We start from the raw sequence: 230686 nt of genomic DNA on the forward strand, positions 1-230686 counted from the left end.
GTTTGTTTGGTGCAGTCGCTGTACAGAAGAATATTCGTGATTTGGAATATTATCGCAAATTCAATCAACCACCAGAATTAGGCAATTATAATTTTAAATCTTTAGCTGATGATTCGAATGCTTCTGATAAAGAAGAAACATAATATTTTCTGCTCCGACATGACAACAGATCTATTCCATGAATAGCTGTTGTCTATTCTTAATATCTGCTGTTTATGTTTTTTTAAAGGCGCTCACCTAAGCGATGATCCACACCATCACATCTCAATGTTGAACATCAAAATAAAACGGCTTGGAAAATAACTCATTAAAAGATATATCCTTGTCCTGAAATGACATACATACATTTTAAAATCAAACATTTACAATTATTTTCAATATAAAATCAATCATTTAAAAATTGGCATTTTTGATCCTATCATTTTAAGCATTTATGCAAACTCAATCACATTTATTTACCATAAAATCGATAAAGTTTCTCTTCTTAAGGCATCAAAGATGGCTACAATCGATTTAGAAAAAATGCTCGAAAAAGTCAAAAACACCCAATGGACCCTTTCCGATATCGACTGGGATGGACCTGGTCGAGAACTTATTACAGAAGAACAATGGCCAAAACTTAAAGATTTTATGGCGGATTTAATGTGGATTGAACATGTCGGCGCTCGCGCATTTTCAGCCATGTCAAAAAAAGCACCCAATGAGACACTTCGTGAAATGTATGCCATTTTCCATGCCGAAGAACAACGTCATGCTAATGCTGAAATGGCTTTGATGAAACGTTGGGGGATGCTCGAAGGTGATATTCCTAAACCAAATAAAAACTTACGATTGATTATTGAATGGTTAGATACCTACGCAGACGATATGCCCTTTTATATCTTAGGCGCAGTGATTCCGATGCTTGAAGTTGCACTTGATGGTGCATTATGCACTTTTTTACTTGATACTGTTGATGATCCTGTGTGTCATCAAGCATTTCAACTGATTAATGGCGATGAAGCTCGACATTTGGGTGTTGGTTTTAGCGTGATGGAAGCCCAAGGATTCAATAAAACCTTCATTCAATTGGCACAAATGGCAGGTCGTGTATTGGATCCAAGGATGATTTTAGGCATTTTAGCTTACCTGCCACTGCTCAATAAAATGCGTGATAATGTGATCAAACTGGGTTTACCTGAAGAAAAACTTTATCAGGCCATGAACAAATTTGAACGTATTGCAGGCAGAACAGTTGAAGGACGGCGCAATCCTTGGTTCCAAATTATTAATCGCCATGCACGTATCATGATCAACAGAAAAAATAAGTTCTATCACACACCTGTAGATCAGATGGTGAAAATGACTGACAAGATTCCAGAAAAGTCTTTACCTGAAGTCCCATCTTGGATATATGAATTAACAGCAGATCCAACTGCAATGCACTAAAACAAAAAAGGACAGCATGATGGCTACAAAAAAACTCAACCAGGATGGTATTTTTCAGAATAATGCAGCTTACTTTAAACATTACCAAGGTACGATTTTACCCTCTGAAAATATTAAATATTTTGATTTTTCTGATTTAAATATTGCTGTCATAGGCATGAATCAAATGGTCGCAACCCATTTAGATCTCATCTGCCAGAAAGCACAGTTTGTCAAAGTCTTTCAAATGAGTCCTCATTTTGTTCTTCCTCATACAGAACGAGGTATTAACCGATTAATATCGCACCCCTTGATCATTAAAAATCGCAGACTATTCAACCAACGCGTAAAATCATTACTTGCCATTCGTTATCTAGATTCGCAAGTTCAAGATAATTGGTTGAAACGCCAGCTTATGCCGAACTCTGCAGCGGACAAAAAAGTATTTTTTAAATCGGATACCTACTACACGGCGCTTCAACGTGATAATTGCAAACTCATCACCTGGCCGATTGTAAAAATTAATCAAAATGCCATTCAAAGTATGGAAGGTGTCGAACATATCGTGGATGTGATTATTAGCACCTATGACCAAGATTAGATCGTGAAAATATTAGGGGCTAACTTTTTTAGGATCCATTAAAATGCGAAAAAAATGCTGTGTATCATAAAAAATCTTTGTCATCGCAGCCATCTTTAAAATTGCAACAGACGCAAATTTCAATTTGATTTAAAAGACAAAAAATATTTTCATATGTGATGATAAGATGTTTAGGAATACAACTGAGCATTACATGTTCATCTATGAAATAAGATTAAATTTTGCATGAAATATATTTTATCTAAAACGTACTGCTCTCCTTCTTTCTCTTACGCTTCATATAGCGTAAGAGAAAGAAATTTAGTTTATTCTGAACATGATTCTCTATACAACTCCAAGCGTCTTTGGAGATTTAAGTATTGAGCAGTAGAGCAAAAATCTTAGCCACAAAAAAAAGAGGTCGAAACCTCTTTTTTTTATTTCAATGATCAAGATTAACTAATTTTTTGCTTCAGCTCATAATCAAATAAATGGCCACTTTCGTCATAATGCAACACAATATTTTTTGAATGCTGCATCGTATCAAGCTCTTGACTACTTACCGATAAGTACTTGGAAAGGACATGATTGTCTACATCTTCCACTTCGTCCTGATTATTGACATTAGCAAAACGAATCCAGTTATAACTTGCCCATAAAAGTAACGTTGTACCGAAAAGTACAATTAATGCACCTAACCATGCAATATTCATCAGCTGCACATTTAATTTCTCAGCAAAAATATAACTTTTAATTAAATTACCTTGAAATATCCATAACATCAGCGTAAATAATGGAATAAATAGAAAAGTCCAAAATGACCAACCTAGCAATTGTAAAACATAAAATTTAGACTTATTTTTGACGAGTTTTGGTTGGTCAATAAATTTAGGTATATCTAATTTTGATACATCACTAATAATGTCTACTTTATCTGAATTATTCATTCATCTTCACCTCTAAAGCCACGATCTGGGCTGACCCATCTCGCACGTTTATTACGATTGAAAAATGCTTTTGGTACAGCAACAACAGTGGTTGCAACTGATAGCAACCAGAAAAACAACGGATACCAAATGACCCAAAAATAATTTCTAAAAAAGCGTTGGTCATCGTATCGTTTGTCGATATATAAACTGATGAAAAACTGGATAAGACAAGTGACGGCAAGAATCACACCATACCACTGTGGCATCAGTGATTTAATTTGCCATTCATGAGGAAAATCAATCACAAACCCTGCAAAAAACAGCACAATAATCATTAAAATGAGGTACGACCAAATCACACTAATGCCTGCTTCAAGAACCACTGGCCACATTCTTAAATATTTAAAATTCAACATTTTAGGAATGTAAGTTATCAGCACTTCAACACCACCTTGCGCCCAACGAACCCGTTGCTTCCATAAACCTGTGAACGTTTCTGGCATAAAAATGTAGCAAAGCGCTTTAGGAACATAGTGAATATTCCAGCCCTGCATCTGAATCTTCCAAGAAATATCAATATCTTCAGTAATTTTCTCTTCTGACCAGAACCCAACCTGCTCTAAAGCCGTTTTTCGGAAACCAGCAATCACACCAGAGACTGTAAAAATTCGTCCATAAGTTCGTTGAGCACGTTTGATTAATCCAATAATCGAAGAAAACTCACCAACTTGGAGTTTTCCTAAAATACTGGAACGATTTAGAATTCTTGGGTTCCCTGTGACCGCACCGACATGAGCAAATTGAGTAAGATGATGCATCATCCAGAGTGCCGCATGAGGATGCAAAAGCGCATCACCATCAATACAAATCAAATATTCATATTGACTAAGCATCGCGCCCGAACGCAGTGCAAAGGCTTTACCCTGATTGGTCGCCAAATGCACAACACGCAATTTTTCGTATTTTTCAGCCAATTCATCTAAAATTTCTGCGGTTCGATCTGAACTTCCATCATTAACAGCAATGACTTCAAAATTTGGATATTGTGTTTGCAAGGCATAACGAATAGTTGATCTGACTTGGTCTTGTTCATTGAAACACGGGATGATAATGCTACACCCCTGAGAAGGTGGCTCAGGTAGTTTTTCTGCCTTAAATTCGTATTTGATAAAAAACCAAACACCACCAATCATCCATGTCCAAGCCATGACCAACGGATATAAAAAAGCAAAAAAGAATAAAAACTCGATAACTGTCATTTACGAACTCCTAATTTGCTTTGCAACACAAACGGTTCTCGATATGTCAGTGGACTTCCATTCAAACTCAAAGGCGTATATAAATACTTATGTACAGCTTGCGCATTCTTTTCACTATATTCACCAATACCCGTTTTTTGAAAACCTGCAGCTTGTAAATCTAAAAGACTTTTTTGCAAGTATTTCCATTCTTTTTCTGTTTTCGCATGACCATCCAGAGTTACTAGAATTTTTGCCCGTTGAACTGCATTAAGCTGATTCTTTTGAGCTAAAAATTTTTTAAAAACTTCAGGTTGCTGAATTGGATCGATTTTAATATTAACAATATCAATATGATCAATCAGATCAGAAACAGTTCGTGGCAACCCAGGAAAACTGGTATTTTTCAGCGGAAATTGCACTGCGGTATAAAGTGTATTACTAATATTTAAGTATGGACGTGTTCTTTTCTTTGTTTCACGTATAAGTGACACAGTTTGATTCATCTGTTGCTCACATTGTCCATCAAGTGCATATTTTTCTTTTAACGAACAATCAAATGTGTCTCCGACCTGCAGCATGAGCCCATCAAGATTTTTATTGTTTTGAATCAAGTTCGCAGCCAAATCCATGACTAAGTTAGGGCGCTTCGGATCTGGATATAGTGGCAATTCTGCATATACGCTATGAAACACACGTGTACGTGTTTGCCAACTCACTCGGTTCATTAAATCTTGTGCGACAGGTAAATATTGATTTGGGAAAAAAGCTTGATCGTAAACACCATCACCATCTACATCTTTAAGCACCTTCAAGATCATCGTGTTGGTTTTCAAAGCATTCAAATTTTCTAAAGTCTTGCCTAACTTAATATTTCCCTCATCATATGTAGGAGATTGAATGTCAGACAAATCGAAAGTAACTGAACGCATAAGATTGAATGAATCATAAACGGTATAATTTAGGGTAGATGTCATCTGTTCATGGATTTCTTCGACAGTTGGGTTACCCATAATCAAGCCACGTTGAAAACTTCCATCATGCGGAAAATTCAGACTGTCCTTACCTAAACTAAATGACAAAGGTAATCCCGCTTTTGCTGCAATATTTTGAACTTGTACATTGACTGCACCATAAGGCCAAATGACTGTATCAATTTTGGTACCAAGCTCCTTTTCCAACACAGCTTTAGACTCAGCAAGATCCTTAAATATTCGTTGTTCGTATTCAGCATCAGTTTCATAACGGTTTAGGTGAGGGAAATACTGATGTGTAACTGCTGCAGGTTGTTCATTTTTTTGAGGATTGGACAATATTCCTTTATGCAAATCATGTGAATGCGTTGCAAATTCAGCATACCCAGATTTGCTCATTTCACGCATTTGATCCCAATTCATGAGATTCCCTTGACCATAAGCTTCATAAGCTGCTTTGGTATTCCCATTGGTCCAACTGGTGACTACAGCAAATACTGCCGGCATTTTGTATTGCTTTAACAATGGGAAAACTTGGGTATAACTACTTAATGCACCATCATCAAAACAAATCAGTACTGCATTCTCTGGCAAAGGCTTCCCAGTTTTCACAGATTCAGAAAGTTGCTTTAAGGTGATGGGTTGCCATTTGGATTTATTTAACCATTCAAAAAATTGAACCAAGTTTTTAGTGCTTATGGCGTAATAGTCTTTATCCCCTTGCTTCAATACATCACTACGGACATCATGAAATGTGATTCCAATAAAGCTATTTTCGGGCAAAGTTTCATTATATTCTGCTTGTGAAATCACAGGTAAACTCATCAAACAAGCTGCAATGCAACGACTTAAAAAATTCATTAGAAACGCCCCTCAAATCCTAAAGTGCCATAAAATTGTTTTTCTCTTTCACCGTCATAAGGGTGTATGGACCAACCCACGCCATACTGTAATCCCCATAACCGATTGATTTGCCATTTATGACGATACTGAAGATCTAAAACGGGCTTTGTACCGTAATCGGTTTGATGAAATGCACCTGCGCTCATTGAAAATTTTTGTATGAATGATTTTTCATAACGACGCCAAGTCAACCAGTCATGGCTAAGATTAACCTCTGCACTTAAACTGCGCTTCGGACTAAAATAACTGGTTTGATCCAAACTGTTATGACCAAAGTATGTACTCACACCAGCACGTGTTGTGTGATGTGCGCTTGAATAAACGTTTTGACTGTAATTGGCTGAAATTTCTTGTCTTAAATTACCATCTGTAATGTCAGTAATTTGGTAACCAAAACCCGCCTGACGTGATTCATTCTGCTTCCAGTTAATTCCCATGCCATAGGATTTACCTTTTTCACCCAATTTAAGGGCTTGTAATGGAATAGCCGCCATCGAATTAAAATCTAAATTGTATTGCCAATGGTCATTTAAACGATGATCCCAATCGATGCGTACACCTGTACGATCACTTCGATCTAGATCTTGAGACAAAAGAACAGTCGCTGATTTTCCTCGTTTTTCCCACTGAGCACCCACACTTAAACGCTGTTCACGAATATCACCGGCACGATAATTACCTTCACGATTGCCATATTCTGCAATTGCACGATAGTGGTCTTTAATCCATGGGGAATTTATACGTGTTGTCGTTTCAAAATCTCGCGTACCCTTTAAATTTTCAAGCACACGTTGTTGATCGGATTCACTCTTAGAAATTCTGGTTTGATGAGAAATCGTGGCGTGATTACGGTCATTTAATTCATTTAAACTTTTGGTGATGCTAGTGTCTGTTGGATAAAACAAATTTAAATTTTGAGTGTTATATCGCCAAGCTGCGATATCACCCAAAGCTTGTGCATTTTGCATACGGTTAATAAGTGTTGCTTTACTTTCTGGCTTTATGCCATTCAATCGACTTAATGTCCGTTCAGCTTGCAAGGGTTTTTCTCTCCAGCGCTGAGTCCGAGCAAGCAAATTGATGTATTCATCATTATTTGGAGCTTTTGCTACAATATCTGTAAGATTTTTCTCAGCCAAATTCATTCGATTTGAATATGAATTTGCAGTTTCCTTCAAGCCAATATATTCAGCACGATCTGGATGAACGCGACGTTCCGCACCTTTAGCCTCACTATATTGATAGGTAGGTAAAAGTTTATCGATATCATTAACCAGCTGATTGGCTTCTTTATACTTTTCTTGCTCAATCAGGGAATAATACAAAGCAGTATAAAGTTTCATATCTGCATAATTTTTTTCTTTAAGCAAAGATTTATAGATCGTTTCAGCTTTTTGAGGTTGCTTTAAAGCCAAATATGAATCAGCAATTGCATTTCTCACAAATGCAGGCATTTTTTCAATGGGTGTATTTAAGGATTCAGCTAATTGGATGGCTTCGCTGTGTCGATCACGATAACTCAAAGCATAGATATAGTTATAATAAAACTTTAAATAATATGCAGATTCTGGTGTTAAGCTCTTTTGATACTCATGTGTAGACGCCAATATCGAATCCAACATGGTAAAACTTTCATTATCTGTTTCCCCTTGTTGTGATAGATATTTTTGATTCTTAATGGCCTCATTAATTTTTTGAGAAAAATCACCTAAATAAGCTTCATTATAAAACTTACCATCAGGATCAATTGACTTGCGTTCTTGTACCAAAGACAACACTTGATTATAAGAACCATTTGCCATTAAGGCCAATAAATACTCATGTTGAACAGCAACAGAATCAGGTTGTAACGCAAATGCTTTTTGAATCGTTTCAAGACCTTCTATTTGCATATCTACCACTCGATATGCATAAGCCACTTGAACCTGTTGATCGATTGTCAGCTGATCCATTTTAATTTTAGCAAGTTGTTGTATCGCCAATTTTTTCTGCATATTTTCAGCAAGTAAAACTGCCTTTAGGACATCAAGCTGTGTATCTGGCTGAACATGGATAAAACCATCGACCAACATGAGTGCTGTATCAAATTGCTTTAAATCTCGAAAAGATTTGATGGTCGCCAATTGGGCATATTGAGGATAAGTTTGAAAATTGATCCTTTTCGCTAAGTCAAAATCATCAGAACTAAACTTATTCTGTTGTTTTGCAACCACAATATAGTCCGCGATAACTTTTTGGCTATTGGGAGAAATTTCCAAAAGTTTTTTAAGCGCAATTAAACCTTCATTAGCCTGGCCATTGCGCACATCCAAGACAGCTTGTTCACGTAAACGATCTATTTTCTCTTGATCAAAATAATTTTCAGCCATAGAAAATTGTGTTGATAACAAAAACAAAAATATCGGGGTAGAATAATAAAAATGAGTCATAAATTTGGATTTCATTAGAGTTATATTTCAATTCGCTCGATGGTATAAATGAGGCTGTATTCTTGTTTTCAGGATATTATGCAAAATGTATCAACATTATCGTTAACTAATGTAATGATGTTTATGACATTAAAAATCAAACAACGTACATATTTTCAAAGTATTAGAAAAGTTACACAGACGCTCAGGTAATAGCGGGGAAATTTCATGTACATTTAATGTTATGAGTTGTAAAAACTATTAAAATTCACATGGCAAAAATTCACTCAAAAATCTGATTTTTCGGGGCGAATACTAATATTGTTTTATGAGTAAACTGTGAACAGAACGTGAGTATTCGTATAAAAAAAGATATTTTCTTACATCAATTTACAGAAAGAATTTCAAGAGAGAATTTCTAAATTCGAGACTTTTTTAGATTATTTTATATTTTATTATTCATGTATTATTGATTAGATTAATTTCAAAAACTTCTAAGTAAAATAAGATTTAGCAACTTAATTTTCTTTAAAGTATTCATAATACAATCATTAAAAAAATTGCAGTTATTTTCACTAAGATAGATCGATGATATAAATTAATTAAATCTCAATTATTTTGTTATCCATCTTATAAAATATAAAAAATTCATTATGTTAAAAATTTAATGCTAAAATATACAAGCATCCGTTTTTGTTTTTCATTTCGTAGATTTAGATTCTGTTGCTCAATCCCCATCTTGAACGATCAATAAAAAGAAAACATTTCCATCATGGTGTTTTATTTCATGTGAAATATAATGTTTTTACTTCAAAATAATTACAGGCTGATAGATGATTTTTTATTTAAAAAATCAATTACAATACTACAACGTTGTAACTTTACTGTTTTTTATTTAAATGTATCACCTATAAAATTCTTCACTTGGGTGTAATTTTCACTTCTTTTGTCTTGAATCTCCAATGCACCCTGTCCATCCTAAGTTTATAATTCATTCCAAAATAGTCATTCATGGCAATAGTAAAGGATGGATTTTAATCAAAAAAGTTATTTTTCTTATGGGAATTTATTGCCGGCCACTGATTAAGGAAAAATGTTTGATCTGCATGAATGTAGCCAAAGCAAGTTCGTTATCCACTTTGAATCGATCTAACCCAACGAGACTATTCACAATATAAATAATCACATCAAATATAGAAATAAAGGGCGAAATTTACAAAAACAGAGCTTTCTATAGTCAAAATTAATTATATAAAATAACGCTGTTAAAATTAGAAATAACGATAAGTTTCACCAAAGCTACTCAAAAAAAAGGAGCTCAGCTTTCGCTTAACTCCTTTTTCAATTAAAACTCAATGACGTTAATCAAATTTAACCAATACGACGTTTTAGTCCAGTCATTTGCAAGACACGAGTCGAGATTTCCTCAATCGACATTTCAGAAACATTCAGATATTTAATCCCTTCAGAAATATAAATCCCTTCAACTGCTCTGAGTTCCATTTGACACTGGCTAAAACTCGCATAACGACTGTTGGCTTTACGTTCTGAACGAATTGCAACAAGTCGCTCAGCATCGATCATCAACCCAAAAAGCTTTTGTTTGTGTGCCTTTAATACAGCAGGCAAACGATTATCATCCAAATCTTCTTCTGTGAGTGGGTAGTTCGCTACACGTATACCGAATTGTAAGGATAAATAAATAGAAGTTGGTGTTTTACCCGAACGAGATACCCCAATTAAGATCAAATCTGCTTTATCGTAATGACGAGTACGCGCACCATCATCATTATCTAAGGCAAAATGTACCGCATCAATACGCGCTTTATACGACTCAGAATCTGTTACAGCATGGGTTTGTCCGACTAAAGTTGTAGGCGCAGTTACAAGCACCTCAGATAGCTTACTAATTAACCCTTCAAACACGTCTAAATTGACTGCATTTGCGGTATTAATAATGTCACGAACCAATGGATCTACCAGTGTATCGAACACCAAAGGAAGCTGCCCGTCTTTCTCAGCGCGTCTATTAATTTCCTCTACAACCGTTGTGGCAGCTTCTTCTGAGGTAATATAGGGAATAATATGAATGTCAAAATCTACATGCGGAAATTGTGCTAATAAGGAGTGACCTAATGTTTCAGCGGTAATCGCTGTTCCATCAGAAATAAAAAAAACACTTCTTTTAATTTCTTTACTTTCTGACATTAAAATACTCCTCAATTATTTGTCTAAGTGCGATATAATCTTTATAGTAAACCGATCTTACATGACTGTCGCTCAGTAATCCCATTTTACTGGGCTTTTTGTAATAATTTCATGCCAAGATAGTGATTAATACTGCAAAAGTGGAGTAACAACTTTGGAAGCACGCGTAATCGGTCTGGAAAAACTAGGAAAACACGACGTTGAGATCGTGGGTGGCAAAAACTCTTCACTTGGTGAAATGATCAGTCATTTAGCTAATGCTGGCGTATCAGTACCAGGTGGATTTGCAACAACTGCTACTGCATATCGTGAATTCCTTGAGCAAAGCGGATTAAACGCTAAAATTTCAGCTGAATTAAAACAACTTAATGTTGATGATGTAAATGCGCTTGCTGAAACTGGTGCAAAAATTCGTAAGTGGATTGTAGACACCCCGCTTACGCCAGCTTTAGAGAAAGAAGTTCGTGAAGCATTTATTGCACTCTCTAGCGGCAACCACGACATTGCGGTTGCCGTTCGTTCATCTGCGACTGCAGAAGATTTACCAGATGCTTCATTTGCAGGTCAGCAAGAAACGTTCTTAAACATTCGCGGTATTGATAACGTTCTTATCGCAATTAAAGAAGTTTTTGCTTCACTTTATAATGACCGTGCTATTGCATACCGTGTACACCAAAACTTTGACCATGACATCGTTGCATTATCTGCAGGTGTTCAACGTATGGTTCGCTCTGAAACGGGCGCTTCAGGTGTAATGTTCACACTTGATACTGAGTCTGGTTTCCGTGATGTAGTATTTGTTACAGCATCTTATGGTTTGGGTGAAATGGTTGTTCAAGGTGCAGTAAACCCTGACGAATTCTACCTATCTAAACCTTTATTAAATGCTGGCAAGCACTCAGTATTACGTCGTAATCTTGGTTCTAAACACCAAAAAATGATTTATGGCGATGAAGGCACTACAGGTAAGTCTGTCGTTGTCGTTGATGTTGAAAAACAAGATCGTCAACAATTTGCTTTGAATGACCAAGAACTTCAAGAACTCGCACGCCAAGCTTTAATCATTGAAAACCACTATGGTTCTCCGATGGATATCGAATGGGCTAAAGATGGTGATGATGGTCAAATCTATATCGTTCAAGCTCGTCCAGAAACTGTAAAAAGTCGTGAAAATGTCGGCACAATGGAACGTTACCTATTAAAGCAAAAAGGTACGGTTCTGTGTGAAGGTCGTTCAATCGGTCAACGTATTGGCTCTGGTAAAGTTCGTATCGTTTCTTCTATCAAAGAAATGGACAAAGTACAAGACGGTGATGTACTCGTATCTGACATGACTGACCCAGACTGGGAACCAGTAATGAAACGTGCTGCCGCTATTGTCACGAATCGTGGTGGTCGTACGTGTCACGCAGCAATTATCGCTCGTGAATTGGGTGTTCCAGCGATTGTGGGTTGTGGTAATGCAACTGAAGTGCTTGTAGATGGTCAAGAAGTGACTGTTTCATGTGCTGAGGGTGACACTGGCTTCATTTATGAAGGTGCGTTAGATTTCGAAATTCAACGCAACTCGATTGAATCAATGCCTGCGCTACCGTTCAAGATTATGATGAACGTGGGTAACCCTGACCGTGCATTTGACTTTGCGCAAATTCCAAACGAAGGTATTGGTCTTGCGCGTTTAGAATTCATTATCAACCGTATGATTGGCGTGCATCCTAAAGCATTACTTAACATTGAAAGCTTGCCACGTGAAACACGTGCTGCTGTGATGACACGTACTGCAGGTTATGCATCTCCAATCGAATTCTATGTCGAAAAATTGGTTGAAGGTATTTCTACCCTTGCTGCAGCATTTGCTGACAAACCTGTGATTGTGCGTATGTCTGACTTTAAGTCAAACGAATATGCAAACTTGATCGGTGGTAAGTTATACGAGCCAGAAGAAGAAAACCCAATGCTTGGTTTCCGTGGTGCAAGTCGCTACGTATCAGACAACTTCCGTGACTGCTTTGAACTTGAATGCCGCGCATTGAAGAAAGCACGTGACGAAATGGGTCTGACCAACATTCAAATCATGATTCCATTCGTACGTACTGTAAATGAAGCGAAGCGTGTTATTGAACTGTTGGCTCAAAACGGTCTTAAACGTGGTGAGAACGGCCTTAAAGTCATTATGATGTGCGAATTACCAACCAATGCTCTATTGGCTGAACAATTCCTTGAGCACTTCGATGGCTTCTCAATTGGTTCAAACGACTTAACTCAGTTAACGCTTGGACTTGACCGTGACTCAGGTATCGTTTCTCACTTGTTTGATGAACGTGACCCTGCAGTGAAGGCACTCCTTTCTATGGCAATTCAAGCATGCCGTAAAGCAGGCAAATATGTCGGCATTTGTGGTCAAGGTCCTTCAGATCATCCTGATCTAGCACAATGGCTTATGGAACAAGGTATTGAATCAGTATCTTTAAATCCAGACTCTGTTTTAGATACTTGGTTCTTCCTTGCAGAAGAAAAGACTAAACAAGTTTAAGAAAACATGTTAAAAAAAGACCCTTCATGGGTCTTTTTTTTTACCCATCACTTTTTTGATTAAGTTTGAGATTTTAGTTTTATGCAAATTTACCTGGCGAGAAATAATCAACAAGCTGGTCCATATGACCTAGAGCAACTCAATCAAATGCTAGCGAGCCAACAAGTGCTGCTCACAGATTTAGTATGGCATCAAGGCATGCAAGAGTGGAAAGCTTTAGGTGAGCTCACACAAGGCCAACTTTATTACCAGCCTAAGCTTTCTACCTCATCAGAAGAAAACAACGCAGAGACTCAATCAGGGGCAGTAACGAGCACCTATCAAAATCCTTCTATCCAAAATATTAGTGTTGAGAAAAAACAGCAAAAAGTTGAATTAGCTTCTATCGGATCACGATTTTTAGCGAAATTGATTGACCTTGCGCTATGGCTTCCAGCAACCTACTTGCTAACTGCTTTTTTTACCCCAGAACAAGAAATAAAATTCACCCAATTAAATGAGCAATTTACTCAAACGATTTTAAATCAAACGGGCAACACAGCTTTAGCAGAACAACTGCAAAATCAAATTTTACAACTCATTCCACAGCAAGCTATTTTTGCAGCCCTTGCTTATTTACTGATTATGCTCGGTGTTCAAGCATTCTTTATTGCAAAATCAGGACAAAGCATTGGGAAAAAAATTGTCAAAATTCGCATTGTAGATGCCACAAATAATCAACAAGTCAGTTTATTTCGTGCGTTCACTATTCGTTCAGTGGTCTTTGTTTTTTTCAATCTAATCCTCGCCCCCTTCCTTAGTATAATTGACTTTTTATTTATTTTAGGTGCGAAAAGACAAACTTTGCACGATAGATTGGCAAAAACAATCGTGATTAAAAACTGATTTTTACATTTAAGAGGAGCCAAATCTCCTCTTTCAAAATACTGATTTCAAACAATTAAGCTACACTTCTACAACAAATTCCGACCAAAAAAATAGGGTATAGCCGCCCCAATTGTTCCCATTTTATGTATAGCTAAGTTAACGTTTATAGGGCATAATGCCCTACAACGTAGCGGTGTCTGATGATTGAGAAAGAAGTTTGTAACAAACTTAGTTTTCAATCATGTGACACTTTATATCGCTATCCCATAGTTAATTTAGGGAATGGGACTCTTCACCGAGGTTGTAAAATGAGACAAACGATTTTAGCTGTATTGTCTTTATCAACGCTTGCTGCGCTCTTAACTGGGTGTGGTGGTGATTTAGTACTTCTAAACTCAAAAGGTCCAGTCGCAGAAGGTCAAAGCAACCTAATGATGACTGCGATTTACCTCATGTTGTTGGTGGTTATTCCATCAGCACTTATGGCATTGTGGTTTGGTTGGAAATATCGCGCGTCAAATAAAGATGCAGACTATAAACCAACATGGGCACACTCTACTACGATTGAGATCGTGGTTTGGGGTATTCCTGTAATTATTATTGGTATTCTTGCATGGTTAACTTGGTGGGGTTCCCACAAGTATGACCCTTACCGCCCTCTAGAGAGCGATAAAGCACCTTTAACCGTTCAAGTTATTGCTGAACAGTTCAAATGGATCTTCATCTATCCAGAGCAAGAAATTGCGACAGTTAACGAAGTTCGTTTCCCAGAGAAAACGCCTGTTAACTTCAAGATCACTTCTAACTTTACAATGAACTCATTCTTCATTCCTAAGTTAGCTGGTCAAGTGTATGCAATGGCTGGTATGCAAACCCAACTTCATATGCTTTCTAATGAAGAAGGCGTATACCGTGGTTTCTCATCAAACTACTCAGGTTACGGTTTCTCACAAATGCACTTCTTAGCTCACGCTGTAAGTGAAGCTAACTTTGCTGAATGGGTATCTGCTGTTAAAGCTGGTAACGGTACTTCAGTAAATCCAGAAGCAATTCAAAAAGGCACTTTAGACAAAGTTGAATTTGCATCACTTCGTGATGGTGGTCGTTCTAAACACCAAATTGAAGCAATGATTGCAAATGCGACTACTCCTGAAGAAAAGGCAAAAGCTGAAGCAATGAAGCCATACCCTACCAAGCCACATCCTGTGACTTATTATTCTTCAGTAGAACCGAAGTTATTTGAATCTGTGATCAACAAATACATGAGTAATTTCAACAATGCTGATACTAAAGCAGCTGTTGCTCAAGCTCATGCAGATCATGCGAATGCAGCTTCTGTAGAGGAATAAGACATGAGCTTATTATTAGGTAAGTTAGGTCCAGACGTAATTCCACACGATCCAATCGTGTTGGTTACAGTTGCGATGATGATCTTAGGTGGTATTGCTATTGTTGGCGGTATTACTTACTTCAAAAAATGGAACTACCTGTGGACTGAATGGTTTACCTCTGTAGACCATAAAAAAATTGGTATTATGTATCTTCTCGTTTCGACAGTCATGCTTGTGCGTGGTTTTGCCGATGCGATTATGATGCGTTTACAACTTTTCCTCGCTAAAGGCGGTGGTGAAGGTTATTTACACCCAGAACATTACGATCAGATCTTTACTGCCCATGGCGTAATCATGATCTTCTTCGTAGCAATGGGTCTTGTTGTAGGTTTAATGAACATTGCTGTACCGCTTCAAATCGGTGCACGTGACGTTGCATTCCCATTATTAAACTCTTTGAGCTTCTGGTTATTTGCCGGTGCTGCAGGCTTAATGATGGCTTCACTTGCAATTGGTGAATTCGCTGCAACTGGTTGGATGGCTTACCCTCCACTATCAGGTATCGAATACTCTCCAGGCGTTGGTGTTGACTACTATATCTGGGCACTTCAGGTTTCAGGTCTAGGTACACTTTTAACTGGTGTTAACTTCTTTGTTACCATTATTAAAATGCGTGCACCTGGCATGAGCCTTATGGATATGCCGATCTTTACGTGGACATCTTTATGTGCTGCGATTCTGATCATTGCATCATTCCCAGTATTAACTGCAACTTTAGCAATGCTTACTGTTGACCGTTACTTCGGTTTCCACTTCTTCACAAACGACTTAGGCGGTAGCCCAATGTTGTATGTGAACTTGATTTGGACTTGGGGTCACCCAGAAGTTTACATCTTGGTATTACCAGCATTTGGTATTTTCTCAGAAGTAACTTCAGTGTTCTCTCGCAAAACATTGTTCGGTTACAAGTCAATGGTTTATGCAACTATCGCAATTACAGTTCTTGCGTTTGTTGTATGGGTTCACCATTTCTTCACTATGGGTTCAGGTGCCAACGTTAACGCGTTCTTCGGTATCATGACTATGGTTATTGCGATTCCTACTGGTGTGAAAATCTTCTCATGGTTATTCACCATGTATAAGGGTCGTATTACATTCACTTCACCAATGTACTGGACACTAGGCTTCCTAGTAACTTTCGGTATCGGTGGTTTGACTGGTGTATTGATGGCTGTTCCACCAGCTGACTTCTTGGTACACAACTCATTATTCTTGATCGCCCACTTCCATAACGTAATTATTGGTGGTGTTGTATTCGCGATGTTCGCAGGTATCACTTTCTACTGGCCAAAAATGTTTGGTTGGAAACTTAGTGAATTCTGGGGCAAAGCATGCTTCTGGTTCTGGTTCTTCGGTTTCTATTTTGCATTCATGCCACTTTATATCCTTGGTTTCATGGGTATGACTCGTCGCTTGAACTCTTATGACAACCCAGATTGGGATCCGTACCTAGCAATTGCGCTTTTCGGTGCTGTACTTGTTGCCATTGGTATTGCATGTTTCATTCTTCAAATCGTTGTGGGTTACTTACAACGTGAGAAAACTATGGATGTTACTGGCGACCCTTGGGATGCTCGTACTCTAGAATGGTCTACTTCTTCTCCAGCTCCGTTTTATAACTTTGCTGCTCTTCCTGATGCGAAAGGTATCGACCGTTTCTGGACTGATAAAGAAAATGGTGTTGCGTATGCACGTCCTGCTAAATATGAAGACGTTCACATGCCAACTAACCGTGCTGCTGGTATCGTTATCGGCTTAATTCTTACAGTAATGGGCTTTGCGCTAATCTGGCACATTTGGTGGTTAATTGTTGTTTCGTTTGTTGCGGCAATCATCAGCTTCATCGTATCTTCATTCACTAAGAAAGTTGATTACTATGTTCCAGCTGCTGAAGTTGAACGCATTGAAAATGAACGTTACGCGTTACTTGAAAAACATTTGAAGAAGGACTAAGCAAATGAGTGAAGTACTTCATCACGAAAGCCATGGACATGATGAACATCATCATGATGATACAGACATCACTGTCTTTGGTTTTTGGGTTTATTTGATGAGTGACTTGATTTTATTCGGTACACTCTTCATCGCTTTCGCTGTATTAAGCAGTCATATTCCTGCTGGAACTCCAACTCCACATGAATTATTCGGTGAGTCTTTAGGTTTCGTTTTAACTGAAACTTTCGCTCTCTTGATTTCTTCTGTGACATTTGGTTTTGCAGTGCTTGCTTCTTACAAAAAGAACGTGGGTCAAGTTTTAACTTGGCTTGCTGTGACTTTTGTATTCGGTGCTTCGTTCATTGGCATGGAACTTTATGAGTTCAATCATTTAGTTCATGCTGGTCATGGTCCAAGCACAAGTGCGTTCTTATCTGCGTTCTTTACTTTAGTTGGTACGCACGGTATTCACGTTACTTCAGGTTTGGTGTGGATGATCGTGTTAATGATTCAAATCAAAAATAATGGTTTGACTACAATCAATACACGTCGTCTAGCATGCCTAAGCTTATTCTGGCACTTCCTTGACATCGTATGGATCTGCGTATTCAGCGTAGTGTACTTGATGGGAGTATTATAATGAGTCACGAACATAATGCTGCTGGTGCTTCGCACGGCACTGTTAAACAATACACAATTGGCTTTATTCTTTCAGTTGTATTAACCGTTGTTCCATTCTATATGGCAATGAACACTGACAGTTTTAGCCGTGGTGCAATTGTTGCAACAATCGCAATTACAGCGATTGCTCAGGTTCTTGTTCAATTAGTCTTCTTCTTGCACATGAATTCATCTTCTGAGCAACGCTGGAACGTGATTGCATTCATTTATACAATTCTGACTATTGCTGTATTGTTAGTTGGTTCTGTATGGATCATGAACTACTTGCACTCTAATATGATGATCTAAACTGATTGTCATGTTAAAAAAGTATTTATTCCTGACTAAACCAGGAATTCTCTTTGGTAACTTCGTTACCACTTTGGGTGGCTACTTTGTAGCCACTCAAGGTTCTGTAGATTTCCTTCTCCTCTTCCTTACATTACTTGGAACAACACTTGTGGTTGCTTCGGGTTGTGTTGTAAACAATGTGATTGATCAAGATATTGATCATAAAATGCAACGCACTAGGAACAGAGCCTTAGTAAAAAAAACCATTTCCCCTTCTGTTGCAATGGCATTTGCTTTTGTACTGGGTGTATTGGGTTTTTCAATACTTTGGTTTGAAGTGAATGCTTACGCATTTTTATTTGCAGTGATTGGTTTTATTGTCTATGTGTTTTTTTATAGCTTATGGACAAAAAGAACCACGATTCATCAAACTGTAGTGGGTAGCTTATCTGGAGCAAGTCCTCCAGTGATTGGATATACAGCAGTTGCGGGTCAATTTGACGTTGCAGCATTGTTGATTTTCATTGGTTATGCATTATGGCAAATGCCGCATTCATGGGGTATTGCGATTTATCGTTTTGACGATTATAAAAATGCAGGCGTTCCCATTCTTCCTGTTGCTCGTTCGATTCATCGAACAAAAATTGAATCTTTGATTTATATCGTTTTGTTTACGATTGTAATGAATGCTCTGTATGTCTTTGGTTATACCAACTGGATGTATTTAGTCATTTTAAATGCGTTATGTATTTACTGGTTCTATATTGGGATTTTAGGTTTTAACGCTGAAAATGATCAAATTTGGGCAAAACGATTTTTCTTATTTTCGGTGACACTCATTACCATCTTAAGTATAAGTTTTCTCTTTACCTATCATTCTCCAGCACCGAACTTACCGATATTTTAAAAAGATAGAGTTTTACTCTATCTTTTTTTTATTTTTAAAATGTGGTTTATTCATTATTCATTTTTATTATTATAAACAACATATAAACAATCGAAATTAAGACCATGATCATCAATAAAAATATTCGCCTACCCGCTTTGTGTCTTTCAAGTTTATTGACCATGATTTTTCAATCTACATCTGCACATGCAGGTTTTGAAGACGTGTGTGAACCTATTTTTCAACTCAATCATAACCAATATCAGAGATGCGGTAATTTACCCGTTTTAATTCCATCGAATGACAACATTACCAATATGCATCTTTTATTAAGCGATTTAGGTTTAGCTACAATTAAACCCGCTCCATCCTTAACTAACAGTTTATGGCAATCCTATCAAACCAACGTTCCATTTGAAGCTGGAACAATCTCAGATTTCGTTGAAAATAAAATTCCAAATCAACGTAAATCATCAGAATTCACTCTCAACATTTATGATGAACGTTGCCAAACTCTAAAAACAGGGCAAAAAGATTTTGCTCAACAAGTTAAAAGCAACGTTAAGATTCCTGATCGTGAAAAGAAAATATTGTTAGACGCCCGCGCTCAAATTATAGAATGTAATAGCAAAATGCCGCTAATCAATGTCGATTCATCATGGTCTGCAACTACGCGTCAATATGCATCTTATTTAAATGCAAGTATCTCTTTTTATAATACTAACTATTCCACAGCAACTAAAATTTATTCAGTATTGGCTAAAGTTGAAGATGCATGGTTAAAAGAAACAGCACAATATATGCTGATTCGAAGTCACTTAAATGAAGCTTATGCTACGGGTGTGGGTCAATATGGCGATTTAGAAGTCAATAAAATCAATGCAAATTTTCTTAAAGAATATTTTGAGCAGATTACAGCATATTTAAAACTCTATCCAAAAGGGCAATATGCAGCGAGTGCGCGTGGTTACCTACGTCGTGGCTTCTGGTTGTCTGGTCGCAAAGATTTATTAGCCAATGAAATGGCATGGCAGATTAACAATCCTAAATCAAAATTATACAACCTTGATATGCAAACATTCCCAGAAGAAGTCGATCGTAAAATTTTTGATGGCAGAGCAATCAACCCCAAAATATTCAATGATCCATTTTTATTAGCGACTTACGACTTGATGTATATGCGCTCATCAACAACTGAAGCGTATCAACCCATCTCTTGGTCAGCACTCAATGCACAGAAAGAAGTTTTTAAACAACACCCTGCTTTGTTCAATTATTTACAAGCAGTTCACTTGTTCTATGTACAAAAAAAACCACAAGAAGCATTACGACTTTTGCCACAACCCTCGTCTTTTAATCATTACTTAGATTTAAGCCAAGCTTTTCTTCGAGGTGAAATTATTGAAAAAACCACACCTCAAAATGCAGCTGAGTATTGGAATCAACTTTATTCTAAAGCCAAGAACAATGAACAACGTAGCTTGTTTGAAGCCATGCTTGTGCCGCATTTAAATCAAAAACAAGATTTTAATGCTTTCATTGGAAATAATGCCAAAATTCGTCAGGCATATTTTCAAAGAAGATTTATGACTCAGTTTGCAAATGAAAATTCGCTAAAAAACATTACTCAAGCAAAACAGAGTACGGCAGATCAAAAACAATTAGCCGTTTATACACTTTTAATCAAATCTTTAAGTCATCAAAACTTCAAGTTATTTAATGAAACATATCCTTTATTGCCCACAGATGCAGCCCAATACCAAGGCAGTCAGACTGACAATAAATATAAAGACAAACCACCTTTTGCTAATTTTATTTGGAATGGCTCAACCATTACACCAGCGCTGAAATGTCCAGATTTAAAAAATCTCAGTTTAAAACTCGCCCATACGCCTAAAGACCTATTTCTCAACGTATGTTTAGGTGAATATGTGCGCAGTGACAAAGCCTATACTTACGATTTATTTCAATATGAAGATAAAGTATTCAAAGGTCCATTATTTGCACGCGGAAATACCTATAAAGAAATCATTAAAAATGGACCTAAAGGTGATTTACAAGCTTATGCCCTGTATCGTGCAATTCAATGTTATGCACCAAGTGGTATCAACGATTGTGGCGATGAAGAAGTGTCTAAATCAGTTAGAAAACAATGGTATGACCGCATTAAAAGTGAATATCCAAATACTTCATGGGCAAAATCCTTGAAATATTATTGGTAATTTAAGTGTTAAAAAAAATAGGTTTCCGTACAGGATTTTATTTTCTTATTTTGAGTTTATTGATGCTCCTCAATACTCAAGCAGTAGCAAAGCAAAATCAAGTCAATGCCAATGATTACCGTTCTTTTTGGATATGGGGCAGAATTTCTTCTGCACCCTATCTGTCTCAAGCAAAAGAGCTGTATATCTTACAAGGCGAATTTCGTTTAGATCGCCACACTCATACGTCTACATTTACCCAACATGGCGTAGGTGTGCTTAAGCTTCCTCGACAAAAAGTTTGGCTGGTTTTTCGTAATCATCATTTAATTTGGCAAAACCAAGAACTGAATTTGATTTTAAAACGTGTTCGTCAATGGGAAAATGCAGGCAACCAGATTGTCGGCATTCAAATCGATTATGATTCTAAAACCAAGAATCTCAAGGAATATGCACTTTTCCTCGACAAAATCCGTAAACAATTACCTGTAAAATACAAGCTCAGTATCACAGGACTTATGGATTGGACCAATCAGCGAGATCCCAACACTTTAAACATGCTTCGAAACTCACTAGATGAATTGGTCATCCAAACCTATCAGGGCTCTACAACCATTCCAAATTATCAGCAATATATTCAAAAAATTGCTACGCTCAAACTGCCCTATAAAATTGGCATTGTGCAACACGGTCTTTGGGATCAAAAAATCAATTTAAATAAAGATCCTAATTTTAAAGGCTATGTGGTTTTTTTATTGAGAACACCCAAATAAACAACTTGGATGTTCAGGAACTTCATAAAAACGATTGCTTAGAAAAAAAACCAAAACATCAATTTTTAAATCATCAACTTTAAAAACATTAATTTTTTTAATGTTAACCTTCCATTCCAATTTCATCCATTAAAAATGTCATCATCAATGCCGTATGAAAAGCTGAGAGCTTTTTATTTGCAGACATACTATGACCCCCTTGTTGCTGTTCATAAAAATAAACGTTATCAATATTCATGGCGTGCATTTTTGCTGCCATTTTTCGTGCATGCACTGGCGTAACACGATCATCGCTGGTAATGGTATAAAATAAAATTTTTGGATAATCCTTTTGAGCATCCAACAAATGATAAGGAGAAATTGTTTTTAAAATCTCGATTTCATCTTTATTTTCAGGATCACCATATTCAGCAATCCATGAATGCCCTGCACCAATTTGCGTATAACGTATCATATCAAGCAATGGAACTTCACAAACAATCGCAGCGAAAAGTTGTGGATATTGAGTGAGCATGTTCCCCATCAACAAGCCACCATTACTTCCACCTACCGCAGCCAGTTTTTCTTTTACAGTTATTTTTCTGTGAATTAAATCTTCAGCAATTGCGGCGAAATCTTCATAAGACTTATGCCGATTTTGTTTTAAGGCTTGACGATGCCAATTTGCACCATACTCTGCCCCTCCACGAATATTGGTGAGGACATATACTCCTCCTCGATCAATCCAAGAATGAATTTCCACCTCGATAAAATGTGGCACCATCGAAACTTCAAAACCACCATATCCTTCCATGAGTACTGGTTTAGGCCCAACTGTGTTTAATTTTTTTGAAATTTGAAAATATGGAATTTTTGTACCATCTTTAGACTCAGCAAAATGCTGTTCTACACAATAATCAGATGAATCTAAAGTATGCTGACTGACCTTTAATTTGGTCTTTTGCTTGGTGTCCAAATCAATTAGATATTGTGTTGGTGGCGTAATAAAACTTTCAACCGTAAAAATGACTTCGTTATGATCATTTTCTACTGATTCTATTGAAATGACTGAATAATCCTCATCGGAAACAATTTGATCTATATAAGTTAATCCATTGTGAATATCGTAAATTTCCAGATAGTTACACACATCTTTCAAAATATTTAAGATCAAATAGTCTTGGGTATATGTATAGCCACTAAGGATTTTTTCTTTTGTGGATTGAATTATCAATTTAAAATTTCGATCCCCTTGTAAAAAATCATCAAAATCGATTATCCATAAACCACCTGCTTTATATTCTGAGCCAATCTCCCAATCTGATTTTAATTCCAATAACATAAAATTACGGGAAAACGAGACTTCAGCGTCTAATGGAATATCTAATTTTTGTTGCTGCTCACCAATAAAACACTCATTTTCATAAAAGTTTTTTATTCGATTAAAAACGTGTTTCTCAAAACCTATTGAGTGATCAAAATAGGCAGAAGCCATCATATCTTCATCACTCACTTCAAAAACCGTATGCGCCTGATCTAAAGCTGTTCCGCGTTTCCATCGTTTTACTGTTTTGGCATATCCTGATCGAGTTAAACTATCTGCACCAAAATCTGACATCACATAAATTTCATCTTGATTAATCCAGCTTGTATGGGTTTTAGCTGTATCGATGAAAAAACCATTCTCAACAAAGATTTTCTTTTGAAGATTGAATTCCCTTACTTGTACGGAATCAGAGCCTTCTTTTGCTAAACTCACTAGACAATATTGATCATCATGTTGAAGCAAATAAGCTTCTGCGAAAAACCATTGTGTATTCTCTTGCTGACTAATTTGATCAAAATCAATCAAAACCTCCCATTCAATATGATCGTTCTGATAATCCTCTAGCGTAGTACGACGCCACACTCCCAATGGATTATTTTCATCTTGCCAAAGATTGTATACAAATCGACCTTTACGGCTGATATAAGGCAGAGCCTTGGTATTTAATAAAATTTTCTCAACACTTTTATAGAGCGGTTTAAATCTTTCATTATCCACAAATTTTCGCTTAGTGGTCTGATTTTGTTGTTCCACCCAAGCGAGTGCTTTTTCACTATGGATATCTTCTAAATATAAAAATTGATCGATCATAGGAGTCGTCTCTAAATAATTTTTATCTATAAATGAATCGAAAATATGGATGAATTATTGCTACAAATATAAAAAACAGACTGGAATTTTAAAAACGACACTTCCAGCAGAATAGTCATTTTGACATTTCAATTTATTTTATAAACTAAATAAAAGATTAGTTTGTAATTAACTTTAATCTTTCCTATAATAAGCGCCTCGCAATTTATGCGGCACATACTGTTTGTTTTTTACATTCAGTTGTGACTCCTTGCTTCTAACGATCACGTTAGGGGCTGTATAAACCGTAAGGAGCTGACAATGCGTCACTACGAAATCGTAATTCTGGTACACCCAGACCAAAGCGATCAAGTTGTGGGAATGGTAGAACGCTACATTTCTCACATCAAAGATGCTGAAGGTCAAATTCACCGTTTAGAAGATTGGGGCCGTCGTCAATTGGCATACCCAATTAACAAAATTCATAAAGCGCATTACATTTTGATGAACATCGAATGTAACCAAACTACGCTTAATGAATTAGAAGAATTGTTCCGTTACAACGATGCAATCCTTCGTAATGTTATTATTCGTCGTGAACACGCAATCACTGAAGAATCTTTACTTGCTAAAAGTGCTGAAGAAAAACGTGCGCGTAAAGCTCAACGTGAAGAAGCACAACAAGTTCAAGATTCTGCTGAAGCTTAAGGAGAACATCAATGGCACGTTTTTACCGTCGTCGCAAGTTCTGCCGCTTTACAGCTGAGAACGTTACGTACATCGACTACAAAGATATCGATACTTTAAAACAGTACATCACTGAAAACGGCAAGATTGTTCCTAGCCGTATTACAGGTACTAAAGCTCGTTACCAACGTCAATTAGCGCTTGCGATTAAACAAGCTCGCTATTTAGCGTTGATTCCTTACACTGACAATCATAAGTGAGGTTGAGCTGTGGATATTATCTTATTACAACGCATTAAAAACCTTGGTAAATTAGGCGATAAAGTATCAGTTAAAGCTGGTTACGGCCGTAACTACCTTATCCCTCAAGGTAAAGCAGTAGCAGCTACTGAAGCTAACACTGCTGCATTCGAAGCTCGTCGTGCTGAACTTGAGAAGCAAGAAGCTGAAGTATTAGCTGCTGCTCAAGCACGTGCTGATCAATTGAACGAAGTAAATATCGTAATCACTGCGAAAGCTGGTGACGAAGGTAAACTATTCGGTTCAATCGGTACTCGTGACATCGCTGACGCGTTGACAAATGCTGGTCTTGAAGTTGACCGTGCTGAAGTACGTTTACCTAACGGTGCGCTACGTCACACTGGCGAATTCAACATCGCAATTCAATTGCATCATGATGTTGTTGCTGAAGTTCTCGTTACTATCGTATCTGAGTAATTTTTGCAAAAAAAAGAGCATGCGTTCGCATGCTCTTTTTTTATCTCTAAATTTTGGTTATATCAAGTAAATTTTTTCTCAACTTTTATTTCCAAATCAAGCGCTTGTTGAAACACACAAAGTGACTTACAACACTTAAATTTATACGATCTATATTTTGAATTAGATAATGGTATCTTGAATTTTATTTTTGCTTTAAGATAAGTCTGTAAGCATTCATTTTTTGTTGTTCTCATTAAAAATCAAGGTTTTATATGTCTCAGGCGACTGCCAAAGTAAATACAAATAATTTTAATGCGGATTCAAAGAAAACCGAATCGGCATCTTTAAAAGAGTTTCGTACGCCTCCACATAATTTGGCGATTGAACAAGCCGTTCTCGCTGCTTTGATGACCGTTGCGGAATCATTCGAACAAGTCAGCGATGTTCTCAATGAAAATGACTTTTACGCGACCCGTCACAAATATATCTTCCGTGCCATCGAGCAACTCAATAAAGAAGGCTCACCTTACGATGCTGTATTGGTTAACGATTGGCTGATTAAGCAAAATTTATTGGATGCAGTTGGCGGTGAAGAATACTTAATGCAACTGATGGCTGACTCCCCTGCCAGCTTCTATAACTTAGAAACCTATGCCACTAAAATTCGTGAATTTGCCACTTTAAGAAATATGATTAAAGTCGGGAATGAAATCCTGCAAAATGCTTATGACACCAAAGGTCGTGAGGTCAGTGAAATTTTAGATTTGGCTGAAACCAATATTTTCTCTATCGCAGAACAACATAACAATAATGCTAAAGCGCAAGGTCCAAAACCGATCAGTAGCGTTACTGCCGACTTAATTACCAAACTCGATGAACTTTCACAGCTTGAAGGCAGCATTACGGGTTTAAGTACAGGTTTTGTTGAATTAGACAATAAAACCTCAGGGATGCAAGCAGGCGACATGATCATCGTGGCTGCCCGTCCATCTATGGGTAAAACCACTCTTGCCATGAATCTGGTCGAAAGCGTTTTATTTAATAGTAATCTACCAGCACTTGTATTCTCCATGGAGATGCCTGCAGATTCGATCGCAATGCGTCTGATTTCATCTTGGGGTCGAGTTCATCAAGGACATTTACGTTCAGGTAAAATGGATGGGGATGAATGGTCTAAAGTTACAGGCACCATCCTACAGCTCCAAGAAAAGCATCTTTATATTGATGACTCATCTGCTCTACCACCAACAGAAATGCGTGCACGTGCGCGTCGTATTGCCAAGCAACACGGGGGCAAACTCGGCTGTATCATGGTCGATTACTTACAACTGATGAAAGTGCCAGGTATGGGTGATAACCGTGTTGGTGAGATTGGTGAAATTTCGCGCTCACTCAAAGCCCTAGCCAAAGAAATGCAGTGCCCTGTTATTGCGCTTTCTCAGTTGAACCGCTCGCTGGAAAACCGCCCAAACAAACGCCCTGTAATGTCTGACTTACGTGAATCAGGTGCCATCGAGCAGGATGCCGATTTGATCATGTTTATTTATCGTGATGAAGTCTACAACAAAGAATCCAAAGAAGCAGGTACTGCGGAAGTGATTATTGGTAAACAACGTAACGGACCAATTGGTACTGTGCGTTTAGCTTTTGAAGGTCAATACACACGTTTTAGTAACCTATCACCTGAGTACTATGCGCAGTATGATGATGAAGAGTAAGAAAAAAAATGGATCTTAAAGATCCATTTTTTAACGATTGCAATTTACGATCTTTAAACGCTTTAAGTTATCAATACTATATACGCCATTATGTTTATGGAACTGATCTGGAACGGTCAATGAAATACATTGATTCTTTTTCAAATTAGATAGCTTTCGGTATGTCTCTTTGGATAAGTTCACTGAATAAATCACCAATTTACCCTTATTGGTCTCTAGTCTAATGGACTCCTCCGTATATTGTTTAGGATCATTTTTAAGTATCCTAAATTGACCAATCGCGGCATTGGCTTGAGCACTTAAAATCATCAATAATACACTCGCCACACAAAACCATTTTTTCATTTTCATTCCTGTTAATTTGTTCATCTTTAACTTATAGAATAACTTTTTCATGCTGTTGCAAGTTGTTAAATTCTGTTGAAATTTTTAAATCAATTGCCCTCATCCAACATTGCATAATGATAATAATGCCCACGATGATTCTTTCAGAACCTGAACATATTGATAAAATTTAGTGAAATTTAAAATTGTGATATGTATTTCATGAACATGGGCATACAATATTGCGCAAATGACTAACACCCGTATTGTCTACTTTGTTTAGTTTTTTTCAATTTAAAAGCATTCTCTCAAATTAGGAGTATTTCAGGTGCGCCAAGCAACTGTTTATATTGATCAAGAAGCACTTCAATATAATTTAAATCGCGTCAAACAACTTGCCCCATCCGCTAAAATTGTCAGTATGGTGAAAGCCAATGCATATGGTCACGGTGTAAAAGATTGCTTGGCAGCATTAAGTGCAACCGATGCTTTTGGTGTTGCATGTTTAGAAGAAGCTTTAGAAATTCGTGAACTTGGCTATCACCAACCGATAACACTGATTGAAGGTGTTTTTTCTGCAGATGAGATGCAAATTGTTATCGATCGAGATATTGAAATTGTGGTTCATCATCAACAGCAAGTGGATTGGTTGCTACAACATAAAGCGCATTACAATGCAAAGCAACTAAAAGTATGGGTCAAACTCAATAGCGGTATGAACCGTTTGGGTTTTAAAGTGCCTGAAATTATTGATGTGATCAATCATTTAAAAGCAGAAGGCTTCACCTGTGTCTTGGCCATGCACTTTGCCAATGCCGATGCTGAAAACCACCAGCTCAATGAACAACAGAAGAATCAATTTTTACACGTCAAAGAAGCCTGTACGCCTGTTTTGGCCTCTTGCTGTAACTCCGCTGCTATTTTTAAATGGCCAGAACTGAATTTTGATTTCGTCCGTCCGGGCATTATGTTGTACGGCGCATCACCATTTGCCGACAAATCCGCATATGATTTAGACCTTAAACCAGTCATGTCTTTTGAAGCAGAAATTATTGCGCTAAATCATATTCAAGCTGGCGAAACTGTAGGTTATGGTTCAACCTTCAAAGCTGAACAAGAGATGGATATTGCCATTGTTTCCATTGGCTATGGAGATGGCTATCCACGTGCTTATCCAAAACAAAACTACGTTGCCATAGATGGACAATTAACACGTGTCATTGGTCGTGTAGCCATGGATATGATTGCTATTGATAACACTGAGTTAAAAGCATCATTGGGTACAAAAGTTGAACTGTGGGGTAAAACTCGACTGGTCGATGATGTTGCTGATGCCAATGGCACCATTGGTTATGAACTACTTTGTCGCTTAAGCAATCGCCCTGATCGTGTTGTACTGAAAAAATAATTTTGAATGGTTATTCTTGAAATTTAAAAGCTCATTAAAAAGCCCAATTAATCTGGGCTTTTTAATGGCTGATCATCAGCTTTGATCAAGATATCCAGTAGAATATCAATTGCATCATCATCCAAATCATTTAAGTTAAAGCTATCAAATCCTAAATCAGATAAGTAGGTTTTTATTTCGCTATGTCTTGCTACATATTTCATTTTCCATGCAGCAAAATTGCGCTCCGCAATAATTTTAAATCCATAAAATTTTAAGTCTTTATGACGCTGATCTTTTTTTAATTTTTCAACCAGCTGATCCAGATGTTGTTTTTCCCCTTCCACACATTGAAAAAAATAACCATCGGCGTAATACAAGACACCTGAAATCTCATGATAATGATTAAAGTGATATGCTTCGGTTAAAATACTTCTTAAATCATCAAAAATTTCAGGCGGTTTTGTTGACGCAGTACTACAGTAACAAAACTGATAAAGCATTCCCCAATTCCAAATAAAAAACGACATCCGTTAATGTAGTTTTAATAGATTCAGCTGTAAATAAATTTATTATTTAAATCAAAATTTTAATGATATTAAAATACTTTACTGCCAATAATCATCTGTTGGAATCTCTAAGCTGTTTAAGCCTTTGCGCAAGGTCTCAGACCAAAGTTTACTAATATTTGAAAAATAAGGATCTTCTTCATAAATACGCTTTCCAACAGGAACATGAAAACTATCTGCCTGATAAATAAGCGCATCAAGTGGTAAACCTACAGATACATTCGAACGTAAAGTTGAATCAAAAGAGATCAGACCGCAACGCAGTGCCTCACTCAAAGGCGTATCAAATTTTAAAGCACGATCGAGAATTGGTTTACCATATTTGCTTTCACCAATTTGAAAGAACGGCGTATCACTCGTTGCATTAATAAAATTACCTTGCGGATAGATATTATATAGTTGCATATCTTCGCCTTTAATCTGACCGCCAAGCAAAATACTACAATAATAATTACTTTGCTCTTGCTGATCTGTCGTGACATCTGCAATGGTTCTTTTCAAGGTGTGACCAACCAACTCGGCCATTTCAAACATGCTATTCACACTATATAAATTTGGCTCAACTTTTAGATCTAGTTGATTTTTGAGATGACCAATGACTGCTTGTGTGGTTGCTAAGTTCCCTGAAGTTTGAATGGTAATAAAGCGCTCACCTTCCACCCCATAGGTATAAAGCTTACGAAATACCGAGATATGATCAACTCCAGCATTGGTTCGTGTATCACTAATGAACACTAAACCATCTTTTAAACGCATTGCACAACAATAAGTCATTCTAAATCCTTAAGGTATTACTTTTAGCAAGGTAGAACCTGCACAATTGAACTCATGCTTTCTATACCACCTTTATCTCGCACTCCTCTCACAGGTGCAACATCCCAATAATCACGACCAATGGCAACATAAATATGTGAGCCAGGCGTATAAAGTTGATTACTCACATCAAAAGTATACCAATTTTGATCTAAATAAATTTCAGCCCAAGCATGACTCGCCAAATGACTGGTATCTGGCACATACAAATAACCAGACACATATCGAGCGGGCACACCCAGCACTTTACACATCGCCAAAAAAACATGTGTGTGATCTTGGCAAACACCCTGACGCTCTTCAAATGCATGAATTGCAGTGGTATTTACACCTGTAGTATCACTGATATAAGGCATATGTGCCAATAGCGCTTCCGACAAACGGATCAAATTATCATGTGAAACGTAAGGTACATGTTGATGTACAAAATCGATCATTTCTGGATTGCATAAGGTATTCTGTGTTTTTTGTAAAAAAAACACTGGACTCATCTCCGCATCAATCGCCACCTGAGAATCCACATTTATGTCAACAATACCTTGCGCCATGATCGAGAGATTCTGATACGCATATCGCTGCGTAGCTGTTACCCAGATATTTTGAAAAGCATCCAATCGCGAACTCTGTTCACCAGGAATACTGATACCCCATGACAACACCTGCTGATGTGTATTGCTTTGTGGTGTCATTCTGATGTATTGAATGCTATTTTTCGCAGTTTCAGTATATTGGTAATGCGTTTGATGATTGATCATCAGTTTCATACATCTGCCTCAAAAAACGACTGTACTTGATCGTTAAGCTGGTAGAAATTATTAAAATTTGGCTCAGCTTTAAATTCAGCCCATTTTTCATTGAGATCATTCCAACCATACTGATTCAATAGTTCAATCAATCCATCCATTTTTTCAACGGTGTCTGTATAACTTTGATTTAATCGAATCTGATGATCAAGTTTTTCCATCAATTCACCTAAGCTATAAAATAGGAAAATATCTTCGTTTTCAGCCTCAAGTACTTCACTACACTCATCTACCACTGTACAGATGTATCCTGCATTTTTATCTGCTGCATCAATCATCTTTTTCATTGCTGAGTACGTTTGCATGGATAAGATGCCACGCAGATCATGGATATTATTTTTGACACACTGAAATTGTTGGTGAAAAGAGGCTGGCTGCTCAGGATTTAAAACCAATTCGTTGAGTGATGAGGCATCAAATGCAGGTAAACAAAATGCATGTGCATAGGTCATCGCTTGTTCATCATTTTGGAATGGGAATTGACCACATAAATATTGTACGCGAGTCAAATATTTTCCGACCCAAAAAATATTCTGTACATTGCTTGTCAGTAAAATCATGTCACTCTCCCTCTTAATCATTTTTTATTAGGAATGTAAGGTATCGACAACCCATGTGTCTTTAATACCACCACCCTGTGAAGAATTTACAACCAATGATCCTTTCTCCATCGCAACACGAGTTAAACCTCCTGGCACGATTTCAGTTCGTTGTGGCGAACTCAGTACAAATGGTCGCAAGTCGATATGACGCTCACCCATACCATCATCCGTTAACGTTGGTGCAACAGAAAGCGCCAAGGTTGGTTGTGCGATATATAAATGAGGCGATTTTAAAAGCTTCGCTTTGAAGCTTAGGATTTCTTTTTCACACGCTTGAGGCCCAATCAACATGCCGTAGCCACCTGAACCTTGAGCTTCTTTTACCACAAGGTTTTCGAGATTGTTTAGGACATAATCAAGTGCTTCAGCTTCACGACATTGATAAGTAGGAACATTATTTAGGACAGGTTTTTCACCTAAGTAATATTCAATCATTTTATCAACATAAGGATAAATCGATTTGTCATCTGCCACACCTGTACCGGGTGCGTTGGCAATAACAACATTGTGACTTAGGTATGCAGAGATAAGACCTGCCACACCTAAAGTGCTGTCAGGCATAAAACATAAAGGATCTAAAAAAGCATCATCCAAACGCTTATAAATTACATCAACTTGTTGTTTTCCACGTAGGGTTTTAACATAAACCTTATTGTTCTGTACAAAAAGGTCACTGCCCGTTACAAGGGGTACATCCATTTCTCTTGCTAAAAAACAATGTTCATAGTAAGCGCTGTTATATCGTCCTGGCGTCAGAACAACGATAAATGGATTGTCCACATAGGCATTTTCTTGCAAAATTTGTTTGAGTAATTGAGGATATTGCTCCACACCATGCAGTTTATTGGCCTGACATAATTCAGGCATCAGTTTTTCACTAATTTTACGGCTCTCAAGCATATAAGATACACCCGATGGGGTTCTTAAATTGTCTTCCAATACGTAAAATTCGCCTGATTTGTCTCGAACAATATCAATGCCGCTAATTTGACTATAAATTTTGCCATTTAAATCATGCTTATACATGAGTGGCAAATATGCTTCATGCGTTAATACCTGTAATTCAGGAATAATTTTCTCTTTTAAAATCGTTTGATCATGATAGATATCATCAAGGAATAAATTAAGCGCGCGCACTCTTTGCGAACAACCTTGCTCAATTTTATTCCATTGCTGTTTTGCAATGACACGTGGGATCAAATCGAATGGAATAATGCGATCTGTACCTTCTGACTCTCCATAAACCGTAAATGTGATACCGTGATTTAAAAAGTGCTCCTTTGCCTGCAAGTTAAGTAATTTAAGCTCATCCAAACTATGTTCGCATAACCAAGCTTCAATCTTTTTTGAAGCTTCTAAACTAATTGTGGAGTCATCCAACATCTCATTAAAGAATTCTGATTTTAGTTGATCAAATAAATATGCCGTACTGTTATGTTTTATATCCATCTTTAATGCTTGCTTAAATGTTCCCACGTTGCCCTCTGGTTCGAATGCGCCTGAAATAGAATTTGTATCTTTGTCTTCTTTAAGCATACAAACCTCTTATTTTTTATCTATTGTATAAATACAGATGCAATTTCAGTGCCAACAACTAAGCACATCGTTACTACATTAATCACTTAATTTTGCAAACAACTCAATTGCAAATTACACTAAGTTGTTTCCAAATATAGAAATGTGTTTTTGAGGCTTGCTAAAATTCACGAGTTTTTTTATGGTGTATCAAAGCTTTTTCATTCTTTGTTTATTCAACGTTAGTTAAAATATTATGTCCTCACAAGAAAAAGAAACCTCGAATAGCCTATATCGACAATGGCAAATTCTTTCTAGGCTCTCCACTGGAAAATGGATGGGCACACGTGAATTACAAGAAACTTTAGAGCGTGAAGGCATTGAAATAAGCTTAAGAACCATTCAACGCGATCTCAATCAAATCTCGCAACGATTTCCTATAGAGAGCAATAAAACCGTACCTCAGGGCTGGCGCTGGCGTTCAGATGCTCCTATACAAAGCTTGCCACATATGACCAGCTCTCAAGCCGTCACCTTCATGATGGTCGAGGAACATTTAAAACACTTACTCCCACCCAGCCTAGTAGAAGAAATGACCCCTTGGTTTGATCTTGCTCGTCGTAGCTTGTCGACACAGAACAATGTTCGCCAATGGATTAACCGTGTTCGGATTGTTCCTGCCAATCAACCGCTCATTCCACCTGTGGTCGAAAAACAGGCACAACAAGCGATTTACGAAGGTCTGTTACAAGACAAACAGATTGAGTGTGTTTACCGTGTTCGCGGCCCACATGGCGAGGAAAAGACTTATATTTTGAACCCTTTAGCTTTGGTTCAAAAAGGTGCGATCATTTACCTCATATGTACACGTCATGATAAAAATGAAGTTCAGACTTTTGCATTGCACCGTTTTAGATCGTCCAAGGTGCTCGATACACGTGCGTTGCACCCTGTCGATTTCGATATAGATAAATATATTGACTCTGGTGCACTGGGTTTTCGTGTCGACTACACCAAAGCGACTAAAAATGTAGATTTAGAAATTTATATGCACGAAGCCGATGCACTTTATTTCACCGAAAGCCAGCTCAGCTTAGAACAGCAAATCACCAAAATTTCTGAAGATCTTTATAAAATTTCTGCCAATGTTCCTTTTACATCGCAATTGGTTTGGTGGTTAAGAAGTTTTGGTAAAAAAATTATCCGCATTGAGCCGATTGAAGTTTTCCATGCTGTCCATGAAATTGACTAATAATTTGTATCTACGTCACATTCAATCCTCGTCAATGGTGAATTTTTAAATAAAAAAAAGAGCCATGATATGTGGCTCTGTATAAGACTTTTTAATATGATTCTGGAAATAATCGTGTTGTCTTCTTCTATGGCTATGGATTACAGAACATCTGTGCCCCAAATATTCATGTAATGTTGATTTTAGGTTGATGAGGCTCACACCGTGCAGCATGCGAGTTCATAACCGTTATAACGTATAGATTTCATTGTCATCATCATACCCTCTGTTGTGAATGTAGATTTACTGTAGTACGGTTTTTAAACCCTGTGAAATAATGATAATTGCAAGCGTATGCTGTTTTTTGCATTAAGAATATTTATTGCATTTTTATATCTGTATTGAATAAGTTTAATTATCCAAGATTTAGCTCGTTTTTTATCCACAAAGTCTTAATTATTGAATTTCATTTAGCAGAAAATGGGTAACAATGTACCCATTTTTTGATTAAATCAGATTTATTTTTTCTGCGATTTATAACGAGATAATGCCGTTACCGCCAAAGCTGACAATACAACCCCCGGCACACTGGCAATTAAAATCCCCGTTGTACCCAATCCCAAAGCTAGGATTTTCCCTGTCATTAATGGACCTGTCATTGCGCCCAAACGCCCTAAGGAAATTGCACTTCCCACCCCTGTCACTTTGCCACTTGGCTGATAGAAAATAGGTGAAATTCCATAAAGAATGGATTGACCACCCGTAGAGAAAATACCTCCCATTACCCCTGCAAAAATTAATAGTGGTACTAACTGAGCGGTAAATAAAATACAGATTGCAACCAACAGACCCGTATAAATAATCACTGACATCTGCCAAAGTTTAAGTCGATCCAATAGGTATCCTAAACCTAATGTTCCTACTACAGCGCCAACTTGGAACATCAACATTACACTAAAGGCTTGGCTTTTTTCTAGACCTTGTTCCATAAGTAAGTTGGGTAACCAACTAATCAGGATGTAATTCACCATTAAAGTAAAAAAGAAACTGAGCCACAACGGTAAGGTTTGTTTATAGCGCTGTTGTTTAAATAAAATTTCAGTCATTCCAGGAACGACTTCATCTGATACTTTTTCAACTTTTTCTTTTATTTTATCTTTTAATATCAACATCATAAAAGGAATAAGAATTAACGGCGTAATCCCCCCGATTAAAAATAGGGTTTGCCATTTAATGTCACTATATAAGATCGCAAGCCCAGCAACAAAAATTGCTCCAACTGGTAAACCACAATACATCAGACTATTGAGTTTGCCTCGATTGGCTTCTGTTGCTTCATCGCCTACCACTGAAATCATGGTCGGCATAGCAGCACCTAGACCGAGACCTGTGAGAAAGCGTGCAATATATAAAATTTCTAAGTTGGGTGCGATAGCGGTGATACTAAAGAAGACACCAAAAATGGCGATAGAGAGTATCAATACTTTCTTTTGGCCGAAATAATCTGCAATACGACCACCAAAGAATGCCCCGAATAGCATGCCAAATACACCTAGGCTAAACACATAGCCCATTTGCACTTGATCTAGACTAAAGGTTTCAGCAATTCCTTTCGCTGCAATACCTGGTGCTTGCAAATCAAAGCCTTCGAAAAAAGCCACCCAAAAGCATAAGAACACGGTGAGTATTTTTTGAATTTTTCCTGACTGTATTTGTGACATCACTTAACTCCCTGTATAGCAAACAAATTCAGACATTTATTTGAATGTGTTGGCTATTTTCAGGGCTAATGTTGTGAATAAATAGTGAGACAATGGTAGTGGTTCTAATAAGGAGTGAGTAAAAATAATAAATAAAACAATATTAATATAATTATGACATTAAAAATCAATCACTTAATTTTCAAAGATTAAAATTATAGAACTATAGCTTTTACTTATAAAGACACTTGAAGCGGAAGAAAAAGTAAATAAAGCCTCATAAATAAAAAACCCGCATTACGCGGGTTTTTTATCACATCAAAATCTTATGCAGATTTCTTCGCTTGGTTATTTTTACGAATCGTAATCATCACCAACTGAACTGCAGCAGGTGTTACACCCGGAATACGGCTTGCTTGAGCAAGTGTTTCAGGACGAACATCTTTCAACTTCAAAGTAATTTCACGAGACAAACCAGAAACAATATCATAATCAAAATCAGCAGGAATCTTGGTTTCCTCTAAACGCTTCATTTGTGCAACATCTTGATGTTGACGGTTAATATAACCTTCGTATTTCACCGCAATTTCAATCTGTTCACCCACAAATGCTGAAACTTCAGAACCTGTCAGTTCCGCAATTTGAGCAAAGTTGATGTTTGGACGTTTGAGCAAATCAATCGCAGAACATTCTTTAGAAAGATCAGCACCCGTCATTTCAACAAACTTTTTACCCATTGGGTTGTTTGGCGCAGCCCAAAGATGTTGCAGACGACCTGTTTCTTTCTCTACAGCTTCCATTTTTTCACAGTAAGCTGCCCAACGCTCATCATCCACCAAGCCCATTTCACGACCAATAGAGGTTAAACGTTGATCAGCATTGTCTTCACGAAGCATCAAACGATATTCCGCACGTGAAGTGAACATACGGTACGGTTCTTTAGTACCTAGCGTAATAAGATCATCAACCAATACACCCATATACGCTTCATCACGTTTAGGTGTCCATTGCTCTTGATCCCAAGCACGGCGTGCAGCATTTAAGCCTGCAAGTAAACCTTGAGCACCTGCCTCTTCATAACCTGTTGTACCGTTAATTTGACCGGCAAAATACAAGTTATTAATGGCTTTGGTTTCTAAAGAAAACTTCAATGCTTGTGGGTTGAAGTAATCATACTCAATCGCATAACCCGGACGCAGAATGTGCGCATTTTCCATACCACGAATTGAGCGAACCAATTCAAACTGAACATCGAATGGTAAAGAAGTTGAAATACCATTTGGATAAAGTTCATGTGTATCTAAACCTTCAGGTTCTAAGAACACTTGATGCGAGTCTTTATCGGCAAATTTATGGATTTTATCTTCAATCGATGGGCAGTAACGTGGACCTACACCTTCAATCACACCGGTATACATTGGCGAACGATCTAAACCACCACGAATAATCTCATGAGTACGTTCGTTGGTATGTGTGATGTAACAGTTCACTTGTTCAGGATGCATTGATGCATCACCCATAAATGACATGGTCGGTGATGGGAAATCACCTGGTTGTGGTGTCATTACAGAGAAATCAACCGAGCGTGCATCAATACGTGGTGGTGTACCAGTTTTTAAACGACCCACCGGCAAATTCAATTCACGTAAACGAGCCGCCAATGAAATCGATGGAGGATCACCTGCACGACCACCTGATGAATTGTTTAGACCCACGTGAATCACGCCACCTAAGAATGTACCCGTCGTTAACACCACAGTTTTCGCGTCAAAGCGAATACCCATTTGTGTCACTACACCTTTAACCGTATCGCCTTCTACAATCAGGTCATCCGCTGCTTGTTGGAAAATATCCAAATTGGCTTGGTTTTCCAAAGTATGACGGATTGCTGCTTTATAACGGATACGGTCTGCTTGTGCACGTGTTGCACGTACTGCAGCACCTTTACGTGAGTTCAAAATACGGAATTGAATACCGCCTTTATCGGCAGCCAATGCCATTGCACCGCCAAGGGCATCAATTTCACGAACTAAATGAGATTTACCAATACCACCAATGGCTGGGTTACAACTCATTTGCCCCAAAGTCTCAATGTTATGAGTTAAGAGCAAAGTCTGTCGACCCATACGTGCTGCGGCAAGTGCCGCTTCCGTACCTGCGTGACCGCCACCGATAACAATGACATCGTAAACTTTAGGATAGTGCATAGTTCAAGATACAAAAAAAAAAGACTGCATATTATAGCAAAAAAACGTGATGACATTTAATTCTATTTCAAAAATGTCCACATAAAATTGTTAAGAACTACATGATGTGACAATTTTCCTCATTAAAATCAAACTAATTTATTTATTTTTAAAGCCATAATCGAAATGTATTTTTACTTATCGGTTTTAGATACTCCAAAACTATTTATTTATAAAGGGATATAGCGATGAAAAAAGCCATTTCAACTACTTTGTCGGTTTTAACGTTGTGCTTAATGACTGCAAGTTTTGCCAACGCAGCGCCAGCAAAAAAAGCGAAAGCAAAAGCTGAATCTGCAGGAAGCGAAACTCAGCTACAAGTCCGTGCATGTAACAAGAAAAAAGAAGGTGATTGGGTGTCTTACGGCTATAAAGGCGTAACATTCAACGGCGTATGTAAGCCAAATGAAAGTGGTAAACTTCAGTTCACTGCACCTGCTCCTACAGGTGGTTCAGAAGTTCCAGCTGCATCTTCAGCTCCAGTAGAAACAACCACTTCAACTTCAACAGCGCCAGCAGTTGACCCTGCATCTCAGCCAGCACCAGCAGGTAGCTCAACTGAAACTGCGCCTACAAGTGATGTAGCACCTACAAGTGGCGCAGCTCCACTCGATAGCAATGCACCTGCATCAGATGCTATTCCTACACAACCTGCTCCAAGCGAAGCACCTGCTCAAGCTGATCCTGTAGAACAAGTACCAGCTCAATAATTAATTCTGGTCTTTATTTTTATCGTTACAGCTGTAATTAAAGTGATTAGACATAATCACTTTAATCCCCCTCTTAACTCTACTTTCTGTTTGTTATTCTTAAATATTCAATTCTAAGTCAAACTTGATTGCTCCAGACTCTCTAAGTGAAACATCCTAAGCCAAGCATCTTAATTGTGTTGAAGTTAAAATAATGATTTCAAATTAATCAAATAATGCATATATTTGAATCATAAAAATAAATTTTGACCAACACTTATAAGGATATTGGGTTATGGATTCAGGATTGATTACCATTTTATTGCCACTTGCACTTGCAATTATCATGGCTGGTTTGGGCTTAGAGCTCACGCCTAAAGACTTTAAACGTGTCAAACAACACCCTAAAGCTGTATTGATTGCACTATTCTGCCAATTGGTTGTCTTGGTCGGCATTGCCTTTCTCATCTGCAAAATTTTGGCTTTACCGCCAATGCTTGCGGTTGGACTCATGCTATTAGCTGCATCCCCTGGTGGAGCAACCGCAAATTTATTTAGTTATCTCTATAAAGGTGATATTGCACTCAATATTACGTTAACTGCGATCAATGCGGTCATTGCAGCTTTTACTTTGCCTTTAATCGTCAACTTTTCAATCGCTCATTTTGTTCAAGATTCAACTCAAATTGGGCTACAACTCAGTAAAATAATACAAGTCTTTGTGATTATTTTAGTTCCCGTATTAATCGGGATGTTGATTCGCCATTATAAACCGCAGATTGCATCGAAACTTGAAAGACCTGTCCGAATATTTGCTGTGGTCTTTTTAGTGCTCATTATCATTGCTGCAATCATTTCAGAACGTGCCAATCTGGCGCATTACCTTGCTCATATTGGTTTAGCCACAGCGCTGTTCTGTATTGCAAGCTTAACCATTGGTTATTTTGTGCCACGTTTGTTGAAGATATCGAGCTTTCAAGCCAGAGCCTGTGCATTTGAAATTGGTATTCATAACAGTACCTTGGCTATGACCATTGCGCTAACCATCATGCAAAGCAGTGAAGCCGCGATGCCAGCAGCCATATATTCTATTTTTATGTATATCTTTGCAGCGATATTTGGTGTTTTGATCACACGTTTCAACAAAGAACCAGCACCCGCCATAAACAACGTGTCATAGTCCCTAACAGTCTATTTGCAACAAAAAAGGCGTTTAAAACACGCCTTTTACTTTTTAATGAGGTGAATACAGCACGATTCCGCTACAATAGACTTTTAAAACTGAGATTAGGTATTACTGGTGAAGTGGTTACAAATTCATATTACTGTAGAAAAGTCACAAGTTGATTTCACTGAAACATTATTAGAGTCTTTAGGCGCAGTGAGCGTGACTTTAGATGATGCTGAAAATCAAGACTTACTTGAACCTCTACCAGGTGAAACACCACTTTGGAATAAAGTTATTGTCACTGGTATCTATGCTCAGGAAGATGACGAACACATCGATGTTGCTGCTTTAGAGACATTTATTAAAGCTCAAATGCCAAATGCACCATTACGTAGTGAGTTCTTGGAAGATCAAGAATGGGAACGTACTTGGATGGATGCTTACGAACCGATTCAAATTGGTGAAAATTACTGGATCGTTCCAGAATGGATGGAAGCACCAGAACCAGATGCAGTAAACATTAAGCTTGATCCAGGTCTTGCATTTGGTACGGGCAACCACGCATCTACCTTCTTATGTTTACAATGGCTGGGGCAAACTGATGTCAAAGATAAGATTGTCATTGATTATGGTTGTGGCTCAGGTATTTTAGGTGTAGCTGCCCTACTTCTTGGTGCCAAAAAAGTCTATGCAACGGATATTGACCCACAAGCTGTTTTGGCAACACAGCAAAACGCTGACCTCAATGGTGTACTCGATCGTTTATATGTAGGTTTGCCAGAAGAGTTTAACGCTGAGTTGGGCGATCAAAAAGCAGATGTATTTGTTGCCAATATTCTTGCTGGACCTTTAATGGCATTGGCTTCTGAATTTGCAACGCTGATTCAACCTGAAGGTGAATTTGCATTGGCCGGTGTGATTGAAGAGCAAGTCGAAGAAGTTTCACGTGTGTATTCAGCGTTTTTCGATGTGCAATTGGTTGAAAAACGAGATGAAAACTGGTGTCGTATTTCTGGTAAACTTAAAAAATAAAAGTCAGTTTAAGTATATATGAGTGATAAACAAACACGCTGTCCCCATTGTCAAACTGTATATAAAGTTTCAGTTACTCAGTTAACTGTTGCTCAGGGGATGGTGTGTTGTGCAAAATGTTCAACTCAATTTAATGCCTTAACGTATTTAGTCAAACAACCAGAGTCTGAAGAACTTGTAAAAAAATCTACAAGTTCTTCACCCAATGATTTAAAGACCTTTCAAAAAGACATTTTTGAAGAAAAAGATATTATTGCAATTTTTGATCGTAAAATTGAAAATTCGAATATGGATTTACGCACGTATTTAAACAATTTAAATAAGTTCAATATCGATCCTATTGCTGCATTCCCCGCGTTGAATTTATCTTCACGTTCAAAAGACCGTCAATTTGATAAAACCTCTAAACCAAGACATCCAGCATATTATGTGGCTTGGTTCTTTGCCAATGTAGCCTTACTCTTTATATTCGTATTCCAATTGCTTTGGTTTAATCCATCACTTCTCGCCAAGTCACCTACATTAAATGCTTTCTTTATTAATAGCTGTGCCATGTTTAATTGTGTCACCATTGATCAGCGTTATAAAAAGATGACCATTTCACATTTGAATACGGTGGCTATAGATGATCATTCAACTGAATTTAATGGCATTTTGATCAATAACTATGAAAAGAGTTTAAATCTTCCCTTATTGAAGCTGAGCTTAATAGACAAAGGAGTGATCAAAGCATCGTACATCAAATCTTCAACTGATTATTTGGTACCGAGCTTAAATGGAATCACTCGAATTCCGACAAATAGCCCTTTTGAATTCAAATTTGCCATAAATGTATCAAAAACATCCTTCGATAATTATAAAATAGAAGTAATCCGCCCTTAAGATTGGAAAAAACTATTAAAAATTGAAAAAAAATGTAGTTTTCTTGCTCACTTTTTCTTTGAGAATGGTATCATGTGCGCCACGAAAGCTTTGCCATATCAACTTCTCGCAATATTTTTTAAAAATACAGTTCAACACATGTGCTTTATTAGATAATTTAGCGCATTGAGTGCATTTTTTATAAATATTGCGGCTGTAACAAATTTTAATGTCTTGTTACGGTTAAATTTCGCTCAAATGCAAAAGTTATGGCAAGCTATTGTTCTTGTTTTAGAGCACCTGTTTTAGGAACTAAAACAGAGCTCAATTTTTTTTTTGACCACAATTTATCACTTTACCCAAGTGATGATAGATTTTCGGATTAACTCGCATGAATAGCAAATCTCCTATTTTTACTGCACAATCTGATGTCGCTCTTCGTATTCACGTAGATCGCGCAGTTCGCCATTATTTTGCACAATTGCAAGGCGAGCAACCATCTCAAGTTTACGACATGGTGCTAGCAGAAATGGAGAAACCTCTTTTATCTGTCGTTCTGGAATACACGCGTGGTAACCAGACACGTGCTGCAGAGATCCTCGGACTTAACCGTGGTACGTTACGTAAAAAGTTGAAAGCTCACGGTTTAATGAGTGAATAAATGATAAAATGCTTGCGGTTACCGCAGGCATTTTTTTTAACCTGTATATTTTTGAAAACTGATTTAATTTAACTTGTTCCTTTTGTTTTACTCTGTTCCTTGAAAACTGTGACGAAGATCATGACTATTAAACGCGCTTTAATCTCTGTTTCCGACAAAACTGGTATTGTTGAATTTGCAAAGAACCTTTCTGCTCTAGGGGTAGAAATTTTATCTACAGGTGGTACGTATAAATTGTTGAAAGACAATGACGTCGCTGTAGTTGAAGTTTCAGAGCATACTGGTTTCCCAGAGATGATGGACGGCCGTGTAAAAACACTACATCCAAAAATTCATGGGGGTATCTTGGCTCGTCGAGGTCTCGACGAAGCTGTGATGGCTGAACACAACATCGACGCGATCGATTTAGTTGTTGTTAACTTATATCCATTTGCTGCAACTGTGGCAAAACCAAATTGTTCGCTTGCTGATGCGATTGAAAACATCGACATCGGTGGCCCAACAATGGTTCGTGCAGCTGCGAAGAACCATGCATCTGTTGGTATCGTGGTAAATGCATCAGATTACGACACGGTAATTGCTGAACTTAAAGCTGAGGGTGCTTTAACTCATGCAACACGTTTTGATCTTGCAGTGAAAGCATTTGAACATACTGCGCAATATGACGGTATGATTGCATCTTACTTAGGCGCACGCGTAGGCAAGGAAGAAGGCACTGCTGACAAATTTGCACGCACCTTCAATACACAATTGAATAAAGCACAAGACTTACGTTACGGTGAAAACCCACATCAGTCTGCTGCGTTCTATGTTGAATCAACTGCGACTGAAGCATCTGTTTCAACTGCAAAACAGTTACAAGGTAAAGAACTCTCTTATAACAACATTGCAGATACTGACGCTGCACTTGAATGTGTTAAATCATTCGCGAAACCAGCATGTGTGATTGTGAAACATGCAAACCCATGTGGTGTTGCGGTGTCTTTAGACGGTATTCAAGCAGCATATGACCTTGCATATGCAACCGATCCTGAATCTGCATTTGGTGGCATCATTGCATTCAACCGTGAATTAGACGTTGCAACCGCGCAAGCGATTGTGGATCGTCAATTCGTGGAAGTGATTATTGCACCAAGCATCACTGATGGCGTATTAGAAGTAACTGGTGCGAAGAAAAACGTACGTGTGCTTGTGTGTGGTGAACTTCCTAAGATCGATGAACGTGCTGCACAGCTTGACTACAAACGTGTAAACGGTGGTTTGTTAGTCCAAGATCAAGACTTGGGTATGATTACTAAAGATGATCTTAAAGTCGTGACTAAGCGTGCTCCTACTGAACAAGAAATTGATGACTTAATCTTTGCTTGGAAAGTGGCGAAATATGTGAAATCTAATGCGATTGTGTATGCGAAAAACCGTCAAACCATTGGTGTCGGCGCAGGTCAAATGAGCCGTGTAAACTCTGCACGTATCGCTGCAATCAAAGCTGAACATGCAGGTTTAGTGGTTGAAGGTGCAGTGATGGCATCTGACGCATTCTTCCCGTTCCGTGATGGTATTGATAACGCTGCAAAAGCAGGAATCAAATGCATTATTCAACCAGGTGGTTCTATGCGTGATGAAGAAACCATTGCTGCTGCGGATGAAGCAGGCATTGCAATGGTATTCACTGGCATGCGTCATTTCCGCCACTAATTCATTATAAGTTGTATTTATTAATCCCCCTAAATCCCCCCTTTGTAAAAAGGGGGACTTTTCACGTTAGAAACCTGAGTTTTAATACGTGATACCCTCCCTTTTCTAAAGGGTGAGAAGCATCGCTTCGCAAGGGGGAATTCTATACATTGAGGGATTTTTTAAATGAATATTTTAGTTTTAGGTAGTGGCGGTCGTGAACATGCATTGGCATGGAAAATCGCACAAGACGATCAAGTTACAAAAGTTTTTGTAGCGCCTGGGAATGCCGGTACTGCAACTGAAAATAAATGTGAAAATGTCGCTTTAGACATTCTCGACAACCCTGCCATTATTGATTTTGCCAAAAACAATGCGGTTGAATTGATCGTTGTGGGTCCTGAAGCCCCTCTGGTCAATGGTGTGGTCGATGCTTGCCGTGAAGCTGGTGTGAAAATTTGGGGACCAACACAATTTGCAGCGCAGTTAGAAGGCTCTAAAGCATTTGCCAAACACTTCTTAAAACGCCATAACATTCCAACTGCATTCTATGACGTATTCACTGAAGTGGATGCTGCGAAAGCATTTGTTGAAAAAAATGGTGCACCGATTGTGATCAAGGCTGACGGTCTTGCTGCAGGTAAAGGTGTGATCGTTGCAATGACCAATCAAGAAGCGTTTGATGCGATTGATGACATGCTTGCAGGCAACAAGTTTGGTGATGCAGGTTCTCGTGTGGTGATCGAAGAGTTCTTGGCAGGTGAAGAAGCATCATTCATTTGTATGATTGACGGTGACAACATTTTGCCAATGGCGACTTCACAAGACCATAAGCGTATTTTTGAAGGCGACCAAGGTCCAAATACTGGCGGTATGGGTGCTTACTCTCCTGCTCCTGTTGTAACAGCAGACGTATTTGAAAAAACCATGAATGAAGTGATGCGTCCTACCGTTGAAGGTATGAAAAAAGACGGTCATGTTTATACTGGTTTCTTATATGCAGGCTTGATGATTGACGACAAAGGTCAGCCTAAAGTCATCGAGTTTAACTGTCGTTTTGGCGACCCTGAAACTCAACCGATCATGATGCGTTTAAAATCATCTTTGGTGGATTTGGTTCAAGCAGGTATTGAAGGCAAATTACCGAAAGAAGCTGAATGGGATGAGCGTAAAACGGTTGGTATCGTTTTAGCGTCTAAAGACTATCCTGAAACTTCAAGCAGTGGCGATGTAATTTCAGGTTTAGATACTGTAATGGCTGATGCGAAAGTCTTCCATGCAGGCACGAAAGCACTTGAGAATGGTGACATCGTGACTGCTGGTGGTCGTGTGCTTTGTGTGACGGCTCTTGGTAATACCATTAGTGAAGCACAAGCAAAAGCCTTAGAACTTTGTGAAAAAGTGACATTCGACGGCGTTCAATACCGTAAAGATATTGGTTACCGTGCGATTGCTCGTGAAAATGCTTAATTCTTTCTCATAAAGATATAAAGTAAAAAACCCCGCTGAGTGCGGGGTTTTTATTAATAATTTTTATTTCATTTGAGCTGCTAATTCTTTCCATTCATCAAAATTAGTATTTTGTGGATTACTCCAGTTTAATTCTTTCCCGACTTTTATTTTTCTAAGACCTATATTTCTTCTACAAGTAGCTACCTCAAGAAGCTCGGATAATATTCCCCACAATTCAAAAATTACTTCATATTCAGGACGTCTTCCTCTATGCACTAGTTTATTTCGAGATTTTCGAGCACTCTCTAATATCTTATAATTTTGTCTTGAGATAATTTTGGCTAACCTTAAAAGTTTATGCTTAGTTGCTATATTTTTTAAAAACTTACCTTCTTCCCATGTTGTATGTAAACATCTTACTTGTCTTGGATAGCTATCCTTACATTTCATATAAATCTTCTTCCATAAAATTTCTGTAATTTGCTCAACCACAACCCACAAATTATTAAGCGCATCATTATTGTTTTGATTAATTAAAGATGTATAGCCATTTGATAGAAAGAATAGTGTGAAAGTAGGTATAGACTTAACTATTTCCTGTCCTTCATTATAAGCCTGTCTCAGATCATTTAAATGTAAGACTCTTGGACACATCAGTGGTGCAAGTCGTTCAGATTTAGATGCCCAATTGCATCTTAATTGATTATGAAGCGATGGCAGATAAGAAAATAAGCTTTGTTTTTCATATAATGTCCCTACTACTAACTCATGAGGATACAGAACTTCTACATGTATTCCACCTAATAATAGGCAACACAAAATCTCATTTAATTTAGCAATACCATCAATACGTGTTGGAAACTTTTCACTTTGAGGAATTGCTATTACTCCGTCATAGCTAATTAAAGCACTTAAGCTATCATCACTTTCTAAAGAAAGAATTCCGATTACTTTTGATAGTTGCGTTCCATCATAAGAATTATTATTGATTTGATCTAATGTAAAATTGATCTGCGGTTGCTGTTCACTAATTATTGCTGAATAAGGTTTTAGATGAACCATCCATGTGGGATTATATGATGGTAGTCTAGAAGTAGGCTCTATATAATCAATAGGAGCATCTGTTCTTTCAATCCAACCACCCTCATACCAGACGGATGTTTCTGTCGGTCTTTCTTTAATATTTTTAGTTAGTGTCTTAGGAATATTACGATTTTCAGAAAGAAAGGGATCATAGTCATCTTCAAAAGCATATATTTGTCCAGTTTCGGTATCCTGATACTCCTTCATAAAGCATCCTTGTTATAATTACTGTTTAGAAATTAATAAGCACTATTATACATAATATAGTCCCATCAAATGACATCTCGATATATTCAAACCCCTCGCCTCATCCTCCGCCAATGGCAAGACGCCGACACTATCCCATTTATCCAAATGTGTGCAGATGATGATGTCATGCGCTACTTCTATAAAAAACTGAGTGCTGAGGAAGCTACTGCTTTTATGCAACGCTTAAAAGATGCAATAGAAACTCGTGGCTGGGGGCTATTTGCAGTAGAACTTAAAAGCACAGGTGATTTTATCGGATTTATCGGCTTACACGTACATCCATCTGAATTTGACATGGCAGATGCCCCAGAAATTGGTTGGCGTTTACTACCACAATATTGGCATCAAGGTTATGCCACAGAAGGCGCAAAAGCTGTGCTTAAACATGCGTTTCGCAATCTAAGATTAGACAAAGTGATTTCATTTACAGCACTACAAAACATCCCTTCTCAACGTGTGATGCAAAAAATTGGCTTGGACAAAGTCAGAGAATTTGATCATCCGCTCATTCCAGCCAGTCATGAATTGTGTCCGCACGTGCTGTATGAAAAGCTCCGTTCAGACTATCTCTCTATTCCCTTTTGTTAATGCCATAGAGAAAGTTTTAAGAGATACGCTTCAACTTCGCATCATTCATTTTCAACTTAGAATTTATGAGTTTTGAACACGTGGTTGAAGCTTCACCATCATCTTAGAATAACCCCGAATAAAATTCGATTGCACCAATTCTGGCGCTTCCAAGACCTCAATACGTTCAAAGCGTTTTAATATTTCTTCCCATAAAATTTTTAATTGCATTTCTGCCAGTCGACTCCCCATACAACGGTGAATCCCATACCCAAAGGAAAGATGCTTATTGGCATTGGCACGGTCAATCATGAACGCATCTGCATGCTCAAACACCGACTCATCTCGATTGGCAGAGGCATACCACATCACTACTTTATCGCCTTTACGAATAAACTGTCCACCTAACATCACATCTTGCGTTGCCACACGGCGCATATAAGCCAAAGGGGTTTGCCAGCGAATTATTTCACTGATCATATTCGGTATCAAATCGTGATTTTGCTTCAGCTTTTCAAATTCTTTCGGAAATAAATGCATGGCATAAACGCCTGCTGACATCGAATTTCGTGTTGTATCATTGCCGCCCACAATCAATAAAGCTAAATCGCCCAAAAACTCTAGCGGTCGTTCAATTAAATCTTGGGTTGCTTCATTGCGAATTAATAAACTCATTAGATCAAAACTTGGGGCTTCACCTGCCTGAATCCGTGCCGCTTTGTCATGCCATAAAGCGCTAAGATCACGTAGCATCTCCTTAAGACCATCAAATGTTGTATCAATATCCATTGTTCCGCCTGTTGTTCCAGGTGTCGATGACGCAATTTCCGACCAATACACCAGTTTACGGCGTTCCTCATAAGGAAAGTCCAATAACGTTGCTAACATCCGTGATGTCAGCTCTATGGAGACACGATCAACAAAATCAAATGGTGTATTCAAAGGAAGATGATCAAGCACATCAATGGTTCGGGTTCGAATTAAACTTTCCATCTCTTGTAAATTCTTCGGCACAAAAACCCCTTGTACCGCTTTACGTTGAATGTCATGTTTCGGTGGGTCCATGGCAATAAACATTTCTAGCTCTAAACCTTTGGGTTGCTCGCCTAACATGATGATCGGCTCAGATGAAAACAGCGCATGATTTTTATCGACAAATTGAACATCGTCGTACTTCGTAACAGACCAGAATGCACCAAAACGACTCTTAGCCTGATAATGCACAGGCGCTTCTTGTCTTAAACGTTGATAGTAGGATACCCAAAGCCCTTGTCGATATAAAAATGGCTGACTCAGATCAATGTCTTGCAATGCTAATGAATCGACTTCAGGCAATGGCGTCTCAACCATCGGCTCAAAATCTGGATTTGTAGAAAACTGACTTTTTAATTGATGAAATATATGAAGCACTTTCACTTGTTGATGTAGCGGTAAAAATTTCGACACCCGATGAATCAAACTTTGTCTTAGATTTTTACCATGCATAGATAGCTTCATTGCAGTCCCTGCTTTTGTTATTGTGTAATGCATCATTGCATTACCACTATTTTATTTACCCTTAATAATCTCAATCAAATCAATAGAAAATAATGTGAAAGCAATGTGATTGACTTTTTAACCCATCGATAGCTGAATTGCATCACTTTTGGATGATTCTGATTTTATAAACGTTGAACAAATATTGAAATTTAGATTGATAATAAAAATGTTATATCGCTTGTAAATCCATTTAAACAAGTATCACTTTTACTTTAAATTTTAAATGATGTTAAAACCAGCGCAGTGTTGGTTTTAACAGAACAATACGCTATTTTTATGATAAATAAATACTATTCACTCACACCTATTTGAATACGTTCATCCAATTCTGGATGTTCTTTTAAATCATTTAAATCAATTTTATCTTTATCTGAATCTGGAATTGCATACACTTCAATCTCTCCAGAACCAGCCAACATCGTATCGTCAGCTAAATTAACTTCAACATCATTCCCATCTTCATCCAACCAATCTACCCACAAAACTGAATCAAAAATTTTGGATGGAGTCACAATACAATAGCATTCAGGAACTAATCTTAAATTAAATTTTTGAATTTTCATTTGAATCTCTTTAGATTTTTATAAAGGTCATTGCATGATAATTATGTCAAAATTCAACCAGCACATAGTTTGAATTTGTTAATTATTTCAGTAATTCAACACTGGTTTTTGTATATCTATTTTTGTTATTTATATCCTAAAAAATCTTATATAAATTATAAAAATCAAAAACAACATCATTTTCTTATTGTTAGTCTAATTAAGCTTATGTTTAAAATGACAAAATTTTAATTTTCACATCAATTCTTATACACATATAGTGATAATAACTAAAGTTCTTTTCACTATATTGAATAATAAAATATTGTTATGATTCATTCACTTTATTGATCATCACAAACTGCCTCAGATCTGATATAACCATTTTTCCAGTGAAAATATCAAAATCTGTATAAATTTGCGATCACATCTTTCAGTGGGACATCATTTTAAACCGATAGCATCAGGACAAATTCCGATCTACACTCTAAAATAATGTGGAATCAATTCACCTAGGAAAAACAAATGAAAAAGCTCCTTGGACTTGCATTAGGCCTTACAGTTGTACTTACTGGCTGTTCAAAATCAGACACTCCTGCTCAAACTACAACAGAAAAAAAAGATTCATCTGAACTCCAAACAGTAACCATGGCCTCTACAGGTTCAGATGCTGACATTTGGCGTTATATTGCCTCTCTTCCTGAAACAAAAGCAGCTGGCATTAAGCTAGATGTCAAAAACTTTACTGACTATGTCTCTATGAATACCGCTGTAGCTAATCATGAGATTGATGTGAACGCATTCCAATCATATGCTTATATGGTCGCTTATAATGACGCCAATACCGCTAAGATTGCACCATTGTCGACTACTTATTTAGAACCGATGGGCATCTATTCAAGTAAAGTCAAAAAATTAGATGAGTTCAAAACTGGGGCAACCATTGCTATTCCAAATGATGGTGCCAATGAATCACGTGCTCTTCTTCTCCTTCAATCTGCTGGCTTACTAAAACTTAAAGCAGATTTTGATTATGTAAAAGGCACACCAGCAGACATCACTGAAAATACCAAAAATATTGTCATTAAACCTATTCAAATGGCAACTGCTGTTCGTGTTAAAGACGAAGTAGATGCCATTGTATTGGGCAACACCTTGGCAATGGAAGGTGGTTTAAACGTACTGAAAGATGCCGTTTATTATGAACCAACTGACCAAAGCACGAAAATGAATGTCAATGTTTTAGCTGTCGCTGCAGATCGTCAAAATGATGCTGTGTTGAAAAAAGTCGGCGCTTTATACCATACGCCTGCGGTAGGCAAATACGTTCAAGAGCACTTTGGGGGTACAAAAGTTGATGTCGATAAACCTGTTTCATATTTAACTGAAGCAAAATAACCCTATACATTCATTTTATAAACAGGCAAATTAAATTTGCCTGTTTTTATTTTAGATACAGTTCTTGACGACATGATTGAATTTAAAAATATATCAAAACACTATCAGCTTAACGGTCAAACCATACGAGCTTTGGATCACATCGACCTCAGCATTCCTGAAGGCAGTATCTTTGGCATCATTGGTTATAGTGGTGCAGGTAAAAGTACATTAATTCGTTTGATTAATTTGCTTGAAAGACCCAATGAAGGTCAGGTGGTGATTCATCAAAAAGACTTCACTGCTTTGAATGCAAGTTCGCTTCGTCAAGAACGTGCAAATATTGGCATGATTTTTCAGCATTTTAATTTATTGCAAACCAAAACCGTTGCAGCCAATATTGAAATGCCGATGCGTTTGCTCGGTTGGAGTAAAGCCGAACGTGACAAACGTCTCGATGAACTTTTGGATTTCATCGATCTCAAACACAAAAAAGATGCCTTCCCAGATGAGCTTTCAGGCGGACAAAAGCAACGTGTCGGTATTGCCCGCGCATTGGCCAATCATCCTAAAATTTTACTCTGTGATGAAGCTACCTCTGCCCTTGATCCACAAACCACACAGTCTGTTTTGACACTCTTAAAAAAAATTAACCGCGAACATGGAATTACCATTGTGATGGTGACGCATGAAATGGATGTGATTGAATCGGTTTGTGATTATGTCGCTGTGATGGAACAAGGCAAAGTCATTGAATCAGGCACTACCCTTGAAATTTTTAGTCAGCCTCAACATCCAACAACAAAAACATTTATTCAGACTGTGTTAGAACAGCAATTGCCTGTCAATATTTTGAATAATTTAGAAAATCAGAATCATCACAGTATTTATTGTCTAAAATTTTTAGGACGTTCTGCTCAGGAAACTGTGATTCAAGCCGTGATTAAAAACTTTGATGTGAGTTTAAATATTTTGTTTGCCAATATGACCGAAATTAACGGCAGTGTTATTGGGCAGATGTTTATACAGCTTTTGGGTGAACATAAAATGATTGAAGATGCGATCGCATTTTTAAAACAACAAGGTGTTGAAGTTGAACAGTCAGGAGTCAAAGCATGAGAGATTTAATTGTGCAATGCCTGACTGAAATCACAGCACCATTTTGGCATAGCGCTCTGTCAATTGATCAATTTGTCACGGCAATGCAAGAAACCTTTGTAATGGTATTCTTTGCAATGTTATTCGGTACAATTTGGGGTTTTTTACAAGGAATTTGTTTATATATCACTCGTCCTAAGGGATTTTTACCAAATGCCTTTATTTATAATACGATCAATCCCATCGTTAATGCTTTACGTTCACTACCATTCATTATTTTAGCAATTTCAATTATTCCATTGACACGATTCATTATCGGATCTTCTATCGGCACTTGGGCTACTATCGTTCCCTTAACCATTTATGTGGGTCCTTATATTGGTCGTTTGGTTGAAACTTCATTATTAGAGGTAAATGATGGGATCATTGAATCTGCACAAGCAATGGGTGCAACCAATTGGCAAATTATTTTCAAATTTGTTATTCCTGAATCACGTAGTTCGCTGATTTTAAATTTAACAACTGCAGCAATCAGTCTAATTGGTGCAACAGCAATGGCAGGTGCTGTAGGTGGTGGTGGTATCGGCGATGTTGCCATCTCTTATGGTTATCAACGCTTTGATAACAGCGCTATTATACTTACTGTTATTGTACTCATTATCATTGTTCAAATTGTTCAAATGACGGGTGAATGGTTGTCGAAATTGCGTTAATGTTTGCCTCAACACAGCAAACAATCGAATGAGGTTTGCTGTGTGAAAAAATCTAAATAAGGAAATGGATTGTAAAATCCCAAACATAGAATAAAAACAATGAACTCAGAATATAATTCAATTGAAATCAATCAATTAAATCATGAAACTAGTATCAAAATTGAATTTAAAAAATCAAGTTACCATTCTGATATTGTACTGAATTATATGGTGTTGAGTGTGATGTGGATTGTCGGTATTTATATTTGTATTGCTTTATTAATGAATGAAAATTCAGATAATTATCTCATATTAATTATATGGTTTTTACTGCTTGTTCTGTTCACTTATCAGACGTTTATTTGCTCACTTTGGCTTAGAAACGGCAAAGAACAAATTAACATTCAAGCCAAAAAAATAATAGTGACCAAGTTTCATCCTCAACATGCATTAATTAATGGATATGAAGAAACATATGAAATCAAATATGACGAATTAGAAAATTTTTATTATTCTGAACATATTACCTTCCGTAAACAAATCCCCAGTTATAAATGTGGACATATACATTTCAAATTTTTAAATCAAAAAGTATCAATTGGTATCAACTTTTCACCAGAAGAAGCAGAATATGTTATGGAACTGATTGAGAATAATAGTCCAATTAAACGATCAACATAGAAGGATATCCTCTATGTTGAATCAGCGCTTAATCCACCCAAAACTCAGCAATTTTTTTCATCAATTGAGCTCGATACGGCGCAGTCGGATTACAGTCATTGCGACGGGTTTCATTTTCATAGAAAGTCTGCCACTCTTGCACCATCGCCAAAGTTACACCCTTTTCTTTAAAACCCTGCACATCTGCTTGGGTCACATTTTCCAGACGTGTTTTCGCACCATCCATCCCTGTACCCCAACCAATAATACCGCGACCAAAACTTGGTAAACTCATATTATTTGGCGTCTTCGGGATAGCATTTCGAGCAATATTTGGATTCACCTTACATTTTGAATCACGAACTTGAGTTGCTGATTCTTGGGTTGCAACTGTACTACAACCACTTACAAGCAAACCTAACACACTGGCCATTAGCCATACTTTTTCCATTTCAAAGCACTCATCAATACATTTTGACTTTATTCAGCATCATCACAGATAAAGCTAGAATTTAAGCCAAGCATTATAAACTATCTTTAAAAAATGAAGATTCGAAAACAGCAGTATCAAACGCTTATCGTTGTTTTTTTTAAATCTAGGCTAAACCATGCATTCATAAAATTCATCTATGCAAAATTAATATTGAATTTTTATTAGCAAAAAACTGCCAATGTTTTAAACTAAATTGAAGCCAAAGGGAAAAAAGCCAAATGAATTTTAAAGTCCACGTTATCGATGTCAAAAATCAATTACAAAACTATATTTGGTTATTGGAAGACATTCATACACATGATGTGATTGCGGTTGATCCAACTGAAGCGAGTTTGGTTCAAAGCTTTTGTGCTGAACATGATCTCAAACTCAAACAAATTTGGCTTACCCATTGGCATAAAGATCACATTGGCGGTGTGCCTGATCTTATTGCAGATCAGCATATTCAGGTTTATGGTCCTCGTGAGGAACTATCAAAAATTCCTTTTATTAGCCATCCCCTTCAGCACCAAGATCGCATCGAGTTCAACGGATTAAAAGTTGATATTATTGCTGTTCCAGGTCACACCTTGGGTCACATCACTTATTTTATAGATGCTCTAGATATTCTGTTCTGTGGAGATACCTTGTTTGCTATGGGTTGCGGTCGACTCTTTGAAGGTACAGCAGAACAGATGTACCAATCATTGAATCGTCTTGCAGCGTTACCCCCACGCACTCAAGTGTATTGCACTCATGAATACACACTCTCCAATGCTCAATTTGCATTACATGCCGAGCCTGACAATTTAGCAATACAACATCGAGCTGAACAGGTGAGATTACAAAGAGAAAAAGGTGAGATCACCCTTCCCTCAACGATTGCACTTGAACTTGAAACCAACCCATTTTTACGCGTAAACAGTGCAGAAGATTTTAAGAAATTACGTGAAATGAAAGATCATTTCTAAGTTTTAACGCATAAGATTCACTTATAAAATTTGATGTGTTGCCACATAAGCATCTAACTGAGACTGCGTCACAATTTCAGTTTTATGCATCTCATCCACTCGAACCAAGAGCAATCCCCCTAGAGCAGGTTGATAACGTCTTGCACTGCCAAATGGTGTATATGCGACTTGGGATTGCTCTGCAAAGATTAACCAGTCCTCATGGCCAAGCATGACTGCGACAGGCGTTTTTCCTTCTGCCTTGAATTGCAATATCTGCTTAAACACTTGAGCTTGAATTGTGTCAGTAATAATTCATACATGCTGCTAAAATTGTGAACGCTTATAAATCATGATCGAAGCACTGTCCAAGTGCATTTTTATATGACGCCAGAATTTATTCATATATAAGTCTAATTTTTAATCAAATTTTAGATCGTGCGTTGTTATTTCGCACAAATATATGAAATATCCTGATACACACTCTAAAATATTCATTTTAAAGTGATTTTAAACTCAATAATAATTAAATTAATAATAATCAAATATTTAAATACCAAAGTAAAATTATTTTGAAACATTTTTAATCATTCTAATAACTTGCAATGTGTATAAAATCGTCAAATAACGATATTTTTCAATAAATCGTTAATTCTACCCTTTAAAAACTTTCATACATCCCTATCTAATTCTTATGACTTATAAAAGGAGTTGTCTCGTGAAAAAAGTTGTTAAGGCAAAAAACTTAATTGCATTTCGTATTTGGTTAGAAAAATTGGGTTATTCCGTTAAAAATTTGACGGACAATCGTGGCTTCACATTTAGCTTTAAAAAAGAATATGGTCTTGTCACCTGTGATTTATCTGGCAATCCGCTAGCAATGCAATTGGGTGAAGAGTTTGAGGATCACTTGAAGGCTTAACGGTATGTAATACTCATTGGACAACGATTAAATAAGAATAAAAACATCTATCTATGGATTGACATGGCCCATTTTGATGGGCTTTTTTATGTCTTTATTTAAATTGATTTTATAGAAAGACATATGCTAAATGATTATGCATTCTATAAAATTTTAGGCAATAAAAAAGCAAGGTATCAAACCTTGCTTTAATAATGGTGGGGACGGAGAGACTCGAACTCTCACACCTTGCGGCGCTGGAACCTAAATCCAGTGCGTCTACCAATTTCGCCACGTCCCCTTTGAATACTCATCGCATGAGTTTCATAAAACTTGGCAGAGGATCAAGGATTCGAACCTTGACGAACGGTTTTGGAGACCGTCATGCTACCATTACACCAATCCTCTATTTCAATTACTTCGGTCGTTCCACCTGAGTAATTAAACTTGGTGGGGACGGAGAGACTCGAACTCTCACACCTTGCGGCGCTGGAACCTAAATCCAGTGCGTCTACCAATTTCGCCACGTCCCCGATGGCTGTGTATATTATAGAGATCATTATGCTATGACAAGCACTTTTTTCCAAAAAAACCATCGTTTGTGCAAATATAAAACAATTCATGTATACAGTGCTTTTTCTTTATACATTTCTGCTTAATATCTGTTTTATTTGATAAATATTTGCACAACGATTCACTTTATTTTTCTCTAACATGGCTGACAAAATATTATTTAAAAACCCATATTTGTCTACTAAATCGCCATTAAAAGTCTGACAATGCCATTTTGCCCAATCCAAATAGCTTTTTAGCCTTATTTTTTGTTGCGTCAACCACTCAAACCAGATGATCGCGAGAGCGTAAATATCACTTTGCACGGTTTTAGGTTGTCCATGAAATAATTCTGGTGCCATATAACGAGGTGTTGCTGTATTTTTCATCAGGTGAGCATTTTCAATTAAGCAGGTTTGCTCAAAATCAATCAAACAGGTCCGATTTGAATGTGTTCTAAAATGCTCAACTTTTAAATCACCATGTATAAATCCTGCTTGATGCATACAACTCACTGCATCAAGACTGCATATCAAAATATGAATGATGGTTTCTCGATTCAATTGTTCAGGAGATAAAGAAAATAATGCTGCCGAATCAGCAAGGATGATCCCCTGCTCTATATATTGCGACTCGGTATATGGCACTTTATTTTGGTTTTGCTGCAAATCTGCATTATGTGCATGACAAAGTAAATGTCCCAGATCAGCATGACTGATGTTCTGAAAAGGCAAAAGGAGATTGGGTTGCAATTGATTCAGTACTTGATAAATATTTAATTCATGTCTCAAAGACTGTTCACCATCTTGATAATGGTCTTTTAAATGCAGTTTGAGCCAGTACCGCTGATGCTGAATTTCAAATTGATATATTCTTCGTCCAAAATCTTGACGACGCACGTTTTGAACATCATGAAATTTTAGATTTTCGAGTTGTTCGAGGTTTAGCTTCAGCAGTTGACTCACAATAATCTCTTTGGCGTTTTAAATCTTCCAGACAATGTTCAATCGTTCGACCAATACGGGCATGGGTTTCAATGATCGATACTTTCGGCCATGTTGCGCGCTCCCCCTCTTTTTGTAAAATTTTAAAAAGACGAGGTCGAGGGTTTTGCAACATATACTGATAATGACGCAGACTATAATTACCAACAATATTTAAGTCACCATAGTACCGCTGATCGATAATTCCATAACCATGATCAAGCACTCTTCTCACTGAAGGTATACTACCCAAACTTTCACGAGTAAAGTTCATCACATCCATGGCAATCGTCTTACCATGTTTTCTAATTAAACGTTTAGGCCAACTGAGTAAGTCTGTGCGTAGACGTTCTTCATCCGACTGCATAAATGGCACAATGTGCGGATTGACCTGACTGGCAATGGTGTAATTTATATTATACAAACGCGCCATTTTCTCTTGTGGGAAATCATTTCGTACACTTCCATCGACCCAACGAATACTGGCCAAATAAGGCGTATGCACACCGTCATAGCGCTTACTGGTCAAATGCACGGGTGGAAACAAAATAGGCACTGCACATGACGCTAACACAGCACTCCACACCAATAAATCTGGCGCCGTATATTTATTCATAATTCTTGAATCTTCTTGCGAAGCATTATAAGGCGCAACACTAATATTAATATCTAGACCTGATATTTCATAAGCTTCTTCAAAAGTAGTATCACCTAAGTTTTCAATTAAGAATTTTTTTAAATATTGAACATCGGCCAAACCACCATTGCCTTTCAGCAATTCCATAAAACTGCGAAAATGAAAAGCCTCACTATAAAAATTATCCCCTGTTAAGACTTGTTTAATTTCATTGGGCTTTGCGACCCCTAACATAGCTGTCATCATCGCGCCTGCACTGGAACCTGATAACACTTGAGGCATTAAATCCTGCTCTAAAAGTACTTTACAAACACCCGTGTGAAATAATCCTAAAGATGCACCACCAGAAAACATCATCGCTGGTTGCCCATATACTTTGGCACAATTTTCAAAAAAACTTATTTTTTCACTGAGGCTGAGTTTTTCGCATTGCTCAGACACAATGAATTTCATGCTTTTACACACTTCAGAAATATAATCTTCAATAATCCTCTTGGTGCCAATATAAGTATGCGAAAACAGTAAAGGGTGCCCAATGTTTGCAACATCATGACTTAAGCCTTCACGAAGAATATAAATGAGATCGCCTGTTCGTTTATCTGTTTGGTAACGTCGAAGCAAATTTAAACGATGCGAAATAATCGCAGCATCAAAATATGGTGAACTATTATCATATTTCCACTCTTGAGCCCCAGTCTCTTCATCTAATTTGAGTGCAATTTCTTTCCATTCTTCATAACATTCAGCCCGATCTAACTTGTGTCTCATTTTTTTAATACGATAGGCTTGATGTGGATTTAGATTACGTGTCTGCAACGGAATCATATGTTTTGCATCCTTTTACTAAAAGATATTTATTATTTTCTGCTTCCAACAGCAATTTTAACGATGACGCCCCCCTTCTACATATCATTCAACTATGCAAAATAATCAAATTTTAATCAACCTTTAAAATTAAGCTTAGAATTTTTATAAGATTTTACCACTATGCGCACGATAAAATAATTTTGTACATAGGCAAGTTTATATTTCTAGACTAATATTTAACAAAACTCACAGCACTGATATTAAATATTATGGCGACTTTAGAACTCCCCGATCACCTTATTGAACGTTTAAGCACTTTACTTGAGCAACTACAACAAGTCTTACCTGAACCCAGACAAGAAACTGACTTCTCAGCGCCCGCATTCAAATGGCAAAACAAACAACTGAAAGCAATTCCACATCCTAAAATTATTCATTTGGATGACCTCAAAGGCATTGAACGACAAGTCCAAAAAATTCTGCAAAACACGGAACAATTTTTACACGGCTTACCTGCAAATGATGTACTTTTAACTGGATCACGTGGTACAGGCAAATCATCCATTGTTCGGTCGCTACTGGCTAAATATAAAGATCAAGGTTTGCGTCTGATTGAAATTGAACGTGATGATCTCTCTGATTTACCTGAGATTCAAAAGATCATTGAACATCGCCCTGAAAAGTTTATTGTCTATTGTGATGATTTGGCATTTAACGCAGAAGATGAAAATTATCGTAGTTTAAAGAGCGTCTTAGATGGTTCATTACAGTCAGGATCCAGTAACTTTATTATTTATGCGACCAGTAACCGTCGTCACTTGTTACCTGAGTTTATGCATGAAAATACACCTGTGACCCGTGTAGATGTACCACAATACACAGAGTTACATCCTCAAGAAGCCATTGAAGAAAAAATTTCTCTATCTGACCGTTTTGGACTTTGGTTGTCTTTCAACCCAATGGATCAAAATCTGTATTTGGAAATTGTTGAACATTACCTAGCAAAAGAAAAGATTGCTTTTAGTGATCAAGTCCGTGCTGAAGCTTTACGATGGTGTCAAGCACGTGGACAACGTTCAGGACGTGCAGCTTACCAATTTTCCAAGCATTGGATCGGTTCACAGCAGTTAAACTCACAGCTCTAACTTTTAGAAAATTTGTCTAAAAGATAAGTCAAAAGTCCCCATTGGTCATGATATATAGGATGAGCCTTAGCACTCATCCTTAATTTTTACTTCACAATATTACAAGCAAAATGTTTCAATATTTACTCAAAAAGTATAATGAGTTGAATTCAAAAAATTTACCCCCATGGGTTTTGCAAAACTTGCTGACTCTGACAAATAGACACTGTAAAAAAAATCTTTAGGCAACAACTTCAAAATGAAATAGTTAAAATTTAAATACTTATTTTTTAAAAAATTATGGTGATATACACCCTTAAAATCCAGAATCTTTTTTTTGAAAAAGTATCATTAAGTACAACCTACAAAAATTATAATCATAGCAAAATAGTCAAGTTTTTTTATATGACTAATTGTGTAGAAATAATGTAGAATCTTCACATAAGGTTATACATTGTAAACAAATATTTCCTACCTATAATACAACAAACGTCAGATATATATTCACTTTTCCCATAATACAGCTAAAAATTTCGCAATAATTTTTAATTTTTTCTAAATAAACTCTAACAATAAAGAAACTGTAATTCATGCCAATCAATAGTTTCATACGCACTCAATAATAAAATCTTATAGAGATTGTAATGAAAGAAAAAATTTTAAAAACGATTCTTTTAGCAGCTGTTTCATTTGCAGCAACACAGGTATTCGCCGAAAGCCATACAATATCTGTAGGTTATGGACAAACTTCTATCGAAAAAGGGTTAAATCCAAAAGGTGTAAACGTACAATATCGTTATGAATTAGATTCTCCAGTGGGTATTGTTGCATCAGCATCTTACTTACAAGGTGAACAACGCTTCCTGTACGGTTATGGCTATGAAGATTGGAATGTAAACTACTATTCATTTTTAGCGGGTCCATCATTCCGTTTTAATAAAGTGCTCAGTGTTTATGCCTTAGGCGGTTTGGTTCATGGCCGTGCTCACTATTTCGATAATGAAAAAGACTACAAATGGACTAACCATTACCATATTAAAGATACAGCCTTTGCCTATGGTGGTGGTCTGATCATCAACCCAACCAAGAATCTTTCTGTAAATGCTGGCTATGAAGCTACTCGCCTAAGAGATAAATCATTTGAAGGTTTTAACGTAGGTGTTGGTTACCGTTTCTAATATAATCAGAAGAGTTAAAAAAGAAGAGGCCTAGTGTCTCTTTTTTTTATTGATAACTCACCTAAAATCGTATTTAAAGCGAATGATTAAATACAGATATTAACATTAGGTAAGTTTATAGAATACATGAATATTTTAAGCTTCTTTCACAAATTATTTTTTATCCAATTAAAATTTATCATAAAGTTCCCTCTCCTGAACAATTTTTAAAGCACTGCTTTAAAATGAAGCGCAAGTGAGCGCAAGGATGTGGTTATTTTTAGCTTAAAATCCTTCATCCTAAGCTCTCCCTGAACCATAAATGGTGCATGAAAATTAACTTTCGTTTTTAATTCAAATACAATTTAACGATCATTTTTTGATTTATGATAGAGATCTTTGATTCCTAATATTTATAAATAACCCGAATCTCGGATAAGTTTTTTCTTTAAAACACAAGAGAAATATAATTTTAGTGCTATCAGATCAAAGTATAGGTTTTTTTTCATAATCAAAATGATTGTTCAATCTAAGATGAGTGGTCTCTTTTCCTTAAACAAGATTGGGACTATAAATAACAAACTTCCGAGTAAATGAGCAAAAATGATTAAATAAAAAATATATTATTGTTTACATTGTAATAATAAATCACCAAATTTATTTTTATTTTTCAAATCTCAATTGATTATGTAGAGAATATGTAGAAGCTCAGCATAAAATAATTTCTAACAACCTCCAAAATAGTTAAATTAAGCCACATAAGTGACGGATTTCGCTTTTATTTAATTCATTATTTGTGCTAATTTTCATTCAAATATCTTGAAATAAATACCAACAATAAAGGCACTGACATCAATGCCTGAGAATAGTTTCATACACACTCAATAATAAAATTCTACAGAGATTGAAATGAAAACTTTACAAACCATTCTTTTGGCAGCAGCTGTATCGCTTGCAGCATCATCTGTATTCGCAGATACCCAAACTGCTTCCGTAGGTTATGCACAAACCGATGTGAGTCACGGATTAAAAACAAAAGGTGCAAATGTTCAATATCGTTATGAATGGCAATCTCCCGTAAGCCTTCTAACTTCAGCCTCTTACCAAACTGGAGATAAACGATTTAATCACGCAACTGGTTATGATAAATGGGATGTTGACTATTATTCATTTTTAGCAGGTCCTGCATACCGTTTTAATGATCTAGTGAGTGTATATGCTTTAGGTGGTGTAGCGCATGGTAAAGGTGAGCATACTTATCACACAAATAATAGACCAGCAATTCTTGTAGATAATCCAAAAGATACCAGTGTAGCTTATGGCGCTGGTCTAATTATTAACCCACAACCGAACTTATCTTTGAATGTTGGTTATGAAGGCACACGTCTTAAAAAATATGATTTTAATGGATTTAATGTCGGAGTCGGCTATCGTTTCTAATTTAACAATTTAAAAAAAAGAGGCTTCGGCCTCTTTTTTAAGTTTGTTGATTGCTACCCTACTTGTTCAGGTTTTTCTAGCTCAGTCATCGGCCAACGCGGTGTGGTCGTAACTGACAAGCCATCTTGTTGACCGGCTTTTAATCGTTGGTATCCTGCAAAAGCAATCATTGCACCATTATCTGTACACAGTGCAGGCTCTGCATAATAGACTTGTGCTTTGATTTTGGCTAAATCTGCCTCTAAACGTTCACGAAGACGTTTATTGGCACTCACACCACCCGCAATCACCAGGCGTTTTAAACCACTTTGTTTTAATGCTTTAACTGACTTTTTGACTAAAGTATCAACCAAGGCTTCTTGAAATGACGCCGCAATGTCTGCTTCACGACCTTGCCCTTCAACTTTTTTTAACTGATTTGAAACAGAAGTTTTCAAACCACTAAATGAAAAGTCCAAACCCTGATGCAACATTGGACGAGGGAAATCAAACGCGCTGCTATTGCCTTGTTCAGCCAGTTTGGAAATGTTTGGACCACCTGGATATGGCAATCCCATCATTTTTGCAACTTTATCAAAGGCTTCACCAGCCGCATCATCAATTGATTCACCTAAAATTTCATACTCACCAATACCGTGCGCCGCCATCAATTGAGTGTGACCACCTGACACCAATAATGCGACAAACGGAAATTCCGGTGGAGTTTTTGAAAGTAATGGCGCAAGCATATGACCTTCCATATGATGAACACCAATTGCAGGTTTATTCAGTGCAAAAGCCAAAGTACGTCCAAAAAGCGCCCCTGTCATGAGTGCGCCCATCAGACCTGGGCCACGCGTATAAGCGATCGCATCAATTTCAGACTTTTTCACACTACAATCATCAAGCAATTGATTTATTAGTGGAATTAATTTTCTCACATGATCGCGAGATGCCAATTCTGGCACTACACCGCCGTACTCTGCATGCAATTTAATTTGGCTATAGAGCACTTGTCCTCTTAAGCCAACTTCACTGTCATAGAGTGCGAGACCTGTTTCATCACATGAAGTTTCTAAGCCCAGAACGATCATTAAACTGCCTTTTACACATTTCAAAATATTGCTAAAGCTATTATAGACTTGTGGTATGAGATGTAAATGAGTAAAATACTGTCCTTCACTTGTGACTCTGTGCAATCGTGCACTTAGTCTTATCCATAAACTAGAGGATTCTTCATGCCACAAGTTAAATTGAAAGAAGGCGAACCAGTAGACGTAGCTATCCGTCGTTTCAAACGTTCATGCGAAAAAGCGGGTGTTTTAGCTGACGTTCGTAAACGTGAATTCTACGAGAAACCAACTCAAGAACGTAAACGTAAAAAAGCTGCTGCTGTTAAACGCTACCAAAAGAAATTGGCGCGCGAATCAGTACGTACTACTCGCCTTTACTAAGATTAATTTGTGATTGATTGACTGTCTGGACATATAGATGACTACTTTAAAGAACCAAATCACTGAAGTTTTGAAAGCAACTATGCGTGCTAAAGAAATGAATAAGTTAACGGTAATTCGTAGTCTACAGGCGGCAATTAAGCAAATCGAAGTCGATGAGCGCGTTGAACTGGATGATAGTCGAGTTCTCGCGGTCATTGAAAAGCAAATCAAACAACGTAAAGAATCGATTAAAGCCTTTGAAGGTGCTAATCGACAAGACTTAGCTAGTAAGGAACAAGCTGAAGTTGAGGTTTTATCTCAATTTCTACCAGCAGCTATGACTGAGGAAGAACTTGATTCAATCATTGCGCAAACGATTACTGCGCAAGAAGCTACTAGCATGAAAGATATGGGTAAGGTGATGAATTCTCTACGTCCGATCATAGCCGGACGTGCCGATCCTGCACAAGTTTCAGCTAAAATCAAAGCCAAACTTGCATAATTCCCACTTCGTCTTTACACATCACAGTTTGATTTGGACTGTTTAACTGCTTTATTTCAGATGAGTCATCTTTTGAAAATAAAATATAGGTTAAATAGCCCAACTCTACCCTTCTGATTTTTTAACGTATCAGTTTAATTTTTAAAAGATTAATTTTTAAAAGAAAAAACATCACTTCTTGTTGTAACTCATTATTCTTTAAAAATTCTCTAATTTAATTCAAATTACATTGAATACCATATCCACTCAAAATTTCCATTTCCTTCGACATCAGCACTTTATTGATAATATCTTGCTTAGTTAAATTCGAGTAAGAAAATGGCAATTCACTTCGATTACGATCAGTTGCCTGATAAAAGCTATCCGCATAGCGTTGTAAAATGCCACAGAATTCTTGTTTCTGCTCTGGTTTAAATTGAGTAATTGAAGGATCTAAACTTTTTAGAAATTTTTTCATATCAAGACTATATTGCTCAGAAATTTTCTGAATGTCTTTAACATAACGAACAGGTACTTTATCCGCAAAAACTTGTGATGCAGTCATCATAGAAAGTACGAAAATAATAATTTTTTTCATTTTAAAATCAAACACTTTATTTTTATCTAGCTTAATAAATTCCTTTAAAAAAGGGAAGAAATATTATTCAAGAACGTCCAATTATTCAGCATTTATTGTCAGTATTTGTGAAAAAGTAAAAGACCATCATCACTCCCCGCAAAATCATTGTATTGATTGTTTTTGAACACAAAAATGGATGATTCCCTAGATAAAATATGAATCATTAGCCAGTTTACTTACGACTGGAATTTATGTTGAATTTAATCTACCAATCAATATCAACTTGCAAAATATAGGTCATGATTAAAATTTAAACATCTTGTTTTTCTAACAAATAAAAACCATTTACTAAATTTTAAGTTGCCTATCAGATTGCATGGTTTTTAGTCGTGCATCAATGGTCGAAGTCATTGAAACATTTCCTTTTGCCAAACGCTGTGCATGCAATAATGATTTTATTGCCCCTTCTTCAGCACCATTCCAAAATTGAACTTCAGCACGGTAACGCAATACATTGATGGTTCGCATTGGATTATCCTTGTCCAAATTGGCCGCTTGTTGTAATAGCTGCCAACCTAAAACATCACGAGGATTATTCAATACAAATTTATTGACCAATTTTTCAGCTTCTTTAGGCTGATTTTTACGTATATATACTTCTGCAAGCTTGTAACTTGATGCTCGATTTTCAGGAATTACCCGCTGCTTAGCAAGAATGGTTTGTAATGCAGCATCATATTTGTGTTGCCCCAAATAAATATCGGTTTGAATAAGATGAAGTAAGCTGTGATTCGGCTCCAGAGTTTTAGCAATATTCATTTGTTGTTGTGCCAATGCATAATCACCTTGACGTAAATAAAACTCACTTAAGGCCAAAACACCTGCAAAATTTCGATGATTTGCTATGGCTTTCAACTGATTTTCATTGGTTTGATTACTCAGCACCGCTGTGTGCCATTTAATCACATCAAAGTCCTGCTGATCAGATTTTGATTTTACTGCTGGAAATTGATTGGCTCTTAAACGTGCCTCGCTCATACGCTCTGATGTTAAAGGGTGAGTCAACCAAAAGTCAGGCAAGAAACTGACTTTCGTGGTTGCTCGATCCATAGTTTCAAAGAAATCTGCCATACTTTGTGGGTTAAAACCCGAACCATACATAAACTGCATCCCAATACGGTCTGCCTCACGTTCTTGGTTGCGACTATAACTCAGTTGACGATCCAGCAATGCAGCTTGTGTGCCCATCATAATCGCACCACCCACATCACCATCTGCTTGTGAAGCCAGAGCTGCGCCCACAATAATCCCTGCCAGTGCGAGTAAACCCTGCCCCTTAAACGCTTCTTTGGAACGACTATAATGGCGCTGTGACACGTGTGCAATTTCATGCGCCATCACCCCTGCAACTTCATCCAAATTTTTAGATGAAGTAATCAAACCACTATTGAGTGCAAAAAGCCCACCAGGAACTGCAAAAGCGTTAATTTGTGGATCTTTAATCACCACTAAACCAATCGGTCTACCCAGCTGCGTTTGACTTAAGATGCGTGTAAAAACCCCCATGAACTGATCTTGCAACCATGGATCTTGCACCACAGGAAATTGATTCTGCACTTGACGATAGACTTTTTCACCAATCATTTTTTCTTTTTGTTGATCGATTAAGCCAATTCCACCACCAATTTCTGGCACAGAAAAATTAGGACCTTGATGTGAATCAAAATCATGTGCAAATGATAATACTGAACTTAATCCCACACTGATCGCCAGTACGATTTTTTTCAATTTAAACCGCTCAAAATGAAAATTAAAAACACTATAACATTGAATTTAGGATGAATTTGCAATGAAGTGTTATGATTTATTTAAGCCTAATGATGCTTAAGAAAATGTTGGATTCACAATATATCGGGGCTTTTGCTTATTCAATGCTAACTTAAGATTTTGATAAGCCAGATTCGCCATTTTATAACGTGTCTCTAGGGTTGCCGACCCAACATGTGGCAATGTAATCACATTGTCCAATTCAAACAACGCAGTGCTTTGTAATGGCTCTTTTTCATAAACATCTAAGCCTGCTGCAAAAATCTGTTTATTTCGCAACGCATCAACGAGTGCTGCTTCATCAACAACAGCACCACGAGCAATGTTAACGAAAACTGCATGTGGCTGCATCAATGCAAATTCTTTTGCACCAAATAATGCTTTTGAATCAGCGTTTAAATCCACAGTGACCACAACAAAATCTGCACGTTGTAAAAGGTCATTCAATTCACAATATTCAGCATTCAATGCTTCTGCAACTTCAATTTTTTCACGTCGGTTATGATACAAAATATCCATGTTAAAGCCATAAAAACCACGACGTGCAATTGCAGCGCCAATATGACCCAAACCCACAATACCCAATGTTTTCCCAAAAATATCTTGCCCAAATTGAGCAGGACCTGCTGTTCTTTTCCAATGCCCTGCTTTGGTCCATTGATCTAAATGTGCTATTTGACGCGCTGCTCCCATCATGAGCGCAAAAGCCAGATCTGCAGTCGTTTCAGTCAGCACATGTGGTGTATTTGAAAGCCATATTTTTTGTTGATTTAAAAAGTCCAAATCATAGTTGTCATAACCCACACTAACAGAAGAAATAATTTTAAGTTGTTTTGCATTTTTTAAATTGTGTGCACCCAATACACGCCCAGCCCCAATTAAAGCATCAGCATCTTCACTTTCTTTTAAAATCTGCGCATTGACATCGCCTAACTTGGGATCAATCACCACAACGTGATAATTGGATTTTAATTTTGCTAAGATTTTTTCATGAATTTGACTAAATACAACAACTTTTTGATTCATTCTTCATCCCTAATTTCTAGTTTCAATTTTAATTTCTAATTTCTAATTTCTAATTTCAATATCAACGCACGATGTTCAATATTCTCTTCGAATGAAAATTTCTTAAAATATGAATTTGTATCAATGCCATTATCCGTATGGCTTTAAACCAAGTAAAAACATTTTTTAATCTAAGCTATTCAACTAGAGTGACTAGATAAAGTTGTCATCTGCTGCCATAGCGTTCTTTTAAGCTGAGGATTGTCTAGCATTTCTTGCAAACTTGCCAATTGTACAAATTGACCTTTATGCATTTCCTCAGTTAAACACTGTGCATGAATATGACCAATCGCAATAATACGCTTTTCAGTACGAATCGAATCTAAAAAACCTTGGATATAAAGCGATGCACCACGCCCATCTTGAAAGCTTTGTAATGCAAATGGCCACTTGAGTTCATTGTATTGTCCAGAAGCAGCCTTTTGAATATTTCGCCACAAATCTACCTGATCTTCACTCAATTCCGTGGCATTCACCAATAAAGTATAGTTCTCTGTAGAACAAGCTTGCAGGACAAAAGGATCCACTTCAATGGATTGACCATTGCTATGAAAAACTGCTGTTTTTGGTAGTTCAGTTTCAACATACTCAACAGTCTTCACTTCTACTTTTTTTAATAATAAAGATACTTCTTGCGCAGCATGGGTATTCTTGGTTTCTTCTTGTATGTTCTGATGTTGCGTGCTGGGCTGTAATACTGCTTGAGTATGGTCGGCTTGATGATGATGAATTACAGGATATTCAGGCGCAACTTGATCACGATACAATGCATCGGTTATGGTACGAGTAGGCACATCAGTTTTAGGCACCCAAAGATCAATGCCTAATACAGCTAAAATACTCCGCTGATGTTCGACCATATTTACATTCATCAAATCATAACTGGCATAAATGGGGTGGCTATTCTAACGACTTTTATTTCGTTTTGCTGATTTTTATATCTTCAAACAGAACATGTTTTCATGCAAATCATTTTTCATGTACTGTTCAATGAAAAATGCTTAAAAACCACTCGTATTGTAACGCATTACATAATCATTAGACTATTTTTCTTATGCATTTGATCGAGCATTTGTTCTGTTTCAAAACCTAAACGCCAATACAATAACTCTAAAACATCGAGTTCATCTTGTGTGATGATTCGATCATTCCAAAGACAGGTTTCTGCAATCCCTAAAATAATTAAACGATCACGTAATAGCAAACCTGCAATATCATTTAAAATTTCACCTAAATCAATCGGTTCATCTGAAATTTCTTCATAAAGCTCCAACTCTTCAGACGTTAAAATACGCTCTAAAATTTTATAACGCACTTCAAATTGATTGGCACTATTGATTTGTTGAACATGCAGTAATGCATCAACAAGGCGAACAATTTGTGGCTTTGCTTCTTCCAATGAACTTGGACGATGAATGGGCATAAGACCCAGCTCAGCTTTCACTCGTTCTATCAATAATGCATCCAATAAACCAATTTCACCATCTTCCTGAATAATTTTAGCCAACTTGGTAATAAATTGTCGTGCACTCGTGGCTGGCATGTTACCTAGATTGATACATGCTTCGTGAAAAATTTGAATGTGTACGCGACCATCAATGTTCAAAAGTGAATCGACGATCGCTCGACTCACTGGCGCTTCTGATGGAATAAATTCCCGGTATTGACGAATCATCAAAATTGCGACCATCACCTCTCTTGATCCAGTCGAGGTTTGCATCGCGCGTTGAATCAAATCTGGTCGCCCCATCTGTTGCCGTATTTCGCTGTTTAAAGGCTTAATTGCATCATTAATCGCAAAACTAATCGGTGATAAGCGAAGTAATGGTAAAGGCTGCGGAGACATCCAAGGGTTGTATTCCTCACTCATTGAGTCTTCTAATGAGCGCATTAAGCTAAACAACGGCTGTGTTCTGAGTTTTTGTAAGTTTTCGAGTTGTAAGTCTTGTAAAAGATTTGGGTTTAACTCATAGATACGATCTTTAATATTGGGATGAATATTCATCCAACTTTGCGGACTTAATGAGTTGGCAAAACACATATGCGAAATGGCTTCAGAATACTCACTGTGAATTTGTGAACCTGCATGGTGCACATAAATACGAAGCAACGTTTGCACATTGGCGTTATTCAGCATTAAACGTTTGGTTTTATAATCATTATGAAATGTGCGTCCGCCCAAAGTCAGGTATTTAATTAAACGGGTAATCAACACCCCTAAACTTCCAATTAACCAAATCACACCACCAATGGCAACAAAACTGGTTTCCAACTTGTGACGACGACCATTGAGTTGACGGTTAAAGCCTTGCTTAGCAATCTTACTGCCCCATTGACTAAAGGTAATGAGTCCACTGTATAAAATTTTCAGACGGGTATTTTCACGAGCTTCACCTGACAAAATTTGATTAAACTCATGGCCTAACAAACCGTATAACTCAAGCTCATCTAAATTTTGTAAAGCACCCCAAGTTAAAATAATGACCGTATCTTTAGGGTGAAAACCTGCAACCAGCGCATTTACACCAACTTCATCTGGCAATACATAAAGCGTAGGTACATCAATATCAAAGTTTTCCGCCAGTCTTTCAGTAATTCGAAGTGCAACACTTTCTTCAGGTACACTTTCAGAATGACGTAATGGACGTGCTTTCAATTGTTTGGCTAATGAATGCCCTCCCGCACGGAAGACATAAAATTCATATAAAACCGAGCTTCCAATCACGATGGTTAATATCGCAATCCAATATAAACTCAGAGAATGCCAAAATACAGGTTCGTTTGGATCAAGATAATGAACCAACAATCCCAAAACCGTGTTTAAAATAAAGATGGCTAAAATGACCACAAGCATACAAATGCTTGCAGACCACACAATATTTTTGTTTTTTGAAAAATAATAACTTACATCTTTCAATGTAAAATTTCCTGATTACATTGTGTCCATCATCATAAAATAAAAAAGTGGGAAAATCCCACTTTTATTCAGTTTATCAATAGAATTTATTACTGCCCTGTCTCTTCAAAACAGGGCGAATGATTTCCTCTGAATTGCAACAGTCCTGATTTTTGACTATCACATTTTTATTTTACATTTCTTTTATGCCACTTAAGTCAACTGATGCTGCATCAACATTGACATCGATATAACCATCTTTGGATTTTTTTGCAGTATCGTTACGACGTTGCTCTAAATCATTCAGATAGGCTTCATTGATCCCGCCAGCAACATAAATTCCATCAAATACAGAGCAATCAAACTCACGTAGATCTGGCACTTTTTTGGTACGCACTGCATCCTTTAAATCTTCCAAATCTTGGAAAATCAGACGATCAGCACCAATCATTTCACGAATTTCTTCAACATCACGATTGGATGCAATCAACTCATCTTTGACTGGCATATCAATACCGTACACGTTTGGATATTTCACCATAGGTGCAGCAGAAGCAAAGAATACTTTTTTTGCACCAGCGTCACGTGCCATTTGAATAATTTCATTACAAGTTGTACCACGGACAATCGAATCATCGACCAAAAGTACATTTTTACCTTGAAATTCAAGCTCAACTGGGTTCAATTTTTGACGTACTGATTTTTTACGTTGTTGCTGACCTGGCATAATGAATGTACGACCGATATAACGGTTCTTCATAAAGCCTTCGCGAAACTTCACACCTAAAATATTGGCAAGTTCTAATGCGGAAGTACGTGATGTATCTGGAATTGGGATGACCACATCAATGTCATGAAACTCACCCCATTCACATAAAATTTTATGCGCCAGTTTCTCACCCATTTTTAAACGTGCTTTGTATACCGAAATACCGTCAATGGTGGCATCTGGACGAGCAAAGTATACATATTCGAAAATACATGGGAAATAACGTGGATTTGCTGCACATTGCTTAGTGAAAAGCTGACCTTCAGCATCAATAAAAATCGCTTCACCAGGCACAACATCGCGTTCTACTTTAAAACCAAGTGCAGTTAATGCAACGGATTCAGATGCAAGGATATATTCTGTACCGAGTTCAGTTTCGCGAGAACCTAAAATCAGCGGTCGAATACCATTTGGATCACGGAAACCGACAATCCCATGACCTGTAATCATCGCAACAACCGCATAACCACCTTTGCAGCGCTCATGCACACGCGTCACAACATGAAAAATATCATCTGCTGTTGGATTTAATTTGGCACGCTTTTGCAATTCATGTGCAAAAACATTGAGTAACACCTCAGAATCCGAATCCGTATTCATATGACGTAAGTCAGTTTTGAATAAATCATCATGAATTTCTTCAGCATTGGTGAGGTTACCGTTATGCGCTAAGGTAATCCCGTAAGGAGAGTTCACATAGAATGGTTGAGCTTCCGCGCTGCTTGAAGAACCTGCAGTTGGATAACGAACATGACCAATACCATAATTACCCAATAAAGCACGCATATGGCGAGTATGAAACACGTCGCGCACCATACCATTGTCTTTTCTTAGAAAAAGACGACCATTGTCGCAAGTTACAATCCCTGCAGCATCTTGTCCCCGATGTTGTAACATCGTTAATGCATCAAACAACATTTGGTTAACGGGTGATTTACCAGCTATACCAACAACTCCACACATAGCAACCTCGCAGACAAGCTAGGATTAATAAAAAGGGTTTTTCGTTGAATGTGATGATGAATCTTCTGAATTTTTGGAATGATTTTGATCTGTTTCAAAATCTCGATTTCGTTCAGTAGAGTCATCTGATTTTATATGACTTAAAGCTTTGTTTGCCGTTTCTTTAGACAATTCTGTAGCCATTGGTGCAAAAGGTAATAATGCTTGAATAAATTTGGATTGTTTCCATTGTGGAGAACTATCAAAAAAAGAACCCAGTCCTTGCATAGTTATGAGGACGATCATCAAACCTTTCAAGGCACCAAACGCACCACCCGCCAATCTGTTTAGCGGACCAAGCTTTAAGGTTTTTAAAATTCCATTCAATAATGCGGTGACAATCCAAGTACAAACAATGATCACCATGACAATAAATGCAAATGCTGCAATTTTTTGCACCACAGGATCTTGGCTTAAGGCTGACATTGCTGGAGCAACGACATTGGCATATTTTGCACCCACAATCAGGGCAAAAATCCATCCAATGAAGTTCGCTAGGGCTTTAACGAATCCATGTCGCAAACCGTTAAGCCCTCCAATGAGCAAAATAATCAGTATAAATATATCAATGTAATTCATAGACTACGTCATAGCATGCACACAATCTTTAATCAATGTGGGACCGGTATAAATCAATCCACTGTAGATTTGAACAAGATTGGCACCTGCTTGTTGTTTGGCTGTGGCCTGCTCACCAGATAAAATTCCACCCACACCAATCAAAGGAATTTGACCTTTCAATAATGTGGCAAATGCAGCAAGGCACTGTGTACTTTTCTCAAAAACTGGCGCACCAGATAAACCACCTGCTTCATCACCGAAAGGTAAATGCTCAACCCCTTCACGAGACAAAGTTGTATTGGTCACAATCAAGCCATCTATCTTAAACTGGAGCAATTGAGAGGCAATAAATTCAACATCAGTTTCAGTTAAATCAGGCGCAACTTTCAATACCAAAGGGACATAATGCTGAAATTCATCAGCCAACTCCATCTGACGTTTTTTCAACGTTTCAAGTAGTTCTGTAAGCGCATGACCACTTTGTAAGCTACGTAAATTTTTAGTATTTGGGGAAGAAATATTCACAGTAATGTATGACGCGTAGTTATAGACTTTTTCTAAACAAATAAGATAGTCATCTACGGCATTCTCAACAGGCGTATCGGCATTTTTACCAATATTAATGCCCAGCACACCTTTGAAATTTGAGACTTTGACATTTTCAATTAGTTTATCAACGCCATCATTATTAAAACCCATACGGTTAATAATGGCTTTGGCTTTGGGAAGACGGAATAAACGAGGTTGTGGATTACCAGATTGTGGACGAGGTGTAATGGTTCCAATTTCAATAAAACCAAAACCTAAACTTGCCAGTGCATCAATGTATGCACCATTTTTATCTAAACCAGCAGCTAAACCAACAGGATTAGGAAACTCAATACCCATACATTGTACAGGTTTAGGTTGAATCACTTGACGCATTACACCCATTTTATAGGTCGATTTAAGTAATGATAATGTCAAGTCATGTGCACGCTCTGGCGCCAAAGAAAATAGAAATGGACGAGCAAGCGAATATAACATATCCAAAAAGTCTACTGCTTTTTAAGTTGCCACATTATATGCACAGACTTCAGAAAAAACCATGCCTGTCATATGTTTATTTTCACCGTCTATTGTACTGTTGCTGTTAATTTAATCTGTCCTGCGCTTTTATTTAATTCAAGTTTTTCAATGCTCAAACCCGCTTGCGCAAGTTGCATTATAAAATTTGCAAGGACAGCGTAATTCGCATGTTCAGCCACAATTTGAATCTGCTTGCCTACTTCTTGAGCAGCAATCGCTAAACCTTGTTGTTGTGCAACACGTTGCACCTTATCAGCGGTTGTCAAACTTGAATCATTATTGGGCTTCATGCTGGCAACATTACTTTGCATCCATACCAAAGTATCTTTAAGTTCAGTTAAACGTTTTTGTTGCTGATTTGCTGCAGCATTGGTTTTCCAAAGTCCATACCCCACCAAAGCAACCGTGACAATAATGGCTCCTGCAATCACCATGACACGTTCACGCAAAGACAAACTGGCCAAATAATCTTGAACCCGCTCAAGCATTGCATCCGTTTTTTCTTGAAAACTATTGATCGATTTCATTATTGTATTTTCACCGAACCCAACACATTTGAATCTTGTGTTTGTATATTGCCTAACTCCGCCTTAAAGCCTTGCTGATTCAATTGTGAAACTAATGTTTGTAAACCTTGTGCACTTTTAGCAATCAAATCCATATTCAAGCTTGAAGCATCATAATTAATCCGACTGGCGATAATTTGATGTTGCATCAGTACAGGTCCAACTCTGCTCAATAGCTGTAGTGCTTGCGTATTGCCATTTCGATTGGCATCTAATTTATATTGAAATTGACTCTTTAGATTTTGTTCTGTGATGGGCGTTGGTTCATTAAACCAAGATTTATATTGCTGTATTGCAATTACCGCCGTTTGATCTGCCAATTTTTTCAGCTTCGCCCAACGTAACAAATCATAGCTAAATTGAACCAATAACAGGCAAACTAAAACCGCCGCACATGCTTTCCAATACCCAGCGACCTGACTTGATTCCCCTTTCTGTTTAGGCAAAACATTAAAGGGGTGCTGTTTTGGTTTTGCAGGTGCTTCAAACTGATAATTATAATGCTTGAGTGTCTCTGTGGTTCCCACCGCAAACAATTGATTACTTTGTTCTTGGCTAAGACCATCGTACTTAAAAACTTGATCACGAGAAATAATCTCTAAATACAGACTTAAATCATCAATCGAGTTGCCATGAAATTCATGATCTCTTGCCAAAAGACGACCATTGATTTGAGTAATGATGGTTTCTTTCTGTTCTGGTTTCGGCAGAATTAAAAAATCAGGCAATAATGCTGTTATTTTTACTGGAATAAGTGTTAACGCATGTTGCATGGTCTGAACAGCGTTTTTTGCAATGCCCAAAACGGATACCTGATCTGGTGCTTGAAAATGTGACAGCACGCTCATGTGATCGATGGGCAAAATGACAAATTCTTCAAGCAAATAGCGAATGCCATCTGATCCTAATTGCTTATATTGAGTCTTAGCCATCGTTTGCTGAAGAATTTGAACTTCACGGCTTGGGAAAAAAACCACAGCATCCTGCCCCTGATACGGCGTAATATCCTGAATCAGTTGTTCCAGACTTTTGGCTTGAATCCATCTATCGCCCTTTGACCATTGCCAAACCCCGTCGGCTTCAGGCATCCACAAATACAACATTAATCTTATTCTGCCTTATTATTAAATTGTTTGTTGCTTGATCTTAAAGCTTGTTATCGTGTCGGTACAAATGCTTTTTGTTGTGTCGACAATCCATTTGCAATGACACTTTGTTCATAAATACGTGCTTCAGCCAAAGAAAATGCATGGAAATGCTCATGTGCCAGTTGTTCCGCAATATGTGCAACAACATTCATATGACACACCACAACGATATTTTCAAAAGGTAATTGAGACAACCATTCTATGGCATCTTTCGCATCGTCATCTGGCTTAATTTTATCACAAATGAGCGTCGTGACATTTGGGAAATGCCTTTGAATATGTGCCAATGTTTCTTGTGCCCGAACCAACGGGCTGACAATAAAAATATCTGGCTGAACCTGTTCTTTTAAATATGCAGCTGTCTGTTCAGCCTGTTGATGCCCTCGCACAGTCAATTGGCGTTTGCTATCGTTACCATCATATGCTGGCGAAGCTTCACCATGTCGAACCAAGGTCAGTTGCATATTATTCCTTATAAATCATTATTTAAGCAGATTGATGTCCTATCAGGCATCAATACACTGTGTTCTACGGATCAAAATATCATACTTTATTGTGTGGCAACACAAATTCCACATCGCTTCGATGACCGTTTTTCATCAGTGATACTGCGATATTGAGTGGTGGAGCATTTTCATAGATCACTTCATATAAAGCAGTGGTAATGGGCATATAAACATCCAACTCTTGTGCACGTGCATTCACTTGTACAATCGTATTTATACCTTCTGCCGTTTGCCCCAACTCTTTGGTGGCTTGTTCTAATGTTTTACCAGAACCCAAAGCAAAACCGACTTGATAATTTCGACTTAAAGGGCTGTTACAGGTTGCGAATAAATCCCCTACACCTGATAAGCCTAAGAAAGTCAGTGGGTTTGCACCAAGCTTAACTGCAAAACGACTCATTTCTGCCAATGCTCGAGTCAAAATCATACTCTTGGTGTTTTCACCGACTTTATAGGCTGCTGCCATTCCCATTGCTACAGCGTATATATTTTTCAGCGCGCCACCAAGCTCAACACCATAAACATCATCACTGGCAAAAACTCGGAACAACGCGCTATGTAAAGCTTGTTGAACAGCATATCGAACTAATTCAGAATGACTGGCAATCACTGTTCCAGCAGGCTGTCCTGCCATAATTTCCTTGGCTAAATTTGGACCTGACAAGACCCCATAAGGCACTTCTGGCAATTCTTCACGAATAATATCGCTCATAAAGCTAAATGTTTTCGCTTCAATGCCCTTGGTCAATGAAATCACAGCTTGAGCACTGATAAACGGCTTAATTTGACGAATTACATCTCGAAATGAATGACTCGGAATTGCCACCAAGATAATGTCACGATCACGAACTGCTTTTTCTAAATCCGTTTCAGCTCTTAAATTGGCTTCAAGTGTAAAATCAGGCAAATAACGTTTATTAACATGTGCTGTATTCATTTCTTCAGCTGCAGCTTCATCACGGATCCAGATCATGGTGTCACATCCATTTCGTGCTGCGGTATTGGCCATTGCTGTACCGAAGCTACCACCACCCAAAACGGTAACACGAAGAGCCGTTTTCTGGTCGATCACCACTGGCTCTACAAGATCTGTAAACTTCAAATCTGCCATTATTTTTTTATCCTAAAATCAAAAAAATTAAATCATCCACTCATCATGAATGATGAAAACCTATCAGCATACTGATTGTTTATTGATGCCAAAACTGTACATAAGGTTGGGGATCTATATTTGCACGTGGTGCAATCGCCTTGACTGCTGTACCAATATAAATAATCCCAGAAATAAGATCATGCTCTTTCAGACCTAATGCCTGTTTAAAATGGCTCGATTCAACCACAGCCCCACTACGCCACATGGTTGAAAAACCTTGAGCCTGCAAAGACAATAAAAAGTTCTGAATTGCAGCACCTGTACTGAGTGTCTGTTCAAAATACGGTACTTTAGGGTGATCTTGAAATTTGGTCACTGCAACCACTAACAAAGGTGCTCGATATGGATGATTTTTAACACGTTCAATTTGTGCATCTTCAATAGTACCCAAATCACGAGTCGCATCAGCCAACAGATCACCAAATGCTTCACGATGTTCGCCTTGTACCACAATAAATTGAGTGGGTTTTAAGCGATGATGATCAGGCGCAGTCAAAGCCGCCTTAAAAGCACATTCAAGTTGCTCCGCATTGGGTGCGGGTTCAATTAAATGACCGATAGACTGACGTTGATGAATATTGTCATGCACTGCGTGGAGGTTTGATTCTGACATGTGGCAATCGATCTTATTAAAAACTCTCAAACACTAAGCTTAGCATAAACTTGAAAAATTACTCCATATCCATTGTCAGCGTTGATCAGTTCGATTTTTTCACATGAAAGCATGATAAAACTTCATTTCTTATACAATTAATCTTTAATTACTCCCAATCCTCTGCATATGATGGTTAATATATTCAATATATTCTTTTTTTTAGAAACATTGAGGACACGATGAACAAAACGCTTACGCTTACAGCGACACTCCTAACAGCAGGCTTGTTAACAGCTTGTGCATCTACTCCTACTCAAACACGCGCTATTCAAAATGCGAACAATCAGTATGAAGTAGCGGGTTTAGGCAATAGCCAAGTGATTTCTAAAAATAATGCCATTGATGCTGCTTACAAAACCTGTGGTAAAAAAGCCACACCTGTTTTAGCCAGTGAAAAGACAGAATACAATGGTGCGCTCAAAGGCGTAGTCAGTGAAAAAACTGGACAAGTGGTGACGGCAGCGACTTCGGTATTGGGCTCTATTTTTAGCAAAGGCATTGGCTTAGAAAAAGATACTGACTACCAAACTGTGCTTACCTTTACTTGCCGTGCAACAAGTTAATTTCTAGTTATAAAAAAAGTCCCTACTGGGACTTTTTTTAATGCATACATTTATTGCATACATTCGAAATCATTAGCAATAACCATCTAAACGCGTCAATGGAATCTTTTGACCAATGGCCTTTTCAATCTCTGGTAAATAAAAAGCATCATCTTCAGACAGGAAGCTAATGCTCACCCCACGTGTACCCGCACGACCTGTACGACCAATACGGTGTACATAATCATCGGACTGTTCAGGTAAAGTGAAATTCACGACATGCGATACGCCGTCGACATGAATACCACGCCCAGCAACATCAGTCGCAATCATAATGTTGTGTTGACCATTTTTAAATTGATCTAGCATTTTAGTCCGTTTGTCTTGTGCAATTTCACCCGACAACATTACAACTTTATAACCATCACGTTTTAAATGATCATACAGTTTACGAACTTGGTCACGGCGATTGGCAAAAATCATAACTTTTTCAATCGGCTCATCACGTAGAATTTCTTCAAGTAATTTGTATTTATCTGCCTTACCCACTACATACACACGTTGCTCAACATCAGCATTGGTTTTCTTTTCAGGTTCGATTTCAACCGTTACAGGTTCGAACAGCCATTGCTGAGCCAAATTCAAGACATCATAACTAAAGGTTGCCGAGAACATGAGGGTTTGACGTTGTTCTTTACGTGGTGAAAAACGCACAATACGTTTAACCGAAGGGATAAAGCCCATATCTAATAAACGGTCAGCTTCATCAATGACCAAGAATTCAATTTGATCCAGCCATACTTCTTTTTGTTCAGCGAAATCGATCAATCGACCTGGAGTTGCCACAATGATGTCAACAAAGCCTTTATCCAGCTGTTTCTTCTGCTTATCAAAATCGACACCGCCAACCAAAGTCACCACATTTAAGTCTGTGTATTTGGTCAGTTCGCGTGCATCACTTTCAATTTGTAATGCCAACTCACGTGTTGGTGCCAAGACTAAAGCTCGTGGTTCACCACGATAACGCTGTCCAGTCAATGGATTTGACAACAAGTCATTCATCACACTGATTAAGAAGGCAGCAGTTTTACCCGTACCAGTTTGTGCACGCCCAATCGCATCATGCCCTGCCAAAGTATATTTCAATACTTTTTCTTGGATTGGGGTCATTTCTTTAAACCCTAAAGCATCAATCGCTTTCTTCAGTTGCGGATGTAAATTAAGGGTTTCGAAACCAGATGACATATATACGTGCTCTACGGTCAGATAGTAAAATTATGGGTATTATAAAACAAAAACGCCCCAATTCATCAAAATTGGAGCGTTATCCTCGTTTATTTAAAACGGAGGATTAGTCTAAAGGCTGAACTTCTTCAGCTTGAAAACCTTTTTGACCTTGTACAACGCTAAATTCAACACGTTGACCGTCACGAAGTGAACGGTGGCCGTCACCTTGAATCGCACGGAAATGAACGAAAACATCATCACCGCCAGCGCGCTGAATGAAGCCAAAACCTTTAGTATCGTTAAACCACTTAACAACGCCTTGTTCACGAGCTGTCATAAGTAAATCCTCAGTTGGTAAGAAAAGGGATCACCCGGTGTTGCAAACAGCAGAGCAAACAAATTTCAAAACATTTTTGTATTTCAAAGCTTGTAATCATTCTGTAAAACTATTAACAAAATCCCGGTTATATCCATTATAAAAAGGGTATAGAGAAGCTCAAAGTCACCCTAGTCCCTAAGTACGCAACGAGCTTAACATGGGTTAAACACAATTAATAGAGTTAATTTTGCAATTTATTCAACAATAATTTGTATATTAATCATACAAAAGACTAAGCCGACACAGATTATTAAGTATTTATATATAAATGTCACAAAAAGTAGCTTCATACTCGTAATAATTTGTTATAATACAACTATTAACTTATGCATTTTATTTTGGAAATGACAGCAAGAATTGAAATAGATGCACTGGGTAAACCCTGTCCAATGCCATTATTGCTTTTAAAGAAGCAACTTAAGCAGAATAATTTGTCACAAAATTATTTATTGAAAGCTTCTGATCCGAACAGTGAAATTGACATTACTCGATATTGCCAAATACATCATTACACATGCACTATACAAAAAATTTCTTCAGATGAAATTCATTACTGCATTGAAGTGTAATACACAATAAATTGGCGCCATGTTCATCAATCATGAATAAATGTCGTATATATAGTTACATTTCACTACCCAAATTTCCTTAATTATGTATGCTATACCAATTAATATGAATCTATTGGTTTTAAAACTATTATCCTATAAGGAGTTCTCATGAGTGACAGCAGCAATCAATTGATGCCCCTGTCATTGTCTGCGCCTGGGGTAAATCTTGGTGCTTATATCAGCACTGTAAATCAAATTCCAATTTTGACAGCCGAACAAGAAAAAGAGTTGGCTGATCGATATTTTTACGATCAAGATTTAGATGCTGCAAAAATGCTGGTGATGTCTCACCTTCGTTTTGTTGTACATATTGCCCGTAGTTATGCAGGTTATGGCTTACCACAAGGTGACCTCATTCAAGAAGGTAACCTCGGTCTAATGAAAGCGGTTAAACGTTTCGACCCTAACATGGGTGTGCGTTTGGTGTCTTTTGCCGTGCATTGGATCAAAGCTGAAATTCATGAATATGTGATTCGTAACTGGCGTATTGTTAAAATTGCGACCACAAAAGCGCAGCGCAAATTATTCTTTAATTTACGTAGTCTGAAAAAATCCAGCAAAAAATTGACGCTCGAAGAAGCACAATCGATTGCCAAAGATTTAAATGTCACCGCTGAACAAGTGATTGAAATGGAAGGTCGTCTGACTGCCTACGATGCTGCTTTTGAAGCACAAGGCGACGATGACGACGAAAATTCAACCTATGTCGCGCCAGCACTGTATTTAGAAGACAATCGTTACGACCCAGCACGTTTAATCGAAGAAGAAGATTATGAAGAACAGAGCACGTCTGCCCTTCATACTGCGATGGAACAGCTAGATGATCGTTCTCGCAATATTTTACAACGTCGTTGGTTAGATGATGACAAATCGACATTGCATGAATTGGCTGCTGAATATAACGTTTCTGCTGAACGTATTCGTCAGTTAGAAAAAAATGCCATGGATAAAATCAAAGTGGCGATGTCCTCCAATTAAATTTAATGTTTCAAATGCACACTCGATGCATTGATCAATTTTGAAAGGGCTTCTGCCCTTTTTTTCATTGCATAAGAATATTATGCTAATGTTTGTTGATTATTCATTTATCGAGTCAAGTTATGTGGATTGGTATTGCCGCAATTAATTTAGCCATTGCTGTGATCTTAGGTGCTTTTGGCGCACATGGTCTAAAAGCACGTGCCTCTGTTGAACAATTGGGTTGGTGGCAAACTGCTACAGATTATTTCTTTTATCATTCGCTTGGACTTTTAGTATTGGGTGTCATTGCTAAAGTTTTACCTGAGCTCTCGATAAAACCGAGTTTTTTGTTGATCCAAGTTGGCATCCTTTTTTTCTCTGGTTCTCTTTATATTATGGCGTTTGGTTTACCACGTATACTCGGTGCGATCACTCCTATTGGTGGAGCATTAATGATCGCAGGTTGGTTAGTACTGGCTTGGAATGCGTTTAAGCTTTCAAATTGATGCTTTTCAATTCAACTGAATACGATCAACAAATCAAAAAATATAAAAAAACCACTTCAATTGAAGTGGTTTTATTTTTCAAAAGGGAAAACTAAGCAATTAAGCCTTCATCACGCATTGCGATTTGAACAGATTGTCTTGCTGCAACTTTATTACGAATCGCAATAATATTTTTATATGGCGTTAAATCGTGTTCAATACCGTTTGACCAATTTGTTAACACAAATAAATAGGCATCCGCTGGACCAAAGTTATCATCCACTAAATATTCATTGTCTGATTCACCAATGGTTTTATCGATATAAGTCAACAGACGATCAATTTCAGCATAGGCTTTTTCTTTGGCTGCATCATCCAATGGCGCACCAAAAAATACGGCGTATGCATCATGCAGTTCAGAGTTTAAATACCCTAACCATTCTAAAACTTTGGCACGCCCCAAACCTGATGGCGGAATAAGATCTTGCTTCGGATCATGCTGGGCAAGAAAAGGAAGGATTGCAACATTTTCAGTTAAAATTAGGCCAGGATTAATCTCCAATGCTGGCACATATCCTTTTGGATTCACTTGGTAGTAATCTTCGCCTTTTTCGGTCTTGTGCGATTTTAGATCTACTCTAACCAAATCAAAATCGACATTAATTTCATTTAAAATAATATGAGATGCGAGTGAACATGCACCAGGTGAATAATACAGCTTCATAAATTTTCCTTGTTTTAACCGTCTTTATTAAATCATTTATCTCTATCTTCTGTTTTAAAGTGCCTTAAGATATTTTTCAAGTTCAAGGCGACCTAAAATTGCAAGCAAGCGTAACTTTCACATTAAGCTCATTAAGTTATCGTGGTTGTTTGAATATTTTTCAAGTAAATAATGCTCACTTTTCATTTTCAGATGTTTTAACATACGCACCATTCAAAAAAGTGTAAGGTCTACAGTGATCAGTCTTAAAAAAGAGGAATGGTTTTCCAATATCCGTACCGATGTATTGGCAGGTTTAGTCGTTGGTTTGGCGTTAATTCCTGAATCTATTGCATTCTCTGCAATTGCAGGGGTTGATCCGCAAGTTGGATTGTATGCCTCTTTCTGTATTGCAGTCACCATTGCTTTTTTGGGTGGTCGACCAGCGATGATTTCAGCCGCGACAGGCGCACTAGCATTACTGATGATCACTTTAGTGAAAGAACATGGCTTACAGTATTTGCTCGCAGCGACAATCTTAACTGGGGTCATTCAAGTGATTGCTGGCTATTTTAAAGTGGCTAAGCTCATGCGTTTTGTATCGCAAGCCGTGGTTTATGGTTTCTTAAATGCTTTAGCCATTTTGATCTTTGTTGCTCAATTTCCTGAAATCAGCAAGATGGATAGTACAGCATATCTCTTTGTTGCTTTGGGATTAGCCATTGTCTATCTATTTCCTTATATTCCAAAGATTGGCAAGGCGATTCCTTCACCGCTGATTTGTATCGTGGTACTGAGCTTTTTGGCTATGTTCTTAGGTGCTGATATGCGAACTGTGAGCGACCTAGGACATTTCCCAGATACATTGCCTATTTTCCTTTTACCCGATATTCCGCTGAATTTTGAAACCTTAAAAATTGTTTTTCCTTATTCGATTACCCTTGCGACAGTAGGTTTACTTGAAACCATGATGACCACTACAGTGGTCAATGAAGTAACAAATTCTGAAGGTGACCGTCATCAAGAATGTCGTGGTCAAGGTTATGCCAATATCGTCAGTGGTTTTATGGGCGGTATGGCAGGTTGTGCCATGATTGGTCAATCGATTATTAATGTGTCTTCTGGTGCACGTACTCGTCTTTCTACCCTAGTTGCTGGTATTTTCTTACTGTGTTTAGTGGTATTTTTAAAAGATTGGCTCGCATATATTCCAATGGCTGCATTGGTGGCGATTATGATTATGGTGGCATTGACCACCTTCCAATGGGGCTCAGTCAAACAATTTAAAAAGCATCCTATGTCGTTTAATATGGTGATGATTGCAGTAATTATAGTGGTACTTGCGACGCACAATTTAGCATTGGGTGTATTGATTGGCGTCCTACTTTCCGCGTTGTTTATTATCAATAAACTGGAAAGCTCTGTGAAAGTCGAATCACATTTAACTCAACCAAACACCCGTCAATACCTCGTACACGGACAAATCTTCTTTAGTAGTTCTGAGAAATTTTTCCAATTTTTTGACTTTAATGAACAGGTTCAATCGGTTGAAATTGATTTAACCCATGCACATATCTGGGATATTACTTCAGTGAATATGTTGAACAATGTGGTTCAGAAATTTAAAGATCGTGGTATTGATGCTCAAGTGGTTGGCATAAACGAAGCTACCAGTACATTGATTGATCAGATAAACTAAGCGCTTCATTTGCATCCTGATTGAAAAAGAGTCTTTATGGCTCTTTTTTCAGTTTGTGAGTTAGATAAATTTTATGACTGCTTATCTACTTTATGTTTTGAAGTAAATGCCTTGATGATCCTATTTATTCAAGATTCAAATCTGATGCTGATTTTTATTCTTGTTTCTATCCATTTTTTTATCCATGTTTTTATACATCTTTCTGTGCATGCTTATTTAGTTGAATGAAACACATCACAATCGATGAAAAAGGTTTGACTTGCCTGCCTCAGGTCTTAAAATACCGCATTCAAATTTTTTTCATTTGCCAAAGTTATGTCGAACGATCAATTAGACCCGCAAGTTGTAGAATTAGACAACTTGAACGAGCATCGCGAAATTGTGACATTTATGCGCCGTTCATCTCCACTAAATACTTCTCAACGTACTGCGCTTGAACAATATGGTCACCTAATTTTGGAATATCCTGTTGGCGATTTACGTCAACATTTTGAACACCCAGAACGTCCACTTACCGTTGAGATTGGTTTTGGTATGGGTCGCTCATTGGTACTGATGGCAAAAGCCAATCCTGAACGTAACTTTGTCGGGATTGAAGTGCATGTTCCTGGTATTGCACAATGTGTATATGAAGCAGGTATGGCAGGTTTAACCAATTTACGACTTCTTGATGCCGATGCAATTCAAGTGCTTCGTGAAATGCCAGATAATAGCATTAACGCTATTCAACTGTATTTCCCAGATCCTTGGCAGAAAAAACGTCATTTTAAACGTCGTTTTGTCTCTCATGACCGTATGCCGTTGGTTGAAGAGAAACTTGAAATGGGCGGAACGTTCCACTCTGCAACAGACTGGGAACCGTATGCTGAATGGATGTTGGACGTACTCGATAATCGTCCACGTTTAGAGAACTTGGCCGGTAAAGGTAACAGCTACCCTCGACCAGAATGGCGTCCACAGACTAAATTTGAACGTCGTGGTTTAGAAGAAGGCCACAAGATTAACGATTTCTACTTTAAGAAAATCAAGTAATACGACTCGATTTTTACATACAAAAACAGGGCAAATTGCCCTGTTTTTTATTGACTCTAAATATTGAAATTAAGAAGTTTAAAACACCGTTCGAATTTCTACATTTGGATCATGTTCATCTAAGCGTTGAGCAATGATGTGTAACTTTCGAGTTGGCACAGCAGGAAAAAGATGATGTTCAACGTGGTAAAACATATTGTAGGTCACGATCCGCTTAAACTCATTACGCACGGTACGCGCCATGTAAACATGATCTTCTGTATCATGATGCACCGTCCAAACGGCAAAAAAGGCGGTCATACATTGACCAATGAGCATGACACATACATGGTATTTCAACACCGTAATATCAAACACAGTAAAAACCATTGCAATGAAAATAATATTTGCCAATAACTCAGCTATCATCCATTTTCTTTGAATTTTGCTTCCAACCTCAAAAGCCTTTTTATGAAGCATCAATGGAAAAGCAGGACCAAATAACAAGGCCTGCCACCAACGCATACGTGCACTTTTGGCTTCGACATCTTCATCTTGCATACAATGTTGATGATGTCTGAGATGATTAATTTGTACGGCATGCATTGAGCCTAACATTAAGATACTAAGTATAAACATCACCCAATGGGTAAGCTGCTTAGACAAGCCCAATGCAAAGTGAAAGGCATTATGGACCTGACGCAACCCTGTCAAAAAAAACATAAATGAACAGAACATCGCAACCGGATACCATGTCAAAAATGCGAATACAAATGAGGCCATAAACCATGGCAAGGAAATCAATAATTCACTCAGCACATCTTTCTTACTGAGGTACATCAAATCGTGCCAAGGCACTTGTTATAATAATTGCTGTTGTATATTCATGTTTTTCTCTATTCATTATTAAATTTCTTTCATAAGAATTATTTTTATAACACTATTAAGCAATACGATGAATGAAACCATAGATCCTATTCAAAGCATAAAAATTGCAAATAATAAGAAAATGAAACATCCTCTTTAAAACATTTATAAAGCATTTCATCTCCTGAATGCTTTTATAACCGTTTGATGTAAACATATAAGCGCATCTGTATTCGGGACAAAGCTAATCTAAGAAAGAATTTATATTCTATTCATAATAGCATCACTTAAATCATGGTAAATTTTTTTTAAATCATCCCGATGAAGTTCCTTCAACATTTTCTCATGCATATTGATAATATTTTGATCCTTTCGAACCGCAGGTCCAGTTTGTACTGTTTGAGGAGCATGCTGTGTAGCTTTATGTGCTGTTTCGATCATCAATGGATATAACAAACTAAAATCAACATCTCGTGCATCCACCACTTGTTTTGCCATGTCGTAACAATAATTAGTGAAATTACAAGCAAATACTGCCGATAAGTGTAAGCTTAAACGCTGTGCTGAATCGTAGTGATAAACACGCTGGCTCAGCTGATTGGCGATATTTGTGAGCAAGCTCAAATCAGCATCCTGACTGGCTTCAATCAATAAAGGCGTTGTCTTCCAGTCAATGTCTCTCTCTAAGCTAAATGTTTGCAATGGGTACAATACGCCACAGCGCGTATGATACTGCTCTAAAATATGGATATGTGTACTGCCCGATGTATGGGCAATCAATACATCATCAAAATATTCTGCAATGCCTTGAATAACTGTATTGATGGCTTGATCACTCACCGCAATAACCAACACGTCGATATGTTGTTGCATTTGTGAAAACTGGTCACACGCACGAGCAGATACACGCTGCGCCAATTGTTCAGCATATTCAATAGATCGACTATAAATATCGACAATCTCATGATCTTGATGCAATGCTTTTGCTAAATGTGTCGCTACTCGCCCTGCACCGACCAAACTAATACGCATGATGGTAAATCCTTAAAATTTTGCACAGCATGCCAATAAAAAAAGGACGAATCAATTCGTCCTTTGGTTTTTTAGCTTTCAAAAACACATTTAATTAAAAAACATTGTTTAAATAAACAATACGTTCGTTGGTGCGTTGGTTGAAACACTTGGTATATTGCATATCAACATTTTGTTGCTGCATTGCATCGTCCCAATAATTATATTGTTTTTGATAGGTTTCCCGTTCGCTATCAGAGAGGTTATATGCAGGTTTTTGTGCAATGACCTTACAATCAATATCACGTTTTTCAAACCACTCAGATTGATCTTGCTGCAGTTCTGCCTTCTGTTCATCACTAAAACGATCCCATGTTTGATTCAAGCGCTCAACAACCTTACTCTTTTCCTCATTCAATTCTTTTTTTCGGATATCCATGGCTTTTTGCGCCAATTCAACCTGTTCAGCATTTTTAAGGGTATTTTGAGTCTGCTCTTCTTTGATACTTGAATTCTCTTTAACATAAGCCTCATATTGAACAGCTTTTTGAGTAATGATGACAACAGCATTAATGACATCGTCCTGTTGGCGAGTGCTTAATGAATAACCCTCTTTGTCGGTCTTAATCACATTAAAACCAAATTTACCTTTGAGATAATCATCTTGAACGGTCAGTGGAACTTCACGACCATCCAAATAATCCATTAAGGTAGAATAGCTGCTCTCACACTCATCGCATTCACGTTCTACCTCTGCTTCTAAATAGGCATTTTCAGCACGTTTTAATAAACCCTTAGGGAAATTCACAACGATTTGCCCTTCACACTCAAGCTCATTGGTTTTATTTGTATCTGGAGTGAGGGTACGAATGCCTTTAATCTCAAATTTCAAACTGTCATTAATTTTTTTCAATAAAGCTTGATCTGAATGATAGTAAGAAGTTTCTCTTAGACGCTTATCAATTTTTTTCAAATATTCTTGTTTTAAAAAATTCTGTAGGTCTTTTAGATTACTTTCGCTGGTACAGCTCCATTCCGACGCCGTGGTCGCTGTATCGTCTTTTTTTGTCTTGAATTTATCACAACCACTAAAGAGTAAAGTTGTAGCTAACATACTGATGATTAATGTCTTATTCATTATGAAACCGAGTTGTAGTTATTTTGCTCAATATTAAAGCAAATTATTCAACGATTTACGATAGTTAAAATAAAAAAAACCTCGACTTATCGAGGTTTTGATTCAAAGCTTAGATTGAATTATGGTCTATATATTCAAAGTTAAACTTAGTTTTTCTTTTCAATCCCGTTGCTGCCAACTTCACGTTTAACACCCGTTTCAGTATTCACCACTTCAAACTCAATACGACGATTTTTAAATTGTCCTTCTGGTGTTGTATTGTCTGCCACAGGTTGCTCTTGACCGTATCCCACAGCAGTGAGTTTACTTTTATCAACACCTTTTGATACAAGATAGTTCACCACAGCTTCAGCACGCAAGTTGGAAAGTTTGTTATTGACTTCGGCAGTACCCACTGAATCTGTATAGCCTTTCACTTTGAGATGTACATTATCCACTTCCTTGATGAGAACTGCCGCTTTATCTAAGACGGATTTATTTACATCAGGAATTTCAGCTGAAGAAAAAGCAAAGTTAATGATCTGTAGATTTAAAGCCTTTGCAATGTCCACAGGTTGTACTTTTTCTCGATCAATTTGATTTAAAGCAGACTCTGCTTTACGCACACTTTCATCAACCACTTTCTGTTCATTTGCAATGGTTTGCTGATTTAAACTTGATACAGCTTGAAATACAACATTGACCTCTGGTACCAATGGTTTGATTTTCTCTGCCAATTTCTTAACCGTGTCTGTATCAGGTCCTTGAATTGAAATTTCAGCGCCAGTCCAAACTAAATTGATATGTGGTACACCTTGAATCAATTTCAAAACTTCAGGCAAAGCGGCTTGATCAACCAACTCTGATCTAAACTTATTGCTTGAATCCACTTCACAGCCCATAGGATGTTTAAATAATTGCTTAATATCTTGTTGTAAAATTTGAGTAAAAGTGGGATTTCCTATACGTGCTTTACATGTATCCAAATTCCCGCTCTTATCTGTGCTCAACTGAAAAAATGCCAGCTCTTGATCTGCATTTGGTGCAACTTGAGTATGATCAATTTTTTGATTTTTTTCCTGACAACTACGCCATAAAAAGGCAACGATTAAAGCAAGAATCAACAAGGCAATCAGTGGCAACAAAAACCCACCTTTTTTCTTTTCTGGTTCTGCGTGTGCCTTTTCGACAGGTACTGTTTTAACTGTTGGATCAGTTAAAGGCTTCAAATTATCATAATGAATCCCCATAGCACCTAAAATTGGCAGTGACCAAATGGGTAAAGTACCTCGAATCGTTTCACGATTGCGATCCAAGAAACGTGCAATGTCATCAGGTTCACGACTACCAGCTAAATCTTCTAACACATTCAATGTCGGGGCTATTGATCGATCCAATAGATTTTCAACTTGATCATATGGCAATGAATGTTGAATAGATTGAATGAGCTGTTGCTTAGATTGAGTATCTTGTTGAAATAAATCCGATAATCTTGGGTTTAAGTTATGCTGTAATGACTCAATAAGTTTCGGTTTTGCTCTTAAAATAATCAATAAAATGGGAAAAAATAATGATAAAACACTTTGTTTTTCATTCGTGATCGTTGCATCTTGCTGATTCAAATCTTGGTTTGAAAGGTCTTGCTTTAAAACAACTGGGATAACACGTTCTTTAAGTATTTGAATTAAATCCATAGATAACTCCAATGTTATAATTTAATTTTTATGATATTTTTAACTATTTTATTATAATATGTGATTTATTTATCATTATTACGTTTATGTAGCATTATGTCAGAGGACATTTACATAAATTACTGTTTAACAACAGTCATCATGATGACATCAAAAAAGCCAGCCGAAGCTGACTTTTTCAGATGCTCATGCTTAGAAAAACGAATCAATTTATTCCAAGTAAAAAATCTTTTGTCTAAGTACTGATGTTCTTTGCTCTGTCATACTCGCTTCGCAATTTAAGCGATGGATCTCTGGATTAACCGCATCAGTACTGTCTAACTTACACTCAAGATCACGCTTTTTAAGCCAAATTTTCTGTTCATCAAGCAACTGATCACGGACCTCTTTGGTCGTCGCATTCCACACCAAATTCAAATTTTTATTGGCATTATCTAATCGAGTCTGCGCCTCTGAAATCAGTAATGAATTATATTCTTTCTCTGCCGCCGCTTCTTCAGCTTGACGCTGTAATTCTTCTTGCTTTGCAATCTCGGCAGCATTTAAACGTGCTGATTTCAATAAAGAATCTATTACGACATCACGTACAAAATAAGCAACACTCTCACCATTTTCAAGTTGTACATATACTTTTTTTGCATCATCTGTTGGTTGAACCATATAGTCTATAGATGTCTTTAACTGATTTGATTCTAATGATAAATCAGCAAGAACAGCCGCTTGCGCTACTTTAGTATCATCATACACTGCACGTGCTGCATCAGCATCTGTAATGATTTCACCTGGAATATTCACAACAAAATTGGTGACACAATATTCCTTTTTGCTGTTTGGGTCAGAATTGTTGGTGCGTATATCTGTTACATTAAATGTCACTTTGGCAAGAGCTGCTCGCAATTTACCCATATCAATGGTGATATTTTCTGAAGCAATCAGATTTTTAACACGTTCTGCAGAAGCATCGCTTAAAACCTTACTGAAACTTTCAACCACCAATTGTTTGGCTGTTTCATTGTCACATTTAATGCTTGATCCTGTGAATGTAGAAACTTTGTCACAACCAGCTAAAGCCATCATACTAAAAGCAGTCAGAATTAATTTAGTTTTCACAATGTCATCTCCTGCTTAGTATTCTGAATAATAATCATCAGTATCAATAGTGGCTGCATCAGCCGCTACCACAGCATCTTCAGCAGCAACTGTAGCTTCATAAGCTGCTTGTTCAGTACTCTTTGCTTGTTTTTTCGCCGCTTCAATTGAACGTATTTCGTTTTTCTCAATTTGCGGTTTTAAGAACGCGTAGGTTAATGTATCTGCAACCAATCTATTGGTATTGCCAGTATTTTTAAGAACAGCAAATACTTTTTCACCACTATCAGAAGGTTGAAGTTCGTAATTTAAAACCAGATCAATTTTATTATTGGAAAATGACACGTCTAGTTTATTGGCCTGTTGTTCGACACTATCTGAATTAACTTTGGCACGAGCTTCATCCGATTTTTTAACCAGATCTGCAGGAATGGTAATATTTAAATCAATAGAACACTGCGTCTTTGGACTATTTGGATCGATAAAATCTGTACGACTATCTGTAGTTGTAAACTTTACATTTTGAGCAGTGATTTTTAATTTAGATGGATCTAAATCTTTGATATTGCCGTCAGCAATTAATTGTTTTAATTCTTTTTCAAGCGTTTTGTTTAAATCATCTTTCAATATGGAGTGGATAAGTTGATTTGCTGATTCATCATCACATTTAAGGTGTTTTGAAAACAAAGATCCGCATCCTGTAAGACTCAGGCAAACCATACTTAACATCAAAATTTTGTGATTAGATTTGATTCTCATTGTGTTGTACACCCCTCAAAAAGTTACAGAAGTATAAATAAACACAATATATAATTACAATAATAAAGCTGGAAAAATTCCAGCTTTATTGATTGATTTTATTTAAATTTTATTTTAGAAAGGTTAAGAAATAAAGACCTTTATCACTTTACCTTTCACATTCTGTCCGAGCAAAGGTGTATTTTTTCCTTGCGATAAAATACTTTCTTTTGCCACTTCCCATTGCAATGCCGGATCAACCAGTACCCAACCAGATTCGTCTTTCCAACGCTCGATCATATGAGCAACTTTAGCCGCTGAAAGTGTGACTTTTTCAACCCATTCTAATGGCGTAAATAAACCTTCATCAATGAGCTGAATCCCAAACGGCACATAGGTATCAAATGCTGTAAATCCAGGCAGTGTCTCTGCAAATGGTGCAAGTTTCGCCGAGCTACTCAGTGGCTCATGATGCGTACAAATCACATCAATGACGCCATCTTTTAAGCCCTGACGAAGCAATTGTTTATCTTGTTCAGAACGTAACGGCGGACGCACATGTGCAAGTGAGTTAAAGCCATCAATCAATGCATCTGTTAGATGTAACTGATGCATCGCAACATCACAAGTCACAGGTAAGCCTTTTTCTTTGGCAATACGAATCAGTTCAACTGAAGCCCCACACGATAACAAACCGAAATGCGCACGAACTTTAGTTGCTTCAACCATCAATAAATATTTAGCAATGGCCACGGTTTCTGCTAACGCAGGAATCATGGGTAAACCTTGACGAGATGCAATAAAACCTTCATGCACACAACCATCTTTGGCAATTTGTGGCTCTTCTGCATAGAACACAACGGTCATACCAAGACCAGCTGCATATTCCAATGTACGTAGTACCACATCATCATCTGCAAACGGCGCATTCGCATTGGAAACTGCTGAACAGCCCCCTTTTTTCAGACCTGCCATATTGGCAGGTTGATTGCCTTTTAAACCTTGAGTTTGTGCACCAATCACTTCTAGATAAATACCGCCATCCAACATGGCTTTTTCCACCAAGCCATGAATCAATGCGCCATTGTCTTGCACAATCGGTTTAGAGTCTGGTGGTGTAAACACATGCAAAATGCCATTTTCACGTGCAGCACGACCTTCAGATTTTAAAGTTCCGTGTTGCTGTTGACCTGGTTCACGCAAACGTGCACATAAGTCGACCATGGTTGGCATCAGCCATTTGCCTTGACCATCAATGGTTTCTGTAACATCTGCCGTTTCAGCAACGAATTTACCTTGTTCAATATAAACTGTTTGCACTTGATCAGTTTTCGCAATCGGATCGAGAACACGTACATTTTCAATTTTTACAATAGTCATGACCGTTCCTTATACCGCAATCGCTTCAATTAAACCTTTTTCCTGCAGCTGACCTTGCATCGCTAAGGCCAAAACTGCCATACGCACCGCAATACCATTGGTCACTTGATGCAAAATCACATTTTGCGGACCATCTGCAATACTTGAGTCAATTTCGACACCACGATTCATCGGTCCTGGATGCATCACGATGCAATCTGGTTTTGCCATCGCTAAACGTTCTTTGTTTAAGCCATACATTTTGTAAAATTCAGCTTGTGATGCGAGTGCGGGTGAATCAATACGTTCATTTTGAATACGTAGCGTAATAATCACGTCACAGTCTTTGATGCCTTCTTCCATGTTGTTGAATAAGCGAACCCCTTCGCCATATTCTTCAAAACCATAAGGAAGCAAAGTATTTGGCGCTACCACGCGAATGTCTTTACACCCTAGAGTTTGCAATGCTGCAACATCGGAACGAGCTACACGTGAATGCTTAATATCACCAATAATAGCAATGGAAATATCTTCAAATTTTTTCTTGGTTTCACGGCGAATGGTGAGCATGTCCAACATCGCCTGTGTAGGATGCGCATGACGTCCATCACCTGCATTAATAATTGCAACATTTGGGCAAACTGTTTGTGCAATAAAATGCGCAGCACCAGAAGATGAATGACGAACCACGAAAATATCCGCAGCCATCGCTTCTAAGTTCCACAACGTATCACGGAGCGTTTCGCCTTTAGATGTACTTGAACGTGCAATATCAATGTTTAATACATTGGCTGACAGACGTTTAGCAGCAGCTTCAAAGGTGGTACGAGTACGCGTAGAATTTTCAAAGAAGAGGTTCATTACTGTGCGCCCTTCTAAAAGCGGTGTGGTAATGAGTTGGTTTTGATCGTTAAAAAAAGAATTGGCAGTATCTAGAATTTTTGTCAGGGTTTCTTTAGAAAGACCTTCTATGGTCAAGAAATGTTTGAGATTACCCTGTTGATTGAGTTGAATCTGACTCGGAGAATGTAACGACGCCAAGTGCATGAGAGATTCCTTATACGTTAAGTCAACGTATTATACAGATTATCTGTTTATTTGGCAGTGAGCAATCATGCTAATCGCTTTTTTATTATGCACTATATTTCTCAAAATAACGCTATTAGTTATTATTTTTCATATATTTATTTTAAACAAAAATATCATAAATCCCGATATACAATTTACAGTTTAACGCCAATACACCATGCCATTCGCATCAAAAACCACATATTCTTTTACAGTCTGGCGTTTACCATTTTTCCAAACTTGCGTCTGAATATCCACTTGAAATTTGCCATCATTGCGCTGTACCCATGCAATTGGTGTCGTTTCAATTCGATCATAATATTCACGCCGACCTAAACCTAACTTACCCAGATTCATTCCTTCAACTTGGCTAATATCAATTTCTCGTAGATGCGATAGCCGATGGATGTAAAGCATTAAATTGGTTCTCTTCCCCTTTTTTTCGCTAGCAACAGCTAAAGTTCGGTCTGCATTCCAAAATGCATGTTCAGGAATTTTAGCCCATACACCGGTATAACTCAGGCAGTAGAGACATGTCATTATTATGATTTTCTTCATTAGTTTATCTTTCTTTTAAGTATGTTCTAAGGATTGAAATGAACCCAACACATGTGCAGTGAAATAAAGATTAAAACTAATCCCATGACAATATTCAACACTCTTGCCCGATGACCTTCATTGAGAAAATGAGCAAGTTTTTCACCTGCATATCCCCAGATCCATAAAGAGATATAACAGACCATAAAGTAAATCAAAATAAATAGGGCTAAATAAACACTATTTTTCGAAGCTGAAAATAAAGCTGTACCTGAAACAGCCGCAATCCATGCTTTCGGATTGAGCCACTGCATAAGTGCACCTTGCATAAAGGTCGGTATCTGATGTGTCGATTGATGTTCAATTGTGATCGTTTGAGGCTGTGCTTTTAGGATATTCCAACCAATCCAAACCAACAAAATAGTGCCTAAAACTGTAATGACATCTAACAATAATGGGTTGAGTACAATAATTTGATATAGACCAAAGCAAATGCAGATCAATAACGCTGTAAAACCAATTGTCGCACCTGAAATAAAAGCAAAAGTTTGCCTGACACCATAATTCATTGCACTACTGAGAATGGTTAAATTCACAGGACCTGGTGAAATAGACATAGATAAAGAAAAACTCAACATCGAAAAAATAAGTACGAGCATTGTGATAAATTTAAAGTTATTTTTATGATAATAGTGATCTATTAGTCTTAATCAACTAAAAAACAATACTCGTTACAAATCATTTAATTTTTAGCTGTGCCTAGAAAAACTAGCGCAATGAACCAATATAATGATGAGAAACTTGCGCTTTTAAAATATCTTCTTCGGTTGGTTTAGCATTAAAGAAATCGTTTGAATCCTCTTCAATTAGATTTAAGTTTTTATGCTGCTCTTGTTCTGTTTCATCTTGTGGCAGTAAATTTTGAATACGTTGCGCTAACTTGTGTAATTCATGATCTTCTGTAGCATAAGCCAGATTCAAAACATATTGAGCATATGTATCATTTTCGCACATATACATCACATCAATCACCCGACTTGATGCACGTCTTAAGCGGATATATAAAAGTGATGCAATTGAAAATTTTTCTGAAAATGCTTCCGAATAATCTAAAGATTGTGAATTCATTACTCCACCAATTTTATAAAAATAAATTAAGATTTTTCATGTAATTTACACAGCAATTTTTATACCATTTATACGCTTATTTTTCAGTCTCGCTATTTTTTTAAGAATTTAACGCTGCTTTCATAGAATTTCAAAAGCTTTAGTGCCCAAAATACGTTAAAATATTAGATTGCTTTTTTATTGTCTTTGGAAATGTTCATGAATTCGAAACCGCGTCTTTCTACATATTGGGTCACCTGTGCAGATGGGCTTGAAACCTTACTCCAAGAAGAAATAGAAGGTTTAGGTGTACAAAACATTGAACGCTTTCCAGGCCGTTTAGTTTTCAAAGGTAAGCTTGAAGATGCTTATCGTATTTGTATGTGGTCTCGTTTAGCATCTCGTGTGCTTACCCCTATTCACACGCATGAAATTGAGTTCAGTCATGATGCACGTGACGTTGCAGAAGAACTCTATGAAGGTGCAAATAACTTCGACTGGTCGCTCATTTTTGCACCACAAAGCACTTTTGCAGTTCGTTTACATATTGAACGTGAAATCAAAGTAAATAGCCAATTTGCCACCCTTCGTGTCAAAGATGGTGTAGTCGATTCATTTATGGAAGCAGTGGGTAAACGCCCAAGCATCGATATTAAACAACCAGAAATCACACTTTATGTACTTGCAGGTAAAAAAGAACATACATACTGCTTAGATTTATCGGGTGATTCACTGCATAAACGTGGTTATCGTCATTACATGACGGATGCACCCATCAAAGAAAACTTAGCTGCAGCCATTTTACAGCGCATTCAACTACAAAAGAAAAACCCAGACATTTTCCTCGATCCAATGTGTGGTTCTGGGACATTTATTATTGAAGCATTGATGATGTTGACAGATCGTGCGCCTGGTTTAGTGCGTCGTTTTGGTTTCAATGGTTGGAATGGCCACGATCATGACCTTTGGATGTCAATTAAAGGTGAAGCAGCTGAACGTCATAAAGAAGCTTTAGAAAAACCATTACCGAAGTTCTATGCTTTTGATGCAGATTGGGAAGCTGTGAAAGCGACGAAGCAAAACATTCGTGCTGCTGGTTTTGAAGCGTTGATGCATCACATCCAAGTTGAAGAGCGTACTCTTGCAGATTGGCCTGATTTCCAAGCTGAAGGTAAAACCTCAATTGTGGTGACCAACCCTCCTTATGGTGAGCGTTTAGGTGACAAAGCTTCAAGTAAAGCATTTTATCAAGGTCTATCTGCGTTATTGCAAAAGAACTTTCCAAACCAAACCACAGCGATTATTGCAGCGCAAATTGAACAAGCTGATGTGTTGGCCATTAAAGAACCTCAGACACTTCGTTTGATGAATGGTAAATTACCTATTTACATTCGTTCAGGTGAAATTAAACCAGCCACTGTGACACAGCCATTCTTAGCCGTTTGGCAACCACAGCAATTTGAAAAAATTGAAGGTGCTGAAGACTTCACCAACCGTTTGCAAAAAAACATGCAAAACTTAAAGAAATGGGCAGTCAAAGAGAATATCTACTGTCTACGCCTTTACGATGCTGATCTGCCAGATTTTAATATTGCAGTCGATTTATACGGCGATCGTTTGCACGTTCAAGAATATGCACCACCAAAAACCATTGATCCTGAAAAAGCGAAAAAACGTTTTAACTTAGCTTTAGCAGCAATCCGTGCAGTGACTGGTTTGAACCGTGATGCCATCTTTATCAAGACACGTGCTCGTCAAGAAGGCAAAACACAATATACCAAGCAAAGTACAGCGTCTAAACGTTTTGTTGTGCAAGAAGGCAAAGCGAAAATCTTAGTCAATCTTACAGACTATTTAGATACAGGTTTATTCTTAGATCATCGTCAAATTCGTCTCCGTATTGCTCAGGAAGCAAAAGGCAAACATTTCCTTAACTTGTACAGCTATACATCGACTGCAAGCTTACATGCAGCATTAGGCGGTGCGGCAAGTACCACGAGTGTCGATTTATCCAACACTTATTTAAACTGGTCCAAAGAAAACTTTGTATTAAATGGTTTGACGGTCGATCATGCAGATCAACAGCATCAGTTCTTTGCCAGTGATTGTTTTGAATGGCTTAAAGAAGGCCATGAGCAGTATGATTTGATTTTCATTGATCCTCCAACATTCTCTAACTCGAAAAAATTCTACGGTACATTTGACGTTCAACGTGACCATTTGTCTTTATTGAAACGTGCGATGAACCGTTTAACCACGGGCGGTACTTTGTATTTCTCAAACAACTATCGTGGGTTTGAATTGGATGATGAAATCAAAGCATTCTATGACGTTGAAGAATTGACCAGTGAAACCATTGGTCTAGACTATAAACGCAATACCAAAATTCATCGCTCATGGAAAATTAAGCATCTCGAGGCTTAATTTGATTCATTGCTGAATAATCAAAAAGGCTGAAATCATTGGATTTCAGCCTTTTTTAATGAATTAAAATCTTCAAAACAGCAACTAAATACGACCGACCTCAAAATATGAGATCTTATCTTGATCAAAATATTGGTATGCGTCTGTCTCGTAACTGTGCAAGCCGTGTGTCGCATGCATCACATGTGCTTTCACATCTTTCATCGCGGTAATTCTTGGGTCTTTATGTGCCAAAGTGGTACAGAATGCATTTTTATTTCTTTGCTTCATCTGTATGTACGCTTGATACAAAATATATTGATAAACCTCAACATTGGATGGCTTACACAACGCACTGTGCAACATTAAATAATCAAAACTGTCTTGCTCTTTCGGCAATAAAAGCTGTCCAGTTTGTTTGGCCCAAGCATTGTAAAATGGGCGCAATAATTTCAAAGACAGCGAATATTTTTTAACGCGCGTCTGTTTAAACGATTTTTGATTCCACAGTCCAAACAAACCGACAATTTCATTTTCAGGATTCAACACTACACTAAAATCACTCAGTTGCATGCCTTTCCAATAGTGATGGTTGCCCTCTTTAAGCTGGTTAAAATCATAAGTTGGTAAAAAATTGAAATCATCTTTTAATGCATCGACAAATTGATTGACGCGTTCGATCCAAGTTTCATCCATGGTTTGAATTCTTAAATTCAAATTCGATGCTGGTGGTTTAACTTTAGAAATCGTGTACGTGGTTATATCATCGTACATAAAGGGTACTGGAAATTTTTCTCTAGGTCTGTGTAGTACATGACGTGCCATAAGGTTGTCATTTAAAACCACACTCTCGTAGAAACTTTCGCGCGGTACATTTTGATATAGATATTCAACAATAATATCTAAAGTATTTTGTCCACGTGCCTTCGATCTAAGACGCAAATCTGCAACATAACGAATCGTTGAATGCTGACCATTAATATAACAATCTTTCCAGCCAAAATTCACCATACCAATTATACGATCTGGCTGATCATCCATCACCAAAACTTTAATTTCAGGCTGAGTATATAATGTTCGAGTCGCCTGAAAATAACTCGGCGCTCGATCGAATGATAAAATCATGCCATTACTTGGCATTGCCTCAGCAATCAGTGCGGTTAGCTGCTCATCATCCGTTAACAATGCATCACGCATTAAAAAGCCGGGTGCGCTCTCAGAGCGATATACAATATTGGGTAAAGTTGCTTCCATGACATCAATCCAACAATGAACGCATCTTTTTTAATGGTTCAGGTTTAATATTTCCTTCAATCATTCCATTGTGCATCGCCAATTTTTTATAATAATCCCATGCATCTTCTACATGGAGTATTGAAGGTTCGTCGAGTTGGCCTAAGTTTCTGGCTAACTCATAATGAAAATTTTGTTTTAATAATGCATCGATGTGTTCAGGTGTTGGAGCCAATTCAGCTTCCCCTTCACTGAGTAATACATAATGCGGTTTTTTTTCTTGATTAAGCTCAACACCCAATAAACTAATGGGTAAATATTGCTCGCTTTTCAGTTGTGCCAATATATGTTGTGCAACTGTTTGATCAATTTTTTCACCCACCAAATCTACCGTCATTTTTCTGCCTAAAAATTTAAAGCATGGAATTTGATGATAAAAAGCTGTGACTTCCAATTCATCATCAATGACATAGCGAGTTAAACCTGAGCCAGTGGTCAAAATTGGACTGACAATTTGTCCAACTTTCAATTCCCACGACGGCACAATGCTTTGATCGGCTAAATTCAGAAACTCATAAAAGTGCGATTGATAAGTTAGTGGATAATGGCCATTCAACGGAATCGTCACTACACCTTCAGTTGCCCACAAGCCCTTACCTTCAAAGCTCACATTGGCAATTTTCTCTCTAAGATTCAAAGCCCAATGTCGAGCACTTGCCGTATCCCAGCTCGAAATGAGTTCCAATTTTGGCCAAAGTTTTTTCCAAGCATTTGCATGATTCAAATCAAGCTCTAAAAGTTTCTTACTTTGCTTAGCAGATTTGGGTACTTTTAAGAAATTTAAACTCGGTCTACTCCATTTACCATGCTTAAGTACCTTAGCAATTTCTTGTTGATTCTCCTGAATAATTTCAAATAATTGCAGAGCAAATGTTGGACTCCAAACAGAAATCATCCCTAAGTTTTCGTCTGCAACCAAATACACCACCGTTGCAAACATGGCATCTTCAGCTGATTCTGCCAAAGCAATATCTGCAGGTGCGGCTTGGGTAATTTTAGTCAAAAACCGTTTGGTAAAACTCAGTAAAGCACTATCATCATTTAAGTTATCTGAAAGTGTGAGTTTGCGCTGACTTTCAGGCAACCAAGAAACTGACCAATAATGCGTACTATGTTTCAAGTTTGGATATTCCAGATATAAGCTGGTCAGCCACAATCCAATAGCTTGATCGAGTTCATCAAGAAAACCTTGTGTATACGGGATAAATTTTAAGGCCTCACTCGAACCACTGGTCGGTTGAAAACGAATGATTTTATCGCCATTCAACAAATTAATACTCTGCTCTCTAGAGTTTTCAATTTTATCCTTCCAGTCTGAATAACGAGTCAGAGGAAATTTCGTACGAAATTCCTCATAACTCAATGTTTCATCTTTTAGAATTATTTTTAATTTTTCTCTTTGTACATTTTCTAATTGATTAATTTGCTGATGATATGTTTTGTAAGCCTTTTTACACGCCATCTCTAAGATTTGGTGTGCCCCAATCAATAAAGCCATTTAAGCCACCTTCGAATCCTCATGAATGATTTCTGGAGTCACCACAACATTGACGGGTTTATTCCGGTTTTTGCCTTTACTCACAGATTTAGATAAGAAACGCTGTACGTACATATACAAATCTTTCCAATGAATTTCCCCAATACAAGGAAGTTCTGTACCCTTAACCCATGTTGGATTGCATTTTTCAAAGAATTCAATCTTACTATTTTGTAAACGCATTTCTTCTGTAATTGGTGCAACATCTGGGCGTAGTGCTTGATAATCATCACCAAAATTTAATAAACCAGATTCTTTATCATAATATTTTGCATAATATTGCTGGCAATAAGCTTCTACATATTCTTGTAAGAATTGATGCTTATTTCCATAATGCGGATAATAGGTATAGTAGTTATTTGCTAAAAGTAAATAAGTCTTGAAGCCTTTAGAAATCAACATCCAATACACAGGTTTGGTGGGGTAACGTAGTTTATAAAGGATGACATATCGGTACATCGCTCTTTGCAGCGCACGACTGCCCCAATACGCCTCTTCAATAATCGTATCACCACTGAAAAATGCATGATGAACTTTACCATCTGCAATAAAATCTCGTTCCGTGATGGTTGAGAATCCAACAAGTTTGTCCGACTTAGGATCACGAACAATAAATACCCCTGTCTTCTCAGATAGATCTGATTCAAACAATTCAAGCGAGGTATTTAAGTAGTACTGTTCAAATATGGCATACATGCATTGAATATCAAGTTTTGATAATCCTTTAACGGGTTTGTATTCACTATATGGCTCTTTTTTTAACTTTCTGAGTAATTTTAATTCCAGCATAGTCATTCCTTGCTTCTACAATATTTACGCTCTATTTTTTTATTAAAAACACCGAATATCAGATTCCTTGATATTTCCAGTTATTTTAGTCAAGGGCGTATATTTTATGCAAACCAAATCACAATTTTATCTCAAAAAACATAAAAAACATAATAAAAAAGCCGACAATTGTCGGCTTTTTTATTCTAGAATAAAGATTGAATTTCAATCAAATTAAGTTAAAGTCTTTGGTTTTCTTGACTTAAATTCGCTTATCTTAAATTCAAATTTTAGCTAAGCAAGTTCACCTCAGATCAAAAGTTTGTTACATCCAATGTGAATAATATCCAGCCTCTAACCATCATTAACTCAATTTCAACTTTTCAAAACTTAATGCTCCAGCATCTCCTTTCACCAAGATCGTATCACCCGGAACAAAATCACCAGCTAGGATCTTTTGCGCCAAGCTATTTTCAACTTGTTGTTGGATTGCACGTTTCAATGGGCGCGCACCATATACAGGATCAAAACCTGCATTAATCAATATATCAAATGCAGTATCATCAACAGAAAGTTTCAATTCACGATCACCTAAACGGTTACGTAAACGCTCTAATTGGATATCTGCAATGCCACGTATTTGTGATTTTTTCAATGAATGGAAAATCACCAATTCATCAATACGGTTTATGAATTCAGGGCGGAAATGCTCCGATACTGCATTCATCACTGCTTGACGAACTTCGTCATCACTAGCATCTTGACCCAATTCACGCACATCACTTGAACCTAAGTTCGAAGTCATCACAATGACTGTGTTTTTAAAGTCGATCAGACGACCTTGTGAATCAGTTAAGCGTCCATCATCTAACACTTGCAGTAAGATGTTAAATACATCTGGATGTGCTTTTTCTACTTCATCAAATAACACTACACTGTAGGGTTTACGACGCACAGCTTCAGTGAGTAAACCACCTTCTTCATAACCGACATATCCTGGAGGCGCACCCACCAAACGGCTTACAGAGTGTTTCTCCATAAACTCAGACATGTCGATACGAATCATCGCATCATCACTATCAAACAAGAAGTTTGCCAAAGCTTTAGTCAATTCGGTTTTACCCACACCTGTTGGTCCAAGGAACAAGAATGATCCACTAGGACGGTTTGGATCGGATAGACCGGCACGTGAACGGCGTACTGCATTCGATACAGCCACCACAGCTTCGTCTTGACCTACAACACGGTTGTGTAAGAACTCTTCCATATGAAGCAGTTTTTCACGCTCACCTTGAAGCATTTTCGATACTGGAATACCCGTTGCCGCACTCACGACTTCAGCAATCTCATTTTCAGTGACTTTAGTACGAATGAGTTTTGGCTCTTCATTCACTTCAGCCACTTCTTCTTCGTTTAAGCGTTTTTGCAGTTCTGGAATCACGCCATATTGCAAACGACTTGCCTCTGCCAAATCACCTTCACGTTGTGCCTTTTCAAACGCTGTACGGGCTTTATCCAATTCAATTTGCGCTTGATTAGTTCCATCGACTAAGCGTTTTTCTGCAATCCACTGTTCTTCCAAATCACTGTATTCTTTCTGCACTTCAGCAATTTGATTTTCCAAATGGGTGACTTCCGCTTTGCTGACCGAATCCGCATCTTTTTTCACGGCTTCCAATTGCATTTTCAATTGAATTAAACGACGATCCAAACGGTCGAGTGGCTCTGGTTTAGAGTCAATTTCCATTTTGATACGTGAAGCCGCCTCATCAATCAAATCAATGGCTTTATCAGGCAATTGACGATCAGTGATATAACGATGCGACATTTTCGCAGCAGCGATGATTGCTGAGTCCAAAATTTGCACCCCGTGATGGGTAGCATATTTCTCTTTAAGTCCACGTAAAATGGCAATGGTATCTTCCACACTTGGTTCATCGACCAAGACTTTTTGGAAACGACGTTCTAGCGCAGCATCTTTTTCAATGAATTGACGATATTCATCTAAAGTGGTCGCACCTACACAGCGAAGCTCACCACGTGCCAATGCAGGTTTCAGCATATTGCCTGCATCCATTGCACCATCACCTTTACCTGCACCCACCAGTGTATGCAACTCATCGATGAATAAGATGATTTCACCATCAAATTTGGCTAAATCTTTAAGTACGGCTTTTAAACGCTCTTCAAATTCACCACGATATTTAGCACCTGCAAGCAACGAACCCAAATCTAAAGATAAAACACGTTTACCTTTTAAGCTCTCTGGCACTTCACCATTGACAATACGCTGCGCCAAACCTTCTACAATGGCAGTTTTACCCACCCCTGGTTCACCAATTAATACTGGGTTATTTTTGGTACGACGTGACAACACCTGAATGGTGCGACGAATTTCTTCATCACGACCAATCACAGGGTCTAACTTGCCTGCCATTGCACGCTCAGTTAAATCAATGGTGTATTTATTCAATGAATCACGTTGATCTTCATGATTATTTGCCATGACTTTGTCGCCACCTCGAATATTTTCAATTGCTTTACGTAATTTTTCTGTCGTTACACCAACACTTGTCAGTAAGTTTTTCGTCGCACCGGTCTCCGCAAGCGCCAAGATGACCCAATCTGTCGATAAAAACTCATCTCCCGCTTTTTGCGCATAGCTATCTGCCAAATTAAGGGCACGAACCGCCTCAGGGTTTAGATTGATATCCCCTGTAGGATTTGAAAGTTTCGCTGCATCATTTAACGCTTGATCAAGCTTAGTTTGTAGATCACGCAGGTTCGCACCAGCTTGCTGCAATAAGCTAATATTTGATGGCTCTTCCAATAAAGCCGATAAAATATGAATACCTTCAATTGCGGTATGATCTTTACCCATCGCTAAAGATTGTGCGTCAGATAAAGCTTGCTGCAAGCGATTTGTAAATTTTTCAAAACGCATTCTTATTTTCCTCACAACAAATTCTGTACTTGAGTAATAGATGGGAACACTTTGATCAATTTCAAGGGGATTTTTATATATTTTTCAAATACTTAATATATAAACAACAGGATGTAATGCAGTATTAATATTTGTGCTTAGACTTGATTTTTCAAGTGCTTACTTAGAAAAAACTATGGATGATTCAACCTCCGTATCTTTTTTAAGCATTTCATTTAAAATATACCGATATTGTGACTTCTAGAATAAAAACTATGTTGAATTTGAGTAAGCCTATCTTAATTATTCTTTTATCTGGTTTCCTAACTGCTTGTGGCTATCAAAGTAGCAATAGCAAAAAATATCCCCACAAACACATCCAAGTACTTTCACCAAAAGTACAAGACATTGAAATGACTTGGATCAACAAGGAACATTATGGTCAATACTCCTTTGATTTTAATGATCAAGACATGTTCTACAACTGTTCAAATAAAAATGATTCACTGTGTGTCTATAATTTTCAAAATAAAACTATTCAAAAATTCACACTGCCTGAAGCGAAGCTCGATTTAATCTACGATTCTTTAAACATCCAAGACATACAATTTATAGATCCCCATAACGTAATGATCATACAGACTGATCACGCACACACTCAGAAGAACGTCTATTTATTCAATACACAAACTCAACAATTCCAACAGTCAGATATCTTTGACCATCGGGAATTTACACAAAATGTTATTCATTTACTGGTACAACAAGGTATTTATCAAATTGATAATACAGATGGACATGTTTCATATCACTCCTCACAAGTTGTTGAAGACGTGAATGTCACAGCTGCTTCAACTGCAATAGAAGATTTCAAAATAACCGACATCAATTTGCAGGATCTTAAAGAGATTTGGTTGTGTCTAAAAAATATATTTAGTTTTTCTATCGAACTGCCTTCAAACGGATTAGCGCATGGTGATTTCTACATTTCACCTACTGATCAATTTGATGATCGATTTAAATTAGAGTTTTCTAGGTATTTAGAAGCACATCAAGTCCGCTGTTTTTTTGATGTAGACGGTCATGGTAATCTTTTGTTACAAACCACTCATCGGGCAATTTTCATCCCATATTTTATTGAGAAAGGACTTTTTCAGGAATTTTGGAAAATTCCCTCTTGTGGTGAAATAAAACAAATATCTCCTGTCACAACTCAATATTTAAAATATACCAGCATTGATAAAGTCAAAAGCTCAGGTAATCATTTTATGTTTTGGTTTGATCCAATCGGTTTTGATGTCTTTGAAATAGAGCAAAATGATAATACAAAACAGTTCAAAATGCCTATAAATGAAGCGATTTTATATAAAATTAACAATGAAATTATTGTAGTTGGAGATCAAAAAATTTACATAATCCATAATTAGTTTGGTTTTAGAACATACTTTTTGTAAAAAAAAGGCAACTATATAGTCACCTTTTTATCTTGACTTTTAAAATTAAATTTCTTCAATAATTTCAAAATCATGGGTGATTTCAACACCACCGTCAGAGAGCATCTTACTCGCTGAACAATATTTCTCAGCTGACAGCTCAACCGCTTTTGCGACTTGCTTCTCTTTTACAGCTTTTCCTGTGATAACGAAGTGTAAATGAATCTTGGTAAATACAGCTGGAATTGTGTCAGCACGATCAGCTTTGAGCTCACATACAACTCCTGTCACATCTTGTCGAGATTTCTTTAAAATGGTCACAATATCAAAGGAAGCACACCCACCAAGTCCCATTAATATAAGCTCCATAGGACGTGGACCACGGTTTTCTCCACCGTAAGCTTCAGCACCATCCATCACAATTTCGTGACCACTCTCAGATTTTGCTTCAAAAGCAACATTCTCTAACCAATGTACACTTGTATGCATTGCAACTACCTAAAAAAAGCTATAAATTTACTAAGTACTGTACACTAGCATAAATTGAGTTGATAAGGAATTTCAGCTCTTCTGCTTCGACGTGACGAGTTCAACTCAGATCATTGATCTAGTAATTATCCAATTCGGAATTTAAAAAGCATGACTTCTAATTTATCACAACTTAGTACAGACGCTTTGTCACCAGGACAACTGCCTGAATCTGTCAAAGCTTTGCTCAAACGTGCCCACATCAATCGCTTTCCAAAACGTACACCAATCATTGATGCAGGCACTGAGTCAAAATCTCTGTATTTAATTTTAAAAGGGTCCGTTTCAATTATTTTACGTGAAGATGATGATCGTGAAATCGTTGTTGCATATTTAAACCCAGGGGACTTTTTCGGGGAAATGGGATTGTTTGAAACAAACCCACAACGTACAGCGGAAGTAAGAACTCGCGATGTTTGTGAGATTGCTGAAATTTCGTATGCCAATTTCCACGAAGTAAGTAAACAATATCCAGACCTTAGCTATGCAGTATTTGCTCAGCTGGTTCGTCGATTAAAAAATACAACACGTAAAGTAACTGACCTTGCTTTTATTGATGTGTCAGGTCGTATTGCTCGTTGTTTAATTGACTTATCTTCACAGCCAGAAGCAATGATCTTACCTAATGGTCGCCAGATCCGCATTACACGCCAAGAAATTGGTCGTATTGTCGGTTGTTCTCGAGAAATGGTGGGCCGTGTGCTCAAAACACTCGAAGAACAAGGCATGATCGAAACGGATGGTAAAGCTATTTTGATTTTCGATGCATCTCTTGATGCAGCAAATGCAGTGACAGATTTTGAAGAGAATGATGACGAATAACTTGTCATAATTTTCCACCACTAAAGCAGATCACGGGATCTGCTTTTTTATTGTCCAAAATCAACCTTAAAAGTATTTACTTGTATTTTTTATACATAAGTTTTTTAGATTTTAGAATTAAGCAAATCCACAATCTCAGCTAAGATAATCATACTTTTATACAATATAGAGAATAAGGAAAATCCTGCATGCAATTTAAACCACTTGCCAATACGGGTATTTTAGTTCCAGAGATTTGTTTAGGCACCATGACATTTGGTGAGCAAAATACGCAGTCTGAGGCTTTTGAACAGCTCGAATATGCCCTCGATCGCGGACTCAATTTTTGGGATACCGCCGAGATGTACCCCGTCCCTCCCAAACCAGAAACACAAGGTGCAACAGAAAGCATTTTAGGCAACTGGATTACACAGCGTGGTGGACGTGACCAATTGTTTATTGCCTCTAAAATTGCAGGTCCTTCACAAGGCGGTAGCCATATCCGTGATGGTCAAACACGATTCAATAAAGCCGATATTGAAAGTGCGCTAGATGGTAATTTAAAGCGCCTACAAACAGATTATATCGACCTCTATCAATTGCACTGGCCACAACGCCCAACCACTTTCTTTGGTAAACTCGGCTATGGTAATCAAGATACCAATGAACAGCGTGAAGTGACCGCCTTAGAAGAAACGTTGTCAGCATTAAGTGATGAAGTAAAAAAAGGGCGTATTCGTTATATTGGCCTTTCCAACGAAACACCGTGGGGTACTTTAAAATTCTTACATTTGGCTGAAAAATTAGGTTTAGAAAAATTTGTCAGTGTGCAAAACCCATATAGCTTACTGAATCGCACTTATGAGACAGGTATGTCTGAAATTGCGCATTATGAAGGTGTTGGCTTATTGGCTTATTCACCACTTGCTTTCGGATACCTGACTGGAAAATTCCGCAATGGTGCTCGTCCTGCCAATGCACGTGTAACTTTATTCTCTCGTTTTAGTCGCTACAGCAACCCAGAAAGTGAATGGGCAACTGAACAGTACGCACAGCTCGCAGAAAAACATGGTTTAACTTTAACGCAGCTTGCTTTAGCTTTCATTAAACAGCAGTTCTTTGTCACCTCAACCATTATTGGCGCAACCAATCTAGATCAACTGAAGGAAAATATCGATGCTTTTGATATAGACTTATCAGATGAGATATTACAAGGCATTGAGGCTATTCACAAACAACAACCCAACCCTGCGCCATGAGCATAAAACAAAACACTGCTTTTTTTAATACAAAATTAAGGCAAGTTGTTACTCTGATTTTATGTAAATCGAATTCAAATTATTGATTTAATAATAGATAAATCATCAAAAAATACATTAAAAAAGGATGCCTCAGCATCCTTTTTTATCTTAAAGCGGTAAGACTATCGACGATTTTGATTATAAATCGCTTGAGCTGCAGGCAAATTCTTTTGCATGGCTTGAATACGTTGAGCGTTTGATGGGTGTGTAGATAAGAATGAAGGACTACCACCACTGCTCGCCTTAGCCATTTTTTCCCACAATGTAATTGCAGCCTGAGGATTATAACCAGCACGCGCCATTAACATTAAGCCACCTTCATCAGCACGGCTTTCTAAATTACGTGAATATGGTAGGCCAACCCCCAACTGTGATCCGATTTGAGCCAACGCAGCACCACCATCACCCACACCTGCAGCACTCAAACCAACGCCTAAGGCTAAGTTAGTAAGCGCCTGTGAACCCATTTTACTTTTTGCGTGTTCTTCTAAAGCATGCACCATCTCATGCCCCATGATGGCAGCAATTTCGGCATCCGTTAGATTTAAACGATCAACAATCCCTGTATAGAAAACAACTTTACCACCAGGCAACACAGAAGCATTAAGCTCATTGGATTTAATCACAGACACTTGCCACTGGAATGCTTGCCCAGTTTGATTCATCTGATCTGCATATGGACGTAAACGATTATAGACATTAGTAATACGTCGATACGTTGTTGAACTCGTATCTAACAACCCCTTGCTTCTCGCCTCACTGATAGCTTGGTTATAACTCTGTGCCGCAGATGCATTTAATGTCGCTGTATCTGCTCCAGCCATATCAGCAAAAGTCGCACAGCCTGAAATCGTAATTGTTGAAACAGCCAATATACTCATGAACACATTTTTGTTCGTGATTTTATTGATTATTGAGCTTTTCATTATTGTGAACTCCACCCATTAAAAAATTAATATCGTCAATCAATATTAAGCTGAATTATATTCGAGCTAACTTGTCTATAGAAATAGCATTCTCTTGATTTAAATATGATTTTTGTAATCAGCTATTTATTTAAAAATTGAATACCTAACCAGTAAATTAAACACAATATATTCAAGGCCAAATAAAAATGACCCACCGTAGCAATGTGATTTTCAACATTGATATTATTTCTTTTGATGATTAATAAAGTATTCTGTATCAAGATAATAGGCACCAATATACAGGCAATAACCACTGACAACCCAATCAAAGCTTGATAAATCAATTGTGGATCTGAAGTTTGCGCTCGAATGATGAGCATCGCTATGGTTGGTGCACCCCCCATAGCAAAAAGTAATGAATAAAAAATGGTTTTTGCTATATTGGGTTGTATTGTCATAAGCTTAGATTCATTTTATTTTAAACTGATTTTTAACCTAATTTTATCAGGTTCGAAACTACACTTTAGTCTGTAAAAAAGATGCCCTAAGGCATCTTTTGCTTAAAGACTTCAAAATCAGTGTTTATTTTCTTTTTTGACTTGCAGCATAAAGTTGTTTGGCTTCAGGCATACTTTTTTTCAAATCGGTAATACGATCATTGTTGGATGGATGTGTTGATGTGAATTTTTGCACACCATTGGTACTACCACCATCAGCTTTATTCATTTTTTCCCAAACGGTAATGGCAGCCTCAGGGTTATATCCTGCTTTTGCCATCAGCATTAAACCACCACGGTCAGCTTTCGACTCAAGGCTGCGTGAATACGGCAAACCAACACCATATTTACTGCCTATATCGACTGCTTTTGTCCCCATATCTCCAAGTTTTTGACCTGCATAATCTTTACCGAATTTGACAGCCAAGTTGGTGATTTTTGTTGCACCCGCACTGCGCTTAGAATGCTCTTCCAATGCATGGGTCATTTCATGCCCCATGATGGCAGCAATTTCAGCATCGGTGAGTTTCAGTTTATTTACAATCCCTGTAAAGAATACAACCTTTCCACCTGGCATCACAAAGGCATTTAAATCATCAGATTTGAATACACTCAATTTCCAATCAAAGGCTTGTCCTGTTTGATTAGCTTGATCTGCATAAGGTTTCATTTTTAGAAAAACAGCGTTTACACGTTTATATGTAGATGATGTGGTGTCTAAAGCTTTTTGCGATTTAGCACTATCGACCAAAAGTTGATAATCCTGAGCAGCATTCATATTCAGCGTAGCCGAATCATTTCCTGTTAACTCTGCGACCGTGGTACAACCACTTAAACCAACAACAACTCCAAATGTTAATACTAAGTTTTTATTCAACATGAATTTCACCTTTATTTTTTGATTTTTAAGTCTTAATTTTTTTATAAAGCCGAAGGCTTAATTTACTATTATATATGATTAAGTCAGATTAATTAACGATCTAATTTATTATTTAATTTATTATTTAATATAGAAAAAAAGCTCCCGAAGGAGCTTTTTTCTATTTATAAGTCTTAAGCGTCAAATGGATGACGTAAAACAATTGTTTCTTCACGGTCTGGACCCGTTGAAATGATGTCAATTGGACATTCAATCAATTGCTCAAGACGTTTCACATAGTTAATTGCCGCTTGTGGCAATTGATCCAGTGATTTAGCGCCGAAAGTAGACTCAGACCAACCAGGCATTGTTTCATAGATTGGTTTTAAAGTTTCGAACGCAAGTGCATCAGAAGAACCGACACAACCAGAATCTGCAGCTTCATAACCTACACAGATTTTAACTTCTTCTAAACCATCAAGAACGTCAAGTTTAGTTAAGCAAATACCAGAAAGTGAGTTTACTTCTACTGAACGACGAAGAATTTCAGCATCGAACCAACCGCAACGACGTTGACGACCAGTAGACGCACCAAATTCAGAACCCACAGTACCTAAATGTTTACCAATTGCATCACCAACATCGTTAGCAGCATCATAAACAAGTTCAGTTGGGAATGGACCAGCGCCTACACGTGTTGTGTATGCCTTCGTGATACCAAGCACATAGTCTAGGTGTAATGGACCAAGGCCTGAACCTGAGCTTACGCCACCAGCAGTTGTGTTTGAAGAAGTGACATATGGGTATGTACCGTGGTCAACATCAAGAAGCGAGCCTTGTGCACCTTCAAACATGATTTTCTTGCCCGCTTTACGGAAAGCGTGCAATTCGCCAGTAACATCAATCACCATTGGTTTGATGACTTTGCGCCATTCATCACAAAGTGCAAGAACATCTTCAACTTTAACTGCTTCAACACCGAAGAATTGAGTCAATTGGAAGTTATGGTATTCAAGCAGTTCTTCAAGTTGCGCCTTAAGATGCTCACCACCACGAACCAAGTCAGCAACACGTACTGCACGGCGTGCAACTTTATCTTCGTACGCAGGACCAATACCACGGCCTGTTGTACCAATTTTTGCATTACCACGTTTTTTCTCACGCGCTTGGTCAAGCGCAATGTGATGTGGAAGAATAAGCGGACAGTTTGGAGAAATACGTAAACGCTCACGTACAGGCACGCCTTCTTTCTCTAAAATGTCCATTTCTTTAATTAAAGCTTCAGGCGAAAGAACAACACCATTACCAATTAAGCACAATACGTTTTCACGTAAGATACCAGATGGAATGAGGTGAAGAACTGTTTTCTTACCACCTACGACAAGTGTATGACCTGCATTGTGTCCACCTTGATAGCGAACAACCGCAGCCGCTTGATCAGTGAGCAGGTCAACGATTTTACCTTTACCTTCGTCGCCCCATTGGGTACCAAGTACCACAACATTCTTGCCCATAATAGCCTCATTGCATCATGCTGTTGAAATTAGAGAACTTATCTATTAACCAAAATAGATAAGCGATTAAATCTGTTTAACTGTCCACTCACCCGATGCTTTCACCAATTGGTGTGTTGCATGTGGAATGGACTGAATATCATCATTGCCTAACAATTGCACCACGCTGAAACCGAGTTCACGTGTTTGCTGAATCGCTTGAATTAAATCTGCTTGTGTGCCTTTAGGGGCAACAACCACTGCAATCGTTTCAAATTGACCTGCGCTTAAAGCATATAAGTCACAAGAGAAACCTGTTGCTGGACGCGCACGTCCAAAGTGTTCGCCAATACCATCATAACGTCCACCCTGAGCCAATGGGGCTGCACGGTTTGGCGCATATACGGCATACATTAAACCTGTGTGATAGTGATAAGAACGCAGTTCTACAACATCAATACCAATATGCAGGTTTGGCCAACGTGCTTGAATTTCAGCTTTGGTGGTTTTTAATGCATCAAATGCTTGTTTAAACGCAATATCTGTAAAAATTTCAGCACTGAGTTTGCTTTCAAGCGTATCCAAATCACTTGCATAACGACCAAGCACATAAAAGTCTTGACCATTATTTAAAGTTGCAGTGAATTCTGCCAATTCTGGCAAAGCTTTACGTTGATACAAATCAGAAAGATGACGCTCGATTGCTTTACTTAAACCAGCATGCTTCACCAAACTACGGAACAAACCTACATGACCCAAGTCAAGATGGATTCCTTCACTGTAATTTACTGTATTCAGCAAATTCAACATCACGTCGATCATCTCAACGTCTGCATCAATACTGTCTGAACCAAACAACTCTGCACCTAACTGAAGTGGTGCACGAGTGGTATTAAAACCTTGTGGTTTGGTATGTAAAACTGTACCTGCATAGCAGTAACGAGCCACACCCTCTTGTGGATGTACATGCGCATCGATACGTGCCACTTGTGGTGTCATATCGGCACGCACACCCAGTAAACGACCTGATAATTGGTCGATCACTTTAAAAGTGGCTAAGTCTAAATCTTGATTCGATTCTGAAAGAGAAGAGAGAGATTCGATGTATTCGATAAATGGCGTGTACACCAACTGATAACCTCGTGAAGCGAGGAAATCTAATGCTTCGCGACGTAAAGTCTCAATGACTTGCGCCTGCTCTGGTAACACATCAGCTACACCATCAGGTAATAACCATGTCTCTGAAATGGGCATGTTGTAAACCTAAATCCTGTCAGTGCGGAACAAATCCGCATAAAAAAATCGGGAACACACCCGATTTCTCCTAGTCTACCACGTTCGTTTTCGCTGTGCACCTGACTTTTGAGAAAACAAACATAAAATTTGAATCAATTTTACCGTATTTGGTGCACAGGACATAAGAAAACAGAATGGCTTTGTTTTACTCATTACACTTGATTTCACGTAATATGAAATCATCATCATTTAAACTGAACAAAACGACTCACACAAATCCAATAAACGATTTGCGTAGCCCCATTCATTATCATACCAAGCAAACACTTTGGCTTGTCTACCAACGACCATGGTCTGTGTCAAATCAACAATAAGCGAAAATGGCGAATGATTAAAATCGGATGATACCAATGGTTCATCCGTTACATCCATAATTTCACGATAATCAAACCGAGCAGCTTTAATCATGACTTCATTTACAAGGTGTGAAGTCATTGGTGATGGTGAGGTAAAGGTTAAATCAATCGCTGCAACATTGACCGTAGGCACACGTATTGAGTAACCGTCAATACGATCTTCCATTTTCGGCATGACACGTTTTAAAGCACCTAAAGCTGAGGATGTGGTCGGAATAATATTTTGACTTGATGCACGGGCACGTCGTAAATCACGATGAGCATGATCTAAAACCGATTGATCTGCGGTTAATGCATGAATTTCTGTCATCAGCGCTGTATCTATTCCAAAAGCATCATCCAGAATCTTGACCAAAGGTACTAAAGCTTGAGTCGTACAGGACACACTGGAAATAATTCGGTCTGTTGGTTTTACTTCGTCGTGATTAACACCATAAACAATTGCAGCATCCACAGTATCAAAAGGTGCAGCGCCAATAATCACGCGTTTCGCACCTGCTTTTAAATGTTGACTCGCTGCATCTCTAGAACGAAACAGTCCTGTACATTCGAGCACAACATCGACATTCATCTTGTCCCAAGGTAATTTTTCAGGATCAGCAATAGAATGCACTTGCACTTTAAGTTGTTGCTCTCCACAAACAATATGCAAATACACTTGCTCATCTTCATAACTTAAATCCACTTGCCCCTGAAAACGACCATGTGTCGTGTCGTATTTAAACAAATGCATTAAGGTTTCAACGTCTGCAACATCATTAATCGCAACAATATCAAAGTGAAACTGTTTTGGATTTTCAAACCAAGCACGCAAAACATTACGACCAATTCGTCCAAATCCATTGATTGCTATTCGTTGCATCAGTGACCCTTAAAAGATTAAAAAGAAGACTCTATGGCTATAGTAATAGATTTCAGAGGATTACAGATATAAAATCTAAGTTTAAGCGTTTTCAGCAATTCTGATGAGTCTTTACCACCATCCTCATGATTTAACCTTTTATTAAAAAATAAGATCTGAAAATAGCAATCCTTGAATCAGCAGTGAATTGTTGATTGGTTATAGTTCGATGTATTTTAGCAAAATTATCATCAAAATTTAGAATGAATGGTTTAAAAAAAACTTATAAAAAGCAATGTTTTGCCTCAAAGCTAATTCAATGAAAAAAGATTTAGGGTTTTGTGCTTAAAAAAACAACATATACACACCACCTTGACCATTGTTATCACTTCTAGGCTTTATCATTTTAGATAAACACTGTATAAAAATTCTCTTTAAAGAGAATTGTCACCAAAACACTTTAAAATCATTGGTGCATATTTCTTTTTCCGTTATAATTTGGCGTTTAAAAATTTTAAGCCCGTGTGCTGTGGCAAATCATCATTTATGAATATGCACAGTTACACTATTAGCCAATTTGAAAATTATGGAGTGACTTGGTTGTGAGTACTCGTTTTATGACATCCGCTGAAATTCGTGAAGCATTTTTGCGTTATTTTGAATCGCAAGGGCATACACGTGTCGCGTCGAGTTCTCTGGTACCGGCCAATGACCCGACCCTTTTATTTACTAATGCAGGGATGAACCAGTTTAAAGACTGCTTCCTTGGCTTAGAAAAACGTGATTATGTTCGTGCAACGACATCACAAAAATGTGTTCGTGCTGGTGGTAAACATAACGATTTAGACAACGTCGGTTATACCGCACGTCACCATACATTCTTTGAAATGTTAGGTAACTTCTCGTTTGGTGATTACTTCAAACGTGATGCCATCAAATTCGCATGGGAATTCCTCACTGGCGATGCATGGTTAGCTCTTCCTAAAGATAAACTTTATGTGACCGTTTATCATACTGATGATGAAGCATTCGACATCTGGAACAAAGAAGTTGGTCTAGATGCAAGCCGTATTATCCGTATTGGTGATAACAAAGGCGAAAAATACGCATCTGATAACTTCTGGGCAATGGGTGATACAGGTCCTTGCGGTCCATGTTCAGAAATTTTCTTTGACCATGGTAATCATATCTGGGGTGGCTTACCAGGTACTCCTGAAGAAGATGGCGACCGTTTCATCGAAATCTGGAATAACGTATTCATGCAGTTCAACCGTACTGCTGATGGCGTATTGCACCCTCTTCCAGCACCTTCTGTTGATACAGGTATGGGCTTAGAGCGTATTTCAGCAGTTCTTCAACACGTGAACTCAAACTATGAAATCGATCTATTCCAAAACTTATTAAAAGCTGCTGCTGAAATCATTGGTCTAGATACCACTGAACTTGAAGCAAAAGCGCAAGCAGAAAACAAACCTGTTGATTATCCTGCCTCTTTAAAAGTGGTTGCTGACCATGCACGTTCTTGCTGCTTCCTCATCGCTGATGGTGTAAACCCATCGAATGAAGGTCGTGGTTATGTATTACGTCGTATTATCCGTCGTGCAGTTCGTCACGGCAACAAACTTGGTGCGACTGGTACATTCTTCTACAAAATGCTTCAACCGTTAATTGAGGTAATGGGTGCAGCATATCCAGAACTTGAAGCTCAAAAAGCTCGTATTGAAGCAGCTCTAATTAAAGAAGAAGAACAATTCGCAAAAACACTTGAACAAGGTTTGAAATTGCTCGAAGGTGAATTATCAAATCTTAAAGGCAATGTCATTCCAGGCGAAACTGTATTTAAACTTTACGATACTTACGGCTTCCCGACTGACTTAACTGCTGATATCGCACGTGAACGTGAGTTGACGATTGACGAAGCTGGCTTTGAAGTTGAAATGGCTGCTCAACGTCAACGTGCACGTGATGCAGGTAAATTCGCGATCGACTACAACAGTGTTGTGAAAGTTGATGGCGAAACTCAGTTTGATGGCTATGACGCAACTCAAGGTCAAGGTCAAATTGTTGCGATCTATAAAGATGGCGAACAAGTAGATGAAGTGGTTGAAGGTGACGAAGCGCTCATCGTATTAAACCAAACACCGTTCTATGCAGAAAGCGGTGGTCAAATTGGTGACACAGGTATCTTCAAAAACGATACAGGTATTTTTGAAGTTCAAGATACCAAAAAATCGGGTGGCGCATTTGTACACCAAGGTATCGTGACCATGGGTAGCTTAAAAGCAACTCAATCTGTTGAAGCTGTTGTGAAAGCCGATATCCGTGCTGCAACTGCACGTAACCACTCTGCGACTCACTTGTTACATGCTGCCCTTCGTCAAATCTTGGGCACGCACGTACAGCAAAAAGGTTCATTGGTTGCTTCAGACATTTTACGTTTTGACTTTGCCAATGACCAACCTGTGACATTTGAACAGTTGCAAGAAATTGAACGTCTTGTCAATGCTGAAGTGATTGCAAACACAGCTGTAACAACCGAACTGCTCGACATCGAATCTGCGAAAGCAAAAGGTGCAATGATGTTGTTCGGTGAAAAATATGGTGACGAAGTTCGTGTACTTTCTATGGGTTCAGTGATTGATGAGAAAAATTTCTCAATCGAACTTTGTGGTGGTATCCATGTAAAACGCACTGGCGATATCGGTCTGTTCAAAATCACTTCTGAAGGTGGTGTAGCAGCAGGTGTACGTCGTATTGAAGCAGTGACAGGTACTAAAGCAGTTGAAGTTGCTCAAAAAGCTGATCGTGATATTCATACCATCAACGGTATTTTGAAAGCACAAAAAGATCAAACTTTAGAGAAAGTTGAAGCGGTTGTTGACACAGCATCTAGCTTACAAAAGCAAATCGAACAATTGAATCAAAAATTAGCGCACTTCCAAGCAGCTGAACTTTTAAGTCAAGTTCAAACGATTGCTGGTCGTGAAACGTTAATCACCACTGTTCAAAACATGGATGCGAAATCACTTCGTAACCTACATGACGGTGTGAAATCAAAATTAGAAAATGCAGTCATTGTACTTGCTGGTGTCGAGGGTGATAAAGTCAGTCTCATTGCATCTGTAGCGAAAGACTTTACTGCTTCTATTAAAGCAGGTGACATCATCAAACACTTGGCAACTGAGCTTGGTGGTAAAGGTGGTGGTAAACCTGACTTGGCACAAGGTGGCGCGCCACTTAACGAGAAGTTTGCAACTGTTATGGCAGAATTACCTGCTTGGCTTGCAGCAAAATAAGACTTCACTTTTTGTGTAACGGACCCTGATGAAGGTTCAGTCAGGGTCATGGCTTTTATGGAACAACTATGGCATTAATCGTTCAAAAATATGGCGGTACCTCTATGGGTACTCCCGAGCGCATTTTAAATGTTGCTCGTCGTGTAAAGCGCTGGCATGACCATGGCCACAAGGTAGTGGTTGTCGTATCAGCAATGAGTGGCGAAACCAATCGTTTACTTGCTTTAGCGAAGGCCATTACCGAAACCCCCGACCCGCGTGAACTTGACCAAATGGTTTCTACCGGTGAACAGGTTACGATTTCTATGTTAGCGATGGCGCTTAACTCGATTGGAGTTGAAGCAAAATCACTGACTGGTCGCCAGGTTGGTATTAAAACCGACAGCGCATTTACCAAAGCTCGTATTGAATCGATTGATACAGATGTATTGACTGAGAATTTAGATGCTGGCCGTGTACTTGTTGTTGCTGGTTTCCAAGGCTTTGATGAAAATGGCAACACCACAACTTTAGGGCGTGGTGGTTCTGATACTTCTGGTGTTGCACTTGCTGCAGCATTAAAAGCAGATGAATGTCAAATTTATACAGACGTGGACGGTGTTTATACTACCGACCCACGCGTTGCACCAAAAGCAAAAAAAGTTGATCGTATTTCTTTTGAAGAAATGCTAGAAATGGCATCACTTGGTTCTAAAGTTTTACAAATTCGCTCTGTAGAATTTGCAGGTAAATACCAAGTGCCTCTACGCGTATTATCAAGTTTTGATAATGACAATGATGGCGCATTCGACGAAGATTTTAAACAAAATGTCGGGACACTAATCACCACTGAAGCGGAAGACAAAATGGAACAACCAATTATCTCAGGTATCGCGTTTAACCGCGATGAAGCAAAGTTAACGATTTTAGGCGTGCCTGATAAACCTGGTATTGCTTCTAATATCTTAAGCCCTATTGGTGAAGCAAACGTTGAAGTGGATATGATTATCCAAAACGTTGAAGAAGATGGTACAACTGATTTTACATTTACTGTAAATCGTGGTGAATTACCAAAAGCGAAAGCAATTTTAGAAGCGACTGCTAAAGAAATTGGTGCACGCGAAGTAGCGACACGTTCAGACATCGTTAAAGTGTCAATCGTTGGTGTGGGTATGCGTTCTCACGCTGGTGTTGCAAGTAAAATGTTCACTGCTCTTGCAAAAGAAGGCATTAACATTTTAATGATATCAACATCAGAAATTAAGATTTCAGTGATTATCGATGAAAAGTATTTAGAGCTTGCTGTACGTGCACTTCACACTGCATTTGGTTTAGATCGTGAAAGTGGCGAATCTAGCGTTCGTGCTTAATCGTTTATAAATTAACAATTCCTAGCAAAATAATAGGAATAAATATTCAGAGCCACTGTAGTTTTTTTTATAGTGGCTCTGTTATATTAGGGGCATAGCAAATTAGATAAAGTTCAATAGAGATGAAATTTTGCGTATTTCATCACATAATCTGTTAAAATTTACTATAATGCTGAGGTTGTATTTTAGCTTTTGAAAAAACTATCGCAGGTTTAGCGTTTGCAAGGAGATAAACATGCTGATTCTGACGCGTCGTGTCGGAGAAACATTAATGATTGGGGATCAAGTCAGTGTTACTGTACTTGGCGTTAAAGGCAACCAAGTTCGTATTGGTGTAAATGCGCCAAAAGAAGTGTCTGTACACCGTGAAGAAATCTATCAACGAATTCAACACGAGCGTGCAATGCATGAACACCTTCAACATATTGATCAAGAATATCAACCTAATTTCGAAGAAGAGAATTTTACAGATAAAGATTTTAATCGCTAAGATTAAAGTCTTTATCGTCTAAAGCGGCTCAATAGCCGCTTTAAATATGTGCTTTATAGATGATTCAGATATATAAATTAAATACATTTGTTTAAATCAGAATAATAAATCATTCTAAATTCAAAGCTTTCTTCACAGGACCGAAACTCCGACGATGCTCATCAATAATACCGTACTGCGCTATGGCTTCAAAATGAGCTTTCGTCGGATACCCTTTATGTTGAGCAAAGCCAAATTGTGGATAGAACCGATCGAGTTCCACCATTTGTCGATCTCGGGTCACTTTTGCCAAGATACTGGCTGCGGAAATTTCAGCATGTAATGCATCTCCTCCAATAATCGCATCACAGCTCATCGCTAAGCCTTGCGGGATTTTATTACCATCGACCAAGACATGCTCAGGCTGAATATTAAGCTTTTCCACCGCTCTACGCATAGCCAACAATGATGCTTGCAAAATATTATATTCATCAATTTCGGGTGCAGAAGCTTCTGCAATGGCCCAAGCCAATGCTTTTTCTTGAATTTCCACAAAAAGCTTTTCACGTTTCTTTTCAGTCAATTTTTTTGAGTCATTCAACCCTTCAATTGGACAATTCGGGTCTAAAATTACCGCAGCAGCAACCACTGAACCAACTAAAGGTCCACGACCTGCTTCATCTACTCCTGCAATGAGCATACAAACTCCTCAAAAAAGAAAACGACCCATTTTCCCCTGATTTAAGGTCTAAATCAAAGAAAATTGAGTCGTTTAATGGTGTGTAATTAGTTTTTCAAAGTTTCAATAACACATGCATTCAATGATGATGTTACAACTCGAGTAATCAAACTTGCTTGTGATGTTTTATCTAATGCAGCGGTAACCATATCAGCAGCCGTTACAGTCGTTGTGGCTTTATCTGCTACACATGAACATACTTCTGTTTGTAATTCAGATGCCTGTGTTTCTGTAAGAAGTTTTGAACCAGTTTTCCAATACGTATTGTTGTTCAATTCTGTCGCACATTTCGCTTGTACGCCCACTTTAATCGCCATTGTTGCAAGACCACCACCTAACGATGAAGCTGTACCAGTGCCTGAAGTTGTACCTGTTGTGTCTGTTACGCAAGCAGTTAATGCCAATGTTAGCGGTACAAGTGCAGCGATCAATTTTTTCACAATGAATCCTTAATGTTACGTGAATTTAGTAGCGGTATTGTGCCCGATTACAAAGAAAATGTGAAAAGTATTAAAATAAGTTTTTATAGATTATATTGATCATGAATTAACAATAATTTAAAAACCCTATATAGTTAAAAAACAAAGCATTATTAAACAAATAAACACCGTTGCATAAATAGATCAAGCCGTTTCAAATTCAGCATTTCATTTGTAGCTCATTTTTTGTTTAAATGCTTGATTAATTTATAAACGAACGACCATGGATATACACCATGCAAAATAATTCAGCGTATTACACAAGAACAGCTCAATGGCTCCACTGGATCATGGCAATCATTTTTATTGCTGCTTGGGTGATTGGTTTTTATAGTGGTAACTTTCTAAGTTATGATGTCGATGGTAGCTTTAAAGGCCAAGTTATCACCTTGCACAAAAATATCGCAACTGTAATTTTATTTTTAGTGGTTGTCCGTATTTTCTGGCGCTACACCCACCCTGCTCCTGAATTACCCAATACCATGTCACCTGCGATGAAATTCGCAGCGCATGCAGGACATTTACTGCTGTATATCATGCTGATTGCTATGCCTGTCACTGGCTGCTTATATAGCTGGAGCGCAGGTCATCCTGCACCTGTTTTGTATTTATTTGAAATTCCACGTTTGGTTCAAGAAAACCCTGAGCTGGTAGAAATTGTTAAACCACTACATGTTTATTTATCTTGGGGCGTTGGTTTATTGATAGTCGGACATGCCGCAGCTGCTTTAAAACATCACTTTATCGATAAGGATAATGTATTACGCAGCATGACACGTCAAAAAGACTGATCTTAGAATGATTCCATATCGTGGAAACACATATGGAATCATTCAATATTGATACGCCCATAATGTACGCTTAACACCACCTCTACACTTTGCTATAGCTCAATATTCTTAATCACATAGGATATGATGTGGGATAGTCTAAATGCAGTTCATCAGCAATTTAAGGCGTGCTGATCACCTCAGAGACACAACCTTTTACGCTATTTAATACCGCTTGTCGAACAAGCTGATTTTTTGCATCTTCGCTTATCGAGGCTTTTAGAACATCTGTAGCTTTAACATCATCAACTGCGTGCTTTCCAACACATTGACATACATTCGATTGCATTTTTTCCTTACTTACATCCGACATTAAGAATGTTGCAACTTTCCAAGTTTTGGATTGCTTGAGCTCTTGCTTGCATTGATATTCAATCACGGGACTTAACATTTTTTGGGTTAAGTTTGCTTGCGCTTGATGGCCACTCCCTAACATTAAGCCAGTGCTTAATACCAGTGCCGTTTTAAATTTTGACATTTTCCAATACCAACAATAAAGAAAAGCAGTGTAATAACACTGCTTCCGTCATTTTAAACCATTGCGTTTTACAATGCCTGAATTTTAGTAATCCAAGATTGTTTTATCTCACTAGAGATAAATGAAGCCTCAAATGAATTGATCGCCAATTGCTTTAATTCATCTTCACTTAAATCCAATGCTTCAGTAATCGCAATAAAATTATCATTCATATATCCACCAAAATAAGATGGATCATCTGAATTTACCGTTACATGTACGCCTTGTTGCAACAAACGACGAATATTATGATCTGCCATATCATCAACAACACGTAGCTTTAAATTGCTCAATGGGCAAACTGTCAAAGGCATTTTGTCTTGAACCAAACGCTGCATGAGTTGCGCATCTTCTTCTGAACGTACACCATGGTCAATTCGATTCACTTTGAGCAAGTCCAATGCTTCCCAAACATATTCAGCAGGGCCTTCTTCGCCAGCATGCGCCACGATCAAGAAACCTTCTTCACGCGCTTTAGCAAATACTCGTTCAAATTTCGATGGTGGATGACCTACTTCACTCGAATCTAAACCCACCCCAATAATGTCATTCTTATAAGGTAAAGCTTGCGCTAAAGTTTGAAATGCAGCTTCTTCGCTCAAATGACGTAGAAAACACATAATCAAATGTGAACTGATCCCAAGCTTCGTTTGAGCATCATCGCAGGCACGTTTTAACCCCTGAATCACAGTTGCAAAAGGCACACCACGATCTGTATGCGTTTGCGGATCAAAGAACATTTCGGTATGCACCACATGATCTTCAGCGCATTTTTCAAAATATGCCCAAGCTAAATCATAAAAGTCTTGTTCATAGACCAGTACATTTGCACCTGCATAATAAATATCTAAAAATGACTGCAAATTATGAAAATCATAAGCCTGTCTCACATCCTCAACAGATTGATAAGGGATGTCGATTTTATTGCGTTGTGCGATTTCAAACATGAGCTCAGGCTCAAATGTTCCTTCAATATGGACGTGCAACTCTGCTTTTGGCAAAGCCTTAATAAGCTCAATTTGATTCATGCTGAAACCTCATCTTTCGAATTTTAATAACACTATGCAAAACATAAACCACATTAAACAAAAAAAGGATGTGAACGTTCTGCCCACATCCCTTTTTAGCTTTAATATATTAACCACCGAAGGCGAAAAATTTAATCACCCAAAGTACTGCAATAATCCAAACCATATACGGCACAGTCGATGCCTTGCCTGTAAATAATTTGACCAGTGCATAGCTAATGAAGCCCATCGCAATACCGTCTGCAATTGAATAGGCAAATGGCATAAATACTATGGTTAAGAACGCAGGCACTGCTTCTGTAATATCATCCCAATCGATATGCGTGATACCTTGAATCATCAGCACACCCACAAACAACAACGCAGGTGCCGTCGCAAAACCAGGAACAGATTGAGCAAGTGGTGCTAAAAATAAGCACAGCAAAAACATCACGCCCACGACCACAGCAGTTAAGCCTGTACGACCACCTGCAGCAACACCAGCGGATGATTCAATATACGGTGTTGTCGATGATGTACCCAATGCCGCACCAGCGACAATGGCTGTAGAGTCAGCAAAGAGCGCTTTTTTCAAACGGGGTAATTTACCATCTTTCAATAACCCAGCACGATGCGAAACACCAACTAAAGTTCCAGTTGAGTCAAACAAATCAACCAAGAAAAAGACAAAAATCACACCAACCAAGCTCGCTTCAAACAAACCTGTAAAATCCATTTGCATAAATGTTGGTGCAATAGATGGGATAGAACCCACTACACCTTGCATTTGATTGATACCGAGCAATGTCGCCAATACAGTAATAACCAAAATACTGATGATAATGGCACCACGAACTTTGAAATGGTGCATTACAACCACCATAAAAAAGCCCAACAAAGCCAACAGCACTTTAGGATCTTTAATATCCCCTAAACCTACCAGAGTTGCTTTATTATCAACAATAATGCCTGCATTCTTTAACGCAACGAGCGCTAAGAACAGACCAATACCACCACCAATAGCAAACTTTAATGACATTGGGATTGCGTTGACAATCGCCTCTCGGATCTTAAACATACTGATGGCGATGAAAATAAATCCAGACACAAACACTGCAGCCAATGCGGTTTGCCAAGGCACCCCCATTCCAATACAAACCGAATAGGTAAAATATGCATTTAGCCCCATACCTGGTGCCAGTGCAATTGGATAGTTCGCTACAATACCCATCACAAAACAGCCGATTGCCGCTGCCAAACAGGTCGCAACAAATACTGCACCATGGTCCATCCCTGTTTCAGAAAGAATCAAAGGATTTACAATGATGATGTAACACATGGTTAAAAATGTGGTTACACCTGCAATAACTTCTGTCTTGAAGGTTGTGTTGTTATCGCTTAGTTTAAATAAGCGTTCGAGCAAACCCGCTGAAGGATTTGGATTTGTCATTGTTGAGCCCCTGTTAAGTTCGAGCTATGTGTAAAGAAATCTTAGATCATTTAAAAATGCCATAGGCTGGCATACCGCCCGATGCATAAAAAAACGTACCCAAATGACATTTCCGATAAATAACTTTTAACTAAAAAAGCTGCATTTCAGCAGCTTTTAAAACTTACACTTAGCAGGAGAACCAAGTATTACTTACGGATTTGATTTTACAAATTATAACATACTGTTTTATTTTTTTTATATGCTAAGTTGAATGATTATTCACCAGCACCCCTACTTGATTACAATTTATAAAATTAAAGGACCTTAAGTTTCATTCAACCGTTAGATCTAAATATGAAAACAACCATCTCCACAAGAAGCATGTCTAACAGGCTAAAGCCTTAAATATACGCTCAAATAATATAGATAAAATTTTAAGTCATGTATAAGCAATGACATAAAGCGGTATTTAACTAAACCATTAGATATGGCATCTATGGTGTATCGAATATATAAGAATATTCACGTAACTCTAAAAATCGTTTGAATGAACATATTGAATGAAAATATAAACTTAACTTCTAAAATACAGAGCCACATCAAGCTGGACAATTAAAATTGCCCAGCATGGCTAAACCATTGCTATTGACTTCTCGCTGTAGTGTCAATAAGTTGATCCATTTTTTGTATTTTTTGATGTTCGGAATTTTGGAAGTTCGCATAACCAACCCAAACAACACACAAACATACGATCAACATGAATATTGTTTTCATTTTTTAACATATTTTATTCACTGTATAACCCAATGTTACACAAATGTGCATTAATTATCAATTTTAATTTTATTATATACTTAGTTATCATTAACTATAAATCTTTATCAATACCTTGATATCCAACAAATGTTAAATATACATGCGTATACATTTAAATATAATGTTACAAAAAGCCGATGCTATTGCATCGGCTTTTTTACCATAAGTTCAAAAAGAACTGATGTTTTCAGATTAGTTTAAAGTTGCAATAGCTGCATTCAAAGTCGCACTTGGACGCATAACAGCATCTACTTTCGCAGTATCAACTGCATAGTAACCACCGATATCTACAGCTTTACCTTGTACTTCAGCAAGTTCTGCAAGGATCTTGTCTTCGTTTTCAGCAAGTGCTTTTGCAAGTGGTGTAAATTTCGCTTTTAACTCAGCATCTTCATCTTGTGCAACAAGTGCTTCAGCCCAGAATTTAGCAAGGTAGAAATGGCTACCACGGTTATCCAACTCGCCAGTACGACGTGATGGAGACTTGTTGTTATCCAACAATTGACCTGTTGCTTGATCTAAAGTTTTAGCAAGAAGTTTTGCTTTCGCATTGTTTTCTTTAATGCCCATCTCTTCTAGAGATACAGCAAGTGCCAAGAACTCACCTAAAGAATCCCAACGTAAGTGGTTTTCTTCAACAAGTTGCTGTACATGTTTAGGCGCAGAACCACCAGCACCTGTTTCGTACATACCACCGCCCGCCATTAACGGAACGATAGACAACATTTTCGCTGAAGTACCCAATTCCATGATTGGGAACAAATCTGTAAGGTAGTCACGTAAGATGTTACCTGTCACAGAAATTGTATCTAGACCACGAGCTACACGTTCAAGTGTATAACGCATTGCACGCACTTGAGACATGATTTGAATGTCCAGACCATCAGTGTCATGATCTTTCAAGTATTTTTCAACTTTCTTGATCAATTCATTTTCATGTGGACGGTACGGGTCAAGCCAGAAGATTGCAGGCATACCAGAGTTACGTGCACGTGTTACTGCAAGTTTCACCCAGTCACGAATCGGAGCATCTTTTACCTGACACATACGCCAGATATCGCCTTCCTCAACGTTTTGAGACATCAACACTTCACCTGTTTCAAGATCTGTGATGTTCGCAACACCCGCTTCAGTGATCTCAAAAGTTTTGTCGTGTGAACCGTATTCTTCAGCTTTTTGCGCCATCAAACCAACGTTTGGCACTGTACCCATAGTACGTGGGTCGAAGTTACCATTCCATTTACAGAAATTGATCATTTCTTGGTAAATACGTGCGAAAGTAGACTCTGGCATTACTGCTTTACAGTCATACTGCTTACCATCAGAACCCCACATTTTACCGCCAGAACGGATCATTGCAGGCATAGAAGCATCTACAATCACGTCGTTTGGAGAATGGAAGTTAGTGATGCCTTTTGCAGAATCAACCATTGCAAGTGCAGGACGGTGTTCTTGACAAGCATGTAAATCACGGATGATTTCTTCACGTTGAGAAGTTGGTAAAGTTTCGATCTTTTCGTAAAGACCAGCCATACCGTTGTTGACGTTAATACCAAGCTCATCAAACAATTTCGCGTGTTTTTCAAAAGCTTCTTTATAGTAAATTTTCACACAGTGACCGAATACGATCGGATGTGAAACTTTCATCATGGTTGCTTTAACGTGTAAAGAGAACAAAATGCCTGCTTCACGACAATCTTCAAGTTCTTTCTCGTAGAAATCGCAAAGTGCTTTTTTGCTCATAAACATTGAGTCAATGATTTCGCCATCTTGAAGCGCAACTTTTGGCTTAAGAACAATGCTTTCACCGCTCTTGGTGATGAGTTCCATTTTCACATTACGCGCACGGTCTAAAGTCATCGACTTTTCGCCATGGTAAAAGTCACCTTCGTCCATGTGTGAAACGTGAGTTTGTGACCATTGCTTCCACTCGCTCATAGAGTGCGGGTGTTTTTTCGCAAAATTTTTAACAGCCGCTGGAGCACGACGGTCTGAGTTACCTTCACGCAATACAGGGTTTACAGCAGAACCCAAGCATTTGCCAAAACGTACTTTAAGTGCTTTTTCTTCTTCAGTCGCTGGATTTTCTGGATAGTCAGGGATTGCATAACCCTTAGACTGAAGCTCTTTAACGCAAGCTGTCAACTGAGCAACAGAAGCACTAATATTTGGAAGTTTGATAATATTAGTATCTGGATCTTGAGTTAGACGACCTAGCTCTGCAAGGTTGTCGGTTACCTTTTGTTCATCGCTAAGGTATTCAGAGAATTCTGCGAGTACACGTGCAGCTACAGAGATGTCACTTTTAACGATCTCTACGCCAGCAGGCTTAGTAAAGGTCTCAATGATCGGCAGTAGCGAGTAAGTCGCCAATAATGGCGCCTCATCGGTCAGTGTGTAAATGATTTTTGACTTTCCACCAGCCATATATAGCCCCTTGCTTTGAATTGAGTTTTAAGAGCCGAGCTTTTGGCCCAGATCTTACGAACCGATTGCTAAAAAAAACAATGAGAGTATCGACCTTCATCGCATCTCAGTCAACAATGATGTACCGTATTGTCATATTCCTAGCTAAATTTCGACATTTCTAAAAATGATAGTGATTCAAATCGCTTAAAATACCGACACTCAGAACCATCAGATCATCCAGATTTCATGCTTAAAGAATGTCCACTATTTTAAGATCCAGTTACTCAACTCATCTTGTCGAATCAATGCGAATATAATCTTTTAAATAGAGTCATCGGTTTGAGCTAAAGCATCAATTTTGTCTGTTGATTTTTTTGCTCATCTAGTACATCTATACTATATATGTGGCATCTTGATTAATATTCAACCAAGGTCTGTATAAATACAGATCAATCGCATCATGTGATGGACTGTTTATCGCATCGAATAACCAACTCGCCTTTACAGTGTATTGTTATAAAATATATAAAAACCATAGCTTAATTATTGGGTCTGTTGATATTTCAGAAATGCGTTCTAGCACTCATACCACAATCCGTCTTTTTTATGTTTTCATTTGAAAGCATTGTATCTGTTCTTAGTATAAATTAGCACATTTCACCTATTAAAAAAAACGCTTTGATTTTGTGCATAAAAGTATGAAAATGCGCCTACATTCATGATTAAAATATTTTTAAATTAAAATAAAAGGACAAATAAGTGCGTAATTCAAATACTTTTTTTATGGGCAGTTTTCTGCTCATGGTTGTGATAGCTGTTTTCGTTATTTTGCTTTTTAGTTTCACTCGCATTACTGATGCTGACGTTGGTATTCGTCAAACATTTAGCGGTGAAATCGAAGATGTGATTTTGGGTCAAGGTTTACATCAAACTTTAATTGGCGATGTCATTAAAGTGTCTAAGCGTAATCTGGTTTTAAATGTCGACTCTCAACCGATTGTGATTGAAAAGATTCCTATGCAAGATTTTCAGCTTAAGGTCAATTATGGGATCGTTCCTGAAAATGCAGCTATCGCATATAAGACTGAAAAATCACAACATATTATTACCGATGATGGTGATGTTTATCTTTTAGGGCAATATGTTCAATATGTTGCTAATTCTGCGATTAATGATGTGGTGAGTAAATATAGAGCTTTAGAAGTGAATGATAACCGTGCAAAAATTGAAACTGAAATAAAAAACAGTATCAATTCAAAACTAAAGTCTCAAAATAAAGATCGCTTTGTTAAAGTCAATGAAATTAACATTTTAAAGGTATCTCCGCCTCAGTCTATTTTGAACTCATCACTGGCAATTGTGAACTCTCAAAATGCATTAAAAACCAAGCAAAATGAGCTTGAAACTGCTCGTGTTGAAACAGAAATTAAAAAAGTTTTGGCAGAAAATGCATCTGATAAATATGTGGATTTACTGCGGGCTGAAGCTGAAAAAACTAAAGCAGAAGCTTTGCTGAAAGCTGCTGAAAAAGGCACTTTAAATACGATGGTGATTGTACCTGATAAATTTACCAGTTTGGGACAAAACAAATAATTTTAGCTCTTGGAAAAAATGATCAAGTTTGAATAATGTCAGATATTGAGATTGGTCATCTATATCAGCAAAAAAAAAGGAAGAGCAATTGCTCTTCCTTTTTCTTAAATTAATGTCTATTCATCATACACATGAAAAACAATATACAGAATAAGTGACTAAGCTGCCGACATGGCAGTGAACTAGGTAATGTAACCACGCCACCTGTGACTGTTTTTCTAAGCTGCCTATATGGCAGTGAACTTTGGAAAGAAAGCGAGCTGGTATCGCATAACTTTCTAAGCTGCCTATATGGCAGTGAACAATCGAGGGTTTTGTCAAAAAAAGTGTAGGTAATTTCTAAGCTGCCTATATGGCAGTGAACCTGTACTGTATAAAACCAATGACTATGAGGTATTTCTAAGCTGCCTATATGGCAGTGAACTAAATGAAAACCATAGTATTAGCGTCTAGAAATTTCTAAGCTGCCTATATGGCAGTGAACGGAATGGCGTGTCGTTCGGGAATTTATCAACTTTTCTAAGCTGCCTATATGGCAGTGAACGGATTTTGCAACGGTGGAATACCGTTTGTATTTTTCTAAGCTGCCTATATGGCAGTGAACCAAAAGTTACTAATGCGCCTGACTTTATATCTTTTCTAAGCTGCCTATATGGCAGTGAACCACAAGGCTATATCACTGCTTGCAATGATCTTTTTCTAAGCTGCCTATATGGCAGTGAACCTATAATTTTATAGTAATAGATTTCTCCTTTTTTTCTAAGCTGCCTATATGGCAGTGAACTGACAGAAATGATCGATTTTAAAATTTTATTTTTTTCTAAGCTGCCTATATGGCAGTGAACATTGTTTATTCACTATAGCTTGAGCTGACTTCTTTCTAAGCTGCCTATATGGCAGTGAACAAATCCACCGTTGATTATCAATGGATTACGTTGTTTCTAAGCTGCCTATATGGCAGTGAACACAGAAGTTACGAATAAAGCAAATGTGAGTAATTTCTAAGCTGCCTATATAGCAGTGAACGTGTTAATTCTGTTGATACAACGGTAACAACTTTTCTAAGCTGCCTATATGGCAGTGAACAATAAAGATATATTTAAATAAGTGAGGGTTATTTTCTAAGCTGCCTATATGGCAGTGAACAGTAACAGCGTAAGGTACTAAGTGTAATAAATTTTCTAAGCTGCCTATATGGCAGTGAACTAATGTCACCATCAATATAGCCCACACGTAGCTTTCTAAGCTGCCTATATGGCAGTGAACAAATGCTTGCTGAATATTCTCATCATCTGGTGTTTCTAAGCTGCCTATATGGCAGTGAACATATACATTCAGAGAATATTGAATGGTTTAAATTTCTAAGCTGCCTATATGGCAGTGAACCTGTTGCAACAATGGTACGTCTAGGTGTTCATTTTCTAAGCTGCCTATATGGCAGTGAACGAAGATTCTTACGGTGAATATATATGGTCAATTTTCTAAGCTGCCTATATGGCAGTGAACTCATAGCGTGTATGATTTCGCTATCTTTCATATTTCTAAGCTGCCTATATGGCAGTGAACGAGTCACACGAGAAATTTAAACCTTCTTTAAATTTCTAAGCTGCCTATATGGCAGTGAACTAAGTAAAAAAAGCATAAATCCCCCTACAATATTTCTAAGCTGCCTATATGGCAGTGAACCTTTCTTCTTCACACCTTGATCAGACTTATTTTTTCTAAGCTGCCTATATGGCAGTGAACGTTTTCAACACGATTTTGCGCTGAAGCACGCTTTTCTAAGCTGCCTATATGGCAGTGAACCTGGTAGCATTGAAGCTCAAACAGCGGACGAATTTCTAAGCTGCCTATATGGCAGTGAACTCACGTTTCATCTGCATTCAACTTTCGAGTGTTTTCTAAGCTGCCTATATGGCAGTGAACATAGTGCTGATAGTGCATTAAAATCATTGGCTTTTCTAAGCTGCCTATATGGCAGTGAACTGCATGTGATTGGTTCCCTGTTATCTGCGAATTTTCTAAGCTGCCTATATGGCAGTGAACTCAATTAATGTTTCTTCGTCAGCATACTTTAATTTCTAAGCTGCCTATATGGCAGTGAACTTGCCCTTGCGAACATTCCAATTCTTTCAAGATTTCTAAGCTGCCTATATGGCAGTGAACCATTTATTTATTTATTTATATTTATCCCAAAATTTCTAAGCTGCCTATATGGCAGTGAACCGGCACACTATGGATTCATTGAAGGCACTGTGTTTCTAAGCTGCCTATATGGCAGTGAACGTTTATCGCAACCAGGATAGATCAAAATCCAATTTCTAAGCTGCCTATATGGCAGTGAACTTGTTTTGCCTGCCGCTATTTTTGCAATTATTTTTCTAAGCTGCCTATATGGCAGTGAACATATGATTTCGATTTTGATGGAATTTGCTGATTTTCTAAGCTGCCTATATGGCAGTGAACTTCAAAATAATCGTTCATTCTTGGATGGCTATTTTCTAAGCTGCCTATATGGCAGTGAACGTTTTACCCATTGCGACAGCCATGCAACATATTTTCTAAGCTGCCTATATGGCAGTGAACCGTTTAAACGAAATTATTGAGTTATTGGGTGGTTTCTAAGCTGCCTATATGGCAGTGAACGTATTGACAGCATTTGCACCTTTTCGAATCTTTTTCTAAGCTGCCTATATGGCAGTGAACTACCTGAAATTTATAATCCAAATAGTCCTTACTTTCTAAGCTGCCTATATGGCAGTGAACTTTAAGTATAGTGATGTTTGGGAAGCAATGATATTTCTAAGCTGCCTATATGGCAGTGAACAAATGGAACAGCTGTGGAGCGTGTAGCATGAATTTCTAAGCTGCCTATATGGCAGTGAACAAGGAGTTTGCCAATTAATTTGATAATCAGCATTTCTAAGCTGCCTATATGGCAGTGAACTTGTTGTTGCTGATATAGATCCAGATTATGACTTTCTAAGCTGCCTATATGGCAGTGAACGTTTAGTTTGATGAAGTCTTGTAGGAATTGGCTTTCTAAGCTGCCTATATGGCAGTGAACGGATTCACAAATTCTAATGCCGTAGTGTGTAATTTCTAAGCTGCCTATATGGCAGTGAACTTATTAAGGGTGAGTGGCATTTTAGTTATAAATTTCTAAGCTGCCTATATGGCAGTGAACATTAAGATTGAGGGATTCAATCAAGGCATTGCTTTCTAAGCTGCCTATATGGCAGTGAACGCTTGTCACAACCTGGATATATCCAAATCCAATTTCTAAGCTGCCTATATGGCAGTGAACTTATTTTTTGCTAAAACGTAATTGGATAACCATTTCTAAGCTGCCTATATGGCAGTGAACATAGAGGATATGATGAAACTCAATACTTTGCATTTCTAAGCTGCCTATATGGCAGTGAACCAAAATTAGCGAATTAAGAAATGCACCGCCTTTTTCTAAGCTGCCTATATGGCAGTGAACCAATGATTGTATTGAGAGAAAATCACGATGATTTTCTAAGCTGCCTATATGGCAGTGAACAGGGTTAAAGAATCGGAGCTAAAATTTTGTAGTTTCTAAGCTGCCTATATGGCAGTGAACGTGGTATATCTGGAAACATGCAGTTTATGTTTTTTCTAAGCTGCCTATATGGCAGTGAACGTCTTGACATGTGGCTTGCATGGTCATCGCTTTTTCTAAGCTGCCTATATGGCAGTGAACATAATTCCAATATCTCCAATTTTAAACGGGCATTTCTAAGCTGCCTATATGGCAGTGAACTCAAACTACAAAATTTGAAAATAATAGCTCATTTTCTAAGCTGCCTATATGGCAGTGAACTGACACGCTTGACGAGTTGCCATTGAATCAAGTTTCTAAGCTGCCTATATGGCAGTGAACTGATTTTACCGACCTTTGGTGTTGCTTCATTATTTCTAAGCTGCCTATATGGCAGTGAACATCTACGTTGGCGAGAAAGAACACGACGAAGTTTTCTAAGCTGCCTATATGGCAGTGAACAGTGGCGAACAACTACAAGCGCAACTGCTGCATTTCTAAGCTGCCTATATGGCAGTGAACCCGAAAGCAATTAAAACCATTCAGGATGGTAATTTCTAAGCTGCCTATATGGCAGTGAACTCCCGAAGAAGCGGAAGTTACTGCGTCTAACTTTTCTAAGCTGCCTATATGGCAGTGAACCATGAGTACGAGTCATGATTGCAAGTGTTTATTTTCTAAGCTGCCTATATGGCAGTGAACCAAGCTTAGCAATCAATTGTGTTGCAGTCTCATTTCTAAGCTGCCTATATGGCAGTGAACCTCCAGTGGTTTTGTTGATGTATTCACGAGATTTTCTAAGCTGCCTATATGGCAGTGAACAGTAATTTTAAAGCAAAAAATAAAGCTATAACAATGACTTAAACCTTAAATCTACTATAAGACCCAAGTTTCAAACCACTATTATAACCTATTGATTTTATTAAATTGTTAAAGAGTATAAAAATATTGGGTTAAAATTCGGGTACAGATGACACTGAACTTAATCCGTAAGTGCTAAAAACCTGAGTTTCAGATTTTTCAGCATTTTGTTTTTTAATAAACAACTTAAAAGGCTGATCAGACGTTAAGCTTTTCATTTGGATATAAGGCAAATCCGTTGTTGTTACAACTTGGCTATAACGTGCTAATGCCTCATCAAAACCTATATCTCCACGTTTTACACGGTGACGTGCTAAACGCTGAGCATTTGTTTTAACTTGTTGACGTTTAAATATGGCATAACTTTTGATTTCACTAGGCACTTCACGAATAGAAGTAATATGCACATAATCTTCTAAACGCTCAAGCCAGCGTCGAATGTCCAATTTCTTCAAATCAGCTTCAGACTCTGCAAATAAACGAAGCTTTTTACCTAAATTAATCTTAGCTTTCTGGTTTCCTGCTTTTCCCTCAAAAATATACTGAGGAAAAGAAACACCAATACTCACCTTATCTGACTCATCTTTTATTTCTGCCAATGCAATATGCAACTGTGTATATATTTTTGACCAAATAAAATAGGGTGAGATTTCAGCTTGATCAATCAGGGTAATTTCCTGATAAAACTTCATATTAAGCGTCCTTTCCGCTTTGACCAAACACACCACCACGCACAAGTACAGCCATTACATAATGCTCTTGTTCTGCACTTTCTAAAGATTCACCTAATGCATATTTATCAAATAAGCTAAAGAAATCCTGTTTTGCTTTAGGTGTACGATAAGCCTTACCTAAATTGGTCACTGCACCATACGGCTCAATTGCAATGGCTGATTTTTGTTCTTCAAATTCGGGATACCATGTATCAATGGTACGTAAAGCATTCCCCACTTTTTGTGAATGCATCGCAGCGACGCCATTCACTTGATATAAGATTTTACTTTTATCTCCTTTGCCTTTATCAAGTACGAGTTCTTCACTTGGATAAACTTCCTGAGATTTTCCGACCAAAGCATAGGCTTCAATTTTAATCAGTAAATAAGATATTTCACCTTTTAACGTCTGTGCAATTTGATCTGCTAAATTCTGTACTTTTTCATCAACTGTATCAAAATCATGTAGCTTATAATCAAAGGCGTTGAATGTTAACGATTCTTGATCATTAACTGTAGCCACAACTTCAATTTTTTCTGCACCAACACGGTTACGCCATAAAAAACGTGCATTGGCAATATTTAGCGCATAACGTTTGGCGAGTTCAGCAAATCCATAAGTGTGAATATAGTTTTTAGCGACTTCTTTATATGAATTTAGAAATGCTTCATTATTACATGCGGATGGTTGTTCGATGCCCCCTAAAACTTTTAAAGTAAAAGCCACTTTTAATGTATCTTGATGCTCTGCTAAAGCACATGCATCTACTTTTTGTAAATTGGCTTTTTCAACTTCAGCATTCAGTTTTAATGGGTCACTTGCAACCGCAGGTTTTAAACGGTTTGAAATTGTGCCACGTACAGATTTTTCAATTAATTTTAATGGCGTTGCAGAAACTAATACCTCTTGGTCTTCTTTGGCTTTTTTCTTCTGAGTTTCATTAAATTCTTTTAATTGAATAGGATTACGGCGAATAGCATCTGCTTGTCTTAGTTCTTCCCAATTACCACCATAAAAATAACCATCTGACGGCACAAGTTTTTTTTCAAATGCAAGTACGCTAGCAACCGCTTTTTCATTTTTAGCCATGAATGAATCTCCTTTTTTATAAAGTTAAATAGATTGTGTTAAGTTTTGGCAAAGGTATAAATTATTTTCTAAATCAACATGATATTGCCAAAACAGTTGATCAATATTTTCAATCCGATACGGCATAACAAATTCGCCTAAAGTCAGCACGCTTTCAGCAAATCGGTGTGGGGTATTGGCATCTCGTTGGTTTTTTGCTTGTCCAAGTTCAGAAATTCCTTGAAAACCAACTGCAATCGGCACAAGCCAACCTTGAGCTTTACGCTTAGATGTCCATGTCACTTTTTCATTTTCATCTTGGGTTGAGCTATATGTCACTTTGAGATAATCCAACACCGCATCTAATGCATCTAAGCCTTCATTCATGCTTTGTAGTACTAAATCACGGCGCTCAATCAACACATGTCCTAACATTAATTGATTTAAAATTGGGCGAAGTTGTTTTGCTTGATCTTCTTCATCATCAAAATTTAAAATCTTACAAGGTTTAACCGATAACACATCGCCACTAGCAAATTTCATGCTTGTAACCAATTGCTGTACAAGCTCTAAAAATTCAGCTTTTTCATCAGGATCAATATTGTCACATTCAATCAGCAAAGACACGTCTAAGTGACAACGTGCTTCTTCAATGAAGGCAGGTCGATTGCCATCTTTATCCAAAGGATTTGCTGTTCCTACAATCGAATGGACAAAGTCACCACGTCCCTTATAGGTTTGTAAATTAAAATCATGACAACTCACCGCAATTTTTGTCAGTTCAACCTCAGTATTTTTGCTGTTTAGCTTGCGTTGTAACGCATGTACAGCACCTAACCAAGCCGTCATTGCAGGAAAACCAATGGTATATGGACTGCTCATTGCATTGGCATTATGGATTTTTAAATGTGGGATCAATAAAAATTGACGCATTAAAAGAACTCCTTAGCTTTTTGCAATGAATTTTCTACCTGTTGTTGTACATCTAATAATTCTCCCGCCCCCAAGGTATAAGAATCACTAATTGCTTTTTCATAACTGCGTAAAATCCAACGGGCAATATTTTGGCTAATCTCATCGCGCCATTCAGCATCGTTTTCTCGTTCATTCTGATACTGTTGATCTAGCCAAATGCGCTGTAATTTAGGTAATCCAGCGTAATACTCTTGATCTGACCAAGTTTCAGGATAAGTCTCACGAATTGTAAATGCCTGTAATATAATTTGATCGATCACAAACCCAATGATGTTGCGTATTGCAGTTCGAATATCGATATTGTTTAAATCTAATTGCATAAATTTATGCAATTGCATAAAACTGTCTTGATAGTTTTTGCGATATAAACACTGTGCAAAGAAGTCAGTTTTAGGCAGTGGGATAGCACGTTTTTCTAACGTTGGTGGGCAACTTGATAAAAGATATGATCGTCCTGCATTTTGACTATTTAATACACTGACATTTTGTGGTTGTGTCCCACCATAAGCTGTTACAGTTAGATCAAAAATATCAGCATAGCCTTCTCCATCATGCTCATTTTTTTTACGTTTTTCTTTGGCTAGTTTAGTTGGCTCAGAAAAACGTATATGATCAACTTTCTGCTTTAATCGGGTGATTAATCCTGATGGTGTCAAAATTGACAATAAGTGATATTCCTTTTGTGCAACAGGGAAATACACCTGTTTAATCAAATGATCCGTTTTATTAGTCCTATCATTTTGTTTAATCATTAAAAAATTAGTTTTCAATGTTTCAAAATCTAACGAAGATTGTTGAATCAAATTTTTTAGATTTTGATCATCTTGCTCAAAACCATCTAAAACAGAAAGGTCATTGCTTAATGACAAACATAAAAATTTATACACATCCATTGCAGCCGCATTACCAAATACATCTAATGGATAGTCCACATTACCTGTACGTAAATAACCATCTTTGCTGCCAGATATAGGGGCAATAATGCTTGAAGTTTTTGCACTTGGATGACTAAATTTACTTGGATGACTCACCATCGACAGTTGTACTACTCGTTTTGCTGCATCAGGTAACCATTCTTTTAAATGAAATTTATCGTCTGCTTGTTGCTGTAACTCTGCAATTTCTGCATCATCTTTTGCTTTTTTTAATCGATCTTTTAACCATAGGTCTTTACGTTCGTTTAAAAAAGTATGAATACTTGCTGTCATATCCCCCTCCTTTATCTTTTAATTTTTGACAATCAGCCCAAATTGATCTGAATATAACAACGCTTTATCTTCATCATATTCAGGCAACATGATTTCCCCATAACGTTCTGATAATATTTCCATCTTTGTTTCAATATCCTCATTTTCCTGTAAAGAATCAACCGCCATACGACGCAAAATGTCGCTGTAATTTCGATCTAACCATAAGCGTGATTTTTCACATTCATTAAGCTCTAAATGTGTGATCTGATAAAAACCGTTGCGGTTAATATAATTGCCAAGATCATCTTTAATACAAAACGTAAACTTACGGTCTTGCCACACTGAAAATAACTGAATACTGGGTGAGCTCTGTCTAAATTGCGCAAATCGTTGTGGTAAAGCAGTTAAAAACCATGTTTGCGTCAGCCAAGCATTTAATGGTTTTGCACCTGCCTTTTGGTAGCTTGTCAAACTGTCTGCTAAAACCGCATGTTCCAAATCTGCCAATTTTTGCGTAGCCTGTAATGGATTTTTCGCTTGAATACGAGGAATCGCATTAATGCCTAAACTCACATCATCATCTAAAAGTTCTGATAAGTTTTTCGTGCTTAATTTAAATTTATCGTTATTGATTTCAAAACCAGGTTTTTCAAAAGAGACCTGTGCCCCTCTTAAACCCTTTAAGTTATATTGCATTAACGCAATATTCGGCTGAGTAATCTCCTGGCTGATTTTCCGATGACGTAAAACACGCCCTGCCAATTGAATAATGGAACGATAAGAAGACGGTTCAACAATAGCCCAATCAAAATCGTGATCTCGCCCTACTTCTTCCACAGGTGTTGCCACTAAAATAAAGATCACATTTTCGGCATTCGTGTGATCTAAATGCTGACGAATCACGCAGTCATTCCCTGTATCTAAAAATGCTTGCGGTTGTTCACCTTGTTTTTCTTTACGCTTTAACGCTTGATCTAAATGCCGTTCTTGTTCACTACGTAATAGCATGACTTGTCGGCTATGATATGCCATTACACGAGGTGCAAAATTCCCTGACCATTCTGCATTGAGTAAAAATCGAGTTAATGCCACGCATGGTGGAATATTGGCAACGCGAATCACACCAAAAGACACTTTTTTTCCAGTTTTTTGATCAATTGTATGATGTGCTAAATGTAGTTTTTCAGCATGTTGCTTAATCCGTTCAAAATACTGCTGTTGTATGCTTTCATCTAATTTCGCTTGTTCTTTAGAAACCACTAAATCTGAACAATCAACAATATATGCTTTATGTTTAATAATTTGTTGTTGCAATTGTTCTGTACGAATGTGTACAAATTTTTCATGGGCATGTTGATATTCTTTAATATATTCAACATCTTCAACCATCGTAATTTGGGTTTTAAATTCATCCACCCACATGGCCACAGCATGCGTTTTTTTTATTTTTTTAAAGGCACAATAGAGTTGCCAACCTTGCTGATAAGCATTAAAAAAGCCCTCCGCCAATGCAGGCGGAATCGTTGCCGATGAAATCATCACTTTACGTCCAAGCATCGCGGTTAAATATACTAAACGCGCAATCGCAATTAAATCTTGTCCATTGAAATCATCAACTTCATCAATCACTAAATCAGAAGATGATAAGCGCAAACTCGGTAAAATATATTTCCCACCTCGTTTGGTCTCCGTCGCAGCAATAATATGATCAATGGTACAGGCTAAAACAGGTTTATATAAAAAGGCTTTATTTTTTTCGGCTTGATTCTGTGGAAATAAAACATTCATAAAATCTGCTTGTGGTAGAACATCATAATCTAGCTCATTGTCTAATAAAGTTTCGAGTGATTCTGAACCTATTTCTTCTACATTGATCTCATTTTTATCTGCTTTTGCTCTGTTTCTTTGATGTAATTCTTGAACAGCTTTCGAGCCAATTAATATCGCAAGTTCATCATTTTGCAAGCCAATATCATTGCGATAAGAATCACCCGTTTGTAAGGTTAAAGTTCTTAATCCTAAAGCTAGGATATAACGTAATGAATCTGCATTTGGCGACAGTGCCTGCATAATTTTGGCATTGGCAATGGTTTTTCCCTTGCCCGTACTTGCCATATTGACAATAAACCAACCTTGTTTTTGAGCATCTTCATTTTTTTGGATAAAACTTTGAATCACTTTCACTGCTTGATCTTGCCATTCAAACCCATCAGGACTTTTCTTTTTTAATTTTGCAATATCATAAGCAGGTTCCATGTCATCGGCTAAGCGACTTAATGATTGCGCCACTTTCATGGCATGATCACTGACATGTACCAAATGCTCATCTAAATATTGCTTTGGTGCTTTTGTTTTTCGATCTGTATTTGCTATTAATTTCAGTGATGTTGTCCAATTTGTATCGGCATCACAAGATGAATAATAATGATCACCTAACATTAAACATAAACGCGCATGATGCAAAATGACACGCCAACTGCCATCATCAAAAATAATGGTGTGATGCTGAATTTCTTGTAATAAGCGTGCTGACCATTTTTTAATTTGCTTCGTCCAATGGTTTGATTGGCTTAATAAGCCCTGCTCAAATTCAAAACATTTTAAAACGCGCTGTTGATATTCATCATCAAACTTATTTTGATAGCCCCAATCTGCTTTAATGCTTTTCAGCATTGCAGATAATGTTTCTCGCTTTGTACTGGCATAATCTTTACGACGTTCTTCTTCTTTTAAATCAGGCAAACGATGATGTGAAACGATCAGCCATGCCACCAATTGTGCAAAAGGTGGTAACTGATCTAAGGCTTTCGTATGATCTAAACCTGTTAAAACCTTTTGTTTTAAATCATCTTCATGCCAATTTTGCTCAATCAGTAGTTTTAACCATGCTTCATCCGTTGTGGTATTTCCTGATGATTGCACCAGCGCATGAAGTAATAGACAAGAAATCCATTCATGTCTTAAAGGATCACCTTTCTTAGTATTTTTACTTTTTGGTTGGAGTTTTTCTTGAAATAAAACAGAAGCTTTGCCCCAGTCATGTAATAATGCAGAAATTGCAACTAATGCTTTAATTAAAGGTAAATAATACCAATCATTTTCCCATTTATTTTGGTCTAGCTTTTTCTTAGTCGTATTAACAGGTACAATTCCCTCACGATTAAACTTATTCCGATTCCCCACAATCCATAGCAACTCACTGCGACGTCTCCCCCGAATCCAATGGCAACTCACCGCTGTACTTTTGGTCACAGTCTTACGGAGTAACTTTTTAACGGCAATTAGACCTTCCTCTGTAATCACTGTTTGCCACGTGTTATCCCCAATCCGATCAGCAAAAGCATCCAGTACACGCCGAGTACGAGGGATCGCTTTCTTTTCACATTGACTGATAAAGGTCACGATCATAATGCTTCCCCATCTACATCATGATTTTTGCAAGCTTGTGCTTTGACTTGATCAAACATAAAGTCCAAACACTTATGCTCAGTAAATTTCTGTAAAATCTGCTGACGAAAGTCTTGTTCTGTTATTTTCTCTTTTGCACAAATAAAGGCATACGGTAAAACCACTGCATCCTTAATTAAATCCGCCACATCAAAGACCAATGCCCCACGACGGGTTTTCCCATGCATCACTGCAAAACCGTGAGGAATACCCAACACCCAAAGTGTGGTTGCGGCTAAACCGTAGGCCAAATAATTGCCATGATTTAAAAAATCATTAGCCAAATCACCCTGTTCTGGATTTCGACTAAAATCTTTCAAACCCGTACGGGTAGCTGCTATCTTATAAAGTTGCTTGGTGGTTGCTGCTTCGGCAAGTAAAAGATCACCAACTTTAGTTGGGTGTGGAATTTTCTTAGCAAAACCATCCAAGGCTTGTTGAATATCCAAATCATCAACATAAAAACCATGATCTTTTAAATCACGGTCTTTAGCCCAAATTTTTTCTATAAACTGAACTCGCGCCAATTGAAATTGTTTTGCGACTTCTAAGCGTTTTTCTTCATCAAACCAAAATTGCATCCAGCCTTGCATATACTCCGTTGGACGGTATTCACTTTGCGGCGTCATCCATTCGATTTCACAGCCCATAAATAATGGCGTACCACCACCACCTGTAAAACCCACTAACACCCCTGCACTAGCAAGCATCCGCATTGCAGCTTGTGTAATTGATGTGCCTGTACCCAGCATAATGACGGTCGTATTTGCAATCGGAATGTTCCAATATTGATTTTCATTTTTCGCTTCGGTCAAATACAACACTCGTCCATCTTTTTGCATGACACGACAATGTTCCAAGTAATACAAATTGGCTCTTTTTGAATGTAATATTGCCTTTAAATCACTGGGATTGAGTTGATCCATTTTAATATTTCTTTTTTATTTCATAAATTTAATATAAATATTTAAAAAATAATTACCACCTCAAAATTTAATTTATTTAAAAGATTTATTATAAAATTTAATTGAATTAAGACATATTTCGAAATTTATAAATGATTGGGCAATAAAAAACCCCAAACATTCGTTTGAGGTTTCATCAATATTATTTCAAAATCTTGGTAGGTATATCCAGACTCGAACTGGAGACCTCTACGATGTCAACGTAGCGCTCTAACCAACTGAGCTATACACCTAGAATGCAAAGAATCATATTCATTTTCATAGCTTAAGACAAGTCATTTTCATGGCTTTTTAACACACTCGAACATTCTTTAAGCAATTGCGAAAAAAGTTTCAACGTTTCAGGATCATTTTGATTTAAATATACAATCTGTTGGAAAACGTGGTTTGCATCCTCAAAACATTTTTCATTATCAGCACACAAAGCCAACCTTTTCATCCAATGTTGGAAGGTTTCACTCAGTTGTTTATGATACTCAGCACTTAAGCTTTTACTAAATTTATCGATGATTTGCTTCTCGGCAGTGCATCCATGTTGACGGTGCAAATGACCTAAACCCAAATACAGAAGAGTCAATAACACAATGCCCAATATAATGAGTAATCCATAGGCATAACTAGAGTTTAAGCCGAGTCGACTCATCCATTTTTTCTGCGAATCTGTGTTATACCCCAAGACTTTACTTTGCCATTGAAAACTGACGTAATCACTCCACACACGCATATTTTTCAATAGCGTAAATTGCTGATAACGCCAATTTGACTGCCCTTCGTCGCCAAATGCGGTTTGATCATTGGACAAATAATCTTGCATTCCCAAATCGATGCGTTCAGGTGCGATCATTGCAGTTGGATCTATACGTATCCATCTTCCTTCTAAATAAACCTCTGTCCATGCATGGGCATCGAGCTGGCGCACTTCCCAACTCTTTTCATCAGGTGAGTATTGACCGCCTTGATAACCTGTGACAACACGAGCAGGAATCCCCACATACCTCAACAACAGCACAAAGCTTGATGCATAGTGTTCGCAAAAACCTTTTTTACGTTTAAATAAAAATTCATCCACACGATTTTCACCCATAACGCCAGGCTTCAAGGTGTAAGCAAAATGATTGGATTTATACCATGCTAATAAATTTTGAATATATTGTTTGGGATCATTCTGACTTGTGGCAAACAAGCTACGAGCAAATTTCTGCGCTTCTGGATCATAATGCTTAGGGTAATCTAATAACATTCTATGTTGAATATCACTCAGCTGATTTGTCTGAAGCTCACCGCCAGCGCCAATCCATAACAAATCTACAGGTTTATTCGGTTTAATCGCTCGATTTGGCGTGATTGCGCCATCTAAATGTAGGGAAAATTGGCTATCAAGTGGTATCGAATGTTCTAAACCCGTAATCCATTTAAGATTAGACTCTGTGGTTAAGTATTGGTAATGCAAACGATGCTGATTTTGTGATGGCAAAGTCACTGGCTTGGTCTGTAAATGAATAAAACTGCCAGTCCATGTTGTGCCATCATAACGATCCAATGCCATGGCACGCCAATACATTTCATTTCGATTGGGTAGTTTTTGAATGTCCCCCAATACCCGAAAAGCCAATTCAGATGATTGTGATAATTCTGCTATATCACCAGGCGCCATTCGATCACTCAGTCCTGTCACACTCTCATCGGTTTTAATTGGAACTTGCCACAGCGGTGGGAATCTTGGAAAAAATAAAAACAGCACCATAAAAAATGGCACGGCCAAACCAATAAATTTGGACACATGTCCTGCGTCTTTTTTAAGTGCAAGTAATATCGGTCTTGCTTGTTCAAATTCAGCCGTTTGAACTCGATATAAACCGACCAAGCAGCTCATCAGCGCACATAAAACCAAAATTGCCATCCAAATGCTTTGGCTATGTAAAAACAAACTTGCTGCCACAAAAAGTGCATAATTAAACAGTACAATTAAGTCACGTTTGGAGTCCGCTTCTATTCGTGTTTCTAAAGCCTTCGCAAATAAAAATACACTTAAAACACAGGTACCTGCACTCACCCCAATAAAGCTTCGATAAGCCACAAAAATGGTTAAAAGACAAAAGAGGACAAAAATGCCTTTCACCCATTTTGGAAACTCACGATCGGGTTGATGCTTTTGTTTTCGATAAAAAACAATCAATGCAATGATATTCAACAGAAAGGCGAGACTTAAAAGCCAAGGAGAAAATAGCACTTGCCCAAGCCAAATGAATGCAAGCATCAATATAATCGCAATCTGAATCGACGTTTTCATCTCTAGGCCTGCGCAAGCAACAATTTTGCGTCCAGATACTGTTTTTCACCACAGCCTTGTTCCAGCAAAATATCTTTAATTTTTAGAATATAGGGCGTTTGCTGACGTTCACATTGATCCACCAGCCCCATCATCAATTTTAGTTTTTCTTCATGCAGCGCAGATGGCATATGCGCATAATCAATCGTGACAATATTCAAATCCACCTGATTTTCAAATTGCTTGATATATAGCCCCTGACCCCGTGCAGCTTGTTTCCATGACACCAACTGCAATGCATCCCCCAGCTGATAATTCTTTAAATCTCGATATTCATCTAAATCAGGTAGCCCTGCATCCGAGGCCACCTCATGTTCTTGTTGAAAGTCTTGAGGCTGTGGTGCAATCCAAATTTTACTTTGTACATAAAAATAGGTCCAAGTTCGCACCAAACCTAAAGGATAAGTCGAATACAATTGAATATCAGGCAAAATGAACTGCCCTCTTTGTTCTGGCTTAAAGGTGAACACCAATTTTTTTTCTGATTCTGATACTAAAACTCGATGCGTTTCATCTGCCACTTTGACACGCAAATATCGAGTGGCAATCTCCGATTGTTTGAAATACATCTGAACATGTAGCGCATCACCCACCCGCCCAACTTCAGGCACAACAATCTCAATCTCTAATTGATGTAACTGCTTAAAGGTCAGATAGAAACTAATACATAAAATGGCGCTAATTAAAAAACAAAATCCCAATATCAAGTTATTGGCGTAATTAATCCCTGCAATGAACGTGATCAAGATCAGCACCAGATAGATATAACCTTGCTGATAGATAAAGATCAAAATATCGCGTTGAGTCAGCTTTTTTTGCTGTTCAAATTTAAAACGTTGTCCTAACCATTGTCGAAATTTGCGCTTCAACATATCAATGCAACCTAAGCATGTACAGTCACACGTTGCATCAATTGCAAAGCATCGTGATCAGACAAACCTATTCGATGCGCGACCACTGCCACAAATACACTTTGAACATCATCTAAAGTGACAAAAGCACGTTGATCGATCAATGCATAGGCCTGTGCTGCTTTCTTTAATGCTAAAATTCCACGGGTAGATAAGCCATGTCGCCCTTTTCTGGTTTCTTGAGCAAGATCCAATAGATACTCCAGTACCACGTCATGGATTTGGACTTGATCGACCAAAGACTGTAGTTCTAAGATGTCTTCTGCATTAAACACATGTGCTAGTGTTGAAATCAGTGCCTGCCGCGAATTTTGTTGTAAGAGTAATTTTTCAGCACTTCGAGATGGATAACCCAGCGATAATCGCATTAAGAAACGGTCAAGTTGTGACTCAGGTAATGCATATGTACCACTTTGAAATAAAGGGTTTTGTGTCGCAATGACCCAAAATGGCTGTGGCAATGTATAACGCACGGCATCGACCGTAACTAAGCCTTCTTCCATTGCTTCAAGCAATGCACTTTGCGTTTTAGGACTACAGCGGTTGATTTCATCAGCCAATAAAATTTGAGTGAAAATGGGTCCATGCTTAAACTCAAATTGATGCTCTTTTTGATTGAACATATTGATGCCAATCACATCACTTGCGAGCATATCATTGGTAAATTGAATGCGTTGAAATTGTAGTCCTGCCAAATGTGCCAAACTACTGGCCAACGTGGTTTTCCCTAAGCCAGGTAAATCTTCAAACAATACATGCCCTCTGGCCAATAATGAACATAATGCCAGTTTTGTTTGATGATCTTTATCTAAAATAATCTGATTAATCTGATCTAAAAAAGTTGTAATTTTAGCTGCATAAACTTGTATATTTTTATAAATCTCATCTTTTTTATGGTTTGTATTTTGCTCTATATTTTTACTCATACCCCAAATCACAAACGTATATCCTAAATAAAAAACGGTGCATGATTAACATACACCGTTTTTGTCAATTTCCAAAGAAATCAATCTATTCTATACACATCAGCATGGACATTTTTTCATACCATTGGTTGCACTTGGATAACGCGCATCGACACAATAGCGGTGAAATGTCTTTTCATCCATTGGTACTAAATCTGGGTGATGCTCAGCCATATGCGTCAAATAGGTTTGATAATCTGGAACACCAACCATCAGACGAAAACTTTGCTGTAAACGTTTCCAAATCACTTGTATAGTTTTAAGCCCTTGCAACATTAAAAACTTTTTCGGCTGTGCCAATACAGTAAATTTAATGATTTTTCCCAAAGCCAATGATTGGCGAAGATGATCTTTTAAACTCATTTCACCTCTCCTTGAATCACTTCATCACGATAAACCGCTTCTGATTCATTGACTGTTGGTGTTGGGCTTGCTAAAGCACGGCGAATCACACCAATCGCTGCAAACAACATCACGAAAGCCACAATCATAAAGAAAGCACAAAGTACTGCATTGATTTGATTCGCCATCACAATCGTTTGCATCTCAGCAATATCTTTTGCAGGTTTGAGCACTTCACCTTTTGCAATCGCGTCAGAGAAACGATTCGCTTGCGCCAAGAAACCAATTTTTGGATTCTCATGGAAAATCTTTTGCCAACCTGCTGTCATAGAAGTAATGAAGAGGAAAATGGTCGGCACAATGGTGACCCAAACATATTTCTCTTTCTTCATTTTGAATAAAATGACTGTACCTAAGATCAGCGCCATAGCAGCAAGGATTTGGTTACCAATACCAAATAGAGGCCACAAGCTGTTAATCCCACCCAGCGGATCGACGACACCTTGATAAACAAAGAATCCCCACCCTGCAACAGCAACCGCAGTACCAATTAAGTTACCAAAGAAATTGTGAGAGTTCTTGATGGCTGGAATCACAATACCTACGGTATCTTGAACCATAAAACGACAAGCACGTGTGCCTGCATCTACCGCAGTTAAAATAAACAATGCTTCGAAAAGAATGGCAAAGTGATACCAGAAAGACATCATTTGACGACTATTGAAAATCTCAGAAATAATATGCGCCATACCAATTGCAAATGTTGGCGCACCACCTGTACGAGACAAGATTGAGCTTTCACCTACTTCATGTGCAAGCACTGTCAGCATTTCAGGAGTGACCACAAAACCTAAGTTTCGCACTGCTTCAGAGGCACTCTCAACTGTTGTGCCCAGTACTGCTGCTGGCGCATTAATCGCAAAATAAACGCCTGGCTCAAGCACAGTCGCACAAATCATTGCCATAATTGCAACAAATGATTCCATCAGCATACCGCCATAACCAATGACACGAATATCACGTTCGTTATCAACCAGTTTAGGCGTGGTTCCTGATGACACTAAAGCATGGAAACCTGAGATTGCACCACAAGCAATTGTGATGAACAAGAATGGGAACATAGAGCCTGCAAATACAGGACCCGTACCATCAATAAAGTGTGTGACTGCTGGCATTTTCAGATCTGGCAATGCCACCATAATACCGATGGCTAAACCTGCAATAACACCAATTTTTAAGAAAGTTGATAAATAATCACGTGGTGCAAGCAATAACCATACAGGTAATACCGAAGCAACAAAACCGTAGGCGATTAAGCACCAAGTCAATTCAGTACCTGTTAAAGTAAAGAATGGTCCCCAGTACGGGTGTTGTGCCACATCGCCACCGTAGATAATTCCCAACATCATCAAAACAAAACCGATGATCGATACTTCAGCAATTTTTCCTGGACGGATATAACGCATATATACGCCCATAAATAAAGCAATGGGGATAGTTGCAGCAATACTAAATACGCCCCAAGGACTATTGGTCAGTGCTTTTACAACAACCAAGGCAAGCACAGCAAGGATAATGATCATCACGCCCAAAGCACCAAGCATGACTACCACACCTGCAAATGAGCCAAGTTCTTGCTTCGCCATTTCACCTAATGAACGACCATCTCGACGTGTTGAAATAAACAGAACTAAGAAATCCTGTACAGCACCTGCTAACACCACACCCACCAGCAACCAAATTGTCCCTGGTAAATATCCCATTTGCGCTGCGAGGATCGGACCAACCAAAGGACCTGCACCTGCAATCGCAGCAAAATGGTGACCAAACAAGACGCTTTTATTGGTGGGTACGTAATCTAAACCATCGGCTAAACGATGCGCAGGTGTTAATCGTCTAGAATTCAGTTCAAATACTTTGTTGGCAATAAATAAACTATAAAATCGATAAGCGATGCTGTAGACACAAATTGCAGCCAGTACTAACCAAACTGCATTGACGTGTTCTCCACGACTCACAGCCAGTATTCCAAATGATACTGCACCTAGAATTGCCACCAATAGCCAAATAATTTTAGCCGTAGGAGACAGTTTTGTTTGAACTTGATCCATAATTCCCTCGTATCTCATGCACTCAATCAGCAAAAATTTTTATTTTTCTACAGCCGGTATATCCTTTGCGACTGTACTCTTCCATGCCCAATAATGATCTAATACTTTGGCATAAAAAAAGGAGATGATTTTCATCACCTCCTCCTGATAATAGTCTATTTATAAACCATTATGCACGTTCTAAATAGTCACCAGTACGGGTATCTACACGAACGCTTTCTTCTTGCTGTACGAATAATGGAACACGTACAACTGCACCAGTTTCAAGCTTAGCAGGTTTACCGCCACCGCCAGAAGTATCACCACGAACACCTGGATCAGTTTCAACGATTTTTAAAACAACAAAGTTAGGTGCTGTAACGTTCAAAGGAACGCCATTCCATAACATAATTGTGCATTTTTCGTTAGAATCGTCTTTTAACCATTTTGCAGCATCGCTCATTGCTGTTTTATCAGCTGCGATCTGTTCAAATGTAACAGGATCCATAAAGTTCCAAAGTTCGCCGTCGTTGTACAAATATTCCATTTCTACTTCAACGATATCAGCCGCTTCTAAATTCTCGCCCGATTTGAAAGTTTTCTCTAAAACTTTACCACTGCGAAGGTTACGCAATTTAACACGGTTGAAGGCCTGACCTTTACCTGGTTTTACGTATTCGTTTTCCATGATTGAACATGGGTTGCCATCAAGCATAACCTTAAGGCCTGACTTGAAATCATTCGTAGAATAATAGGCCATGACTGGCACACTCCAAACTATCTAACTTAAGTATTGATGATGTTGAATGAAAGCAATAAAGCCCTTCAGAACTTTCTCAATTTGCACACAACATCTTTTTTCATGCTCCGTATTGTAAATGACCAAGCTATTATGAAGCAATGAAAATCCTCTGACTTACACTGGAAGATATTGATAAAATACATTTCTTAACCGTGTTTCTAAGTTCTTCTTAAGCTTTTTAGACCACATCTCTCCCTCTTGGAGCAAAAGAGCCGTATCATTAGCTCATTGCTCTATTGAGTTTTTCTCTTGCATTTTATAAGTTTGTGGCATGAATAATCTCCTGTATCAAGAACAAAATTGGCAAACTCAACTCAGTGATCTGGTCACAGACCCGGCTGAGCTTTTAGCACTACTCAAATTATCACCACAGGATTTGCTTTCAGGTGCAATTTTAGCCTCCGAGCAATTCAAGCTCAGAGTTCCTCGTGATTTTGTCAATAAAATGCAAGTGGGCAATCCTTTAGACCCTCTTTTATTGCAAGTCTTACCTCATCATTTAGAACTGGAAGAACATGAAGGTTTTGTTACTGATCCTTTAGATGAAGAAGCAGCCAATCAAATTCCTGGGGTTTTACACAAATATAAATCACGATTTTTACTGACACTGACGGGTGCTTGTGCGGTACATTGCCGTTACTGCTTTCGTCGCCACTTTCCCTATCAGGAAAATTTGCCTAAAAATGACGATTGGATCAATATCCAAAATTATTTGGCCACCCAACCTCAAATTAATGAAGTGATTCTTAGTGGAGGTGACCCACTTACCCTGACCAACCGAAAATTGGCCTTATGGATCGAGCGATTAGAATCCATTTCACATATTAAAATTCTAAGAATTCATTCAAGAGTTCCCATTGTTATCCCGAATCGAATTGATGATGAATTTATTTCTATATTAAAAAACAGTAGGCTACGCATTATTCTAGTGGTACACTCAAACCATGCTTTAGAATTAGATGATTACACCTGTCAGAAATTATTAACGTTAGTGAATAACAACATATTGGTACTCAACCAATCCGTTTTACTCAAAGGTGTTAATGATGATGCGGATACACTAGTTGAACTGAGTCATCGTTTGTTTGAAGCTCAAGTTCTACCCTATTACTTACATGTACTTGATAAAGTTAAAGGTGCACAACATTTTGATTTAAATAAAAATAAAATTGAAGACATCTATAAAAATGTGTTAGCAGATTTACCAGGTTATCTGGTGCCAAAATTGGTTAGAGAAATTGCTGGGGAGCAAAATAAAACACCACTTTTTGGAGTAGCTGCCTTTTAGTTCGAGACTCAAAATGATTCAAGAAAGAATTTTAGAAATTTTTCATTTTCCAACAGTTTTAACAAGAGAGAATCTAACTTTCTCTGAAATGAATGTAGATGCCCTCTCTGAATGGGTATCTACACTTTCTATTATGCAATTGGGAGACACTGCTCAATTTGTACTGACTGCTTTGTATGAAATTTCTGAACTTCAATGTAGTGAAACATTACGTTTTGATCTGATTCAAACGCTACACCCAATTACTGAAAGTGTTTTAGCCAGTCTTGAAAAAAACTTCCTGAATCAAGGTTTATTTCATTCGGACCGCAATGAACATATTATTGAATTAACCACAAGATTGCGGATTTATTTCACCGTGATCTACATTGATATTGCGCGGCGTAGTCAACAACAAATCACTGAACAAAAAATTTCTTTTTTTAAATTTTCTCAAAAACGAAATCTAAAAACGGCACGTATTCTGTCAACTTATTATGCTTTTGAGCAGCTTGCACGCTTATTGGCTCAACAACAAATGTTGTATAGCTCTGCATTGTCCAATCAATGGCTCATGACGCATTATCTGTATGCTATGGCATTTAGAAATCAAGAGCATTCAATCAATATCAATCAATTACAAGGCACCAACCATATTGTAAAAAATATTGATCAAGCGTATGCCCAAGTCCTGTTATTAGAAATTCTCAATACACACCAAATTCGACCTACTGAAATCTATTCTTTATATCAATGTAGTTATGATTGGGCACATCTGGTCCAAATTTTACCGAGAGAAACATCTATTTCTCGTTATATTGTAGACAGCACAAAAGATCATCCGCCTGTCTATAATCGCAAGCAGCATGAGAGTTTTAAACCCAATATTTATATTGGCACTCAAGCATTACTGGAACATATCAATCTTACAATTCAAAAAGATAATGCCTATCTTTCCAACAGTGAAAAAATACATCTTTCCACTTCATTGAAATTACATTTGCAAAATGTGCTCGGAACATCGAGTGAACGTCGACAAGAACGATTTGAATATTCAGCACAATTACAAATCAGTTTTACCTTACAGACTGCACATTTTTACTTGTCAAAAGCGAAAAACCTATATGAAACTGTGGGCATGGACAATCATTTAGATTTCCAAACAGAAGCAACCATTCAATCTGAAATTGCCAGCAAAGATCATTCGTATTTACAGCAACAACTGCATGTACTGGATCGTCAGTCAAAACAGCTGTATACCTGCGCTGTATTAGATATCAGTACACAAGGTTATCGTGTCAATTGGTCAGATCAGGAAGCACCTCCTCATTTACGTACAGGTGAATTCATTTTAATGAATGAAACACTACAAAATAAATGGAAAGGTGGTGTGATTAGATGGATGAAACAAACCAGTCATCGCACCTATGAGCTTGGCTTAGAAGTATTGGCTCAAGTGTTGTGTCCTTGTGCCGTTATTATTGGCAATGATCGGGCAAAAAACCATCTCAATCCTGCCTTAATTATTGAATCATTAAACACAGATAAAAAAACCTACACACTCATTCTGCCGAATTTACCGACATTCCATGAACAACAAGGTATTCATTTAGTTATTGCAGAACATGACATTAAGGTGTATTTACTTAAAACAATATTAATGACTCAAAGTTTTATTCAATTCGATTTTGAGTTATTAAACAATGAACAACAAACCATCATTGATCAATTAATTCATCAGCAATCAATTGAATCCAATAGTCATCAAGATCTATGGGAAGCCTTGAAGTGAGAAATCTATTTTTATCAAAAAAACTTAAACGTTCGGAAATTCGTATTTTGATTATTGATGATAATCAAATCCGATATAACGAAATTTTAGAGATTTTTCAAAATAACAATCATCTTGTTTCAGCCGTGTTATTGGATGATTTAAAGAGCTTTGAAAAGCAACTCAACACTTCATGGGATCTGATTATTTTCGGAAGAGCTTATGATATTAAAATTGAGCAGGCTGTTGCACTGATCCAAGCAACCAGTCAAATTGATATTCCCCTGTTATATCTGGCTTCTGAAGACTATAGCCCTAATGACTATCAAGGGTTTATTCATAAAGGCATATACGACGTTATTCACCTCAATGATAAAAATCATTTCTATATTAATATCATTCGTGCATTGTCATATAGCCGTTCCATTCAAATTCAACAAAACTTATCGAATGACTTGGAAAATGCCAAACTTCACACTCAAGTCTTGGTTGAGGAACAAAATAAAGCCGTTGCAACCATTCAAGAAGGTATTCACGGGGAAGCCAATGCAGAATATCTGTCTTTATTTGGTATTGAAAGTGAAGACGATCTGGTTGGTTTGCCATTATTAGATATTATTCAACCCGTCAAAGTTTCTGAATTTAAAAATCGCTTCAAAAAAGTCTCTCAAGGGCAATTTGAACTGGGTCGTTTCGAGATTGATACGCTGAATACTCATGCGAAAATCAAAAATCCTTTAAAGATTGAATTTATTCCTTCGGAAGAACCCGATACGATTCAAATTGCGATTGAAACTGTCGATTCAAATAAAAGTACTGGATCTAAAGGTGATTCTGGCTCAGCAAAACAAGAACTTTTCTTAAATATTCAACGTTTTGTTAAAAACAATCCTGCTAAAGAAAATGCGCTAGTGGTGTTTAGTTTAGCGAATTGTGCTGAAGCCATTTTAAATGCTGATTGGGGAACGTTTACTACTTTCTTTAGCAGAATTCCTGAGTTTATTAAAGAACAGACCAATGCAACTTTATTTAGAATTGAAGGTGCTTTATATGCCATTGTGCTGCAAGCAGAATCGGCTGAAATTTTAGACTCACGCCTCAGAGGTTTAACTTCTTTAGAAAAACCACAACTGATTACCATTGGTGATAAAGCATTTACCCAAAAAATTAAATTGGGATATTCAACATTTAAAGCGGATCAATTCGAAGATGAAATTAAACTCTTTAGCCTCATTGAGAGTGCATTTAATACGCCTCTTCCTAAAGATCAAAGTGCATCTGATTTAGAACTTTCAGCGACACTTGCTGAAGCTGAAATTTCGCTTACACCGACCGTAGAAGAAGCAAAAGTTGCACCATCTGAAATCAAACCATCATTAAAACTTGATGATTTGGAATTGGCGCCAATTGCTGAAACACCAACAGCTCCGACTATTGCTGAAACAGTACCAGCGGTAGAAGCACCTGTTGAACAACCAATTACACTGACTCAGGACGAGATTGCACCTCCAATAGAAACGAAGGCCATCGATCAGCCATCACTATTGTCTGAACTGAGTAAAATTTTAGATCGTGGTGAAATTCAGCTTAAATATCAACAATTTTATGATAAGAATGATGCCGATTTACATATCTACGAAGTGACCAGTGGTTTTATTCATGAAAATGAATGGAAAAATATCAATAAGTTGGTTGAGTTAACTGAAGATCCAGAATTGTCTTCTAAAATTGATCGCTGGATATTAGTGGAAGCATGTAAGAAATTACATAATTTCATTACCCAATACCCTGATGCTAAAATTGTAGTGAACTTGAATGCACAAAGTTTAGTTCGTGACAAACACCTTACCACATTGATTTCTAAACTTATTTCGATTGTGGGCAGCAAACTTCCAAATCCATTGATTTTGCAGTTTAATGAAGAAGATTTTGCCAAAAATATGGCTGAATCAGCACAAGCTGTTGCAGCCTTGCGTCAAAGTGGTGCTGAAATCTCTATCCGTCACTTTGGATCAACCAGTTCAAGTGAAGCTATCCTCAAAGAAAGTGAGATTTCTTACATCAAACTAGACAAGGATTTCACTGATAAGTTAAGTGATGATAATTTCTTAGAAGAGTTAAATGAGAAAATTGCACATTATCAAGAGCTACGTCCTGTCGAAATGATTCTTTCTCATTTAGATGATATGGGTAGTTTCGCAAATGCTTGGAATATTGAACCTCGCTTCTTGCAAGGCGACTATTTCCAGAAGAAACTGGATCATTTAACGGATGTACAAGACCAATAACAAGGTCTTGTTCAGTGCTTAAAATTGTCGCAATGGCAATTTTAGGCACAAAAAAAACAGGCTTAAAGCCTGTTTTTTCGTTTTCAGTATTAACGTTTGATAGAACGTGACATACCAGAAAAACGTTGTTTGAACTTGTCGATACGACCGCCAGTGTCCACATTCTTTTGTTTACCAGTATAGAATGGGTGGCAAGCTGAACATACGTCAAGGTAAACAGTTTCTTTACCGATCGCAGAACGAGTTTCGATAACGTTACCACATGAACAAGTAGCAACTAATTTTTCATATTTTGGGTGAATATCGGCGCGCATGGTCGATGACTCCAGTTAATTAAAGAAGGTTTAGCTGTATCGCAATTGATCACTCTCGGTAAAACCGAGGAAAGCTCCGTAAAACAAAGCAGATCAACACCATAACAGACCATTCTTTTGGCCCACCGAGACGGATACCGTCAGAGCTAAGCACAACAAGTGGACGGTATTATACGCAAAAAATTTGTATATAGCGAGTGATTCCTTTCACTCAGTTGTTGATTGTTTCGACCAGCGATTGGCGATCATGCCACACACCATCAATTGGATTTGATGGAAAATCATAATAGGCAATACAATCATTCCCAAGGGCTGTCCAATAAATAAAATTTGCGCCATCGGGACACCGCTCGCTAAGGTTTTCTTTGATCCACAGAAAAATATCGCCACTTGATCTGCACGTTTAAATCCAAGCCATTTTGGAATATACAGTGCCAATAGCATGACCATAGTGAGTAGTACAGAACACGCCAAAATTAAAATAAGCAATGTTTGCCCTTCAATCTGATGCCAAAGCCCTGCAACCACTGCCCCACTAAATGCACCGTAAACCACCATCAATATTGAGCCTTGATCGAAAGCTTTGACAATACTCGGTTTTTTTTGCATTTTTGGATAAACATACGGTCGTAAAATTTGACCTAAAATAAAGGGAACAAGAAGTAATAAGGTAATTTTAATAATTGAAGCTGTTGGGTCAAATCCATGTTCAGACTGCCCTAAAATGAAAAAACTTACCAAAATTGGGGTAATGAACATACCAATAATGTTGGAAAATGAAGCACTACACACCGCACTTGCGACATTACCATTAGCAATAGAGGTAAAAGCAATAGATGATTGAACTGTTGACGGCAAAAAGCAGAGAAATAGAAAGCCCCAATATAATTGCTGACCTAACAATGGCAATAAAATTGGTTTTGCTAAAAGCCCTAAAATGGGAAATAGAATAAAGGTGAAACTAAAGACCAATCCGTGTAATTTCCAATCCATCATGCCTTGCACAACAGCTTCACGTGAAAGCTTAGCCCCGTGTAAAAAAAATAAAATGGCAATGGCAATGGTTGTAATCACTGCAAAGATATCCGCAGCCTGTCCTGAAATGGGTACGATACTTGCCAATACCACCATCAACACCAACAACAGTGTAAAACGATCTATAGCCAATAATTTCAACATAATGACACCCTATATTCCATTGCATATTTTATTTTTCAACATAAAAAACCCAGTAAGCTGAGTTTAACTTTTGCCAAGTCTCATCTTACTGGGTCAAATAAATAATGCTATCTATTCAAATGAATAATCATTATTTATTTCAGTCCTTATGCCGTTTTTAAATGGCACTCATTCAAATATTGAGCGTTAAGTCCATTTTTAACCAGGTTTTAAACTTAGTTATTACGAGCATTATGATCTTGTTGAATCAATTCAATTTTATAGCCATCTGGATCTTCAACAAATGCAATCACCGTTACACCACCCTTCATAGGTCCAGCTTCACGTACAACATTGCCACCGCGTGCTTTAATTTCTTCACACGCTTTGTAGGCATCATCAACGGCAATGGCAATATGACCATAAGCATTGCCCAATTCATAGCTTGATGTGTCCCAGTTGTGAGTCAATTCTAAAACTGTATTACTGTCTTCTGGACCATAACCCACAAAAGCTAAAGTAAATCGACCTTCTTCATAATCACGCTTACGGAGTAAAGTCATACCGAGTACTTCAGTATAAAACGCCAATGAACGTTCTAAATTGCCTACACGTAACATGGTATGTAACATACGCATCTGAATCACCTATTTATTCAATTAAGATTTTTTCAACTGATTTAATAACTTCGCCACCCACACCACTAATAGCAGTATTGGCAGTCCCATTAAAAAAGTCATAAAGAAAAATGTGGAATATCCAAAATTTGTCACTATTGTACCCGAATATCCGCCAATCATTTTCGGTAAAAGCAACATAAGTGAACTAAAAATCGCATATTGCATTGCAGTAAACGATACACTTGTCAGGCTCGACAAGAATGCGATAAACACCGCACCAGCTAAACCAGAAGCCATATTGTCAAAAATAATCCCCATAACTAACCACACTTTGCTATAAGGCACAATCACTTTACCTTTAAGCTCAATGTCATTGTTCTGATCAACCTGTACGGCACCTAACTCTGCGAAACTCATTCGAGATTTCGGTTGTATCGAATCAACTGTATTGAACTGATGTGCTGTACTCAATGATGTGATGTGTTGATTTTTCTCAATGTCAGCAGAAACTTGAACACTGTTATGTCCATTCAATTGTCGTGCAGGAATCACTATACTCCACGTATTGCCATCAATTTTTGCATCTGAAAGTATTGAATCGCCAACTTTAACTTTTAATAATTTGATTTTTGCATCTTTCGCTAAGTTTTCAATTGAACCGCGAATGATGACATCTTTTTTGCGTTCATCAGTATAAAGTTGATTATCTCCACCGATGGCTTGAACAAAGATTTTTGCTTCATTTGAAGTGTGAAAGGTTTGTACTGGAATGGCTAATTTTAAAGCTTGATCGAAACCATTGGGTTGCGATTGAACCTCAATGTTCTTCGCATCGTTAAATGTATCCGCAGGAACTTTTAAGCTCCAATTCCCCACTTCATCAGGCTGAACTTTTAAATTTTGTTGTCCAATATTAACTGACACTTCATTCATAGAAGGTCCAGATTTTACCAAACCCACAAAGATCAAATTGGTGGTGCTGGCAACAATAGCGCCTACAAACATCATTTTCATAATGTTAAAGCGCTGCGCCATTAAACCACCAATAAAGCCCCCTAAAATGACAAAGAAAATGGCAAAAAATTTGTTAAACCATGCGATTTCTTCTTTATCGAAATTTAAGTCAAGATAAAACAGATTGGCAACAACTCCTGCCACAATATCTGAAATACGATAAAAACCAATCAAAAGTAAAATCGCTAAAGCCACTTTTAAACCGTAGCGTTTAAAGAAGTCTAGAATTGGAGAAAGCCAAGTATCAACGACAATTTTTTGGTCAATCATCTTGGTGCTTGTTAAAATAAATACCACCAAGACAGCCGCTGCAATACTTGAAATAAAACGTAAAACTTGAGCGATAAAACTTAAGAATGCATCTTCAATCGCCCAACCTGATATGAGTGTACCAATATAAATAAAACTCAGTGCAAAAATGATGGTCGATACAACAAACACCACAAACAACTGTAAATAGTCTTTGGCATGGTATTGGTTTTTTTCTATTTTAACTTCAGGTTCATGAATGACAAATGTGGTGATCACACCAACAATCATCAGTGCAGCCATGAGTAAATATGTCGCTTTCCAAGCTTCATATATGTAGTTGCCCATGGCAGTGCCTAAAGATGCCGCAAATAACAAAGCGCCCAGTTGCGTAATAATCGTTGCAATACGATAGCCAGCATTGTAGGTCGAGGCTAAAACAGTTTGCACTCCAGCATCTTGCGTCAGCTCAATACGGTAGGCATCGACAATAATGTCTTGAGTCGCTGAAGTAAAACCAAGAAACACAGCAGACATTGCCATGAATGTTAAACTTGGTATGCTAAAAATCGTTCCACCATGAGGACTCGGATCAGTAAATGCCATCGCGCAAATCGCAATGGTGACTAATATCTGTGACACCAGCAACCAACTTCTACGCTTACCCATTTTTTGGGTCAAATAAGGTAATGGCAATTTATCGATGAGTGGCGCCCAGATAAATTTAAATGCATAAGCCAACGCCGCCCAAGAAAACATGGTAATGGTACTACGCTGAATACCTGCTTCAGTGAGCCAAAATGATAAGGTTGAAAAAATCAAGAATATTGGAATTCCTGAAGAAAAACCCAAGAACAGCATGATCAATGCACGACGATCGAGAAAAGCTCGAAAGGCCGTTTTCCATCCAGTTGTTTGTGTTGTCATTGCGTTGTTATTTTCTGCAAGATTAATTAATGCTATTCAAACCTTTAATGCTCTACGTTTCAATATTTTTTCTTTAATGTTTGTCTGGTTTTTGCAGATTTTTACTTCAACTACGCTTGATCTTTTCGCTTAAACCTGTATACCTTTAAGTTTTCAACTGTATATATTAGTTTTGGATTTCACCTGTGACGAAAAGACACGATCAAATTAACTCAAATGCTTTATCCAATATTACGACTACCACAAATATAGAAGAAATTGTAAATACCTTACCCTCAGTATTTGAACAAACGGAAATTCAAAACACATTGACACAAACAGCATTAAAACCAGAACAACTGACTCATATACCCAATACAGCAAAAATTCCTGCTTCCACAAAGCGAATTAAGCCGTTAAATAATTTCTTGGGTCAAGACCGTGCCAAAGCATCTGTAGAGGCAGGGATTTCGTTGCCTTATTCGGGATATAACATCTTTGCTGTGGGGACAGCAGGCTTAGGTAAACGTACCATGATCAAACGTTTGCTTCAGCAACATGCCAAGGATATGCCGACGCCTGACGACTGGGTCTATGTCAATAACTTCAAATACGCACGCAACCCCATTGTTTTAAGATTCCCTGCGGGTCAAGGCGTTAAATTTCAAAATCTACTCCATCAAACTTGGCAAAACAATTTAAAACAATTGGAACGTCGCTTCAGCGCTGAAACCTATCACAATCGAATTGAAAAAATTCGCTTGATTACAGGTAATGAACAGCAACAAGCATTGATTGAACTGACCAAAGAGGGTGAAGAACTCGACCTTAAACTGATCAATCGCAATGATGAGCATGTCTTTATTCCAGTACATTTTAAAGATGATCAAGTGCAAGAAATGTCACAAGAAGACATTAATGCATTAAGCACTAAAGAGCGCTCAGAAATTGCTTCCAATATCCGCTATATGGATAAAAAGCTTGAACGCTTAGGATTACAGTTAGGTGATCTTGAAGATGAAGCTCGAGATTTAGTTTCAGAGCTGAATCGTGAAATTGGAAAACAAGTGATCATTCCACGTATGGAAGTCATCTTAAATAAATTTCCCGATATTGAAGGTTTACAACAATATCTGAAACTCTATGCTGATGACATTATTGAAAATATTGAAACCATTTTAGAGCAAGAGGAAACTGAGTTTTCACCTGCAATATTTAATCATGTACCGTCACGCTACCAAGCCAATGTCGTGATTAGTAATCGACCGAACTCTGGTGCACCCGTCATTTTTGAAGATTTTCCAACACATTATAATTTGCTCGGTCATGTTGAACAGCTCACTCAAAATGGCACCATTAGCTCAGATTTCACTTTAATACGTCCAGGGGCCCTACACCGTGCCAATGGCGGTTTCTTAATGCTAGAAGCTGAACAGCTCTTAGAACAGCCATATGCATGGCAAGGGCTTAAACGTGCTTTAAAATCTGGCAAACTCAAACTTTCATCACTTGAACATATGATTACCCTCACAGGTAGTATTTCAATTGAGCCACAAGCAATCCCACTTGATTTAAAAGTCATTTTACTGGCTGAGCCTGAGATTTATTACGAAATACTTGAAGTAGAACCAGAGCTTGGTAGTGTATTTAAAATTCGTGCTGACTTTACAGATACATTACAACGTAATGACGAAAACGAACAAGCATACATGCAATTGATTGCAGACTATGTGCAAGCTGACAAGTTGCTACCTTTTGATCGCTCTGCCCTTGCTGCACTTTTAACAGATTCCAGCCGTCAAGCAGAAGACCAAAGTTCATTGTCATTGCATGCGTTAACCTTGGGTGACCTGATTCGTGAGTCGCATCATCATGCTTTTAAAGCAGGCGACAAAATGGTCACCGCAGCCCATATCAGTACTGCATTAAAACATCGTCAGTATCGCTTAGGCTATTTGCGTGAATTGTATTGGCAAGACTTGTCACGTGGCACACAGCTGATTGAAACCCGTGGGCATCGATTAGGTCAAATTAATGCCCTATCCGTTATTCATTATGCAGATGTCGAGTTTGGTTTACCTTCACGCTTAACCGCTTCGGTTTATCAAGGTGGCGGTGATATTCTCGATATTGAGCGAAGTGTTGAGCTTGGTGGCTCACTGCATGCCAAGGGTGTGCTCCTCATGTCGAGTTTCTTAAAAGCACACTTTGGTCGTGAACAAATTTTACATTTTTCTGCTGCCCTCGCCTTCGAACAAAGTTACGGTCAAGTTGATGGTGACAGTGCCACTGTTGCTGAGCTTTCTGCATTAATTTCTGCAATCAGCCAATTGCCAATTGATCAGTCTTGGGCGATTACAGGTTCGATGAACCAGTTGGGTCAAGTGCAACCCATTGGTGGTGTGAATGCCAAAATTGAAGGTTTCTTCGATGCGTGTAAACTTCAAGGGTTAACAGGCAAACAAGGTGTGATTATTCCCCGTCAAAATATGGAACACCTCATGATTCGTCAGGATGTCATTGATGCTGTTAAAGCAGGTGAATTCCATATCCATGCCATTGATAATATCGCACAAGCTTTAGAAATTTTGATGGCACGTCCAGTCGGCAACATGGACAAAAAAGGTCGCTATACGAAAGGTTCTATTTTTGCTGCGGTGATGGAACAGCTCGAATACTGGCAAGCCATTGAAGATGGTGCTGAGATTGAAGAGGAAAAGCCAAAGAAAAAGAAAAAAAAGAAGAAAAAAGAAAAGTTGGAGCAACCTCTCGACAGCGTTGAAAACAATGCGAAATAGAGTTACCAACAATCTCTGAATAATGTCTTATCAAACTTGTGGGTAAAATACAATTTTACCCACAAGAACTTTAAAAATACTTCTATAAACTCAATTTCCAAGCTAAAATTCAATCTAATTACATAAGACAAAACAATAAAATGACAGAAAATTTAGACTCTTTTATTTTAAAAAACGAAATTTACAAACTACCGACTTCAATCATCGCTAATTATATTGACTTCGAAAATGCGTCTGTCGAGTTTCAATCAAAATATGCTCAAGCATACTTTCCAGTCATCAACCATCATGATTTGAAAACCCTCTTCTATTCACAGATGGGATTCTTTAAACAGATTGAGGATGCCCAACTTGCTGAAATGGATGCCACTAAAATCAATATCTCAACGTTGTTCAAGCTTTATTTGATTTTAGAAATCAGTAATAAAGTTGGAAAATCAACACCAGAATTACATTCTATTTTTGAAAAATTGAACAATTTCTTTCATTGGGATACCACAAATTTTCCTTCACTTAAAACAACACTAAATAAGACGTATATCAAATATTGTGCCGCAATCAATATGCTCGTATTGTTCATCTTTCAATTTTGGCAAATGAATACAACCCTGTTTGAAGCAGGGAGATCCAGCTTTCCCTATTACTGTTTGCTTGTTATTGCAGTGACTTTTATCGTTTGGCTTTACTGTTATATTAAAAATAAAAACATCCCTGATGATGAAAAGACCTACCCTTTAGAAGAAATTGAAAAATTATTTCGCAGTAAAATCAGTGATCAAAAGATTTAAAGTACACACATTAAAAAAGCGCCCTCAAGGCGCTTTTTTAATCTGTCACTGAATTAAGCTTCAGGAGCTGGGCTGTATTGTTCAACCAATGTTTTTAATTCACCAGTTTGGAACATTTCAAGCATAATATCGCTACCACCAATGAGTTCGCCATTGATCCACAATTGTGGGAATGTAGGCCAATTCGCAATTTGTGGCAAAGTTGCACGAATATCTTGATTTTCCAAAATATTGACATAAGCAAATGGACGACCGATTTGGCTTAATGCTTCTACTGCACGCGCAGAGAAACCACATTGTGGAAATTGTGGAGTACCCTTCATATAAAGAAGTACAGCATGTTTAGCTATTTGATCGCGAATTAACGCTTCTGTATCACGCGCTTGTTCAGTCATTGATTAAATCCTCAACTCATCTGGATGCATTATACCTAAATCCACATTAAAGAATACGTCTTGCTGAATATTTCCAATTTTATTTGTATTTGCACTTTTAATCTGCGCTGGTTTTTGATTAGATAAACTTTTCTTTTTCACCTTATAGATAAGAGTTTGTCATGAACAACATTACCCTCGCTCCGGTGCAACCTGATCAACCTTCACATTTGATGCCTGTATTTAGCCGTCAACCGATCAGCTTTGTCCGAGGAAGCGGTTCTTATCTATATACTGAAGATGGTTCAGAGTATCTAGATGCTTTAACCGGTATTGCTGTGTGTGGTTTAGGTCATGCTCATCCTGTATTGGCTGAAGCCATTGCAGATCAAGCTGCAACGCTTATTCATACCAGCAACATCTATGAAGTGCCTTGGCAAACGGCTGCTGCACAAAAACTCGCTGAAGTTTCTGGCATGGAAGAAATTTTCTTCTCAAATAGTGGCGCTGAATCAAATGAAGGTGCGATCAAAATTGCACGTAAATATGGTCATATGCAAGGTATTGCCCTACCTAAAATCATTGTTGCAGATCATTCTTTCCATGGTCGTACCATGGCAACCCTTTCTGCAACGGGCAATAAAAAAGTACAGGAAGGTTTTGGACCACTGGTAGAAGGCTTTATTCGTGTGCCATTTGGCGATATTGAAGCGATTGAAGAAGCGGCGATCAATCATCCTGACATCGTAGCCATTTTGGTTGAACCAATTCAAGGTGAAGGTGGTGTAAATACTGCACCTCAAGGCTTTAGTTACTTAGAAGAAATTCGCCATATCTGTAATCAGCATAACTGGCTCATGATGCTTGATGAAGTGCAAACAGGTAATGGTCGTACAGGTAAATACTTTGCTTATCAACACACCAGCATCATCCCTGATGTCTTAACGACTGCAAAAGGTTTAGGCAATGGCTTCCCGATTGGTGCTGTAATGACACAAGGTAAAGGTGTCGGCATTCTCACTGCAGGTAATCATGGTTCTACTTATAGTGGTACGGCGCTTGGTTCACGTATTGTCTATACCATTATTGACTTAATGCAAAAAGAAAATATTGTTGCCAATGCTGCTGAAATTGGTACTTATTTGGTCGATCAATTCCGTACACAACTTGCAGATCAAAATGTGATTGTGCGTGGTTTCGGTATGATGATTGGCATTGAATTACCAAAAGCATGTGCAGAATTGGTGAATATCGCACGTGACGAGCACAATTTGATTATTAATGTCACTGCAGGCAATGTCGTGCGCTTACTTCCTGCTCTGAATATGAACCATCAACAAGCGGATGATTTGCTCAATCGCCTTGTGCCTGCCATTAAAAACTTTTTGAAATAAGTCGCTAGGTCGAACTGAGGCATACTCAGTTCGACGCACAAGTTACACTCTTTTTAAAAACAAAAAAGCCGCAAATGCGGCTTTTCACAGATTTTAATATTTTAAATTATGTCAAAATTTTATTTATAAAAAGAATAAAACATTCACAATATCATTTTAATATAAAAATCTTAAGATGCTTCTTGGTAAATACGACCACCAGGAAGTTGACTGAAATATTGCTTTAACGCATCTAAACAACGATGAATCTTCATTGGTTGCTGTTCACGTTTGAGCATCATCGCATTCAACGTATACGCCGGTAACTTCCATTCTGGTAAAACTTCTACCAAAGTACCGTTCATCAATTCTTTTTGAACATCAAGGTAAAGAACACGAGCAATACCGTGACCACTTTGACAAAGCGATTTAGCAATAAAAACATTGTTTGATTGCAAACGATGCTTCATTTCCATGTTCACAACTTCACTTGTACCAGCATGCTGGAATACAAAAGATTGGTTATTTTTCATGATCGTGACTGGGATCAAATCATGATTTGACAAATCTTCTGGACGTGAAATTGGCGTATTTTGATTTAAATAACTTGGCGAAGCGACAAGCACTTGATCTACACGAGCAAGCGGTACAGAGCTTAAGTTATTCGTATCTTCTACTTTAGGACACATGCGAATCGCAATATCAATTCTTTCTTGAATTAAATCAATAGATTGATTTTCTGCTTCAAAATGAACTGTAAGTCCACGGTGCGCTGAAATCCAATGTGACAATGCTGGAACTAAGTGGGTTGCACCCAGTTCTGGCGTTGCCGCAATACGTAAATCTCCAACTAAATCATCTCGCAACTCATTAATTCGAATTTTACCGCGTTCAGCAGCGGCAAGCATTTCTTGACAACTATGAAAAAATGCCTGACCAGCTTCCGTTAAACTTAATCTTCTTGTAGAACGGTGTAGAAGCGTGACTTCCATTTCTTGTTCTAATGACCGTATTTGCTGACTCACAGCACTTGTAGTGATCCCCAAATCACGAGCAGCACCACTAAATGAGCTCTTCTCAACAACACAGGCAAATACACCCATTGATCTAAGTTGATCTAACATAAATTTCCCTCTGAAATTATGAGATGCTTCATCCTTTTTAGATAAAAGCAACTCTTTGTATTATACGAAGAAATTTTCAGTTTGCACCAACTAAATTCAATTGATTGGTAAAATATTTTCTGGATTGATCGGCTTACCGTCTAATCGCACCTGAAACTCCAGCATCGTGCGTGTAGTCCCGCTTGAACCCATTGCTGCAATCTGTTGTCCTGCAGTCACATTTTGTCCACTTTTCACCAAAATTTTACTGTTGTGCGCATAGGCTGAGATATAACCAGAGACGTGTTTAATGAGAACCAAATTACCATATTCTTTTAATCCATCTGCTGCATAAACCACTTGTCCATCTGCAGCAGCAACTACAGGATCCCCTACATTTCCACCAAAACGCACACCTTTAATATTGGCATTTGGACTAAATCTTTCTAAAACAGGTCCATTTGAAGGTTTAATCCACTTTAAAGCTGTAGTACCCACTTGAGTCGGTGGAGCTGTTGGTACCGTTTGTTGAACCATTGGTGTACGTTGTACCGTTGGTTGCTGTACGTTGGTATTTGCTTGATAGCTTGGAAGTGGAACTGTTTGGCGTTGAATTGGTTTATCCACTGTAGAAGACGTTAATGGACGTGTTGCTGGGCGTTGTTGTGGACGACTTCCACTTTTCAAACGAATCGATTGATTGACATAAATTCGATACGGCGGTGCAATATCGTTCATATCTGCGATACTTTGATAACTCAAACCATAACGTGTTGCAATACTACTCAATGTATCTCCTGATCGAACAGTATAATAATCAGGTGCATTGGCATAACGTGTAGGGTTATTAATTTGTGGCTTAGATGCACACCCTGTTATCGCCACAGCAGAAACCACTGCCACCGACATGAGTAGTGAATTTATCCATATTTTTGGTAATTGAAAAAATTGCGCTGTTCGAGCCAAAAGCATGCTCTCCCTCTCTACGGATATATGTAAAAATGATCATTGAAATAAGATAGCAAAATAAATCATTTTTTGATGAAATTAATATGCTTTTTCACAAACATATAACACTTATTGAAGCTCAATATTCTTACAGCCCATCTGGATTTTCAAGGTCTCCAATATCGAATAATTGGTCGCGTCCATTTGAATTGGGGTAATACTGACATATCCATGCGCAACCGCAAAAAAATCCGATTGAATATCAATACAGCTTTTTTTCGGATCTGTCACCGCCTCACCTGCCAACCCAATCCATAACACTTGACGACCACGCGGATCGACCTGAGTGGTAATCGGTTTGGACTGAATCCGTTGACCTTGATAAGTAATCTGTGCGCCTTTGATGCATGGAATATCTGGAATATTAATATTGAAAATATGCCGTGGTGGTAGTTGCGGCAATCCATCAGCAATAAAGTCATGTACCCACTGGGCTGCCTGCGCATAATCTTCAGGTTGTTGGTAAGATCGTACATTACTGCCTGCCAAAGACACCGCAATGGCAGGTTGTTTCATTAAGCGACCTTCAAATGCTGCACCCACCGTTCCGGAATAAAGCACATCATCACCAAGGTTTGCACCACTGTTGATACCACTGACCACAAGATCAAATTCAAAATCGAACATGCCGTTCATGGATAAATAAACGCAATCTGCCGGTGTACCATTAATAGCCCAAACATCGGGTGCAATTTGAATCGGTCGCAATGGTCGATCTAAAGTTAAAGCACTTGAAAATCCACTTCTTTCACTTTCTGGCGCAACAATGACAACTCGACCTAAAGGTTTCAATGCTTTTGCTAAAGCTTGAATACCAGGCGCAAAAACACCATCGTCATTGGAAATTAATATATTCACTGAAAATCTCTAAAAAAAACGCATTATGCAGATTACACAATTGGAAAATTTGTAACAAGACTATATATTGGAGTCCTATATTAACTTAACATAAGGATAAATAATGATATTTAACTCACTTAAAAGAACGTTTATGATTGGGTCTATCACATTTTTGTCTATAAATGCAGTCCACGCAGATAGCTCCGAACAAGCTGAATTAAATCAAACGATCAAAGAAGATATCATTGCTTCACAAATTTTGTTAGAAGTTTGCCCAGCAGTTGTGAGTAATAAAGCGCTTTTGCAAGAAAATATTACAAACTTTACTCAAGATGCATTAAAACGCATAGTTCCAGCACCTTCATCACTCGCTGAATTACAGAAAGATGCTGAATATCAAGCCCTTTACCAAAGTGCAAAAAAAGATTCTGCAACACTTTCTGCTGGCGACATCAAAGCGGAATGTGAAAATGCTTTGACATCAAATGAAGAATCATTTTTTTAATTGAATCCTTCACACGGTGTGTCATAAAGGAAATGTGTCAAAGTTCTGCGGAACATACATCATCTATCCTATTTTCTGCATAGATGATGTATAAATCCAACAGCTTTGATACATTTTCTTTATTTTATTCAGATCAAATCTGTTTATCCTATATCAATCATTTTGTTATAAATTCTGAGTTGTTGTATGAATAATCAATTAAGTAAAACACTGGCATTTCTTACACTCACATCATCCATGATGTTGTCTACTTGGGGTTTTGCCAAGGACAATACTGAAAAGGATAAAGCGGAAAATATTGATGTAACCCAACAACAAGTGACCAAAGAAGAACTTGCTGCCATCTATGTATTGTCAGAAATTTGCCCAAAATTAATTAAAGTTGATGACGAATTTAAAACGGGTTATACGCATCTACTCAAAGATTATTTACCGAACGAAAAATCACCTCAAACCACTTTAAATTCTTTGGCAAAACAGAAAGATTTTAAAGCTGCGCTTAAACAAGCGCGTGACGATGCTAAACACGCAACTGAGAAAGAAAACCAACAAATTTGTGAAGATGTGAAAAAATACCAGTCTTAAGCAAATACTCGATAAAATAGTTACATTTAGTTCAAAATTACCCTTATTTCCCTGTAGAAGTCAGCTTTGCTTTATCCTAGAATGCAAAGCTGATTTTGCATTCATATAAGATTGGAACTACTCAGAATGACCCTAAAAAGCGCCATCGCTGCATTCGTACTTTTACCTTCATTTTCATATGCAGCAACTGTTTTATCTACCCCACCTGAATTGAATAATAAATCATATGTTCTGATGGATTATGAAACAGGGCAAATTCTTGCTAGCAAAAATGAAAATGAAAAGCTTGCACCAGCCTCTATGACAAAAATGATGACCAGTTTCATCATTGAACAAAAGCTTTTGAATGGACAACTGACTGAAAATGAAAAAGTTCGCATGAACGAGTCAGCTTGGTGTCGTGGGAGTAGTTCTGAATCGTGTATGTATGTTCCTTTGAATGGCACTGCGACTGTCCTTGAGATGTTGCGCGGTATCATCATCCAGTCAGGTAATGATGCTTCTAAAGCGATGGCTGAGCATATTTCTGGAAATGAAGGTACTTTTGCTCATGCGATGAATCAAGAAGCGAAGAAAATTGGCATGACCAATACCAATTTCATCAACGCAACGGGTATGCCTGCTGAGGGTCATTATTCAACAGCCAAAGATATGGCAACTTTGGCAAAACATATCATTCACGATAGTTCTAAATATTACCCAATTTATTCTGAAAAAGAGTTTACTTTTAATGGCATTAAACAAGGTAACCGCAATGCCTTGCTCTATACAGACCCAAGTGTAGATGGTTTAAAAACAGGTCATACTGAAGAAGCAGGTTATTGTTTAACGACTTCTGCAAAACGTGGTCCAATGCGTTTGATTTCTGTGATTTTTGGTGCGCCATCGATGAATGATCGTGCATCTCAAACACGTGAATTGTTGTCTTGGGGTTATGCAAACTTTGAAACAGTCAATGTTCAACCTGCAAACAAAGAAATTACCAAGTCTAAAGTTTGGTTTGGTAAAGAAAATGAAGTGAGCGTAGGTCTGGTTGAAATGTTCAATGTGACCATGCCTAAAGGTCAAGCAGATGCCATTAAAACGCAAGTTTCTGTTCAACCGAATGTGAATGCTCCACTGCAAAAAGGTCAAGTGATTGGTAAATTAACTGCAACCTTAAATGGTAAAGTCATTGCAGAAAAACCTCTCGTTGCCCTTCAAGCAGTTGAAGAAGCTGGTTTCTTCTCACGTATGATCGATCATATCAAACAGTTCTTTAGCAACTTGTTTTAAGCCTGACGTTCTAGATATGATTTTATATAAGTCATCTTAGACTGAAGTTAAAGCATCTATATTTCGATATAGGTGCTTTTTTATTTATACTGATTTTAATCTTTGAAAACTAAATGTGACTCATGACTAAGAATATTCGTCCCTATCTTGATTCCCATCCTAAAATTGATGCAACTTGTTATATCGATGAAATGTCGCTGGTGATTGGTGAAGTCTCTTTGGCTGAGAATGTTTCTGTATGGCCGTTTGCGGTGATCCGTGGCGATGTGAATTTTATTAAAATTGGTAAAAATTCCAATGTTCAAGATCATTCGATGTTGCATGTGAGTCATAAGAAAGCCGATAAACCTGAAGGTTCACCACTCATTATTGGTGAAGATGTCACCATTGGTCATCATGTGAAATTACATGGTTGTACCATTGGTAATCGTGTGCTTGTGGGTATTGGAACGATTATTTTGGATGATGTGATTGTTGAAGATGATGTGATGATTGGTGCAGGCTCACTTGTTCCACCCAACAAGCGTTTAGAAAGTGGTTATTTGTATGTCGGAAGTCCAGTCAAACAAGTACGCAAACTGACTGAAAAAGAGTTGGCTTTCCTACCTTACTCTGCTCAGAATTACGTGAAGGTTGCGGAGAATTACTTAGGAAATAACGAATAACAAATCTAATTTTATCGTGCTTATTTCTTAAAAGAAGACATAAGCACAATTTGTGATTTTTCAAAATTGAAATCTTATTTTTATTTATAAGAAATAAAAACTTAAAATTCTTTTAATCATTTTGTAGGACATCGAGTCAGCTTTGCATAACGATTATTATAAAATTTATGCTAATAATTTAAGTAATTCATCATGAGAAAATGAATATGAATAGTGAGCTTCATCCAAGTTTGAAATTAGATGCTAAACAACAATGGTATGATCACAGCATTGACCAGATCATGGTGTATTTATTTAAATATCAGTGTTCAACAATTAAAGCTCAACTTTATGCTGAAACTTTAGAACGTTTCAATGCACTGGATATGGCAGCCAACTATTTTTTATTCGATTTAATTGAAGAACGTTTGCCACACAGAGCTAAAATGTTTTTTGCAGGCGAAAATTATCGAGGTAAACGAGAAACTATTTTGGAAGTGATGGCGCATATTGGTGAAGTGTAAAATTTCTATGACTTATTTAAGTATGAATTTTACTCAGTAAACTCTAACTCGGCACATCGCTTCGCATTTGAGTGCTTATTGTAATGCGAAAAAGGCATAAATTAAATTCATAGATTCAAATAAAATAATAAAATCAATTATTTAAAAACCATTAGAGAACTTTCACAGAATCAGCGATGAAATTTATTTTGTATAAGAAAGTCTTGATAAATAAAGAAAAAATTAAAATAATAATGTAGTATTGAATAAATATTTTAAGCTTTTGATTGAAATAAATATTTTTAAAAAATTGACCATCAAATTAGTAAAGAAATTTACTAAATTTTATGAAACCATTCAAACTTTTCGTAATAAAAATGATCCTTCTCTTTGGTTATCTTTGGGAGAAAACTGTCTAAGTGATTCTATTTTACAAAGATCTAATCTAAAAAGTTATAGTTCTTTGTACGGATCCGCTCGTTCGAATATTGACTATAACATTGAAATACAAAATAAAAATTTTAAAGATTTATTAAATAAAGACCAAACTGTATATGGCTATGTAAACTGGAAAGAGGTTCTCAGAAGTCGTTTGTATAATCGCTCAGATAATATATTCCATGATTTACATTGTAATGGTTTTGAGTTTACTCATCATGATTGGGTCAAGAACGAAAAATTTGTGCAAACTTTTGAAAGAAGAATCTTAAGAACTCAGAAAAGTATTGGTCATAAAAATTTTATTTTTCTTTATCATCATCGCTATACAGAAAAAAGTAATATCGATTTATTACGTCAGAAGTTAAATACTTTTAGAGAAATTTTCGAAAAAAATAATAAACATTGTCATATCATTTTGTTTTATCAGCACAAAATTTCAAACATCGATGAAAGAAATTTAGTACTGAAGAATGTAGATCATAAAATTATTGAGTTTGTATTCCATACTCAATATATATGGGAAGGTGATGATCAAGATATTTTTTGGGCTAGAAATGATAATGATTTAATTGAAGACATGATTCAAAAAAGTAAAGACATTATTTTTAATCAATAATTTAATGCTACCATAAATCATAGTGTAGACCTGATGTTAAATTCTAATTTTATTATTTATAAAATATAGTATTAGCAACTTTTTTAAAACAGCCTCAATAACATAAGTAGGCTGTTTTAATTTTATTATGTTATGCGCTTGCCATCTAGTGAATACTCTAAATATGATTTATTTCAAGAAAATAAGTCACCTTCGCTAAACAAATATCTACTCAACATAGCCACACACGCCTAAATTTTGTAGAATAGCCTTTTCTCTCCTTGGTGCTGTTCTATGACCGCTTGGGCTGCTCACGTCACTGTTGCAACTGTCGTTGAAAAAGACGGAAAATTTCTTTTTGTAGAAGAACATACAGAAGGTGTCACACATACTGTGTTCAACCAACCTGCGGGTCACGTTGAAGCGAATGAAACCATTGTTCAAGCTGCCATTCGTGAAACCATGGAAGAAACGGGACATGCGGTCGAAATTGATGGGTTATTAGGAATCTATACCTACACCCCACCCATGTTTCCAGATCGTACCTATTACAGATTTTGCTTTTTAGCCCATGTGCTCGAATACTTTCCAGAAGCACCTTTAGATACAGGTATTGTCGGTCCAAAATGGATGACACTCGATGAGTTGCAAGAATCAGCTCGTGCTCGTAGTCCATTGGTGATCAAAGCCGTGAAAGATGCATTATCTGGTCAAAAATTCCCTTTATCGCTCGTTTATGAGCATCAAAACTCTCCTTTTAATTCAAATTTGGATGCCTAATCCTATGCAACAACGTGTCATCGTCGGTATGTCGGGTGGTGTAGACTCTTCTGTTTCTGCGGCACTTTTACTTCAACAAGGATATCAAGTTGAAGGGCTTTTCATGAAAAACTGGGAAGAAGATGACGGCACAGAATACTGCACGGCAATGGAAGACCTTGCCGATGCGCAAGCCGTATGTGACAAAATTGGGATCAAACTTCACACTGCCAACTTTGCCATGGAATATTGGGATCGTGTCTTTGAACATTTCCTTGCCGAATATGCTGCAGGTCGTACGCCAAACCCAGATATTCTCTGCAATAAAGAAATTAAATTCCGTGCCTTTTTAGATCATGCGATTAACTTAGGTGCAGACTTTATTGCGACTGGTCACTACTGCCGTCGTGGTGAAACTTTAAAAAATTCACGTGATGAAGAATATGCGCCACTACTTCGTGGCTATGATCAAAACAAAGATCAAACCTATTTCCTACATGCAGTGCATGGTCGTGAAATCAATAAGACCTTGTTCCCTGTCGGTGAAATTGAAAAACCTGAAGTTCGTCGTATAGCAGAAGAACTTGGACTTGCAACGGCGAAGAAAAAAGATTCGACCGGTATTTGTTTTATTGGTGAGCGTCGTTTCAATGACTTTTTAAAACAATACCTCCCTGCGCAAGCTGGAAAAATTGTACTCGATAACGGTAAAGAGGTTGGTGAACATCACGGCTTAATGTACTATACGCTCGGTCAGCGTGGTGGCATCGGTTTAGGTGGTTTAAAAGGTGCTGCTGAAGGCGCATGGTTTGTTTTATATAAAGATATTGAAAACAATCGTCTGGTGATTGGCCAAGGTCATGAACATCCACTCATGCAAAGTACCATTCTTTGGAGTGAAGCCATTGACTGGGTTGCAGGTGAACAAGAGATTCCTGAAACAGGTTTCCGATGCACGGCGAAAACACGTTATCGCCAACCTGACCAAGGTTGTGTGATTTTCAAAGATGCGACCATGCCAAATGGTGTTCGTGTTGAATTCGATGAACCACAACGTGCCGTTACACCAGGACAAAGTGTCGTTTTCTATACAGATGAAGTTTGTTTAGGTGGCGGTGTGATTCATCATACCAATGCACCAAAACCTGATTTTATTTAAAGGATTTTTTCGCATGACAGAGTTACCGTTTCAACAGTTACAAACTCTGAATGTACGTCAAAATAGAGCTTTGGCGTTGGCGGCAGTGTTTCAATCTGCTCAGCTCACCCATATGACTGCTTTAACAGGACGACAGAGTATTGGTGAATACGGTAACTTCTATCTCGAACAGTTGGTGAAAGCCAGTTTAAACATTCGACCACAGTCGATTCAAAACTGCCAAACCTTAGATTACTTTAATCAGCTGTCCGACATTTCCTTAGGTTTAAAATCACTAGAAAGCAGTATTACCCAACCTTTTAATACCGCGCCAAAATCTAAAATTCCTAAATTTTCCAGTGCAAAACTTCCGATGAGCTATGCCATGGCATTGCTCCATTTAGAAAAGAAAGTCTATAGTAATCCGAAATTTGTCGAAATTATTGAACAATCTCAACAGAAAATTTTAAGACAACTTTCATTTTTTGATAATAATTATTTACATCCAAGCATTCTTGCCAATTTAGCTCAAACCTATGTCGATACAGCAGGACAAATCAACCCTCGTATTATGGTTCGTGGCAATGCAGAAGCATTTAAGGACAGCGCACATACCAATCGTATTCGTGCAGCATTATTTACAGGATTACAATTGGCGCACTTATGGCGTCAATCTGGAGGAAGTTCATGGTCAATGATCTTCTCCAAACGCAAATTATTGAAAGATATTCAAGATCTTGCTCGATTACAATACGAGGTTCTTTAACCATGTATACACATCGAGTTTTTGTTTTACGTTTAATTCCAAAATTTAAGGAATCGCTATGAACGCTTTAACTGCACTTTCACCATTAGATGGACGCTATGCGAGCAAATGTGATGCTCTACGTCCTTTCCTGTCTGAGTTTGGTCTAATCCATGCTCGTGTGACTGTTGAAGTACGTTGGTTACAAGCGCTTGCTAACCGCCCAGAAATTACTGAAGTTCCAGCATTTTCAGCTGTAACCAACGCTGCACTTGATGCGATTGTTGCCGATTTCTCTGAAGAAGATGCAAACCGCATTAAAGAAATTGAACGTACAACCAACCATGACGTGAAAGCAGTTGAGTATTTCCTTAAAGAAAAAATTGCACACATTGATGAATTGAAAGATGCAGGCGAATTTATTCACTTTGCATGTACGTCTGAAGACATCAACAACTTGTCTCATGCACTCATGTTGAAAAGCGGTCGTGAAGTTTTGGTTGTCGCAATGCAACAAATCATTGATGCAATTGCTGAACTTGCAGAAAAACATGCTGACCAACCGATGTTGTCTCGTACACATGGTCAAACAGCTAGCCCAACCACTTTGGGTAAAGAAATGGCAAACGTGGCTTACCGTCTTGCACGCCAAATCAAACAATTCAAAAATGTTGAACTTCTAGGCAAAATCAATGGTGCTGTAGGTAACTATAATGCGCACTACTCTGCTTATCCAGAGATCAACTGGCCTGCACATTCACAAGCCTTTGTAGAATCTTTAGGCTTAGAATTCAACCCGTACACGACTCAAATTGAACCGCACGACTACATGGCGGAATTGTTTGATGCATTACGTCGTTTCAATACCATCTTAATCGACTTTAACCGTGATGTTTGGGGCTATATCTCGCTTGGCTTCTTCAAACAACGTTTGAAAGAAGGCGAAGTAGGTTCTTCAACCATGCCACATAAAGTCAATCCAATCGATTTCGAAAACTCTGAAGGTAACTTGGGTATTGCCAATGCAATCTTGGGTCACTTAGGTGAGAAACTTCCTGTATCTCGCTGGCAGCGTGACTTAACGGACTCAACGGTTCTTCGTAACATGGGTGTTGGTTTCGCACAAAGCTTGATCGCTTTTGAAGCATGTTCAAAAGGTATTGGTAAACTTGAATTAAATGCACAACGTATTCTTGAAGATTTAGACAATGCTCAAGAAGTATTGGCTGAACCTATTCAAACTGTAATGCGTCGTTATGCAGTTGAAAAACCATATGAAAAACTAAAAGCGTTGACACGTGGTCAAGCAATGACACGTGACATGATGGTGAGCTTCGTGAACGGTAATGAACTTGAAGCTGTTCCTGCTGCCGACCGTGCGCGTTTAGCGGAAATGACACCAGCAACTTACACAGGTAATGCTGCTGATCAAGCAAAACAAATTAAAGAGCTTATCTCTAAAATCTAAGTCTAAAATCTCATTTTAGATAAAAGCAAAAAAAGCGAAGCTTAGGCTTCGCTTTTTTATTTGAATATATAAGCTCACTCTTGCGCTTCGCTTTAAAGCAGTGCTTTAAAACTTGCTCAGGAGAGGGAACTTTTATTCAACAGGACAGTATCGCAACCAATCTGCTTTCATTTTTTCCAGTTCAGCACCAGTCAAAACATCACAATAGTAAATATAGTAGTTTGCATGGGGATATTCAATTTCATGTCGATATAATACACCACGTAAGGAAACAGCTAATTCTTTTGGAAATTCATCAACTAAATTGAGTTCTTCAAAATCATAATTAAAGTAACAGTTTTGCTTCGCTTCAAATGCTTCTATAACAGCCATGCTCTACCCTATAACTCTAAATCTAATGAAAATATTTTAATGGATTAAAGCGATAAAAGCTTTGAGAGGTCGGTTTTATTCATAAAAAAAATAGACAGATAAAAATTGATTTTTAGATTTAAAAGTAAGCCAAGATCTCGCTTTTTTTATATACTACGGCAAACTCAATGCTTAAAATAAGAATTTATTCAATGATTTATTATAAATTAACCAGAAAACATTGGCTTAGTCTAGCTGTTCTTGCAATCTGCATCATTATTGCTTCGATCCAACCACTTGAATATCCATCATATATGTTGCATCAAATCGGTACATTGCTGATGCTGATTGCGCTGTTTGTTTGTCTCAAAAAAATTGGGCTGACTTTATCTAGTTTTGTGCTTTACTTAGGTTTCTTAGTCATTCATGTCCTCGGTGCGCATTATCTTTACTCTTATGTGCCTTATAACGAGTGGTTCATTGAATATCTCAGTTTCGATCTCAATCAAGCGATGGGATGGACACGTAATATGTACGATCGTTTAGTACATTTGGCTTATGGCTTACTGCTCTACCCATTCTTTTTAAGATTATTTCAAGTCTGGCTACCTACTTTAAAACCTTACGTGTTATTTCTTCTCACGGTTCAATTTGTCATGGCGACCAGCCTCATTTATGAATGGATTGAATGGCTGATTGCAATTGGATTATCACCTGAAGAAGCAGAGAATTATAATGGACAGCAAGGCGACGCTTGGGATGCACATAAAGATATGCTGATTGCGACCTTTGGGGCAATCGTGACGGGAATTTTGATGCTTATTAAACAAAAACCGAATGCCTGATCCAATAAAAAAGCCAATCATCAGATTGGCTTTTTCCACTTCATTTAAACTTAGAAATTTAAATTAAAGTTTAGGATCACGCATTTGAACCAGATTTGAATTGGCTTTTACTAAGCTATCCAATACCTTACTCATTACCGCAGGAATTAAGCTATCTGCCATTTGCGCAGCTTGCAAACCTAATTTTTCACCTAAAGTTGGCTTACTACGGGTTTGAATCAAATACACATCGTTTTGGCTCAATAAATTCAACAAATATTCATCCGATGTTTGCAGTTTATCGACCAAGTTTAAATCAAGCGCATCTTGACCATACCAATGCTCACCTGTTGCAACTTTCTCAACATTCAGCTGTGGACGGTATTTTTCAACAAAGTGTTTAAACAACGCATGCGTTTGTTGCAACTCTTCTTCGAATTTTGCTTTACCTTCATCCGTATTTTCACCAAACATGGTCACCGTACGTTTGTACTGACCTGCTGTGTACAATTCGAAGTCGACATTGTGTTCTTTCAACAAGCGATTAAAGTTCGGTACTTGTGCAACAACACCAATTGAACCTAATACAGCAAACGGCGCAGAAACAATTTCATTGGCAATACATGCCATCATATAACCGCCACTGGCAGCAACTTTATCGACGCAAATCGTAAGGTTAAATCCTGCATCTCGTAAACGAACCAGTTGTGCAGCAGCGAGACCATAGCCATGAACCATGCCCCCTGGACTTTCCAGACGAAGCACCACACGGTCACGACCTGCTTTCGCTGTTGCTAAAATTAAAGTAATTTCTTCACGCAGATGTTCAACCGCAGATGCAGCGACATCGCCTTTAAAATCGATCACATAGACTTTATTGTTATTCTTTTTACGTGCACGTGCTTCTTTGGATAATTGCTGTGCCAATTGTAAAAGCTCAAACTTAGATGCTGTCGTCTGCGCAATTTTTTTTCGTTGTTCATTAATTCGTGCATTTAAATGCGTGACACGAATTTCGGCGGGCAATTTAGGCAAATGAAATAACATAGATTTCGCATCTCTTGGATATTTAATTTATTTCTCCTAACATGAGGTCTATCTCATCAAATTTCAATGTTTTTCTGATGTGCTTATCCGATTATTTTGTTCATACTCTGTTTTAATGAACTAAAAATCTCATTTCAATTGAATCACTATTATTTCAAACGAATTACGATCATTTCAAACAAAGTATGACAACTTATGTCGCACGACCCTAGTCCTATACTCATTTTTTTGGCATGATGCCATTAAAACATAAGTGAATAATGATAAATGACTCAAATGCGCTGGTTAGAACTCCTCTCCACAATTCGTATTGGCAGTAAAAAACAAAGCTCAGAACAAGCTCGTAGTCCATTTCATAAAGATTATGATCGTATTATTTTTTCGCAAAGTTTTCGTCAACTGAATCGTAAAACCCAAGTGCATCCGCTTACACAACACGATGCCATTCATACCCGTCTTACGCATTCTCTTGAAGTTTCTTGTATTGGTCGATCATTGGGCATGTTAGCAGCTGAAAAAATCAAAGATGAACTTCCTGTGTGGATTTCACCTGCCGATGTCGGCGCCATTATTCAAGCGGCATGTTTAGCACATGATATTGGTAATCCACCTTTTGGTCATGCAGGTGAATACGCCATTCGCGAATGGTTTGATGATGCCTCTCACGGTGACTTTTTAAAAGCGCTGACACCTGAACAGCAAGCCGATGTGCGTCAATTTGAAGGCAACGCACAAGGTTTAAGACTACTGACTAAAATTGACTATCATCCCAATGATGGTGGTATGCGCCTCACTTACGCAACCTTAGGGGCTTACTTAAAGTACCCATGGTTATCTAAAACCATCGAGTCGCAAGATGATATCCCCGCCAGCAAACGCGCTAAATTTGGCTGCTATCAGTCTGAAAAAGAAATTTTAATGCAGATCGCTGAACAACTTGGACTCATTAAACTCGGTGAATATCATTATTGTCGTCATCCTTTGACGTATTTACTCGAAGCTGCGGATGATATTTGTTATGCCCTGATTGACCTTGAAGATGGCATTATTTTAAACATGCTTACGTATGAGGAAGTTGAACCTATTTTCCTAAATTTATTGGGTGAGTTCAGTATTCCCGTTGAATTAAGCATTCCCAATACCACATGGCAACAAAAGATTGCAGCCTTACGTGGTCGAGTCATGAAACGTCTGGTCGATGAAGTGACGACAGCTTTTGCCAAGCATCATTATCAAATTTTGTCAGGCCAACTTAAAACCAGTTTATTACAATGTTGTTCTGAAGACATTGAAATAGGGATTACCAAAGCAAAAAATCTGGCTCGAGATAAGATTTTCGAACACCCACAAAAAGCAGGTCTTGAAATTATTGCGCATCAAAGTTTACAGCATATTTTAGATGCCTTTATACCGCTGACCACGCCGAATAAAGTCAACAGTTTTAAAGAAGGTCGTTTAATGACGATATTGACTGGTTTTGGCGCGAGATTTAGTGATGATCATTATGAAAACATCATGCAAGTTTTAGACATTATTTCTAAATTTTCAGATCATCAGGCCTATAATTTGGCGCAGGAATTACAGGGTAATAAGGTGGGATTTTTATAGAAGTTAATATTTAAATTAGGAATATATAGTGAAAAAAGATGAACCGAATGTAGACTTGATTCAATATATTTACATTGCAGTTTTAGCTTTAGTATTAATCCTGATCTTCACTTTTCTCACCAAAATTAATATTAAGCATTCAAAACCTATAGCCGTAAAGACCCTAGATCAGCGTTTAGAAAAACTACCGTCGTCTGCCTTACGACTTAGTGATGAAGCAAAAGTTATATTTGCAGAACAAATAGAGAATCCTGAATGGATTCATTTCTCGTGGTTTAAATCTGGAGCCATACGCTTTGCGATTCATATACCTGAATCGCAATTAAGTCGACATGATCTTTATTTACGCTATATCCCGAAATATGAAGAGAACCATTGGATTAGGCAAGATAATCCTTATTTTATTCAGTTCAAGCATCAAATAACCGGAGATCAGAGTTGCATTTCGACACAATACAAAGATGAGCAAAATTATTGGATTATTGAATTTATTCCAAGTAAAGAAGATTGTGGTTTATTCTCTTTGCTCTAAATCTCTTTTGCCATCGTTTCAATTTATCTCTAATATTCAACCATCAACAAAGAAGTGAATAAGTTTAATGATCGGATGTCTTATTGGTGAAGTCCTTGCTTTAGAAGCACCTACCGTGGTTTTAAATGTCAACGGTGTAGGCTATGAAATTGACACACCACTTTCAACATTTTGCCAACTGCAAAAAGGTCAAAAAGTAACGCTATGGACGCATTTAGCTGTACGTGAAGATGCCCAACTTCTTTATGGCTTTATTGATGCACGTGAAAAAACCATTTTCCGTACCCTGCTCAAAGTCAATGGCGTGGGTCCGAAAATGGCACTCGGCATTCTTTCTACCTTAAGTGTTGAAATGCTGATTCACACCGTCGAACATGAAGATGTGAACACTTTGGTTAAAGTCCCAGGTGTCGGCAAAAAAACCGCTGAACGTCTGATGATTGAACTCCGTGATCGTTTTAAAGCCATGTCTGCTGGGGCAACACATAGCAACTCAACCACTGAACAAATTCAATTTACAGGCAACTCGGCAGTGGCTGAAGCTGAAGCCGCTTTGCAATCACTCGGTTATAAACCTGCTGAAGCACAAAAATTGATTAATGCAGTCAAAGCCGACTACACTGAAGCATCTGACATTATCCGTGCTGCACTCAAGTCGATGAATAAGTAATGATTTAACCCCATATTTATAAGTATCTATAAGTATGAGATCAGTTGATGGGCAGCATGGATGCTGCCGCAGAAAGATGGCATAGGATGTGCCATTATTTCTGCAAAGGGTTTTGTTACTTTTGCCCTGTCAAAAGTAAGTTATCGCCTACGCGAAAGTTTAAGAATTAAGATCTATCATTATGGCTGTATGAAAACAAACATTGAAGATCTTCACAATATTGGTAATTAAGCTTTATGCAAGACCGTATAATCAGTGGTTCTGAAAAACCCGAAGATCACTTTGATCGTGCCATTCGACCAACGTCGCTTGATGACTACATCGGGCAACCTGTAGTCCGTGAACAAATGGAAATCTTCATTGGTGCGGCACGAGGTCGTGGTGAAGCACTTGACCATACTTTAATTTTTGGTCCTCCCGGTCTCGGTAAAACCACACTTGCTAACATCATTGCTCGTGAAATGGGTGGCAACCTAAAATCAACTTCTGGTCCCGTCTTAGAACGTGCAGGTGATTTGGCTGCCATGCTGACCAACCTCGAAGAAGGCGATGTGCTGTTCATTGATGAAATCCACCGCCTTTCACCTGTGATCGAAGAAATCCTCTACCCAGCCATGGAAGATTACCAGCTCGACATCATGATTGGTGAAGGACCTGGCGCACGTTCCATTAAACTCGATTTGCCGCCATTTACACTGGTTGCCGCAACAACTCGTGCAGGTTTGCTGACTTCACCACTTCGTGATCGTTTCGGTATTGTGCAACGTTTAGAGTTTTATTCAGTTGAAGACTTAACTCATATTGTGTCACGTTCTGCCAGTCTCATGGATGTACCGATGACAGCGGACGGTGCTCAAGAAATTGCTCGTCGTGCACGTGGTACACCACGTATTGCCAATCGCTTGTTACGTCGAGTACGTGACTACGCACAAGTCAAAGGCACTGGTGAAGTAACACAAGACATGGCACAACGAGCACTGGATATGCTCAATGTTGATAAAGATGGTTTAGATACTTTAGACCGTCGTTATTTAAGCATGTTGCTTGAGCGTTTTGATGGTGGTCCTGCGGGTGTTGAAGCTTTAGCTGCGGCTATGGCGGAAGACTCAGGCACACTTGAAGATGTGATTGAGCCTTATTTGATTCAACAAGGTTATGTGATGCGAACTGCACGTGGACGTATTGCTACCAATATGGCGTATTTACAGTTTGGGATGACACCACCTGAGCCTAAATAAAATATCAAGGCCTATATGTCCTGCCAAGCATATAGGCATTTTTCTTTCTCCTTGATAAATTGGTTCAAGTTCATTTGTGAATTACCAAATTTTTTGGCTATTTTATCTAAGGTCTCTGAACTTTTTTTTTCATCTATACCCAGTTCTGAATAGAAGCTCCAAGCTAGTTTCATAATTTGAAATAATTCGTCTTTTAAAAATTTATCATTTTCATTTTTAAAATCAAAATATACAAATACCCCATGAGCAGCTGAGCATAAATGAAAATATTTTGATTTAATTTTATCTCTGATATTCTCAATTTCATTTAATTTATTGAGGTGATAAATAACCTCAATTGAAGTAATACATTGATTATTAAACTCCATTCCAACTTGGTAGTAATGAGAAATTGAATCTCTAAATTTAGCTAATTTATGATCACCACTTAATATTCTAAGTTCTGCAACCTTTATTTCTATCTGAGATTTAATTAAATTTTGATTTGAAAATATATTTTCTTGAGTGGATTTTCTAACTACATAAATGGTTGTAAAAAATCCTAATACACTAATTAATCCCGAAACAATAATTGATCCAGCAACAAGCCAATCCGTCGAACTCACATTTAAATCCAATGGAACTCTTGATTGATTGGTTTCAGCAACGATATGCGTACTCACCGTTGGTTGGATAGGCACAACCCATGGCAGTTGAATCATCACATCCTGACCATCATGCTTATCTATATCAACCATCCCCACCTCAAAAAATTAAATAAAATGATATATTTACAATAATTTTAATCTAAAATCAGAGACAGCTAAACACATTATTTTGCAACTTAAAAGTATTGCATTGAACATCATGAGTCATAATGTCATGGCTTCATGCATAGGCAATTGCTCAATAACAATTGAAACCTTGTGCCATTGGACTGAAACTTCAGAGTGATAAACTTCAACGCTTTAAAGTGCTTGACCTCAGGATAATGAAGCGAAAAAATCATATTCTGAACATCCGCTTTAACCTCAATACAGCATTAACCAGCAAATGGAACATGAACATGGCGAACAAATTTGAATTTCAAATTCGGGTTTATATAGAAGATACCGATGCAGGAGGTATTGTCTATCACGCCAATCACATACGTTTTATGGAACGTGCCCGTACAGAATGGCTACGCGCTTCAGGCATTTCACATTACTGGCACCAAAAAGACTACAACTTCGTTGTACATAAAATTGCGCTGAAATATTCACGTCCAATCATGATGGATGACTTAATTACTGTTACAGCGAGTGTAGTTTCGTGTAAAGCCACATCTTTTGTATTGCAACAAAATATTTATCGTGGTGAAATCATGCTTGCTTCTGGCGAGGTCGAATTGGCATGTATTAGTTCAGCCATGCGACCACTAAGAATTCCTGATGAAATACGTGATCTCATTCAAAGGGAATTAGCTCACGAATAAACACTTTTGGCACATGTAACTATGGCAACACAACTAGAATCTTCACTTCATATTTCAGATTTAATCTTACAAGCAAGTCCTGTAGTTCAATTGGTCATGCTTATTCTGGTCTTGGCCTCTCTCTTGAGTTGGTACCTGATTGCCAAGTTACATATGACCTTTAAAAAAGCCAAACAAGGTGATGAACACTTCCAGAAAGTTTTCTGGTCAGGTGCAGAACTCAATACCCTCTACAACAATGCTCAAGTCAATTCTAAACGTGAAGGATTAGAAGATATTTTCTATCACGGCATGGGCGAATTTTTAAAACTCAAAAAAACTAAAGCACACACTGAACAAACCATTGACGGCACTGAACGTATTTTACGTGTAGGTTTAAGTCGTGACCAAGGTCAAATGGAACAAGGCTTAGGTACACTTGCAAGTATTGGTTCAGTTGCCCCTTATATTGGTTTATTTGGTACAGTTTGGGGCATCATGAATGCCTTTATTGGTCTAGCACAAGTGGAACAAGTGACTTTAGGCACAGTTGCTCCAGGTATTGCAGAAGCATTAGTCGCAACAGCGATTGGTCTTTTTGCTGCGATACCTGCTGTATTGGCATTTAACCATTACACAGCCAAGGGTGAACAAGTTTATTCAGACCGTGCTTTATTTTCAGAAGAAATGGTGGCGCTATTACAACGTCAGTCTGTGGGATCTACACAGGAAGCTGAATAATCATGGCGATTCAACGTTCTGGACGCTTTGAGCGTATTAAAAAACCATTAAAAAGTGACATGAATGTCGTACCCTATATCGACGTGATGTTGGTGTTACTGGTGATCTTTATGGTGACAGCACCTATGATCACCACAGGTGTAAAAGTTGATTTACCTCAGGCAAATAACAATCCAATTGTTTCTGAAGATCGTCCTGCCATTGTCACTTTAGAAGCAGATGGCACCATTAAACTTGAAGATGCTCAGCACAAAAATGATGTGATGGAACTTGAGGAATTAGAGCAAGTTCTCACTGAAGCTCAAAACAAAGCTCAGGAAAACAATAAACAACTTAGTGTGTTAATTAACGGCAGTGAAACTCGTCCATATGGCGAAGTGATGAAACTGATGTCAACACTTCAAGATGCAGGACTCACCCAAGTTGGATTACTCACTGAGTCTGTTAAGTAAGCGATGAATCATATGAAGAAGCCACAATCCAGAGAAAACAAGATTGCACTTGGTTTCACTGTTGCTGTGCATGTGGTTGCACTTACGGGCTTAATTTTTTTAGGCATTACGCGCCCTCCTGAACCACCAAAACAAATTAAAACGGTTTTAGTCAAACCTGAAGATTTGGTTGATCCAAAACCAATGATTGAAACTGATGCGACTGAAACAGCAGATACCAATGTTCAAGAGCAGATTCAACAAACCAATGAACCGGTTGTGGATGCACCTGAAATTCCAGTGACAGCGCCAACTCCGCCTGTTTTACCGAAAGTCGATCAACAAAAAGAGGCTCAAAAAGCGGCTGAAGCAAATAAAAAAGCGGAAGCTGAAAAACTTGCCGCTCAAAAGGCTGCTCAAGCAGCAGCTTTAGCCAAAGCGGAAGCTGCTGAAAAAGCACGTCAAGCAAAAGCCGATGCTTCCAACAAGGCGAAAGCAGAAGCCGCAGCTAAAGCTCAAGCTGAGGCAAATGCAAAAGCTAAGGCAGAAGCCGAAGCGAAACGTAAAGCTGATGCGAATGCTAAAGCCAAGGCGGAAGCCGAAGCGAAACGTAAAGCTGAAGCAAATACTAAAGCCAAGGCGGAAGCCGAAGCAAAACGTAAAGCCGATGCAAATGCTAAAGCCAAGGCGGAAGCCGAAGCTAAACGTAAAGCTGAAGCAAATACTAAAGCCAAGGCGGAAGCCGATGCAAATGCTAAAGCCAAGGCGGATGCCGAAGCGAAACGTAAAGCTGATGCGAATGCTAAAGCCAAGGCGGAAGCCGAAGCCAAACGTAAAGCCGATGCAAATGCTAAAGCCAAGGCGGAAGCCGAAGCCAAACGTAAAGCTGATGCAAATGCCAAAGCCAAAGCCGATGCAAAAGCAAAAGCTGATGCCGATGCGAAGGCAAAAGCCAAATCTGAAGCTGATGCAAAACGTAAAGCTGATTTAGAGCGTGAACTCGAAGCTGAAAAGGCATCTGCTGCAGATAAGGCAAAAGAAGCTGCTGCTGCAAAAAAAGCTGAAGCGAAGAAAATTGCTTCTTCTGCAAAACGTGACTTTGAAAACAAAGTTAAAAATGCATGGCGTATGCCTGCCAATTCTTCTGGGCAAAAAGCATCTGCACGTGTGACCTTAACGGAAAGTGGTGGCGTGGCTTCTGTGGTTGTCAATGCGACAGATCCAGATGTCAAAGCCAGCGTTGAACAAGCCGTTCGTTCTGCTGCCCCCTATCCGATGCCATCAGATCCTGATGCACGTAGTCAGGCACGTACATTTACAGCCTCATTCACCGTCAAATAATCTGTTCAAACAAACCCTATATTCGTATAGGGTTTGACCTCTTTATGCCTAAATTTTCATTTTCTTTTCTATCATGGTTATTGTATATCGACATTTTAAATATTTATTGCAACTTAAATTTTATTCAAATGATTACACTTTACCATTTCATATAAATCACCTAAATTGATTAGGGTGATTTATCATGCAAACACACCATGAATTACATGCTTGTTATAGATTAAAATCATGTCTTTATGCTAAAAAGCTAGTATGAATTAAAAACCACTACATTGAGTACATCGAGTCCAATGAAAATGACCACAAAACATTTTTTAGGTATCGCTATTCTTGCAGCGCTTAGTCCTGCAATTGTGACTACCTCTTATGCCCAGCTTCATTTAGAAATTGCAAAAGCACCAGAACAAGCTCCTAAAATTGCAATTGTGCCATTCAATAATGACAATGCACTTTATCCAATCGTAGAAAATGATCTTAATCGTTCAGGTCGTTTTAGTAGCGCATCTAAAAATCTTCCAGCATCAGCAACAATCAACAATGCCAATGCAGATGCTTGGAAAGCTGCTGGTGTGCCTTATGTGGTTACAGGTGACATCAAAACCAATGCAGATGGCTCTCTTGCAGTACACTATCAACTTTATGATGTCGAAAAACAAAAATATCTACTGAATGAATTATTGACTGTACCTGCATCTCGTGTGCGTTCTGCAGGTCATATGATTAGTGATGCAATCTATCAAGCATTGACAGGTATTGCAGGCGATTTTAGTGGTCGTATTGCTTATGTACTCCGTAATGCTGCAACTCCAGCACAACGGTACACGCTTCAAATTGCAGATACAGATGGCGAAAGACCGAAAACCGTACTCAGCTCAAAATACCCAATTCTCTCGCCTGCTTGGACGCCAGATGGTAAGAAAATTGCTTATGTATCGTTTGAGACCAAACGTCCTGCCATTTATGTACAAGACTTAGCTACGGGTCAACGTGAAAAATTGGCCGCTTTCCGTGGTTTAAATGGTGCACCAAGCTTCTCTCCAGATGGCAAGAGCATGTTATTTACAGCTTCTATGCATGATAACCCTGAAATCTACCAAATGGATTTAGAGACTCGCCAAGTCAAACGCATGACCAATGATTCTGCGATTGACACTGAAGCGCGCTATACTCCTGATGGTAAAGGATTTATCTTTACTTCTGATCGTGGTGGTTCTGCACAGATTTATAAATATTCTTTTGCAGATAGTACGACAAAACGTCTCACTTTCCGTGGTGCATTTAATGCACGTGGCACGCTCAGTGCAGATGGTAAATATGTCGCTTTAGTACATCGTCCATCAGGCAGCAACTACAAAGTCGCGATTCAAGAAATTTCCACAGGTATTACCAATATTTTGACCCCAACAAGTTTGGATGAATCTCCAAGCTTCTCTCCTAATGGTCAAATGGTGGTTTACGCAACGCGTGAAAACAACCGTGGACTATTGTCGATTATGTCGACTGATGGCAGATTCCGTATGAATCTACCAAGTGAGCAAGGTGAAGTCCGAGAACCTGCTTGGGCCCCAAAATAATCTCATCAATTTTTCAATGGAGAAAAACATGAAAGCCATCAAAACTCTAGCGTTACCGCTTCTTGCGCTTAGCATTGTTATGACAGGTTGTGCTAGCCGTAAGCCTGCGACTACAACAACGACTGCAACTGCACCAACAACTGCATCTACTGTAGATACAACTGGTCTAAGTGAAGATGCAGCACTAGATGCACAAAGCTTAAATGGCGCATCTGCTAAAGGTGTGACTGAAGCAAACAAAGCGTTCTTGGCTAAACGTGTTGTTCACTTTGACTATGACAGCAGTGATTTAACGAATGAAGATTATCAAACACTTCAAGCACATGCTCAATTCTTATTGGCAAATGCGAATTCTAAAATCGCTTTGACAGGTCATACAGATGAGCGCGGTACGCGTGAGTACAACATGGCGCTAGGTGAGCGTCGTGCTAAAGCAGTTCAAAGCTACTTAATCACGAATGGTGTAAATGCAACTCAACTTGAAGCTGTAAGTTACGGTAAAGAAATGCCAGTAAATGCAGGTCATGACGAAGCAGCTTACAAAGAAAACCGCCGTGTTGAATTAAACTACGAAGCTGTTCCACCATTACTTAAGTAATTGGCTGGCTGATTATTTTTTTCAGATTGTCCACAACACAATGTGCTTAAAATAATCCAGTGCTAAAAAAAGCGCTCATTGTGAATGGGCGCTTTTTTATTGCTTATGCATCACCGTCTTTCGGCATGGGATGTTGCATGGCTTCAATCATGTCATGCTTATTAAACTTTTTATATTCAGGCTTGGACTCGTATTGCTTCCACGCTTCATTGGAAGAGTCTTTCGTAATACTATCTAGATTAATCGCTTCATTCGGCGTTGGAGTCGCTTCAAACTTTTGTACGGTCATTTTCGTTCTCCTTATACATCGATGTGTTGTATAACATTTTATTCTTAGTATCAAAATAGCATGTTCTACAACTCTTTCAAGCAGAATTCTTTACAATACTCAATTAAGGTTTCTATTTTGAGCTGAACTCTCTAAAATAGACCCATTCAAATTTTGTTATATCTTGACTGCTTTCTGGAGCATTTTGCTATGTCTTACCGCACCCTCTCCCAATACTTACAACAACAGCAAGGGAATCTTACACCTGAATTATCGAATGTCATTGAAACCATTGCAAAAACATGTAAAGACATCGATCAGCTTTTACAAAAAGGTGCTTTAGCTGGTGTTTTAGGTAGTGCGCAACATGAAAATGTTCAAGGCGAAGAACAGAAAAAACTCGATGTGATTTCAAATGACTATTTGATTGATGCATTGAAAAACAACGCCAATGTCGGTGGTTTGGCTTCTGAAGAATTAGACGAATTCACCCCTGCTCAAGAAAATGGCAAATATCTTGTATTGTTCGATCCGCTTGATGGTTCAAGCAACATCGACATTAACATGTGCGTGGGTACCATTTTCTCAATCTTGCCTGCAAAAAATGCAGTGACTCAAGCCAAAGATTTTATGCAAGCAGGTACTGAGCAAGTAGCTGCGGGTTATGTGCTTTATGGTCCATCAACCATGATGGCTTTAACTGTAGGCGCTGGAACAATCTTCTTCACGTTTGATCCTGAATCTAAAGAATTCTTACTCACATCAGAAAATATCCAAGTCGCTGCTGATACGAAAGAATATGCGATTAATGCTTCAAACGCTCGTCATTGGGAAGCGCCAGTAAAACGTTATATCGACGAATTACAAGCAGGCAAAACATCTGTACGTGAAAAAGATTTCAACATGCGTTGGGTTGCATGTATGGTGGGTGATATTCACCGCATTCTTTGCCGTAGCGGTATCTTCTTGTATCCATATGACACTAAAGATCCTAAAAAAGCAGGTCGTTTACGCTTAATGTATGAAGCAAACCCTATGAGCATGCTCATGGAACAAGCAGGTGGCGCTTCAACCACAGGTCGTGTACGTATTTTAGAGATCCAACCTACAGAACTCCATCAACGTGTACCTGTAGTGATTGGTTCTAAAAATGAAGTAGACCTTGTCACTTCTTACCACAACATCTAATTTAAATTTTACATTTACAATGGAAGTTGAACCTCGCTTCAACTTCCATGGATATATTACTCCATGGCAATGATTTATCTCGAATCAAAAGATAACCCAAAAATTAAACACTTACGTGGATTAATTGAGCAAAATACTTACCGTAAAAAACAAGGTCAAACTGTGCTTGAAGGCACACACCTTTGTCTTGCATGGTTAGAAAAGAAACGTCAAATTACCTCTATTTTTACCACTGAACAAGCCATCGAACATGCTGACTTTGACAAAATTGCGGAACAATACGCAGGCACAGTCTTCATTATCAGTGAAAGCCTTTATAAAGATTTAAGTACTTTAGGTACAACACTTGCGTGCCTTGCAGTGGTCGATATTCCATCTTCAAGCCAATCTTTAGATTTCTCTAAAGACACTTTGGTTTTGGAAAATATCCAAGACCCAGGCAATGTAGGCACACTGCTTCGTTCTGCTGCAGCTGCGGGCATTCAACAAGTTGTCTCGACCAAAGGTTCAGCTTCTTTATGGTCGCCACGTGTTTTACGTGCAGGCATGGGTGCACATTTTTCTTTAAGTACCTATGAAAATATCGCTATTGAAGATGTTTTAGAGAAGTTTTCAATTCCAATTTATGTGACCAGTTCACACGAATCTGAAAGTTTATATAGCAAAGATTTGACCCAACCTTGCGTTTGGGTGCTTGGCAATGAAGGTCAAGGCGTATCTGAATATGCTCTTGCCAATGCTGCTGCGATTTCAATACCGCAACCCGGTGGACAAGAGTCGTTAAACGTTGCCATTGCAGGTTCTATCTGCGTTTTTGAGATGGTGCGTCAACGCATTTGATTCGTTAATTTATATTAACAAGTATACCTCTGCTTACAAAATCATTTAAACTGCTAAAAAATAGTTGCTTAAATTGTCAACCTATCATTATCTTTTAACGTTATATAAGTAACGATTTTAGAATAATGGTGGGTGCCCAATGACGGGATTTTCCATCTCTATGGATTTAGCACCAAAAAAGTCACAGTCTGAAGATGCCGGTACTTTGGTAAGTACTGCAGAACAACGCCTGAAATTTTTCATGCGTGATGTGACAGGTCGTGCCTTAGTGATGATGGAAAGTGCAACCCAAGGTCATAATGGGATAGCCATGGACTTGGTTCAAGAAGCATTTATTTCTTTGTATAAGTCCTATGCAGACAAATCCACCGATGAGTGGTATCCCCTGTTTTACACTATTCTAAATAACAAATTACAAGATTGGCGTCGAAAAGAATCACGCCGTGCTTTCCCATTTTCACTGTTTAAAAAAGCAGATCACGACAGCGATGATGATGAAGTCATGGATATCGTGGATGAAAGTACGCCAAATCCATTACAATTTTTATCGCAAGAACTCGCTGTAGAAGAAATCCAAGAGGCAATTTCTAAATTACCTGTAAGACAACAACAAGCATTCATGCTTCGCGCATGGGAAGGGTTTGATACCCAAACCACAGCACAAATTATGGATTGCTCAGAAGGTAGTGTTAAAACACATTATCATCGAGCAATACAGGGTTTAAGAAATTCACTCTCTCATTTAAATCCAAACATGGGAGGATCATCTGATGAAGAATGATGACTTCGCAAAACAACTTACATCCAAGCTTGATCATTTAGCTGTTCACCACAGAAATAAAGCCGTGGTGATGGATCATGTCTTAGAAGAAATTCATGCTAAGCCATTTATGTCACGTTTCAGCTCATGGAAAATGACAGGTTTTGCATTGGCTGCAGCAATTACGGGTTTCGTGATACTACCAAATGCTGTTGATTTCAATGATAAACAAGATCAACAACAAATGGTGGTCAATCCTAAACTTTCACCGCAAATGATGGAAGATTTAGAGATGCTTTCTGTTTTTGGTGAGGATAAAGTTGCACATGGCAGCTAAACATATAGCCTTGGCATTTTGTGCCTTAAGTTTATTGCAAACCAGCTTTGCAGGGTACGAACGTTTTTGGATTTTTTCTAAAGACAGCAACAATCAAGTTAATGATGCATGGGATGCTTTATCTGAAGACGAACAACGCGCCCTGATTAAACGTTATCAAAATCTTAAGGAAATTCCTGAAGATCAAAGTACCGTATTACAGCAACGTATGGATTGGTTTACACAACTTCCAGAGCAAGAAAAATTACAAATGCGCGAAGCATGGCAACAAATGAGTACCACTGAACGCAATGAAATGCGTCAGAAAATGCTCAAAGCAACCAGTGCTGAACAACGTACAGAGATTCGAGAGAAATATTTAAAAAAATATGTAAGTGAAGCAACAACAAATCACTAAAATCATTCAAAATACACCCAGTTTGTCTGGGTTTTTTATTATCACTATGTTCTTGCAAACTCAATCTAATTCACCGATATGGATTAATTTTTCATAATCAAAGATTTCAATATAGCCTTGCTTCCATTGCAATACATTTGGTTTGAATAGTCCTTGCAAATGCTTATTGAGCGTCTGCCTCGAAACACAAAACATATTGGCGAACATCTCTTGGCTTAATTTGAAAAAATTTTGCACTGACTATTTTGTACCATCCCCTCTTGCTCAATCACACGGCGCAAGTTGAATGCGCTGTTGACGCTCAAATTTTATGAATTTTCCATTCACCGTGTAGCTGTAAACACCCCACTTGAATCGTAACTAACAACAAAATATAGAACACCTGCTGCAGAGTAAATAAAGATGAAGGAACACAAATATTTATAACAATTTCTACATCAACATTTTAGAGAAACACAACTATACTTATCCCTTAATTTTATATATATGTATAACGACATAATTTTAAAAAAATGAGATTTAACAATACCATGCACCAAGAACTCAATTTAAATAGTACTCAAATCATGCAGAATTTACGTCAGAAGTTTGAATCTGGTGAGCATCAACATGAGTTTTTCATTGCTAGTGCACTAAAAACTGTAAACTTCAACAATACTTTCGAGAGTTTCAAACGTTTGGATCAAATGTTTGATGCATTTAAAAAACAGGTTGGAAAACTGGATGCAAACTTTATTGAAGATCCTTTAAAATGCAATACCATCAAACTGATTGCCAGTTATATGGGTCAATTTATCTGCTATAAACTCGGTCAACCAGAAAATTGGCAAAGCTACGCAGAAATGCACCAAGTGTTTCAAAGCTTTAAAGACAAACCGAATGATTTTATTCATCAATATGGCATTAACTGCAATAACCAAATTACGCTCCCTTTATTTTATGTGGTTAAGCATTTTTGTTCAGATGAGCATTCCATTAAAATTAGTCAAGAAATCGAAAATTTAATCATTAATAATCAAATTCTTAAAATTAATGATACGCAAATGCATAGTGAAGAAATGCACAATATGCAGACCATCTATCAAAAAGGTTATGCACTGTTTTGTGAGACGGCTTTTGAACCGATGGTGCGTGCATCAAATCTGGATTACAGTCTTGAAAGTTTGGTGAGATTGGACGAGCTGATGCGTGAAATTCGAACTCAATATATTCAATCACCGGCTCAATTTCTTTCTGAACCTAAACATTTTTGCTTTATTTTATATTTAGCAGGCTATTTAGGACGAGTGATCGCTCAGGAGTGTGGCTGTGCTCTGCGTTGGTACAGCTCGCAACAAGTGAGTCAAATGGTTGAACAAGCTATACCTGAACAAATTGGAACCTGTCGCATTGCGCAAATAGATAGTGGGTTCTTTTTTATCTCTCAACATATCAGTGATTTTCTTTTTGCTCCAAAAATTGAGACCAGTTCTATAGAATTTGCACATTCAATTATTGAAAAAATCAAACCAGTTGCAAATCCAATTTATCTAGCACAATCAACCACGCAGTCTTCAATTACCATTACCCCTTATGATCGGGCGTTACAACAGGCTGCTATTTTAGCGCATTTTTTATTGATGAAAATTCATGGCGTCTTACCACGCCAGTCACCAGATGAAACATTGATTCCGACGAGTTTTCCAGATGGGAATACATTTCATAGCCATCCAGATGCTGAACTATCAACACTCTTATCGCGCTTAGATCAAAACCCAGATCAACTTCAACTCAATGTACTTGGGTACGAGATGTACGCTTGTTTACCACAAATTCGGGTTGATGCCATTTCATTGCATATTCGAAACTATGGTGAACATCATATGAATATTCAATTGGTTATTCCCTATTATTCAACATTTGACTATCGTGGGTTCTGTATTTTACAGCCTTATTTTCAAGCGAGTGATGCTGAGACCGATCGTAATATTACACAAATTTATCATGCAATGCCTACATTCTTTAAAGCCATTGAGGATATTGAGAAAGATAAACCTAAAGATGCTCAATTTTGGAAAAATAACTACAAACCAAAGCGCCTGAGTTACCCACAATCATTCATACAAAATGTGCCCGTCTTGGCGATTTAAATTTTTATCACCATGCTCATTCAGCCTCCAGATCTTGGAGGTTTTTTTATGACCACTTCATATACCTTTTCACATAATGGTTTATAAATAAGTTCTAGCAGTTTTATTCATTTAGTATGAAACACCACTCAATTACAGCGATCCTTTTTGAATAAATCAATAAAAATAAATAAATTAGTTTTACTGTTTATATAAAATAAGCCTACAAACCTTATCTATTCATGAGCATAATAAAACCACATAATATTTTTATTTCGTTTCTATCTTGATACATCGTATCTTAGACATAATAAGGAATAAAACATGTCAAATATCCCCACCGTTTCTAATTTTAATTTAAATCGCTATCTTGGCACATGGTATGAAATCGCACGTCTTCCTATGAAACATCAACCTGAGGACAGCACCGATGTTTCAGCAGTCTACTCAATGAATGATGATGGTAAAATTCGTGTACAAAACCGCTGCCTAGATGAAAATAAGCAAGTCGATGAATCAATTGGTGAAGCCACCGTGATTGATGGTCCAAATGCGAAACTTGAAGTAAGTTTTTTACCTGAAGGTTTTCGCTGGATTCCCTTTACCAAAGGTGATTACTGGGTGTTAAAAATTGATGCAAACTATCAAACCGCTTTGGTTGGTGAACCGAATTTAAAATATTTATGGATTTTGCATCGTGATGTGACTTTAGATGAAGCAACCAAGCAGGAATACTTAGCTTATGCTCAAAGTCTAGGTTATGACATTTCAGATTTAATTCACACTGTACATACGGGTACAAAAACAGCTTAACTTTTCGAATAATGAATCAATCCATTTGGAATGATCATAAAAAAGCCCTCTACACAGAGGGCTTTTTAACATCAAAGCAAAATTTGATTATTGAGCGTATACAGGGAATTTAGCGCATACAGTTTCAACTTTCGCTTTCACTGCATTAATCACTGCTTCATCACCTTTCGCATCAAGAATATCTGCGATCCAACCTGCAAGATCACGAACTTCTGCTTCACCGAAACCACGTGTAGTTACAGCAGGTGTACCAATACGGATACCTGAAGTGACAAACGGAGAACGTGGATCGTTCGGTACAGAGTTTTTGTTCACAGTAATGTGAGCAGCACCTAACCAAGCATCAGCTTCTTTACCTGTAATGTCTTGTTTGATTAAAGACAATAGGAATAAATGGTTCTTTGTACCACCAGAAACAACTTCATAACCACGAGCGATTAAAACTTCAGCCATTGCTTGAGCATTCTTAACCACTTGTTGTTGGTAAGTTTTGTATTCAGGTGCCATTGCTTCTTTAAAGCAAATTGCTTTCGCCGCAACTGCGTGAACCAATGGACCACCTTGGTTACCTGGGAATACTGCAGATTGAAGTTTTTTCTCAATCTCTTCGTTTGCTTTCGCAAGAATAAGACCTGAACGTGGACCACGAAGTGTTTTATGCGTCGTAGTCGTCGTTACGTCAGCAATTTGCACTGGGCTCGGGTAAACACCAGCAGCAACTAAACCTGCTACGTGAGCCATGTCTACGAACAGGTAAGCTCCAACTTTATCCGCGATGTCACGGAAACGTTGCCAATCTACAATTTGGCTATACGCAGAGAAACCAGCCACGATCATTTTTGGCTTGTGTTCTTCTGCTAAACGTTCAACTTCTTCGTAGTCGATTTCGCCCGTTTCAGGGTTTAAACCGTATTGAACAGCGTTATATGTTTTACCTGAGAAGCTTACTTTTGCACCGTGAGTCAAGTGACCACCGTGAGCCAAGCTCATACCCAACACTGTATCACCAGGGTTAAGTAAAGCTAAGTAAACCGCAGAGTTAGCTTGAGAACCTGCATGTGGTTGTACGTTTGCATAGTCAGCACCAAAGAGTTCTTTAGCACGGTCAATAGCAAGTTGTTCAATCACGTCTACATATTCACAACCGCCGTAGTAGCGTTTGCCTGGGTAGCCTTCAGCATATTTGTTAGTTAGTTTTGAACCTTGAGCTTCCATCACTGCTGGTGAACAGTAGTTTTCAGAAGCAATTAACTCAATATGAGCTTCTTGGCGAGCATCTTCTTGAGAGATTGCTTTTGCGATTTCCGGATCAAATTCGGCAATTGAGATATTGGCAAACATTAGCGAGGTCCTATTAAATTTAGGGCTTTTAAGCCGTGCTAAGATTGGCGCACATTGTAGCATGAAGTTTATCAATTTCGAGAATGAAGTTTGTTCAGTTTTAAATAAAAATCGTTCAGTCTAAAAACAAACTGAACGATTTAAGTCAAATTAAGTGTTTAATTTTGAAAAAGAGTTGAAATATCTGCTAAGAAGGAAGTAAGGTTTTCTGAAACGACCGTATCATGATCCCAATAATTTGGATCAAGAGCGCTGTCTGTTTTATATATAATGTTATTTCCCAAATTTCCCGCAGTATTCACCAACATATCTGTGACAAATTTTGGTACAGTAGGATCATCAGTGCCTTGATAAATGTAAATAGGCGTTGTTATTGGAACGAGTAATGGTTGAGAGTCCTTCTCTAAGAATTTTTTAATTGTAGGAATTTCTGCAAAATTATCTTGTAGACGCCCATAATTACTGAAGTTTTCATTATCTGGATTTGATATATGAGAATACATTGGGATACTTATCGACGTACCCAGAGCAGTTAAGCATTCTGTTTCCGCTTTAGGTGCCACAGTCGCTAAGTCAGATTTAAACACTTGGCTGTAATCTACTGAGAAACTATAACCTTGCATACCCGCGACAGCCAGCGTTGTAAATGTATCTAACTGAGCATAAATTGGCCATTGACTATTAGGATTTACTGCAGCTGCTCTCGCCTCACCAGCTTGCAAAATGGTGTGCAAATTAGACGCTGGTGCAAATGCAATCGTACCTTTATAGTCGAGTTGAGCTCGTTCAGCATATTGCGCTGCGCCTAAAGCCGCATGCCCCCCTTGCGAATGTTCAACCGTTGCCCATTGGGTTGAGACTTGCAATCCTTGTTTACTCAAATAATCCCGTGCAGCAACCACAGCATCAGTAATTGAAAATGCTTCACTTTTTAAGTTCAAAAAAGGATGACTACCAGCTGTGCCAAGACCTTCATAGTCTGGTGCAACGACAACATATCCTGCATTTAATAGCGCTTCTACAACATCTGTGGCGGTATCACCTAGACCTTGTACACTTGGTGCACAACCATCACCAACACCGGTCGTGCCATGCGCCCAAACCACTATTTTATAGCCGCCTGTAGGTGCAGCAGCTGTAGGAACAAAAACCAAAGTAGAGGCAATGGTTTCCACCCCATCCACACCCAACATTCTATATAAAAGTTGCTTTTGCTGAGCAGAGACATCATTTAGATCATCATCGTTATCATTCTGATAGTTTTGTGTAAATACAACTGGATTAGCAATATTATTTAATGGAGTAGTTTCAATTGGTTCTGGTCCATTATCATCCCCACCACCACTATTATCATCCCCTCCACATGCAGATAAAAAAGCGAAACTCATAGACAGTAATAATTTTTTGTATATATCGTTCATCATAAAATCCTTTTTTGCTATTGTTATGACTTATTCAACAAAGATTTAGCGTACTATTTTGTTCATTTAGAGCACTGTTTTTATCGTTTTGAGCACTATCTTTGTTTATATAGCTTAAGATTAACCGTTTATTACCGAAAGTGCAAAAACTAAGCATTCCAACAGTTATTCAAAAATTTTTTACACTGATATTTTTTGTTTTATAATAGATAAACCATTGAGATAAAAAACAATTCCACTATGAATATTATTTTACTTTTGTTCGCTTTTGCTTTGGGGTATTGGGTGAGAAGTCTAAAACAGGAAAAAACATCTACACAAACACATAAAACACGTAATGCCTCCATGACATATCAAGATAGGCTAAAATTTAAAGCACAACATCAAACAGATAGTGATCGTATTCGTGAGCTCAATAAACTCAATACCAATGAGAGTGTATTTTTAAGATTACTCAAACAAACTTTCACCGACTATGATATTGCCATCAAACAAAAACGATTTTTTATTCTCGATCGCGATGCGCTGCCATGCGCCATATTTGAATATCGCGATGGAACAGTTGCTATGAAATTGGTTGATCAAGAAGACGGCTTACCCTTATATCTCTATAAAGGTTTACTTTCGTCAGATCAATTAAAGCAAGATTATATACACATCACATCTGTGCAAAAGTCACCTATTTAAAAGACTTTTAACATTTTCAACTGTGCCAAAATACTTGGAAATGATAGATTAAACCAAAACTGATTGTTGCCTTTGGAATAGACCATGCAAGCCATTATTTTAGATACTGAAACACATACCTTAAATGGTCTTCCTATCGAAATTGCCTATGCGCCGATTGAAATTCACGACGGTAAATTGTCGCTTGATCGTGAAAAAATGTTTGATCAACTCTATAGCATAGGCGATGAAAAAATTTCATATGCTGCAATGGCTGTGCATCATATTTTAGAATCAGATTTGGTGGGTCAACCTAACTTTGGCACCTTTACCCTACCTTCTGAAACCGTTTACATCATCGGTCACAATATTGATTATGATATTCGTGCCATTCAAGAATGTGGCGTTGATACCTCTCATATCAAAGCCATTTGTACCTTAGCATTGGCTCGACTTGTTTGGCCAGATGCTGAAGCACATAACATTTCTGCTTTAATCTATATGATCAGTAAAGGCAGTGAAAAAGCCCGTGAAATGCTCAAAGGTGCACATCGTGCAGATGCTGATATTATTTTAACGGCCAATATTTTGATGCATATCATCTACAAATTAAATATTCAAAGTATTGAAGAACTGTATGAAGCATCTGAAGATGCACGCATTCCTCGTTCAATCAATTTTGGTAAGCATCGTGGGACTAAAATTGTTGATCTTCCATCAGACTATGTAAACTGGTTACTACGTCAAGATGACCTAGATCCTTACCTGAAAAAAGCCTTAGAAAATACCAGTATTACTACCCTTTAAAGGCTTTGTTCACATAGCAAAATATTGGGCCTGTATATTCATGCATGAAGATTCAGGCCTTAAGTGTTGTAAACGTTAAATTGAGCTTTTAAATCAAAGTTATTTAAGACTTTTTACATCTCAAAAAGCACAAAAATAAGATCATTAAATACGACCCTTAAATTATAAGCATTTATTATTAAACAATTTATTTTAAATAGATAAATACTATTAGACATTTAAATCAATCTCTTATACTTAAGCTGCATAGCAACTTTTTAGACATTTCCGCATAAAGAGTTTTATTTTGGTAATGGGGATCGAGATGTCTCAAATTTTAGAATTCAATCCATTAGACAATCCCATGCAACTCAGCAAAATCGGCAATTGGTTAATCACTTACTTGAGCGCCAAAGAAGAGCTGGATAATATCCAACTTGCCATCAGCTATGTCCTCCCTCGCCATTTGAATGATCGCTTACAACCACGTCGTATTGTCATTCATAAATCTCAAACATCATCTCATCAATGGCACATTGAACAAATTGAATGTTATGACAGTACAGCTCAAAAAGAAGTCTTGATTGAGCCTAACACGACTATGTGGCAAGAGATTTTAGAAAACCTGATTAAAGAATTTCGTCGTTATGATGTCGATGTCACTTTAAAATGAGTCATCTATGTTTAGCATGATTTTTTTTATGCCTTGTAGATATGTGAAAAGTACTTTAAATCAGTGTCCAGCTCACAGGCATTGGAAAATTATTTACAAAAAACAAAACTTTGGCACATAATTTTGCGTTATTGTATATTCAGACAATAAATACTCAAACTGGATAATAACAATGCCAAAGTTTTTTACAAAAACCCCTAATCGCACTGCACTCATTTTATCGAACTTTCATGGCACTTTAGAAGCAAGCCTTCAAGGTCTAAGCAGTATTGAACCTGAACGTATTTTAGTGATTAAAGAAGATCCGCTTTCAACTCAGCATATTTTAGTACACGACAAAACCTTGGTCGGTCATTCAATTCGTTTAGAAAAGAAAGATGTCGAATCTGCCAACAAAAATCGTCAAGAACTTTATCATTTACTTGCGACTGTTTTAGATCAAGTTAAATCTGCTTAATGTATTTCAATATTTTGATCAAATCTAGAAAATCACCTTAGGGTGATTTTTTATTGTCTCGATCATAAAATAGTGAATGATAGACATTAAAAAAGCCCGCATTTCTGCGAGCTTTCTAGGTTGGAGGGCTAGTGCTGGTTTATTGTTTAAGCGCTAAATTTAGTTTGTTTTAGAAACTTTATCTAGATTAAACGCAACAAGCTGTCATTGATCCATCCAACTGTAATAGTAGCGTCTATGTACGACCTACCGTAGTTTTAATATAGGTTGAGGTTGAATTTGATGCAATGGTTTTAACATTTCAAAACTTTATTCAATCACAAATTGAATTGAATAAATCTTAAATAGGTTTAAAATTTGTCATCGTATTTTAACATCTATCTCACACATACTTTTCAAAAATTTATACTTACCAAACATAGAGTTATAGAACTACTTTATGTTTCTTACGACGTGTATAAAAGAAATACAATCCTAGGAACCAAAACGGCGAAATAGCCAATGCGATGAGCGTTTGATAATTCAGTGCCAAGATCACAAGACTAAAAGCCAAAAAGATCAACGTTGCCCATGACATAAAAATACCGAATGGCATCTTATAAGTCGATTGTGCATGTAATTCAGGATCTTTACGTCGATAACTTAAATACGCCATTAAAATCAATGCAAAGGTAAAAATAACTAAAATCGAACCGAATGTAGAAACAATGGTAAATGCAGTCATCACGTTCGGCACAATAAAGAGAATAGATGTTCCTATGACCACAAGAAGCATCGAAAATAACAAGCTATTTTTAGGTACTTTACGTTTTGTTAACTTTCCAAACTGCGGTGCAGCATCTTTTTCAACGGCTAATCCATATAACATCCGACTGGTGGCAAATATTCCACTATTTGCAGAAGACATGGCTGAAGTCGCAACCACAAAGTTCATTAAACTTGCCGCTGCTGGAATACCAATCAAAGTAAAAAACTGTACAAATGGACTTTGCTCAGTACTGATTTGACTCCATGATGTCACGGATACGACACAGACCAGTGCTGCCACATAAAACAACATGATACGAATTGGAATTGAGTTAATCGCGCGAGGTAACGATGTGTGTGGGTCTTTAGTTTCAGCTGCTGTTGTTCCAACCAACTCAATCCCAATAAATGAAAATATCGCAATTTGGAAGCCTGCAAAAAAGCCAGATAATCCAAATGGGAACAATGCATTTTCATCGAGTAAATGGCTGAATGATGCTACTGTTCCGTTTGGTGAAACAAAATGGGTAAAAATCAGATAAAGGCTGACCAATAGAAACAGCAGGATTGCAAATATTTTTAATAAGGCAAACCAAAATTCCATTTCACCAAAAAGCTTAACGGTGAGTAAATTCAATACAGTTAAAACTGTAATGGTTGCAAATGCAGGAATCCAAGCAGGAAGGGATGGATCCCAATATTGCATATAGCCACCAATCACAATCATATCTGCAATGGCAGCTACAACCCAGCTTAACCAATATGACCAACCAAGAAAAAATCCAGCCCACGAACCTAAATAAGCAGTACAGAAATCAGCGAACGATTTGTATTTGAGATTTGAGAGTAACAACTCCCCCATTGCTCGCATCACAAAGAAAAAGAAAAAACCAATAATCATGTAGGTCAAAATGACCGATGTTCCAGAAACACCCAGTGTCTTACCAGAACCCATGAATAAACCAGTTCCGATTGCGCCACCAATGGCAATCAATTGAATATGTCGATTTGACAATGATCGTTCTAATTTTTCTTCATTGTGCATTGAAGAAAGATTTCCACCGACTAAATCTTCCTGAGAAGATTCCGCCCCTTTACGCTCACTCATATAAAATTCCTGATACTACGACTCAAGTCAGCTGTATTTTTTAACAACACGACGCTTTAATGCGACGAATGGAAAAAATAAAAGGACTAGCATCATAAAGTGTGTTTTTACACAGCATTTATCACGCTAATCCTGATGCTGAATAGTACAGAAATATTCGTTTGATTCGATAATTTATTAGTTAATTTAAACTCAATGATTAAATTTAAAGCAAAAAATTATCACTATTGTATAAATTTGGATCAATTTTGAAAAACACATTCAACACAGACTTAAAAAAACAAAACTAAAAGGTATGGATGAATTAAAGATTGATATTTGCAGCTGTAAATGTCAGATGAGGCATATCGTGTGGATGCTTTTATATTTTTTATTTTAAAGCTTGAAAAAAGATGGTGCGCTCAGCGGGACTCGAACCCACGCCACAGGCTTCGGAGACCTGTACTCTATCCAGTTGAGCTATGAGCGCGCGACGCACATCATAACAAAAAAAACCATAAGGTAAAGCAACTATATATCAGACAGCATTTTTAATGCTTAGACTTTGTACAACCTCCTAAAAATGCAACGCATAATTCCATCCTAATTACTTGGTTTATTCCCTTATATCGCTCACAATACAATCCTTAATCAACAATAGAGAATTCTATGACTGAAGCATTGACGTTAAGGGATTTATCCAAAACTTACAGAAACGGATTTCAAGCACTCAAAGGAATTGACCTCAGTGTTCCTGAGGGTGAGTTTTATGCACTTTTAGGTCCCAATGGTGCAGGTAAATCGACCACGATCAGTATTATCAGCTCTTTAACCAAAAAAACTTCTGGCTCAGTGGAAATCTTTGGACATAACCTAGATACCCACCCATCTGAAGCAAAACAATGCCTCGGTGTTGTTCCGCAAGAATTTAACTTTGGTCATTTTGAAAAAACCTTTGATATTTTGGTGACTCAGGCAGGCTATTACGGTATTCCACGTAAAATCGCCCAACAACGTGCAGAACAATATCTAGAAAAACTAGGGCTTTGGGATAAACGTGGCATTCAAGCCCGTATGCTCTCTGGTGGGATGAAACGTCGTCTCATGATTGCCCGTGCCATGATGCATGAACCAAAACTTTTAATCTTAGATGAGCCAACGGCTGGTGTAGATATTGAGCTACGTCGCTCAATGTGGGAATTCCTCACCGAAATGAACGAAAATGGCACTTCTATTATTTTAACGACGCACTATTTAGAAGAAGCAGAGCAATTATGTCGTCGTATTGCCATTATCGACCGTGGTGTGATTAAAGAAGATACCTCAATGAAATCTTTCTTAAATCAACTCAATGAAGAATCATTTATTTTTGATTTAGCTCATCCGATTGAACCCATTGATCTCAATATTACGGGTGTACGCTTTAATCTTATTGATCCTGTAACTTTAGAAGTTACCTTAGATAAAGCACATTCAATGAATGACTTATTTCAACTCATTGAATCACAGGGTATCACTGTACTGAGTATGCGTAATAAATCGAATCGTCTTGAAGAATTATTTGTCAAAATGGTTGAAAAAAATCTTGAAGGAGCTACGCCATGAACTTTAATCAGTTAAGCGTAGCCTTGATGACCTTAGTACGTAAAGAAATCCGTCGTTTCATGCGGATTTGGCCACAAACGCTGCTTCCACCTGCGATTACCATGAGTCTATATTTCGTGATCTTTGGTAATTTGGTTGGTTCACGCATTGGTGAAATGGGTGGTTTCACCTATATGCAATTTATTGTGCCAGGTCTCATCATGATGGCCGTGATCACTAACAGTTATGCCAACGTGTCTTCAAGTTTCTTTAGTGTCAAATTTCAAAAAAGTATTGAAGAATTACTCATGAGTCCAGTGCCACTGCATCTGATCATTTGGGGTTATGTGATTGGCGGTGTATGTCGTGGTGTTTTAGTCGGTTTGATCGTCACCATCATGAGTATGTTCTTTACTGACTTAAGCATTCATAACATTTTTGTGACTGTTTATACCGTGATTATTACTGCCTTGTTATTTTCACTGGGTGGCTTAATCAATGCTGTTTATGCCAAGTCTTTTGATGATATTTCAATTATTCCAACTTTTGTGCTCACACCTCTGACCTATTTAGGGGGTGTGTTTTATGCCATCTCAGCATTAAGCCCTTTTTGGCAAAATTTGTCTTTGATTAACCCTATTGTATATATGGTAAATGCATTCCGTTTTGGCATTTTGGGTCATAGCGATGTCAATGTATTTACATCTTTAATCTTTGTAACTGTGTGTTGTGGCGTACTGTATGCCATTGCGTACTATTTACTTTCTCGTAGTTCAGGAATGCGTGAATAATGAGTGTAGAACAATCTTTATTAGGTAAAGACACCAACTATCCAACAGAATATCAACCCGATATTCTGTTCCCTATTTCGCGTGCCGAAGCACGTCAAAAATATGCCCATATTGACGGTATTTACCAAGGTAAAGACTGGTGGCATGTGTTTGAGATTTCTTGGTTAAATACTCAAGGTATTCCACAAGTTGCCATTGGTCGTATTACCCTGCCTGCAACTTCGCCGAACCTCATCGAATCGAAGTCTTTAAAGCTGTACTTTAATAGCCTGAACTTTAGCAAATTTGCTTCACAAGCTGATTTTATTGCGACGGTTGAAAAAGACTTGTCCAAAGCTGCTGAAGCTGAAATTACCCTGACATTATTCCAAGCAGATGATTTGCTTGTCAGTCAACCTTTTGGTGAATGTATTGATACACTTGAGCCGAAACGATTAGAAAATCATCCTGATGCCTCATTATTGGCATTTGATGAGACAGAAAATGATAAAGATGGTAATGACAGTGATGAAGTAGAAATTAACCTTTATTCACATTTATTACGTAGTAACTGTCCAGTCACAGGACAACCCGACTGGGGCACGGTATTCATCCGATATAAAGGTAAAAAACCTTGTTATCGAAGCATTTTAGCTTATATTATCTCCTATCGTCAGCATAATGGTTTCCACGAGCAATGCGTAGAGCAAATCTATGCAGATCTTTGGGAGACCTTTAGACCAGAAAAATTAATGGTCTATGCGACATATACACGACGAGGCGGATTAGACATCAACCCATGTCGTGTATCCGATTTAGCATGGATGCCATCTCCAATCAGGTTGGCTAGACAATAAAATGAATTAATACCGAGGTTAATCGATGTCCTATTTTGGTTTCATTCCATCTGATGCATTATTAAAAAGTGTATTCACTGGAATTGAGAAAAAAAATTCAAATGAGCCGTTGTACCCTTTACGTGATCAATCTGCACTCATGATTAATGATGAGATTATAGATGCAATTTTAATTGAACTTGTACGCCGCTTCCCACCAAGTGATAAGCGTGATACAGGCGAAAAACTTGCAGGCTATATCAAATCGACTGTTGCAGTATTACTTAAACAATTACTCAGTAAAGTTCCGAATGACGTTGCTCGTCAATCAATCGAATTTTCTGAAAAAAGTTTATTTAAAGATCCTGAAGGGAATTACAGAATTGGGACACCCTTAAAACCTGAATTGGTCACTAACTTGAAAAATAGTTATGCCGAAGTTAAATCTGGCAATGACATCAATCGTGCTGTCCTTTCAGAGCAATATAAACAATTTGCTGAAGCTGCAGTTCGTCATTTTATGAATGACTTTAACAAAACGCTTGATTTGGGCATGATTAAACGTAAAGCATCAGATCTTGCATCTTCTGCAGTGATTAAAGCTATTCATATTGCGATTGATAAACTCATTCCAAATTTGACCAAAGAGGAAATGAATGCAGTAGCTGATTATCACGACACCCTCTTCGTTCAATAACTTATTATTAGACAAAACTCTCGCAACACTTTAAAAATCTAGCTTCGGCTAGATTTTTTATTGCGTTGAAACTTGGGATTTTCGTTGTTTAAAAATAGAGATATGTTAGCATGCCTGATCAGGCAAATCGCCACCACAATTAACATAATCCAATATCAAAATGCCGCCAGAATCGCAATACAAATTCTTACGTCAAGCACCACGAGACGGACTCAGCACAGTCGATATTCCATCACGTTGGGATCGCCTGCATATTGATCCGTGGCTGTTTCTTTTTTTATTGCTTAACGCTTTACTTGGTTTAACAGCTTTATACAGTGCTTCCGCACAAGATGTAGCAATGGTGTCAAAGCAAGCCATGAGCTTTGCAATTGGTTTTGTGGTGATGATCACCATTGCACAAATATCGCCAAAAGTTTACCAGTCTTTTTCACCTATTCTCTATTTGTTTAGTATGCTGGCACTTATTGCGGTCATCTTTGTCGGTGAAACCCGGCTTGGCGCGCAGCGCTGGATTGATATTCCTGGTATAGGTAGCGTACAACCCAGTGAATTTATGAAAATTGGCATGCCCATGATGATTGCATGGTTTCTGTCACGTAAAACACTTCCACCTTCTATACCGCAAATTATTTATAGTTTAATTTTAATCGTTATTCCATTTTTGGTGATTGCGAAACAGCCTGATCTTGGTACATCAGCTCTCGTCCTTGCCAGTGGAATCTTTGTGCTGTTTTTAAGCGGTCTACCTTGGTGGATGATTGGCGGAGCTGCTGCCCTTGCTGGCGTGTTTATCCCCATTGCATGGCAATTTTTATTACACGATTATCAAAAACAACGTGTACTCACTTTATTTGACCCTCAAGCCGACGCATTAGGTTCAGGTTGGAATATTATTCAGTCAAAAACTGCCATTGGTTCTGGTGGGATTACGGGTAAAGGGTATTTAGAAGGGACGCAATCGCATTTACACTTTCTACCTGAAGGACATACGGACTTTATTATTGCCGCATATTCAGAAGAATTTGGTTTGGTTGGGGTGTTCATTCTGCTGTTACTTTATTTTGCAATTATTATTCGAACTTTAACCATCAGTCTTAACAGCTTTCATAATTATGGCAGATTACTGGCAGGTGGTTTAGGTCTATCCTTTTTTGTATACGTATTTGTAAATGCAGGAATGGTCAGTGGTATTCTACCTGTAACAGGTATTCCATTACCTTTTATGAGTTATGGCGGTACCGCAATTATTACCTTAATGGCGACCTTTGGTATTGTGATGTCTATTCACACCCATCGATAATAAATTTCGCTCTAAACTTTAGTTCATAATAATTTTTAGGAATAATTAAACGTATGTTAAAGATAAACGTATTGAAAAAATTATCTCGAATACCTTTAGTCATTGGCACATTGTCAATCACCAGCTTTTGTCAGGCCAATGATTTTGCCAATGATCCTAATTATTCAAATTTCAAATACAGAACTATGCAGACTTACGGACTCAGTGCGGAACAAGTCGACTGGGCAATGAATGGTTCACGAAATCTTCCCAATATCATTAGTATTATGAATCGTCCGGGTGAAAGTAAACCTTGGTACGAATATAAAACCAATTTCCTCAGCGAAGGTTTAATCCAACGTGGTGTTCGTTTTCGCAACCAATATGCAGATACATTAAATCGAGCAGAACAAGAGTTTGGTGTACCTCAATCTGTCATTCTCGGTATTTTAGGTGTTGAAACTGGATTCGGTGGCAATAAAGGCTCCTTTATTACACGTGATGCACTTGCAACGCTGGGGTTTGGTTATGAACGACGTGCTCAATATTTCCAAGACGAACTTGCAGCACTGATCGCTTGGTCATATAAAGATGGTGTACCTGCAAATTCCATTGTCGGTTCCTATGCAGGTGCAGTTGGTTATCCTCAATTTATGCCAAGTAATATTCCAAAATTTGGTGTGGACTATGATGGCAATGGTCATGTCGACTTACGTAACTCAGCTGTAGATGCCATTGGTTCTATTGCCAATTATCTCGCAAAAAATGGTTGGCAGCGTGATCAACCTATTGCCTTTGCGGCACGTTATACGGGTACAAACCCCGATGCAGTGATTGCCAAAGATTTAACACAACCCACCCCTTATGGCGTGTTAAAAACCCAATCTGTTTCACCTATCAATTCTCTTGTAAAGATAGATGATTTAGATATGGTGAACTTGATTCAACTGCAAGAAAGTTATGGTCCAGCTTATTACATCACTTACCCGAACTTTCAAGTCATAACCACCTATAATAAAAGCAGAATGTATGCGACAGCATTGTGGCTTTTAGGCAAAGAAATCACCAGTCGATAAGACTGGTTTTTCTTATTTAAATTAAAAGTCAAGAAATATTTATGTAAAAACGATGCCAAAAGCATCAAATTTCATATATTGTTACAATTTTGATTATTTTTTAATCAATTTCCATGATATTTTGTCATTTTTGTTACGATTCATCAAATAGTACTAGACACTTTTGTATCAGCATGAATATTATCCCATACCGTTAAATGTAGTTGCACAAGTGAATTTACAGACCTCAATCTTTAATTTTCAGTAACTTAGAAGTTAAAAATGGGGTTCCAAGGAGTTAAACGATGCATGCTTCGCTTAAAATTTTATCAATTTTAGCTTTAGGACTGGGCACCGTCCAAGCCAAAGCAGAATTGGTTCAATCATCTTATTTAAATAATGACAACGAGAGTTCTAGCTTAGCTTCTCGCGTGATCAACAAAGATTCGAGTAACTTTAACTCGCATTTTTCAAACACAAACAGTTTAACAATCACTGAGCGTTCAGGTGACAAAATCCGCCGCGAAACCATCGCAGCAAAAATTGACATCCCTGTAGAAGAACCTTCAGTAATTGATAAATTGAATACTGTAGCATCAAATACAGTTCGTCGTTTCAGCCAAAGTGGTGTTGCATCTTGGTATGGTCGTCAATTCCATGGTCGTAAAACAGCCAATGGTGAAACTTTTGACATGAATGGCTTAACTGCTGCTCATCGCAGCCTACCACTCAACTGTTACATCCGTGTGACCAATAAAGACAATGGTAAAAGCGTCGTTGTACGTGTAAATGACCGTGGCCCTTTCCATGGTAACCGTGTACTAGATTTATCTTATGGCGCTGCTAAAAGCTTAGGCATTACCAACGCAGGTACAGCACGAGTAAATATTGAGCGTGTAGACGGTCCTAACTCTTAATGTAAGATCAGAACTGCATTTAACGTTAAAAAGCCACGTATAGCGTGGCTTTTTTATTTTAAATGTCGCTCAACTCAGTTTCGATTGAATTGAACTTTAACCCCCTTCTTCTCTCATCGCTTTCTCTTTTTATAGTTCAATTCATATTTCAATTGAACATTTGAGAACTTAGCGTTTAATTTGTTACTTTGCTCTTTGACCAACTTAGTAAACTTGGTTATATTTTAAGAATAGAAAATTAATAACAATGCACGGAGCATCTCATGAAAACAGTGACCGAATGGTTCGATGAATATAGTGACAGCCATCAAAACAAAACCAATAAACTGATTCACTGGGTTTGTGTCCCTGCGATCTTATTTTCCATTATTGGCATTTTGGCACATTTTAGTGCTCTACTGACTGCCCTGATTCTGGTCTTGATATTGGTGTTCTATTCGCGTTTAGACTTAGTTTTATCTGTGGCTATGACGGCATTACTGATCATTATGGCATGGTTGATTTGGATTTTACCTGTAGGGGTAGGTTTCTACATAGGTCTGTTTGTTTTGGCATGGATTGGTCAATTTTATGGCCACAAAGTCGAAGGTAAGAAGCCATCGTTTCTTAAAGACCTCCAATTCCTTCTCATTGGCCCGCTATGGTGTATGGATGCATATCTAGGCAAAGTACTCCCTAAATGGAAAACTCGCCAGAAACACGCTTTTTAGCGCAATTAAACAAGGGGTAGATTTCTACTAACGATCTACCCCTTTTTTCAACTAAAATTTTAAATATTCACGTTTAAATCACAAGATTGTGTAATCACTTTTGAGTATGATGAAAACCTTTCCACTTGGTTAAATTTATTCATATATTTTACCGTTATGTTTTAACCATCCGTGTTCATGTCGATTTTGCGGATCACGATGCGTCCAATGAACAACCCCGCCCTGATCATTAAACTCATATTCCCCATTAAATTCGACCAAATCTCCTTTTTGAAGATCATCAATTCGTGGTGATAAATCAATATTGTGCGCAACCAGCACTGTCATGCCATTATCCAAAGTTAAAATAAACTTTTGATGACGTGAACCCTCATTATCGTCGCGTAAAATCGCTTTAACCTTACCACTGGCTTGTACCTGTACATCCTTTTGCTTTGCTTCATAAGCCTGCTGAATACGCGCCAATCCTTTTTCAGATCGACTAGCCTGTGATTGCGAATTTAAATGTGTAGTTTTTGATTGTTCAATGTGTTCATCTTGTTGTTGTGATGAATATTCAACAGGTTTCGTCTGCTGGATGTTTTCTGAATTAAACCCAAAATAACCCGCAACTAATAAACCCACGATCCCTGCAATACTTAAATTTGTTTTATTCGACATACGATTTAGATCTAAAATTAAAATTTGTTCAATTCTATTCGATTTAATCCAGCAATCCTATAGACGCACAACTATATGTTTTAATTCACTATCTTATATTTTTATGATGTTCAAATATAAAAAAAGCCCCAATTGGGGCTTTTTAACTTTTACCTAAAGGCAAAAATTATTGTGCAGCAGCAGCTTGAGCAGCAGCAACTTCGTCAGCGAAGCTCATTTCTGCTTTCTTCTCAATACCTTCACCTACTTCGAAGCGAACGAATTGAGCAACTGTTGTAGCAGTCGCTTTAAGAACATCAGCAACTTTCTTGTCGTTGTCGATTACGTACATTTGACGCTCAAGAACAACTTCGTTCAAGTATTTCTCAACAGAACCAGTCACCATTTTTTCAACGATGTTTGCTGGTTTGCCAGATTCTAAAGCTTTCGCTTCAGCAATTTCTTTCTCTTTCGCGATAAGCTCAGCAGAAACGCCTTCAGCAGTTACAGCAACTGGGTTGAACGCAGCAACGTGCATTGCAATACCTTTACCAGTTTCAGCTGAACCTTCGTAAGCTACAACAACACCAATTTTTAAACCGTGTTTGTAAACTGCAAGGTTTGCACCTTCAACAATTTTCGCACGACGTACTTGGATGTTCTCACCAATTTTTTGAACAAGAGCGATACGCGCTTCTTCAACAGTTGAACCATCTTCAAGTTTCAATTCAGCGATTTGAGCAGCTTCAGTTACATTCGCAGCAAGCGCAGCAGCAGCAACTTTCGCAGAGAAACCAGCAAAGTTTTCGTCTTTAGCAACGAAGTCAGTTTGGCAGTTTACTTCTAAAAGGATCGCTTTATTGCCTTCTTGAGCAATTGTGATCGCACCGTCAGCAGCAATGTTACCCGCTTTTTTAGCAGCTTTTGCTTGACCAGATTTACGAAGGTTATCAATCGCTAATTCGATGTCACCATTCGCTTCTGTCAATGCTTTTTTACATTCCATCATTGCTAAACCAGTACGGTCACGCAATTCTTTAACCATGCTCGCAGTAACTGCAGTCATGTTGTTCTCCTAAATACGGTAGAAAATGAATCTGTTAACAAAAACGGCCCAAAGTGTTCTCTGGGCCGTTTTGCTTTTCAACGCTTACTTTGCCACCATTACATGTCGCAAAAATGACAATGATGCGTCAAATCACATTAAGCCTCAGGAGCTTCTTTCGCAGCTTCTTCGCCTTTAGCTTGTGCATTAGCTTGAGTTTGAGCATATTCTTTACCAGCAAGAATCGCATCAGCCATAGCAGAAGCATAAAGAGTTACAGCACGGATCGCATCGTCGTTACCAGGAATAACGAAATCTACGTTATCTGGGTTAGAGTTTGTATCAACGATACCGATTACAGGAATACCAAGGTTCTTAGCTTCTTTAATTGCAATCGCTTCGTGGTCTACATCGATGATGAACAATGCATCAGGTAAACCACCCATGTTTTTAACGCCGCCTAAAGAACGCTCAAGTTTTTCCATCTCACGAGTACGCTCTAAAGCTTCACGTTTAGTAAGCTTAAGGAAAGTACCATCTTGAGATTGAGTTTGAAGATCTTTTAAACGGTTGATCGATTGACGAAGTGTTTTCCAGTTCGTCAACATACCACCTAACCAACGGTGATCTACGTATGGTTGACCAGCGCGTTGAGCTTGTTCACGGATGATGTTTGAAGCAGCACGTTTTGTACCAACAAACAATACTTTGTTCTTTTTGCTTGCTAAGTTGTTAACAAAGTTCAAAGCATCATTTAACGCAGGAACAGTGTGCTCAAGGTTGATGATATGAATTTTGTTACGCGCACCAAAAATGTATTGACGCATTTTTGGGTTCCAGAAGCGAGTTTGGTGACCAAAGTGCGCGCCAGCTTGAAGAAGGTCGCGCATACTTACGTTGTAATCTGCCATTTTCTTTACCTTAAAGTTTGGGTTAGGCCTCCATATGTCCAGCATTCTCCACCCAAGGGATTTAAAGCCCTTTAAGCACCCAGAGTAATGTGACGACATATGTGCGGATTTAGTTTCGCCTATTTCAAATAACATTCGTGCATAGATACACGAAAAAGCATTTGATAAATTGGGCGGCTATTTATACCATAGTCACACACAAATTTCCAAAAGTTTTTAAAGATCATGAACAGTACTTACGAGGCTCCACGTCGATTAATTAAAACCCCAGACGAAATTGAAAAAATGCGTGTGGCAGGACGACTGGCAGCAGAAGTTTTGGATATGATCAAACCGCATATCAAACCAGGTGTCTCTACACTTGAACTTGATACGATTTGTCATGATTATATTGTCAATAAACAAGATGCCATTCCAGCTTGTTTAGGTTACGGCGCAGCTCCTGGCCGCCCTGCTTTCCAACATGTGATTTGTACTTCTGTCAACCATGTCGTTTGTCATGGTATTCCATCAGAAGCGAAGATTCTCAAAAAAGGCGATATTCTCAATATTGATGTCACTGTCATCAAAGATGGTTATCACGGCGATACCAATATGATGTATATCGTGGGTGGTGAGACTTCAATTTTGGCAGAGCGTTTATGCAAAGTAGCACAGGAAGCCATGTACCGCGGTATGGCAACGGTTAAACCTGGTTCAACCATTGGCGATATTGGCCATGCCATTCAACAATATGTTGAAGCGGAACGCTTTGGTGTAGTTCGTGAATACTGTGGTCACGGTATTGGTACAGTTTTCCATGATGAACCACAAGTGCTTCACTATGGTCAAGCAAACTCTGGCATGATCTTAGAAGAAGGTATGACCTTTACCATTGAACCAATGGTCAATGGTGGTGACTGGAAAACTAAACTTCTAGGTGATAAATGGACCGTTGTGACAAAAGATCACAGTTTGTCAGCTCAATATGAGCATACAATCCTTGTGACAAAAACAGGAATTGAAGTGTTAACAGCACGTCCTGAAGAAGATTTATCTCGTTTTCAATAAAATTTGATCTATATCACCAAGAAACATCAAATAAGTACATATTTAAATTTGATTATCTGTTGTCATTGACCGGATAATCAATTGATGTTGAAAAAAGGTCACTAATATGGTGGCCTTTTTTAATGTCTAGCCGAAAATATTTATCTATATCACTAATTTATAAAAATTTATTGCAAAATATCAATTTGTTATATTCTGTAAAAAAATTACACAATCTATAATTTTTTTTACATTTTACATAATAAACAGCAAATATACGTACAAATAATAAAGAAAAACTTTAAAAAAAACACAGTGTTACAAGATAAAAAGTCTTATTAATAAGGCACATAAAAATTATTAACTAACGATTTATGTTTATGGACACGGAGTCCCTCATCATGAAAAAAACATTATTATGCCTTGCAACAACTTTAGCTCTTGTCCCAAGTCTAAGCCAAGCAAAATCACCTTATTTTAGCCTACAAGATGGTGAAAATTTTAAACGTTTTTCAGTTTCAGTGGGTGCACTGTATGTAAAACCAACTGGTAATGCTCAACCCTTTAGAGCCAATACCAGTATTGCCAATGGTGAAACAGCCAAAGTCGGTACAATTAAAAGAGAAACTGTCTTAAGCAATATTGATTCTGAAAGAGATCCTGGTTCAACAGCTAAGCTACTTCAATTGGTTGATAACGTGAATAATTATTTGCCAAGTAATTTTCAGATCTTAGACACATTACCCTCAGGTATGAGTGGCTCTGCTGAAATTTACGGATTAGATTCTTGGAATAATCCAGGAACAGGGTTGGAAGCAGATGATGTTACCACATTAGGGATTATGACCAATTATTTCTTTACTGATAATATTTCTTTTGAAATAAAGGCAGGAATTCCACCAAAAGTTGACCTAAAAGGTAAAGGGCAAATTAATGCACCTTTCGTCGCAACAGCAAACCCATTGGTGATTCCAGAACAGTTACGCGATGATCTAAATATTAATTTAGGTGGTTGGATTAATAATTTTATTGACAATTTACCTAATATTCCTCTTGAGTCCATGTACTTAAAAAATAGTATTCCTATTACAAATCTTGAAAAGTACGGAGCCGTAGCTTCAGCACGGGCTTGGACACCTGCTTTCGAATTCCAATATCATTTTGGTAAAACTGGCGTAAATAAATTCCGACCTTACGTAGGTGTGGGTATGATGTACGCTTACTTCAATGAATTAGAATTGAATCCTGGACTAAAAACTGATTTAGTCAATGCAGGTCATATGATTGCCAATATTAAAAATGGCCAAGCTGGTGCTGCATTAGAAAAGAAAGACAGTGGTACTGATATTAAAGTGAAAGTTGATGCTGGTGATGCATTTGCTCCTGTAGCTACCGCTGGTTTCACTTATGATTTCAATGATCGTTGGTTTGCTGCTGGTTCTGTGTCTTATGCACACTTGACTGGCGATACCACAATTACCGTGAGCAATAAAGAAAATGGTCAATTGATCAAATCCACAGCAGATATCGAAATTAACCCGTTACTGGTATACGCAGGTGTCGGTTACCGTTTCTAAATTCCTCCGATAACAAAAGCGATCATTTTTGATCGCTTTTTTTGTGAATAGATTTATTCAAAAAACTCAAAAAAGAATTCATGATATTTCACCTTTAATCATAATTATTTTTTATCAATTTACTAATTTTAATTTTATCGTGTTCATTCCAGCAATCTTCTACAATTGATCAAAAGCCCTTCAATGGATTGGACATGTCTGAAGTACGTTTCTCTAAACCACTCATTTATATGCTCATTGGTAGTGCGTTTATTTTGGCACTGTCTTTGGGTGTTCGACACGGTTTTGGTTTATACCTTGTCCCGATGAGTGACGCTTTTGGTTGGAATCATCAAGTGTTCAGTTTAGCCATTGCACTACAGAATTTACTTTGGGGCGCTGTCCAACCTTTTACAGGGGCGCTGGCAGACAAATATGGTAGTAAAAAAGTCGTAGCGACTGGTGGTGCCTTATATACCATAGGACTGGTAATGATGGCATTTAGTTCAACAGGACTACTGATCAATTTAAGTCTAGGATTAATTATTGGTTTGGCACTTTCTGCCACATCTTTCTCTGTATTGCTATCTGCGGTAGGGCGTGCAGCTCCGCCTGAAAAACGCAGTATGGCGATGGGTATTGCAAGTGCTGCGGGCTCATTTGGTCAATTTATCATGCTACCCACCACGTTACTTTTACTAAAAGAATTTGGTTGGTCTTCTGCACTGCTCATTAGTGCCATATTGATTGCGTTGATCGTACCACTTGCACTCATGCTCAATGCGAAAATTTATCAAGCCCCAAATTCCGTTTCAAAGCCAACAACAGATCAACTCAGCTTTAAACAAGTACTGATATTGGCCAAAAATCATAAGCCTTTCATTTGGTTAGGTTTAGGATTTTTAGTTTGTGGTTTCCAAGTTGTGTTTATTGGAATTCATTTGCCAGGCTATCTCACTGACCACGGCTTTAGTACGACTTCAGGCACCATTTTCCTTGCCCTTGTCGGTTTATTTAATATTATCGGCACCTATACTGCGGGCTGGCTCGGTGATCAATACTCCAAACCTAAACTATTAATGGGACTCTACGGTTTACGTGGCATTGCGATCATTGCCTTCTTGTTAATGCCCTTAAGCACTTGGACTATCTATGGCTTTGCAGTTGTCATGGGCTTATTATGGTTATCAACTGTTCCATTGACCAATGGCATCGTGGCCAGTATGTTTGGGGTGAAATACTTAACAATGCTCAGTGGCATTGTGTTTTTTGTCCACCAAATCGGTTCTTTCTTCGGTGGATGGTTAGGCGGTTTAAACCATGACCTGACAGGCAATTATGATTTCATTTGGGCGCTTTCAATCGCGCTAAGTATATTTGGTGTCTTGGTTCATTTCTTTGTGAATGAGGAGCGTATCTTAGATGACTAATTCAACCCTATGGATAAAAACATGTTTGATGATCACTCTTGTATTTTTATTCAGTTTGTCATGCTTATTATGGTTCAAAGTGCCTGACTTATTTGAATATTTCAATCAAGCCTTTTGCGCTCACTAATTCAAATAAAATGATGTGTTCAGATTATTTAATTCAATATAATAATTTCAAATACTTAAATTAGAATCGTTGAATTTCATAAGTTTAGCATTTCTTATGATTTCTGATGAGATTGATTTTTTTCTACATTATTTTTAAAGGTAAAAATAGAGAAAAATCAACATGACAAGTCTTACTCAACTTTCACAAGCCATACATGATGCACCACGCTGGCATCAAGAAAATCTATTTCAAAATCCTGATGATATTGTCATTACGCCACTTGCTGGTGAAGCATTAGGTGCTGTCGTAACAGGCTTAGATGCAAGAAAGGCACAATCAGGAGAAACGATATTTCGCCTTAAACAAGCGTTGGCTGAACATCTGATTCTCATTTTTAAGCATCAACGCTTAGATGACTTGCAATATTTGGCTTTTGCCAGTTATTTTGGTGCCATATTTCGTCCAAGTGCAGATAATCCTGTTTTAGCCACCCAAGCGGATACAGGCACCCCGCCAGATGTAATTCCTGTGTCCAATGCTGTTGGGCAAGGAGACTACACAGGACACGGTGAATTGTCTCCACACGCAGATCACCAATGGACGCCTACACCCTCTTTTGGTTCACTGCTTTATGCAATCGAGTTACCTCAAGATGGCGGTCAAACCACATGGTACAACACGATTAAAGCGTATGAAGCCTTGGATGATCAAACTAAACAACACATTGATCAGCTACAACTCATTACTTACAACCCTTTTGTTCGTGCCAAAAGTAATAAGGGATCGCAAGGTTATGGGAACTCGCCGCTATATCGATTTAAAGATCAAGAAATTCTTGGTCATGCCTATCCTCACCCATTGGTCAGAACTCATCCTGAAACAGGGCGTAAAGCGTTGTGGTTAAATACACGTACAGAAGTTGAATTGGTCAATTATGACGATCAAGCTGGAAGTAAGCTTATAGCAGAACTACGTGAGCATATTTTGAAACCTGAATTCCGCTATGAACATCAATGGCAAGAAGGCGATATCGTGTTTTGGGATAATCAAGTCACGCTACATTCACGTCGTCCCTTTCCTGCTGAACAACGTCGACTACTCAAAAGAATCTCTCTGGCAGGTGGTCGACCGTTCTAAACATAACATAGAGAAAAATTAGACATGGTGGGGATTAACAATGTTTTACCCCATTCTGTTACTGAGCCATGGAGTTACTTTTTTAACTCCATCGCTTAATTGACTATTTATTTACTTAAATAAGAATCATTGAAATAAATAATACGCAACCAAACCACCATCTACCACTCAATATGATGTAAACATTAAAGTTGTAAACGTTTAAATTCCTCAATTAAATACTCTAGTAGCAGTCGAATTGAAGGCAACATACCATGTCTGGATACATAGGCAATATGAATTACACCTTTTGGTAAATGCCATTCTGGAAGCAATTCAATCATCGTACCTGAGCGAAGTTCTTCCCATACATAAACCTTAGGGAGTGATGCGATCCCGACACCTTTCATCACCGCTGCTTTCATGGCAGAAAAATTATCTGTTTTTAAACGGGGTTGAAACTCAATTTCATGAATTTCACTTTCTTTAGAACAGGTTTTAAAACGCCATGATTGCTTAGGACCATGAAAACCAATACTCGGCAATTCATTCAGTTCTTCTAAAGTCATAGGAACCTTATAGCGTTTCAATAGACTTGGAACGGCAACAAGAACATGTTCCCAAGCATCTAAATCACGAACAATTAAATCACTGTCTGCCAAAGGTGTATTACGTACACGTATCGCTAAATCCACGCCTTCATCAATGAGATCGACTCGATGATTACTTGCCACAAGATCGATATGAACTTGCGGGTACTTTTGCATAAAATTAGCGATCATCTCCCCCACAGGCATTTCCACCAGTGCAATAGGACATGACACTTTAATCAGCCCTGATGGCTCATCGGACAAAGTACTTTGAATAAAATTTTCAGCAATATTGACATCTTCTAAGATTTTTAAACAGTACTCGTAAAACTTTTGCCCAATTTCAGTCACCGTGAATTTTCGCGTATTTCTTTGAATAAACCGAACCCCTAATCGATCTTCCAAATCTGTGATTCGACGAGACAACTTAGATTTTGTAATGCCCAAGGCTTCGCTTGCTCGAGTAAAACCTTGATATTTTACGACTTGAACAAAGTAGTAGTAGTCATTCAAATTTTGCATGATTGTTCCATTATTAGAATAGTCTGTTGTCAGTTATGTACTGTATTTCTAAGTTCAAACCTCAATCTTAAATAGTAAGCAAAATAGTGAAGCAAAAATACAATTGAGGCGAAATTTATGAATATGATTGAAAAAGTATATACCAGTGATCGTAGCACATGGGTCGGTGATGGTTTTAAAACCAATTCAATGTTACCGATGAGTGAGATGAGTACAGCCACCAGCCCCTTCTTAATCATGGGCTATACCGCAAAATATCCATTTAGTCCAAGTAATCATCAACGCGGTGTCGGAATGCATCCACATCGTGGTTTTGAAACTGTCACTATTGTATATGAAGGTGAACTAGAACATCGAGATTCAAAAGGTAACCATGGCACCATTGGTCCCAATGAAGTGCAATGGATGACTGCTGGTCGTGGCATTATGCACGAAGAGCATCATTCCAAAGCATTTGCTGAATCGGGTGGTGATTTAGACATGGTACAACTGTGGGTCAACCTACCAAGCCATGCAAAAATGACTGAACCTCGTTATCAAGAACTCACCGAAAGCAATATTCCAGAAATTCAACTGGATCAGCATAAAGGTAAAGTCAGAGTCATCGCAGGTGAGTATGTGTACGACCATAAAATTGCTCAAGGCCCTGCACTCACCTTTAGCCCAATGCAGCTATTAGATGCACGACTCAATGCAGGCGCTACCACGACATTCACTTTTGATCCTGCATGGAATAGCATGATTTTCGTGCTCAGTGGTCAAATTAAAATTGATGGTCAAGTGTTTGAGAAACTCCAAACAGTTTACTTAAATCATGAAACTAATCAATTGAATATCGAGGTTTTACACGATGCAAAGCTTCTTATTGCCAGTGGTGAAAGTATCAATGAACCGATTGTCGCGCATGGTCCTTTTGTCATGAATAATGAAGCGGAAATTCGACAAGCATTTGTTGATTTCCAAAATGGGCAATTTGCTTAATTCTAAAATGTGTTTGGTTAAAATAATCTCATATTCGTATGGGATTATTTTTTCATGCTTAATTTTAACTTTTCATGTTTTATTTTAGCTTTTCATGCTTAATTTTTACACATCATCTTTAAATCATATAACAATCTGTAGATATTTATCATCCACACTGAAAGTGAATAAAATAAATACATTTTTAATATCATCATTTTTTAAATGAGAATATATTTAAAAGACTGGCTATTTATTCACCTCAAAAACTTTAAAAGATAAAATATTATTGATCAAATAAAACACATTCACTTTTTTTAATATTCATTTTTTATTCAGCAATTAAATTTTGAATTTGATTAAAAAAATTTATTTATCAATCATTTTATTGATCTTTATAAAAGTATTATTTTAAATAAAAATATGCATATTTCGATTATTTTAAATAAGTTTTATAGAAAAGTAGTTTTAAAGTTATTTTTTGTGAAATAATTTAATTCCATCTAAAACCACTGATTAATTTGCGTGTATGGATAAATGACCACACACGCTTTTTTGTGTTGTCATGATTTTGGATGTTATTCATCATCCACCCCCAGAAAATAGAAACCTATGCTGCTCACCAAACACTTGTTCGCGCTCAGACCATCAAAATCTGACTGGATTTTCGCGATCAAAACTTTTTTTGCAGGCATTTTGGCGCTGTATATTGCTTTTTCACTTGATTTGACCTACCCAGTTTGGTCTATCACCACAGTATTCATTATTGCTAACCCATATGCGGGGATGTCTGCTTCTAAAAGTTTCTTTCGTGTTTTGGGTACTTCTGTTGGGGCAACTGTTTCTATTTTAGTCACGCCACTTCTTATCCATACGCCTTGGTTATTTACATTATTTCTAGCAGTTTGGGTCAGTGGTTGTTTATTTGTCTCATTATTAGATCGCACGCCCAGAAGTTATGCTTTTCTTTTAGCGGGTTATACGACAGTTATTATTAGTTTTACCATTATTAATAATGTCGATACATCATCTGTATTTGAACTTGCACTGGGTCGTTTTATTGAAATTTGTGTGGGTGTTGTGTGTAGTGCAATTGCATCATTGGCAATTCTCCCGATGAATTTTGGCCCAGCAGTCGAAAATCAAGTGTCACGTATTTTTAAAGATACTCGAAACATTTTTGACAAAATATTTTTAGATGATGATGAAGTCAGAACTTATAATCAAAGTCTCAATAAAATTACTGCCGATATTGCCAATCTTCATACACTTGCAATTCATTTAAGTTATGAGCGTTCCAAACTCAAAGGGATGACGCGCCCAGTACAAGAAATGCTCCATCAACTCAGCATGCTGGTTGCCAACATGGTGGCCATGGCTGAAAAGATTAAACAACTGGATCAGATTAATCCGCTCTACCGTCAGCAATTACCCGACATTCATGCTCATATTGTCACCTTTTTAAAATCACCAGAAATTCAAACTTCACCAGAATTAAACATCTTACCTGATAATTTTGAGCAGGATTTCAAACGCTTATTTTCACATACCACAGAAGAGCAGCAAATCTTGGTGGCAGGTTTAAAAATGGATATTCGCCATTTTATTCAGAACTTCCATGCCATTAGTTTGATGTGGAAACGAATCCAAGCGGGAAATTTTTCTCTACCAGAAATTTTGTTGCCACTTCGCGTGAAATCACCACATTTACATCGTGATTATGCCATGGCAACACGAGGTTCGATTTCTGCATTTATTGTGGTCATGCTTTCAGGTGCTATTTGGATTAGCAGTGGCTGGTATTCTGGTTATATGATGGCGGAAATGGCTGCAGTGACCGCCTGCATTTTAACCTCCATGGATAACCCCGTTCCTGCGCTAAAAATGTTTATGCGCGGCAATATTTATGCCGCAATCATTGTCTTTATTTATCTATTTGGAGTGTTACCGCAAGTCACTGAATATTGGCAGTTGGCAGTGGTATTGGCACCTGCATTTATTGGTTGTCTGCTGTTGTACCCACATCCGCCACTCACCGCCTTAGGTGTACCTATGATGATTGGATTGACTATGGGTTTAGGTTTTCATAACCATTATCAAGCCAATTTGGTGTCTTATTTTGATGCATCCATGGCAATGATTTTTGGACCAGCGATCTCTATTTGGGTCATGCGTGTGGTTCGTTCAATTTCACCTGATATGAGTGCACAACGCTTATTGGCATCACACTATAAAGCGGTGCGTAAAACCCTTTATATTCCTTATGGTGAACATTTCCGTATCCATTTACGCGCAATGCTTGACCGCATTGGTGTCTTAAACAGTAAATCCGTACAATCCCCTACACTCAAAAACAAAATTAATTTGGCAATCATTGAATGCAGTGCCATTGTCGATTTAGCTCGTATACAAGAACTAATCGTATTACTGCCTAAAAATCACGCTATCGTCTTAAACTTGGAAGAACTTACCATTTTGATGGATGACTATTTAAGGGCGAAAGAGTACAAGCAGGATTTCGAAGCGTATCAAATCAAGTTGATTGAAAAGATTCAACAGCTCAATCTGGCGACCGATGCTGTACAAGATCTCAATATTTCAGAACGCTTACAAATTTCGCTAATCAATATTCGAAATAGCCTGTGTCATGTAGATCAACCGAATCAAATGGCTTCTTAGCTTTTAAGATTGATTGAATCCTTAGAAAATCAATTGAAGTCATCATAAAATATCAAGCTATATCCATCAAACATGGAGTAGTTTGATATTTTATGTCTTATTTATGATCTAAAATTTATGATTTAGATTTTAGATATAGCCGTTCTGTAGTCCAATTGAATATTTGATATATCGTGATTACAGTGATTTTTATCTCAAAATGCATAGCCTATAGATTGCAAAGCTGCAATTTGGTTCTTAATTTTATTTATACAAAAAAAATCTACATTAATAAAAAGAGCAGGTAAATTTCGACTATGCACGCCTCGTTCATTGATAAAATCATCATTATTTGAAGAATATTATTTCAGCAGCAATTATTGCATCTGTAAATTTACACCTTAAAAATCAATGAATTTTCTCATGATTGATAAAATTTACTTTTCTTAACGATTTAATAAAAGATTTAGGTTTTATAAGTGAATGAATTATTTGGCTTTTACAAAACTATAGCTTTTAGCTATAAGTTATTCATTTTTTCTATCTGGATTTTGTTTCTAATTTTATGAAATACTACTACCCAGATCCAAATTTAACCGCAATATCAACGTGTATGAAAGTAATTTTCAAACACGTTTTTTCTATTGCCGAACGCTTTTCATTTATTTTGAATACGAAGAATTGATAAATCTATGCTACTGACCAAACCTTTGCTTGCACTGCGTCCAAACAGATCAGATTGGATCTTTGCAATCAAAACGTTTTGTGCAGGTATGTTAGCGCTTTATATTGCCTTATCTTTAGATCTCGCCTATCCAATATGGGCAATAGGTACTGTCTTTGTTATCGCCAATCCTTATACAGGTATGACAGCCTCAAAAAGTATGTTCCGTGTTTTGGGTACAGCTTTGGGTGCAATTATTTCAATCATTTTTGTACCTATGTTGATTCATACCCCTTGGTTATTTACATTGTTCTTAGCCATTTGGGTCGGGTTATGCTTGTATATTTCGCTACTGGATCGCACCCCTCGTAGCTATGCTTTTATGCTCGCCGGTTATACCACGGTCATCATCAGCTTTACCATTATCAATACACTCGGTACATCTACTGTTTTTGATATTGCGATTGGGCGTTTTATTGAAATTAGTATTGGAGTACTGTGTAGTGCGGTGGTGATGACGTCCTTTGCTCCTATGAATATTGGACCAGGAATCGAAAGTCAAATTTCAAAAGTTATTGATGATACCCAACAAATATTTGATAAAATTTTACTTGGCGAAATTCACTTTAAGCATCCCGATCCTGCACAACATGCACAACAACAAGAAATAGCATCTCCCAATTACACCCAAGAGCTAAATCTACTTGCAAGAGACATTTCCAATTTGCATGTCATGGCAATACATCTGTCTTATGAACGCTCTAAGCTTAAAGACATGACCAAACCCTTACAAGAAATGTTGCATCAACTCAGTATTTTAGTGGCCAATCTGGTCGCGATGACTGAACGTTTGAATCAATTACATGAAAATAATCATAAATTTCAGCACGCACTCAATCATATTCACAAACATACCGCTACATTTTTTAAGCATGCTGATGTTGAAAAGAATCCAGATTTGAATCTTTTGCCTGATCAATTCGATCATGATTTTGAACAACTCGCACGCACTGTACGTCCCGAGCAAAGGATTGTGGTCGCCAGTTTAAAAATGGACGTTCGCCACTTTATTCAAAATATTCGGGCAATTCATTTAATTTGGCATCGTATCCAACAGGGTGATTATTCATTACCTGAAAATGTAACGCCACTAACGACTCAGTATCCCAATCTGCATCGTGATCATGGAGTCGCTGTCCGTGGTGGTATTTCAGCATTTCTTGTCGTCATCATTGCCACAGGTGCTTGGATTTTAAGTGGCTGGAAAGCGGGTTATATGATGGCTGAAATGGCGGCTATTACCGCCTGTATTTTGACCGCACTGGATGATCCTATCCCCGCTTTAAAAATGTTTATCCGCGCCAATATTTATGCCATTTTTGTGATTTTTATTTATGCCTTTGGTATTTTCCCAAATGTTACTGAGTTTTGGCAATTGGCACTGGTATTGGCTCCATTTATTATTTTCTGTTTATTGCTGTATCCACACCCGCCACTGAATGCGATTGGTTTACCGCTTATTATGGGTGTGATCATGGGTTTAAATTTTCATAATCGTTATAGTTTAGATCCCGTAACATTTATTGATAGCTCTTTAGCCACTGTCATAGGTCCAATCATCTCAATTTGGATTATGCGTATGGTTCGTTCAATGTCTCCAGATATGTCCGCACAGCGTATTTTATCTATGCATTACAATGCCATTCGCAAAGCGCTTTATATCGCATATGGGCCACAATTTCGTATTCATCTCAGAGGTATGCTCGACCGTATTGGCGTACTCAACACCAAGACCGTGCAATCTGAACAATTAAAACATGATATTAATCGTGCGATTATTGAATGTAGTGCAGTTGTGGACTTAACTAGACTTCAAGAATTAATGCAAAAGCTCAATAAAGATGACGTTTTACTCAATCATTTAGAAGAACTCAGTGCATATCTGGATGATTATTTACGTGCCAAAGAATTCAATCAAAATGCCGAAGTCTTTTTAGATAAGACAGTATCTAAAATTCGCCTATTGATGCATGAAGTGAGCAATGTTTCAGATTTAACTGTGTCGCAGCGTATCCAAATTTCACTGAACAATATTGAAAAAAGTTTGTGTCATGTCACTAAACAAGATTTAGCAGCTTAGCCACATGTTTATTATTGTTTAACATTTCCCATAAAAAAACCCGCAAACATTTTGCGGGTTTTTTTGAATCACTTCAAACTTAGAATAAACGGTTCATACCATTTAAGGTTGCAACACGATATGCTTCTGCCATAGTTGGGTAGTTAAATGTCGTTTCCACAAAATACTTAATGGTATTTTTTGGACTGTTCATCACCGCCTGACCAATGTGAATAATTTCTGATGCATTATTACCAAAGCAATGTACGCCCAAAATTTCTAAAGTTTCGCGATGGAACAAGATTTTCAATTCACCGACGACATCACCCGTAATTTGCGCACGTGCCAAATGACGAAAAGAGGCTTGACCGACTTCATACGGGATTTTTTCTTCCGTTAATTCTTGCTCTGTTTTACCAATCGAAGAAATTTCTGGAATGGTATAAATCCCTGTAGGAATATCTCTTACTGGCGCAACATCTTTTTCACCGCTCATGTTTGCACCTGCACAACGACCTTGGTCATAAGCTGCAGAAGCAAGAGATGGCCAACCAATGACATCACCAGCTGCGTAAATGTTTTCAACTTCAGTTTGATATTGATCATTTACCGCAAGCTGACCACGGCTGTTTGGCTTAATGCCTACATTTTCCAAGCCTAAACCATCTGTATTACCAGAACGACCGTTACACCAAAGAATCGCATCGGCTTTAATTTTCTTACCACTTTGTAAATGAAGTACAACATGGTCATCAAATGTTTCTAAATGATCAATTTGCTCGTTATGACGAATCAATACGCCTTGTTCACGTAAGTGATAAGACAAAGCATCTGCAATTTCATCATCCAAATAGCTCAATAATTTATGCTGTGTGTTGATCAAATCAACTTTATGATCTAAACCAATAAAGATAGATGCATATTCACAACCAATAACACCTGCACCATAAATAATAATTTTATGGATCGCGAAATCTAAATCTAAGATTTTGTCTGAATCAAATACACGTGGATGATTAAAATCAAGTGCAGCTGGGCGGTAAGGACGACTACCTGTTGCAATCACCAATTGTTCAAAGACGATGGTTTCCTTAATGCCTTCATGGGTAAAAATAACGACAGTATTTTGATCCTGAATATATGCACGACCATGGAAAGTATCAATTTTGTTGCGGTCATAGAAACGCGAGTGCGTATCAACTTGTTGTTGAATCACTTTATGCGCATTACGAAGCACTTGCTTCATGGTAAATTGCTTCCAGTCACCCACTTTTTGGAACATTGGATCACGTTGATAACGAATAATACTCGATACAGTTTGACGTAAAGCTTTACTTGGAATTGTACCCACATGAGTACAGTTACCCCCCAATTGCTCACGTACATCAACGATTGCAACACGCTTGCCAGATTTAGCCAGCTTCATTGCAGCGCCTTCACCTGCAGGTCCTGAACCTAGAACAACCGCATCATATTTTACGTATGTTCCGCTAACGACCTCATTCTTACGTGGCATTCAATGCTCCTATTCATTCATATCTATCGCCTATCATGTCTATATTATGACTCAATTCAGGTGATTTTGCTGTATTTCGATATGATATATTGAATGATAATGACATTTTTTAAATGAATAATGGATTTACCCTATTTCAGCTCATTTTTGCTATAATCAAAAGACTATTTACATAGTATCTCCCCCGTCAAAAAACAGTGGATAAGTTGAATATGTCTGAGAACCGTAAACCTGTACAGGGTGAAAAACTTCGTGGTGCTGAAAAGGTCGCACGTATACCTGTAAAAGTTATACCTACGGTTGAAACGCCAAGAAAGCCGGATTGGATCCGTGTGAAAATGGCTGCACCAGATGAAGTTCAACGCATCAAAACCACCTTGCGTGCACAAAAACTCCATACCGTTTGTGAAGAAGCTGCTTGTCCGAACTTACCAGAATGCTTTGGTGGTGGTACTGCAACCTTCATGATCATGGGTGATATTTGTACTCGTCGTTGCCCGTTCTGTGATGTTGCACATGGTCGTCCAAATGCACTCGATCCTGATGAACCACGTCATATGGCAGAAACCATTGCCAATCTTGGTTTAAAGTATGCTGTGATTACTTCTGTAGACCGTGATGACTTGTTAGACGGTGGTGCACAGCATTTTGTCGATTGTATTAAAGAAGCACGTGCATTAAGTCCAAAAACTTTACTCGAAATTTTAGTTCCAGATTTTCGTGGTCGTATGGATATTGCACTTCGTATTATGACGGAGTGCCCACCAGACGTGTTTAACCACAACATTGAAACTGTTCCACGCCTTTATAAAGCAATGCGTCCAGGTTCTGACTACCAACATTCTTTAAATCTTTTAAAAATGTTTAAAGAATACTGCCCTGACATTCCAACCAAATGTGGTTTGATGGTCGGTATTGGTGAAACTGAAGAAGAAGTCATTGCTCTTCTTGATGACTTGCATGCACACGGTGTTGACTACGTGACCATTGGTCAATACTTACAACCATCTAAAGAACATGCGCCAATCGATCGCTTCGTCACTCCTGAAGAATTTGAACGTTACACAGCACACGGTCAAAAACTCGGTTTCCGTAACATTTGGGCGGCTCCAATGGTTCGCTCAAGTTACTTTGCAGATCGTCAATATTATGGCGAACCTGTTCCAGCTGTACGTCGTAAAGTAGATCCAGCAAAGAAAATTGCAGTACAAACGATTGAAGCTTAATTCTTCATTCACTTGATTGAATCATTGATTTTAGAATTTTGTGCTTAAACCTTTGCTAAAAATAAAAGTACAAGTAAGAGTAAGAGTAAGAGTAAAAAACCGAGTCAAAGGACTCGGTTTTCTTTTGCACACTGTTTTACATGTGTATACATACAAGTTGATAGCTATTAAAAACAATGGTCAATCACCTATCGTTGATCAGCAATATGATTAATTCACTAAAGCTCACTACTGACGTATGACGTCTACCAATATTTTTGATTCATAAATGGATTTAGGTGCAATCACCGTTTCATTCCAAGGAATATTCTTTCCATAGCGTTGTTGCATTAACTTTTTTACCTCAGGTGCAGTTAAATCAAATTGTTTTAATTTTTCGAGTGGTGCGAGATTGACACCGAGTGCATCATGATAGGCTTTCCACACCAACTCAGAACAATAAATTGCTGTGTTGTCCCAGCCAAAATAAATGTCATAAGGGCGACCCAAATACTGTTCCGCATTTTTCACCAATGCATTTTGCTGTTTGAGTGTTAAATTTGATTTTAATCTTTTTACCACGTAATGCTGCTTTACACCCCGTTGAATCCATTGCTGTAAAGGCGTGTATTTGACTGGCTGAATGGCTTCTAACACCCATGTTTGACCTTGACGATTTACAATCATGCCCATATGACTATAAGGTGAATGTGTGGCCTTTTGGATGCC

General features: G+C 37.8%; 205 protein-coding genes, 5 tRNA genes, 1 pseudogene and 1 CRISPR repeat array (2 of these 212 only partly in view). Of the genes and pseudogenes, 106 read left to right on the forward strand and 105 right to left on the reverse strand.

What is annotated here, in order from left to right; genetic code table 11:
- The 3 genes from yiaA to G8E00_RS09835 all read left to right on the forward strand — a co-directional run.
- On the forward strand, window positions 1-143 hold the 3' end of the coding sequence (gene yiaA, locus G8E00_RS09825; protein ID WP_166009369.1) for an inner membrane protein YiaA. The gene continues 340 nt to the left of window position 1, outside the view; only the last 143 of its 483 coding nucleotides appear in the window; its start codon lies off the left edge, out of view; it ends in the stop codon at window positions 141-143.
- Window positions 144-498: 355 nt separating this feature from the next.
- On the forward strand, window positions 499-1428 hold the full coding sequence (locus tag G8E00_RS09830) for a ferritin-like domain-containing protein (protein ID WP_166009367.1): 930 nt from the start codon (window positions 499-501) through the stop codon (window positions 1426-1428).
- Window positions 1429-1444: 16 nt separating this feature from the next.
- Entirely contained in the window at window positions 1445-2008 is a 564-nt protein-coding gene (locus G8E00_RS09835) for an NAD(P)/FAD-dependent oxidoreductase (protein WP_406741383.1), read from the forward strand.
- Between the two features lie 434 nt (window positions 2009-2442).
- On the opposite strand, the gene pgaD is transcribed toward G8E00_RS09835, so the two are convergent.
- The 5 genes from pgaD to ppsR all read right to left on the reverse strand — a co-directional run bounded on the left by pgaD (window position 2443) and on the right by ppsR (window position 10647).
- Entirely contained in the window at window positions 2443-2934 is a 492-nt protein-coding gene (gene pgaD, locus G8E00_RS09840) for a poly-beta-1,6-N-acetyl-D-glucosamine biosynthesis protein PgaD (protein ID WP_166224203.1), read from the reverse strand.
- Entirely contained in the window at window positions 2931-4175 is a 1245-nt protein-coding gene (gene pgaC, locus G8E00_RS09845; protein WP_166009361.1) for a poly-beta-1,6-N-acetyl-D-glucosamine synthase, read from the reverse strand. The genes pgaD and pgaC overlap by 4 nt, the downstream gene beginning before the upstream one ends.
- Complete coding sequence (gene pgaB / locus G8E00_RS09850) at window positions 4172-5989, reverse strand: poly-beta-1,6-N-acetyl-D-glucosamine N-deacetylase PgaB (protein WP_166224206.1); 1818 nt, start codon at window positions 5987-5989, stop codon at window positions 4172-4174. The genes pgaC and pgaB overlap by 4 nt, the downstream gene beginning before the upstream one ends.
- Window positions 5989-8400 carry a poly-beta-1,6 N-acetyl-D-glucosamine export porin PgaA gene (gene pgaA / locus G8E00_RS09855; RefSeq protein ID WP_166224209.1) on the reverse strand — a complete coding sequence of 804 codons (2412 nt, stop codon included), beginning with the start codon at window positions 8398-8400 and terminating at the stop codon, window positions 5989-5991. The genes pgaB and pgaA overlap by 1 nt, the downstream gene beginning before the upstream one ends.
- A 1410-nt stretch (window positions 8401-9810) precedes the next feature.
- A complete protein-coding gene (ppsR, locus tag G8E00_RS09860; RefSeq protein WP_166009355.1) occupies window positions 9811-10647 on the reverse strand; it encodes a posphoenolpyruvate synthetase regulatory kinase/phosphorylase PpsR in 837 nt (278 codons plus the stop codon).
- A 154-nt stretch (window positions 10648-10801) separates the two neighbouring features.
- Between ppsR and ppsA the strand changes: the two genes are divergently transcribed.
- The 9 genes from ppsA to G8E00_RS09905 all read left to right on the forward strand — a co-directional run bounded on the left by ppsA (window position 10802) and on the right by G8E00_RS09905 (window position 22184).
- The gene (ppsA, locus tag G8E00_RS09865; protein ID WP_166009353.1) at window positions 10802-13180 is read left to right on the forward strand and encodes a phosphoenolpyruvate synthase; all 2379 of its coding nucleotides are present in this window, start codon (window positions 10802-10804) and stop codon (window positions 13178-13180) included.
- An 81-nt stretch (window positions 13181-13261) separates the two neighbouring features.
- Window positions 13262-14065 (forward strand): RDD family protein, encoded by an 804-nt coding sequence (locus tag G8E00_RS09870; protein WP_166224212.1) that lies wholly within the window; start codon window positions 13262-13264, stop codon window positions 14063-14065.
- Window positions 14066-14355: 290 nt separating this feature from the next.
- Window positions 14356-15396 carry a ubiquinol oxidase subunit II gene (cyoA, locus tag G8E00_RS09875; protein WP_166009349.1) on the forward strand — a complete coding sequence of 347 codons (1041 nt, stop codon included), beginning with the start codon at window positions 14356-14358 and terminating at the stop codon, window positions 15394-15396.
- Window positions 15397-15399: 3 nt separating this feature from the next.
- Window positions 15400-17391 carry a cytochrome o ubiquinol oxidase subunit I gene (cyoB, locus tag G8E00_RS09880; protein WP_166009347.1) on the forward strand — a complete coding sequence of 664 codons (1992 nt, stop codon included), beginning with the start codon at window positions 15400-15402 and terminating at the stop codon, window positions 17389-17391.
- A 4-nt stretch (window positions 17392-17395) separates the two neighbouring features.
- Window positions 17396-18013 (forward strand): cytochrome o ubiquinol oxidase subunit III, encoded by a 618-nt coding sequence (cyoC, locus tag G8E00_RS09885; RefSeq protein WP_166009345.1) that lies wholly within the window; start codon window positions 17396-17398, stop codon window positions 18011-18013.
- On the forward strand, window positions 18010-18342 hold the full coding sequence (cyoD, locus tag G8E00_RS09890; RefSeq protein ID WP_171522922.1) for a cytochrome o ubiquinol oxidase subunit IV: 333 nt from the start codon (window positions 18010-18012) through the stop codon (window positions 18340-18342). The genes cyoC and cyoD overlap by 4 nt, the downstream gene beginning before the upstream one ends.
- A 10-nt stretch (window positions 18343-18352) precedes the next feature.
- A complete protein-coding gene (gene cyoE, locus G8E00_RS09895) occupies window positions 18353-19231 on the forward strand; it encodes a heme o synthase (RefSeq protein ID WP_166224218.1) in 879 nt (292 codons plus the stop codon).
- Window positions 19232-19335: 104 nt separating this feature from the next.
- Window positions 19336-21432, forward strand: a complete 2097-nt coding sequence (locus tag G8E00_RS09900; protein WP_166224221.1) for a hypothetical protein — start codon at window positions 19336-19338, stop codon at window positions 21430-21432.
- Between the two features lie 62 nt (window positions 21433-21494).
- Complete coding sequence (locus G8E00_RS09905; protein ID WP_166226506.1) at window positions 21495-22184, forward strand: DUF3142 domain-containing protein; 690 nt, start codon at window positions 21495-21497, stop codon at window positions 22182-22184.
- A 103-nt stretch (window positions 22185-22287) separates the two neighbouring features.
- Here G8E00_RS09905 and G8E00_RS09910 read toward each other — a convergent pair whose 3' ends face one another.
- A complete protein-coding gene (locus tag G8E00_RS09910) occupies window positions 22288-24300 on the reverse strand; it encodes a prolyl oligopeptidase family serine peptidase (protein ID WP_166224224.1) in 2013 nt (670 codons plus the stop codon).
- Window positions 24301-24600: 300 nt separating this feature from the next.
- Between G8E00_RS09910 and rpsF the strand changes: the two genes are divergently transcribed.
- From rpsF to dnaB, 4 genes are all read left to right on the forward strand, one after another.
- Window positions 24601-24987 (forward strand): 30S ribosomal protein S6, encoded by a 387-nt coding sequence (rpsF, locus tag G8E00_RS09915; protein WP_166009335.1) that lies wholly within the window; start codon window positions 24601-24603, stop codon window positions 24985-24987.
- A gap of 11 nt (window positions 24988-24998) precedes the next feature.
- On the forward strand, window positions 24999-25226 hold the full coding sequence (gene rpsR / locus G8E00_RS09920; RefSeq protein ID WP_004719336.1) for a 30S ribosomal protein S18: 228 nt from the start codon (window positions 24999-25001) through the stop codon (window positions 25224-25226).
- A 9-nt stretch (window positions 25227-25235) separates the two neighbouring features.
- Window positions 25236-25682, forward strand: coding sequence for a 50S ribosomal protein L9 (gene rplI, locus G8E00_RS09925; protein ID WP_035267617.1), 447 nt, complete (start codon window positions 25236-25238; stop codon window positions 25680-25682).
- A 254-nt stretch (window positions 25683-25936) separates the two neighbouring features.
- Window positions 25937-27382 (forward strand): replicative DNA helicase, encoded by a 1446-nt coding sequence (gene dnaB, locus G8E00_RS09930; protein WP_166009333.1) that lies wholly within the window; start codon window positions 25937-25939, stop codon window positions 27380-27382.
- Between the two features lie 30 nt (window positions 27383-27412).
- Here dnaB and G8E00_RS09935 read toward each other — a convergent pair whose 3' ends face one another.
- Entirely contained in the window at window positions 27413-27727 is a 315-nt protein-coding gene (locus G8E00_RS09935; RefSeq protein ID WP_166009331.1) for a hypothetical protein, read from the reverse strand.
- Between the two features lie 307 nt (window positions 27728-28034).
- Between G8E00_RS09935 and alr the strand changes: the two genes are divergently transcribed.
- Complete coding sequence (gene alr, locus G8E00_RS09940; RefSeq protein WP_166224227.1) at window positions 28035-29114, forward strand: alanine racemase; 1080 nt, start codon at window positions 28035-28037, stop codon at window positions 29112-29114.
- 47 nt (window positions 29115-29161) lie between these two features.
- Here alr and G8E00_RS09945 read toward each other — a convergent pair whose 3' ends face one another.
- The 5 genes and pseudogenes from G8E00_RS09945 to G8E00_RS09965 all read right to left on the reverse strand — a co-directional run.
- Window positions 29162-29596 (reverse strand): BLUF domain-containing protein, encoded by a 435-nt coding sequence (locus tag G8E00_RS09945; protein ID WP_166224230.1) that lies wholly within the window; start codon window positions 29594-29596, stop codon window positions 29162-29164.
- 105 nt (window positions 29597-29701) lie between these two features.
- Complete coding sequence (locus tag G8E00_RS09950) at window positions 29702-30436, reverse strand: proteasome-type protease (protein ID WP_166009325.1); 735 nt, start codon at window positions 30434-30436, stop codon at window positions 29702-29704.
- A 23-nt stretch (window positions 30437-30459) separates the two neighbouring features.
- On the reverse strand, window positions 30460-31239 hold the full coding sequence (locus G8E00_RS09955) for a transglutaminase family protein (protein ID WP_166224233.1): 780 nt from the start codon (window positions 31237-31239) through the stop codon (window positions 30460-30462).
- On the reverse strand, window positions 31236-31838 hold the full coding sequence (locus tag G8E00_RS09960; protein ID WP_166224236.1) for an alpha-E domain-containing protein: 603 nt from the start codon (window positions 31836-31838) through the stop codon (window positions 31236-31238). The genes G8E00_RS09955 and G8E00_RS09960 overlap by 4 nt, the downstream gene beginning before the upstream one ends.
- Before the next feature lie 27 nt (window positions 31839-31865).
- A pseudogene (locus G8E00_RS09965) lies at window positions 31866-33299 on the reverse strand (circularly permuted type 2 ATP-grasp protein); the annotation flags it as partial.
- 352 nt (window positions 33300-33651) lie between these two features.
- Here G8E00_RS09965 and G8E00_RS09970 point away from each other — a divergent pair.
- Entirely contained in the window at window positions 33652-34647 is a 996-nt protein-coding gene (locus G8E00_RS09970) for a helix-turn-helix transcriptional regulator (protein ID WP_166009317.1), read from the forward strand.
- A gap of 497 nt (window positions 34648-35144) precedes the next feature.
- On the opposite strand, the gene mhpT is transcribed toward G8E00_RS09970, so the two are convergent.
- Window positions 35145-36347, reverse strand: coding sequence for a 3-(3-hydroxy-phenyl)propionate transporter MhpT (mhpT, locus tag G8E00_RS09975; protein WP_166224242.1), 1203 nt, complete (start codon window positions 36345-36347; stop codon window positions 35145-35147).
- A 305-nt stretch (window positions 36348-36652) separates the two neighbouring features.
- Window positions 36653-38533 carry a tRNA uridine-5-carboxymethylaminomethyl(34) synthesis enzyme MnmG gene (mnmG, locus tag G8E00_RS09980; protein ID WP_166009313.1) on the reverse strand — a complete coding sequence of 627 codons (1881 nt, stop codon included), beginning with the start codon at window positions 38531-38533 and terminating at the stop codon, window positions 36653-36655.
- A gap of 227 nt (window positions 38534-38760) precedes the next feature.
- Here mnmG and G8E00_RS16425 point away from each other — a divergent pair, with 227 nt between their 5' ends.
- From G8E00_RS16425 to purD, 7 genes are all read left to right on the forward strand, one after another.
- Complete coding sequence (locus G8E00_RS16425) at window positions 38761-39282, forward strand: hypothetical protein (protein ID WP_227591355.1); 522 nt, start codon at window positions 38761-38763, stop codon at window positions 39280-39282.
- A gap of 274 nt (window positions 39283-39556) precedes the next feature.
- Complete coding sequence (locus tag G8E00_RS09990) at window positions 39557-40441, forward strand: bile acid:sodium symporter family protein (RefSeq protein WP_166224245.1); 885 nt, start codon at window positions 39557-39559, stop codon at window positions 40439-40441.
- A 120-nt stretch (window positions 40442-40561) separates the two neighbouring features.
- Window positions 40562-41461 (forward strand): 50S ribosomal protein L11 methyltransferase, encoded by a 900-nt coding sequence (gene prmA, locus G8E00_RS09995; protein ID WP_166224248.1) that lies wholly within the window; start codon window positions 40562-40564, stop codon window positions 41459-41461.
- 18 nt (window positions 41462-41479) lie between these two features.
- Window positions 41480-42343 carry a DUF3426 domain-containing protein gene (locus G8E00_RS10000; RefSeq protein ID WP_166226508.1) on the forward strand — a complete coding sequence of 288 codons (864 nt, stop codon included), beginning with the start codon at window positions 41480-41482 and terminating at the stop codon, window positions 42341-42343.
- Between the two features lie 370 nt (window positions 42344-42713).
- Complete coding sequence (gene fis, locus G8E00_RS10005) at window positions 42714-42983, forward strand: DNA-binding transcriptional regulator Fis (protein WP_001086304.1); 270 nt, start codon at window positions 42714-42716, stop codon at window positions 42981-42983.
- A 120-nt stretch (window positions 42984-43103) separates the two neighbouring features.
- Complete coding sequence (gene purH, locus G8E00_RS10010; protein WP_166224251.1) at window positions 43104-44678, forward strand: bifunctional phosphoribosylaminoimidazolecarboxamide formyltransferase/IMP cyclohydrolase; 1575 nt, start codon at window positions 43104-43106, stop codon at window positions 44676-44678.
- Between the two features lie 165 nt (window positions 44679-44843).
- Entirely contained in the window at window positions 44844-46127 is a 1284-nt protein-coding gene (gene purD / locus G8E00_RS10015; RefSeq protein ID WP_166224254.1) for a phosphoribosylamine--glycine ligase, read from the forward strand.
- A gap of 63 nt (window positions 46128-46190) precedes the next feature.
- Here purD and G8E00_RS10020 read toward each other — a convergent pair whose 3' ends face one another.
- Window positions 46191-47399, reverse strand: coding sequence for a hypothetical protein (locus G8E00_RS10020; RefSeq protein ID WP_166224257.1), 1209 nt, complete (start codon window positions 47397-47399; stop codon window positions 46191-46193).
- 69 nt (window positions 47400-47468) lie between these two features.
- On the opposite strand from G8E00_RS10020, the gene G8E00_RS10025 reads away from it, so the two are divergent.
- Complete coding sequence (locus G8E00_RS10025; protein WP_166224260.1) at window positions 47469-48029, forward strand: GNAT family N-acetyltransferase; 561 nt, start codon at window positions 47469-47471, stop codon at window positions 48027-48029.
- A gap of 63 nt (window positions 48030-48092) precedes the next feature.
- On the opposite strand, the gene G8E00_RS10030 is transcribed toward G8E00_RS10025, so the two are convergent.
- On the reverse strand, window positions 48093-49538 hold the full coding sequence (locus tag G8E00_RS10030) for a cytochrome P450 (RefSeq protein ID WP_455168453.1): 1446 nt from the start codon (window positions 49536-49538) through the stop codon (window positions 48093-48095).
- A gap of 299 nt (window positions 49539-49837) precedes the next feature.
- Complete coding sequence (locus tag G8E00_RS10035; RefSeq protein ID WP_166224263.1) at window positions 49838-50110, reverse strand: hypothetical protein; 273 nt, start codon at window positions 50108-50110, stop codon at window positions 49838-49840.
- A 504-nt stretch (window positions 50111-50614) separates the two neighbouring features.
- On the opposite strand from G8E00_RS10035, the gene G8E00_RS10040 reads away from it, so the two are divergent.
- The 4 genes from G8E00_RS10040 (at window position 50615) to G8E00_RS10055 (ending at window position 53937) form a co-directional block, all read left to right on the forward strand.
- Window positions 50615-51487, forward strand: a complete 873-nt coding sequence (locus tag G8E00_RS10040) for a MetQ/NlpA family ABC transporter substrate-binding protein (protein WP_166009297.1) — start codon at window positions 50615-50617, stop codon at window positions 51485-51487.
- Between the two features lie 72 nt (window positions 51488-51559).
- Window positions 51560-52585 (forward strand): methionine ABC transporter ATP-binding protein, encoded by a 1026-nt coding sequence (locus G8E00_RS10045; protein WP_166226512.1) that lies wholly within the window; start codon window positions 51560-51562, stop codon window positions 52583-52585.
- Entirely contained in the window at window positions 52582-53277 is a 696-nt protein-coding gene (locus G8E00_RS10050; RefSeq protein WP_166224266.1) for a methionine ABC transporter permease, read from the forward strand. The genes G8E00_RS10045 and G8E00_RS10050 overlap by 4 nt, the downstream gene beginning before the upstream one ends.
- A 99-nt stretch (window positions 53278-53376) precedes the next feature.
- Complete coding sequence (locus tag G8E00_RS10055; RefSeq protein ID WP_166224269.1) at window positions 53377-53937, forward strand: hypothetical protein; 561 nt, start codon at window positions 53377-53379, stop codon at window positions 53935-53937.
- 28 nt (window positions 53938-53965) lie between these two features.
- On the opposite strand, the gene G8E00_RS10060 is transcribed toward G8E00_RS10055, so the two are convergent.
- Window positions 53966-54367, reverse strand: a complete 402-nt coding sequence (locus G8E00_RS10060; RefSeq protein WP_166224272.1) for a DUF4951 domain-containing protein — start codon at window positions 54365-54367, stop codon at window positions 53966-53968.
- 260 nt (window positions 54368-54627) lie between these two features.
- On the opposite strand from G8E00_RS10060, the gene gloB reads away from it, so the two are divergent.
- Complete coding sequence (gloB, locus tag G8E00_RS10065; RefSeq protein WP_166224275.1) at window positions 54628-55359, forward strand: hydroxyacylglutathione hydrolase; 732 nt, start codon at window positions 54628-54630, stop codon at window positions 55357-55359.
- A gap of 21 nt (window positions 55360-55380) precedes the next feature.
- On the opposite strand, the gene G8E00_RS10070 is transcribed toward gloB, so the two are convergent.
- Complete coding sequence (locus G8E00_RS10070; RefSeq protein ID WP_406741467.1) at window positions 55381-55572, reverse strand: hypothetical protein; 192 nt, start codon at window positions 55570-55572, stop codon at window positions 55381-55383.
- A gap of 484 nt (window positions 55573-56056) precedes the next feature.
- On the opposite strand from G8E00_RS10070, the gene G8E00_RS10075 reads away from it, so the two are divergent.
- On the forward strand, window positions 56057-56260 hold the full coding sequence (locus tag G8E00_RS10075; RefSeq protein WP_166009285.1) for a hypothetical protein: 204 nt from the start codon (window positions 56057-56059) through the stop codon (window positions 56258-56260).
- A 195-nt stretch (window positions 56261-56455) separates the two neighbouring features.
- On the opposite strand, the gene G8E00_RS10080 is transcribed toward G8E00_RS10075, so the two are convergent.
- The 5 genes from G8E00_RS10080 to G8E00_RS10100 form a co-directional block, all read right to left on the reverse strand.
- Window positions 56456-56540 (reverse strand) — tRNA-Leu (locus G8E00_RS10080).
- 33 nt (window positions 56541-56573) lie between these two features.
- Window positions 56574-56647 (reverse strand) — tRNA-Trp (locus tag G8E00_RS10085).
- Window positions 56648-56687: 40 nt separating this feature from the next.
- Window positions 56688-56772: transfer RNA gene (locus tag G8E00_RS10090), tRNA-Leu, on the reverse strand.
- A 108-nt stretch (window positions 56773-56880) separates the two neighbouring features.
- Window positions 56881-57756 carry a protein kinase domain-containing protein gene (locus G8E00_RS10095; protein WP_227591356.1) on the reverse strand — a complete coding sequence of 292 codons (876 nt, stop codon included), beginning with the start codon at window positions 57754-57756 and terminating at the stop codon, window positions 56881-56883.
- The gene (locus tag G8E00_RS10100) at window positions 57701-59236 is read right to left on the reverse strand and encodes a DUF3336 domain-containing protein (RefSeq protein WP_166224278.1); all 1536 of its coding nucleotides are present in this window, start codon (window positions 59234-59236) and stop codon (window positions 57701-57703) included. The genes G8E00_RS10095 and G8E00_RS10100 overlap by 56 nt, the downstream gene beginning before the upstream one ends.
- Window positions 59237-59487: 251 nt before the next feature.
- On the opposite strand from G8E00_RS10100, the gene G8E00_RS10105 reads away from it, so the two are divergent.
- The 3 genes from G8E00_RS10105 (at window position 59488) to G8E00_RS10115 (ending at window position 62939) form a co-directional block, all read left to right on the forward strand.
- Window positions 59488-60363: an ATP-binding protein gene (locus G8E00_RS10105; protein ID WP_166224281.1), complete on the forward strand. Its 876-nt coding sequence runs from the start codon at window positions 59488-59490 to the stop codon at window positions 60361-60363.
- 623 nt (window positions 60364-60986) lie between these two features.
- Window positions 60987-61520: an Ail/Lom family outer membrane beta-barrel protein gene (locus G8E00_RS10110; protein ID WP_166009279.1), complete on the forward strand. Its 534-nt coding sequence runs from the start codon at window positions 60987-60989 to the stop codon at window positions 61518-61520.
- Between the two features lie 888 nt (window positions 61521-62408).
- On the forward strand, window positions 62409-62939 hold the full coding sequence (locus G8E00_RS10115) for an Ail/Lom family outer membrane beta-barrel protein (protein WP_166009277.1): 531 nt from the start codon (window positions 62409-62411) through the stop codon (window positions 62937-62939).
- 53 nt (window positions 62940-62992) lie between these two features.
- Here G8E00_RS10115 and tsaD read toward each other — a convergent pair whose 3' ends face one another.
- Window positions 62993-64012, reverse strand: coding sequence for a tRNA (adenosine(37)-N6)-threonylcarbamoyltransferase complex transferase subunit TsaD (gene tsaD, locus G8E00_RS10120; protein WP_166224284.1), 1020 nt, complete (start codon window positions 64010-64012; stop codon window positions 62993-62995).
- 144 nt (window positions 64013-64156) lie between these two features.
- On the opposite strand from tsaD, the gene rpsU reads away from it, so the two are divergent.
- A complete protein-coding gene (rpsU, locus tag G8E00_RS10125) occupies window positions 64157-64372 on the forward strand; it encodes a 30S ribosomal protein S21 (RefSeq protein ID WP_001136722.1) in 216 nt (71 codons plus the stop codon).
- 37 nt (window positions 64373-64409) lie between these two features.
- Window positions 64410-64856, forward strand: coding sequence for a GatB/YqeY domain-containing protein (locus G8E00_RS10130; protein ID WP_166224287.1), 447 nt, complete (start codon window positions 64410-64412; stop codon window positions 64854-64856).
- Between the two features lie 214 nt (window positions 64857-65070).
- Here the strand turns inward: G8E00_RS10130 and G8E00_RS10135 are convergent, their stop codons facing one another.
- From G8E00_RS10135 to G8E00_RS10195, 13 genes are all read right to left on the reverse strand, one after another.
- Window positions 65071-65433 carry a hypothetical protein gene (locus tag G8E00_RS10135; protein WP_227591180.1) on the reverse strand — a complete coding sequence of 121 codons (363 nt, stop codon included), beginning with the start codon at window positions 65431-65433 and terminating at the stop codon, window positions 65071-65073.
- 330 nt (window positions 65434-65763) lie between these two features.
- Window positions 65764-67203, reverse strand: a complete 1440-nt coding sequence (locus tag G8E00_RS10140; RefSeq protein ID WP_166224290.1) for a M48 family metalloprotease — start codon at window positions 67201-67203, stop codon at window positions 65764-65766.
- Between the two features lie 96 nt (window positions 67204-67299).
- Window positions 67300-68268 carry a 2-hydroxyacid dehydrogenase gene (locus G8E00_RS10145; protein WP_166224293.1) on the reverse strand — a complete coding sequence of 323 codons (969 nt, stop codon included), beginning with the start codon at window positions 68266-68268 and terminating at the stop codon, window positions 67300-67302.
- Between the two features lie 179 nt (window positions 68269-68447).
- The gene (locus G8E00_RS10150) at window positions 68448-69167 is read right to left on the reverse strand and encodes a hypothetical protein (RefSeq protein ID WP_166224297.1); all 720 of its coding nucleotides are present in this window, start codon (window positions 69165-69167) and stop codon (window positions 68448-68450) included.
- 167 nt (window positions 69168-69334) lie between these two features.
- Window positions 69335-71224: a M48 family metalloprotease gene (locus tag G8E00_RS10155; RefSeq protein ID WP_166009265.1), complete on the reverse strand. Its 1890-nt coding sequence runs from the start codon at window positions 71222-71224 to the stop codon at window positions 69335-69337.
- A gap of 172 nt (window positions 71225-71396) precedes the next feature.
- Window positions 71397-72935: an amidophosphoribosyltransferase gene (gene purF / locus G8E00_RS10160; RefSeq protein ID WP_166224301.1), complete on the reverse strand. Its 1539-nt coding sequence runs from the start codon at window positions 72933-72935 to the stop codon at window positions 71397-71399.
- Between the two features lie 24 nt (window positions 72936-72959).
- On the reverse strand, window positions 72960-73553 hold the full coding sequence (locus G8E00_RS10165; protein WP_166009261.1) for a CvpA family protein: 594 nt from the start codon (window positions 73551-73553) through the stop codon (window positions 72960-72962).
- Window positions 73554-73556: 3 nt separating this feature from the next.
- Entirely contained in the window at window positions 73557-74561 is a 1005-nt protein-coding gene (locus G8E00_RS10170; RefSeq protein WP_166226514.1) for a quinone-dependent dihydroorotate dehydrogenase, read from the reverse strand.
- 89 nt (window positions 74562-74650) lie between these two features.
- A complete protein-coding gene (gene gspM / locus G8E00_RS10175) occupies window positions 74651-75130 on the reverse strand; it encodes a type II secretion system protein GspM (RefSeq protein WP_166009259.1) in 480 nt (159 codons plus the stop codon).
- Window positions 75130-76272, reverse strand: a complete 1143-nt coding sequence (gene gspL, locus G8E00_RS10180; RefSeq protein WP_166224304.1) for a type II secretion system protein GspL — start codon at window positions 76270-76272, stop codon at window positions 75130-75132. The genes gspM and gspL overlap by 1 nt, the downstream gene beginning before the upstream one ends.
- Before the next feature lie 53 nt (window positions 76273-76325).
- The gene (gene sixA / locus G8E00_RS10185; RefSeq protein ID WP_166224307.1) at window positions 76326-76781 is read right to left on the reverse strand and encodes a phosphohistidine phosphatase SixA; all 456 of its coding nucleotides are present in this window, start codon (window positions 76779-76781) and stop codon (window positions 76326-76328) included.
- Window positions 76782-76860: 79 nt separating this feature from the next.
- Complete coding sequence (locus G8E00_RS10190; protein ID WP_166224310.1) at window positions 76861-77934, reverse strand: NAD(P)H-dependent glycerol-3-phosphate dehydrogenase; 1074 nt, start codon at window positions 77932-77934, stop codon at window positions 76861-76863.
- 79 nt (window positions 77935-78013) lie between these two features.
- Entirely contained in the window at window positions 78014-78589 is a 576-nt protein-coding gene (locus G8E00_RS10195) for a nitroreductase family protein (RefSeq protein ID WP_166224313.1), read from the reverse strand.
- A 221-nt stretch (window positions 78590-78810) separates the two neighbouring features.
- Between G8E00_RS10195 and G8E00_RS10200 the strand changes: the two genes are divergently transcribed.
- Window positions 78811-79194, forward strand: a complete 384-nt coding sequence (locus G8E00_RS10200) for a hypothetical protein (protein WP_166009249.1) — start codon at window positions 78811-78813, stop codon at window positions 79192-79194.
- 72 nt (window positions 79195-79266) lie between these two features.
- On the opposite strand, the gene rhlB is transcribed toward G8E00_RS10200, so the two are convergent.
- Window positions 79267-80418: an ATP-dependent RNA helicase RhlB gene (rhlB, locus tag G8E00_RS10205; protein WP_166009247.1), complete on the reverse strand. Its 1152-nt coding sequence runs from the start codon at window positions 80416-80418 to the stop codon at window positions 79267-79269.
- 106 nt (window positions 80419-80524) lie between these two features.
- A complete protein-coding gene (locus G8E00_RS10210; protein WP_004822370.1) occupies window positions 80525-80737 on the reverse strand; it encodes a cold-shock protein in 213 nt (70 codons plus the stop codon).
- Window positions 80738-81105: 368 nt separating this feature from the next.
- On the opposite strand from G8E00_RS10210, the gene G8E00_RS10215 reads away from it, so the two are divergent.
- From G8E00_RS10215 to G8E00_RS10225, 3 genes are all read left to right on the forward strand, one after another.
- Window positions 81106-81348: a sulfurtransferase TusA family protein gene (locus G8E00_RS10215; RefSeq protein WP_227591357.1), complete on the forward strand. Its 243-nt coding sequence runs from the start codon at window positions 81106-81108 to the stop codon at window positions 81346-81348.
- A 150-nt stretch (window positions 81349-81498) separates the two neighbouring features.
- Window positions 81499-82368, forward strand: coding sequence for an RNA polymerase sigma factor RpoH (gene rpoH, locus G8E00_RS10220; RefSeq protein WP_166009243.1), 870 nt, complete (start codon window positions 81499-81501; stop codon window positions 82366-82368).
- A 122-nt stretch (window positions 82369-82490) separates the two neighbouring features.
- A complete protein-coding gene (locus tag G8E00_RS10225; protein ID WP_166224319.1) occupies window positions 82491-82856 on the forward strand; it encodes a DUF423 domain-containing protein in 366 nt (121 codons plus the stop codon).
- Window positions 82857-82947: 91 nt separating this feature from the next.
- Here G8E00_RS10225 and G8E00_RS10230 read toward each other — a convergent pair whose 3' ends face one another.
- Complete coding sequence (locus G8E00_RS10230) at window positions 82948-83559, reverse strand: glutathione S-transferase N-terminal domain-containing protein (protein ID WP_166224322.1); 612 nt, start codon at window positions 83557-83559, stop codon at window positions 82948-82950.
- Window positions 83560-83794: 235 nt separating this feature from the next.
- Between G8E00_RS10230 and G8E00_RS10235 the strand changes: the two genes are divergently transcribed.
- Together G8E00_RS10235 and trmB are read left to right on the forward strand one after the other, a co-directional pair.
- Entirely contained in the window at window positions 83795-85237 is a 1443-nt protein-coding gene (locus G8E00_RS10235; RefSeq protein WP_166224325.1) for a SulP family inorganic anion transporter, read from the forward strand.
- A gap of 315 nt (window positions 85238-85552) precedes the next feature.
- A complete protein-coding gene (gene trmB, locus G8E00_RS10240) occupies window positions 85553-86269 on the forward strand; it encodes a tRNA (guanosine(46)-N7)-methyltransferase TrmB (RefSeq protein WP_166009235.1) in 717 nt (238 codons plus the stop codon).
- Between the two features lie 78 nt (window positions 86270-86347).
- Here the strand turns inward: trmB and G8E00_RS10245 are convergent, their stop codons facing one another.
- The 11 genes from G8E00_RS10245 to G8E00_RS10295 form a co-directional block, all read right to left on the reverse strand.
- The gene (locus G8E00_RS10245) at window positions 86348-87088 is read right to left on the reverse strand and encodes a fatty acid desaturase family protein (protein WP_227591358.1); all 741 of its coding nucleotides are present in this window, start codon (window positions 87086-87088) and stop codon (window positions 86348-86350) included.
- A 288-nt stretch (window positions 87089-87376) separates the two neighbouring features.
- Window positions 87377-88147: a Rossmann-like and DUF2520 domain-containing protein gene (locus G8E00_RS10250; RefSeq protein ID WP_166224328.1), complete on the reverse strand. Its 771-nt coding sequence runs from the start codon at window positions 88145-88147 to the stop codon at window positions 87377-87379.
- Between the two features lie 94 nt (window positions 88148-88241).
- Window positions 88242-89264, reverse strand: coding sequence for a DUF1311 domain-containing protein (locus G8E00_RS10255; protein ID WP_166224331.1), 1023 nt, complete (start codon window positions 89262-89264; stop codon window positions 88242-88244).
- Window positions 89265-89410: 146 nt separating this feature from the next.
- Window positions 89411-90937, reverse strand: a complete 1527-nt coding sequence (locus G8E00_RS10260) for an OmpA family protein (protein ID WP_166224334.1) — start codon at window positions 90935-90937, stop codon at window positions 89411-89413.
- A gap of 210 nt (window positions 90938-91147) precedes the next feature.
- Window positions 91148-92047, reverse strand: a complete 900-nt coding sequence (locus G8E00_RS10265) for a lysozyme inhibitor LprI family protein (RefSeq protein ID WP_227591359.1) — start codon at window positions 92045-92047, stop codon at window positions 91148-91150.
- A 15-nt stretch (window positions 92048-92062) separates the two neighbouring features.
- Window positions 92063-92713: a hypothetical protein gene (locus tag G8E00_RS10270; protein ID WP_166224337.1), complete on the reverse strand. Its 651-nt coding sequence runs from the start codon at window positions 92711-92713 to the stop codon at window positions 92063-92065.
- Between the two features lie 195 nt (window positions 92714-92908).
- Window positions 92909-94144, reverse strand: coding sequence for a dihydroorotase (locus G8E00_RS10275; protein ID WP_166224340.1), 1236 nt, complete (start codon window positions 94142-94144; stop codon window positions 92909-92911).
- A 9-nt stretch (window positions 94145-94153) separates the two neighbouring features.
- Window positions 94154-95170 (reverse strand): aspartate carbamoyltransferase catalytic subunit, encoded by a 1017-nt coding sequence (locus G8E00_RS10280; protein WP_166224343.1) that lies wholly within the window; start codon window positions 95168-95170, stop codon window positions 94154-94156.
- 183 nt (window positions 95171-95353) lie between these two features.
- Entirely contained in the window at window positions 95354-95749 is a 396-nt protein-coding gene (locus G8E00_RS10285) for a hypothetical protein (protein ID WP_166224346.1), read from the reverse strand.
- Between the two features lie 26 nt (window positions 95750-95775).
- Window positions 95776-96345, reverse strand: a complete 570-nt coding sequence (locus G8E00_RS10290; protein WP_227591178.1) for a LysE family translocator — start codon at window positions 96343-96345, stop codon at window positions 95776-95778.
- Between the two features lie 151 nt (window positions 96346-96496).
- Window positions 96497-96856 carry a hypothetical protein gene (locus G8E00_RS10295; RefSeq protein ID WP_166009217.1) on the reverse strand — a complete coding sequence of 120 codons (360 nt, stop codon included), beginning with the start codon at window positions 96854-96856 and terminating at the stop codon, window positions 96497-96499.
- 198 nt (window positions 96857-97054) lie between these two features.
- Between G8E00_RS10295 and rlmKL the strand changes: the two genes are divergently transcribed.
- On the forward strand, window positions 97055-99259 hold the full coding sequence (rlmKL, locus tag G8E00_RS10300) for a bifunctional 23S rRNA (guanine(2069)-N(7))-methyltransferase RlmK/23S rRNA (guanine(2445)-N(2))-methyltransferase RlmL (RefSeq protein ID WP_166224349.1): 2205 nt from the start codon (window positions 97055-97057) through the stop codon (window positions 99257-99259).
- A gap of 84 nt (window positions 99260-99343) precedes the next feature.
- Here the strand turns inward: rlmKL and G8E00_RS10305 are convergent, their stop codons facing one another.
- The 4 genes from G8E00_RS10305 to clpB form a co-directional block, all read right to left on the reverse strand.
- Entirely contained in the window at window positions 99344-100492 is a 1149-nt protein-coding gene (locus G8E00_RS10305) for a GNAT family N-acetyltransferase (RefSeq protein ID WP_166009214.1), read from the reverse strand.
- Between the two features lie 4 nt (window positions 100493-100496).
- Entirely contained in the window at window positions 100497-102029 is a 1533-nt protein-coding gene (locus tag G8E00_RS10310) for a GH3 family domain-containing protein (RefSeq protein ID WP_166224352.1), read from the reverse strand.
- Window positions 102030-102857, reverse strand: a complete 828-nt coding sequence (locus G8E00_RS10315) for a hypothetical protein (protein WP_166224355.1) — start codon at window positions 102855-102857, stop codon at window positions 102030-102032. It lies immediately after the preceding gene.
- Window positions 102858-103200: 343 nt separating this feature from the next.
- The gene (gene clpB, locus G8E00_RS10320; RefSeq protein WP_166224358.1) at window positions 103201-105780 is read right to left on the reverse strand and encodes an ATP-dependent chaperone ClpB; all 2580 of its coding nucleotides are present in this window, start codon (window positions 105778-105780) and stop codon (window positions 103201-103203) included.
- 254 nt (window positions 105781-106034) lie between these two features.
- Between clpB and G8E00_RS10325 the strand changes: the two genes are divergently transcribed.
- The gene (locus G8E00_RS10325) at window positions 106035-107186 is read left to right on the forward strand and encodes a hypothetical protein (RefSeq protein WP_166224362.1); all 1152 of its coding nucleotides are present in this window, start codon (window positions 106035-106037) and stop codon (window positions 107184-107186) included.
- A 72-nt stretch (window positions 107187-107258) separates the two neighbouring features.
- On the opposite strand, the gene G8E00_RS10330 is transcribed toward G8E00_RS10325, so the two are convergent.
- Complete coding sequence (locus G8E00_RS10330; protein WP_166009206.1) at window positions 107259-107681, reverse strand: OsmC family protein; 423 nt, start codon at window positions 107679-107681, stop codon at window positions 107259-107261.
- 150 nt (window positions 107682-107831) lie between these two features.
- On the opposite strand from G8E00_RS10330, the gene crp reads away from it, so the two are divergent.
- Entirely contained in the window at window positions 107832-108542 is a 711-nt protein-coding gene (crp, locus tag G8E00_RS10335) for a cAMP-activated global transcriptional regulator CRP (RefSeq protein WP_166009204.1), read from the forward strand.
- A gap of 188 nt (window positions 108543-108730) precedes the next feature.
- A complete protein-coding gene (locus G8E00_RS10340; RefSeq protein ID WP_166224365.1) occupies window positions 108731-109780 on the forward strand; it encodes an NADP(H)-dependent aldo-keto reductase in 1050 nt (349 codons plus the stop codon).
- Window positions 109781-109944: 164 nt separating this feature from the next.
- On the opposite strand, the gene G8E00_RS10345 is transcribed toward G8E00_RS10340, so the two are convergent.
- The 6 genes from G8E00_RS10345 to G8E00_RS10370 all read right to left on the reverse strand — a co-directional run bounded on the left by G8E00_RS10345 (window position 109945) and on the right by G8E00_RS10370 (window position 116093).
- Entirely contained in the window at window positions 109945-110703 is a 759-nt protein-coding gene (locus G8E00_RS10345; protein WP_406741385.1) for a M48 family metallopeptidase, read from the reverse strand.
- Window positions 110704-110870: 167 nt separating this feature from the next.
- Window positions 110871-111182 (reverse strand): hypothetical protein, encoded by a 312-nt coding sequence (locus G8E00_RS10350; RefSeq protein WP_166010030.1) that lies wholly within the window; start codon window positions 111180-111182, stop codon window positions 110871-110873.
- A gap of 130 nt (window positions 111183-111312) precedes the next feature.
- On the reverse strand, window positions 111313-112107 hold the full coding sequence (locus G8E00_RS10355) for a M48 family metallopeptidase (RefSeq protein WP_166009198.1): 795 nt from the start codon (window positions 112105-112107) through the stop codon (window positions 111313-111315).
- Window positions 112108-112280: 173 nt separating this feature from the next.
- Window positions 112281-113600 carry an adenylosuccinate synthase gene (locus G8E00_RS10360; protein WP_166009196.1) on the reverse strand — a complete coding sequence of 440 codons (1320 nt, stop codon included), beginning with the start codon at window positions 113598-113600 and terminating at the stop codon, window positions 112281-112283.
- Between the two features lie 66 nt (window positions 113601-113666).
- Window positions 113667-114833 (reverse strand): ATP phosphoribosyltransferase regulatory subunit, encoded by a 1167-nt coding sequence (locus G8E00_RS10365; RefSeq protein ID WP_166224368.1) that lies wholly within the window; start codon window positions 114831-114833, stop codon window positions 113667-113669.
- Window positions 114834-115064: 231 nt separating this feature from the next.
- Window positions 115065-116093: a type I glyceraldehyde-3-phosphate dehydrogenase gene (locus G8E00_RS10370; protein WP_166224371.1), complete on the reverse strand. Its 1029-nt coding sequence runs from the start codon at window positions 116091-116093 to the stop codon at window positions 115065-115067.
- A gap of 581 nt (window positions 116094-116674) precedes the next feature.
- Between G8E00_RS10370 and alaS the strand changes: the two genes are divergently transcribed.
- The 3 genes from alaS (at window position 116675) to csrA (ending at window position 121207) form a co-directional block, all read left to right on the forward strand.
- Entirely contained in the window at window positions 116675-119368 is a 2694-nt protein-coding gene (alaS, locus tag G8E00_RS10375) for an alanine--tRNA ligase (protein ID WP_171522898.1), read from the forward strand.
- A gap of 68 nt (window positions 119369-119436) precedes the next feature.
- The gene (locus G8E00_RS10380) at window positions 119437-120717 is read left to right on the forward strand and encodes an aspartate kinase (protein ID WP_166009190.1); all 1281 of its coding nucleotides are present in this window, start codon (window positions 119437-119439) and stop codon (window positions 120715-120717) included.
- Window positions 120718-120952: 235 nt separating this feature from the next.
- Window positions 120953-121207 (forward strand): carbon storage regulator CsrA, encoded by a 255-nt coding sequence (csrA, locus tag G8E00_RS10385; RefSeq protein ID WP_166009188.1) that lies wholly within the window; start codon window positions 120953-120955, stop codon window positions 121205-121207.
- 109 nt (window positions 121208-121316) lie between these two features.
- Here the strand turns inward: csrA and rnhB are convergent, their stop codons facing one another.
- Window positions 121317-121886: a ribonuclease HII gene (rnhB, locus tag G8E00_RS10390; RefSeq protein WP_166009186.1), complete on the reverse strand. Its 570-nt coding sequence runs from the start codon at window positions 121884-121886 to the stop codon at window positions 121317-121319.
- An 86-nt stretch (window positions 121887-121972) separates the two neighbouring features.
- Complete coding sequence (locus G8E00_RS10395; protein ID WP_166224374.1) at window positions 121973-122365, reverse strand: hypothetical protein; 393 nt, start codon at window positions 122363-122365, stop codon at window positions 121973-121975.
- Window positions 122366-122640: 275 nt separating this feature from the next.
- Between G8E00_RS10395 and G8E00_RS10400 the strand changes: the two genes are divergently transcribed.
- Window positions 122641-123195, forward strand: coding sequence for a cytochrome b (locus tag G8E00_RS10400; protein WP_166224377.1), 555 nt, complete (start codon window positions 122641-122643; stop codon window positions 123193-123195).
- 160 nt (window positions 123196-123355) lie between these two features.
- Here G8E00_RS10400 and G8E00_RS10405 read toward each other — a convergent pair whose 3' ends face one another.
- From G8E00_RS10405 to G8E00_RS10420, 4 genes are all read right to left on the reverse strand, one after another.
- Entirely contained in the window at window positions 123356-123712 is a 357-nt protein-coding gene (locus G8E00_RS10405) for a hypothetical protein (protein WP_166009180.1), read from the reverse strand.
- Between the two features lie 68 nt (window positions 123713-123780).
- Window positions 123781-124779, reverse strand: coding sequence for an adenosine deaminase (locus tag G8E00_RS10410; protein ID WP_166224380.1), 999 nt, complete (start codon window positions 124777-124779; stop codon window positions 123781-123783).
- A 109-nt stretch (window positions 124780-124888) separates the two neighbouring features.
- Window positions 124889-126208: an NCS2 family permease gene (locus G8E00_RS10415; protein WP_166224383.1), complete on the reverse strand. Its 1320-nt coding sequence runs from the start codon at window positions 126206-126208 to the stop codon at window positions 124889-124891.
- Window positions 126209-127198: 990 nt separating this feature from the next.
- Complete coding sequence (locus G8E00_RS10420) at window positions 127199-129433, reverse strand: NADP-dependent isocitrate dehydrogenase (protein ID WP_166009174.1); 2235 nt, start codon at window positions 129431-129433, stop codon at window positions 127199-127201.
- A 741-nt stretch (window positions 129434-130174) separates the two neighbouring features.
- Between G8E00_RS10420 and G8E00_RS10425 the strand changes: the two genes are divergently transcribed.
- Window positions 130175-131008, forward strand: coding sequence for an SPFH domain-containing protein (locus G8E00_RS10425; protein WP_166224386.1), 834 nt, complete (start codon window positions 130175-130177; stop codon window positions 131006-131008).
- Window positions 131009-131163: 155 nt separating this feature from the next.
- A CRISPR array of direct repeats spans window positions 131164-135395; the repeat unit is 28 nt; unit sequence TTTCTAAGCTGCCTATATGGCAGTGAAC.
- 131 nt (window positions 135396-135526) lie between these two features.
- Here G8E00_RS10425 and cas6f read toward each other — a convergent pair.
- From cas6f to efp, 13 genes are all read right to left on the reverse strand, one after another.
- Window positions 135527-136126 (reverse strand): type I-F CRISPR-associated endoribonuclease Cas6/Csy4, encoded by a 600-nt coding sequence (gene cas6f / locus G8E00_RS10430; protein WP_166224389.1) that lies wholly within the window; start codon window positions 136124-136126, stop codon window positions 135527-135529.
- 1 nt (window position 136127) lies between these two features.
- A complete protein-coding gene (gene csy3, locus G8E00_RS10435; protein ID WP_166224392.1) occupies window positions 136128-137237 on the reverse strand; it encodes a type I-F CRISPR-associated protein Csy3 in 1110 nt (369 codons plus the stop codon).
- Window positions 137238-137261: 24 nt separating this feature from the next.
- A complete protein-coding gene (gene csy2, locus G8E00_RS10440; protein WP_166224395.1) occupies window positions 137262-138149 on the reverse strand; it encodes a type I-F CRISPR-associated protein Csy2 in 888 nt (295 codons plus the stop codon).
- Window positions 138149-139399, reverse strand: a complete 1251-nt coding sequence (csy1, locus tag G8E00_RS10445; protein ID WP_166224398.1) for a type I-F CRISPR-associated protein Csy1 — start codon at window positions 139397-139399, stop codon at window positions 138149-138151. Before csy1 ends, csy2 begins: the two co-directional genes overlap by 1 nt.
- Window positions 139400-139417: 18 nt before the next feature.
- Window positions 139418-142789 carry a type I-F CRISPR-associated helicase Cas3f gene (cas3f, locus tag G8E00_RS10450; RefSeq protein WP_166224401.1) on the reverse strand — a complete coding sequence of 1124 codons (3372 nt, stop codon included), beginning with the start codon at window positions 142787-142789 and terminating at the stop codon, window positions 139418-139420.
- Entirely contained in the window at window positions 142786-143754 is a 969-nt protein-coding gene (gene cas1f / locus G8E00_RS10455; protein ID WP_166224404.1) for a type I-F CRISPR-associated endonuclease Cas1f, read from the reverse strand. The genes cas3f and cas1f overlap by 4 nt, the downstream gene beginning before the upstream one ends.
- Before the next feature lie 195 nt (window positions 143755-143949).
- Window positions 143950-144026 (reverse strand) — tRNA-Val (locus G8E00_RS10460).
- A 32-nt stretch (window positions 144027-144058) separates the two neighbouring features.
- Entirely contained in the window at window positions 144059-146083 is a 2025-nt protein-coding gene (locus G8E00_RS10465) for a transglutaminase family protein (protein ID WP_166224407.1), read from the reverse strand.
- A gap of 2 nt (window positions 146084-146085) precedes the next feature.
- Entirely contained in the window at window positions 146086-146991 is a 906-nt protein-coding gene (locus tag G8E00_RS10470) for a DUF58 domain-containing protein (protein ID WP_166010024.1), read from the reverse strand.
- Between the two features lie 14 nt (window positions 146992-147005).
- Window positions 147006-147971 (reverse strand): AAA family ATPase, encoded by a 966-nt coding sequence (locus G8E00_RS10475; protein WP_406741382.1) that lies wholly within the window; start codon window positions 147969-147971, stop codon window positions 147006-147008.
- A gap of 87 nt (window positions 147972-148058) precedes the next feature.
- Window positions 148059-148361, reverse strand: coding sequence for a YbdD/YjiX family protein (locus G8E00_RS10480; protein ID WP_166009055.1), 303 nt, complete (start codon window positions 148359-148361; stop codon window positions 148059-148061).
- Complete coding sequence (locus tag G8E00_RS10485) at window positions 148358-150451, reverse strand: carbon starvation CstA family protein (protein ID WP_196781984.1); 2094 nt, start codon at window positions 150449-150451, stop codon at window positions 148358-148360. The genes G8E00_RS10480 and G8E00_RS10485 overlap by 4 nt, the downstream gene beginning before the upstream one ends.
- 169 nt (window positions 150452-150620) lie before the next feature.
- Window positions 150621-151190, reverse strand: a complete 570-nt coding sequence (gene efp / locus G8E00_RS10490; protein ID WP_166009053.1) for an elongation factor P — start codon at window positions 151188-151190, stop codon at window positions 150621-150623.
- Window positions 151191-151503: 313 nt separating this feature from the next.
- Here efp and epmB point away from each other — a divergent pair, with 313 nt between their 5' ends.
- Genes epmB through G8E00_RS10505 form a run of 3 tightly spaced genes read left to right on the forward strand, consistent with a single transcriptional unit; the run spans window position 151504 to window position 156558 of the window.
- Window positions 151504-152520, forward strand: coding sequence for an EF-P beta-lysylation protein EpmB (epmB, locus tag G8E00_RS10495; RefSeq protein ID WP_166009051.1), 1017 nt, complete (start codon window positions 151504-151506; stop codon window positions 152518-152520).
- Between the two features lie 13 nt (window positions 152521-152533).
- Complete coding sequence (locus G8E00_RS10500; RefSeq protein ID WP_166009049.1) at window positions 152534-154291, forward strand: GTPase; 1758 nt, start codon at window positions 152534-152536, stop codon at window positions 154289-154291.
- A complete protein-coding gene (locus G8E00_RS10505; protein WP_166224410.1) occupies window positions 154273-156558 on the forward strand; it encodes an EAL domain-containing protein in 2286 nt (761 codons plus the stop codon). Before G8E00_RS10500 ends, G8E00_RS10505 begins: the two co-directional genes overlap by 19 nt.
- 89 nt (window positions 156559-156647) lie before the next feature.
- On the opposite strand, the gene rpmE is transcribed toward G8E00_RS10505, so the two are convergent.
- From rpmE to G8E00_RS10525, 4 genes are all read right to left on the reverse strand, one after another.
- Window positions 156648-156872 (reverse strand): 50S ribosomal protein L31, encoded by a 225-nt coding sequence (rpmE, locus tag G8E00_RS10510; RefSeq protein WP_166009045.1) that lies wholly within the window; start codon window positions 156870-156872, stop codon window positions 156648-156650.
- A 207-nt stretch (window positions 156873-157079) separates the two neighbouring features.
- On the reverse strand, window positions 157080-158051 hold the full coding sequence (locus tag G8E00_RS10515) for a bile acid:sodium symporter family protein (protein WP_166224413.1): 972 nt from the start codon (window positions 158049-158051) through the stop codon (window positions 157080-157082).
- Window positions 158052-158266: 215 nt separating this feature from the next.
- Window positions 158267-158668, reverse strand: a complete 402-nt coding sequence (gloA, locus tag G8E00_RS10520) for a lactoylglutathione lyase (RefSeq protein ID WP_166009041.1) — start codon at window positions 158666-158668, stop codon at window positions 158267-158269.
- A gap of 21 nt (window positions 158669-158689) precedes the next feature.
- Window positions 158690-160840 (reverse strand): AmpG family muropeptide MFS transporter, encoded by a 2151-nt coding sequence (locus tag G8E00_RS10525; protein WP_171522899.1) that lies wholly within the window; start codon window positions 160838-160840, stop codon window positions 158690-158692.
- 185 nt (window positions 160841-161025) lie between these two features.
- Between G8E00_RS10525 and G8E00_RS10530 the strand changes: the two genes are divergently transcribed.
- Complete coding sequence (locus tag G8E00_RS10530; protein ID WP_166224416.1) at window positions 161026-163617, forward strand: Lon protease family protein; 2592 nt, start codon at window positions 161026-161028, stop codon at window positions 163615-163617.
- Window positions 163618-163757: 140 nt separating this feature from the next.
- Window positions 163758-164405: a hypothetical protein gene (locus G8E00_RS10535; RefSeq protein ID WP_166009037.1), complete on the forward strand. Its 648-nt coding sequence runs from the start codon at window positions 163758-163760 to the stop codon at window positions 164403-164405.
- Between the two features lie 53 nt (window positions 164406-164458).
- Here G8E00_RS10535 and grxD read toward each other — a convergent pair whose 3' ends face one another.
- Entirely contained in the window at window positions 164459-164800 is a 342-nt protein-coding gene (gene grxD / locus G8E00_RS10540) for a Grx4 family monothiol glutaredoxin (RefSeq protein ID WP_166009035.1), read from the reverse strand.
- A 161-nt stretch (window positions 164801-164961) separates the two neighbouring features.
- Between grxD and G8E00_RS10545 the strand changes: the two genes are divergently transcribed.
- Window positions 164962-166173 (forward strand): aspartate aminotransferase family protein, encoded by a 1212-nt coding sequence (locus G8E00_RS10545; RefSeq protein ID WP_166224419.1) that lies wholly within the window; start codon window positions 164962-164964, stop codon window positions 166171-166173.
- Window positions 166174-166343: 170 nt separating this feature from the next.
- On the opposite strand, the gene G8E00_RS10550 is transcribed toward G8E00_RS10545, so the two are convergent.
- The 3 genes from G8E00_RS10550 to surE form a co-directional block, all read right to left on the reverse strand.
- Window positions 166344-167276 (reverse strand): LysR family transcriptional regulator, encoded by a 933-nt coding sequence (locus G8E00_RS10550; RefSeq protein WP_166224422.1) that lies wholly within the window; start codon window positions 167274-167276, stop codon window positions 166344-166346.
- Between the two features lie 96 nt (window positions 167277-167372).
- Window positions 167373-168227, reverse strand: a complete 855-nt coding sequence (locus G8E00_RS10555; protein ID WP_166224425.1) for a peptidoglycan DD-metalloendopeptidase family protein — start codon at window positions 168225-168227, stop codon at window positions 167373-167375.
- A 105-nt stretch (window positions 168228-168332) separates the two neighbouring features.
- A complete protein-coding gene (gene surE / locus G8E00_RS10560; protein WP_166010551.1) occupies window positions 168333-169121 on the reverse strand; it encodes a 5'/3'-nucleotidase SurE in 789 nt (262 codons plus the stop codon).
- A gap of 133 nt (window positions 169122-169254) precedes the next feature.
- Between surE and G8E00_RS10565 the strand changes: the two genes are divergently transcribed.
- The 10 genes from G8E00_RS10565 (at window position 169255) to purB (ending at window position 177761) form a co-directional block, all read left to right on the forward strand.
- A complete protein-coding gene (locus G8E00_RS10565; RefSeq protein WP_166224428.1) occupies window positions 169255-169608 on the forward strand; it encodes an MCR_0457 family protein in 354 nt (117 codons plus the stop codon).
- 186 nt (window positions 169609-169794) lie between these two features.
- Window positions 169795-170193 carry an MCR_0457 family protein gene (locus tag G8E00_RS10570; RefSeq protein ID WP_166010555.1) on the forward strand — a complete coding sequence of 133 codons (399 nt, stop codon included), beginning with the start codon at window positions 169795-169797 and terminating at the stop codon, window positions 170191-170193.
- A 126-nt stretch (window positions 170194-170319) separates the two neighbouring features.
- Entirely contained in the window at window positions 170320-171468 is a 1149-nt protein-coding gene (dacC, locus tag G8E00_RS10575; protein ID WP_166010557.1) for a D-alanyl-D-alanine carboxypeptidase PBP5/6, read from the forward strand.
- Between the two features lie 122 nt (window positions 171469-171590).
- A complete protein-coding gene (locus G8E00_RS10580) occupies window positions 171591-172133 on the forward strand; it encodes a gamma carbonic anhydrase family protein (protein ID WP_166224431.1) in 543 nt (180 codons plus the stop codon).
- Between the two features lie 206 nt (window positions 172134-172339).
- On the forward strand, window positions 172340-172636 hold the full coding sequence (locus G8E00_RS10585) for a hypothetical protein (protein WP_166224434.1): 297 nt from the start codon (window positions 172340-172342) through the stop codon (window positions 172634-172636).
- 241 nt (window positions 172637-172877) lie between these two features.
- Window positions 172878-173672, forward strand: coding sequence for a DUF1796 family putative cysteine peptidase (locus G8E00_RS10590; RefSeq protein ID WP_166224437.1), 795 nt, complete (start codon window positions 172878-172880; stop codon window positions 173670-173672).
- Between the two features lie 273 nt (window positions 173673-173945).
- On the forward strand, window positions 173946-174431 hold the full coding sequence (locus tag G8E00_RS10595; RefSeq protein ID WP_166224440.1) for an NUDIX hydrolase: 486 nt from the start codon (window positions 173946-173948) through the stop codon (window positions 174429-174431).
- Window positions 174432-174435: 4 nt separating this feature from the next.
- The gene (gene mnmA / locus G8E00_RS10600) at window positions 174436-175569 is read left to right on the forward strand and encodes a tRNA 2-thiouridine(34) synthase MnmA (RefSeq protein ID WP_166224443.1); all 1134 of its coding nucleotides are present in this window, start codon (window positions 174436-174438) and stop codon (window positions 175567-175569) included.
- Window positions 175570-175582: 13 nt separating this feature from the next.
- On the forward strand, window positions 175583-176314 hold the full coding sequence (gene hflD / locus G8E00_RS10605) for a high frequency lysogenization protein HflD (RefSeq protein ID WP_166224446.1): 732 nt from the start codon (window positions 175583-175585) through the stop codon (window positions 176312-176314).
- Window positions 176315-176372: 58 nt separating this feature from the next.
- Complete coding sequence (gene purB / locus G8E00_RS10610; RefSeq protein ID WP_166224449.1) at window positions 176373-177761, forward strand: adenylosuccinate lyase; 1389 nt, start codon at window positions 176373-176375, stop codon at window positions 177759-177761.
- Between the two features lie 132 nt (window positions 177762-177893).
- Here the strand turns inward: purB and G8E00_RS10615 are convergent, their stop codons facing one another.
- A complete protein-coding gene (locus G8E00_RS10615; protein ID WP_166224452.1) occupies window positions 177894-178133 on the reverse strand; it encodes a hypothetical protein in 240 nt (79 codons plus the stop codon).
- A gap of 191 nt (window positions 178134-178324) precedes the next feature.
- Between G8E00_RS10615 and G8E00_RS10620 the strand changes: the two genes are divergently transcribed.
- Window positions 178325-178957, forward strand: a complete 633-nt coding sequence (locus tag G8E00_RS10620; protein WP_166224455.1) for a DUF2238 domain-containing protein — start codon at window positions 178325-178327, stop codon at window positions 178955-178957.
- Window positions 178958-179020: 63 nt separating this feature from the next.
- Here the strand turns inward: G8E00_RS10620 and sohB are convergent, their stop codons facing one another.
- Window positions 179021-179983, reverse strand: a complete 963-nt coding sequence (gene sohB, locus G8E00_RS10625) for a protease SohB (RefSeq protein ID WP_166010575.1) — start codon at window positions 179981-179983, stop codon at window positions 179021-179023.
- A 267-nt stretch (window positions 179984-180250) separates the two neighbouring features.
- Here sohB and G8E00_RS10630 point away from each other — a divergent pair, with 267 nt between their 5' ends.
- The 4 genes from G8E00_RS10630 (at window position 180251) to ruvB (ending at window position 184031) form a co-directional block, all read left to right on the forward strand.
- Window positions 180251-181591, forward strand: coding sequence for a deoxyguanosinetriphosphate triphosphohydrolase (locus G8E00_RS10630; protein ID WP_166224458.1), 1341 nt, complete (start codon window positions 180251-180253; stop codon window positions 181589-181591).
- Between the two features lie 28 nt (window positions 181592-181619).
- Window positions 181620-182123: a hypothetical protein gene (locus tag G8E00_RS10635; RefSeq protein ID WP_166224461.1), complete on the forward strand. Its 504-nt coding sequence runs from the start codon at window positions 181620-181622 to the stop codon at window positions 182121-182123.
- A gap of 67 nt (window positions 182124-182190) precedes the next feature.
- Window positions 182191-182793, forward strand: coding sequence for a Holliday junction branch migration protein RuvA (gene ruvA, locus G8E00_RS10640; protein ID WP_166010581.1), 603 nt, complete (start codon window positions 182191-182193; stop codon window positions 182791-182793).
- 236 nt (window positions 182794-183029) lie between these two features.
- Window positions 183030-184031, forward strand: coding sequence for a Holliday junction branch migration DNA helicase RuvB (gene ruvB, locus G8E00_RS10645; protein ID WP_166224464.1), 1002 nt, complete (start codon window positions 183030-183032; stop codon window positions 184029-184031).
- 11 nt (window positions 184032-184042) lie between these two features.
- Here the strand turns inward: ruvB and G8E00_RS10650 are convergent, their stop codons facing one another.
- Window positions 184043-184768 (reverse strand): hypothetical protein, encoded by a 726-nt coding sequence (locus G8E00_RS10650; protein WP_166224467.1) that lies wholly within the window; start codon window positions 184766-184768, stop codon window positions 184043-184045.
- Window positions 184769-185076: 308 nt separating this feature from the next.
- On the opposite strand from G8E00_RS10650, the gene ybgC reads away from it, so the two are divergent.
- The 6 genes from ybgC (at window position 185077) to pal (ending at window position 190148) form a co-directional block, all read left to right on the forward strand.
- On the forward strand, window positions 185077-185484 hold the full coding sequence (ybgC, locus tag G8E00_RS10655; RefSeq protein ID WP_166010589.1) for a tol-pal system-associated acyl-CoA thioesterase: 408 nt from the start codon (window positions 185077-185079) through the stop codon (window positions 185482-185484).
- A gap of 21 nt (window positions 185485-185505) precedes the next feature.
- Complete coding sequence (tolQ, locus tag G8E00_RS10660) at window positions 185506-186204, forward strand: protein TolQ (protein ID WP_166010591.1); 699 nt, start codon at window positions 185506-185508, stop codon at window positions 186202-186204.
- Between the two features lie 2 nt (window positions 186205-186206).
- Window positions 186207-186656 (forward strand): protein TolR, encoded by a 450-nt coding sequence (gene tolR, locus G8E00_RS10665; protein ID WP_166224470.1) that lies wholly within the window; start codon window positions 186207-186209, stop codon window positions 186654-186656.
- A 3-nt stretch (window positions 186657-186659) separates the two neighbouring features.
- Window positions 186660-187976: a cell envelope integrity protein TolA gene (gene tolA, locus G8E00_RS10670; RefSeq protein WP_166224473.1), complete on the forward strand. Its 1317-nt coding sequence runs from the start codon at window positions 186660-186662 to the stop codon at window positions 187974-187976.
- Window positions 187977-188266: 290 nt separating this feature from the next.
- Window positions 188267-189550, forward strand: a complete 1284-nt coding sequence (gene tolB, locus G8E00_RS10675) for a Tol-Pal system beta propeller repeat protein TolB (protein WP_166010597.1) — start codon at window positions 188267-188269, stop codon at window positions 189548-189550.
- A gap of 28 nt (window positions 189551-189578) precedes the next feature.
- Window positions 189579-190148, forward strand: a complete 570-nt coding sequence (gene pal, locus G8E00_RS10680; protein ID WP_166010599.1) for a peptidoglycan-associated lipoprotein Pal — start codon at window positions 189579-189581, stop codon at window positions 190146-190148.
- 103 nt (window positions 190149-190251) lie between these two features.
- On the opposite strand, the gene G8E00_RS10685 is transcribed toward pal, so the two are convergent.
- On the reverse strand, window positions 190252-190437 hold the full coding sequence (locus G8E00_RS10685) for an NF038105 family protein (protein WP_166010601.1): 186 nt from the start codon (window positions 190435-190437) through the stop codon (window positions 190252-190254).
- Window positions 190438-190626: 189 nt separating this feature from the next.
- Between G8E00_RS10685 and G8E00_RS10690 the strand changes: the two genes are divergently transcribed.
- The 5 genes from G8E00_RS10690 to G8E00_RS10710 all read left to right on the forward strand — a co-directional run bounded on the left by G8E00_RS10690 (window position 190627) and on the right by G8E00_RS10710 (window position 193938).
- On the forward strand, window positions 190627-191604 hold the full coding sequence (locus tag G8E00_RS10690; RefSeq protein WP_166224476.1) for a class 1 fructose-bisphosphatase: 978 nt from the start codon (window positions 190627-190629) through the stop codon (window positions 191602-191604).
- 63 nt (window positions 191605-191667) lie between these two features.
- Window positions 191668-192444 carry a TrmH family RNA methyltransferase gene (locus G8E00_RS10695; RefSeq protein WP_166224479.1) on the forward strand — a complete coding sequence of 259 codons (777 nt, stop codon included), beginning with the start codon at window positions 191668-191670 and terminating at the stop codon, window positions 192442-192444.
- A gap of 160 nt (window positions 192445-192604) precedes the next feature.
- A complete protein-coding gene (locus tag G8E00_RS10700; protein ID WP_166010956.1) occupies window positions 192605-193225 on the forward strand; it encodes an RNA polymerase sigma factor in 621 nt (206 codons plus the stop codon).
- Window positions 193215-193541 carry a hypothetical protein gene (locus G8E00_RS10705; protein ID WP_166224482.1) on the forward strand — a complete coding sequence of 109 codons (327 nt, stop codon included), beginning with the start codon at window positions 193215-193217 and terminating at the stop codon, window positions 193539-193541. Before G8E00_RS10700 ends, G8E00_RS10705 begins: the two co-directional genes overlap by 11 nt.
- Entirely contained in the window at window positions 193531-193938 is a 408-nt protein-coding gene (locus G8E00_RS10710) for a DUF3106 domain-containing protein (RefSeq protein WP_166224485.1), read from the forward strand. Before G8E00_RS10705 ends, G8E00_RS10710 begins: the two co-directional genes overlap by 11 nt.
- Window positions 193939-193998: 60 nt before the next feature.
- Here the strand turns inward: G8E00_RS10710 and G8E00_RS16540 are convergent, their stop codons facing one another.
- Window positions 193999-194175, reverse strand: coding sequence for a helix-turn-helix domain-containing protein (locus tag G8E00_RS16540; protein WP_166224488.1), 177 nt, complete (start codon window positions 194173-194175; stop codon window positions 193999-194001).
- 293 nt (window positions 194176-194468) lie between these two features.
- Here G8E00_RS16540 and G8E00_RS10720 point away from each other — a divergent pair, with 293 nt between their 5' ends.
- The gene (locus G8E00_RS10720; RefSeq protein ID WP_227591361.1) at window positions 194469-196067 is read left to right on the forward strand and encodes a hypothetical protein; all 1599 of its coding nucleotides are present in this window, start codon (window positions 194469-194471) and stop codon (window positions 196065-196067) included.
- Between the two features lie 303 nt (window positions 196068-196370).
- Window positions 196371-196859, forward strand: a complete 489-nt coding sequence (locus G8E00_RS10725) for a lipocalin family protein (protein WP_166010615.1) — start codon at window positions 196371-196373, stop codon at window positions 196857-196859.
- Between the two features lie 87 nt (window positions 196860-196946).
- Here the strand turns inward: G8E00_RS10725 and glyA are convergent, their stop codons facing one another.
- The gene (glyA, locus tag G8E00_RS10730) at window positions 196947-198200 is read right to left on the reverse strand and encodes a serine hydroxymethyltransferase (RefSeq protein ID WP_166010617.1); all 1254 of its coding nucleotides are present in this window, start codon (window positions 198198-198200) and stop codon (window positions 196947-196949) included.
- Between the two features lie 158 nt (window positions 198201-198358).
- The gene (locus G8E00_RS10735; protein WP_171522900.1) at window positions 198359-199621 is read right to left on the reverse strand and encodes an alpha/beta hydrolase family protein; all 1263 of its coding nucleotides are present in this window, start codon (window positions 199619-199621) and stop codon (window positions 198359-198361) included.
- A 240-nt stretch (window positions 199622-199861) separates the two neighbouring features.
- Here G8E00_RS10735 and G8E00_RS10740 point away from each other — a divergent pair, with 240 nt between their 5' ends.
- The 4 genes from G8E00_RS10740 to G8E00_RS10755 all read left to right on the forward strand — a co-directional run bounded on the left by G8E00_RS10740 (window position 199862) and on the right by G8E00_RS10755 (window position 202203).
- Window positions 199862-200308, forward strand: a complete 447-nt coding sequence (locus tag G8E00_RS10740; RefSeq protein ID WP_166224497.1) for a hypothetical protein — start codon at window positions 199862-199864, stop codon at window positions 200306-200308.
- Window positions 200309-200392: 84 nt separating this feature from the next.
- Complete coding sequence (locus G8E00_RS10745; RefSeq protein WP_166224500.1) at window positions 200393-201094, forward strand: putative quorum-sensing-regulated virulence factor; 702 nt, start codon at window positions 200393-200395, stop codon at window positions 201092-201094.
- Window positions 201095-201398: 304 nt separating this feature from the next.
- Window positions 201399-201746 carry a hypothetical protein gene (locus G8E00_RS10750; protein WP_166224503.1) on the forward strand — a complete coding sequence of 116 codons (348 nt, stop codon included), beginning with the start codon at window positions 201399-201401 and terminating at the stop codon, window positions 201744-201746.
- A gap of 172 nt (window positions 201747-201918) precedes the next feature.
- Window positions 201919-202203, forward strand: a complete 285-nt coding sequence (locus G8E00_RS10755; protein ID WP_166010626.1) for a hypothetical protein — start codon at window positions 201919-201921, stop codon at window positions 202201-202203.
- 424 nt (window positions 202204-202627) lie between these two features.
- On the opposite strand, the gene G8E00_RS10760 is transcribed toward G8E00_RS10755, so the two are convergent.
- Together G8E00_RS10760 and G8E00_RS10765 are read right to left on the reverse strand one after the other, a co-directional pair.
- A complete protein-coding gene (locus G8E00_RS10760) occupies window positions 202628-204058 on the reverse strand; it encodes an amino acid permease (protein ID WP_166010628.1) in 1431 nt (476 codons plus the stop codon).
- Between the two features lie 393 nt (window positions 204059-204451).
- Window positions 204452-204527: transfer RNA gene (locus tag G8E00_RS10765), tRNA-Arg, on the reverse strand.
- Between the two features lie 179 nt (window positions 204528-204706).
- On the opposite strand from G8E00_RS10765, the gene G8E00_RS10770 reads away from it, so the two are divergent.
- The 8 genes from G8E00_RS10770 (at window position 204707) to G8E00_RS10805 (ending at window position 211888) form a co-directional block, all read left to right on the forward strand.
- The gene (locus G8E00_RS10770; RefSeq protein ID WP_166010630.1) at window positions 204707-205642 is read left to right on the forward strand and encodes an ABC transporter ATP-binding protein; all 936 of its coding nucleotides are present in this window, start codon (window positions 204707-204709) and stop codon (window positions 205640-205642) included.
- The gene (locus G8E00_RS10775; protein ID WP_166010632.1) at window positions 205639-206412 is read left to right on the forward strand and encodes an ABC transporter permease; all 774 of its coding nucleotides are present in this window, start codon (window positions 205639-205641) and stop codon (window positions 206410-206412) included. The genes G8E00_RS10770 and G8E00_RS10775 overlap by 4 nt, the downstream gene beginning before the upstream one ends.
- Window positions 206412-207248 (forward strand): NADPH-dependent 7-cyano-7-deazaguanine reductase QueF, encoded by an 837-nt coding sequence (queF, locus tag G8E00_RS10780; protein ID WP_166010634.1) that lies wholly within the window; start codon window positions 206412-206414, stop codon window positions 207246-207248. The genes G8E00_RS10775 and queF overlap by 1 nt, the downstream gene beginning before the upstream one ends.
- A 25-nt stretch (window positions 207249-207273) precedes the next feature.
- Window positions 207274-207924, forward strand: coding sequence for a hypothetical protein (locus tag G8E00_RS10785; RefSeq protein ID WP_166010636.1), 651 nt, complete (start codon window positions 207274-207276; stop codon window positions 207922-207924).
- A gap of 160 nt (window positions 207925-208084) precedes the next feature.
- Entirely contained in the window at window positions 208085-209227 is a 1143-nt protein-coding gene (gene rodA, locus G8E00_RS10790) for a rod shape-determining protein RodA (RefSeq protein ID WP_166010638.1), read from the forward strand.
- Window positions 209228-209280: 53 nt separating this feature from the next.
- A complete protein-coding gene (gene mltB, locus G8E00_RS10795) occupies window positions 209281-210282 on the forward strand; it encodes a lytic murein transglycosylase B (protein WP_166010640.1) in 1002 nt (333 codons plus the stop codon).
- Between the two features lie 284 nt (window positions 210283-210566).
- Window positions 210567-211178 (forward strand): septal ring lytic transglycosylase RlpA family protein, encoded by a 612-nt coding sequence (locus tag G8E00_RS10800; RefSeq protein ID WP_166224506.1) that lies wholly within the window; start codon window positions 210567-210569, stop codon window positions 211176-211178.
- A 263-nt stretch (window positions 211179-211441) separates the two neighbouring features.
- Window positions 211442-211888: an Mpo1 family 2-hydroxy fatty acid dioxygenase gene (locus tag G8E00_RS10805; RefSeq protein ID WP_166010644.1), complete on the forward strand. Its 447-nt coding sequence runs from the start codon at window positions 211442-211444 to the stop codon at window positions 211886-211888.
- A gap of 135 nt (window positions 211889-212023) precedes the next feature.
- On the opposite strand, the gene G8E00_RS10810 is transcribed toward G8E00_RS10805, so the two are convergent.
- The 3 genes from G8E00_RS10810 to rpsB all read right to left on the reverse strand — a co-directional run bounded on the left by G8E00_RS10810 (window position 212024) and on the right by rpsB (window position 214483).
- Window positions 212024-212548, reverse strand: a complete 525-nt coding sequence (locus G8E00_RS10810) for a DUF3465 domain-containing protein (protein WP_166224509.1) — start codon at window positions 212546-212548, stop codon at window positions 212024-212026.
- A gap of 166 nt (window positions 212549-212714) precedes the next feature.
- On the reverse strand, window positions 212715-213593 hold the full coding sequence (gene tsf / locus G8E00_RS10815) for a translation elongation factor Ts (protein WP_166010648.1): 879 nt from the start codon (window positions 213591-213593) through the stop codon (window positions 212715-212717).
- Between the two features lie 137 nt (window positions 213594-213730).
- Window positions 213731-214483: a 30S ribosomal protein S2 gene (gene rpsB / locus G8E00_RS10820; protein WP_166010650.1), complete on the reverse strand. Its 753-nt coding sequence runs from the start codon at window positions 214481-214483 to the stop codon at window positions 213731-213733.
- Window positions 214484-214708: 225 nt separating this feature from the next.
- Between rpsB and map the strand changes: the two genes are divergently transcribed.
- The 4 genes from map to G8E00_RS10840 all read left to right on the forward strand — a co-directional run bounded on the left by map (window position 214709) and on the right by G8E00_RS10840 (window position 219744).
- The gene (map, locus tag G8E00_RS10825; protein WP_166224512.1) at window positions 214709-215533 is read left to right on the forward strand and encodes a type I methionyl aminopeptidase; all 825 of its coding nucleotides are present in this window, start codon (window positions 214709-214711) and stop codon (window positions 215531-215533) included.
- Window positions 215534-215913: 380 nt separating this feature from the next.
- Window positions 215914-217089: an OmpW/AlkL family protein gene (locus G8E00_RS10830; RefSeq protein ID WP_166224515.1), complete on the forward strand. Its 1176-nt coding sequence runs from the start codon at window positions 215914-215916 to the stop codon at window positions 217087-217089.
- A gap of 194 nt (window positions 217090-217283) precedes the next feature.
- A complete protein-coding gene (locus G8E00_RS10835; RefSeq protein ID WP_166224518.1) occupies window positions 217284-218498 on the forward strand; it encodes an MFS transporter in 1215 nt (404 codons plus the stop codon).
- Between the two features lie 289 nt (window positions 218499-218787).
- A complete protein-coding gene (locus G8E00_RS10840) occupies window positions 218788-219744 on the forward strand; it encodes a TauD/TfdA dioxygenase family protein (protein WP_166224521.1) in 957 nt (318 codons plus the stop codon).
- A 185-nt stretch (window positions 219745-219929) separates the two neighbouring features.
- Here G8E00_RS10840 and G8E00_RS10845 read toward each other — a convergent pair whose 3' ends face one another.
- Window positions 219930-220835: a LysR substrate-binding domain-containing protein gene (locus G8E00_RS10845; RefSeq protein WP_166010658.1), complete on the reverse strand. Its 906-nt coding sequence runs from the start codon at window positions 220833-220835 to the stop codon at window positions 219930-219932.
- A gap of 117 nt (window positions 220836-220952) precedes the next feature.
- Here G8E00_RS10845 and G8E00_RS10850 point away from each other — a divergent pair, with 117 nt between their 5' ends.
- From G8E00_RS10850 to G8E00_RS10860, 3 genes are all read left to right on the forward strand, one after another.
- On the forward strand, window positions 220953-221816 hold the full coding sequence (locus tag G8E00_RS10850) for a pirin family protein (RefSeq protein ID WP_166224524.1): 864 nt from the start codon (window positions 220953-220955) through the stop codon (window positions 221814-221816).
- Window positions 221817-222407: 591 nt separating this feature from the next.
- Window positions 222408-224474 (forward strand): FUSC family protein, encoded by a 2067-nt coding sequence (locus G8E00_RS10855; protein WP_166010662.1) that lies wholly within the window; start codon window positions 222408-222410, stop codon window positions 224472-224474.
- Window positions 224475-225145: 671 nt separating this feature from the next.
- Entirely contained in the window at window positions 225146-227257 is a 2112-nt protein-coding gene (locus G8E00_RS10860; protein ID WP_166224527.1) for an FUSC family protein, read from the forward strand.
- A 79-nt stretch (window positions 227258-227336) separates the two neighbouring features.
- Here the strand turns inward: G8E00_RS10860 and sthA are convergent, their stop codons facing one another.
- Window positions 227337-228752 carry a Si-specific NAD(P)(+) transhydrogenase gene (gene sthA / locus G8E00_RS10865; protein WP_166010666.1) on the reverse strand — a complete coding sequence of 472 codons (1416 nt, stop codon included), beginning with the start codon at window positions 228750-228752 and terminating at the stop codon, window positions 227337-227339.
- Window positions 228753-228964: 212 nt separating this feature from the next.
- On the opposite strand from sthA, the gene lipA reads away from it, so the two are divergent.
- Window positions 228965-229978, forward strand: a complete 1014-nt coding sequence (gene lipA / locus G8E00_RS10870) for a lipoyl synthase (RefSeq protein ID WP_166010668.1) — start codon at window positions 228965-228967, stop codon at window positions 229976-229978.
- 228 nt (window positions 229979-230206) lie between these two features.
- Here lipA and G8E00_RS10875 read toward each other — a convergent pair whose 3' ends face one another.
- On the reverse strand, window positions 230207-230686 hold the 3' portion of the coding sequence (locus tag G8E00_RS10875; RefSeq protein ID WP_227591362.1) for a YiiX family permuted papain-like enzyme. The gene runs 129 nt beyond the window's last position; only the last 480 of its 609 coding nucleotides appear in the window; its start codon lies off the right edge, out of view — the gene reads right to left on this strand; it ends in the stop codon at window positions 230207-230209.

It is taken from the genome of Acinetobacter shaoyimingii (genome assembly GCF_011578045.1).
GTDB classification, from domain to species: Bacteria; Pseudomonadota; Gammaproteobacteria; order Pseudomonadales; family Moraxellaceae; genus Acinetobacter; species Acinetobacter shaoyimingii.

Coding starts and splice junctions, on each gene's coding strand:
- G8E00_RS09830 (WP_166009367.1), top strand. CDS start 499: ATGGCTACAATCGATTTAGAAAAAATGCTCGAAAAAGTCAAAAACACC.
- G8E00_RS09835 (WP_406741383.1), top strand. CDS start 1,445: ATGATGGCTACAAAAAAACTCAACCAGGATGGTATTTTTCAGAATAAT.
- pgaD (WP_166224203.1), bottom strand. CDS start 2,934: ATGAATAATTCAGATAAAGTAGACATTATTAGTGATGTATCAAAATTA.
- pgaC (WP_166009361.1), bottom strand. CDS start 4,175: ATGACAGTTATCGAGTTTTTATTCTTTTTTGCTTTTTTATATCCGTTG.
- pgaB (WP_166224206.1), bottom strand. CDS start 5,989: ATGAATTTTTTAAGTCGTTGCATTGCAGCTTGTTTGATGAGTTTACCT.
- pgaA (WP_166224209.1), bottom strand. CDS start 8,400: ATGGCTGAAAATTATTTTGATCAAGAGAAAATAGATCGTTTACGTGAA.
- ppsR (WP_166009355.1), bottom strand. CDS start 10,647: ATGTCAGAAAGTAAAGAAATTAAAAGAAGTGTTTTTTTTATTTCTGAT.
- G8E00_RS09870 (WP_166224212.1), top strand. CDS start 13,262: ATGCAAATTTACCTGGCGAGAAATAATCAACAAGCTGGTCCATATGAC.
- cyoA (WP_166009349.1), top strand. CDS start 14,356: ATGAGACAAACGATTTTAGCTGTATTGTCTTTATCAACGCTTGCTGCG.
- cyoB (WP_166009347.1), top strand. CDS start 15,400: ATGAGCTTATTATTAGGTAAGTTAGGTCCAGACGTAATTCCACACGAT.
- cyoC (WP_166009345.1), top strand. CDS start 17,396: ATGAGTGAAGTACTTCATCACGAAAGCCATGGACATGATGAACATCAT.
- cyoE (WP_166224218.1), top strand. CDS start 18,353: ATGTTAAAAAAGTATTTATTCCTGACTAAACCAGGAATTCTCTTTGGT.
- G8E00_RS09900 (WP_166224221.1), top strand. CDS start 19,336: ATGATCATCAATAAAAATATTCGCCTACCCGCTTTGTGTCTTTCAAGT.
- G8E00_RS09905 (WP_166226506.1), top strand. CDS start 21,495: ATGCTCCTCAATACTCAAGCAGTAGCAAAGCAAAATCAAGTCAATGCC.
- G8E00_RS09910 (WP_166224224.1), bottom strand. CDS start 24,300: ATGATCGATCAATTTTTATATTTAGAAGATATCCATAGTGAAAAAGCA.
- rpsF (WP_166009335.1), top strand. CDS start 24,601: ATGCGTCACTACGAAATCGTAATTCTGGTACACCCAGACCAAAGCGAT.
- rpsR (WP_004719336.1), top strand. CDS start 24,999: ATGGCACGTTTTTACCGTCGTCGCAAGTTCTGCCGCTTTACAGCTGAG.
- dnaB (WP_166009333.1), top strand. CDS start 25,937: ATGTCTCAGGCGACTGCCAAAGTAAATACAAATAATTTTAATGCGGAT.
- G8E00_RS09935 (WP_166009331.1), bottom strand. CDS start 27,727: ATGAAAAAATGGTTTTGTGTGGCGAGTGTATTATTGATGATTTTAAGT.
- G8E00_RS09945 (WP_166224230.1), bottom strand. CDS start 29,596: ATGCTTTATCAGTTTTGTTACTGTAGTACTGCGTCAACAAAACCGCCT.
- G8E00_RS09950 (WP_166009325.1), bottom strand. CDS start 30,436: ATGACTTATTGTTGTGCAATGCGTTTAAAAGATGGTTTAGTGTTCATT.
- G8E00_RS09955 (WP_166224233.1), bottom strand. CDS start 31,239: ATGAAACTGATGATCAATCATCAAACGCATTACCAATATACTGAAACT.
- G8E00_RS09960 (WP_166224236.1), bottom strand. CDS start 31,838: ATGATTTTACTGACAAGCAATGTACAGAATATTTTTTGGGTCGGAAAA.
- G8E00_RS09970 (WP_166009317.1), top strand. CDS start 33,652: ATGTCCTCACAAGAAAAAGAAACCTCGAATAGCCTATATCGACAATGG.
- mhpT (WP_166224242.1), bottom strand. CDS start 36,347: ATGTCACAAATACAGTCAGGAAAAATTCAAAAAATACTCACCGTGTTC.
- mnmG (WP_166009313.1), bottom strand. CDS start 38,533: ATGCACTATCCTAAAGTTTACGATGTCATTGTTATCGGTGGCGGTCAC.
- G8E00_RS16425 (WP_227591355.1), top strand. CDS start 38,761: ATGAAAAAAGCCATTTCAACTACTTTGTCGGTTTTAACGTTGTGCTTA.
- G8E00_RS09990 (WP_166224245.1), top strand. CDS start 39,557: ATGGATTCAGGATTGATTACCATTTTATTGCCACTTGCACTTGCAATT.
- G8E00_RS10000 (WP_166226508.1), top strand. CDS start 41,480: ATGAGTGATAAACAAACACGCTGTCCCCATTGTCAAACTGTATATAAA.
- fis (WP_001086304.1), top strand. CDS start 42,714: ATGAATAGCAAATCTCCTATTTTTACTGCACAATCTGATGTCGCTCTT.
- purH (WP_166224251.1), top strand. CDS start 43,104: ATGACTATTAAACGCGCTTTAATCTCTGTTTCCGACAAAACTGGTATT.
- purD (WP_166224254.1), top strand. CDS start 44,844: ATGAATATTTTAGTTTTAGGTAGTGGCGGTCGTGAACATGCATTGGCA.
- G8E00_RS10020 (WP_166224257.1), bottom strand. CDS start 47,399: ATGAAGGAGTATCAGGATACCGAAACTGGACAAATATATGCTTTTGAA.
- G8E00_RS10025 (WP_166224260.1), top strand. CDS start 47,469: ATGACATCTCGATATATTCAAACCCCTCGCCTCATCCTCCGCCAATGG.
- G8E00_RS10030 (WP_455168453.1), bottom strand. CDS start 49,538: ATGCATTACACAATAACAAAAGCAGGGACTGCAATGAAGCTATCTATG.
- G8E00_RS10035 (WP_166224263.1), bottom strand. CDS start 50,110: ATGAAAATTCAAAAATTTAATTTAAGATTAGTTCCTGAATGCTATTGT.
- G8E00_RS10040 (WP_166009297.1), top strand. CDS start 50,615: ATGAAAAAGCTCCTTGGACTTGCATTAGGCCTTACAGTTGTACTTACT.
- G8E00_RS10045 (WP_166226512.1), top strand. CDS start 51,560: ATGATTGAATTTAAAAATATATCAAAACACTATCAGCTTAACGGTCAA.
- G8E00_RS10050 (WP_166224266.1), top strand. CDS start 52,582: ATGAGAGATTTAATTGTGCAATGCCTGACTGAAATCACAGCACCATTT.
- G8E00_RS10055 (WP_166224269.1), top strand. CDS start 53,377: ATGAACTCAGAATATAATTCAATTGAAATCAATCAATTAAATCATGAA.
- G8E00_RS10060 (WP_166224272.1), bottom strand. CDS start 54,367: ATGGAAAAAGTATGGCTAATGGCCAGTGTGTTAGGTTTGCTTGTAAGT.
- gloB (WP_166224275.1), top strand. CDS start 54,628: ATGAATTTTAAAGTCCACGTTATCGATGTCAAAAATCAATTACAAAAC.
- G8E00_RS10070 (WP_406741467.1), bottom strand. CDS start 55,572: ATGCTTGGCCATGAGGACTGGTTAATCTTTGCAGAGCAATCCCAAGTC.
- G8E00_RS10100 (WP_166224278.1), bottom strand. CDS start 59,236: ATGATTCCGTTGCAGACACGTAATCTAAATCCACATCAAGCCTATCGT.
- G8E00_RS10105 (WP_166224281.1), top strand. CDS start 59,488: ATGGCGACTTTAGAACTCCCCGATCACCTTATTGAACGTTTAAGCACT.
- G8E00_RS10110 (WP_166009279.1), top strand. CDS start 60,987: ATGAAAGAAAAAATTTTAAAAACGATTCTTTTAGCAGCTGTTTCATTT.
- G8E00_RS10115 (WP_166009277.1), top strand. CDS start 62,409: ATGAAAACTTTACAAACCATTCTTTTGGCAGCAGCTGTATCGCTTGCA.
- tsaD (WP_166224284.1), bottom strand. CDS start 64,012: ATGATCGTTCTGGGCTTAGAAACTTCATGTGATGAAACAGGTCTCGCA.
- rpsU (WP_001136722.1), top strand. CDS start 64,157: ATGCCACAAGTTAAATTGAAAGAAGGCGAACCAGTAGACGTAGCTATC.
- G8E00_RS10130 (WP_166224287.1), top strand. CDS start 64,410: ATGACTACTTTAAAGAACCAAATCACTGAAGTTTTGAAAGCAACTATG.
- G8E00_RS10135 (WP_227591180.1), bottom strand. CDS start 65,433: ATGAAAAAAATTATTATTTTCGTACTTTCTATGATGACTGCATCACAA.
- G8E00_RS10145 (WP_166224293.1), bottom strand. CDS start 68,268: ATGAATCAAAAAGTTGTTGTATTTAGTCAAATTCATGAAAAAATCTTA.
- G8E00_RS10150 (WP_166224297.1), bottom strand. CDS start 69,167: ATGGTCGAACATCAGCGGAGTATTTTAGCTGTATTAGGCATTGATCTT.
- purF (WP_166224301.1), bottom strand. CDS start 72,935: ATGTGTGGAGTTGTTGGTATAGCTGGTAAATCACCCGTTAACCAAATG.
- G8E00_RS10165 (WP_166009261.1), bottom strand. CDS start 73,553: ATGAATTACATTGATATATTTATACTGATTATTTTGCTCATTGGAGGG.
- G8E00_RS10170 (WP_166226514.1), bottom strand. CDS start 74,561: ATGTTATATTCGCTTGCTCGTCCATTTCTATTTTCTTTGGCGCCAGAG.
- gspM (WP_166009259.1), bottom strand. CDS start 75,130: ATGAAATCGATCAATAGTTTTCAAGAAAAAACGGATGCAATGCTTGAG.
- gspL (WP_166224304.1), bottom strand. CDS start 76,272: ATGTTGTATTTGTGGATGCCTGAAGCCGACGGGGTTTGGCAATGGTCA.
- sixA (WP_166224307.1), bottom strand. CDS start 76,781: ATGCAACTGACCTTGGTTCGACATGGTGAAGCTTCGCCAGCATATGAT.
- G8E00_RS10190 (WP_166224310.1), bottom strand. CDS start 77,934: ATGGCAGATTTGAAGTTTACAGATCTTGTAGAGCCAGTGGTGATCGAC.
- G8E00_RS10195 (WP_166224313.1), bottom strand. CDS start 78,589: ATGTCAGAATCAAACCTCCACGCAGTGCATGACAATATTCATCAACGT.
- G8E00_RS10200 (WP_166009249.1), top strand. CDS start 78,811: ATGAACAAAACGCTTACGCTTACAGCGACACTCCTAACAGCAGGCTTG.
- rhlB (WP_166009247.1), bottom strand. CDS start 80,418: ATGTCATCTGGTTTCGAAACCCTTAATTTACATCCGCAACTGAAGAAA.
- G8E00_RS10210 (WP_004822370.1), bottom strand. CDS start 80,737: ATGACAGCTCGTGAACAAGGCGTTGTTAAGTGGTTTAACGATACTAAA.
- G8E00_RS10215 (WP_227591357.1), top strand. CDS start 81,106: ATGCATTTTATTTTGGAAATGACAGCAAGAATTGAAATAGATGCACTG.
- rpoH (WP_166009243.1), top strand. CDS start 81,499: ATGAGTGACAGCAGCAATCAATTGATGCCCCTGTCATTGTCTGCGCCT.
- G8E00_RS10225 (WP_166224319.1), top strand. CDS start 82,491: ATGTGGATTGGTATTGCCGCAATTAATTTAGCCATTGCTGTGATCTTA.
- G8E00_RS10230 (WP_166224322.1), bottom strand. CDS start 83,559: ATGAAGCTGTATTATTCACCTGGTGCATGTTCACTCGCATCTCATATT.
- trmB (WP_166009235.1), top strand. CDS start 85,553: ATGTCGAACGATCAATTAGACCCGCAAGTTGTAGAATTAGACAACTTG.
- G8E00_RS10245 (WP_227591358.1), bottom strand. CDS start 87,088: ATGTACCTCAGTAAGAAAGATGTGCTGAGTGAATTATTGATTTCCTTG.
- G8E00_RS10250 (WP_166224328.1), bottom strand. CDS start 88,147: ATGCGTATTAGTTTGGTCGGTGCAGGGCGAGTAGCGACACATTTAGCA.
- G8E00_RS10255 (WP_166224331.1), bottom strand. CDS start 89,264: ATGAATAAGACATTAATCATCAGTATGTTAGCTACAACTTTACTCTTT.
- G8E00_RS10260 (WP_166224334.1), bottom strand. CDS start 90,937: ATGGATTTAATTCAAATACTTAAAGAACGTGTTATCCCAGTTGTTTTA.
- G8E00_RS10275 (WP_166224340.1), bottom strand. CDS start 94,144: ATGACTATTGTAAAAATTGAAAATGTACGTGTTCTCGATCCGATTGCG.
- G8E00_RS10280 (WP_166224343.1), bottom strand. CDS start 95,170: ATGCACTTGGCGTCGTTACATTCTCCGAGTCAGATTCAACTCAATCAA.
- G8E00_RS10285 (WP_166224346.1), bottom strand. CDS start 95,749: ATGAAGAAAATCATAATAATGACATGTCTCTACTGCCTGAGTTATACC.
- G8E00_RS10290 (WP_227591178.1), bottom strand. CDS start 96,345: ATGTCTATTTCACCAGGTCCTGTGAATTTAACCATTCTCAGTAGTGCA.
- G8E00_RS10295 (WP_166009217.1), bottom strand. CDS start 96,856: ATGAATTCACAATCTTTAGATTATTCGGAAGCATTTTCAGAAAAATTT.
- rlmKL (WP_166224349.1), top strand. CDS start 97,055: ATGAATTCGAAACCGCGTCTTTCTACATATTGGGTCACCTGTGCAGAT.
- G8E00_RS10305 (WP_166009214.1), bottom strand. CDS start 100,492: ATGGAAGCAACTTTACCCAATATTGTATATCGCTCTGAGAGCGCACCC.
- G8E00_RS10310 (WP_166224352.1), bottom strand. CDS start 102,029: ATGGCTTTATTGATTGGGGCACACCAAATCTTAGAGATGGCGTGTAAA.
- G8E00_RS10315 (WP_166224355.1), bottom strand. CDS start 102,857: ATGCTGGAATTAAAATTACTCAGAAAGTTAAAAAAAGAGCCATATAGT.
- clpB (WP_166224358.1), bottom strand. CDS start 105,780: ATGCGTTTTGAAAAATTTACAAATCGCTTGCAGCAAGCTTTATCTGAC.
- G8E00_RS10325 (WP_166224362.1), top strand. CDS start 106,035: ATGTTGAATTTGAGTAAGCCTATCTTAATTATTCTTTTATCTGGTTTC.
- G8E00_RS10330 (WP_166009206.1), bottom strand. CDS start 107,681: ATGCATACAAGTGTACATTGGTTAGAGAATGTTGCTTTTGAAGCAAAA.
- crp (WP_166009204.1), top strand. CDS start 107,832: ATGACTTCTAATTTATCACAACTTAGTACAGACGCTTTGTCACCAGGA.
- G8E00_RS10340 (WP_166224365.1), top strand. CDS start 108,731: ATGCAATTTAAACCACTTGCCAATACGGGTATTTTAGTTCCAGAGATT.
- G8E00_RS10345 (WP_406741385.1), bottom strand. CDS start 110,703: ATGAGTATATTGGCTGTTTCAACAATTACGATTTCAGGCTGTGCGACT.
- G8E00_RS10355 (WP_166009198.1), bottom strand. CDS start 112,107: ATGTTGAATAAAAACTTAGTATTAACATTTGGAGTTGTTGTTGGTTTA.
- G8E00_RS10360 (WP_166009196.1), bottom strand. CDS start 113,600: ATGGGCAAGAATGTTGTGGTACTTGGTACCCAATGGGGCGACGAAGGT.
- G8E00_RS10365 (WP_166224368.1), bottom strand. CDS start 114,833: ATGCCCATTTCAGAGACATGGTTATTACCTGATGGTGTAGCTGATGTG.
- G8E00_RS10370 (WP_166224371.1), bottom strand. CDS start 116,093: ATGCAACGAATAGCAATCAATGGATTTGGACGAATTGGTCGTAATGTT.
- G8E00_RS10380 (WP_166009190.1), top strand. CDS start 119,437: ATGGCATTAATCGTTCAAAAATATGGCGGTACCTCTATGGGTACTCCC.
- csrA (WP_166009188.1), top strand. CDS start 120,953: ATGCTGATTCTGACGCGTCGTGTCGGAGAAACATTAATGATTGGGGAT.
- rnhB (WP_166009186.1), bottom strand. CDS start 121,886: ATGCTCATTGCAGGAGTAGATGAAGCAGGTCGTGGACCTTTAGTTGGT.
- G8E00_RS10400 (WP_166224377.1), top strand. CDS start 122,641: ATGCAAAATAATTCAGCGTATTACACAAGAACAGCTCAATGGCTCCAC.
- G8E00_RS10405 (WP_166009180.1), bottom strand. CDS start 123,712: ATGTCAAAATTTAAAACGGCACTGGTATTAAGCACTGGCTTAATGTTA.
- G8E00_RS10410 (WP_166224380.1), bottom strand. CDS start 124,779: ATGAATCAAATTGAGCTTATTAAGGCTTTGCCAAAAGCAGAGTTGCAC.
- G8E00_RS10415 (WP_166224383.1), bottom strand. CDS start 126,208: ATGACAAATCCAAATCCTTCAGCGGGTTTGCTCGAACGCTTATTTAAA.
- G8E00_RS10420 (WP_166009174.1), bottom strand. CDS start 129,433: ATGGCTGGTGGAAAGTCAAAAATCATTTACACACTGACCGATGAGGCG.
- cas6f (WP_166224389.1), bottom strand. CDS start 136,126: ATGAAGTTTTATCAGGAAATTACCCTGATTGATCAAGCTGAAATCTCA.
- csy3 (WP_166224392.1), bottom strand. CDS start 137,237: ATGGCTAAAAATGAAAAAGCGGTTGCTAGCGTACTTGCATTTGAAAAA.
- csy2 (WP_166224395.1), bottom strand. CDS start 138,149: ATGCGTCAATTTTTATTGATCCCACATTTAAAAATCCATAATGCCAAT.
- csy1 (WP_166224398.1), bottom strand. CDS start 139,399: ATGACAGCAAGTATTCATACTTTTTTAAACGAACGTAAAGACCTATGG.
- cas3f (WP_166224401.1), bottom strand. CDS start 142,789: ATGATCGTGACCTTTATCAGTCAATGTGAAAAGAAAGCGATCCCTCGT.
- cas1f (WP_166224404.1), bottom strand. CDS start 143,754: ATGGATCAACTCAATCCCAGTGATTTAAAGGCAATATTACATTCAAAA.
- G8E00_RS10465 (WP_166224407.1), bottom strand. CDS start 146,083: ATGAAAACGTCGATTCAGATTGCGATTATATTGATGCTTGCATTCATT.
- G8E00_RS10480 (WP_166009055.1), bottom strand. CDS start 148,361: ATGAGTTTAAAAGATCATCTTCGCCAATCATTGGCTTTGGGAAAAATC.
- G8E00_RS10485 (WP_196781984.1), bottom strand. CDS start 150,451: ATGGATCAAGTTCAAACAAAACTGTCTCCTACGGCTAAAATTATTTGG.
- efp (WP_166009053.1), bottom strand. CDS start 151,190: ATGGCCTATTATTCTACGAATGATTTCAAGTCAGGCCTTAAGGTTATG.
- epmB (WP_166009051.1), top strand. CDS start 151,504: ATGAATAATCTCCTGTATCAAGAACAAAATTGGCAAACTCAACTCAGT.
- G8E00_RS10500 (WP_166009049.1), top strand. CDS start 152,534: ATGATTCAAGAAAGAATTTTAGAAATTTTTCATTTTCCAACAGTTTTA.
- G8E00_RS10505 (WP_166224410.1), top strand. CDS start 154,273: ATGGGAAGCCTTGAAGTGAGAAATCTATTTTTATCAAAAAAACTTAAA.
- rpmE (WP_166009045.1), bottom strand. CDS start 156,872: ATGCGCGCCGATATTCACCCAAAATATGAAAAATTAGTTGCTACTTGT.
- G8E00_RS10515 (WP_166224413.1), bottom strand. CDS start 158,051: ATGTTGAAATTATTGGCTATAGATCGTTTTACACTGTTGTTGGTGTTG.
- gloA (WP_166009041.1), bottom strand. CDS start 158,668: ATGCGTATGTTACATACCATGTTACGTGTAGGCAATTTAGAACGTTCA.
- G8E00_RS10525 (WP_171522899.1), bottom strand. CDS start 160,840: ATGACAACACAAACAACTGGATGGAAAACGGCCTTTCGAGCTTTTCTC.
- G8E00_RS10535 (WP_166009037.1), top strand. CDS start 163,758: ATGACAGAAAATTTAGACTCTTTTATTTTAAAAAACGAAATTTACAAA.
- grxD (WP_166009035.1), bottom strand. CDS start 164,800: ATGACTGAACAAGCGCGTGATACAGAAGCGTTAATTCGCGATCAAATA.
- G8E00_RS10545 (WP_166224419.1), top strand. CDS start 164,962: ATGAACAACATTACCCTCGCTCCGGTGCAACCTGATCAACCTTCACAT.
- G8E00_RS10550 (WP_166224422.1), bottom strand. CDS start 167,276: ATGTTAGATCAACTTAGATCAATGGGTGTATTTGCCTGTGTTGTTGAG.
- G8E00_RS10555 (WP_166224425.1), bottom strand. CDS start 168,227: ATGCTTTTGGCTCGAACAGCGCAATTTTTTCAATTACCAAAAATATGG.
- G8E00_RS10565 (WP_166224428.1), top strand. CDS start 169,255: ATGATTGGGTCTATCACATTTTTGTCTATAAATGCAGTCCACGCAGAT.
- G8E00_RS10570 (WP_166010555.1), top strand. CDS start 169,795: ATGAATAATCAATTAAGTAAAACACTGGCATTTCTTACACTCACATCA.
- dacC (WP_166010557.1), top strand. CDS start 170,320: ATGACCCTAAAAAGCGCCATCGCTGCATTCGTACTTTTACCTTCATTT.
- G8E00_RS10580 (WP_166224431.1), top strand. CDS start 171,591: ATGACTAAGAATATTCGTCCCTATCTTGATTCCCATCCTAAAATTGAT.
- G8E00_RS10585 (WP_166224434.1), top strand. CDS start 172,340: ATGAATAGTGAGCTTCATCCAAGTTTGAAATTAGATGCTAAACAACAA.
- G8E00_RS10595 (WP_166224440.1), top strand. CDS start 173,946: ATGACCGCTTGGGCTGCTCACGTCACTGTTGCAACTGTCGTTGAAAAA.
- mnmA (WP_166224443.1), top strand. CDS start 174,436: ATGCAACAACGTGTCATCGTCGGTATGTCGGGTGGTGTAGACTCTTCT.
- hflD (WP_166224446.1), top strand. CDS start 175,583: ATGACAGAGTTACCGTTTCAACAGTTACAAACTCTGAATGTACGTCAA.
- purB (WP_166224449.1), top strand. CDS start 176,373: ATGAACGCTTTAACTGCACTTTCACCATTAGATGGACGCTATGCGAGC.
- G8E00_RS10615 (WP_166224452.1), bottom strand. CDS start 178,133: ATGGCTGTTATAGAAGCATTTGAAGCGAAGCAAAACTGTTACTTTAAT.
- G8E00_RS10620 (WP_166224455.1), top strand. CDS start 178,325: ATGATTTATTATAAATTAACCAGAAAACATTGGCTTAGTCTAGCTGTT.
- sohB (WP_166010575.1), bottom strand. CDS start 179,983: ATGTTATTTCATTTGCCTAAATTGCCCGCCGAAATTCGTGTCACGCAT.
- G8E00_RS10630 (WP_166224458.1), top strand. CDS start 180,251: ATGACTCAAATGCGCTGGTTAGAACTCCTCTCCACAATTCGTATTGGC.
- ruvA (WP_166010581.1), top strand. CDS start 182,191: ATGATCGGATGTCTTATTGGTGAAGTCCTTGCTTTAGAAGCACCTACC.
- ruvB (WP_166224464.1), top strand. CDS start 183,030: ATGCAAGACCGTATAATCAGTGGTTCTGAAAAACCCGAAGATCACTTT.
- G8E00_RS10650 (WP_166224467.1), bottom strand. CDS start 184,768: ATGGTTGATATAGATAAGCATGATGGTCAGGATGTGATGATTCAACTG.
- ybgC (WP_166010589.1), top strand. CDS start 185,077: ATGGCGAACAAATTTGAATTTCAAATTCGGGTTTATATAGAAGATACC.
- tolQ (WP_166010591.1), top strand. CDS start 185,506: ATGGCAACACAACTAGAATCTTCACTTCATATTTCAGATTTAATCTTA.
- tolR (WP_166224470.1), top strand. CDS start 186,207: ATGGCGATTCAACGTTCTGGACGCTTTGAGCGTATTAAAAAACCATTA.
- tolA (WP_166224473.1), top strand. CDS start 186,660: ATGAATCATATGAAGAAGCCACAATCCAGAGAAAACAAGATTGCACTT.
- tolB (WP_166010597.1), top strand. CDS start 188,267: ATGAAAATGACCACAAAACATTTTTTAGGTATCGCTATTCTTGCAGCG.
- pal (WP_166010599.1), top strand. CDS start 189,579: ATGAAAGCCATCAAAACTCTAGCGTTACCGCTTCTTGCGCTTAGCATT.
- G8E00_RS10685 (WP_166010601.1), bottom strand. CDS start 190,437: ATGACCGTACAAAAGTTTGAAGCGACTCCAACGCCGAATGAAGCGATT.
- G8E00_RS10690 (WP_166224476.1), top strand. CDS start 190,627: ATGTCTTACCGCACCCTCTCCCAATACTTACAACAACAGCAAGGGAAT.
- G8E00_RS10695 (WP_166224479.1), top strand. CDS start 191,668: ATGGCAATGATTTATCTCGAATCAAAAGATAACCCAAAAATTAAACAC.
- G8E00_RS10700 (WP_166010956.1), top strand. CDS start 192,605: ATGGATTTAGCACCAAAAAAGTCACAGTCTGAAGATGCCGGTACTTTG.
- G8E00_RS10705 (WP_166224482.1), top strand. CDS start 193,215: ATGAAGAATGATGACTTCGCAAAACAACTTACATCCAAGCTTGATCAT.
- G8E00_RS10710 (WP_166224485.1), top strand. CDS start 193,531: ATGGCAGCTAAACATATAGCCTTGGCATTTTGTGCCTTAAGTTTATTG.
- G8E00_RS10720 (WP_227591361.1), top strand. CDS start 194,469: ATGCACCAAGAACTCAATTTAAATAGTACTCAAATCATGCAGAATTTA.
- G8E00_RS10725 (WP_166010615.1), top strand. CDS start 196,371: ATGTCAAATATCCCCACCGTTTCTAATTTTAATTTAAATCGCTATCTT.
- glyA (WP_166010617.1), bottom strand. CDS start 198,200: ATGTTTGCCAATATCTCAATTGCCGAATTTGATCCGGAAATCGCAAAA.
- G8E00_RS10735 (WP_171522900.1), bottom strand. CDS start 199,621: ATGAACGATATATACAAAAAATTATTACTGTCTATGAGTTTCGCTTTT.
- G8E00_RS10740 (WP_166224497.1), top strand. CDS start 199,862: ATGAATATTATTTTACTTTTGTTCGCTTTTGCTTTGGGGTATTGGGTG.
- G8E00_RS10745 (WP_166224500.1), top strand. CDS start 200,393: ATGCAAGCCATTATTTTAGATACTGAAACACATACCTTAAATGGTCTT.
- G8E00_RS10750 (WP_166224503.1), top strand. CDS start 201,399: ATGTCTCAAATTTTAGAATTCAATCCATTAGACAATCCCATGCAACTC.
- G8E00_RS10755 (WP_166010626.1), top strand. CDS start 201,919: ATGCCAAAGTTTTTTACAAAAACCCCTAATCGCACTGCACTCATTTTA.
- G8E00_RS10760 (WP_166010628.1), bottom strand. CDS start 204,058: ATGAGTGAGCGTAAAGGGGCGGAATCTTCTCAGGAAGATTTAGTCGGT.
- G8E00_RS10770 (WP_166010630.1), top strand. CDS start 204,707: ATGACTGAAGCATTGACGTTAAGGGATTTATCCAAAACTTACAGAAAC.
- G8E00_RS10775 (WP_166010632.1), top strand. CDS start 205,639: ATGAACTTTAATCAGTTAAGCGTAGCCTTGATGACCTTAGTACGTAAA.
- queF (WP_166010634.1), top strand. CDS start 206,412: ATGAGTGTAGAACAATCTTTATTAGGTAAAGACACCAACTATCCAACA.
- G8E00_RS10785 (WP_166010636.1), top strand. CDS start 207,274: ATGTCCTATTTTGGTTTCATTCCATCTGATGCATTATTAAAAAGTGTA.
- rodA (WP_166010638.1), top strand. CDS start 208,085: ATGCCGCCAGAATCGCAATACAAATTCTTACGTCAAGCACCACGAGAC.
- mltB (WP_166010640.1), top strand. CDS start 209,281: ATGTTAAAGATAAACGTATTGAAAAAATTATCTCGAATACCTTTAGTC.
- G8E00_RS10800 (WP_166224506.1), top strand. CDS start 210,567: ATGCATGCTTCGCTTAAAATTTTATCAATTTTAGCTTTAGGACTGGGC.
- G8E00_RS10805 (WP_166010644.1), top strand. CDS start 211,442: ATGAAAACAGTGACCGAATGGTTCGATGAATATAGTGACAGCCATCAA.
- G8E00_RS10810 (WP_166224509.1), bottom strand. CDS start 212,548: ATGTCGAATAAAACAAATTTAAGTATTGCAGGGATCGTGGGTTTATTA.
- tsf (WP_166010648.1), bottom strand. CDS start 213,593: ATGACTGCAGTTACTGCGAGCATGGTTAAAGAATTGCGTGACCGTACT.
- rpsB (WP_166010650.1), bottom strand. CDS start 214,483: ATGGCAGATTACAACGTAAGTATGCGCGACCTTCTTCAAGCTGGCGCG.
- map (WP_166224512.1), top strand. CDS start 214,709: ATGAACAGTACTTACGAGGCTCCACGTCGATTAATTAAAACCCCAGAC.
- G8E00_RS10830 (WP_166224515.1), top strand. CDS start 215,914: ATGAAAAAAACATTATTATGCCTTGCAACAACTTTAGCTCTTGTCCCA.
- G8E00_RS10835 (WP_166224518.1), top strand. CDS start 217,284: ATGTCTGAAGTACGTTTCTCTAAACCACTCATTTATATGCTCATTGGT.
- G8E00_RS10840 (WP_166224521.1), top strand. CDS start 218,788: ATGACAAGTCTTACTCAACTTTCACAAGCCATACATGATGCACCACGC.
- G8E00_RS10845 (WP_166010658.1), bottom strand. CDS start 220,835: ATGCAAAATTTGAATGACTACTACTACTTTGTTCAAGTCGTAAAATAT.
- G8E00_RS10850 (WP_166224524.1), top strand. CDS start 220,953: ATGAATATGATTGAAAAAGTATATACCAGTGATCGTAGCACATGGGTC.
- G8E00_RS10855 (WP_166010662.1), top strand. CDS start 222,408: ATGCTGCTCACCAAACACTTGTTCGCGCTCAGACCATCAAAATCTGAC.
- G8E00_RS10860 (WP_166224527.1), top strand. CDS start 225,146: ATGCTACTGACCAAACCTTTGCTTGCACTGCGTCCAAACAGATCAGAT.
- sthA (WP_166010666.1), bottom strand. CDS start 228,752: ATGCCACGTAAGAATGAGGTCGTTAGCGGAACATACGTAAAATATGAT.
- lipA (WP_166010668.1), top strand. CDS start 228,965: ATGTCTGAGAACCGTAAACCTGTACAGGGTGAAAAACTTCGTGGTGCT.